The sequence below is a fragment of the Marinomonas ostreistagni genome (assembly GCF_016888445.1).
GTDB classification, from domain to species: domain Bacteria; phylum Pseudomonadota; class Gammaproteobacteria; order Pseudomonadales; family Marinomonadaceae; genus Marinomonas; species Marinomonas ostreistagni.
In genome coordinates this window covers 690,569-921,254 of sequence record NZ_JAFEKF010000001.1, presented here as the reverse complement: position 1 = coordinate 921,254, position 230,686 = coordinate 690,569, and the positions used below count along the sequence as shown (strand labels likewise).

Sequence of the window (230,686 nt, the reverse complement as noted above, 5' to 3'; positions counted from 1 at the left end):
TACCCAGTCGATAAGGTGAAGTTTGATAAGCAATTGGTACAACGCTTCACGGGTGAAAAGAATCATCCGCTACTACAGCCAACGGTCGAACTTTGTCATCTGCAATCCATTCAAGTGACTGCTGAAGGCGTTGAGGATCAAACGAAGTTTGACCAGCTGCGTGAGGGCGGTTGTGACTTCTTCCAAGGCTATGCGGTGGCACAGCCGATGACGATGAATGAGTTACGTCTTTGGGCAAGACGCTATGCTCATAATCAAGAGCAACGCTAATCAAGCGTTGCTCTTGATGGCTTGTTTTAGCTGTTGGCGGGCGTTACTCGGACAATTTTACCCGAGTCAGTGCTGATCAACAGGGCGCCATCTTGCGCTTCGATCACATCTCTTAAGCGTTCGTCTAAGTCTTCAAGAAAACGTGTCTCAAACACCTCACCGGTCGATAGACGCACATTATTTAGATGACGCAGTGCTAACGCTGTCGATAGGAAATCACCGTTCCAATCCTTAAATAACTCACCACGATAGATCAGCAATGAGCTCGGTGCGATAGAAGGGATAAAGACTTTTTTAGGATCTTCCATACCTTCTTTGCTCGTGCCTTCACCGACATCCATTGGTGCCCAATACTCTTTGCCATGAGAAACAATCGGCCAACCATAGTTAGCGCCGACACGAATCAAGTTAATCTCATCTCCACCGCGTGGGCCGTGTTCGTTAGACCATAACTGACCTGTGGCTTTATCAAAAAATAAGCCTTGAGGGTTACGATGACCAAAGCTCCAAATTTCTGGCTTGATGTTACCATGTCGCACGTACGGGTTATCTTTTGGCACACTGCCATCAAGATTCAAGCGTAAAATGCTACCCGCATGGTTAGACAACTCTTGAGCGTTGTTGCGAGTGCCGCGATCGCCCACAGTCATAAACACATGACCTGATTCATCAAAGGCAATACGACTGCCGAAGTGCTGGCCTTTGCTAGAGCTAGCATCGGCAACAAACAAGGTCTCCCAATCAGTTAACTGGTTTTGATCGAGACGTGCGCGGCCTAACGCTGTGGTGGCGCCTTCTTCAGTCGGTTGTGCAAAGGTCATATAGACCCACTTTAATGTGTCAAAGTCTGGGGCTAATGCCACATCAAGTAAGCCGCCTTGGCCCAGGTGAGCAATCTCGGGTAGCCCGGAAATAGTTTGTGTGTCACCACTTTGTAAGTTGACGCGCATAAGCTCGCCATCCAACAGCGTGACCAAAAGGTTATCTGAATCGATCTGCGCTAAGCCCCACGGAATTCCATCTAACTGGGCAATCGAAGTTACATTAAATTGCGGTTTTGCTTCCTCTGCATAACTCAGGGCACAAAACGTCAGAAGGACGAACGTGCTGAATTGTCGGAAATACTGAAGCATTCTCTATACCTACTTTATTAACTTAAAATCAGTATAGAGTACAAAAGTTGAAGAACGATGGTCTGAAGGCGGGTTTCATAATCATTGCGGAAATCTTGCCAACTGATGCAAATAAGAAGGCTTTAAACGAAAAACGCGGCCGAAGCCGCGTTTTTTAAGAGATAAAACAGCGAAATTATAGTTTCGCTTCGATCAGGTCTTCAAGCTTGCGCTGGTCCACAGCGAAGTTACGAATGCCTTCAGCTAGTTTCTCAGTTGCCATCGCGTCTTCGTTTAGCGCCCAGCGGAACGCTTGCTCAGTCACTGGCTCGCCCGCTGGAGTGATGTTATCCGTAGGCGTTAGTTTACGCTCTAGCTTGCTTTCGTCTTTCTTCAGCTCTTCTAGTAGAGCAGGGCTGATAGTTAGACGGTCACAGCCAGCTAATTGCTCGATCTCACCGATGTTACGGAAGCTTGCGCCCATAACGATGGTTTTGTAGCCGTGCTGCTTGTAGTAGTTGTAGATCTCAGTCACAGACACAACACCTGGATCGGTCTCTGCTGTGTACTCTTCGCCAGTCGATTTTTTGTACCAATCAAGGATACGGCCTACGAATGGTGAAATCAGAAATACACCCGCTTCTGCACACGCTTGCGCCTGAGTGAAAGAGAACAACAGAGTAAGGTTACAGTTGATGCCTTCTTTCTCTAGCTCTTCTGCGGCTTTGATGCCTTCCCAAGTCGATGCGGCTTTGATCAGTACGCGATCTTTAGAAATGCCTGCGTCTTCGTATAGGCTGATCAAACGGCGAGCTTTTTCGATCGTTGCGTCTTTATCGTAAGAAAGGCGTGCGTCAACTTCTGTTGATACGCGGCCTGGTACGTATTTAAGAATTTCGGTACCAATGATCACAGCAAGCTTATCGTTGGCATCGACGATTTGTTGTGCTTTGTCGTCGCTTTGTTCTTTGGCCCACGCCACGGCTTGGTCGATAAATGGCGCGTATTCAGGAATCTGAGCAGCTTTAAGCATCAAAGATGGGTTAGTCGTTGCATCTTCTGGCAAGTAGTCTTTGATCGCAGTGATATCACCGGTGTCGGCAACAATGGTTGTGAACTCTTTTAATTGAGATAACTTATTGCTCATTGCTCTTATCCTTTGCTTTGTCTAGCTGTTGTTTTACCAATTCGATGGCGTCGATTAACACCTCTATCTTAGCGTCACTTCGATGACCATTTTCTGAAAGGTAGCGTCTAAATTGTTTGCCGCCTGGTAGACCTTGGAAAATACCAAGCAAATGACGGGTCATGTGCATCAAGCGTTCCCCTTGCGCTAGCTGGCGTTCAGCGTAAGGGATAAAGCGCTCCAGCGCTTCAAAACGATCATTGACCAGTGCTGGCTGGCCAAACACGGCGCTGTCGATCTCGCTCATCACCCAAGGGTTGTGGTACGCCTCACGGCCCATCATTACGCCATCGACATGGCGCAAATGTTCCTGTGTCTCTGCTAATGTTTTTACGCCACCATTGATGATGATTTCAAGGTCTGGGAAATCTTTCTTCAATTGGTACACATAATCGTACTTAAGCGGCGGAATCTCGCGGTTTTCTTTCGGGCTTAGGCCCTGCAAGATGGCATTACGGGCGTGCACGATGAACGTCTCGGTACCGGCATCAGCCACGGCACCGACAAAGTCACGCACCACCGAATACTCTTGTTGATCATCCAAGCCGATACGATGCTTCAGTGTCACCGGTAAACTGGTGGCATCTTGCATCGCCTTCATCGCCGCGATCACTTTATCTGGATGTGCCATCAAAATCGCACCGATCAGACTATTTTGCACGCGATCACTCGGACAGCCTGCATTAAGGTTCACCTCATCGTAGCCGTATTGCTCGGCCATCTTGGCACAGCGAGCCAGCTCTGATGCATCAGAACCACCTAACTGCAGCGCAATCGGATGCTCACATTCATCGTACTGCAAAAAGCGATCAGGGTTATCTCCGTGCAACAAAGCACCTGTCGTAACCATCTCAGTATAGAGAAGCGTATGCTGAGTAATGCAGCGCGCAAACACGCGATAATCGCGCGTCGTCCAATCCATCATCGGGGCAACGGAGAAACGTCTATCGACGCTTTTGTGTGTCTGAATCGAGCTATCTTGTGATGACATTATATCGTTTAAATTTAAGTACTTGAGAAGGCCGCTTTAAGGGTAAAGCAACAGCGAAGGCCCTAACTTACTGCAAATTGACGCAGAGTCAATCGCTTAACAAAGCTTCTGATGCTGCTGAAATTTTATTACCAAATAAATCGCGCTTCTGAAAAATAATGGCTTCATTATGTCATAAAATTACAGGCTTGCTAACTAGTGGTTGGCATTTAAAAAGGAATACTGGTAAGCATTTACATAGTAAGCATACGAGCTTATCGGAATACTCTCCAAACGAGGGTGCTTTATCTTCTCAACCAAGAGCGATAAGCCACTCGCCAAAAGCACCATCGACCGCTTGTACCAAGCCCTTGGTGGTTAGATCGGGATCAAATTCACCAGCCACGACATCCGCAAACTCGCCCGTGACTGCTGGCAGGATATGGGCATCGACTGGGTCATAGGGGAAATGTTACTCAACTACGAACGTGACGGGCTGGATAAGCGCTACATGCACGCCCACTCCAGAGAGCAGATAAAGCGGGAGCTGGGAGAGTGGAGGGTTTTTACCGACAGTAGCTGCAACTGGTAAGGTAGTTTTAGATACTTTTAAGCGCTTTTATGTAAAAATTCTTTGATAATATATGAATTAACAATTAAGTATTCATCTGTCATATCATTGTAGCCAATAATGGTGCCGGCAAACCTTATATTATTGTTTTTATCCAAAGCATATACAGGTGAGCCACTCATGCCGTTTGCGTTAATTTTTTTATTAGGACTTGTTAATTCAGGGTGGATTGGGGTTTCCATTTTAATGTAAGTGCAGTGCTCTAAACTCCCCTTCCTGACATGAGTCATTTTGTTTGTTCTGTATCCAGAATATTTTATTTTTCCAGAATCGTAGTCAATTGAATAATTAGGGTTGATGTAAGGGTAGCCTCTAATAATTACATCATTGATGTCTTCTGTAGACAGATCGATGCATAAATATGGGTTCGTAAGATCCAAACAAGGGAGTTTTAATGCAATTCGGGATTCATCCTCACTAATCCTTAGCGCAATCAAATCAGCATATTTCTGCGAATCAGGTGCGTTGATAGTTGAAGATTGATCATATCCAAAGAACTCATCACTTGTTTCGTGCTTTGCGTAAAGTAAGTCAAGTGGAGATAGTTCACAATTAACAGAACAGTGTTTTGCTGTGACGATATAGGTTCGTCCATGACTGCGAATAGCAAAGCATGTCCCCGCAAATATATAGGGGTAATATTCTTTATATTCACCGCTAGATTCGTAAAGTCCTGGTTGTGTAGTTGAGATTAGTTTTTCGATATTCATGTTAGTCCTCTTTTTTATAGTTACTACATTATTTATGCAGATTGATCCAACTTTAAGGACGTCAAGTGTGTAGATAATGAGGTTTTTTAGGAGAAGACAAGCATGAGGGTTAATTCGCCGCATCACCTTTAGAGCGGTACATCCCCGCCAGCAACACCAAGAATGGCAACGAACATCGCTTCCCCATTACACAGCAAGCCTACGACCTGATCCAAGTCTTACCGAAACGAGGGCGCTTTATCTTCTCAACCAAAGGAGACAAACCGCTAGCCAAACGCACAATCGAACGCTGCTACCAAGCCCTCAGCGATCAGATCGGGATCAAATTCACCAGCCACGATATCCGCAAACTCGCCCGCGACTGCAGGCAAGACATGGGTATCGACTGGGTAATAGGGGAAATGCTACTTAACCACGAGCGGGATGGACTGGATAAGCGCTACATGCACGCCCACTCCAGAGAGCAGATGAAGGGGGCGTTGGAGGAGTGGGTTATTTTTCTTGGATAATAGAATCGATATATGAAGTAATGGAGCGAGCAATGTTAATTGCAAAAAGAGCATCGCTTTTGTTCAGAAGTTTTTCATTTGGGTGGGATAAGCTATTATGATTTCTTAGGTAATTGATGCTATCTAAAACATTATTAAGTGCGCGTAACATCGTAACAATTTTTTCATTTCTATCTGTTTCAAATGATTGGAATGTTTTTAAGTGGTTTGATATTTTGGGAAGTAGAGCAGTCATGCCATCTGATGATGAAAATTGAATTTTTTCATTTTCACAAGTTTTCTTTAAAAACCCATGAAGTGCTGTGTGCATTCTATCGTAAGCGTTTTCAGGTTTATTGTTGTTGATTAATAATTGAGCATCATCTAAGGCCTGATAAATCGTTTCGCTTGTAATTTTTGTTGGTTGGCTTAATACTACTTTTCCAGATATTGTCGATATTTTCGACATTATAGTATTGTATTCTGTATTATAATTTTTCTTCAGGAGTGAAGAGGTTTTTTCAAAACTAATTATTTTTTTAATATTATTTATGTCAGAGTTCAATATGTGTTTAACGGCATCTATGCATCCTTGTTTTAAGGATGGGTTTCTCCAATGTATGTCTCTTTGAAATTGAGTATTTTGCTCATAATAATCATCACAGTCTGTAATCATCATTAATTCTGACCAGTCACCAGTTTCCAGAGAGTCCATTAGTACTTTTGCTATTGCAATTATTTCAATTTTTTCAATCTCTATCATTATTATTCTCGTAATAAATATATCAATAATTTATAGAAAGTCAGTAATTGGTGGCGAGTCTTTCATTAGGATTCCATTTCTATAGTGTATTAATGGAATGTTTAACTTTGAGCTTATTCTAATGGCCATTTCTAGCTCTGCATCGTGAAGCTGTTGCAGTAGTTTTATATCAAATGTAGTACCGTCTCTTTCTTGTAATCTGTTGTGGATAGTATTTATATCGCAAGTGAGAACGGCAATGGCGGATAGATTTAAGGACTCAAATACACTATCATCGAGCTTTAAAACAGAATTACTATTGTCAATCAGGCAGAAATGACCATCTAATAATAGTTTCTCATCTGGGATTCGATTTAATGCTTCAATTAGAATTAGCTGATTCCTTTCAGCCTTATCAATAGTTTTCGATGTCTCTATGTAATCAGAGTTTTCTTTTATAAGGGTGCTACATGAATAGTGCTTAATCGCCATGTCTTCCTGTATTTTTTGGCAAAAGGTCGTTTTTCCAACTCCATGTATGCCTGCAATAAACACTATTTTTTTCATATTATGCTATCTCTAGAAAAATATCGTCATGTAAGTAACTGAACGATTGAGGAGCACTTACCTTTTTTGCTAGCTGGCTAAGTTTTATTGGAGTGTCATACCTAACAACATCAGCTATCTCAATAGCGTAGGCCTTGTGTCTCCCAAAAAAGTATGAATCAAAAAAGCTTTTTTTAATTCCTGATCTTTTTTTGGTTTGCTTCCATATTAATTCGGGTGAGTTATTGTGAATTTTCTCTATAGAAAACTCTCCAACGATTTTTCCTTCAGGCATTGTTGAATAAATAACAATCTTTTTGATGTCATTTCTCTTAAATATGGCCTTTCTGTATTCAAATTTTTTTTCACCAGAAAAAATTCTTTCGACAAACTCTGGTTTAATTGATAATAAAACGTTCATTTACATTACCTAGTTGTAACATATCGATAAACTGAGAATCGCTTATTTCTAGAAGGTTGATCCTAGTGTCTTGTATGCATCCTGCTTCAATCAACTGGCCTCTAGTGACTCTCTTCTTTAGAGCTGTATTATACGTGAATTTTATAATGTGCGGGTATTTTTTTGAATTATAGAAATAAACTAGTTCATCATGTGTAAAAACTGAGTATGCTGATGTGTATTTTAAGAAATCATTGAGAGTAGGGAAGTCATAGACAGATCTAACTTCCTCAACTACGCATAATGATGTTATAACAGACCGATACCAAGCTTGACCAGGGCGATCACTGGTACGGTAAATGATTAAGCTATCCCCTCTTCTTAGGTTTTCAACTCCATACGCCGCACACAAATATATTTTATGGATGCTGTTTGTGTATGAAACATCTCGAATTATATCGTGTGTTTCATTGTTTAAAATTGAGTCTGGCAGCATCCTAGTGTGATAGTTCGGGTAAATGGAAAGTAAATACTTTCTTGAGTTATAGTTAACCATAGGATAGTTTTCTAACATGTCTGGCTTAGTATTATACATGTCTTTTGTTAAAACATTCTCTATTCCATTGGGCGTGTTTTTTGAACCGTGGATAATAAATCCGTATCTTTGAAATAAGGTCATTAAATAATCGTGTTTTGAAAATACGGTGACGTATATGTTGTCTGCATTAAATTCAAATGCGAGATCGAACATTTTTTTAATAAACCGCTCACCACGTCTTGTTCCTGCAGACTCGAATTTGAACGTACCTATCTTCAAATGCCTACCATTTGGTAGAGGAGGAGAGACGTCGTTGACTCCCCCATCCTCTATTTTCAGGTACATAAAGCCTTCTATATGTTGGTTGGTATCGTATAGAACATAAGCGGCATCTTGAGCATTGGCTTTTCTATTAAACCAGTCAGAGAACTCGATATAATCTGCTTTTAGGCTGTCAAAGAATGGATCGTTTAAGTTGATGTTTGAGAAATGCTGATATACTAGATTTTCCATGGTAATCCCTTTCTAAAGAAGGGGTCGATAGTCATCAAAATACCCTCCTTGGTTATTTGAAATTAGATACATCTTATCTTATGCGACCTGTCACACTTTGTCAGCTCCGATGTTGACGGTTTTTTTTACCTTTTGCGACTTACGGCAAGCAGTTGACCAACGATGCTTCGTGATCTACCTTTCCGTGCACTGGCAAAATCCAGTGCCGGGATTGAGCCCCTGTTTTCAACAGTGGCTTAAAGCACGTACAGCGTGTTTTTTTGTGGCCAAAATCTGCCTATATGAAGTGTCATTGTTTGGGCTGCCTTGTGCTGGACGTACCTACGGTCGATAGTCTCAACCTGAAAATTTGACCAGCCACCTTAATTGAGATTGAGACCTTGGTCTGGGTGGTCATTATGACTCGAAGGATGCCAATGATGGCTATGGAACTTATCACTCTTCATATTTGCGTCTTAAATGAATGCAGTGCCGAAACTGTCAACGCACGCGATTTACACGAGTTCTTAGAAATAGGACGAGACTTCGCAACATGGCTTAAAGCTCGAATTTCCCAATATGATTTTTTCGAAGGCGAAGATGAACAAATGTACTTTTGTACAATCTAAATTGCATCGGGTGCTAGAAATCCTAAAGCGCGTGGAGGGATTTGGTTGTGGACTACACGTGAGGTGATGCGAAAGCTTTCTCACTCACATTTTCTTAATGAAATTCTAAACTGCCTTGATCCATCGGTCTGTGGGAGTGAGGCGTGATGCCGTGATTTCATTGACAAGTTTTGTATGGTGTTTGGGTGGGTGTGTCTCGTATCAGCTGGAGAATTAATTTGGATATATCAGATTGGACAGGCATCGCTAATGTAGTAACAGCTGTCTGTAGTGTTGGCATTGCTTCTTACGCCGTAAAAATATCTAAAAATCAATCAATTGCAAATAGGGAGCATAACGAGCTATCGATAAGGCCACTGTTAACTTATTCTACAGACTACAATTTTAAGACAGGCCATTTTAAGTTATTCATAAAAAACTCTGGTTTGGGCCCCGCTATTATTACCGACTTTGTAGCATATCGGGATAAGCATATAGTTATTATTAATGATCCTGCCATGCGTTACGGAGCGGCTCATGTGGGTTTAGAATTGGGGACAGATTATTTGGCTATTGAGCAAGTTAAAGCAGGTCATGTAATAGCTGCTAATGATACGGTTACGATGCTTGAACTTACGTCTGATAAGAAAGGTGACCCCAATATTTTTTCAGAAGTTCTTGATGAGCTGAATAGAGTAGGCTTCAGAATAGAGTATCAGGATGCGTACAATAACCAAATGAAGCCACTTAGGCCTAGGTAGTGTTCTGATTAAACGAAAGCTATTAACCACCTTCGGGTGGTTTTTTGTGCCTGTACGTAACGAATCCATCAAAAAAAATTGTGAATTGCCGCCACTATACCGCCATTGAGCTGTTAAGGTGTGCTGTTGTAGCTCAATGCCAACGCTTCCATAGTTATAAATTGTCGCTTTCATAAGAAGAGAACGACATTAACCCTATAGGAAAAACTGCCTTCCCTGATAAGCAATTTTGTCCAATCCTGTGCCTTTGTCTCGCGCTATACTGTCATCCTATTAGAGTGTTTGTGAGTGTGGGGTTGGCTATGTCTGAAGACAATCAATTTACGTTTATCCATCGTGCGGGGTTTGAGCAGGTGATGCTGCTGCGTGCGTCGATGACGGATTTTGCCTATGGCACCCATGCTCATGAAGAATACTCTATCGGTGTGACGTTGTCGGGGCGGCAGGATTTTTATACGCAAGGCGCGTTTCATAAAAGCTATCCAGGCCAAATCATGGTGTTTAACCCAGGCGATGCTCATGATGGTGAGTCTGGTGCGGATACGACGCTGACGTACAGTATGCTCTATGTGCATCCCGAGCAGTTACGGCCGGCGCTGGAAGCTTTGCAGGTCAGTCAGCCTGAGCAATTTCGTATTCAAGATGTGGTGTTTTCGGATGCTGGCATTCAGCAGCAGATTCTGCGTTTGGCGCAGTTAATCGAGCTGGATGGGGCGACGGGAAGTGAATACGACAGCTTGTTGTTTGAGCTGACAGAGCAATTGGTAAAACATCAGTCTAATCAGCCGCTGTTACCTGAAACACGCCGTCAAAAACATCTAGAGCGGGTCAAAGAGTATCTGCAAGATCACTATCAAGACGAGGTCTCGTTAGATCTCCTATGCCAAGTGGCGTGTATGTCGAAGTATCACTTCTTGCGCAGCTTTAAAGCCTACACCGGGATGACACCGCATCAATATTGGCTAAACGTGCGTATCCACCGTGGCCAACAAGCACTCCGAGCGGGCGTGCCCGTATTGGATGTGGTCAATCAATTAGGCTTCAATGATTTAAGCCATTTTAATCGCCGCTTTAAACCTGTGTTTGGCATGACGCCAAGGCAATATCAGCGGTTACTGCTCGCCCGTTAACTTTCTCCTTTGCTATTTTACAATCCGATTGCTGCCATTGGAGGCCGCCCCATGCTTGAAATATTCCTATTTGCTCTGGCGATGATGTACAGTCCAGGGCCAGTTAACATGCTCAGTCTCTTTGCTGGAATCAGTCATTACGGCTGGCGGGTGTTGCGTTTTTGTGCCGGTGTTGGGGTGGCAATGGCGCTGTTATTTGTGATCACAGGTTATCTTGGTAGCTCGTTGATGACGCCAACGTTGCAGGGTGTGGCGGCGCTGCTTGGCAGTGCGTATATCGCGTATTTGGCGGTAAAAATCTTTATGGCCAGTTTTATGGTGCGTGCGGTCAGTAGCGAACAGCGCAACCTTTCGTTTGTGTCAGGCTTTTTTATGCAGCTGACCAACCCTAAAGCCATGGTGGCGGTGCTACCGATCGTCACCGTGCAATTTCCCAATGCAGATATTCATGGGCTAGGAATTCTAGTCATGTCGATGGTGTTGGGTGTCATGGCGGGTGGAGCGCCGACCAGTTACTTTCTAGCTGGGCACAAACTGAAACACGCGGTACTTAATCCCAAGGTGATGAGTATGATTCAACGATTGATGGCGGTATTGTTGTTGGCAGTAGCTGGGCAGTTTGTGTTTGAGGCGCTGAGACTATTAGGGTGATGCGGTATCGAGTGGATGAAAGACAGTATTTCGTTTCTTAAACTGCTTTAGCCGAGGCTTTGTGAGTACAATGCTGAAAACCGCAAAAAGAGACGGCAATCGTTTTCTGTAGTAACTATTTCTCTATATTCAGCAGCGTGATGATTACGACCTTGTAAAATCAAACTGTGCCTCTTCACATCAGCATAAGATTTGTGTGACAGGGCTTAGGTTTCATTCAAATTTATAGAATTCTCAAATGGTATTAGTTATCATTACCATCCTTTAATTCAAGGATGCGTTATGAAACCAGCCAAATGGCAGTTCGAGAGTAGCGGGCTCTCAATCAGTGCAAGTCGAACGATAAAATTAAGCTCTTTTAAAGAGATCTACGTTATTGAAATCAATGGCGAGGTGGTTAAAGAGTTATCCCTTCGAGCCATTAGAGCTAGCACTCGAATAGCAGTGTCTTATCAAGGTTCAGAATTTGAGTTTCGATTTGCAAGTAAAGACAGGGGTCTTAAGTTAGGCTTACAAGTATTGCGCGATGGCCAATACCTCTGTGGCGATTTGAACCTACAGATGCCCAACTTTGAGAAAGCAAAACAACAAATAGATAAAGGTATTATTTTATTTATTATTAAGCACGGCATTTTAAAACTCGGTATCCCATTTGCCTCTTTGATGCTGTTCTTGAACTGGCCTGAATGCCCAAAGCTTATGAAAGAGGGTGTCTCCTTCGTGATTATGATGGTTTCATTTGGTGTCTTTACAGGACTTGGAGAATGGTGGGAAAAGAAGTCACAGCTTAAAATGCATCGTTAGAGCTTTGCTTGTACAATGATCTTCAAACTGCAAATGGAGATTGTTATGAAGCGAACTTTAAAAGTATTGCTGGCCATTGGTGCTTTAACTCTACCAATGGCATACGCACAAATGCCCGTCACCCCAGCGCCTGACCAACAAGTGCTACTCGTAAGCGAAAGCCCACAACTCGAAACAAACAAAAAGCTGGTCTACGACTTCTGGCGCGAAGTATTCGAGGGCGGCCACCTAGATAAAGCCGATCAATACCTCACCGAAAGCTACATCCAACATAACCCTAACGTACCAACTGGCCGCGCCGCGTTTGTCGAATTCTTTGGTCAATTTAGTGAGCCAAAGCCAATCAAAGACGAAATCATAGCGCCGTTGGTATCGATTGTCGCTGAACGCGATATGGTGATTTTGAGTTTTGCCCGTGAGCATGAAGATCCAAATGATGCGAGCAAGACTTACACCACGACATGGTTTGATATGTTCCGCATTGAAGATGGCAAGATAGCTGAGCATTGGGATCCAGCGCTTAAATAGGATCTGGTTGCTTGAAGGTTGCAAGATTTAATCGCGATGTGCGAAATGATCCTTTTCCCTCGCAAAGGGAGGTCCTACAAAGTGATAGAAACGAAAAAGGCGAATCCGAGGATTCGCCTTTTTAATGTCTTAACTAATCTGTGATTAGTCTTGGTAGCTTTCCACCGGTAGACATTCACAGAACAAGTTACGGTCGCCGTAGACGTTGTCGATACGGCCTACTGGTGGCCAGTATTTGCGCGCTGCAATCCATGGTAGTGGGTAAGCCGCTTCTTCACGAGTGTAAGCGTGTGACCAGTCAGCCGCCATCAAAGAAGCCGCTGTGTGTGGTGCGTTCACTAGTGGGTTGTCTTCTAGTGGCCATTCACCGGCTTGCACTTTAGCAATCTCTTTACGGATCTGGATCATGGCACCACAGAAGCGCTCAAGCTCTTCTAGGCTCTCTGATTCCGTTGGTTCGATCATCAGTGTGCCCGCAACAGGGAACGACATAGTTGGCGCGTGGAAACCAAAGTCCATCAAACGCTTGGCGATGTCTTCCTCTGAAATACCTGCTTCAGCTTTCAGTGGGCGAATGTCGATAATACATTCGTGTGCCACAGTGCCATTTGAGCCTGTGTAAAGTACTGGGTAGTGCTCTTGTAGGCGGTTAGCAATGTAGTTGGCATTTAGGATCGCGTGGTAAGTCGCATCACGCAGACCGCGGTCGCCCATCATCTTGATGTACATCCAAGTGATCACAAGGATGCTCGCAGAGCCGTAAGGCGCTGCAGAGACGGCACCGTGTTGGGTTTCGTTCTGTACCACTGGCGACACAGAGTGACCTGGTAGGAAAGGTGCCAAGTGTGATTTCACACCGATTGGACCCATACCTGGACCGCCACCACCGTGTGGGATACAGAAGGTTTTGTGTAGGTTCAAGTGGGATACGTCGCCGCCGAAGCTGCCTGGAGGCGCTACGCCAAGTAGGGCGTTTAGGTTGGCACCGTCGATGTACACTTGGCCGCCGTGGTTGTGAACGATGTCACAAACTCCACGGATTTGTTCTTCAAACACGCCGTGTGTCGATGGGTATGTCACCATGATACAGCTTAGGTTGTCAGCATGCTTCTCAGCTTTTTCACGTAGGTCTGCGACGTCGATGTTGCCGTTTTCATCGCATTTAACGAGGACGACTTTCATGCCCGCCAGTGCTGCAGAGGCAGGGTTGGTGCCGTGTGCTGAGCTTGGGATCAAACATACGTCACGCTGATCATCACCACGTGATTTGTGGTATTTGTCGATCGCGATTAGACCCGCGTATTCGCCTTGCGCACCTGAGTTTGGTTGCAGCGAAACGGTGTCGTAGCCAGTCGCTTTTGACAGCATCTCGATCAGGTCATTCAGTAGAGTTTGGTAGCCAGTCACTTGTGCTTTTGGCGCAAATGGGTGGATGCGACCAAATTCTTCCCAAGTCACAGGGATCATTTCTGACGCTGAGTTTAGCTTCATGGTACAAGAGCCAAGCGGAATCATGCTTTGGTTAAGCGCGATGTCTTTGACTTCTAGCTGGCGCATGTAACGCATTAATTCTGTTTCGCTGTGGTGCGAGTTGAAAACAGGGTGCGTCAAGATGTCGTCGCTACGTAGCATGCCAGCATCGATACCAAAGCTTAGTTCGCTGTCTAATAGCTCTTCTTTAAGCTGTACACCGAAGCTGTCTGCTAGGTTGTAAAGATCTTCGATAGTGCTGGTTTCGCTGAACGATAGAGACAGTTCAGTGCTGCTCATGTGGTACAGGTTGATGTTTTTCTCTGCTGCACTTTTGAAGATCGCTTCGGTTTTATCCAGTGTTTTAACGACCAGCGTGTCGAAGTGAGAGCTGTTGACCGTGAAATGGCCTTTTAGTGACTCAGCAAAAATGTGCGTGAAGCCTGCTACGCGAGACGCGATTTGTTTTAGGCCTTTAGGACCGTGGTAAACCGCGTAGAAGCCCGCCATCATTGCTAGCAGTGCTTGAGCTGTACAGATGTTAGACGTCGCTTTTTCACGACGGATGTGCTGCTCACGGGTTTGCATGGCCATACGCAGTGCTGGCTTGTCATGGCTGTCTTTAGAGACACCGATAACACGGCCAGGCATAGAGCGTTTGAACTTGTCTTTGGTCGCTAGGAAGGCTGCGTGTGGACCACCAAAGCCCATTGGTACGCCGAAGCGTTGTGCGCTACCTACCACAATGTCAGCGCCCATCTCTGCAGGTGCTTTCAAAAGTACCAGTGATAATAGGTCAACGGCTGTGGTGACCAGTGCGCCTTGTTCGTGTGCAGTGGCGATGAAGTCAGTAAGGTCCGTCACGATGCCGTCAATACCTGGGTATTGTACGATAGCACCAAATACGTCGTAGTTGCTTAGGTTTTCCAGGCTGTCGACTACTACTTCGAACTCAAGCAGTTCGGCACGTGTTTTCACAACGTCGATGGTTTGTGGCAAGACGTTGTCTGCTACGAAGACAGTGTTTACTTTCTTTTTGCTTGAGCGTTGCATCAGCGTCATCGCTTCTGCAGCAGCCGTCGCTTCATCCAGTAGGGAAGCGTTAGAGATTTCCATGCCAGTCAAATCAATGATCACTTGTTGGAAGTTCAACAACGCTTCCAAACGACCTTGTGAGATTTCTGGTTGGTAAGGTGTGTACGCAGTGTACCAGCCTGGGTTTTCTAGTAGATTACGAACGATTGGTGTGGGCACCAATGTGTCGTGGTAACCCATACCAATGTAGCTGCGCGCGACATTGTTGCGTCCTGCAATTTCTTTTAGCTGCGCAAGGGCATCGTTTTCACGTACCGGCTGTTTTGACATGTCAAGATTGGCCAAGCGGATCGCGCTCGGGACAGTCTTTTCGATAAGTTGATCCAATGAGTCGAAGCCAATGGTGTTTAGCATCGATTGCTGTTCATTTGCATCGGGGCCGATGTGGCGTGCAATGAATTCGTCTGTGCCTAGCAAATCGCGGATGCACGAAGTCATGTATTGTCACCTATAAAAGAAATTGCATGAGAAAATGGGGGAAATAAAAACACCCCTCAGGGAGGGGTGTTGGGTATCGATTACTCGATAGAGCTAGCGTACGCGTCAGCGTCAAGTAGCTTTTCTAATTCACTAGGATCGCTTAGCTTGATTTTTGCAATCCATGCATCGTCGAAAGGTGATTCGTTAACAAGTTCTGGAGAATCTTCCAACGCTTCGTTTACTTCGATGATCTCGCCAGATACTGGGGCGTAGATATCAGAAGCAGCCTTAACAGACTCAACAAGTGAGAACTGCTCTGCGGCAGTTGTTTGCGCGCCCACTTCAGGAAGCTCTAGGTAAACAACGTCACCTAGTAGTTCTTGTGCGTGGTCAGAGATTCCAACAGTAACGGTACCGTCACCATTGTCCAAAACCCATTCGTGTGAGTCAGCGTATTTCAAGTTTGATGGAATGTTGCTCATGGCGATCTTTCCTGTTAAATAGCCCGAGGGATCACCTCGGGCGAGAGCGGATTAGCGGTATAGAGGGAAGCGTTTGCAAAGCTCTTGTACTTCAGATTTAACGCGAGCTTCTACTTCTGGGTTGCCTTCAGGCATTTCTACTAGACCGTCTAGTACGTCACTGATTAGGTGACCTACTTTGCGGAATTCCTCTTCACCGAAACCACGTGAAGTCGCTGCTGGAGTACCTAGACGGATACCAGAAGTGACCATTGGTTTTTCTGTGTCGAATGGAATGCCGTTTTTGTTACAAGTGATGCCAGCGCGCTCTAGAGCAGCGTCTGCAGCATTACCTTTTAGACCTTTTGGACGTAGGTCTACAAGCATTAGGTGAGTGTCAGTACCACCAGTTACGATGTCACAGCCACGCTCAACCATTACTTCTGCTAGCGCTTTAGCGTTAGCAACGACTTGTTGGATGTACTCTTTGAATTCTGGTTTAAGAGCTTCACCGAATGCAACCGCTTTACCAGCGATAACGTGCATTAGTGGGCCACCTTGGTAACCAGGGAATACAGCAGAGTTGATCTTCTTAGCGATGGCTTCATCGTTAGTTAGGATCATACCGCCACGTGGGCCACGTAGAGTTTTGTGAGTTGTAGTGGTTACAACGTGTGCGTGACCGAATGGAGATGGGTGGATACCCGTCGCAACTAGACCTGCGATGTGAGCCATGTCTACCATTAGGTATGCGCCAACTTTGTCAGCGATTTCGCGGAAACGTGCGAAGTCGATTTGACGTGGGATAGCAGAACCACCAGCGATGATTAGCTTAGGTTGGCACTCAACTGCTTTTGCTTCTAGTGCATCGTAATCGATCAATAGAGTTTCAGGGCTAACTTCGTACTGAACAGCGTTGAACCATTTGCCAGACTGAGCTGGAGCTGCACCGTGAGTCAAGTGACCGCCAGAAGACAGTGACATACCCATGATAGTGTCGCCTGGTTGTAGTAGCGCTAGGAATACAGCACCGTTTGCTTGCGCACCAGAGTGAGGCTGAACGTTTACGAATTCACAACCGAAAAGCTGCTTAGCGCGATCGATTGCTAGTTGCTCAGTTACGTCAACTGCTTCACAACCACCGTAGTAACGTTTCTCTGGGTAGCCTTCAGCGTACTTGTTAGTTAGTACAGAACCTTGAGCTTCGATAACTGCTTTAGAAACGATGTTTTCAGAAGCGATCAATTCGATACCAGTTTCTTGACGCTCTTGCTCTTCTACGATAGTAGCGTATAGCTCAGCATCACGATCTTTAAGCGCTTGGCTGAAAAAGGCTTCAGTGTTAGCCATTATTATAGTCCTCTTAAATTGAACATTTATGTCGTCGACATATAGAGACAACGTTCATTCTATCAGTAGTCTAGCGCGACAAGTTGAAAAAACGTCATCTCACCTTTTGTGCTAATCATCTGCATTGGTATGAGATTCTGGCATCATAAACAAAAAGTTTCCGATTGGAAACATGTGCGCAAGAACAAAAACTGAAGTTTAGCCAAAAATGTCGCGAATACAAATGTTGGCTACGCAGCTGGTGTTTCTTAGGCGTCTAAAGGATCACAAAAGTTTGCCAAAAAAGCCTTCATCAAATGGTCTATAGAGTTGCAATCGACCATATTAACGAAGATACTTTGTTTCCAATAGGAAACAGACCGTTCTGACGAAATCAATTAGAGGTGCCCATGAAACGTACTCCTTTGTATCAAGCGCATGTAGATGCTGACGCACGCATGGTAGAGTTTGCTGGTTATGAGATGCCAGTGCAATATCCAATGGGGGTGAAAAAGGAGCACCTGTGGACACGTGAGGCCGCTGGCCTATTTGATGTGTCGCATATGGGACAGGTTATTATCCGTGGCGCAAACGTCAAAAGCGAGCTAGAAGCTTTGTTGCCTGTAGACGTAAAAGGCCTAGGTTTAAATCAGCAACGCTACGGTGTTTTTACCACTACTAATGGCGGCATCTCTGACGATTTGATGTTTACCAATTGGGGTGAGCAAGAAGTTTATATGGTGGTGAACGCGGCGTGTAAAGAAGCCGATGTTGCACACATGAAAAACAATTTGCCTACTTGCGACGTCGAAGTAGTGGATCGTGCATTGGTGGCTCTACAAGGCCCTAAAGCGCGTGAGGCAGCTACTAAACTGATCCCTGAAGCAAAAGACTTATTGTTCATGCAATCGACAAAAGTCCAGTGGCAAGGTCATGAGCTTTGGGTGAGCTGTTCTGGTTACACAGGTGAAGACGGCTACGAAATTTCCGTGCCAAACGACGTTGCTGAAGCCTTCTGTAATGCTTTAACAGCATTGGAAGAAGTGGAGTGGATTGGTTTGGGAGCGCGTGACTCGTTGCGCCTTGAAGCAGGTCTATGTCTGTACGGTCATGATCTTGATCAGTCAACGACACCCGTAGAAGGTTCGATCACTTGGGCGATCCAAAAGGTTCGTCGTGCAGGCGGCGAGCGTGAAGGTAACTTCGTCGGTGCTGATGTGATCCTGGGTCAATTCGCCAATGGCGTATCACGTAAACGTGTTGGTTTCTTAGTTGAAGGCAAGGCACCGGTTCGCGAAGGTGTGGAAGTGGTTACTGAAGATGGTCAACTGGCAGGTAAAGTAACCAGCGGTGGTTTTGCACCGTCACTGGGCCAACCGATTGTTATGGCGTATGTGCAGACTGAGTTTTTAGAGCAGCCGCTTTTTGCGTCACTTCGTGGTAAGATGATTCCACTTACATCTGCTAAGATGCCGTTTTTCCCATCACGCTACTACCGCGGTTAATAGAGTGACCTGTTGCCCTGCGTTGTCTGCGTAGGGCAATTTGTATTGAGAGTTATTGTGAAAGCAACATTCTTAGAAAAGACGTTTTACGACGTCTTTTTTTCTGACTATAGCACCAAGCTTGTAGGGGGCTTTGAAGAGCCTTTTTACCAAGCTTGTGATGCCCAAGGCCAAGCGCAGATTCAATATCGATTTGATTATCCCTCCAGTGCTTTACATGAGGTGAGTCATTGGTGTGTAGCCGGTCCTGAGCGACGTCTACAGGACGATTTTGGCTATTGGTATGCCGAAGATGGCCGCAGCTTGGCGCAGCAGAAAGAATTCGAAAAGTTTGAAGTTCAGCCGCAAGCCTATGAGTGTATTTTTCATTGGGCTGCGGGGATGCGTTTTGATGTTAGCGTCGATAACTTGGCGCTACCTGATTATGACGCCTCACCGTTTCGAGAGGCGGTGATGGCGCGTGTTAAAGCGTTGCTCGATGAAGGTTTGCCAACGCGTGTAAACTGTTTTGCCTCAGCACTGTTTCAAGGGTGCTTTGATCGATTGCCAGAGCAATTGATTCCCTATCTAAGAGAATGTCATGAAAATTATCGCCGATGAGAATATGCCTAATGTCGCACCGTTATTTGGTGGGCTAGGCGAGGTTACATTAGTCAGCGGACGCGATCTTACGCGTGCACAGCTAGAGGGCGCTGATGTATTACTAGTGCGCTCAGTGACCAAGGTTAATGAGGCCTTATTGGAAGGGACGTCCATCAAGTATGTCGGCAGTGCTACGATCGGCACCGACCATGTCGATACGAATTATTTATTAGAAGCAGGTATTGGCTTTAACAGTGCACCGGGCTGTAATGCCGATGCGGTGGCCGATTATGTATTCAGCTCGCTGGCACATTTGTATCTGCATAAAGGTGTTGAGTGGCTTGGGCGCAAGATCGGTATCGTAGGCCAAGGAAATGTGGGTCGCTGTGTTGCGGCGCGCTTTGTGGCGCTAGGTTGTGAAGTATTAGCTTACGATCCTTTGGTTAACTCGACTATTGAGGGTGTGCATCTATCGGAGCTTGATGAGGTGCTGAAGTGTGACATTGTGAGTCTGCATGCACCCTTAACCCGTACCGGACTGTTTCCGTCTTACGACATGATCGACGCTGAGCGCGTGGCCAATTTAAAGGCAGGGCAAACCATTATCTCTGCTGGTCGCGGTGGCGTGATTAATGAGCCTGCTTTGATTGCCCAATACGAAGCACTTAATGGTGAGCTAAATCTTGTGCTGGATGTTTGGGATAATGAGCCGCACCCCAATATGGCGTTGGCGGCGCTTTGTGACATCGCAACCCCTCATATTGCGGGCTATAGCAAGCAAGGGCGAGAGAAGGGAACTTGGTTTATCTATCAGTCTTTGTGTCAGTTTTTTGATATTAGCGAAAAAAGTAGCTTTGCCGAAGCGGTCAGTGGCGGTAGTATTTGTGAAATTAAAATGAACGCTACGCTCACGCAAGCAGAAGTCATGTCTAGAGCTATGCATGCTATTTATGATGTCGCACGTGACAGTGCGCGCTTTATGGCGGTGATGCAAGACAAAACACCACGCACTTTTGATTGGTTAAGAAAGAATTATGTCGAGCGTGACGAGTTCAATACCTGCGTCGTTCATCACGATACCTTTTTGTATGAGCTAAATGCGATTGGGTTTGCCAAGCACGATTAGGAGTTCAAATGGCGGAAGTCACCCAAGTAAAACCTGACGATTTAGATGTGCCGCTGGGAACCAGTGTTAAATTGGAATTTATTTCGCCTCCAGGGCGACACACGGTAAAGGTGCTAGGGCGCATTCCAGGACGCTCTTTGATTGTATCTTGCCCACGCGTTAATGGTAGAAATATTATTGTACGCGATAACCAAGTGGTTAATGTGCGTCTTATGCTGGCCACTTCTGTGTGTGCCTTTTCGTCTAAAGTGGCCAAGAGCTATAACGAGCCTGCAGCACACTTGCATATTGCTTATCCTGAGTATGTTGATACATCCGAGGTGCGTCAATCGGTCCGAGTGGAAACGAAGGCGATCTGTACCCTTGAGCCGAGTGGTGAGCAGCCCATCTACGAGCAGTCTTCAGGTGTGCTGGTGGATCTAAGTACGGGCGGCTGTAAGATCATATCAAAAGAAGATTTTGGTTCGGTCAATCAGACTATGCGTATGGCGCTAAACCTTAAAGTGGGTGGTTTTCAGCATATTTTGCGTATGGATTGTGAGATTCGCTCACAAGAGATTCAAATGCTCGAGCAAGTTCAGTCGCAAATTGCGGATAATGCCTTCTTGTCTCGTATGGGGGTCGAGTATCTCTATGTATACGGCGTGAAATTTAACGATGTGACCAAAGAGCAAGGTATGCCTTTGCTGGCGTTTATCTTGGAAACCATTAACAACAAGCAGCAGCGCTAGCGGCATTGCTGAGAGATATAAAAAAGCCCCGATTAAATCGGGGCTTTTTTTGCCTACTGCTTATAGGTTTTGCAGCGCGGCGATACGATCATTGATCGGTGGGTGGCTTGAGAAAAGCTCACCTAGTGTTGGTTTAGGACCTTTACGAATACCGAAGGCCATCATGCTTTCTGGCATGTGTGAGACTTCGTGCTCGCTTTGGATGCGTGCAAGAGCGGCGATCATGGCGCCTTTGCCAGCAAGGCGCGCACCGGCTTCGTCGGCGCGAAATTCGCGGTAGCGCGAAAACCACATCACAATCATGCTGGCTAAGATGCCGAATAGAATCTCAAATACGATGGTGGCAATGTAGTAGCCAATACCTACGCCTTCACCTTCATCATCCTTGCGTAGGAACTGATCGACGGCATAGCCAGCAATACGAGCAAAGAACATAACAAAAGTGTTTACGACACCTTGGATCAAGGACAACGTCACCATGTCGCCATTGGCAACGTGACCGATTTCGTGAGCCATCACGGCGCGAATCTCATCGGGTGGGAAGCGATCCATCATGCCGCTAGAGACAGCCACAAGGGCATCATTTTTATTCCAGCCGGTCGCGAATGCATTGGCTTCATGAGAAGGGAAGATCGCTACTTCTGGCATTTTAATGCCGGCTTCTTTTGCTAGCTGTGCCACAGTGTCGACCAGCCACTGTTCTTTGTGGTTTTGTGGCTGTTCAATGACTTGTGCTTTGGCGCTCCATTTGGCCATCTTTTTTGACAATAACAGCGAGATGATGCTGCCAGTGAAGCCAAATACGGCACAGAAGATAAGTAGGGAAGTAAGATTTAAGCCGCTACCAGAAATGTAGCGCTCGACGCCTAACACACTCAACACGATACTAGCGACAACCAGTACCGCAATGTTGGTTAACAGGAATAACAAAATACGCATGGATTAGAATGCTCCGTAGTGAAAATACTATGGAGCATCATAGGGTAAGTTAGTTCCTTTTCAAGCGTTAATTAGTTGCGCAAACGTGATAAAAATGCGGCAAAACGCTCCATGGCAGGTTGTAGCTCTTCCACGTGGGGTAAGAAGACGATGCGTAAGTGGTCTGGCGTCGGCCAATTAAAGCCAGTGCCGTGCACCAGTAATACTTTCTCTTCTTTTAGAAAGCGTAGTGCGACATCGACATCGTCTTTAATGTTGTAGATCTTAGGATCTAGTCGCGGGAACAGGTACAGTGCGCCCTCGGGTTTATGACAGTGCACGCCCGGGATGCTATCGAGAATCTCCCAGGCCATGTTGCGCTGCTCATAAAGACGCCCGCCTGGCGATGTAAGCTCGTTTATCGTTTGATAGCCACCCAGTGCGGTTTGTACCGCATGTTGTGCAGGTACGTTAGCACATAGGCGCATGGAGCTCAGCATATCCAGGCCAGAGATATAGTCCTCAATGCCCGAAGTTGGCCCCGTGATAATCATCCAGCCTGAGCGGAATCCTGCGGTACGGTAGACTTTAGATAAGCCGCCAAACGTGATGCAGGGTACACGACCTTCGGTCAAAGTGGCGGTCGGGATGTGCTGGGCGCCGTCATATAAAATCTTGTCGTAGATTTCATCAGAAAACAGCAATAAACCATGCTCTTCAGCCAATGCGACTAGCTCTTTAAGCACCGCTTCTGAGTAGACAGCACCCGTTGGATTGTTCGGGTTGATGATGACTAGGGCTTTGGTTTTATTGGTGATTTTCGATTTGATATCAGCGATATCTGGCTGCCAGCCAGCATTTTCGTCACATAGATAGTGCTTAACGTAGCCGCCTGATAGAGTAGCTGCAGCCGTCCAGAGTGGGTAATCTGGTGCCGGAACCAAAATCTCATCGCCATCATCAAGCAGCGCTTGCATGGCCATAACGATCAGCTCGCTGACGCCGTTGCCCATCCAGACATTTTCAACATTGGCAGAGCGGATGCCCAGTGCTTGGTATTTTTGCATCACGGCTTTGCGGGCAGAAAATAAACCTTTGGACTCACAGTAGCCTTGAGCATTGGGCAGATTTTTAATAACGTCGACAAGAATCTCGTCTGGCGCTTCAAAGCCAAAGGGAGCGGGGTTGCCGATATTAAGCTTAAGAATGCGATGGCCTTCGTCTTCCATGCGCATTGCTTCTTTAAGAACTGGCCCGCGAATTTCGTAGCAAATGTTGGCGAGCTTATTTGATTTACGTATTTGCACCACGCTTCCTCATAGATAGTGACGGGATCCGTTATAATTTTGGGACGTTAACTTGGAGTCTTCTTTATGAGCGACGAACAAAGCAATACCGATTACAAGGCACTCACTGACGAAGAATGGAAGCAACGTCTACCTGAAGAAGTGTATCAAATAGTCCGTAAGAAAGGCACTGAACGTGCGTTTACGGGGCACTTTGATAAGTTTTACGAGTCCGGTAGCTATTATTGTGTGTGTTGTGGCGCGCACTTATTTGATTCGGATACCAAATACAATTCTGGCTCGGGCTGGCCAAGCTTCTATGATGGCGATGACGCTAATATCAAAGAAGTAGAGGATAACTCTTGGATGATGCGTCGAGTCGAGATTGTATGTAACCAATGTGAGGCCCACCTAGGGCATGTTTTCCCTGATGGGCCGCAGCCAACCGGCACTCGTTACTGCGTTAACTCGGCTTCGCTCGATTTTAAGCCAGAAGGTGAATAAGGCTTAGTTGGTTAACAATGTCATCAACTGTGGGTCGTTGAATGCTCGGCTCACAGTCTTTCCTAATAATGCGTTGATTTCCTCTTCCACTACATGTCGATCTGGCAAGGTGCCGTACTGTTCGATCTTTTCAGATTTAAAGTTGGCGGTGTAGGTTTTGCCATCTTGAGTCACCGTTGCTTGGATATCTGCTACCAATGTCGCTTCTGTCTTAAGTGCGATGGTTCGAGTGGTGTAGCTTAGCGTGTCAATTTCAAGGGTTAAGGTGCGAGCTGGAAAAAGTCCACGGCTTGGCGTGATCCCCAATTCCGCTAATGCATCCTTGGTGTACTGCAAAAGGGCAGTGCTAGCGTCATTGCCCATCACGATATCAGCACGCTCACCAATGCCAGTTCTGATGCTGCCAACGGTTTGTGTGTTATAAGGCGCGACCGACACTTTAATGCGATGGCTATTACTAAATTGCTCGGTGAGTGGGGCGCTGGTAGGGGCGATATCAATCGTATGGGTCGTGCTGGCGCAGCCTGTGAGCAAAGCGGAGGCCACCAAAGTGGCGATAAGTAGTTTTGATGACATAAAAGAGGCTCCGTGTTTAATCTTTAATCTAAAAGGGCTTTTTTTAACTTATCTTACATATATTTAAAAAAAGTTGTTGATTTTCAAACTGGTAACAGTAATATACGCACCCGCTTACACAGCAAGGCGCTCAATTGTCCCATTCGTCTAGAGGCCTAGGACACCGCCCTTTCACGGCGGTAACAGGGGTTCGAACCCCCTATGGGACGCCATCCTACGGGATAGCATTAGAATGAGTTGCTAGGCTAGTGTAAATCGAAGCGAAATGATAGATTACGCGCTTCAAAAAAACTCGTAAGAGTGTTTCTACGGAAACAAATGATGTGTCCCATTCGTCTAGAGGCCTAGGACACCGCCCTTTCACGGCGGTAACAGGGGTTCGAACCCCCTATGGGACGCCACTTCCTAATGCTGAAGTGTGCTGTTACAGCAAGAAAAGCATGACAATATGCGGGAATAGCTCAGTGGTAGAGCACAACCTTGCCAAGGTTGGGGTCGCGAGTTCGAGCCTCGTTTCCCGCTCCATTTCTCCTTGAGAGAAATCCTCGAAAGAGGGCGCTTCTACGGAAGCAACGATGTGTCCCATTCGTCTAGAGGCCTAGGACACCGCCCTTTCACGGCGGTAACAGGGGTTCGAACCCCCTATGGGACGCCACTTCTTAATGCTGAAGTGTGCTGTTACAGCAAGAATAGCATGACAGTATGCGGGAATAGCTCAGTGGTAGAGCACAACCTTGCCAAGGTTGGGGTCGCGAGTTCGAGCCTCGTTTCCCGCTCCATTTCCTCTTCATAGAAGAGGGTGTTTCTACGGAAACAAACGATGTGTCCCATTCGTCTAGAGGCCTAGGACACCGCCCTTTCACGGCGGTAACAGGGGTTCGAACCCCCTATGGGACGCCACTTCCTAATGCTGAAGTGTGCTGTTACAGCAAGAAATGCATGACAATATGCGGGAATAGCTCAGTGGTAGAGCACAACCTTGCCAAGGTTGGGGTCGCGAGTTCGAGCCTCGTTTCCCGCTCCAATTTCTCTTACTCAATAGAGTAGAGGGCTTCTACGGAAGCAACGATGTGTCCCATTCGTCTAGAGGCCTAGGACACCGCCCTTTCACGGCGGTAACAGGGGTTCGAACCCCCTATGGGACGCCACTTCTTAATGCTGGGGTGTGCTGTTACAGTAAAATAAGCATGACAATATGCGGGAATAGCTCAGTGGTAGAGCACAACCTTGCCAAGGTTGGGGTCGCGAGTTCGAGCCTCGTTTCCCGCTCCAAATTCTCTTGCTCAATAGAGTAGAGTGCTTCTACGGAAGTAATGATGTGTCCCATTCGTCTAGAGGCCTAGGACACCGCCCTTTCACGGCGGTAACAGGGGTTCGAACCCCCTATGGGACGCCACCTAACTTGTAGGTGTTAAATAAAAGTATTTATGCGGGAATAGCTCAGTGGTAGAGCACAACCTTGCCAAGGTTGGGGTCGCGAGTTCGAGCCTCGTTTCCCGCTCCAATTTCTCTTACTCGACAGAGTAGAGGGCTTCTACGGAAGCAACGATGTGTCCCATTCGTCTAGAGGCCTAGGACACCGCCCTTTCACGGCGGTAACAGGGGTTCGAACCCCCTATGGGACGCCACTTCTTAATGCTGAAGTGCGCTGTTACAGCAAGAAAAGCATGACAATATGCGGGAATAGCTCAGTGGTAGAGCACAACCTTGCCAAGGTTGGGGTCGCGAGTTCGAGCCTCGTTTCCCGCTCCATTTCTCTGTAAGTCTATACAGAGCGTTTCTAAGGAAACATATACGTCCCATTCGTCTAGAGGCCTAGGACACTGCCCTTTCACGGCAGTAACAGGGGTTCGAACCCCCTATGGGACGCCATTTCTCTTATCTGTTATGATGGGCCTTTTTCGAGATCGATCATATGCAGTGGTTTCTAAATTTCATTCCAGCACATCACATCAATTTGTCCGATCGTGGCTTTGCGTACGGCGATGGCTTATTTGAGACAATTGCGACTCAACACGGCTCAATTATTAACCTTTCAGGTCATCAAGCACGTCTTGCACGTGGATTGAAGCGCTTAAACTTTGCAGTTGATGACGCTTTGCTAGCGCGGCTGTGGTCTTTTATTGCTGAACAAGCTACATCAAACGATGGCTGTGGCATCAAATTAATTCTTACCCGTGGCTCTGGTGGTCGAGGCTATTTGCCGCCTGATGCGCCTCAGTTTGAAGTCATTGTTGGTGTATTTGATGCGCCGGATTATAAAGCCCTTAAACAGCAAGGCGTGTCCTTGACGATCTCTTCAGTAGAATGCTCTTTGAACCGTTCGATTGCGGGCCTGAAACATCTTAATCGCCTAGAAAATGTGATGGCTAAGCAAGCCTTAGCACCTGAGTATTATGAAGCCCTCATGAAAACGGCAACGGGCCATGTTATTGAGGCGGTGCAAAGCAATATCTTTTGGGTCAAAGATGGCATATTACAGACTCCAGCGATCATTGATGCGGGTGTGCAGGGCAGTTTTAGAAGCCAAGTTATCAAAAATTTCCAAGGTGTGGTCAACGTTTCTCGTTATCATGAGTCTGACCTGCTGGAGGCGGATGAAATTTTTGTCTGTAACGCGCTCAGTGGCGTGCTTCCGGTGACGCACTTTCAAGATCGGGCAATGAAAATGGGCCCTGTAACTCAACAATTGATGGAACAACTCTACTGACTATGAAAACGATGAAAGGTTTGATAGCTGCGCTGGCACTGCTTTTTACTCTGACAGCGGTCGCTGTAGGGGGCGTATATTATGGTTTAACACAGCCATTAGCGCTCGATGAAACGCAAACGTTTGAGGTGCATCAAGGCGCTTCAACGATAAAAATCGGTCAGCAGCTGACCGACAATGGCTGGCTTGCGCACCCTATATTGGCTCGTGTCGCTTCTAAACTGAACCCTTCTTGGGTACCAAAAGTAGGCAAATACGAATTAACGCCAGGTATGAATGTGGTCGATGCTTTGGTGTTGTTTGACTCAGGCGATACCATCTTTTACCCGATTACGTTGCTAGAAGGACATACTTTTCGCGATTATTTGCGTGTCATGGAAGCAAAAGGCAATATAAAAATGACACTGACAGACCTTACCGATCAGCAGGTGGCTGAAAAGCTGGGTCTAGAGCAGGATTCCCCAGAAGGCATGCTCTACGCTAACACCTACCGTTATCATGATGGCGACTCGGATTTAGATATTTTTCGCCAAGCTCATAGTTTGTTGAAGACAACATTAGACCAACAGTGGCAAAACAAGGCAGAAAAGCTTCCCTATAAAACGCCGTATCAGGCGCTGATTATGGCGTCCATCATTGAAAAGGAAACCGGCGTGCCATCTGAGCGCCCTTTGATTGCCCGAGTATTTGTGAGTCGTCTAGAGAAAGGTATGCGTTTGCAAACGGATCCGACGGTAATCTACGGTATGCGTGAGCGCTATGATGGCAATATTCGCCGTTCCGATTTGCGTGAGAAAACACCTTACAACACTTACCAAATAAATGGCTTGCCACCAACACCGATTGCCAATGTGGGGGTTGAAGCGATTCATGCGGCGTTAAATCCTGGAGAAACGAGCGCCTTGTATTTTGTTGCGAAGGGCGATGGTTCCCATGTTTTCTCTAACACACTACGTGAACACAATAATGCGGTACTACGTTATCAGCACCAACGTAGCGATGACTACCGTTCCAGCCCAGCGAACTAGGAAAGATCATGGCAGGTAAATTTATCTCTATTGAGGGCGGTGAGGGTGCAGGTAAAAGCTCTGCGCTAGCGACGATTGAAGCTTGGCTCAAATCTCAGAAAATTGATTACGTTCTGACTCGAGAGCCAGGCGGGACACCCATGGCAGAAGAAATTCGTGCCTTGATGTTAAGTGCCCGTGATGAAGCGGTAGCGTCTGAAACTGAGCTGTTGCTGGTGTTCGCGGCGCGAGTGCAGCATATCAAACAGCATATTGAGCCTGCACTTGCGGCGGGCAAATGGGTGATCAGTGATCGCTTTTTGGATTCGACTTATGTGTATCAAGGTGCTGCCCGCGGACTCGATGAAAGCCTGATTGATGTGTTGGCTGAACGCTTTATAGGGCAGTCCTTGCCTGATACCACGCTGCTCTTAGATGTGCCGGTTGAGGTGGGTCTTAGTCGTGTGGCAAGCCGTGGCGAGAGTAATCGATTAGACCGCGAATCCGTTGTGTTTCATGAAAAAGTACGCCAAGGTTTTTTGCTGCGTGCGCAACAGTCGCCAGAACGCATCAAGATCATTGATGCGGCCCTTGAACTAGAGGCAGTGCAGCAACAAATTTTGCATGCTCTCGATACGTTAAAGGCTTCCTAATGGCGGATATAAAGAGCCTCCCCATTTGGCTTGAGGCTGATTACCAACAGGCACAACAATGGCGTCGTAGCGGCAAATTTCACCACGCTTTGTTGCTCACCGGAAATCAGGGTATTGGCCAGAGCGCCCTAGCGGATGCGTTGGCTCGTTTACTGTTGTGTGAGCGTGCTGCACAAGCACCCTGTGGTGAGTGTCATAGTTGTCAAGTGGCGTTGGCTGAGACGCATCCTGACTGGTTGACTTTAGATGGAAGGGCAGGCGCTAGCATCAAAGTCGATGCGGTGCGTCAGTTGGTGACAAAAGTAACTAATAAGCCGCAGTTAGGATATTCTAAGGTCGTTACTATTCATGATGCTCATCAAATGAACATTAATGCTGCCAACGCGATACTGAAAGCCCTCGAAGAGCCGCCTGCAGCAACGTATTTCATCTTAACAAGCAACAGCTCGCGGGCGTTGATGCCGACTATTTTAAGCCGCTGCCAACGTGTAAATTTACCCACACCATCAGCACAGCAAGTCAGTGATTGGTTAATCAAAGAAACCAATAGTGACGTGAGCAAGTTGATGTGGTTTTCCAATACTCCTTATCACTTACTCTCCTTGGTGGAGACACCAAGTTATGACATGTTGCAAAAACTACCGGATTCGTTGGTGTCCTGGCTTTCAGGACATATACGTGTCGACGAATTTGTTGCCTATATGAATAAAGATCATGTGCAGGATTTTGTTGATGGCTTGTTGGCTTTGCTAACATCGGCGCTACAGTATTCCGCGACAGGTCGCTGTGATGAAAGCGTGCGTCATGCGCTTGAGGCATTATTGCAACGTTATGATCTGTATCGGTTGATGCATTTTGTGCAGCAGCTGACGTTATTTAAGTCACAGCTTGATAAAACACATCTAAACCCCACTATACAATTAACGGGCGAACTGAATTCTTGGTAAATGAAATGTTGATAGATACGCACTGCCACTTAGACAAATTAGACTTAACTCCCTATGAAAACGGCGTGGATGACGCGATCAGAGCGGCAAAAGACGCAGGCGTCAGTCAGATATTGACCATTTCTGTCGACCTCGATAACTTTGATAGTGTTCATGATTTCACTAAGTATGCGGGTGTTTTTGCCAGCTGTGGCGTTCATCCTTTGCATAAAGAAGGATTGCTTACTTCGCCTGAAACGCTGGAACAGTTAGCACAACGCAAAAAAGTGGTGGCCATCGGTGAAACAGGGTTAGATTACTTTTACGATAAAGAGCCTGAGCTTCATCAAGCGCAAAAAGACAGCTTTGCCGTGCATCTTGATGTAGCAGGGCGTATGGGCTTGCCAACCATTATCCATACTCGAGACGCTAGAGCGGATACGTTGGATTTGATTCGCGCTCATGGTGACAGCGATGTCGGTGGTGTGCTGCATTGTTTTACCGAAGACTATGCCATGGCACGCAGTGCATTAGATTTGAATTATTTAATTTCCATCTCGGGTATAGTGACATTTAAAAATGCCGAAGACTTGCGCGACACCGTGCGTAAGTTGCCCCTAGAATCTTTGATTGTAGAAACGGATTCGCCTTATCTTGCTCCAATCCCGCATCGAGGCAAAAAGAATGAGCCTAAATATGTGCGCGATGTGGCGCAATTTGTGGCGGATATTAAAAATATCCGTTATGAAGAATTATTAGAAATCAGCTCGCAAAACTTCCATAACAAGTTTACTCAGGTTACTCGCGACGAAGTCTTGCTATAACAACATAAAAAAATCAAATATCGGCATCAACTATCCTTTTTGATGCCGCTCTCAAAAGGACCTGTTAGATGTCAGAAATGGTTCAATCGTTACCTCACCATGCGCTTTCTGCGAAACTCATTGAAGCGAATTTACCGTTTAAAAAATTAAGTGAACTGGACTCACTCAGTGGTATTCTCGGCCAAGAGCGTGCCGTCGAAGCCATTCAATTTGGCGTTGCTATGCATCGCCCAGGCTACAATATTTTTGTGATGGGCGATTCTGGTACTGGCCGTTCATCCTACGTCACTAGTTATCTCAAAAGTGAAGCTAAGCGTAAATCTGCTCCGAACGAGTGGGTTTACGTCAATAATTTTAAAGAATCTCGCTCTCCTAAAGCGATCGAATTTGCCCCGGGTCAATCCAGTGAATTTGAGCAAGATATTCGCGGTCTAATTGACGGTCTGATGGCCACTTTCCCAGCGGCGTTTGAGCACCCTAATTACCAGCAACAAAAGAGTGCGATAGATCGTGCTTTTAATGAGCAGTACGAAGCAGCAATCAATTTAGTTGAACGTCATGCGTCTAAAATTGGTGTGGCGATGTTCCGTGATGCCTCATCGGTCAGTTTCGCGCCGATGCGCGATGGTAAGGCATTAGATGAAGCAGATTTTGCTTCTCTATCTGATGATGAGCGTGATGATTTTCAGGCCGGTGTATCGGAGCTTGAAGGCATGCTTAATAATGAGTTGCTAAGCCTACCGACTTGGAAGCGTGTTTCCTATGAGCAACTGCGCGAGCTGAACCTTGAGACGGTTAAAGAGTCACTTGATCCGTTGATGGCGCCTATCTTCGAAAAGTATATCGTGCGCGAAGATGTGACCGCGCATCTTACCGCTATGCGTGAAGATTTAGATAAAGTCATTATTGACCAATTTGTCGATGATAAAGCGTCTGAGCGTGGTGATGAGTCAAGTCGTCGTACCATGTACGAAGAAATGTACTTGCCTAACATTGCTGTGACTCATGAGACCAATGGCGGCCAGCCAGTGGTATACGAGCCACACCCAACGTACCGCAACTTATTTGGTCAAGTGGAATACAGCTCGGACCAAGGTATGCTGATTACCAGCTATCGTTTGATTCGCTCGGGTAGTTTACATGCTGCCAATGGCGGTTACTTGATCTTGGATGCTGAGAAGCTGTTAACGGACCATTACTTGTGGGAAGCACTTAAGCGAGCCTTAAAGAGTAAAACCTTAAGAATTGAGCATCCTTATGCTGATATGGGTCTGATGAGCACGACCACTTTGTCGCCGGAGGATTTGCCATTACAGGTCAAAGTAGTGTTGATTGGCTCGCGTGAAATCTACTATTTACTGCAAGATGCGGATCCAGATTTCCAAGAAATGTTTCGTGTACTAGTCGATTTTGATGACTCCTTGAAACGCAACGCAGACACAGAATTGTCGTTTGCGCGCTTGTTGCGAGACCGTGTGGCCAAAGAAGGCTACGCCGATGTTACTCAGCAAGGTGTTGCCCGTTTGATCGAATACAGCAGTCGTTTGGCGGAGCATCAAAAAGAGATGGCGGCCAAAATTGGCGATGTATTTGAGCTGCTTGGAGAAGCCGACTTTAATCGTCAGCTTGCTAAAGATGAATTGATTGATGATATTCATGTGCAGCGTGCGTTAGCGGCCAAAAAACATCGCACAGGTCGTGTGGCGGAGAAAATCATCGAAGAGATTGTCGATGGCTCTATCTTGTTAGACAGTGATGGTGAGGCCATTGGTAAAATCAACGGCCTAACGGTGATGCAGATTGGTGACAGCAGCTTTGGCGCGCCAGCCCGCATCTCAACGACGGTTTACCCTGGCGGTAAGGGGATTGTCGACATTGAGCGTGAGTCCAATTTAGGGCAAAACATCCACTCTAAAGGGGTGTTAATCCTATCTGGCTACTTGGGTCATCGCTATGCACAACAGTTCTCTTTGGATATCTGTGCGGCGATCGCTATGGAGCAAAGCTATGGTTATGTGGATGGCGACAGTGCCTCGACTGCAGAGCTATGCTGCTTGATTTCAGCCTTGATTAATGTGCCACTACGCCAAGATTTGGCCATTACGGGCTCGCTTAACCAGTATGGGCAGGTGCAGGCGATCGGTGGCGTAAATGAAAAGATTGAAGGCTTCTTCAATGTTTGTAATGCGCGTGGCTTAACTGGCACCCAGGGTGTCATCATTCCGAAATCTAACTTGATCAACTTGATGCTGAATGATGAAGTGATTGAAGCGGTTGAAAAAGGGCAGTTTCATATTTACGCGGTCGAGTATGCTGACGAGGCATTACACTTACTGACAGGTGTTGAACCTGGGGAGTTAGACGACAAGGGCGTATATCCTGAGGCATCGTTATCAGGCCGCATCTTGAAGCGTTTGGAAGAAATTTCTAAGCTTGGTGAAGAAGAGGATGAGTCAAGCGACGATAAAAAAGATGACAGCAAAGACCAAGCTGACAAGAGCAAAGACAAATAGCTAGTATTTGCCTTTGGTACGCTTTATAAAGCCTGCTTGGCAGTCGTCAAAGACTAACCAATACAGGGTGTAATGGAGGTCGCGGCGTTCAAAATACGTCGCGACCTCTTTGCGTTTGCTGGGGTGGTGACGTTTTAACACAACAGGTTTCTTGAAGCTGCTGCTCTCAAGCCCTAATAATCGCTCAGAAGCCGCCATGGACGAGCGTAATGCATCACGGTCAGAACATTCCTCTGCCGCTATAGGAAGACTGAGCGCTAAACACAGACAGGTAACGCCGCCAATTATTACTTGATTCATTACGAGGTTCTCGCCAATAAAACGTACCGTTAAGCATATCATTCAATTACCTAAGATGAATAATGCTTGGCTATGATGGTGATGTTTTTCTATATCTGAGAGATGCTGGCGTGTAATTAGAAACTTTTTTGTAAGCGTAGGAACTTTGTTTCAGTCTAGTGGCTCTATAGCGTATAGTTTACTTGGGGCAATTAAACATAAAAGGAGAAAGTATGTTACGCGCAAAGGTTCTAGTCGGTGGCTTATTGATGTCGGTTGCGTCTGTCAGCATGGCGCATGCTGATTGTGGCTCAAATGACCTACATGAAGACATGGAAAACTTAAAAACCGAAATGAAATCACTGTCGTTTAATATTAAACGTGGTGACTATGAACAAGCTGAAGAGCGTGTTGATGCGGTGTTAGAGATTTTATCTGACGCTCGTGACGAAACGCCTTACTTGTTTGAAGAAAAAGGCTTGGAGGGTCAAGAGTTGGAACACCGCCAAGCAGATTACCAATCTGTAATAGATGACACCATTGCCGCGTTTGAGTCGTTAGACGAAGCGTTGGAGGCGGAAGATGATACGCAAGTTAAAGCACTGCTAAAAGAAGTAGGTGACTTGCGCAAAAAAGGCCACCGTGCATTTAAAGCGGATTGTTAAGCCCATTAGGCGGTTCAACGTGACCTAATGGCTTTAGATTGCTACAATATGCAGCTAATTTAAGAGGTTTATTATGTCTCGCTTGAAAAAATCCCGTAGTTTAAAAGGGAAGTTATCTAAAACTGGCACTAAGGAAATGCTAAAAGAGCAGAAGAAAGCGCGTAAAGCCGCGTCGCCTTCGCGTTTTGATGCTAAAAAAGCCAAGCAAAGAAAAGAACAGTCTCAGCGTAAGCTTGAGCGTCTTGGTTTGGCCCCTGAAGTTGCCTCTGAGGCACCTAAAGTTCGACCTAAGCGTTTCACTTTTACGCCAAAGGTCGACGCTCAGCAAGCCGCTCAAGCACCCGCTGAGACGGCTCCTCAGGATGATATTGAAATATCAACCAATGAGTTATTAGATGCTTTTACTGAGCAGAACTAAGTGGTAAGTTTTAAAAGGCTGCATTCATATGCGGCCTTTTTTATGCGTAACGGACCAGGTAGGGAGGCTTTAAATGGCGTTAAAGGCAACGGTTCCAGCATCAAATGTTCGATATTTACTTAGTGCTGTTGAGCGCCAGGGTTGTGATGTCGAGGCTTTACTAAAAGAAGTAGAGCTTGATCCGAGGCATATAGAGCAAGGTGATCCAGTCTCTGCCTATCAATACGGTCTTTTGTATCAACGCATTATGCAGCTAATGAACGATGAGTCGTTTGGCATCTTAAGTGGTGGTGTTATGCCAAAAGGCTCGTTTCGCATGATGTGCCTGTGCATTCTTCATGCGAAGAGTTTAGGGCAAGCTTTGAAGCGCTGTAGTGACTTTTATGAAATTTGTCGCGGACCTACCATCAAGCCTATTGTGATTCGTAAAGGTCGTTACGCTAAAGTCACATTCGCGCCCATTGAATCGATTGATCAGCGCCATGCAAGTTTAGATCAAGCGTTTGAGTCAAAAGAGCGTGTGCGTACCACCTTATCTATGTGGCATCATTTTATCAGTTGGCTGATCGGTCGTCGTTTGGCGTTAAAAGCGGCTTACTTCACCGCAGAGCGTCCGGACGATGTTGAATATTACAAAACCTTGTTTCAGTCGGATGTGAAGTTCTCCCAACATGGTAACGCCTTAGTCTTTCCCGCCAACTATCTTGAAATGCCGTTGGTGCAAAACGAAGACAGCTTACGTAGCTTCTTGAAAACCGCGCCGTATCAGCTGTTGGTGATGGTCGATAATGACAACAGCCTTAAATCGCGTATCATCTCTATCCTCGGTAAGGACTTTTCTCAAGAGATGCCCAGTGCCGAAGATGTTGCGTCGCAACTCAATATGAGTGTATCGACCATGCGTCGACGTCTCACAGAAGAAGACACTTCCTTTCAACAGATCAAAGATGAATGTCGCAAAGAAGCCGCCATTACTTATATAAATGCTCCACAATTATCTTTTAATGAAATTGCGGCCTTGATGGGCTTTGAGGAGCCAAGCGCCTTTTATCGTTCGTTTAAAAAATGGACGGGCATGACGCCTGGTGAGTACCGCAAGCATGCCGATTTTCAGATACTGCGCTAAACACGCCTGAGCACTTTTGTTAGCGATAAAGCGATCATTTGCTATTGCTCAATAGACCGTAATTCACCACCCTTAAAAATAAAAATGCGCGAAGGAGTGATCTATGTCTGATTACCGCTACCCTGCGAGTGATATCCAGTTCTGCCTTGAAAAAATTGCCCAAGTAGAGCGGCTAGAGGCGCACTTTGAGAACTATACAGCGGACTTGCTTGAGCCTGTATTAAGTGAGGCAGCAAAGTTTTCTGAACAACTGGTTGCACCCACTAACCGTTTGGGAGATCAGCAGCCGCCAAAAATGGTGGAGCGCTGTGTACAAGAAACGCCTGCCTTTAAAGATATTTACGAAGCTTTGCAAGAGGCTGGCTGGCCGACACTAAGTGGGCCAGAGGCTTATGGTGGCCAAGCGCTACCTCGTGCCCTTGAAGTGGCCTTCAATGAAGGCATTCAATCGGCCAATTTGTCATTTTCTCTTTGTCCGCTACTGACACAAGGGGCTATTGATGCTCTTGAAACCCATGCCAGTGACGCACTTAAGGCGATGTTTTTACCCAACATGATTTCTGGACGCTGGACTGGCACGATGAACTTAACGGAGCCGAGTGCTGGCAGTGACCTAGCCGCTATCAAGACAAAAGCCACTCGTGAAGAAGATCATTACCGTATTGTTGGGCAGAAGATTTACATCACATGGGGTGATCACCTAATGAGCGATAATATCATTCATTTGGTGTTGGCGCGTTTACCGGATGCACCCGAGGGTGTGAAAGGCATTTCTCTGTTCGTGGTGCCCAAATATTTGCTAGACGAGCAGGGCGAACCTGGGCGCCGTAATGATGTGTTTCCTCTCTCGCTAGAGCACAAGCTTGGTATTCATGGTTCGCCAACCTGTGTCATGCAGTTTGGTGAAAAAGAGGGGGCTTTGGGTTATTTGGTAGGCGAAGAGCATAATGGCTTAGCGGCCATGTTTACGATGATGAATAATGCTCGACAAAGCGTTGGCTTACAGGGCTTGGCGGTGGCGGAGGCAGCCTATCAAAAGGCGCTAGATTATGCCTTTGAGCGCAAACAAGGCGCAATTAAAGGTCATGCAGACAAGGTTGTCATTGCTCAGCACGCCGATGTGAAGCGAATGCTGTGGCAGATGGCGAGCTGCTTGGCAGCAATGCGTGCGCTGATGTACACAGCCTCTGTTGAAAACGATCTCAAACAGGTGGCGCCTGAGCATGCTCAGCGTACAGAATTGTACACGCCCATCGTTAAAGGCTGGCTCACTGAGTTGGCGCAAGAGATTACCTCTACTGCAATTCAAGTGCACGGTGGTATGGGTTACATTGAAGAAACGGGGGTAGCGCAACTGTTTCGTGATGCGCGTATTTTGCCAATCTATGAAGGCACCAATGGTATTCAGGCTCTAGATTTGGTTGGGCGTAAACTGCGCTCTGATAAAGGTGCTGCTATGTATGCGCTGATTGAAGAAATGCGCACCTCCACAAACGATATTGAGTCTGAAGTGGACGCTGCGTTGTTGCAAAGTGCCATTAGTATGCTTGAGAAAACTACTCAAAGTTTATTAGAGGGTGAGGTGCCCGCTGAGTATGTTGCCTACGACTACATGATGTTATCGGGTTATGTGTTAGGTGGCTGGCAAATGCTAAAAGGGGTGGTTAACGGCGCTGATGCCGCATGGCAGAAGAAAGCCCGCTTTTACATACGCCAGCTACTGCCGCGTGCGCAGATGCATGGTCAAGCCATTGCTGCTTATGCAGATTCCGGTATGAATGATGACTGGGATGCAATCCTGTTACAAAATTGATAAATTCGATAAATAAATTACTCTTTAATTTCAATGCTTTGTTACAGAGGCGAGCAAAGTCCTTGTCATTATTGGAAAAAATGAGTTTTTCAGCATCTGGTCTGGAGGTCGCTGGCATTCTCGATAAGAAGTCGTAATAATTAGACTTCTAATGAAGGAGAAGCCAATGCGAATCTGGGTTGATGCCGATGCCTGCCCGAATGCGATTAAGCCTATTTTGATCAAGGCCTCTGAGCGCTGCGAAGTCGAATGTATTTTTGTGGCCAATGTGGCCATTGCCTTGCCTAATTCTAAGTGGGTTTCGCGTAAGGTGGTCCCCAGTGGCTTTGATGAAGCTGATCGTTTCATTGAAGAAAGTGTCGCAAAAGATGATCTGGTGATTACCTCAGATATTCCTTTGGCATCGGATTGCATTGATCGCGGTGCTTTGGTACTCACGTCTAAAGGAGAGCCTTACACCAAAGATAATATCAAGCAGAAGCTTGGTATGCGTGACTTTATGGATCAGATGCGTTCAAGTGGCTTCGACACGGGCGGTTCCGCACCCTTTGGGGATCGAGATAAAGCTGCGTTTGCCAATGCTCTAGACCGAATCTTGGCGCGTCGCGTGCAGGCTTGATCTCTACATCACTCTTAAGCGAGTGATTTGCTAAGCAACATCAATGTTTAGCTAATCATTCACAGTTATGGGAGTTGTTATGAAACGGATAGTAGTGCTTGGTGGTGGTGCCGGAGGCCTAGAGCTTGCCACCCAATTAGGGCACAGCTTTGGTAAGAAAAACAAAGCAGATATTACTTTAATCGATCGCTCACAAACTCACCTTTGGAAGCCTTTACTACACGAAGTGGCTACTGGCTCGCTCGACATAAACACCGACGGTATTAACTACCGCGCCCATTCCACTAAGCATCATTATAAATTCAAGCTGGGCACAGCGTATGACATTGATCCCGATGCACAGGTGATTCGCCTCGAATCTATTAATGATGAGCGAGGTGTGGAAGTGCTGCCGGTACGTGAGGTGCAATATGATATTTTGGTGCTGGCGGTTGGCAGTGTCAGTAATGATTTTGGCACCCCTGGCGTAGCAGACAACTGTTTTTTCTTAGATTCACATCGACAAGCAGAGCGCTTTCAACAAGCGTTGCTAACACAATTTCTACGTATCCATCAGCTTGGCGGCGATCAGCGTTTAGACATTGCCATTGTGGGTGGTGGGGCAACTGGCGTGGAGTTATCAGCCGAATTGTTTCATGTGGCAGATTTGCTAAAAACCTATGGTATGCCCGAAATGTCCGCTGAAAAAGTCAATGTGCAATTGATTGAGGCAGGAGAGCGGATATTACCTGCTTTGCCTGAACGTATTGCCGGTAACGCTAAGCGTGAACTAGAAGCGTTAGGGGTGACGGTAAAAGAAGGCACTATGATCACTGAGGCGCGCCAAGAGGGACTAGTGACCAAAGATGAAGAAATCATCAAGGCACATCTGATGATTTGGGCTGCAGGTGTTAAAGCTCCTGAATTTATCAGTCAAATTGAACAATTTGAGACCAATCGCAATAACCAAGTGGTGGTAAAAGATACGCTACAGTCCTCAAATTATGACAATGTTTATGTCATCGGTGATTGTTGTGCCTGTCAGCAAGAAGATGGTTCGTATGTGCCACCACGTGCACAATCGGCTCACCAGATGGCATCCTTGGTGTTTGATAATATTGCCGCATCACTTAAGGGTGAGCCGCTTCAAGAATACGTCTACAAAGACTACGGCTCACTGGTCAATCTCAGTAAGTACAGTACGGTCGGTAGCCTAATGGGAAATCTTATGAAGGGCTCGATGTTTGTCGAAGGGCGCTTAGCGCGTTTTGTCTACGTCTCTTTGTATCGACTACACTTAATCAAGATACATGGCTGGTTTAAAGCGATGATTATTTTGGCGGCGCAACGTATCGGTAAGGTGGTTAAGCCGAAGCTTAAACTGCATTAAAAAAGGGGCCTTGAGGCCCCTTTTTAGTAAGTGTCGAGATTAACGATCACGCTTAGGCAGAATGTCTTTTAAGGTTTCAGCCATTTCCAACAAGGTTTTCTCTGTGCTTTCCCAGTCGATACAAGCATCTGTGATCGATACGCCGTATTCTAGGTCGGCAAGATTTGCTGGCACTTTTTGGTTGCCCCAGCCTAAGTTGCTTTCGATCATTAGGCCCATGATAGAATTATTACCTTCGACGATCTGGCGCGTTGCATCTAAAGCAACCTCTGGTTGACGCTCAGGTTTTTTGGCTGAGTTTTCGTGTGAGCAGTCCACCATGATGTTGTGTTTCAGACCCGCTTTCGTCAGAGCTGCTTCACTTTGCGCCACATGCTCGGCGCTGTAGTTTGGTAGACCGTTGCCGCCGCGTAGTACTAAGTGGCCGTATTCGTTGCCCTTAGTATTAACGATCGTGACTTGGCCACCTTCGTTAATGCCTAAGAAAGAGTGTGGGTGAGACACAGATTGCATAGCGTTCACGGCTACGGTCATGGAGCCATCTGTACCATTTTTGAAACCAACCGGACCTGATAGACCTGATGCCATTTCACGGTGTGTCTGAGACTCGGTAGTACGTGCGCCGATTGCCGACCAGCTGATCAAATCTTGGTAGTACTGTGGTGAGATTGGGTCCAGTGCTTCTGTCGCCAGAGGTAATCCCATTTCTGATAAATCCACTAGCAATTTACGTGCGACGCGCATGCCTTTGTTGATATCAAATGTGCCATCTAGGTTTGGATCATTGATCAATCCCTTCCAGCCCACAGTTGTACGTGGCTTTTCAAAGTAAGCACGCATAACAATGTAGAGTGAATCGCTGACTTTTTCTGACAAGACTTTTAGTTTACGAGCGTAATCAAGGGCTGCTTCTGGATCATGGATTGAGCACGGGCCAATCACGATCGCTAGACGATGATCTTTACCATCCATGATGTTTTTGATCACATCGCGTGAGCGAGCGATTTGTTCGCGAACATCGTTGTTAAGTGGCAGTTCTTGTTTAAGTTCTGAAGGGGTTACTAAAGAACTGAACGAGGCAATGTTTAAATCCTCTAGGCGTGAATCACTCATTTCTACTTCCTAATATAACTTTTCGTGCAATCAAGATGCTTGTTTTTTTATGTATGGGGTTACCTTACATGGTTTCTAAGGAAGAATGAACCCTTGATCGGCTGAAAATGGCGCAGAAATAAAAAAAGGCACTCAAATGAGTGCCTTTTTAGAAAAATGTGTCGTAATAAAACAACTAGAAGAATAAGTACTTTACACCAAAGCTGGCTAAAGCAGTTGCCAAGACAGGTTGTAGAACTTTATTTGGGACAAAGGTCGCGACTTTAGTGCCCACATAAATAGCCGGAATAGAGCCAAGCAGAAGCCCCATCAATAGATAGTAATCCACATTACCAAGCAATACGTGTCCGATACCTGCTACCAGCGTCAGTGGTACCGCATGAGCAAGGTCTGTACCAACGACATTGCGCGCCGCCATAGCGGGAAATAGCAGCATCATCATGGCCGTACCGAGCGCGCCAGCGCCGACAGATGTTAGCGTAACGAACACCCCTAAGACCAAGCCGCATATGAAAATCGCCGTGGTGCCTTGTTTCTCAGATAGGTTAGGTTTTAAAAGGCCGTGTAAGCGCTTGCGGAAAACAATGACCACAGCCGTCATCATTAGCATAATGCCTAAGGTGCTGGTCAATATATGCTGATAGTTATCGGGGTGCTCGAAGTTTGAAAGCGCCCAAATGGTGACCAATGATGCGGGCAGACTGCCGGCGGCCATGGCGCCCATAATACGCCAATTTACATTGCCACGACGGGCATGCATGTAAACCCCTGTGCTTTTCGCGATACCGGCGTAAAGCAAGTCCGTACCGATGGCGATGTGTGCTGGAAAACCAAATAATAACAGTAGCGGCGTCATCAGCGAACCACCGCCAACGCCAGTAATTCCAACGGCTAGGCCAACACCTGCGCCGGCCAAAATGTACCAAATTAAATCCATTGCCTATCATCTTTTTCATGCGATTAGAGGTGGCAACCTTAGAGGTTTTTTACTATTCTATAAAGTAATATTTTTTTATGTTTTTAACTCTTTTTAGAATAAGGATAACAAGCCAATGAAGCTACAGCAGCTAAGATACATCTGGGAAGTTGCGCGGCATGACTTAAATGTGTCAGCGACCGCACAAAGTTTGTACACCTCCCAACCAGGCGTAAGTAAGCAGATTCGCTTGTTAGAAGATGAATTGGGAATAGAAGTGTTTGCCCGAAGTGGTAAACATTTAACCCATATTACCCCAGCCGGCGAAAAAATTATCGCCTTGGCGGGTGAGATTTTAAATCAAACGCAAAACATCAAAAAAGTGGCCAAAGAGTTTAGTGATGAACGTAAAGGTTCGCTGGATATTGCTACCACGCATACACAAGCACGCTATGCCTTGCCGAATATTATTCATGATTTCATCGATGGTTATCCTGACGTAACACTGCATATGCATCAAGGTACACCGATGCAAATTGCTGAAATGGCTAATGATGGGGTGGTGGATTTTGCCATTGCGACAGAAGCGCTGGAGATGTTCGGCAATTTAGTCATGCTGCCTTGCTACACATGGAATCGCTCGGTGGTGGTACCGAAAGATCACCCGTTGGCAAAGCTTGATAAACTTACGCTTGAAGCGCTAGCGGAACATCCGATTGTAACGTATGTATTTGGCTTTACGGGTCGCTCACAGTTGGATGAAGCCTTTCAAAGTGCAGATCTTGAGCCAAATGTGGTGTTTACGGCGGCCGATTCTGACGTGATTAAAACTTACGTTCGATTAGGGCTAGGTGTCGGTATTGTTGCGACCATGGCCTATGATGCCGCTGTCGATACTGACCTAGTTGCACTCGATGCGTCACATCTTTTCGCTGACAGCACCACTAAAATTGGCATACGTAGTAATACGTTTATTCGCGGCTACATGTACAAATTTATTCAATCCTTCGCACCGCATTTGACCAAGGACTTGGTGATGGAAGCAATGGAGGCCCCAAATCGTCAAGATGTGGAAGCACTGTTTGAAGGCATTGAATTGCCAAGGTACTAAAAATAGGCCATTAAAAAGGAGAGCTGAGCTCTCCTTTTTTTGTTTGTGCTGGCTAATGTATCAAACGGCGTCTTTGGTCTCTGGTGGCTCTGTCGCCAGTTGTGACTGCAAATAGTCCATGATGCCGATGTCGACACTTTTCTGTAGATCTTTGACACCTTGATTACCAAATATACGATTGAACTCGATCAAATAAGGTACAGACCCCACCATGGCAACATCGAAGCCACCGTGATCGATGCCTAATGTCGTGGCAACGTATTCCACTAAGTCTAGGGCTTCTTTAGGAATCAACGCGACCTCTACTTGCCCGCCTTGGCTAATGTTGTTGTAGAAGCCTTTTTCCGCTTGTAAACGCCAGTAACCACCTACCACTTTATTGCCAACCCACACAATACGCAGGTCGCGATCGATCGGTAAGTATTCTTGCGCGTAAATGACGTTAGACTTATCTAAGTACTCTTGCCATTGCACTGGGTTATCAATTAGAAAAACCCCTTGTCCCATGCTACTTAACGGGATTTTCGCCACAAACGGCGTCGGCATAATGTCCCAAATACGATCCGCTTCGTAGGGTGTATTGGCACATATTTCTGTGTAGGGGTGGTGCGCTGGCGTAATGGCCATAAAGGTACGCGTCATTTCGATTTTGTCATGTCCAATCATGAACGAAGACAAGCTAGGGAAGATGCGTTTTTTTAAACCATGAACTAGGGCGTTTAGCTGCCAGTACTCGGGAAAAAGGATCCAGTCTGCCGCACGAATCTCATCTAAGTGAGCGTACATATTTTGCGGTTTGATGTAATGTACGTTAGGAAGGTGAAGGGTGCGCAGAGCATCAAAAGAAATAATTTTCACTTGGTTATTTCCAATGTTATTAAGGCGCTGATAATACGACCAATTAGGGCAAATACAAAGCTTTATTTTGGTGTTTACTGCCACGTTTTGTAGGGATTTGTAACCACCTATGAATTGCTGTTTGTTGTCGGTGTCATTTGATGTGTCTTAAGCTTAACATAAGCTTTTACTGCTAATTTATAAGCGTTTAAAGGTGCCTTTGTTAGTAGGCATAAAATACTGATCGGTAGTTGTAAGGTGGCCTAACATGCGAATTTTATTGGTAGAGGACGACGTATCCTTAGGTGAGGGCATGAGCGTTGCGTTAAAGCGCGAAGGCTTCACGGTCGACTGGCTGACTGATGGCGTTCAAGCGATGCAGGCTTTGGCGCAAGAGTTATTTGATTTGGTCATCTTGGATTTGGGGTTACCGCGCATGGATGGGATGCAAGTGTTGCAAAAAGTTCGTGAGCAGAAGATAGAAGTGCCAGTGCTGGTGCTTACGGCTCGAGATGCCATCGAGGACCGAGTCCTAGGATTAGATGCTGGTGCCGACGATTATGTCGTTAAACCGTTTGATTTAGTCGAGATCATTGCTCGAATTCGTGCCATTGTTAGGCGCTCTAAGGGCCGGAGTGTTTCGACGATTGTGCATGGCGACATCATTCTTGAGCCAGATAGCATGCTGGTGACTTATGCGGGGCAACCGGTAAATTTAACGCGGCGCGAGTTTGTTCTGTTATCAGAGTTATTATCAAGACCGAGTCACGTGTTTACCCGTGATGCGTTAGTGCAAGCTTTATATGGCTGGGGTGAAGAGGTCGAGAGTAACGCCCTAGAAGTACATATTCATCATCTGCGCAAAAAATTCTACTCGACATTAATACGCACTGTGCGCGGCGTCGGTTACGTGGTTGAAAAACACCAAGGAGTATAAGTCTTGCTCGAACAGCTTGGACGAAAATTGCCTAATTCGATCAAAAAACGCACCTTATTTTTGGTGATGTTTGTGTTTGCTTTGACCAGTTTTTTACTTGGTATTGTAAGTATTTTTACTGCCAGTCATGAAGTGGAAGAGCTGTTTGATGCGCGTTTAGCACAACAAGCGAGGCTGCTTGTGCAGTTGACAGGTGATAATTTGTCTACGGAGCAGAAAAGCACGCTGTTTGTCTATCCTGATGCGATTACCGAATCAGAAGGTTATCAGCTTAGTAAAGTAGGGCATCAATACGAAAGCAAAGTCTATTTTCGTATTTGGCACGATGGCAAAGTCGTAGTGTCTTCCGATCAGCAAGTAATCGAGCCTGATGAGACGGCTGCGAACGGGTTCGGCTATGCCGACAGTGAGCATTATGAGTGGCGTACATTTGAACTTATTAAAACGCTGCCAGCGGGAACACTGGTTAGGATAGTCGTGGCAGAGCGACTAGATGTTCGCGGCGAGATGGTAACGGAAATTGTCCTTAATTCTGTGCTGCCTGAAGTGGTCGGCTGGCCGTTGATTGCTTTGTTTGTATGGTTCGCTGTGAGTATTGGACTTGAACCCTTAAAGCAGTTAACAGATCGGATTCGCTCGATCGAGGCGGCTAAATTAGAGCCTGTAAGCTTAGATAATGTGCCCGCTGAACTGGCACCAGTGCAGCAAGCGCTCAATTCTTTGTTGCAAGAAATTGATGACCTAATGGCGCGGGAAAAGCGCTGGATCGCGGATGCAGCGCACGAATTGCGAACCCCTTTAACCGTGCTGAAGCTGCATGCGCAAAATGCTGAGTTTTCGGCCAGTGACGAGGAGCGCCAGCAGGCTCTGCTGCAATTGCGGCAAGGGGTTGATCGCAGTACTCGAATTGTTGCGCAGTTGTTGTCTTATGCAAGAGTTGAGAGTCAGCTTAATGCGCCTCATAATTACGCCCCGTTGGATGTGTTGAAAGAAACGCGCCGAATTATCGCGCAGTTATATCCAATGGCTTGGGATAAAGGGGTTAACCTTGAAGTGGCCGAGCAGTCTCAGGCTATAACGCTGCTTATGGCGGACCATCATCTTGAGGTCATTCTGCAAAATCTAATTTCTAATGCGATTAAATTTACGCCATCTGAAGGCATGATTGAAGTGTGCTGGTTGGTTGATGACACGCACATCACACTAGAATGTCTTGACACTGGTGTGGGTGTGAGTGAAGCCGATTTTGAGCGGTTAACTGAGCGCTTTTACCGTGGCGCAGATTTATCTGGAGCCGGCTTAGGGTTGTCCATCGTGGCAACCTTAGCTAATCACTACGACGCTGAAGTGATATTTGAACACCATGCTCCCCAAGGTTTGATTGTGCGTGTTATTTTCCCAGTGTGCGGTCATTAAGGAGATTCTATATTGGATCTAGGATTAGTTGTCGGCAGCTGACTAACTCGTTAACCTGCCGTTATTAATTCAGCTTTTAATGGACAATATCATGATCGAATGGATGTATATTCTTATCCTCACTCTGATGGCAGGATTGGCCATCCCCTTAGGTGGATTGTTAGCAACTGTCGACACGGTTAGGCCGAATTGGCTTAACGAGGAGTTGCGACACAGTGTCACCGCATTTGGTGGCGGTGCGTTGTTGTCAGCGGTAGCCTTAGTATTGGTACCCGAAGGGATTGAGCCATTTTCCAATCTAGCCGCGGTGTCGTTGTTTTTGTTGGGGGGCTGCTTATTTATGTGGATTGATATCGCACTTTATAAGCTACATACCTCCGCTGGCCAGTTAGTGGCTATGTTGTCTGATTTCATTCCTGAATCTATCGCCTTAGGCGCATCAATTGCGTTAGGAAAAGGGTCGTCACTGCTAATTGCTTCACTGATTATGATGCAAAACTTACCGGAAGGCTTTAATGCGTTTCGTGAGTTAAAAGAGTCCAGTCATTACAGCACCCGCAAAATCATTGTGTTGTTTACGGTTCTAGCCTTGCTTGGCCCTGTGGCCGGTTTAAGTGCCTACTATTGGTTGTCCAATTTTGATGCTCTGATTTCCGGTATTATGCTGGTTGCCGCGGGCGGTATTTTATACGCTGTATTTCAGGATATTGCCCCACAAGTGAAGCTGGATTTTCATTGGGCGCCGCCTCTGGGCGCGGTGCTAGGATTCGTATTAGGTTTGGCCGGTTTTATGATGTCTCATTAAGAATACATTTTTATAAAATGTATACAAAAATAAGTGTTGCGCGTATTTTATAGGGAACTAAGGAGTTTCTAAATGCGTAAAATACTTTCGGATATCAGTTTAAGCGCCGTTGTCGCAGGTTTCGTCGCGGTACTGATCGGCTTTGCCAGCTCAGTCGCCATTGTCTTCCAAGCTGCCGACGCAGCCGGTGCCGATGAGGCTATGAAAACCTCATGGATTATGGCGTTAGGCCTTGGTATGGGGGCGACCTGCTTCTTTTTATCATGGTGGTACAAAGCCCCAGTGATCACAGCTTGGTCAACTCCAGGGGCAGCGCTTTTGGCGACCAGCTTGACGGGGGCAAGTTACGCTGAAGCTATTGCCGTATTTATGTTTGCCGGTGCGCTAGCATTGCTCACGGGTATTACGGGTTTGTTCGATCGATTAATGCGCTGGATTCCACTGCCGATTGCCTGTGCCATGCTAGTCGGGGTGCTTTTCAATTTTGGCGTAGCAATTTTCACCTCAATGGAAAGCCGCCCATGGTTGGTGTTAATCATGCTCGCGACCTACTTAATCAGTAAATTAATTGTGCCGCGGTATGCCGTGATCTTGGTGTTGGTGGCGGGCGTCGTGGCCGTCTTGGGTCAACCGCATGCCAGTTTTGCAGCGATTCCACTTGAAATTGGTGCCTTTGAGTGGGTCACGCCCGAATGGAATACCTCGCTGATTTTAGGTGTCGGGGTACCCCTGTTTATCGTGACGTTGACGTCACAAAACATCCCTGGCGTGGCCGTCATGCGCTCCAGTCAATATCAGACTCCTGTTTCAAATATCATCTCTTGGACTGGCGTAACAACTTTGCTGTTGGCGCCATTTGGTGGCTTTGCGTTTAATTTAGCGGCAATCACCGCAGCCATTTGCAGTGGTGACGAGTGCCATAAAGACCCAAGCAAACGTTATATTGCCGGTATGTCTGCTGGCATCTTTTACTGGTTAGCGGGCATTGCTGGGGCGACCATGGTGGCAATTTTTTCCGTGTTTCCAGCTGAGATGATTGCGGCACTGGCGGGCTTAGCACTACTAGGTACGATTGGCGCTAATCTCAAGGCTGCCTTTGAGCAGGAGTCGATGCGCGAAGCCGCACTGGTGACGTTTTTGACGACGGTTTCTGGGGTGTCATTCTTTGGCGTGGCGTCCGCTTTTTGGGGGATTTGTTTTGGCGTACTGGTATGGCTCATACAACGTAATTGGAGAGCGGCATGAATAGTCATGCAGCGCTTGTAGAGCAACTTAAAGGGGATATCTTGGCGGGCACCTTAGAGCGAGGCGTGCCGCTGCGCCAGCAGGAGCTATCTGAACGTTATCAAGTCAGCCGTATTCCGGTGCGCGATGCAATTGCTACGCTACGAAATCAGGGGTGGTTGGTGGCACATGGTAAAGCAGGGGTGATGGTGCCTACGCTTCATTGGCAGGAAGCTGAAGACCTTTACCAAATGCGTGCGTTACTAGAATGTCGGTTACTAGAGCATGCGCTTGGACATATAAATTATGAAATAATTGGTCGCGCTAGGGATATCAATGCAAGTTTATATAGTCCATCATTAACGTTACTTGAGCGAGGGCGGCTGAACTGGGAAGTGCATGCCTCGCTTTATCGAGCTGCGCAACGGCCGACTTTGTTTAATACCGTTGCGACGCTGAATGAACAGGTACGCCGTTATATGGGCTTTCAGTATGGCCCTCTAGATTATCTGGATACAAGCCAGCAGGAGCATGAGCAATTATTTGATCTTCTAGAGCGCAAGGAATGGTCGCAAGCAGTGACATTATTGCAGCGGCATATTGAGGTCGCAGGGGTTCAACTGGTGGAATACCTGAAGACCACAGAGGAATTACGTAAGTAGGGTTGTAGTATTCGTGGATAGATCTATTTTTCAAGGTAAAAGCTCTCAGAAGACATCAAACTATAGTGGCTTGCAGGCGTTGGTGGCTGATGAGTTTGAAAACTCACGCCAATCTATACGTCAAATGTTGCAAGGCCTAGGCATTGAACATGTGGATCAAACCGCGAGCGGTAAGGGCGTCATTGATTCCTGTAGAGCGCGCCGCTACGACATAATTTTGTGCGATTTTCGCTTGGTGGGTAATAAAAACGGCCAGCAAGTACTTGAAGAGTTGCGCGAGCTAACACTGCTCAAACCTAATGCCGTATTTGTCATTGTCTCCGCGGAAACGAGCCGCGATGTGGTAATGGGGATCATGGAATCGCAGCCAGATGAATATTTATCAAAGCCTTTTACCCAAGCCGTATTGGCGCGACGCCTAGAGCGTCAGTTTCAGCAGTCCAAAGCACTGGCTGAGATGAAAGAGCATTTAGCTAAAGAGCAATATGAGCCTCTAATCCAGCAGTGTGTTGCGCATATCAAGGATGAGGGCCGGTATACGCCGTGGTGTAAAAGAACACTGGTGGATGCCTATCTAGCAACCCATCAATTTGAGTCACTTGAACAGCTGTGCCAGCAAGAACTTGCCGAGCGTGATCTGGACTGGGCCTTGTTTGGTTTGGCGCGTATGGAGGTGGCTCGAGGTCGCTTAGATGATGCCATTACTATTCTTGAAAAGCTGCTGCGTTTATTCCCGCAAATGATTAGCGCCTATGATTTATTGGCGCAGTGCTTAGAACGCACGGGTAAGCTTGAGGATGCCCAGTCCATTTTAGAAGATGCCATTCGTATCTCACCAAGAATCCACAAACGTCAAAAACATATGGCTAACGTCAGTAAGGCCAATGGTGACGTGACGACCGCACTTAAAGCCAGTCAACAAACCCTACGCCTAGGTGTCAATTCGATTCATGAAGACCCTGATGATTACATTCAGTTGGTGGATATGATTGCTGAATCTGTGGATACGGTAGAATCCAGCCAAGAGCGTAAACGCTTATTATCTGAAGCAGGGCAAGCTTTAACCATGGTCGGTAAGCGTTTTGCCTCAGACGATGCTGTAAAAGTAAGAAAGACCTTGGCCGAAAGTCGTTTTCATGCGTCTCAAGGCCAGCAAAAAGAAGCCGCTAAGGCGCTTGAGAATGCTAAGCAAATGGCGGCGGAATTAGAGGGTGGCTTACCCCACGATTTGGTAGTCGAGTATGGTAAGACCTTATATAACGCCGGGGAGACGGAGCAGGCTGAGGCCATTCTTTCGTCTTTGGTAAGTGATGCCAATACCAGTGAACACCTTAAGCAGCAAGCGGCTGACTTCTTGGATGAGCCGGTCAGTGCCAGTGCCAAAGCGCAGGCTAAGGCCTTGAACAAAGACGGTTTGCTGTCTTACTCAAAACAAGAATACGTAGCGGCCATTAAACAGTTTAAAGAGGCGCTTGCGGCCTCACCACGTCATCCAGGCTTAAATCTAAACTTGATACAGACCTCGCTTAAGCTAATGGAAAAGCAGGGCGAGCAGCCACAACTGATTGCCGAATGTATGGATGCCTTTGCCCGCTTAAAACATGTCTCGCCAGCGCACAAACAATACAAACGCTTGATGTCGCTTAAAGAGTATATGGTCAAACACTATTCTGTAACGCTTTAGGAGGGCTTTGCATGACACTGGATGAAAAACAATTATTGTTTAAAGATGTGATTGGTGCCTCGGTGAAAGATATGCGCAACTCCTTAGGTCAAGTGCTATATAAACTTGAGGAGGCACCAGAGTTTACGGGCCAAAATCAACAGGCTAGTGATGCTTTAGCAGAAGCGCAATATGAAGTGATTCGTATCGAAAATGTGGTCAATCAGTTGCATGGCCTATATCTACTAGAAAACGACTCACTTGCGGTGCAGCGTCAAGAGACCTATTTGTATGAGCTGGTTGAAGATGTCGTAGCGAACATGGGATCGTTGCTGCAAGCGAAGCAAATTGACTTCTCTATTAAGGGAGAGGATATCTGTTGGTATGTCGACCCGTATTTGCTTTCATGTGTGCTGCAGATCACTTTATTAAATGCCATCCGCTACACCAAGGATCGCATTGCTGTATCACTTTCTGCCCACGAAAATGGCACCATGATTTCCGTTATAGATAATGGGCAGGGGTATCCAGACTCGGTCCTAGAAAGTTTTCAGGCCCTGGTTGCAGGTGAAGCAGTGCGTCATATTTCCAGTCAAAACACCAGTTGGTTATACTGTGAGCGTATTGCTGCATTACACGTCAATCAAGGTAAGCAGGGCTATACTCGCTTGAGCAATGATGGTGCGACCGGTGGTGGTCGCATTGATATATTCTTACCTTAAAGTAGTGCATGTTAGGGCCCGCCTACAGGGCCCTAACGTTAACTATTGTGGGAGATAAATAGCGAGGCGAGCACCGCCAAGTTGGGTAGATGTTTGTTTGGCAATGTAGCCTTGGCGTTGCTCAACGCAATGGGCATTGGCAGACAGTTCTGCAAAATACAGACCTAAGCCAGTGTTAGATTGGAACAGTAGTTCGTCTTCTTTTTCTTCGTTAACGCTAAAGCCTTTACCATCATCTTCGATGGCGATGACTAAATAGTCTTGCTCCAATGAGGCGCTAAGTTGAATGTTTTGTTTGGCGAAACGCAAAGCATTGTAGACAGCCGTGCTGACGACGGCAGTCATAAGGCGCTCATCGAACACCGCGTTAAGCTCTTCGCTAACCTTAAAGCTAAGGGAGAGTCCTTTGGCTGATGCCGCAGGCAGTAGCGCGAAAACTTGATCGTCTAAAAACTCTTCTAAGCTGTAGCATTCATAGTGAACTTCGTAACCGTCAGTGGCTAAACGATACAAATATAGATATTCAACCCACTCGTCATTGAGCTGCTTCATACCTTCTTCAATCTTGCGAACTGCTTTTTCACTCTCGCTGTCGAGCGATTTGCGCTTTAACCCTTCTAGTTGATAGAGCAGAGTGCCGATATGGTTTTTGCTTTCATGAATAGCGCTGGCAAGAATGGTGCTGATGTCGATTTTCTGCATGGCGTTAACTTACTTGTTTGAGTATTTGTAGTCGCTTGCTCTGGGTGTCACTTGGCGCTTCGGCCAAACCCGATTCTAAATCGTGATTCCAGATTTCTTCCATTTGCTTCACTGTTTTCATATCTTTAAGGACGCTATAAAGCTCCATTTCCAAAAGATAAGCTTCGGTGCGTACCGCTTTGTCATCAAAGAATTGCTGATGCAGTTTGCCTAAAGTGTTTTGGAAGTTTTCCAGTTGTCTTGAAGGCAGCTCCATATCTTTGGCCAGTGCAACGATTGACTGCATGTGCTTTAAATACACTTGAGCTTGGTTGTAGCAAGAATGGCGCGCTAAAAACACCGCGCGGCGCAGAGACATCTCTGCCATGATTGGGTCGTTCACCTCTAGGCTTACTGAGCCTAGCTCGAGCTGGCGCAAAAGGCTTTTGGGTGAGCGTTGAACCGCATCAATCAATACTGCTTGAGCTTCGCTAAGGTTGCCCTGTTGTTTTAAGGTTTTCGCCAGCCAGTCATAAGCGGTGACAAAATACTTGTTATCCAACGTCAGTTGGCGAAGCTTGCCTTCCGCTTTGTCTAGCTGATTCATTAAAAAATAACACTTGGCTTCGCCAAACACTGCCCATGGCATGCGGTTTTCTCGACGGCAATTTTCGAACAGTGTCAGTGCTTCCTCATAGCGTTCTAAGGCAATCAGACAATCACCAATGATGCGTTGGCAGCGATTCTCTAAGGCAGGGTACTGACTCGCGGCTACCTGCGCTTCATCGATAGCTGTTTGATAGTCTTGCCGATCTAATGCTTGGTTGACCTTGATGAGCTTCTCTTTGTTTTCCATCAGCTTAAGCAGACGCTTTTGTAATACAGCTTGGGAAAACGGTTTAGAAATATAGCCATCTGGTGCGTATTCTACGGCGCCCATGACCATTTCCGTAGAGGTCTCTGCAGTGACCATTAAATAGGTTGAAGTGTTTAGGATTAGGCGAGAATGACGAATTTCTTCTAGTAACTGCTGGCCGTCTTTACCATTGCCTAAGTTGTAATCGGACAAGATGACATCGTATTTTTTTGCGCGTAAGAGTTCGATAGCACTCTCTGCTTTCATTGCAATCTCGATAGATTTAAAACCGAAATCATTCAGCATCTTCTTCTGCATGATTCGTGCTTCAGCCATATCTTCTATCAGTAATGCCGTTTTATCTGAAAAGTTTGGCTTGCTCATTCGCGCTAGAGTCTCTTGTTCTATAAAAACGATTTATTTGGGTCGGCCACCAACAGGTCTTCTGAAAACACTTCATCCTCTTCAGAGGTCTGTTGGGGAATGCTGTAGCTCTCGCTAGCCCATTCGCCTAAGTCTATTAATTTGCAGCGTGCGCTACAAAAGGGACGATCTTTGTTGTCGCTCGTCCACGGTGATTTTTGCCCACAGGTAGGGCAGGCAACAAGCGTTTTGGGTTCCATATATTAAGCTAATAATTCGAGTAATTTTTCGTGTAACGATAAGACTTTACCACTCAAATCCTTATGGTTACTAGTGTTTTTCAAGATAAAGTCGGCTTTTACAATGCGTTCTTGATCGGTCAGTTGCGTCGCTAAGATTCTTTCGACTTGTGCAGCAGAGTTTTGATCGCGCTCAATAACACGCTCGATTTGGGTGCTGCGTGGTACGCTAACCGCAATGGTGTAATCACACAAAGATTGCTGTTGTTTTTCAAACAGTAACGGGTGTACCAAAAGCACATAAGGGCCTTTGGCAGCCTGTAAATGTTGTACGATGCGTTGTCTTATGATCGGATGCAGCAGTGCTTCGAGCCAAGCTTTTTGCTCAGGGTCATCAAAGATTAAACGGCGCAGTTGAGCACGGTCTAAGGCACCTTGATGATTGACTATATCCGGACCAAAGTGCGCGACGATCTGTGCTAAGCAAGGCTCGCCTGGAGCAACGACTTCTCGAGCGACATCGTCTGCATCGACAAAGGGGATTCCCTGCTGCTGAAACAGTTTGGCAATGGTGGTTTTACCTGAGCCGATACCGCCGGTTAATCCGACGACTTTAGGGCTGTTCATAGGGCGATTTCCAAATAAAAAAACAACAAGCTGGCCGCAATTAAAAATGGACCAAATGGAATCGCGCTACTGTACGTTTTTCTTTGTATCAGGGCAAATATCAGTCCTAGAAAGGATGCGGCTAAAAGTATTTCGATTAGGGCATCGGGCCCTTGCCAATAAACCAACACTGCTAGCAGCTTGGCATCACCAATGCCGATCGCCTCCATGTTTCTAAAAAACTGGTAAACGCCACGTAATACGAGCAGCAAAAATAAGCTTACTAATCCGGCAAAGAGATGATTGTAGAGATCCAGTTGCTGGCTTTGTAACCAAATGGTGGCGCAACTGAATACGACTAGATGAGCGCTATCGGGGAGCCAGTAAGACTCAAAGTCGATGATGGCAGCACAGATTAATGTACTCACTAAAAGCGTTAAAGCCACTAATTCAAGTGGGTTTTGTGCATAGCCATGAAGTGGTAAAAGACAGCTGAGAGTGAGGCCTTCAATAATCGGATAGCGCAAACTAATCGGTGTATGACAATGATGGCAACGACCTTTTAACCATGCATAGCTGAGCAAGGGAATTAATGCGGTAGCGTTCAATGAATGATGGCAGTGCGGGCAATAGGAACGACTGTGCCATAAGGCAAATGAGGGCCCATTTAATGGCGCTAATGCGAGAATCTGTCTCGCTTCTTGATGCCACTGTCGCTTTGCGTGCTGCTGCCAGCGCCAAGAAAGAGAACCGATTGCGCTTCCGATGCAAAGACTAACCAGAGCGTACAGTAATGGCTCAATAGACCACATTGCCAACCTCCATCAACGGAGCGTATAGCTGTACCAAGGTATAAGCCACAAAACTAGAGGCAATCAGCATGCCTAGCACAGGGCAAATTTTGTATAGGATGCTTAACGCTTTTTCGCTGCGGTGTTGCCACTCGTCAGCTGCTACGGTGAGCGCCAAGTTAAGATCACCTGTATGCGGAGTGTTGGCCAGCAGCGTGGCACTGGCGTTTATGAACCAGGTGTTAGGCAAAGCGTTATGGGCAGCATCGCCACACTGGAGTTTAAGTAAAGCCATTATCAGTTGGGTGCGCTCTTGTGTGCTGGCGCTGTCTCTTAACGTTACCAGTGCTCGCTGTAAAGATTCGCCATTATCGAGTAATGCCGCCAGCAGCGTTAAGTAGCCATGAATCCGAAAGCTTTGGCAATGACGCACAATAAAAGGGTAAGCAAAGCCAGCGTTAAGCCAATAATACAGCAGTATCTGTAGCCCGGATAACGTAAGCCAAGCACAGGTTAGAGGGAGCAGAGAAGCATCTGTTAGCCAAGCGTTTGCAAGGGCAAGCAGTAATGCGCTTTGGATAACAGCAAATGGATAGGTCAAGCTCTTTAGTAAGCGCCCAGTCAAATCCTGCTGGGTAATCAAAGACTGCTTGGTGATTTGTAAGGCTGCGACTTTACTTTCTTCGGTGCTGTCTTCAGGCATTAAACTGAGTAACGGTATTACCTTTTTTGGGGCAACTAGAGCCAAAGCATGCCCAATGCTGAACCCTTGAGATAATTGGCTTTCAATAATAATCATGGCGCGCTGAGCGGCCAGAGGAAGTCTAAAAGTTTGCTGTGCCAGCAGTGCATTTTGCAGGGAATGACCTTGCTCTGTGTAATGTAATATTTGCTCAAGAAGCGTAAGAAAATGATCACTACGGCATGGTTTCACTTTTATCTGTTGTACGTCTGAGATGGGGATGCTGAGAGTAAGTGCGTAGCGGTAAGCTTCGCTATAACAATCAAATGGCAAAATTAGGTTGCTGGAGTACTGAAACCAAAGCATTAATTTGACTCCATTAACAATTGCCAAAGCTGTGGCTGTTCAATCAAGGTGGCATAGCTTGAGGGCAATTGGTTTTGCCACTGTGGCTGTAAGGTGCTGAACAGGGGATGCTGAGAATCCGTTTGATAAGTCATCGATTGATGAATGATCAGTTTCAGTGTGCTGACCAATGAAAAGAAGTCAACGCTCCAGTTTTGACAGCGATGAACCACATTTAGAGCACTATTGGTATGCAGCGTGGCGAGCACTAAGTGGCCAGTCAGAGCGGCAGAAATAGCCAGATCTGCCGTCTTTGCATCACGTATTTCACCTACCATGATCACATCTGGGTCTTGGCGCATAAAGGCTTTTAAAAGACTGTGCGTGTCAATATCTAGCCCAATATTGGGTTCAAATTGGTAGATGTTTTGGATTGGCAGCTCAACAGGATCCTCAATCGTGAAAATAGTGCGAGAGCCATCATTAATGTGTTCGATGCAGGAGTAAAGAGTCGTCGTTTTACCTGAGCCAGTTGCACCGCAAACCAATATCAGTCCGCTAGTTTGTTGAATCGCGGTTTCAAGGGCCTGATAGGCGGCGGTCGGTAAGCCGATATCGGTGAGGGCGCGTTGGCGAAAAGGCGATAAAATTCTTAGAGCGAGCTTCTCGCCTTGCTCCGAGTGTACGATGCTGACACGTACGAAATAAGTGGCTTGTTCATGCACAACACTAAATTGCCCTTCTTGTGTGCGCCTGGTTTCCGCAATGTTAAGGTTAGCTTCTATTTTGATACGATTAACAAGTGTTGGTCCTCCTTCTAAAACAGTGGGAGGAGTGAGCTGGCCGAAACAACGTAAACGCACAATGACATTTTGTTTCGTTAATAAAATATGAATATCTGACGCTTGTTGCTCGATGGCCCGTTGCAATAATTGGTCTAGATTCATGGCTGCAGCCCCAAGTTTGCTGATTGGCATTGTTGAGGAGCGATTTGCTGATCAAGTGTGGTGCTACAAAGCCACTGGCCAGAGGTTTGCCGTGAGTATCTGAGGTACTGGCCCTGGTCGATGCCTACCGTATCGCTAAAGGTTAAGGTGAACTCCCCCTGAAAGGTATCGACCTGATTGTTTTGGACGGTACTAATTTCATCAATATGGCTAAAGCTTGGTGTTAGTTCAGCAAATTCCGTGTCATTTGGGTAGTGTGATTGAATCATAATGAACTCATCAATGGCACTGGAAAGACGGTTACTGAACAATTGGCTATCGACCAAGTTGGCCTTAGCGATGTGACGTTCAAAAGAGGGCGCGGTAAATGCCGCAAGAATGGATATGATGGCAACCACCACCATCAGTTCGACGAGGGTAAACCCAGCATTGGGCTGTGGCACATGTGTCATAGCTTCACTCCTTGAAGACGTTGACTATAAATAGGGAACTTACATCCTGTAAGTTTGATAACGACTTTTAAGCGTTTATGCTTATTTGTCCTCCTGTATTAGATTGGAAACCTTGGATAGAGTAACCCGCTTCTAGAGTGGAGCGGCGAATCACGTCCATCTGTGTGCTGTTGTCAGTTACGCTACTAGTGGATGCTTCTGTGTTGCTTGCATTGGCTGTCCCTGAGGCATCATTAGTGCCCTGAACATCGTTGGTTTCTGACGAGTTAGTGAGCGTTTGGTCTTGGCTACCATTGCTTTGTGCTAATTCTGACATAGCAGCAGACATTTTCTGCTGTGCTTCGCTGGCAACTGATCGGTCCGCGCCAGATGGTTCAGCAGGGGCAAGCGCTGCTCGGTAGACTTGACGCATTTTATCAATAGTGGCTTGCGGATCGCCTGGGATTTCACTGACGTCAATTTGAACTTCGCCATCTGTCACATAACGTTGACCATCAGGTCCTTGCTCATAGCTGTAAGAGGGGCTGCCGGCGTACTGTCCACCTGCTGCGGCATGCGCTTGCTCATGGGTGCGTACCTCTTCATCACGAGCTTTTAGATCATCCACTTTAGTTTGCTCTTCTTCTGTTAACGAGGTGTTAGACTCGTTGTCATCTGTGGCTTCGGAAGATTCTGAACGGTCAGTTTCGTCGGTAGGGGCTTGCTGAGCTTCTTCGGATTGAAGTGCCTGTGCTTCTTCTGAGAGAGTCACTTGATAGTCTGAACTCGCGCGTGCTTGGATCGCATTGCTAGAAGCATCTGCTGGCAGGGCGCGTTCTGAACGACTGCTTCCGTTCGCAAGAGTGCGATCGAGCAAGGCATTTTGCGCTTCAATTGAGTGAGAAATACTGCCAGACATACTAACGACCATTTAAGACAATAAGGTAAATGTAATTAAATGGTCGTTTTTTGTCCAGCAAATGCGGCTATTTATCTAGCTGGCCTGCTTGAATAGCGGTGATAGCGATGGTGTAGACGATGTCATCCACCAGCGCGCCGCGAGATAGATCATTTACCGGCTTGCGAATGCCTTGCAGCATGGGGCCGATGCTCACAACTTCCGCACTTCGTTGCACCGCTTTGTAGGTGGTGTTACCAGTATTAAGGTCTGGGAAGACAAATACGGTGGCTTTACCCGCCACTTTGCTATTTGGAGCTTTCTGGTGAGCAACCTTTTCCATGATGGCGGCATCGTATTGCAAAGGACCATCAATCAATAGATCAGGGCGTCGTTGTTGCGCAATAGCGGTAGCTTCTCGCACTTTGTCGACATCATTGCCACTGCCTGAGCCGCCAGTGCTGTAGCTGATCATCGCCACCCGCGGTGCAATACCAAACGCTTCTGCTGACATAGCGCTTTCGATGGCAATTTCTGCCAGCTGTTCGGCACTTGGGTCTGGGTTGATAGCGCAGTCACCGTACACTAATACTTGATCCGGTAAGCACATAAAGAATACCGATGACACCAAGCTGGAGTCTGGTGAGGTTTTAATGAGCTGCAGTGCTGGGCGAATCGTGTTGGCGGTTGTATGAATGGCTCCTGAAACCAAACCATCAACATCGCCTTGCTGTAGCATCATGGTGCCAAGCACAACATTATCTTCTAATTGCTCGCGTGCCACGATATCGGTTAAACCACGGTGTTTGCGAATCTCTACCATGGGTGCGACATATTGATCACGGATGGTGTTGGGGTCGATAACTTCTACACCAAAGTTCAGATCAATGCCGTTGTTTTGGGCAATGCGCTGAATTTCATCCGGATTACCTAGCAGCGTACAGCGCGCAATGCCACGCTCAGCACAAATTGATGCTGCTTGAATGGTACGGATCTCTTCACCTTCTGGCAGTATCACGCGCTTATTAAGTTGACGAGCTTGCTCAATTAGGCGATAGCGAAATGCTGGCGGTGATAGCTTGCGCTCTTCATCGTTAAGAGCAAAAGTGTTAATCCAGTCGTGGTCAATGCAGCGGGCAATGTGTTCTTTAACCGTCAGTATGCGCTCTTTGTCATCTAACGGAATTTCTTGGTTAAAGGACTGCATTTTGATAGCTGTTTCCCAGCTGTTGCTGTCTACCGAGAGTACCGGTAAGCCTTTGGCCATCGCTTTGCCGCATAGGGTGAGTAGTGCTTCACTGGGTTGATAGCCACCAGTCAGTACCAAGGCGGCAATTTTGGTGTCATTAAGTGCGGCGATAGCCGTTGCCATGATGACATCGGTACGATCGCCTGGCGTAAATACGAGCACACCAGGACGTAAAGCTTCCAATACATTTTCCACGCCTCGAGCACACAAGGTATAAGACTGAATGCGGCGGGTGTCCATTTCACCGGCACTGACAACGCTCGCGCCAAGAAAATCAGCCACATCTTTAACGCGTGGGTAGGTTAGCTCTTCTGATGCTGGAATTTGCCCAAGCAAACTAAAGTTACGTTTAAATATAGGGCGCTGAGCAAACGTATCACCATAAGACTTCATGCCTAAAGAGCCCGGCTTGGTCTTGTTCAGGATGCAGCCGATGACATCTTCCGCTTTAATACCTCCGTATGAGCCCGCAGCAATCTCTACGTGATGCTCAAGCTCAGTGACACGCATTTCATTAGGGGCGGTCACTAATACAATGCCTGCATCGAGCGTTCTTGCGATGGCTTTGTTTAAGCGAGTAGCATACGGGTGCCCTGGGATTTGCGCCAGTCCTTCAACAATGACAGTAGAGTCAGGCTCGATGCTGGCCTGAAAGCGTCCTACCACTTCTTCCATAAGTTCATCAATAGCATCGTTATATAGATAACGTTCTGCATCCTGCAGAGGGATTGGTTCGGCTGGGCGTAATGTCGAGCCCTGCGCTACCATTGCGGTGGAGCGATCAGGGCCATTATCACCTGGATGAGGTTGGGCGATGGGCTTAAAGAAACTGGCCTTAAGGCCTTGTTGCTCTAACGCTCGCACTAAACCAACTGACACTGAGGTCAATCCAACACCGGGACCGGTAGGTACTGTCATTAAAACGTTGGTAGACATTTTTATCCTATTTAAATACGTATCTTATGAAGGCTTGTGGCCTGCATTAATTAATTCTAATGTATCTTGGGCAATGAGCAGTTCTTCATTGGTCGGAATAATCCAAACCTTAATACGCGCTCCGGTAGGGGAAATGGCATTCAATTCCCCGCGTGGCGCCGTTTGGTTAGCATTATGATCCAACTCTACGCCTAGCATTGTTAGGCGTTTACATATACGAGAGCGGATTAAAGGTGAATTTTCACCGATGCCGCCGGTAAAAATGACATGTTCAATCGAGTCTAAATTGGTCGCCACGGAGGCCAGTTGCTTCGCTGCACGGGAAGCAAACATAGTTAATGCCAAATCTGCTCGATCATCACCTGTCGCTTGAGCCGTTTCTAGGGTTCGGCAATCGTTTGAAATTTCCGAAATCCCCTTTAAGCCGCTTTCTTTATTTAAAATATCCAATGCTTGTTTCATTGAGATACCTTCGGCATCAGCAATAAACGCTAACAAGCTAGGGTCTAGGCTGCCGCTACGTGTGCCCATCATTAACCCTTCAAGGGGAGTGATCCCCATGCTGGTATCGACCGAGCTACCCGCTTTGATAGCACAAACACTTGCGCCATTGCCCAAGTGCGCAACTAATGCATTTTGAGTGCCATAGTTAGCATCAAGACTTGCTAATTTTTGCGCGATGTAACGATAGCTGGTGCCGTGAAAGCCATACTTACGAAAGTGATGGTTGCGGTACAGGCGCATTGGGATCGGGTAAAGGTACTGGTCTTGGGTTAATGTTTGATGAAAAGAAGTGTCAAACACCGCGACATGGGGTAGTTCGCCAAATAAAGCTTGTGCCTCTTTAATACCTTTCACATGAGCAGGGTTATGCAGTGGCGCGAATATGGCACATTGCTCAATCCCTTCAAGCACATCTTCATCAATCACGGCTGATTGGTGGAAGGTTTCGCCTCCATGAACCACTCTGTGACCGCCCCCTGCGAGCTGAATACCTGCCTCGGGATGATCGTCAATCCAGGCTTTAATAGCACTGACTGCACCACGATGATCATGCTCATAAAGTCGCTGTTCTGTTTTGGTGCCAGCGTACTTAAAGGTAATGGTGCTATGCTCCGAACCTAAACGTTCAGCAATGCCTTCAAGCAATGGCGCTGATTCTGAAGCGTCCTGAATGGCAAACTTCAGTGAAGAGCTGCCGCAGTTGATGACGAGTGCCTGTTGCTTCAAGTGCGTTTCTCCTCAATCACACGAAGAGATAAATCAATCGCCTGAATGTGTTTGGTCAGGGCGCCCACTGAAATGTAATCAACGCCAGTCGCTGCAACGGCTTTAATATGCTCGTCCGTCATATTACCTGAGGCTTCAAATTTCACGGTGCCTTGGTGTGTTTTGACGGCAGTAGCCATATCCTCGAGAGAGAAATTGTCCAGCATGATGATATGCGCGCCGGCGCTGACAGCTTGAGCGACCTCATCCAAATTTTCGGTTTCGACCTCAATTGGTTTGCCCGGTGCAACTTGGTGCGCTTGACGTACTGCTGCGTCGATGGAACCGGCCGCCATAATGTGGTTCTCTTTAATTAAGAACGCATCATAAAGTCCCACACGGTGATTTTGCGCGCCGCCCACTTCGATGGCGTATTTTTGCGCTAAGCGGAAGGTTGGGATGGTTTTGCGAGTGTCTAGAATCGCCAGTGGCTGGTCAGCGACGAGTGCTGCATAACGACGTGAAATGGTCGCCGTGTAAGAGAGCATTTGAATGTAGTTTAGGGCAGTGCGCTCACCAGTCAAAATGCTACGTGCATTGCCACTTAATTTAAGAAACGGTTGGTTTACTTCTAGATCATCGCCTTCCTTAGCGAGCCACTCTAGTGTCACTGATGGATCTAGTTGGGCAAAAACTTCTTCGGCCCATGCTGTACCACACAGTACGGCCGGCTCGCGTGACACAACATGAGCCACTAGAGTATTGGCTTCAGGGATTAATTGTGCGGTGATGTCACCAGAGCCGATGTCTTCATTAAGAGCGAGAGTGACGTGATGTTTAATTGTCTCGAGTAGCTGCTTGCTAGGCGTTGCCATGATGTCATCCAAATTCTATCAGCGGTTGTAAAAAAGCTACGTCATTGTAGCGAGTAACTGGGCTTTAGTCAGTTTCGAAATGGTTTTTGTAACATTTGATAAAGCGGCCGTGATCGTAATCATAATAATTTACGCTTATGGTAGCTATTTGTTTGCTAAATAATGAGATTTAAATACACTAAGATGTCCAGTTGGTACTGTATGAAAATGGTGAATTTGCTCAAAAAACAATCACTTTGAGTCCTTTTTAAACGACTCATAGCCAGTAACTTGTGCTTTGTGGCTATGCCTTTATCAGATTAGATGGTAATCTTAGCCGCGAATTTTGTACCAACTCACGGGAATAATGGTCACAACGAAGCGCAATAGACGCGCTATTCGAGCCATGGAAAGCATGCCAACTCGAGTATTCATCAGCTTTACTTGAGTGTTTTACGTGACACCAGTTAGTGCTGGCTTTGACCTTCTGCACTGCAAAACAGTGTGCAGAGATCAGGGTGGCAAAAGGTTTGTTAATCAAACTTTATATACGGAATAGGCTTACCTAAGATGATAGGTGGTCGGTGAAGACGGCATAAGTATCTAACTCAAATAACAAGCTTATTTATCGTCAAGCTTACATACAATAAGTCGCCAGAGATAAGGCGAGGCTTATTTATGTAGTTACCGGCTGGAAGGTTACCAACCTGATCCAACGAGCCTGTTTAAACTGCTTATGGGTTTCCAACAACCAAACAGAGCCCATAAGTTTGAAGATCTGTTCTTATAGCGGGGGTTATAAACACTATGACGGAGCAGCATATCCTCGAAGATATCGATCCAACTGAAACAAAAGAGTGGGTCGATGCGCTCGAGTCTGTCCTTCGAGAAGAAGGTCCTGAACGTGCCCAGTACATTCTGGATCGTTTAAGCAAAGAAGCTGTAAAAGCCGGCACTCCAATGCCAGCTTCTATTACAACGCCATACCGTAATACGATTGCACCTCAAAACGAAAAGCCACTACCTGGTGATTTGTTTATGGAGCGCCGTATCCGTTCTATTATTCGTTGGAACGCATTGGCAATGGTAATGAAGGCTAACCGTGAAGATTCTACTTTAGGTGGCCACATTACAAGTTTCTCATCTGCAGCAACTTTGTACGACATCGCGTTCAACCACTTCTTCCGTGGTGCTAGCGAAACACAAGAAGCCGACATGGTGTTCTTCCAAGGCCATATCTCTCCAGGTATTTACGCACGTTCATTCATCGAAGGTCGTTTAACCGAAGAGCAAATGGACAACTTCCGTCGTGAAGTGGATGGCAATGGTTTGTCTTCTTACCCACACCCTTGGTTGATGCCTGAATACTGGCAGTTCCCAACGGTATCGATGGGTCTTGGCCCGCTACAAGCAATTTACCAAGCGCACGTAATGAAATACCAAGACAGCCGAGGTCTTGTGAATCAAGGCGATCGTAAGGTTTGGGCTTTCTTAGGTGATGGTGAGTGTGATGAGCCAGAATCTCTAGGTGCGATTGCCCTAGCTGGCCGTGAAAAGCTTGATAACCTAATCTTCGTGATTAACTGTAACCTACAGCGTCTTGATGGTCCTGTACGTGGTAACAGCAAGATTGTTCAAGAGCTTGAAGGCGTATTCCGCGGCGCTGGTTGGAACGTAGTGAAATGTCTTTGGGGACGTCACTGGGATCCACTGTTTGAAAAAGACGATAAAGGTCTGCTGCAAAAACGTATGGACGAGGTTTGTGACGGTGAGTTGCAAAACTACAAGGCCAACGGCGGCGCTTACACGCGCGAGCATTTCTTTGGTAAGTACCCAGAACTACTAGAGATGGTGAAAGATTTATCTGATGACGACATCATGAATCTGAACCGCGGTGGCCACGACCCATACAAAGTTTACGCAGCATACGCTGAGGCAACGTCTCACAAAGGCCAGCCGACGGTTATCCTAGCGCAAACCGTTAAGGGTTACGGCATGTTCAAAGCGGCTGAAGCTCAGAACACTGCCCACCAAACTAAGAAACTGGATGAAGAGTCATTGGCTCAATTCCGTGACAAGTTTGGCATCCCGATCAACGATGAAGATCTGAAAGATCTGCCTTACTACCGCCCAGCGGAAGACAGCCCAGAGATGAAGTACTTGCGCTCACGTCGTGAAGCACTTCATGGTGACTTCCCAGTGCGCCGTAAGGACTGTGAAGCACTTGATGTGCCATCACTGGAAGACTTCAAAGCTCAGCTTAAAGGCACTAATGGCCGTGAAATTTCATCAACGATGGCATTCGTTCGTTGTTTGAACAACATGGTTAAGCATAAAGGCATTGGTGAGCGTGTGGTACCAATCGTAGCCGATGAGGCGCGTACGTTTGGTATGGAAGGTATGTTCCGTCAGTTGGGTATCTACTCTTCTGAAGGTCAGCGTTACACACCGCATGACCACCAGCAAGTTATGTTCTACAAAGAGTCTGAGAAAGGTCAGATTCTACAGGAAGGTATTAACGAAGCGGGTGCGATGTCTGCTTGGTTGGCGCTGGCGACTTCTTACAGTAACAGCAACTACCCAATGATCCCTGTGTACATCTACTACTCAATGTTCGGTTTCCAACGTATTGGTGACTTGGCATGGGCGGCAGGTGACTCACAAGCACGTGGTTTCCTATTGGGTGCGACAGCGGGTCGTACAACGCTAAACGGTGAAGGTCTACAGCACGAAGATGGTCACTCGCATATTCTTGCGGGTACGATCCCGAACTGTGTGTCTTACGATCCTACTTACTCATACGAAGTAGCAGTGATTGTACAAGACGGCCTACGTCGCATGTACCAAGAGCGCGAGAGTGTTTTCTACTACCTAACGGTAATGAACGAAAACTACGAGCACCCAGACATGCCAGAAGGTGTCGAAGAAGGCATTCTGAAAGGTATGTACAAGCTTAAGTCTGTAGAGAAGAAGGGCAATAAAGAAACTGTCCAGCTTCTTGGTGCGGGTGTGATTCTGCGTGAAGTAGAAGCCGCTGCTGAGATCCTAAGCGAAGAGTACGGTATCAGCTCTGATGTTTGGAGTGTGACGTCGTTCAACGAATTGCGTCGTGAAGGTTTGGATGCAGCGCGTTGGAACATGCTTCACCCAACTGAAGATCAGCGTCTATCATACGTAGAGCAGTGTCTAGGTGATAAAGGTCCTGTTATCGCTTCGACTGACCACATCAAACTTTACGCGGATCAGATCCGTCCATTCGTAAACAACACCTACAATGTGTTGGGTACTGATGGCTTCGGTCGCAGTGATACGCGTGAGAAGCTACGTCACTTCTTCGAAGTGAACCGCTACTGGGTTGTTGTGTCTGCATTGAGTGCACTAGCGAAAGACGGCAAAGTGAAAGCTGACGTTGTCGCTGAAGCAATCAGTAAATTTGGCCTAGATCCTAACAAGCCAAACCCAGTTACCGTATAAACAACGGATTAATCGGGTCTGAGTCGGCCACAAGCCGACTCAGCGAGTTAAAGTTTGATGCGTCTTTACGACAAAGGAGATTTCCGTGAGTACTGAAATCGTTCGAGTACCGGATATTGGTGGTGCGACTGACGTCGATGTAATCGAGGTGAGCGTACAAGTTGGCGACATGATTGAAGTCGACCAATCTATTATCGTATTAGAAACAGACAAAGCGTCTATGGACGTGCCGTCTCCGCTTGCGGGTAAAGTGACTGCAATCTCAGTTTCTGAGGGTGATACCGTTTCTGAGGGCAGTGATATTTTGACCCTTGAAGTGGAAGGTGGCGAAGCAGCCGAAGAAGCACCGAAAGAAGATTCTGCTGAGCCTGCTGAAGAAGCACTAGCACAAGAAGAATCAAAAGCAGAGAAGCCTGCAAAAGCAGCTGCCACAGCTGAGCAAACTGTTTCAGTGCCAGATATCGGTGGTGCAACAGGTGTTGATGTTATTGAAGTTTGTGTTGCTGAAGGCGACGAAGTTCAAGAAGGTGATTCGATCATCGTGCTTGAAACGGACAAAGCTTCAATGGACATCCCAGCGCCAGCAGCAGGTAAAGTATCTAAGCTTTTGATCAAAGAAGGCGATACCGTTTCTGAAGGCGATGAGATTCTTGTTTTGATGGCGGAAGGTGCAGAGCAGTCAGCTGAAGAACCTGCAGCCAAAGAAGAAACACAGCCTGCGCAAGAAGAGGCGGCTCCAGCAAAAGAAGAGTCTGCTCCTGCTCAGTCAGGTGGCGTTGAGTCTGTTAACGTACCGGATATCGGTGGCGCGACAGACGTTGATGTTATTGAGGTGAGCGTGGCTGAAGGCGATAAAGTTTCTGAGGGCGATTCTCTGATCGTGCTTGAAACAGATAAAGCGTCTATGGACATTCCTGCGCCTAAGTCTGGTACGGTTAAGTCTGTATCAATCAAAGAAGGTGACAAAGTATCTGAAGGTACTTTGATTCTTGAGCTTGAAGTTGAAGGTGCCGCGGCGCCTGCTCCAGCGAAAAAAGAGTCAGCACCGAAGCAAGAGGCACCAAAATCTGAAGCGCCTAAGCAAGCGGCTGCTAAAGAATCTGCTCCAGCGGATCAGGGTGCAGTCTTGTCGTCGCCAAGTAAAAAAGTTCACGCTGGCCCAGCAGTACGTTTGCTAGCCCGTGAGCTAGGTGTTGATCTTTCTCTAGTGCGTGCTACAGGTCCACGCGGCCGCATCACCAAAGAAGATCTACATGCTTACGTGAAAGCGGCGGTACAAAAAGCTGCGTCTGCTCCAGCTGCAGGTGCTAGCGCACCAGTTGCTGAAGGTGCTGGCATTCCTCGTGTTCCTGAAATCGACTTCAGCCAATTCGGTGAAGTTGAAGTGAAGAAGATGAGCAAGATCCACAAGCTAACGTCTTACAATATGACGCGCTCGTGGTTGAATGTGCCGCATGTTACGCAGTTTGATAAAGCTGATATCACGGATCTGGAAGAGTTCCGTAAGAGCTTGAAGCCTGAAATGGAAAAACAAGGTGTGAAATTGACACCACTTCCGTTCATGATCAAAGCGGTGGCAATGGCGCTGGTTAAGAACCCTGCGTTCAATGTATCGCTTCATGCGGATGGCGAAAGCATCGTGCAGAAGAAATACGTACACATCGGTATCGCTGTGGATTCACCAGTTGGTTTGGTTGTTCCTGTATTGCGTGATGTGGACCAAAAATCTGTGGTTCAAATTGCCAAAGAGGCGGGCGAGCTGATCAAGAAAGCGCTTGATAAGCAGCTTAAACCTGCTGAAATGCAAGGTGGCTGTTTCACCATCTCTAGCCTTGGTGCAATGGGTGGTACAGGCTTTACACCAATCGTAAATACGCCAGAAGTGGGTATTTTAGGTGTGTCTAAAGCGGATGTTGAGCCTCGCTGGAACGGTAAAGAGTTTGAGCCACGCACTATGTTGCCATTGTGCTTGTCTTACGATCACCGTGCAGTCAATGGTGCAGATGCAGGTCGTTTCATGACCTACTTGAATGCATTGTTAAGCGATCTACGTCGTCTAACCCTGTAAATTCAGTGGTTAAGATTAAAAAGGCAGCCTTTGGGCTGCCTTTTTTTGTTTGCGGCAAGTCAATCTTCAGTAAAAAACGCTTCGATCTTGTCTCTTTGCCACATGGCATCTTTGTAGCCTAAGGCCATGAGGGCTTGGCAGTATTCTGGTGTAAAGAGTAGGTAGCTTGCAGGTGAGGAGGCATTGCGTGGATGATTGCCGCTTGCGGTACGAAGTAATCGTTGGATGTGTTTAGGGAGCGAATCTAAGTGCTCGTTTGCAATGACATTCAGCCCTCTAGAGGGTGATATAACAAGCGTTTTGCGTAATGCAAAACCATTAGGGCGCAGCTCTTGGGGGATTAACGACAATAGGGTGTTCATTGTTTCAATGTTAGCAATATCATCTTCCACTGAGTCGATAAACGCACTGTTAAAGAGTTGCCCTAGTACTTGCATGATTGAGGGTTGCTCGTTGGATTGTTCTGTAGGTGTCGTACGCCAGTCTATGGCTTGTCGATTATCGCTGACGCCGATAATCATCAGTTTCTCGGCCCCTAGGCGTATCGCTGGCTGTATGGCTGAGCCCAAGCGTACTGCACCATCGCCAAAGTAATGGTCGCCAATCTTACTTGCCGGAAAGATACCAGGTATCGCGCTCGAGGCAAGCAAATGTTCAATTGTGATGGCTTGTTTGATGCCTACCTTACGGCCAGCATGCCACGCTTTGATCTCAGGGTTGGCAGTTTGAAAAAACGTGGTCGAATCGCCGTCAGAATAATTAATGGCGGTAATGGCTAGCGTTTCAAGATGTCTTTGGTTGAGAGCGACCGAGACAGTATCGAGATCTAAAAACTCCCGTAATAAATGCTCGAGTGGCTCATTGGTCATCAGTGAAATCTGTTTGCCATGGCGCTGATTGAGAAAGATATTAGCAAGACTACGTGTGATGGAGGAGGCGACCGGCCAGCGGCTGACTTGATAAATCTGATCAACAGTCAGGTGTCGCCAAATATGTGATAGCAGTCTCACACCCGAGATCAGGCTGTGTGCACGAGTGGCAAGCAAGGTGGCATTGAGTGCGCCAGCAGATGTGCCGCATAAAATTGGAAAGGGTAGTCCTTCTTGCTCAGGAAGTATGGTGGCAAGTCCCTGTAAAACACCTACTTGATAGGCGCCACGAGCGCCGCCTCCTGATAATAGTAGCGCTGACTTTGACAACATGACCTACGCTCCTAACAACTGCTTCCATGTGCTGAAGTCTAGTCAACGCGGGTAGTTTGTGCGAACAAACTTTGTAGTCTTGTGTAATAGGGCTTTGATTGTCAGTATTTTAGCCAAAAGTAATAAATAATTGATTTTCTTCTGATATGCATTGAAAGTGCTGATCGTTTTCGGGACTATAAAGGCATTCATTACCGTTAAGGAGCCGCAGCAGATGGCAATTCATCCTCAGGCAGGGCAGCTTGCGTCACACGATTGTCTAGTTAATATTCCTAAGCTTATTTCGAGCTACTATTCCTTAAAACCCGATGTTACGAGCTCTGAGCAGCAAGTCAGCTTTGGCACTTCTGGTCATCGTGGCAATGCCTTTAATAAAAGCTTCAACGAAAATCATATAAAGGTTGTCTGTCAGGCTATCGCCGAGTATCGCGCTCAGCAAGGGTTTAAGGGACCTCTGTATCTGGGTAAAGATACGCATGCTTTGTCAGAAGCGGCATTTAATACGGCGCTACAGGTCTTGGTAGCGAATGGCGTTACTGTAATGATCCAGGCTGGAGATGGCTTCACGCCGACGCCTGTGATTTCTCATGCGATTTTGACTCACAACGCTGCACATCAAGAATTAGCGGATGGTATTGTCATCACGCCTTCCCATAATCCGCCAGAAGATGGCGGCATTAAATACAATCCGCCTAAGGGTGGCCCCGCTGATAAAGATATTACCGACTGGGTGGCTAAGCGTGCCAATGAGTTGCTAAAGGATGTCGAGCAGGGTGTTAAGGTGCTTGATGTAGAGCAGGCGCGTAGTAGCTCACTCGTACGTGAATTTGATTACGTCACGCATTATGTGAATGACTTAGAGAATGTCATCGATATGCAGGCTATTCGTGATGCTAAGGTGCGTATTGGTGTCGACCCGCTGGGCGGCTCGGGGATTGCTTTTTGGCGGCCTATCGCAGAGCGCTATGGGTTAGATATAAAGCTTGTGAACGAGCGGGTTGATCCGACGTTCGCGTTTATGCCACTGGATAAAGATGGCCGCATTCGTATGGATTGCTCATCACCGTACGCTATGACTAACTTGCTGGCGTTACAGGATGATTTTGATGTAGCGGTTGGTAACGATCCTGATTATGACCGTCATGGTATTGTTTGTCCGGGCTTTGGTTTGATGAATCCTAATGCTTATCTGGCGGTGGCGATTGAGTATTTGGCTCAGCATCGTCAGTGGTCAAAAGACGTTCAGTATGGCAAAACCTTGGTTTCAAGTGGCATGATCGATCGGGTTGTTGAGTCGCTTGGTAAAACTCTGTGTGAAGTGCCCGTTGGTTTCAAATGGTATGTTGAGGGGCTTTATCAAGGCACTTTGGCATTTGGTGGTGAAGAAAGTGCAGGGGCATCATTTTTGCGTAAAGATGGCACTGTCTGGACAACTGATAAAGACGGTTTTATTTTGGCGCTGTTGGCGGCTGAAATTATTGCGGTTACAGGCAAAAACCCTGCTCAATTAGCTGAGCAGCAGGCACAAAAATTTGGTCAGCCCTACTACAAGCGTATTGATGTATCGGCGACGCCTGAGCAAAAGGCTATTTTAAGCAAGCTAAGCGCTGAGAGTGTGCAGGCGGACACGCTGGCAGGCGATGCTATCGTCAGCAAACTGACGCAAGCGCCTGGTAATGGTGCTGCCATCGGCGGCTTAAAGGTCTCGACCGAAAACGGCTGGTTTGCCGCGCGCCCATCTGGTACAGAGAATGTCTACAAAATCTATCTAGAGAGTTTCGTTTCTGAGGCGCATTTGGAGCGTTTAGAAAATGAAGCCGTCGAGCTTGTCGACAGCGTGCTGAGTTAACACAATGGGTTGTGTAGTGTCATTCACTACACAACCTCTTCCAATCTTGATAACCACTTCTGTAATGCAAAGCCTAACGTCTGGCTTAGACGCTCACACTCAGTTTTTTGCTGCTTGAGATTCATCTCGTGGTGATGATCACTGGCAAATACCACCCAGTTACCGCAACCCGTGTCTAAGGCGTAAACGTGGGAAAATAACTCTAATAAAGATTCTTTAAGGTCATGCTGGTACTGATGCTCTTCCCAGCAATTAAGGACTAACATGCCGTCTGCTTTAAGTTGCTGTTTGGCGTCAGTTAAAAAGGCTGCTGTGGCAACACGCTTATCCATACCAAAGTGCTGATAAAGATCCGTAAATAGGATATCGAATTTTTTGGATTTATTATTTTTAATGAAGTCGATAGCATCATTGGCGACGATATCAAAGCGTTTGCCTTGTGGTAAACGGAAGTATTCCTTAGCCACTTCAATGATTTCAGGTCGTAGCTCTACCGCCGTAATATGAACGCCGCTGATGGCATGGTTTAAGGCGTGAACCAGTGCGCCGCCACCTAGGCCCAAAATACAGGTGCGTTTTGGTGTTTTGCCCATTAAGGCTAATAGCATGGCTTGGGTGTATTCGTGTTGTAAAACGTGTGGTGTTTTGAGCTGTATTCGACTCTGCTCATCACCTTGGGCAAACGACAGTAAGCGATATTTGCCGTCGTCAAAGACACTGATGACGCCGTAATCATCTTGTGTTTCATAAATTAAAGGCATTGCCTAGTTCTCATAATAAAAAGGCCAGGAAGACCTGGCCTTGGTGTTAATTAAGTGAGGGGATTATGCGCGATCAGCCTTTACATGCTCAAGTAAAACTTGGCAAGGATGCTTGATCTGAGTTTGGTCGAAGCGTTTCACTTGGCAGCGGCACGAATAGCCTGTGGCGACAAGTTTATCTTGTAGACTGGGGTCGTTAACTTTTTCTTTCCAAGATAGGTTGTAAATAGTTTCTGAGGTCGACTTGTTGCGGCTTTCATGGCCATAGGTTCCCGCCATGCCGCAACACCCTACATTTTCGACCGTTAAGCTTAAACCGAGTAGATCATACACGTGCTGCCAATCTTTGATCGATGGCGCAGCATTGGTCTTCTCCGTGCAATGGGCCAGCATATGAAACGTTTCACTAGTGGGTGTTAACGCTTGTTTCTCTAAATGTGTTTCCTGCTTTGCAAGCCATTCTTGCAGCAGTTGAACTTTCGGAATCGGGCGGCTTCGGCCAAAGGTTTTGGCGTATTCAGAACGATAAGTTAGCGTCATCGAAGGGTCTATACCGACTAACGGGATGCCATAAAACGATAAATTTTGCAGCATATCTAGATTTTTCTTCGCCGTTTTCTCAAAGCTACGCAAAAAGCCATGCACATGCAGCGGTTTACCGTTGGGCATGTAAGGGGCTAGATACGCTTGAAAGCCTAAGCGTGACAAAAGCTCCATGGTGTCGAGTACTAGCTCAGTTTCAAAGTAGCTTGTGAAAGCGTCTTGAATGATGATCACCGCGCGTTTGCGGTCTTTCGGGCTCAAAGATTCGATTGCAAAGGGTGTAGCCAGTCGGATGCCTCGACGTGACATTTCACGCTTTAAGTTGTGCTCTGACAGTTTAGGGCTGTCTTCTAGCCCCATTACTTTGCTCATGATGCGATTGGTGACTTTGTTGGTGATCAACCAATTGTAGGCTTTTGGTGCGCTAGCCATGGTTGGCATCATATATTCTAGCGCCCCAACAAAATAATCGCGCATCGGGCGCAAGTAGCGACTGTAATATAGCTCAAGGAATTTCGCGCGAAACTCCGGCACATCGACTTTGATCGGGCATTGACCGACACACGATTTGCATGCAAGACAGCCTGCCATGGAATCATACACCTCATGGGAGAAATCGTATTCTCCTTTACGCTTGCTTAAGGTGTTGCGCAGTCTTGGGATAAAGCTTCTTGCAAAGCTTGTGTGCTTGGTCTCGTGGCTGGCTTTAGTGGTGTCGACCCCTTGGGCGCTCATGCCGCGAAGCCATTCACGCATTAATGAAGCGCGGCCTTTTGGAGAATGGATGCGCTCACGCGTACCTTTCCACGACGGGCACATAGCATCGTGAGGGTCAAAATTATAGCAGGCGCCGTTGCCGTTACAGTAAAGGCCTTCTTTGAATTGCTCTTGGTTTCGTAATGGGATTTGGCGATCAAATTGCCCTCTTAGCGACACTTCATCGATCTTAAGGAGTTCGGCACCCAGCTCAAACGGTGTGGCGATTTTGCCTGGATTGAGCTGATTGCGTGGATCAAACGCACCTTTGACTTGTTGAATGACAGGGTATAAGTCGCCAAAAAACGCTGGGGCGTATTCAGAGCGCACGCCCTTGCCATGCTCACCCCAAAGTAAACCGTCGTATTTTTGCGTCAGGGCAACTACCTTGTCAGTGATCGCGCGAATCATTGGCTCTTGGCTTTCGTCTTTTAAATCAAGTGCTGGGCGTACATGTAAAACCCCAGCGTCTACGTGGCCAAACATGCCATAGGTGACACCGTAGCTGTCTAGCACAGCGCGAAATTCCATAATGTAATCGGCAAGATTTTCCGGTGGCACGGCTGTGTCTTCGACAAAAGGAATAGGGCGCTTTTCTCCTTGCACATTGCCTAGTAACCCGACAGATTTTTTGCGCATCGCCCAAATTTTGTTGACGTTACTGTGTCCGAAGGCCACGGTGTAGCCTTGTGTGCTGCCGCCTTGTTGAGCGAGTTCATCGAGCGCCTCAGTCAATACTTTTACGCGCGCTAAAACGTCTTCTTCACTGTCGCCGGTGTATTCGACAAGGTTGATGCCTTGCGTGTCTTCACCGGATTGTTGCGGGAAAAACTCAGCAACGGTATTCCAAATAATGTCATTTTTGGCCAGCTCTAAGACTTTAGAATCGACGGTTTCGATGGAAGTAGGGCGTACGGCAAGTAGTTGTTTGGCATGACGTAATGACGCTTCAAAGCTGTCATAGCGGATATTTACTAGTGCGGCATAAGTCGGGATTTTCACTAGGTTAACTTTGGCTTCCACGATGAAACCAAGTGTGCCCTCAGAGCCACATAAAATATTATTTAGATTGAAGCGACCACCCGCATCGCGGATATGCGCCAAGTCGTAGCCGGTTAAGCAGCGATTGAGTTCTGGGAATGTTGCTTCGATCTGTGAATGATGCTGTTTTTGAATGCTGTCGACTACGCGATGTATGTGCGCAGCGTAATCACTACCGGATTGAATCTCGCTAAGAGTACTATCGTCAATGGCGTGCGTGTGCAGTTTTTCACCATCTAGCAATACGGTGTCGAGCTCGAGTACGTGGTCACGAGTTTTGCCGTACATAACCGAGCCTTGTCCGCTGGCATCGGTGTTGATCATGCCGCCAATGGTAGCACGGTTGCTTGTGGAGAGCTCGGGAGCAAAAAAAAGCCCGTGCTCAGCAGCGGCGCGGTTTAATTGGTCTTTCACAACACCGGTTTGTACGCGTGCCCAACCTTGCTCAGCATTGATTTCCAAGATTTGGTTCATGTGCTTTGATAGGTCGACTACTAAACCATCGGTTAATGATTGGCCATTAGTGCCGGTACCGCCACCGCGAGGGCTTAGAACAATGTCATGAAACTCTGGCTCGTTGCTGGTACGTGTGAGAAGTTGGATATCGGCAACAGTCTTGGGGTAGAGAACCCCTTGAGGCAGCACTTGATAGATGGAGTTATCGGTCGCTAGTACCACACGGTTGGCGTAATCTGGGTTGGTGTCGCCTTGAAATCCCGAAGCTTTAATGCGTTCAATGAAGGCAAGATACTTCGCCTGAATAGGCGAGACTTCTGATAGCTTAGGAATCATTATCATTTCTCCGATGTTTGCATGCTTGTGCGCGACATATTCTAACAATAATTTGGCTTTTAGGGACGATAGCCGACAAAAAAAGCCAAAATAACTTACTTGATTCGTATCGATCAGTCAGAGACAACAAAGCAAGTGCTACCTGTTACAATACGTTTTTGATCAGCATTTAGATGTTATGCATATTGAGCCTGTTATTTTACCTGCGCAAACTGACTCAACTCAGTCATTCTATATTTATCGTGGTGATTTGGAGTGCGCTATCGCGCCAGGTAACAAGCAACACAAGTTAAAATATCACCTACAGCGTGCCATAGAACTTAAGTCCTCTGTAGTGGCCACCTTTGGTGGTCCGCACTCTAATCATATCGCGGCTTTTACTGCCCAATGTCACGCCAGACAATTGCAGCCTATTATTATTGTGCGTGGTGAGGTGCATGCGTCTCTCACGCCGACGCTACGACAGGCGGTTGATAAAGGGGCTATTTTGTTTCCAAGTGAGCGTAAGGATTATCGCTTGGGACTGAGCTCTGCGATCAGGAAATGTGTCGATGAGCAGTTTGGTCAAGTCTACTGGGTGCCGGAGGGCGGCGGCGGAGAGCTTGGATTTTTGGGGTGTTTAGAGTGGGCTGAAAGTATCTTTGCAAAAACAATGTCAGGTGCGCACGTTTGTGTTGCGGCCGGCACAGGTACGACCGCCGCGGGCTTTGCTAGCAGCTCTTTTGCGTCTGTATCGGTATTTTCAGCACTTAAAGGCGTGACAGATCTTGAACAGCAGATTGTTAAGCTTTGTGATGCGTATCACAAGCCCGCTTATGGTTGCCTCAAAGCGTTTGATGAAAGCCTGCATGGTGGCTTTGGTAAACTAAGTGATAATTTGCTGGTATTTCTGGCGGCGCTTAAACGTTTAAATCCCACACTTCAGTTAGATCCTGTTTATACCGCAAAAATGGTGTATCGAGTAAATGAGCTATTGGCACAGGGAAAATGGAGAGCGCCTCATACATTGTTTATTCACACCGGTGGTCTGCAAGGTTGGCAAGGCGTGAGTGCAAGTAAAAACCCTTACTCAAACATGAGTTCGACTGCAGGTAAGGCTTTGATTGCAGAGATATGTTTTGTTGGTGCGTGGCGCATATCTCTGCTTCGTGGTACATTCTAACGCTTATTGAGAGGGGGTGATGGCGCCTGTGCAGACATTAACCTGTATCGGAATCCATCTAACACGCGGCCTCTACCGCGCGATACCAGAAACTTTACAACGGGAAAGATTAACTAGATGAGTCTTTTTAAACGGATTGGCATCATTGCACGTTTGGACAAACCGCAGATCCTAGAAACAGTGAAAGGGCTAACAGACTTTTTAATTGAACAGGATGTTGAGCCTGTGTTGGAGGCTGATCTAGCGACCATGATGCCGGGCTTACAAGCCGATGCGGCACCACTGAGTGCACTGGGCGACCGTTGTGATTTGGTCATGGTAGTAGGGGGCGATGGGAGTTTTCTAGGCGCTGCGCGCGCCATTATTGACTATGACGTGCCTGTATTAGGCATGAACCGCGGTACTTTAGGGTTTTTAACGGACATTTCACCGACCAACTTCGAACAAGAGCTACTGCCGATTTTACGGGGCGAATATCACGAAGAGAAACGCTTCATGATTCAAGCCAAGATCAAACGCCAGAACCGCCCGAGTGGCGAAGGTATTGCGTTAAATGACTTGGTTCTTCACCCAGGCAAATCTGCTCGTATGATACGTTTTGACCTATTTATCGACGATCAGTTCGTGATGAATCAGAAGTCGGATGGTCTGATTGTTGCTACCCCAACAGGCTCCACTGCATACGCCTTATCGGCAGGCGGTCCAATCATGTTGCCAAAATTAGACGCGCTAGTATTGGTGCCAATGCATCCTCATACATTAAGTAACCGCCCGATTGTGATCGATGCTGATGCCAAAATTCGTATCGTTGTATGCGAATCAAACCTTACTTATCCGAGTGTTAGTTGTGATGGCCAATTAAACATAACAGCAGCGCCTGGCGATGAGATTCACATCACACGTCGTCAAGGTGGTATCCGCTTGATCCATCCTAAAGATCATGACTTCTATGATGTCTGTCGTAGCAAGCTTGGATGGCAGTCTAGTTATCGCCAATAAACCTTCAAGGGTGTCCCATGTATTTACTTTATGAATTTGCGGACCACGAAACCCCAGCCAAGCTTAGTCAGGCGTTATGGCAGCAGGACATCAGTCACCGAATAGTCACTGAGCAAGGCAAAGAGCAGCTTTGGCTGCTTGACCCTGAGCAAGCACATCAGGCGTTGGCATTGCTTGAACAATGGCAAGCAGCGCCAGACACTTTGAGTAAGGTCTCGCCCAAAAAGCGTGTGCGCAATCATTCTTTCGCCTCTTGGCATCGCTCGCCCATGACCCTGGCAACGCTCATCATCAGTGCGTTTGTAGCGCTCATTACGGGAGCGGGTGAATACCTTGATATGGTGAGCTGGTTTACGATTTCTTCCTTCGAAATCGCGGGCAATCAAATCCGTTTTGCTCGTTTGACGGACGTATTAGCTGAAGGAGAGTATTGGCGTTTATTGACGCCTACGTTTATTCACTTCGGAATTGCCCATCTTATTTTCAATGGTCTATGGATATGGGAAGTCGGGCGTAAACTTGAGCAGCTAATGGGCTCATTGCTTTGGCTTGTGTTTGCGCTTTTGGTCAGTGTGGCCAGTAACATTGGTCAATACTTATTAAATGGCTACCCTTTATTTGGCGGTTTATCTGGCTTGGTATACGGGCTCATTGCTTTTGCTTGGGTGATGCCTTATTTAGTAAAAGGTTGGCCTGGAATTATTTCAAAACCTTTAATGGTGTTTTTTGTGCTTTGGCTGATCGCTGGTTACACCGATATTTTTGCCGTGATTGGGCTGGGTTCCATGGCTAATGAGGCGCATCTGATTGGCCTTTTGGCCGGACTCATTTTGGCGGGCATCTACAGCGTAGGCTACAAACTTTTAAGAAAGAACTGAGTACTAGGGCAGTTTGGTACGAGAGAATGATGAATTTTAAAGACATGATCGACAATATGTCGCCTGAAGTTTATGGGCGTCTTAAGCAAGCGGTAGAGCTTGGTAAATGGCCTAATGGCGTCAAACTGACTCCAGAGCAGCTAGAGCTTTGCATGCAGGCGATTATCACCTATGACTACACGAACAAAGAAGAAGCTCAGCGTGTTGGTTACATCGACCGTGAAGTTCATAAAGGCTGTGGCAGCAAAACTGATACGCTAGAACACGAGACTATTAAGTGGGTCAACAATCAAGGTGGCACTGATTCGGATGCATAAAGGCGATTTAAGAAAAATGCAGGCCAGTGCCGACAGTGCTGGCAAAGTCAGTTATCAAATGCGTCTTGGTGATGAGTCGATTCCCCTAGACGCTGCCCTTGGTCAAAAAGTCTCGTTGGCCTTCAGTGGTGCGATTCACTGTATTCATTGTGGTCGCGCCAGCAAGAAATCCTTTAGCCAAGGCTATTGTTACCCATGCTTTAAAAAACTGGCGGCCTGCGATACCTGCATTATGAGCCCCGAAAAGTGTCACTATCATTTAGGCACGTGTCGTGAGCCAGAATGGGCTGAGCAGTATTGCATGCAAAGCCATTATGTTTATCTAGCCAATACAACGGCACTAAAAGTCGGCATCACCCGCGGTGATCAATTGCCAACACGTTGGCTAGACCAAGGCGCAACCCAAGCACGCGCAATGTTTTTAGTCGATAACCGTCGTATGTCTGGCTTAGTCGAGACCTTGTTCAAAAACGAAGTCGCCGATAAAACTAATTGGCGCAATATGCTTAAAGGTAGTGAGCTTGAGCTGAACCTAGAGCAAGAGCAGGAGCGCCTGATCAATAACCTGTGGGAAGGGCTTGATGCGCTGCAAAACGAGTTTGGTCTTCAGGCATTACAAGAGCTTGGTAATGATAACCAAACCCACGAATTTGTTTACCCTGTGTTGGAGTACCCAACCAAAATTACCAGTATTAATGCCGAAAAAACACCGACTGTTGAAGGCACTTTAATGGGCATAAAAGGGCAATACTGGATGCTCGACACAGGGGTTATTAACTTGCGTAAGTACACCGGATACGAAGTCGCCGTCACGCTATAGGAGCCTTACATCATGGCAGAACAACAGCCCGCAGCAATTTATTTAAAAGATTACCAAGTTCCTAATTTCTTAATCGATAAAACGGAACTGACCTTTGATCTTGACGAAACTCAGACCATCGTCACCTCACGTCTACACATCCGTCGTAATCCAGACAGTGATCAGCAGACCTCTGCCTTAGTGTTGGATGGCGGTGAAGACGTAACCTTGATTGCCGTGGCGATTGATGGCTACACCTTACCTAAAGAAGAATACCGTTTCCAAGATGATAAACTGGTGATCACCGCAACACCTGAATCGTTTGTGTTGACCTGTGAGACCTTGATCGAACCACAAAACAATACACGTCTTGAAGGCCTGTATCGCTCGTCATCAATGTTTTGTACGCAATGTGAAGCGGAAGGTTTCCGCCACATTACCTATTACCTAGATCGCCCAGATGTGATGTCGGTGTTTACTACGACCATTATCGCAGACGCCAATCGTTACCCAGTAATGCTATCCAACGGTAACGAAGTAGAGCGCGGTACCACAGAAGAGGGTAAAACCTTCGTCACTTGGCATGACCCATTCAAGAAGCCAGCGTATTTGTTTGCCTTAGTGGCTGGTAACCTTGAAGTGCTAAACGATACCTTCACCACCATGAGTGGCCGTGAGGTTAAGCTGCAGATCTTTACCGAACAGCACAATATCGACAAGGTCGATTTTGCCATGGACTCGTTGAAGCGCTCCATGAAATGGGATGAAGAAGTCTATGGTCGTGAATACGATCTGGATATTTTCATGATCGTGGCGGTCGATGACTTCAACATGGGCGCCATGGAAAACAAAGGTTTGAATATTTTTAACTCAAGCTGTTTATTGGCGAGCCCAGAAACTACGACTGATGATGCCTATTTGCGCGTTGAGGCGGTTGTGGCGCACGAATACTTCCACAACTGGTCGGGGAACCGTGTGACCTGTCGTGATTGGTTCCAGTTGAGCTTAAAAGAAGGTTTCACCGTATTTCGTGATCAATCTTTCTCGGCCGATATGCACTCTGATGTTGTCAAACGTGTGGAAGATGTTTCTTTCCTTAAGACGACTCAATTTGCCGAAGATGCTGGCCCGATGGCCCATCCGATTCGTCCAGCGTCATTTATCGAAATTTCCAACTTCTACACCTTAACCATTTATGAAAAAGGTGCTGAAGTGGTGCGCATGATTCACACGCTATTGGGTGAAGAAGGCTTCCGCAAAGGCTCAGACTTGTATTTTGAACGTCACGATGGTCAAGCAGTGACGTGTGATGACTTCGTGCAAGCAATGGAAGATGCCAATGGTGTTGACCTAAGCCAATTCAAGCGTTGGTATTCACAAGCTGGCACACCACGTTTGACCGTCACTGATCAATATGATCAAGCGACGCAAACCTATCAATTGACGATTAAGCAAGAAACACCAGCGACGCCAAATCAACCGACTAAGCTGGCATTGCATATTCCTGTCAAAGTAGGGCTAGTTGGCTCAGATAACCAAGCATTGGCTTTCACCTATGAAGGTGAGCAGAGCGATGAAGTGGTATTACAGGTCAATGATCATGAGCAAACCTTTGTCTTTGAAAATGTTGCTGAACTGCCAGTACCGTCTTTGCTACGTGGTTTTTCTGCGCCAGTTAAACTGCAATACGATTACAGCACTGAACAGCTACTGCAATTGATGTCGGGTGATCCGGATGGCTTTAATCGCTGGAGTGCCGCACAAGAGCTTGCTGTGAATGAGTTAACTGCACTGATTGTTCAAGCACAAAAGAAACAAGCCCTAAGCACTGATACCCATCTAATTGAAGGCTTCAAGGCATTACTGGCGGATAAGACACTCGATCCTGCCATGGTGGCATTGATTTTGGCGCTGCCCAGCCAAGCTTACTTAGCGGAAGTGTCAGAGCAGATTGACCCGCACGCCATTAAGGCGGCACGCAAGCATTTACGTGAAGTGATCGCTAAGGCGCTGGTTTCAGAGTTTAAGGGCTTGTACCAAGACAATACGGTTGCACAAGCGTACCAACCAAGTGCTGAGCAAATTGCTAAACGCTCACTTAAAAATGCTGCATTAGGTTACTGGTTAGCCTCTGGTAGCGATGAAGCAAAAGCGGCAGCGGTACGACAATATCGCCAAGCAGACAATATGACCGATCAATTTGCCGCGTTAAACTGTGCGGTGCACTTTGATTTGCCTGAAGCTGATGAATTGTTAGCGGCTTTCTTTGAGCAATGGCAACATGAGGCCTTGGTGGTGAATAAGTGGCTAATGCTAAGTGCTGCTCGTGAGCAAGAGCAGGGGCTTGATACTGTTAAGGCGCTTATGCAGCACCCTAACTTTGATATTAAAAACCCTAACAAGCTGCGTGCTGTGATTGGCGGCTTGGGCCAAAACGTGTCGGCCTTCCATAACTTGGATGGTAGTGGCTATGCGTTTTTAGCGGATCAAATCATTCTTCTGGATAAGCGCAATCCACAGATTGCTTCGCGTCTTTGTACGCCGCTCACCCGCTGGCAGCGAATGGTGCCAGCCTTAAGCGAGCTTATGAAAGGCCAGCTGGAACGAATTGCTCAGCAAGATTTGTCCAAAGATGTCTATGAAGTCGTCTCTAAGAGCTTGGCTTAATTAAAAAAAGCGCTGGTTTACCAGCGCTTTTTTTTTGTAAGGTATTTGTCAGTGATAAAAGTTAAAGTAATCTGTTAATGAGTTGCGAAAGTGCTAACTATCTGCCATATCTTTAATCGTACTGTGATGTTTTGCTGAAAGGGGAATTGTTTGATGAAACGTGTTACTTACGCTGTAATGCCTTGGGTATTGGCAAGCATGTTGAGTGCTTGCAGTACGCAAACGACCCAAACTGACACGACCACGGTGCGTAATTATCCCTCTACCTCGGTATTAGGCTCTTCTTTACCCGCGCCATCAGCTGAGAAAATCCAACGTTTACGCCAGCAGCTTATGCAAAGCCAAGAGCGCTCGCAAAGATTAGCTGATCAGCTGGACGACAAAGAACGCACCATCAGTGATTTGGCAAGGCAAGAGCTAAGTGCCGACCAGCTCGCGCGCTTGGAGCGCTTGAAAAATGAACGAGATAACCTCGAACAGCGCTATAACAGTCAACGCTTGCAGAGCAGCCGCTTAAACGAGCGCTTATACCAGATTGCACCGGAGCAACAGGCGTTGGCGCTAGAGCCAGAAGACTACATGCCGGTCAATAAGAGTTTTCGTACCTTAGACAGTGAACGTTATGCGGTCAGCAAAGATTATCGTGATTTATCAATTGAGTACGCAGAGCTAAAAAGCCAACACCAAACATTGCAGCAAGAGCGTGCCAGCGTAGCTCAAACTCTTCAGCAATTGAGTGATGAAAAACAGGCATTAAATGAAGAGTTGGCACAAATTCGTGGTCAACAGCAAGTGCTTTGGGACAAGATTCGCGTTCAGGGCAATGTGATTGATAGCCTTGAAGCAACTAACGCTGAGCTGAATACGCGCGGTGGTTTTGTCGCGGCTGCCAATCAAGAGGCCGACAATAATGTTCAAGAGGTGGCTCAACTGGAGGCGCGGATTACACGCCTGCAAGCTGAAATAGATGCTCAGAACCAGTTGATTCGTAATCATCAAGCGCAGATAAACAGCCTAACCAACTCACTGGTGCAACAAGAAACGGATCATGAAAGCGAATTGAGCGCACTGCAGCAGCGTTATCAGTCCGTGCAACAACGCAATAGCGCATTAAGTCAGCGCTTAGCTGCTGTCAGCTCAGATCTAGAGCAGCGTAATCAGCAAATTGCGGCTCTTGAGCGACAGCTTGCAAACAGCCAAACTGAACGTCGAGCACTCGAGTCACGTTTAACTGCACTGGCTGAAGAGCATGAGCAAACTGAACAGGCCGTGGTTGAATTGCAAGCGCGCCACCAGCAGGTGCTAGAAACACGTACCAACCTTGAAAGCCAAGTGAATAAACTGATTGCCTTTGAAGGTGCCGTCACATCGCTACAGCAACAATTGCAAAGCGGGATTGAAAATGCGCGTTGGTCGCTGCCGACCAGTGCTAATCTTAATGATACCTTCGAGATTCGTTTTAGTGCGGATGTTGCTAATCCGATTGAAGGACAAACCTTTTACGCCGAGCTAATCGTTGATAGTGCGTTGAATATGATCAGCGCAGCGGAGGCGGAGTCAGTGGTCGATAATGGTCGTGTCAATTTTCGCTGGCGTTTGTCTGGCTTAAATGAGCGACCGAATGCCACGATGAATGTAGCGGTCAGTCAAAATGTTAATTACGACGGCCAGCAGATCTTGCGCAAAGTCTATCGAGACTCCGAGACAGTAGAGTTGATTTCAACTGATTGGCTGAGCAAATATGGCTATTGGGCGATCGCAATCTTAGGCGGTTTGCTATTAGGGTATGGCGCGTCCAGAATTGGCACGCGTGGACGAGACAGTTAAGGCGCTCGCACGCAACCAATGTGCTCATACGCGTCACTAATACGCATCTACTCATTACGTCATTACTAAAATTCAACATCTTAAGGTGTGGTTTTGTTATAGTAACCGCGCATTAATTTATTGAGGTAGTGACAGTGGTTAAGTCAGGTTCGTATGACGTTATCGAAAGTCGTTTAAAAGATAACATCCTAATTCTGGATGGTGGTATGGGTACCATGATCCAGAATTACAAATTGGAAGAACAGGATTATCGTGGAGAGCGCTTTAGCGATTGGCACAGCGAGCTAAAGGGTAACAATGACCTGCTGTCATTAACTCAGCCAAAAATGATCAAAGCCATTCATAGCGCTTACCTTGAAGCCGGCTCTGATATCATTGAAACCAATACCTTCAATGCCAACTCGATCTCGATGCTGGATTACCACATGGAGTCGTTGGCTCATGAAATCAATTTCGAGTCAGCACGTCTAGCGCGTGAAGCAGCGGATGAATTTACCGCGCAAAACCCAGCAAAACCGCGTTTTGTTGCCGGTGCTGTCGGGCCGACTAGCCGTACTTGTACTATTTCTCCAGACGTAAACGATCCAGGTTTTCGTAATATTACCTTTGATGGTTTGGTCGTGGCTTACACTGAAGCCATCGATGGCTTGATCAAAGGTGGTGTAGATTTACTACTGATCGAAACCATCTTCGACACACTGAACGCTAAGGCAGCGATCTTTGCGGCGCTGCAGTACTTTGAAGATCATGGTGTGCGCTATCCGATCATGATTTCCGGTACCATTACCGATGCATCGGGTCGTACCTTATCAGGTCAAACTACCGAAGCCTTCTGGAACTCGATCTCACATGCTAAGCCTATTTCTGTTGGCCTTAACTGTGCACTTGGGCCAAAAGATCTGCGCCAATACGTCGAAGAGCTGTCTAGCATTGCGGATACTTTTGTCTCTGCGCACCCTAATGCTGGCTTACCAAATGCCTTTGGTGAGTACGACGAATCACCAGAAGAAATGCTTGAAGAAATTCAAACCTGGGCAGAAGCTGGCTTTTTAAACATCATTGGTGGTTGCTGTGGCACAGAGCCAAGCCACATCAAAGCCTTTGCCGATGCCTTTATGGATATGGCGCCACGTGTGGTCCCTGAGATTCCTAAAGAATGTCGCCTATCAGGCCTTGAGCCATTTAACATCAGCGATGAGAGCTTGTTCGTCAACGTTGGTGAGCGTACCAACGTAACCGGCTCAGCAATGTTTAAGCGTCTGATCAAAGAAGGCGATTTTGATACGGCCTTGGATGTAGCTCGTCAACAGGTTGAGAACGGTGCGCAAATTATCGATATCAACATGGACGAGGGCATGCTTGACTCCGAAGCGGCGATGGAACGTTTCTTGAAGCTAATTGCTTCTGAGCCAGATATTTCTCGTGTGCCCATCATGCTGGACTCGTCTAAGTGGGAAATCCTAGAGACAGGCCTTAAAAACATCCAAGGTAAGGGTGTTGTAAACTCAATCAGCCTAAAAGAAGGTGAAGAGAAGTTCATCGAGCAAGCCAAACTTCTGATGAAGTACGGCGCGGCCGTGATTGTGATGGCCTTCGATGAAGTCGGTCAAGCGGATACCCGTGAGCGTAAGATTGAGATCTGTCGTCGCTCCTACGATGTGCTCGTTAACAAAGTAGGCTTCCCGCCAGAAGACATTATCTTTGACCCAAATATCTTTGCCATCGCTACCGGTATCGAAGAGCACAACCGTTACGCCCTAGACTTTATCGAAGCGACGGCGGACATCAAACGCGATTTACCGTACGCCAAAGTTTCTGGCGGTGTATCAAACGTGTCGTTCTCGTTCCGTGGTAATAACCCAGTGCGTGAGGCCATTCACGCGGTTTTCCTTTACCATGCCATCAAAAATGGCATGACCATGGGTATTGTGAATGCGGGTCAGTTAGCCGTTTACGAAGACATTCCACAGCGCTTACGTGATGCGGTCGAAGACGCCGTGCTCAACCGTACACCGGAAGCGACCGATAACTTACTGGCCATTGCCGGTGAGTTTGCAGGCTCTGGTGAAGCGGTCGAAAAAGAAACCCAAGAATGGCGCAGTCTACCGGTCGGTGAGCGTCTGACACATGCCTTGGTTAAAGGTATCACTGAGTTCATCGACGACGACACAGAAGAAGCCCGCCAACAATTTGATCGTCCGCTACAGGTGATCGAAGGTCCATTAATGGATGGTATGGGCGTGGTCGGTGACTTGTTTGGCTCGGGTAAAATGTTCTTACCTCAGGTGGTGAAATCGGCTCGTGTAATGAAGAAAGCCGTGGCTTACCTGATGCCGTTCATCGAAGAAGAAAAAGCCCGTACCCAGACACAAGGCTCATCTAGTGCCGGTAAAGTCATTATGGCGACGGTAAAAGGTGATGTTCACGACATCGGTAAAAACATCGTCGGTGTGGTATTACAGTGTAACAACTTCGAGGTGATCGACCTTGGTGTTATGGTGCCCTCGGAGAAAATCCTGCGCACCGCCAAAGAAGAGAATGCGGACATCATTGGCTTATCCGGCTTGATCACACCATCACTGGATGAAATGGTACACGTCGCTAAAGAGATGCAGCGTCAAGATTTCCATATTCCGGTGATGATCGGTGGCGCCACCACGTCTAAAGCGCATACGGCTGTGAAAATTGAGCAAAACTACAAGAACAACCAGGTTGTTCACGTAACCAATGCTTCACGCAGTGTGAGTGTGGCCAGTGCGTTGGTCACTAAAGATGAAGAACGTCGTGCTAAGTTTATTGCGGAAGTCAAAGAAGACTACGAGAAAACGCGTGAGCGCTTCAAAGACCGCGCTAAAGCGGGTCGTCGTGTGTCATTAGAAAAAGCACGTTTGAACAAGACGCCAGTTGACTTCTCAAACATCAAAACTCCTGAGAAATTGGGTGTAACTGTGTTTGAGGCCGCTGACATTGATTTCAATGAAGTGCAAAACTACATCGACTGGACGCCATTCTTCCAGACATGGGAATTGGCCGGCGCCTACCCACGCATCCTAACCGATGAGGTGGTGGGTGAAGAAGCAACACGCTTGTTTGCCGATGCCAAAGCAATGCTTGCGACCGTCATCAACGACAGCTGGCTCGATGCCAAAGCTATCATTGGTTTGTTCCCAGCCAACCAAGTGAATGACGATGACGTAGCGATCTACACAGATGAGTCTCGTGATAGCGAAGTGATGCGCTTAAACTTCTTGCGTAACCAAAATGAGCTCAATGCGCCGGGTAAATACAATCAATGTCTGTCAGACTTTGTGGCGCCTAAAGAGCAGGGCAATGATTACATTGGCGCCTTTGCTTGTGCGGCAGGTTTTGGCATCGACAGCATTGTTGAGCGCTTTGAAGCGGATCATGACGATTACAACTCAATCATGATCAAGGCGGTAGCGGATCGTTTGGCAGAGGCCACTGCAGAGTACCTTCACGAGAAAGTACGTAAAGAGCTGTGGGGCTATGCACCAGAAGAGTCGCTAAGCAATGAAGAACTGATTAAAGAACGCTACAAAGGCATTCGTCCTGCGCCTGGTTACCCAGCGTGTCCGGATCACACCGAAAAAGACAAGCTTTGGCAATTGCTGGATGTTGAAGCACAAACCGGTATCAAGCTTACTGAGAGCTACGCTATGCTACCTACGGCGGCAGTTAGCGGTTGGTACTTTGGTAATGCTGACAGTAATTACTTCGGTGTGGGCAAAATTGGCCCAGATCAAGTAGACAGCTATGCTGAGCGTAAAGGTATGAGCAAAGATGACGCCGAGCGCTGGCTAGCCCCTAACTTAGGATATGATCCAGAGGATGACCGCATCTAATTCGCCCTTTACGCTGCGTAAAGAGGCCACAATTCAGACCCCAAGCCAAGCGGCTTGGGATCTGCTTATTTCCCCCAATCCCTCAAGCTGGAATCATGCGATAGGACACTTCGAGTCGACGTTTGGATTCCATACCGGGTCACGTCTCGATCTTGAGCTGCAAAGCCTAAAAGGCCCTTGGCTGATTAAAGCCGAAGTCACCGATGCCCAGCCGATGCGCTATTTAGCGCTTCACAACGTCATGTATCATTGGTGCGTGCGCCATCATGAATTCTGGCAATTTGAACTTTCAGAGAACCAAAAAGGTATTACTCACGTAATGGCAACTTATACCTTAGAGGGTCTATTTGCGCCGCGCTTATGGCCTCGCAAACACATGCTAGCAAGCCAAGTTCTAGAACTTTGGCTTGAAAGTTTGAAGCACCAATTGGAGAAGTTTTAATTATGGGCAAAGCCATTCATGATCCCGAAAAGCATGCCGAGCGCATGAAAAAAGTCAAACACCACGTCGATAAGCGTATTGCCAAAGCACAACAAGAGAAGGGTACCTTTGTGCTTTTGACGGGTAACGGCAAAGGTAAATCCAGCTCAGCTCTAGGCATGGTGGCACGGGCTTTAGGCCATGGTTTAAATGTTGCCGTTGTACAATTTTTGAAAGGTGAATGGAATACTGGAGAAATTGATTTCTTCAAAGCCCAGCCTAACGTCACCTGGCACATTATGGATTCGGGATTTACGTGGGAGTCACAAAATCGTGAGCAAGATATTGCCAGCTCGTTAGAGACTTGGGAAAATGCGGAGGCCGTGCTGCAAGATGAGCAATACGACTTAGTGGTACTAGATGAGCTTACCTATTTGCTTCATTACGAGTACTTAGATGCCGATCGTGTGTTGCAGACATTGATGAATCGCCCCGAGATGCAGCATTTGGTAGTGACAGGCCGTGGTGCTTCGGATGAGTTGATTGAGCTTGCTGATACAGTGAGTGAGATTAAAGAGATTAAGCATGCGTTTAAGCGTGGAATCAAAGCGCAAAAAGGACTCGAGTACTAATTAGCCCAGCTAAGCGATAAGCTCTCATTTAGCTCTATTTCATAGAGGATTAGACTGCTATATCGATCTCTAACGCTCAGAAATGTTGTTAATTTACTGATATGCTAGTGTTTTCAACTTTATATATGGGAGCAGTTAATGGCAACAATTGAGCGTTTAGAAGTCAAGCAGCGTATGAGTCGTATTGTTAAGCACAACGGTATGATCTTCTTGTGTGGACAGGTTGCTGCGGATGCCAATGCCGATATTACCGAGCAAACGCAGACCATGCTTGATAAGGTAGATGCTCTGTTAGAGCAGGCAGGTTCTGACCGTGAGCACATGCTCTCTGCAACAATTTATCTGCGTGATATGAAAGACTTCGCAGCGATGAATGCGGTTTGGGATGCATGGGTGCCAGAAGGGCATGCACCAGCACGAGCGTGTGTAGAGTCTCGCCTGGCGCGTCCAGAATTATTAGTGGAAATCTCTGTGACCGCTGCCGAGAAATAATCAGCTTTTGCTGAGATCGATACTGACGCCGGCATCCGATAGGGTGCGGGCCAGTACTTGTATATTCCGGGCCATGTCTCGAGATAAATTTAAAATCAAGATACCAAAATCAAACGCAAAGCGATCGTGAAATTCAGCAAACACCTGTGGATTAATCTCAAGCAACATGCCATCCGTAGCGGCTACGGTATAACCTTGACGTGGTGACAATGCGACCATGGTGACGTATCCAAGTGCTTCACCAAACACTAAGCGCCGAATCAGCGAAGTGGAGCTGTTGCTATCCAAAAAATAATCAAACGTACCTTCAATAATGATGTAGAAGCTGTCGCCTTTATCACCATCTTGGTACACAAGTTCACCCTGTTGATACTGCTTAAGCGTGCCTGCCTGAGTTAAATACTCGATCGCGGATGCACTTAACGCACCAAAAATTGAGCCTGTCTTTAACGATTCAATGCTGAGATCGTAAGGGCAGTTTCGAACATCGACTGTATTCATAACAATCACCCCCTGAATCTTAAGATTACGTGCAACGTTACGTCACTTCCACAAGGAATAGTTTAAGATTCGTAGTGAAGCGTAACTTCTCATTACGGAGGTGTGCGCAATCGAAGCCAAGCATTCAAACCGTTTAATAAATAAGTGCCTTTTAAGCGCTCTCAAGTTGACGTTTATCTTGGTAATCGTAACTCTCTTGATATTCTAACACTTCAAGCGTGTCACCCGAGCGAATCACGCCTTCGTTTTCTGCTACCAAGTTGATACCAAAGGTCACTCCTTCTTTATCAAGTTTGCGAAACTTAGCGAGCGCCTTCAATGGTTCGCTCTTGGGGCTGCGAATGGCGGTTTTCGGATCGAGAGTAGTGAAGTTGCAACGCACGCACGGTTTCACATTGGTGAACTCCACTTCGCCAATGCGAATTCGCTTCCAAGTATCCTCGGCAAATGCCTCATTGCCCTCAACAACAATATTAGGGCGAAAGCGCTCCATTTCGACTAGGTGCTCGGTGGTTTGGTTTAGCTCATCCAAGGATGCCTGAGTGGTCAATAAGAAAGGGTAGCCATCAGCAAACGTAACAGGGCTATCTTGGCGGCGGCTGGTAAATCGCTCTGACTGTTTAGCAAAAAATACTAGGTGGACATAGATGCCGAGAATCTCACTGAACCATTGATCGGCTTCGGCAGTGGTTTTTTGTGCTTTAAGAGAGTCGTCCCAGACTTGTACGTCGATATGCTCATCAGCGAACTCGCTTTCCATAAGCAACAAGGGGGCTCGATCGTCATCTTCTGGGCCGACTAGTGATAATACTTGTTTATCAACGCTGGCTTTTACAAGTGACAGTTGCGGGTATTCTCGGGCGGTTACAAACTGGCCGTTTTCATCAACCAACATGTAGCGTCGATCAAACTTCAAACCCTGCAAAAAAACGTCTGACTCATTGAGTGGCACTGGTTTACAGGACTTAATAGGATAGATGGCTAGGTGAGAAACGTTTATTGCCACGTTGACTCCTTTTGTTTAATTCTAATGTTTCGAGTGTAACAGAAGCAGATGCGACCTTGCGATCATAAAAAAGGCAAAATAAAGATCGTTGGACATAAAAAAGCCCCAGTTTGAACACTCAAACTGGGGCTTTAATGACAGCATGCTAACGCTTAAATGCAGTACGACTTAAGCGGAGGGAAGCCGTTAAACTCTATAGCACTATACGTAGTGGTGTAAGCACCCGTAGAAAGCCAATACAGACGATCACCAATGGCAAGGTTCAGCGGCAGGCCGTATTTGTAATGCTCGTACATGATGTCGGCACTGTCACAGGTTGGGCCGGCAATGATTACTTCCTCAAGCTCGCCTTTTTTCTCTACGTGGATTGGGTATTTAATCGACTCGTCTAATGTTTCGATCAAGCCTGAGAATTTACCCACATCAGTAAACACCCAGCGATTCAAGGCGGTATGAGACTTACGAGAAATCAACACGACTTCACTCACCAAAATGCCCGCGTTTGAAATCAAAGAACGGCCAGGCTCAAGGATGATACGTGGCATTTTTTCGCCAAAATCTTCTTCCAAAAAGCGGGTAATTTCTTCAGCATAAGTGGCCAGATCATTGGTACGGCTAATGTAGTTAGCAGGGAAACCACCGCCCATATTGATCATCTGTAGCTCAATGCCATCTTCTTTTTTCAAGCGTTCGAAAATGAAGCGAACACTCGCAATAGCGGCATCCCAAGCGCCAATGTCACGTTGTTGTGAGCCGACATGGAAAGACACGCCGTAGGGCTCTAAACCAAGCTCTTTAGCAAGAATAAGTAGATCCATTGCCATGTCTGGGCGACAACCAAATTTACGTGATAAAGGCCAGTCAGCAGATACGGTACCTTCGGTTAGGATACGCACGTATACACGCGAGCCCGGCGCGGCCTTGGCGATATTGCGCAAATCCGCTTCCGAGTCGGTGGCAAACATGCGCACACCTTGCTCATAAAAGTAGCGCACATCGGCTGCTTTCTTAATAGTGTTACCGTAGCTTACTTGCTCTGGTGAAATGCCACCAATGGCCAACAGTTTGTCCAGCTCGTAACGCGACGCAACGTCAAAGTTTGAACCACGATCACGCAATAGACGTAGAATCTCAGGTGCTGGGTTAGCTTTGATCGCGTAGAAAATATCAGCGCTCGGGAATCCTTTAGTCAATTCCGTGTACGCCTCATCAATCATTTGTGTATCAATGACGACGAAAGGGGTTTCTTTGGTGTCGGCAACCGCTTTGATACGGTTGAATTGCTCTGGTGTGTAAAAAGAATGAACGTCAATAGACATGGCGCATTGCTCCTCAACTTGTAAAACATAATCCGAAAAATACGCCTTTACCTCCCTCCATCCTACTTATGGCTGTTACTTATCCGGTAGAGACTACCTTAAGCGACGAGCGCAGCAGTTGAAGCGGTGCGGAATATGTTCAGCAACGACGCGAGGCGAAATTTAAGATGCAATCATTTCTGCGTCAAGAATTTTTTGCCTTTTTACTCAATAAAAAGGCCCCTGATTGAAAGCCAATTGTATAGTGTTCTAAACATGATTACGATGGCTCTGCCACTGGAAGATAGCAGACCCAGCGATCAAAGATGTGACAAAATAAAGACCTTCTTGAGGATAGTTAACAAGGGCAGTCAGTCCAGGCCCAGGGCAATAACCACTCAAGCCCCAACCGATGCCAAACAAGCTAGCCCCTAGTACCAATTTTCGATCAAGTTCTTTGGTAATCGGAACGAGCCAGTGATCTGCCAGTATAGGCTTCAGTTGACGGCGTTTTAACTGATAAGAAATCATAGCCACTATAACAGCGCCTGACATGACCCACATTAGGGAAGGGTTCCATGCACCAAAAATATCCAAAAAGCCAAGCACCACAGCGGGATTAGTCATCTCCGACAGCGCCAGTCCTAGGCCAAATAACAATCCGGTGATAAAGGTGACGATAAGTTTCACGATAATAGTCCTACTGTACGAGAGCAACTGTGATGATGGCGACACTTATAAAAATGGTCGTGGCAACCCAAGAGCGCAAAGAAAAGCGCGCTAACCCACATACGCCGTGACCACTGGTACAACCATTGGCCAAGCGCGTACCATATCCCACCAGTAACCCAGAGATTATAAGCAGCATGGGGGCGCGTGCTTCAGGCAGAGGGGTGCGTATTTCGAAAAGAGGCCCGTAGGCACTACCGCCGATGATCAATCCGGCTATAAAAACCAGCGCTGTTAAGCGGTTCGATGGGTTAAATAGGGCATTTGCTAAAAGGCCGCTAATGCCTACCACTTTACCCAGTATTAGTAGGTATAATGCGGTTGCTAAACCGATCAGCAGTCCGCCTAATAATGGCAGAGTCCAGCTATCCATAAAGCGCTCCAGAGTGTGAGTTGTTTTTATAAGAATAAACTAATATATGGTTTTGTCTACAGCGTTTTAGAGGCTTTATTGAACTAGGAATCTAAATGAAGAGTGTGTGCTTGCAGGTGTTACTGCCTAATAAACCGGTTTTACCTGAGGGTGTAAATCACCATACTGAGATAACAGTTGATCGGCTCATCGCACTTAATGGTAATCATTGGCGCAAAATTCTCACAATCCTTGCAAAGTTGGTGGCTGACGAACAGGAAGATTGGCGTATAGTGAGAGATCAACATATTTGGAAGCGAGTTCATTTGGTCTTTGCTGCTCATGAACTGCAAGGCTTAACGGGGATTAAAATGGTAGTCGGTAAAACGTTTTTATCAGCTATCCCGCAGCCCACAGTGGCTACTCCTGTTGGAGCGGGTCGACATTATGCCTATAGCGCGCAAGATTGGCTTTGGACCCCTTATCTAGACTACCGTCAGTTTCCTAATCAACTGATCGAAGAGATACGCCGCTTTCTATTGATTCGACATTAAGGATTTGTATGTTAAATGCATTAAAACAATTATTTTCTAGTTCCGAGGAACAGCCAGATCCGATCAGTTATCAACGCGCTGTTGCGGCGTTGCTGCTGGAAGTAGTGATCGCAGACGAAGAGATTGACCCAAGAGAAGAACAAGCAGCGAAAGAGGCCATTAAGTCAGTCAGTGTGCTGGGTGATGATGTGGAGGCATTATTTGAAGAAGTTAAAGCTTCTATTGATGATGCACATGATGCGTATCAATTTACCAAAGTGATCAACGATCAGGCCAATTTGGCGCAAAAGTTTGAGTTACTTAAATGTCTTTGGCGTGTTGCTTTGGCGGATGGCAATATCGATGCCCATGAAGATCACCGCATCCGCAAAATCAGCGAATTGCTATTTATGCAGCACTCAGAATTTATTCAAGCTAAGTTGGCGGTCCAAGAAGAATTGCAGAACTAGTGTGACACGGCGCTGCCAAGATGGCAGCGCCGTGATCGAGCTGGTTAATTGTCAGACGGGTTGTCTTTTTGCTCTTGCTTAACTTGGTGGCTCATGCCTTCGCTTAGACCCGCCTCACGATCCACCGCTGCCAACACGCCACGAAGTATGCCAAGTTCTTGCTTTTCTGGGCGTGAGCGATTGAAGTAACGTTTCAATTTGTCTAACACCTTGCCTGGGTGATTACGCACAATGAAATTGATGCCGTATAGGGTTTCCTCAAGGTGCTCGTAGAATAAATCCATCTCTTTTTTACGCGGGTATTCAGGTACGCTTTTCTCATGCACAGTTTCGTTTTGGTGTGCCATCCAAATCTCGTAGGCAACGATCTGAACCGCTTGGGAGATGTTGAGTACAGGGTATTCATCGTTGGCGTCGATGTAGACTTGGCGGTGGCATTGGGCAATTTCTTCATTAAGCAATCCCATGGTTTCTCGACCAAACAGAATCGCAACATTATGATCCTTCGCTTCCGGTATCACCGTCTCACCGCATTCACGAGCATTCATGATCGGCAACTGAAACGTGCGGTGACGCGCTGAAGTACCAATCACCAAGCTACAGTCGCCAATAGCTTCTTCAAGGGTGCTGACGATGGTCGCATTTTCTAGCAAATCTACCGCACCCGCTGCGCGGCTTGTGGCTTCTTCAGACGGGTAATCATTAGGGTCGACCAAGTATAAGTTAGTCAGTCCCATATTTTTCATGGCACGGGCAACCGCGCCGACATTACCTGGGTGGAAGGTATTGATAAGAACAATGCGAATATTGCTGAGCATGTAGTAAAACTCGTTTGCGTTATAAGGTTACTGAGAGGTTGTGTTTCTAAGCGTCAGCGATTGTTCGGTGCCAGCGAAGTTGACGCTGTCCATGACGATACGCTGCTGTTTATCAAACAGGAAACTTTGACAAGCGTGATGATACAGTGAACCTGTCTCTAACACCAACCGATAACGCCCACGTGGGATAAAGTTCGCGGCAAACGGTTGTTGTGCTTGTAGATAAATGGAAAACGGCGCTTGGCCATCTAACGACTGAAAGCGTAACAAGCTGGCTTGGTCTTGTTGGTTGACGATTCGTAGCCTGCTATTGCCCTCAACGGTAGCACCGATGACAGCACCATGGCGTGGTGCCAACCCAGGTTGGCCTAGGCAGCCAGTCGATTGGGCGTGCTGAAACGAGCCGAAGCCCAGATTTTCTACTTTGGCCCAGCCGCTGTAGTTCTCATAAGACAGGGTGAGCCATTCGCCATCCATACGCTGCACGCGAACATCTTGGTTAACAGGGATCGTCGTTTTGATCTCTGATGCAACGCTAGGCTCGGTAAACAAACGAGCATCATTTAACGTATGGCTAGAACCACTACGGAATTGGGGATATAGACCACTAATGTATGGGGTTTTGAGCGTGCTCACTGAGCTGTTTTGATGATCTTGCCAATACAAGGTGGCATAGCCTCCCGCAGCAAAGACACCGATATAGGTAGTGGCGATGAATGCTGCTTTGGCAGCATGCAGACGCAAAGGTCTAACGCTTTGTGGCGTCACTTCAGGTTGTGGGCCATTTGCGTCGCTAGCCTTATCAGAATGCTGAGCAAAGTCGTACTGTGCATTTCGGTCCTGATCCTCTGAATACCAGTCACTTTGGTTGTTGTGAGCTTTATGTTGATCAGCTTTACGCATCTCTTCATAAAGCGCATGCATGCGACGCTGATGTAGCGTGCTGCGCGCTGTGCGCAACGCTTCTTCGCGGGCACGTTCATGGCTGGCGTTTTCACGCTTCATGTCTTGGTAGGCGCGTTGTTGCTCTTTGACGTACTCGCGTTGCTTGGCGTCACTGTCGAAGTGATTGGGTGCCTGGTCACTTCTTGTGGCGCCGCGGCTGGCTTGCTCGGTAAACGAGTAGGGTTGCCATTGCTGCCCTTGGCTTTGTCGGATCGCCGCTAGCACATTTTGATAGGCATCATGAATCCGCTGAAAATGCTCAGTGGTGTCTTGATTAGGGTTTTTGTCAGGATGGTAACGACGCGCGAGTCGACGGTAGGCGGCTTTGGCTTCCTGCTCTGTCGCGTTGGTCGGTAACTCTAGAATATTAAAGTCGTCAATTAGGCTCATACGTTCAAAGTGCGTCAATTTCAAAACATTATGCCTTATAAACGGCGAACAACAAACCTAGGACGGCAAACAAGCTTGATTTGTGCTGACGTTTTGCCACTATAGGCTTTTTTGACAAACGGTAGAGTAGGCATGAGCGACACTTTGACCCATTTAGACGCCAACGGCCACGCACACATGGTAGATGTGAGCGAAAAAGACATTAGCAAACGCACCGCGACGGCACGCTCTTTAGTACGTATGTTGCCAAGCACCCTCAAAAAAGTCATGGAAGGCGGATTACCAAAAGGCGATGTACTTGCCACCGCGCGTATTGCTGGTATTCAAGCGGCTAAAAAAACCTCAGATTTGATTCCATTGTGTCACCCGCTGATGCTAACTAAGGTGAGTGTTGAAATTGATGTGGTAGATGACGAGCACATTGAGATTTTGTGTACCTGCGCTTTGTCGGGCAAAACAGGTGTTGAAATGGAAGCGCTAACGGGTGCCAGCGTTGCCGCACTGACCCTGTACGATATGTGTAAGGCAGTTGATAAAGGAATCGTCATTACACAAACAGCTTTGCTTGAAAAGCACGGCGGAAAAAGCGGTTCTTGGAGTGCGAATAATGCCTAGTATTAATGTTGTATTTTTTGCCTCACTGCGTGAAACCCTAAAATCCGATGGGGTAAGCGTCGAGCTTGAGCAGCCGCTTACGGTTTTTGAGTTAAAACAAAAGTTAGCCCAGCAATTGGATCAACCAGTGCTACTAGAGGACACTGTCAAAACCGCCATCGATTACGATTTTGCCCGTGATACCGATATTATTGATATTGAGACGGTGCACGAAGTTGCATTCTTTCCACCGGTTACCGGAGGTTAGTGTGTCAGATTCGCGCATGATTAATACTCAGACCATTTCGGTGCAAGAAGCGGATTTTAATGTTCAGACCCTCTATGAGTCGCTCTGTGTACCGCATAAAACTGGTGCAGTCGCGATGTTCGTAGGTCGAGTTCGAGATTTTAGCGAGAATCCCGAGCAATCCAGTTTTGTGCTGGAACATTATCCTGGCATGACCGAGCGCAACATCGAAAAGATCGTCGCCCAAGCCCAACAACGCTGGACGTTGTTGGGGGTAAAGGTAGTGCATCGGGTAGGTGAGCTTGGGGTGGATGATCAAATTGTCTTTGTGGGTGTGGCATCGGCGCATCGAGCTGAAGCCTTTGCGGCTTGCGACTTTATTATGGATTATCTAAAAAGCCGTGCCGCGTTTTGGAAAAAAGAAATTACGCCTAAAGCTTCCAACTGGGTGGAAGCTAAGCAAAGTGATGAAGACAGTTTGCAACGCTGGTGAGCATCGTTAGTGTGGTCGTAAGGATTTCTTACGACCACTGGCATGACGCTCTCGGTATTCCGTATCAATATAGCGATCGGTCGTCGCCATACTGGCATGGCCTGCGTCCTCGCGCACATGCTCTTTCGGGCGCACTTTAACATCTTCTGAAATGCCTGTATGACGTAACCAGTGCACGGTAGCAACACGTAAATCATCTGCATCGCTCTTCATGCCATCGTCACACATTCGATAGTAAGCTTGGTCAAAACAAAACTGCACAATATTACGTACTTGGCGTGAGCTAGTCATCGCACCTTGGCCGCGATTTTTGGGGATTAAAGCGGTCTGCTCAGCCACCGTTGGCAAGTCGGGTAGTTGGCGAAAACGACGGTAGCGCACTAGCGCACTAAGCATTTCATCCGAGACACTGACTAAACGCTCTTTGTTGCCTTTAGACAGCACCTTGAACCACCAGTGTCCGTCCGTATCTTTGATAAAATCGCCCATGGTGGGGGCCGAGCGCTCATCGGCGACCAGTTCTGAAATTCGCAAATACATGCCCAGCAGGGCATTCATAATGAATAAGGTGCGCTCGTGAGTCGCTGGGTCTTGTTCCGCTAAAAGCTCAGCTGTCTCGATGACATAATCCCACTGTAAGTTGGAAATACGTCGCACTTGGCGTCGCGTTACTTCCTTTTTAACGAACTTGCTTTTTTGGCGAATCAGCGCGACAGGATTCTGTTGCACCGCTTCCTCTTGCATTAAGAAGCCATAATAAGACGATAGAATTGAAAAAGTAGCGCGGATGGCTGCCTGAGAAAGACTGTATTGCTGGGACAAAGGCACTTGGCCATTGCGAAAGTCTAGCTTGGACACATGAGCTACAAAGGGGCGCCAAGCATCATTAGGTACGCGCTCACCCATTAGGTTTTTGAAGCGGGCGACATTTTTGGTACCGATCCAGCTCTCTGGCGGGCTATTACAAAAATGAATGAATTCTTCGATCTGATCGCGACGTAAAGCCAGTGCCGGGGTCTCCATCACCACCCAAGACCATAACAACAAACGCTCGACTTCACGGCGATAGGAGTTAAAGGTCGCTTGAGAGCCGTTGTAGCTATAGATGAAGCACAATGCTAATTGCAGGTCACGCTGATAATCTTCTTCACGCAGCTGCGGCACTGCATTTTTTAAGGGCGCGATAATAGTCGGAAACTGAGTATAAGGATTGGGTAGGTGCTCAAGATTATCAATCAGCGGCAGTGGAGCGTTCATAAACCGTGGCGTGACCTTAGTAATTTAACAGCGGAATTGGCATAAACCGACAGGTTATCCCTAATAAGGCATAGGTTCAATCTCGGATTTCGATTATCATGGCGGTTCTTTCATTTCCAACCTTTAGTAATAGTCTGCATGCAATCTGTGATACCCGTGATACTCTGCGGTGGTGCTGGTAGTCGCCTTTGGCCAGTATCGAGACAGCAGCACTCCAAGCCTTTTTTACGTTTACCTGATGGCGACACTTTGATGGCTAAAACCCTAAAGCGAGCACTTGGCAGCGGGGCGGTCGAGCAATTGATCATTGTCACTAATCGAGATCATTATTTTACCGTTAAAGACGAGGTAACGCGGGCATTAGCCGATCATCCAGAGTTATCCGTTATTACGGTGCATTATGTGTTAGAGCCTATGGCGCGCAATACTGGCGCGGCGATTGTAGCAGCGGCGTTACACGTACAATCGGTTGTTGCTGAGGACGCATTGTTAGTCGTTATGCCCGCAGACCATTTGATTACCGATGAAGTTGCTTTTCAGCGTGCCCTAAGAGTTGCGACGCCGCTGGCTCAGCGAGGACAGCTAGTAACATTTGGCATTACGCCGACACGCCCAGAGACCGGGTTTGGCTACATCCAAGCAGAAGTCGATCAGACTACTGAGCATGCTCAGGTTAAACGTTTTGTTGAAAAGCCGAATTTAGCCACCGCTCAAGCCTACTTAGCTTCCGGCGACTATTTATGGAATGCAGGTATTTTCTGCTTTGCGGCGCAAAGTCTACTTGAGGAAGTGTCACAGCATAGTCCAGCTTTACTAGAGAACACGACAGCGGCCTACGTACAGGGGCAGTTGGCGCGATTAAATGTGGGCTTACAAGTAGAACTGGATCCTAAGCTGTTTACAGATGTACCAAATTTATCCATCGATTATGCCGTACTAGAGCACAGTCGAGCTGTCAGTGTGGTGCCTTGTGATATGGATTGGTGTGATATCGGTTCTTGGAGCGCCTTGTCGGAATTGTTCGAAGGCGATCAAGAAGGTAATCGCACCCACGGAACGGTTCATACCCAATCTAGCCGCGACTGTATCATTTATGCAGAGCAAGGTTTGGTGACTACTTTAGGGGTTGATAACCTGATTATTGTACAAACACCGGATGCGGTGTTAGTTACTCACAAACATTCTGAGCAAGCGATAGGGCTGTTAGCCAAATCACTTGACGATCAATATACTTAAAAGAGATTTTTTCATGCCGCAATGGTTACGCTATCTACAATTTGGTCAACGTCCGCCGTCGCTCTGGTTATTAAGACCTTTATCGCTTTTAACCGCACTGGTACTGGCGACGCAAGCTCAAAAACTTGAGCCAGTATGGTTGCAACACTCGGTATCTGGGGTGTTAGCCCTGTTATTACTGTGGTGCTTTATTTGGTTGGTGTGGCACTTGCGCGTGCGCTTAAAGCAACATAAACATCGTAATCAGCCGCCCAAGTGAAAATAGAGCAGGGTTTGCGCTCAACTGACATCCAATTTGGCACCAGTGGCGCCCGCGGATTAGTTGCCCATTGGCGCAATGATGTGGTCGCCGCTTACACATTAGCGTTTGTGCAGACGTTGCAGCAGCAGGGAATACAACTTGATCGTTTGGCGCTTGGTATTGACCGACGTCCCTCCAGCCCCTGTATGGCGGCGGTGATCGCTGGTGTGTTGCAGGCCTGTGGCATCGAGGTCGACTATTTTGGCATCCTGCCAACACCGGCCTTAGCATTACACGCCATGAAGCAAGGTTCCCCCGCCATCATGGTCACCGGAAGCCATATTCCATATGACCGAAATGGCCTAAAGTTTTACCGCCCCGATGGGGAAATCGATAAGCATGACGAAGCTTTGCTGTGCTCACAACAAGGCAATATACCTGACTATAAGCCATTTTTACCCGCAACGGATGATCGTGCTTTAGAGACATACTTTCAGCGCTACACACGCCCCTTTACGCCAAGCGTGTTAAAAGGGTGGCGCATTGGCTTGTATCAGCATAGTGCAGCAGGACGTGAGGTGAGCCTGCGTATTTTGCAGACATTAGGTGCGACGGTAATCTGCCTTGGTGCAAGCGAAACGTTTGTGGCGCTGGACACAGAACGTTTCGCTTGCAGATCAGCGACGTGCGAGATATTGGGCTAAGCACTATCAGCTAGACGCCATTTTTACCACTGATGGTGACGGTGATCGGCCTTTGGTGGCCGATGAAACTGGACAGTGGCTAGCAGGTGATAGCCTTGGCATGCTGTGTGCTCAGTACCTAGGTGCCACTGGGTTGGCCGTGCCTGTCAATGCTAACAGCGCTGTTGAGACCTACCTTAGAATACCTGTGATACGCACCAAAATTGGCTCACCTTATGTGATCGCAGCCATGCATCAAGCGGCAGCGACATCTAACTATGTAGCAGGCTTTGAGTGTAATGGTGGCTTCTTATGTGCTTCGTCAATGATCCTAGCGGGTAGCCAGATTGATGCACTGCCGACTCGTGATGCATGGCTGCCATTTATTTGTTTATTGAATATGGCTAATGAATCCCGCTTGACGCTGTCGCAATTAATAGCCACTCTGCCAAAGCGCTTTTGTGCTAGTGATCGTTTAAAAGAGTTTCCTAGATACAAGGCACAAGCCTATTTAACTCACTGGCGCAACGATATTGAATCGCTACAGACGCTAATTGATCGGTCTACAAAGATCACCGATATGAATAATACGGATGGTTTAAGAGTGACCTATCAAGATGGATTGATCCTGCATCTTCGGGCATCGGGTAACGCGCCAGAATTACGCTGCTATTGTGAGGCGGATTGTCCTGAAACGGCACGCCAATACGTGATAAAGGTGTTAGAGAAAGTCTCGACACTCCCTGATATATCGAATAATTAGTGTGTTATTGATCGAATATATCGATTTCAAATATGTAAAGAGAGCAACAGACGTTGTTAACGTCATTCAAGTATCGTGCATACGATTAGGCATACATGCACGTTAACGTCATTGCCCCAAAAACCTATCAGTTTGAATGATGCCATCTAGGGCAATGGTGTGCTTCATCTATTCATAAAGACTAATATGTGATCGTATTGTGTATTAATTTGCTGTCTTTGTGCGCAAAGTCAGGCAAAAAGCACTCTTTTGCGGTCTTGGCAAGAACTTGGGAATAGGTCGCTAGAGCTCTATTTTACGGTCAAAATTGCACTAATATTAATTCCATCAGTAAGCAAATTGACTCGCTTAAGAACACTAATATGCAACCTTGATGGAGGTTTATTATGAAAAAACTAATGGCTCTTACCGCTGCAACAATCGCTACAGCATCTATGACGACAACCGTTTTAGCAGCAGATGATCAAAATGTTGTCGGCGACTTACGTGATGCTCGCGCAAGCTACGAAGCGCTATCTACTCAGCTTGAGTTAATGGGTTATGAAGCGCAAGACGTGAATTTCAATGGCCCAGTGACCATGGGGCAAAAGGTTGAAGTGTATGAAGAGCGCCATGACCAGCTTCAAGAAGTTTATAATGAGCTCAGTGCCGCTCAGTAATCTTTCAGCGAGCATAGATATGAAAAAGCCCCGTAGCGTTTGCTACGGGGCTTTTTTACTATTACGTCTCTTATTATTGCGTGATTTGCTTGAATAAGTCGAAGTAAGTAGGGAAGGTTTTCGAGGTACAGCCTGGGTCATTAATGGTGACGGGGCTGTTTGAAAACGCCACAAGCGAGAAGCACATCGCAATACGGTGATCATTATAGGTATCGATCGCAGCGTGTTGCACGTCTTTTAATGGCTGTACTGTAATGTAGTCTTCACCTTCGATAACGTCAGCGCCTAGCTTTTTCAGTTCGGTCGCCATCGCGTACAAACGGTCAGTCTCTTTTACGCGCCAGTTGTAGATATTACGAATAGTCGTTGGTCCTTCAGCAAATAGGGCTGTCGTCGCGATGGTCATCGCCGCATCAGGGATGTGGTTCATATCCATATCAATGCCCTTAAGCTCACCGCGCTCCGCCTCAACCCACGTTGGGCCGTAGGTAATCTTAGCCCCCATCGCTGCAAGAGCATCGGCAAATTGTACGTCACCTTGCACGCTGTCAGAGCCCACCCCATGAACTTTGATCTTGCCACCGGCAATCGCCGCAGCGGCTAAGAAGTAAGACGCAGAGGAAGCATCGCCTTCAACCATGATTTCGCCGGGGCTGTGGTAGGTTTGCTGGCCTTTGATAACAAAGGCTTTATAGTCTTGGTTTTCAACCACCACGCCAAATTGCTGCATCACGTGCAAGGTAATATCAATGTATGGCTTAGATACTAACTCACCTTCGACATTGATGGTCAAATCGCCCTGCGCCAGCGGTGCGCTCATTAATAACGCCGTTAAAAACTGACTAGAGATGTTGCCTTTGATAGATACTTGTCCACCAGGCAAGCCATTGGCGTTAATTTTTAGCGGTGGATAGTAGTCATTTTCTTCGTATTGAACGTCGACGCCTAACGATTGCAACGCTTCCACTAGGTCGCCAATCGGGCGCTCGTGCATACGTGGCTCGCCATGCAGGCGGTACTCACCAGAACCAAGACATAATGCGGCGGCAAGAGGGCGCATAGCTGTCCCTGCGTTACCTAAAAACAGATCTGCATGCTCAGCATTGATCGGGCCGCCTAAGCCTTCGACGGTACAGGTACGACCATCGTCTTCAAGGTGATAGTTTACGCCCATTGTCTTTAGTGCGTTTAACATATGACGGATGTCATCGCTGTCTAATAGGTTAGTAATCTTGGTGGTGCCTTTAGCAAGGGTTGCTAATAGCAAAATACGGTTGGATAAACTTTTCGATCCTGGGATTTGGATTTCGCCGTTTGCCGACGATAAAGGGCCTAAAGTAATGGCGTTCATTGAATCTTCCAATTGGTCGCGTAAGCCAGAGAATCAGCTTAGTTCGTCATTTTATTACAAGTGCCGTTACGATACGTTTAGTCGTGGGCAAACTCAACATATTTAGGCATTTTTTGGCCCACTCCTAGCCGATCATTTTAGATGGGTGGGTAGGCTACTATGTTTCGTTAAGTACGATTAATTAAGAGGTTGTCTTGGTCGAATGTATGTCGACTCTTACATTGATTTGCAAAGGGTTATCTTTAAGTAAAGATTGGTAATCGCTGTCTTACTTATTCGCTCATCTACTTATATGATGCAATTAATGGCTACTGTTTCAGGTTCAATAGGGAGTTAAGTTATGTCAACCTCATCAATGACTTTAAAAACACTGGCAGGTATGGGTGTTATTTGTTTCGCACAAACAAGCATGGCGTTAGACGCTCCAACAGGGCGTGTAATTTTAACCGTCTCAGGCAATATTGAGCACACCAACGCAGAGGGCGTGGCGCGTTTTGATCGCGACATGTTGTTGCAACTTGGGGTCAAAGAGTTAACCACGGACACACCTTGGACTGAAGGCGTTAACACCTTTAGTGGGCCTCAGTTGTCAGCGCTGCTTGATGCCGTGGGGGCACAAGGGGAAAACTTATCGGTCACGGCGCTTAATGACTACAGTGCCAACGTGCCGACAGCTGATGCTTACCAACACCATATTATGCTGGCGTTGGACATGAATGGTAAAAAAATGTCGGTGCGCGACAAAGGGCCGATTTTTGTCTTATACCCGTTTGCTGAGGACCCGTCACTGAATAATGAGGTCATTCATAACCGTTCGGTTTGGCAAGTCAAATCCATCAATGTCGAATAAGATGATCATTTTTCTATGAAGTCTGTATTGAAGGCGAAAGGTGGCGTTTTTATCGCCGGACTTGTAGGCACTGCCTCCATCTTTTTGATTGTGGTGGCGGCTTTGTATGTACAGATTTTAGAGCGCCAAGCAGAGTTGCTCTCAGCGGCAGAAGAAGACGCTCTCTGGGCGTCTTATCAGCTTGACCGAGAAACGCTGAAGCTGCGTAATGCCGTACGCTTAATACCGCAAGATCAAACAGCGCCTAACTACGAACAACGTTTGGACGATGCACGTTTGCGTTTCGATATTTTGTACAGTCGTCTCAATGTCATTTCCGCAGGACAGCTCAAAGAGCTGTTTAACAAAATCTCCAATTCACAAGAACATCGTCTCGAATTACGTCGTCAAATAGATGAGATTGATGCGTTGTTATTTGTCGCAGACGAGCAGAGATTAGATCTCAACAGCATTACAGATCATGTAGAAGCGCTTCTCAATAAAACCGAGTCTATTGTATTTGATGCTTTAGAGCGTCGCTCGGCAGATAAGGTGGCCGAACGCACAGAAATGAATCGCTTATTTGGCTATTTGGGGGGGCTGGTATTTTTACTCACCATAACCATGGTAGTGATCATTATTATGCTGGTACGCCAAGTACGCTTAAGCATTCGTTCCTACAACAAGACCAAAAAACTGGCGAATGAGCTACAAAAAACAGCCATTGCTGCTCAAGCAGCCACGCAAGCCAAATCAGATTTCCTGGCCACCATGAGTCATGAAATACGCACTCCGATGAACGCAATTTTGGGCATGTCGCACCTAGTGCTGGACTCAGAATTGCAAGCTAAGCAGCGTAACTACATCGAAAAGATTCAAAGCTCAGCTAATAACTTATTGCTGATTATCAATGATATTCTCGACTTTTCTAAAGTGGAAGCCGGCAAACTACAGCTTGAAAACACACCATATTCTCTAGACAACGTTTTAGAGTACGTCTATGAAATATGTCGCAAACAAGCGCAAGATAAAAATTTACAGTTTGTGATTGAACGCGATGTGCGCTTAGAAGATGAAATGGTTGGGGATGTGACACGTGTTAAGCAGATTTTAGTCAACGTTGTAGGTAACGCTGTAAAATTCACTCATGAAGGGCAAGTGACGCTCTCGGTAACAGAGCAGGATGGCCAAGTACTGTTTAAGGTGACAGACACCGGTATTGGTATCGCCGAGGATAGCAATATTTTTGAAGGCTTTAGTCAAGCCGATACCAGTACCACACGTCTTTATGGTGGCACTGGACTTGGATTAGGTATTTCAAAACGCTTAGTTGAATTAATGGAAGGCTCAATTACTTTCACCAGTGAGTTAGGTAAAGGGTCTTGTTTTTCTGTCACACTGCCTATGCCTGCGGTGCTGCATGAAAAACTGACACTAGAGGCGTCGGTTAATTGCTTAGAAGATGATTACGCCTTACAACTGCGCTTGAATAGCTTAGGCATTGACTACACCAAACACTGTTTGAGTGCTCCCCCTGCGGCCGCAAGACACTATCTATTTATCAGTCATCTGTATTACAGCGCTCTTAGTTCTGAAATGGAGCAGCAGATACATGAATTGTATCAAGGTCGTGTATTACTGATTGGACGTCTGGTAAATGGTCAAGAACCCAATTTTCATTGGCGTCAACTAGGTTTAATTACGCCGAGTCGCTTGAATCGCTTCTTTGAACAACATCAAATCAATGCGCTAGCCAACGATCCAACCTCCAGCGAGGCGCTTGAGCCTTACCGAGAATGTGACAGTTTGCTTGGCAAACGCATTCTGTTGGCAGAAGACAATGTAGTCAATGCAGAAATAGCGTCAGCGCTGTTGGAAAAATTAGGGGTGCTGGTCGATTGTGTGAGTAATGGTAAAGAAGCGGTTGAGGCCGCCAGCAGAACTACTTACGACTTGATACTGATGGATGTGCAAATGCCATTGATGGATGGCTATGAAGCGACAAGGGGGATCATCCAAAACTTAGGTGACAATCATCCTCCGATTTTGGCGCTAACCGCAGGCGCATTAGACTCTGACCGTCAGTTCGCTTTAAGCTCTGGTATGAGTGACTTTTTGACCAAGCCCTTAGACCCTTTGCTGTTACTGAATAAACTAGAAGAGTGGCTAGTTGAGTCGTCTGTCATAGCTGTCATGCCAGACTTGGGGCAACAGGGCAATTCGAAGGTATTTTCTCCTGAACTTGGCTTGTACCGCGTGGGAGGGGACAAACAGCGTTTTCAAGACATGTTGACGCGCTTTTTGACCTTACTCGAACCTTATAAAGGCTTGCACAAGTCCAACAAAAAGTTACCTACTACCAGCTATGAGTTGCATAGTATAAAAGGTGCTGCAGCCAATATAGGTGGCGAAGCTTTTGCGGCGAATATTGCAACACTAGAACAAGCTTTGAATCCAAGTGGCTCGCCAGCCACGTCAGATCATTCGGTACAGATTAACCGAGTCATCGAGAGTGCTGTCGAGCTGAGTCGTGAGATCAATGAATATCTCAAGACATCGACTGGCGCGCCTGCATTAGCTCAGACACCCTCACAGCCTAGCCTTAAGGATGAGGAGTTGGTGGTGCTTATTTCTCAGTTAATCGAAGAATTAGAAATGGGCGTTGCCGATGTGGAACAACACACGGAAGCTTTGCTAGAAAAAAGTCACGCTAAGCATTTACGCTATTTGCAAAATGTGCGGGATAAAGTGGTTAGCTACGACTACGATATAGCTATTGATCTTCTTGAGCACCTAAAGAAAAAGCTTGAGGCTGCCTAACACAGTGTAGAGGTTGAGTAAGAGCCGTGGTATTTGATTTAGATTACATGAATGAGAATTTACTGGCCTTCGAGGCGGGTGCAGGACGTAAAAGCGTACTGCTAGTAGATGATCATGCCGACAATATCGATATTCTTAAGGGCATCCTCAAGGATCACTATGATTTATACGCGGCTAAAAATGGCCAGATGGCGCTAAAGATTATTGACTCCAAGCTGCCTGACATAGTGTTGCTAGACATCATGATGCCTGGCATGAATGGTTATGAGGTCTGTGAGCAGATTAAGGCTAATCCAGCTACCCAACATATTCCTGTCATTTTTATTACTGCTATGACGTCAGTTCAAGATGAGCAACGTGGATTTGAGGTGGGGGCGGTGGATTTTATCACTAAGCCGATCACGCCACTGACAACCTTGGCTCGAGTTGCCAATCATATTGCTTTGTCTGAACAAGATAAACGTAATCGCTTGATCATAGAGCAACGCACATCCCAGCTTAAAGAAGCATTGGTATCGGCAGTGAACATGCTCAGCGAGGCGGGCACCTACAATGACGAGCACACTGGCTCACATATGTGGCGCATGGCCGATTATTGTGCTGTGCTGGCACGTAGCTTAGGTTGGCCTGAGGATAAGGTAGAGCATCTACAGCTCGCCGCACCGATGCACGATACGGGCAAAATAGGCATCCCTGATTCGATTCTTAAAGCGCCACGCAAACTGACCGAAGAAGAGTGGGTTATTATGCGTCAGCATCCATCGATTGGCGCTGAGATTTTAGGGAAAAGCCAAGCACCGCTGTTTCAAATCGCGGCTCAGGTGGCGCTTGGTCATCATGAAAAATGGGATGGTAGTGGTTACCCTAAAGGCCTCGCCGGTGAAGACATTCCGATTGCGGCCCGCATTGTCGCCCTTGCCGATGTGTTTGATGCACTGACAATGGAACGCCCTTACAAAAAAGCTTGGCCTATAGAGGAGGCGTATCAGTATCTTCGCGACCAAGCTGGCTCGCATTTCGACCCGAAACTGGTTGAGCTATTTATTGCGCAAGATGAAGAAGTTCGGGCCGTCAAACGCTCTTGGGAAGAGCGTGAGCAGATGAATGCGGTATCATAAACAACCTGTCTTCACTTGCTCTGATAACCATCAACCACAACATTTCTTGTACTTTTTACCAGAACCACACGTGCATGGGTCATTACGACCCACTTTTTCTACCGCTTTTGTCGCAGGTTTGACCTCATGTTCCCCTGCGATGTAAAGCCATCGCCCATCGACTTTTTCAAATAATGAGCGCTCTTGCAGTTGACCACTATGCTGGCCTTCTTGGAAGTGAGCGGTAAAAGCCACCATGCCAGTCATGTCGTCTTCTTGCCCATCTTGGGTGTCGTTAATTTCAAGCTCTAGCCATTGGGTTTGGCCATTACTTTGAGCAATGTCGTCGCCGCGAATGTCTGGTTCATTGATAAGCCGTTGTGTGGCAGCAATGTAATCAAAGTAGCCAAGGGCGAAAGCGCTATAACGTGAGCGCATTAATGCTTCAGCGGTCGGGGCGTTTTGTGATTGGTTGTGATACTTACCACAGCAGGCGTCATAACTAGCATTTGCACCACAAGGGCAAGGTGATTGGCTCGACATCGGAACTCCTTGGTCGCCAAGTTCTTGTTTAGATGCGTATAATACTGAAAATCTTAACTTCAGACAGGACTAATTTGTGAGCAACAATACGACGACCTCGTTTTTTTGGTACGACTTTGAAACCACAGGTGTAGACCCTGCAAAAGATCGCCCGATGCAATTTGCCGGTATACGAACAGATTTAGATTTCAATCCAATTGGTGAGCCGATCATGCTCTACTGCAAGTTAGCGGATGATGTCTTGCCTCACCCAGATGCTTGCCTGTTAACCGGTATCACACCACAAGATGCGATTCGTGAAGGCTTAAACGAAGCTGAATTCATGGCAACGATTGAGAAAGAGTTATCTGAGCCTGGCACGTGCTCACTTGGCTACAATACGTTGCGCTTTGATGATGAAGTGGTCCGCCATAGCTTTTATCGTAACTTTATCGATCCTTATGCACGTGAATGGCAAAACGGCTGCTCACGCTGGGATGTTATTGACCTTGTGCGTATGGCGTTTGCCATGCGTCCAGAAGGTATTGAGTGGCCGAAGAAAGAAGATGGTAGCTACTCACTTAAGCTTGAGGATTTGACCAAAGCTAATGGTATTGCTCACGAGCAAGCCCACGACGCGCTATCTGATGTGCATGGCACCATTGCAATGGCTAAGCTAATCAGAGATAAGCAGCCTAAACTGTACGACTACTATTTTTCCATGCGCGATAAAGGCTCTTTGCAGGACTTTATTGATCCCATCCGTATGAAACCGTTTTTGCATATCTCTGGTATGTTTGGGCAAGAGAAGAAGTTTGCTGCTTTTGTGGCCCCGCTTGCGCCGCACCCCACCAATAAAAATGGCGTCATAGTGTACGATTTAATGAGTGATGCTCAGCCGTTGCTAGATTTGAGCGTGGATGAAATTCGCGAAAGGGTATTTAGCAGCAAAGAAGCGCTGGGTGAGACAGAGCGCTTACCCCTTAAAGTCATTCATATTAACAAGTGTCCAGCGGTGGCGCCGGCGACCTTTTTAAAAGATGAAGCCGTCGTTAAACGTTTAGGACTGAGCGGTGATATCTGTCGTGACAATCTAGCTAAACTGCGTGCCGAAGGCGGCTTAGCAGCGAAGCTATCACAGGTCTTTATGCAAGAGTACGACAAGATTGATAAAGACCCTGACTTGATGCTTTATAGCGGAGGGTTCTTTTCACGTGACGATAAGGCGCGTATGGAGCAAATTCGAGCCACACCCAGAGAAATTCTAGGCGAACTGGAACTGACCTTTGATGATAGACGCTTGCCAGAAATGTTTACTCGCTATCTCGCTCGCAATTATCCAGATCAGCTAAACAGCACTCAACGCGAGGAGTGGGAAGAGCATCGACGTGTGAAATTACTGCAAAAGGACGGCGGTGGTAGCCTGACTATGGAAGAATTTTTTAAACGCCTCAATGAGCTGGCAATGGACGAAAGTTTAGCGGATAGTAAGCGCATCATGTTGCAGGATCTTGCTGATTATGCACAGGGCATTTATCCCTATTAAAAAGTAGGGCAAGGATTTAAATAGGGAATCATTTATGGCGGAAACTCGTAGTGCCACGCAATGGCTGATCAGCATTGCTGCTTTTATTTTGATCATCGCAGGGCTTAAAGAAGCATCACAAGTGGTAGTGCCGTTTATGTTGGCAGCCTTCATCGCCATCATATGTTCGCCATTTTTAAATTTTCTCACGCGTCGAAATGTCCCCACTTGGGCAGCCATTATCATAATCGTTTTTGTGATCTTGCTGCTGCTAAGCTCTATTGGACTGTTAGTCGGTGCTTCTTTAGATAACTTATCGCAACAGCTGCCTGAATACCGAGAGCGTTTCGCCAGTGAAATGTCGATGATCTTTAATCATCTCAGCAGTGTTGGGATTAATATCTCTTATGAGCAAGTCAAAGGCTATGCTGATCCATCGTCGCTTATGAGTCTGTTTACCAATACCTTGGCAAGTTTGGGCAGTGTCCTTACCAATATGTTTTTGGTCATCATGACCGTAGTGTTTATTTTATTAGAAGCATCTGAAATCCCGAAAAAACTCGCCTACGCATTAGATGACTCAGGTCATTCGATGGAACGCGTTAATCAATTTATCTCGACCGTAAATCGCTACTTAGTCATCAAGACTTTGGTCAGTATCGCAACCGGTGTATTTATTACCATTTGGGTATCGGTTTTGGGTCTAGATTTTCCCATTATCTGGGGTGTGTGTGCGTTCTTGCTTAATTTTGTCCCCAATATAGGTTCGATCATTGCCGCGGTGCCCGCTGTGTTTTTAGGCTTTGTTCAGCTCGGTGCCTTCGATGCTTTTATGGTGGGAGTAGGATTCGTCATTGTGAATGTGGTGATGGGGAATTTCATTGAGCCACGTTTCATGGGGAAGGGAGTCGGATTATCGCCACTGGTCGTATTCTTATCTTTAATCTTATGGGGCTGGGTGTTTGGACCGGTCGGAATGCTACTATCGATCCCTCTGACCATAATCCTGAAAATCGCATTTGAAGCGAATCCTAAAATGCGTTGGCTAGCGGTAATGATTGATTCAAAAGCGCCTCCGCAGCAATAAGCAGTTGTCTTCCATATAAAAACCACTCAAATTGCAAATATCCAGTGTACTGCATTTAGCTGGATATTTGCACGGTTCCCTGCGCTAAGCTCTGGACTTGGCAGAAAAATTGCACTATAATTTGCGATTGTTTTTTACTGTGCGAAAGCGCACGTCTCTTATCCTACTAAAGGTTACCATCTACATGTCTGACGCTGATATTCAGCCAATTACTTTTGATTCATTGGGCTTGGCCGCCCCAGTCCTAAAAGCGGTTAGTGAACTAGGTTACGAACAACCCTCTGCCATTCAGGCGCAAAGTATTCCATTTTTGTTAGAAGGGCACGACCTTCTAGGTCAAGCGCAGACAGGTACGGGTAAGACGGCAGCTTTCGCTCTGCCATTGCTATCTCGCATTGATGTAGCAAATAAAGCACCACAATTATTGGTGTTGGCGCCAACTCGTGAGTTGGCTATTCAGGTTTCTGAAGCGTTCCAGAGCTACGCTCGCCACATTCCAAATTTCCATGTATTGCCTATCTACGGTGGCATGTCTTACGACTCACAACTTCGCCAGCTAAAACGTGGCGCACAAGTAGTCGTTGGTACGCCTGGTCGTGTGATGGATCATATTCGTCGTAAAACATTGCAGCTAGATGGCCTTCAGTCGCTAGTACTGGATGAAGCTGACGAAATGCTACGCATGGGCTTTATCGACGATGTCGAGTGGATCTTGGAGCACACACCTAAGACACGCCAAATCGCATTGTTCTCTGCAACGATGCCAAGCGTTATTCGTAAAGTGGCGAATCAACACTTAACGAATCCAAAAGAAGTTAAGATCCAAACTAAAACGTCTACTGCAACGACGATTACTCAAAAATACTGGCAAGTAAGTGGTCTTCATAAGCTAGATGCGTTAACACGTATTCTAGAAATGAATGAACACGACGGTATGATCATCTTCGTACGAACTAAGGCAGCAACCGTTGAGTTAGCTGAGAAGCTAACCGCTCGTGGCCATGCTTGTGAAGCTCTAAACGGTGACATTAGCCAGAACCTACGTGAGCGTACCGTTGAGCGTATCAAGAAAGGTCAGATCGACATTCTTGTAGCGACTGACGTTGTCGCACGTGGTCTTGACGTTGATCGTGTTAGCCACGTTGTGAACTACGACATTCCTTACGACACTGAGTCTTACGTACACCGTATCGGTCGTACTGGCCGTGCTGGTCGTACCGGTACTGCGATTCTATTCGTCGGTCATCGTGAGCGTCGCATGCTGCAACAAATCGAACGTGCGACTCGTCAAACGATCGAGCGTATGCAGTTACCGACGGCAAATGACATCAATGAACAACGTATTGCACGCTTTAAGCAGCGCATTACTGATACCATTGATAACGAAGATTTGGATTTCTTTATCGAGCTGATGGAAAGCTACCAGCAAGATAACGAAGTGGATCCAACGAAAGTTGCTGCAGCACTAGCTTACATGGCACAGGGTAAAACACCTTTGCTACTAAAAGAGATGGAAGTTAAGCAACGTGATCGTAGCGAACGCCCAGAGCGCTCTGAACGTGGCGATCGTGGTCCACGTAAACCACGTAACTTGACTAAAGAAGCTCTGCCGCTGAAAGACAATCCATCTCAAGAGATGAAGCGTTACGTGCTGAAAGTCGGTTACCGTGACGGCGTTAAGCCAGGTAACATTGTAGGTGCCATTGCTAACGAAGCAGATTTAGATAGCCGTTTAATCGGTCATATTGAAATCTTCGAAGACTTTGCGACAGTTGATCTGCCAGCAGACATGAACAAGCAAGCACTTGGCAAACTGGCCAAAACACGTGTTTGTGGTCAGCGTTGTGATCTGACCGCTGTTGAAAATGTTGATGAAAAGTCGCTAGACCGCCCAGCGGGTGGTAATGGTAACCGTCGTCGCCAAGGTAATGACCGTGGTGGTGAGCGTAAGCCACGCAGTTTTAACAAGGATCGTGGTGATCGTAAACCACGTCCTCGTTCAAACCGAGACTAGTTTTAAAAGCCGAGCATTGCTCGGCTTTTTATTGCACAAAAGATATGACGATTTGCGCTGTGGGGCGCAAATCATTTAGACAATCCGATTGAGAAGTAGGTTTTTTAAATGGATCAAATTACTATTATTCGCCCTGATGATTGGCACCTCCATTTCCGTGATGACGATATGCTGGGCGAAACCGTTCCTGCAACAGCTCGTTGTTTTGGGCGTGCGATTGTGATGCCAAACTTGGTACCACCAGTAACCAATGCTGAGCTTGCTAATGCTTACCGTGGTCGTATCGAAGCAGCGATTCCTGCTGGCAGTGCGTTTAAACCTTTGATGACCATTTACCTAACGGATCAAACCTCTGTAGAAGATATTCGTGCTGCCAAGGCAGCAGGTGTTGTCGCAGCAAAAATGTATCCAGCTGGCGCAACTACTAACTCTGATTCAGGTGTTAGCTCGTTAGATTCATTGTACCCAGTGTTCGAAACCTTGGCCGATGAAGGCATGCTGCTACTGCTTCATGGTGAAGTGACCCAAAAACATATCGATATCTTTGATCGTGAAAAAGAGTTTATCGATCAGCACTTGGTGAAAATCGTCGAAAAAATCCCGCATCTTAAGGTAGTTTGTGAGCACATTACTACCAAAGACGCAGCGGATTTTGTCATGTCAGCGCGTGAAGGGGTGGCAGCCACGATCACACCGCAGCACCTATTGCTAAACCGTAATGATATGTTGGATGGCGGCATACGCCCACATAACTACTGCCTGCCAGTTTTGAAGCGTTCGACTCACCAAGAGGCACTTCGTGTTGCTGTACAAAGTGGCTCGTCGCGCTTCTTCCTGGGTACTGACTCAGCACCGCATGCGCGTCACCGTAAGGAGTCAAGCTGTGGTTGTGCCGGCTGCTACAGTGCTTGGTCAGCGATCGAGTTGTACACTCAAGTATTCGACGAATTGGGCGCGCTAGATAAGCTTGAAGGGTTTGCAAGTTTACATGGGGCGGATTTTTACGGGTTGCCACGTAATACCGACACCATCACCCTTGTACGTGAGGAGTGGACTGTGCCGGACGCTATCGCGCTGCCGTCAGGTGAGCCGATCGTTCCTTTCTTTGCTGGTAAATCTGTAGGTTGGAAATTAAAAGTCTAACGCCCGTCAGTCTATCAAGCCCGACTAAGCTCTGCTTGGTCGGGCTTTTTTTTTGCGCAAAAATGAATGGCCCATTAACTGAATGCGTGTTTTCTAATGAAACGGCTAGCTGATAGAATAATGTTGTTATTTTATACAGTTAAAGTCAGAGGGATAATTTTTGAAACGTTTGCTTAGCAGCTTAATGATTGCGTCCGTACAAGTATCTATTCTACTTGGCTCAAGTTCAATTGTTCTGGCCAGTAGCGATACCAGTGTTATAGCTGAAGATGAACTTTTAGAAATCCATAAAAGCCCAAGCTGTGGCTGCTGCACAGATTGGGTAGAGCATATGCAGGGCCATGGTTTCAGTACCCAAGTGCAACACTCAAACGCATTAACGGAAATCAAAAATTCGGCAGGTATACCCGCTAACGCTCGCTCATGCCATACGGCAATCTCACGTGACGGCTACGTGTTTGAAGGCCATATTCCGGCGAAATTTGTCGCACAGTTTTTAGCGCAGCCACCAGCTAATGCTAAAGGTTTAGTGGTTCCTGCGATGCCGGTAGGCTCTCCAGGTATGGAGTACAACCATCAATTTATGGCGTATACCATTTTCCAGCTTAATGAAGATGGTTCTTTGCATCCGTACGCAGTGATCGAAACCATGGCAGAGCAATACGAGTAAGCCCTTTTATCGTTTGGCCTTCATGGATGATTCAGTTCGCAGTAGAATAATGTGTACTCGATCATATTAGCGACTTATTCACCCATGTAAGGACACCCTATGCTTGCTGTCTTCGCGCAAGCCGTTACCCCGATTGTGCTATTGGCGGGACTCGGCATTTTCCTCACTAAAAAAACGCCTTACTTAGACAGTCCGCATCTTGGTGCGCTGGTCTCCAATGTCGGGTTACCTGCATTATTATTGCACTCAGTGTTAACCATGCAGATGGACTTGTCTGGCATGGCCAAAATTGTGCTTGCCACTTTGACGGTATTAGTCAGCGTCGCACTTGTCAGTGCGGTGTTACTGCGCCTACTTAGGTTACCAACACGGTTTTATCTACCACCTTTGGTCAATCCGAACACCGGCAACTTGGGCATACCTGTTGCGTTTGCGCTATTTGGTGAGCAAGGACTTGCGGTGGCGGTCGTCGTCAGCTCTGTCGTGCAGGTAAGCCACTTTACCCTTGGCGTTGGCTTTATGTCGGGGCAATATCATCCAGCTCAATTACTTAAAAATGGACCTGTCGTGGCGTTGTTAATGGGCGCCTTATTACTGCTGTTGCCATGGTCTATGCCAACCCCTGTAATGAACAGTTTAGGAATGCTCAGTGCTATCACCTTGCCGATTATGTTGATGCTATTAGGAAAATCATTAGCCAATTTATCCTTTACTGATAAAGATGTGCTTGGCCGTGCACTCGGGCTAGGGCTGTTGCGGCCCCTTATGGGGGCTGGTATTGCTGCTTTGATTGTGCCTTGGTTTGGTTTTAGTACTATTCAAGAGGCAACTATTATAGCTCTGCAAGGCATGTCGGTGGCCGTTATCAGCTATATGCTAGCGACCAAATTTGAGGGGCCAAAAGATGAGATTGCGCTAATGATCTTGATTTCATTGCCCGTATCACTCATCGTCGCCGGCACCGTTTGGTGGCTTTACTAGGTAATCCTTCCTTAAAACTCATTTCATTTACATATTTGTTTGACCTATGTGTAACCCATAGGTTGTATGCTTAGAGATAGTAAATGGATGAGGAAGGGTTATGAAAGTTAGTGAATTGGCCAACGCCGCTCAAGTTACCCCTGAAACAGTACGTCATTATACCCGCGAAGGCCTGATCAAAGCCGGTCGCAATCCTAGTAATGGCTATCAAACCTACAATGAAGACGCGCTGCGTCGTTTGCGTTTTATTCAACAAGCCAGAACCTTAGGTTTTAGCCTGAAGCAAGTTGCGGAAATCTTTGAGCAGTCTGATTCCGGAGACTCTCCCTGTCCATTAGTGCGTGACCTTTTGCGTCAAAAAGTCCCGGAAACCAAACAACAAATTGCCGAGCTACAGTCTCATTTAGCCAAAATGGAAGCCGCTCTGGCGGCTTGGGATAAAATGGAAGACGGTGTACCAAACGGCCATTCGATTTGTTGTCTGATCGAATCATGGGAATCCAATCAATGTTGTAAGGAGGGCGACGATCGTGAGTGAATCCATTACGCAACAGCACACTTATGATTTGGCGGTCGCTGGCTTATCTTGCCAAGGCTGTGTCAGCAAAATTCGTCAAGGTATTGAGCAGCTTGACCAGCAAGTCGAGGTAACTGGCTATCCTGAGCAGCAACGCTTATTAGTGATCAGCGACTTATCACTGCAACAGGTGATAGATGTGATTACACAAGCAGGTTTTGGCTATGAAGGCTTAAACCATAGCGTCAATGCTGAGCAAATCCCCACTACAACCTATGTAGTAAGCGGACTCTCTTGCCAAGGCTGCGTTCGCAAAGTACGAACCGCGTTGCAGCAACAAGACCCTATTGCTGATGTAACAGGCTTCCCTGATCAGGACAAATTGGTCGTAACCAGCTTAATGAGCCCAGAGCAAATTGAGCAAGTCGTTACAGAAACTGGCTATCAATTTATAGGCGTTGCGGATGCACATACCGAAGCACAGCAAGAAGCCTACGTCAGCTCGCCAAGTGAGCCAACGTCACACGACAAAACAGAGCAAAACACAGAGGTTGAGCATGCTCATTTTAATTCAGAGGGCAATTCAAAAGAAACTATATCACTGTCTTTAACGGGCATTACCTGTGCTGGTTGCGTCAATACAATTCAGTCGGCGTTAAATAATGTACCTCAGGTCCACAGTGCAGAAGTTAACTTTGCCAGTCGTACTGCCCAAGTCAGTGGCGAGGTATCTGCTGAGACCTTAATTGAGGCCGTTAAAAACGCTGGCTACGGCGCAACATTGATAGAAGATCCTGCTAAGGCGCAACAGCAGCGAGCAGAGCAAGAAACTCAAGAATATCGCCGTAAAGTGCGCTACTCAATTGCGGGCCTAATGTTGGGCGTCCCACTTATGATTTGGGGATTAGCGGGTGGCTCAATGCAGGTGCAAACGCGATCTGATCAGCTCGCTTGGGGCGCGGTGGGATTCTTATCACTGCTCGTCATGTTCTATTCAGGCCGTCATTATTATCAAAGTGCTGCCCGTGCCTTTATTCATCGTCACAGTAATATGGATACATTGATCGCGATCGGCACCGGAGCTGCTTGGCTGTATTCTATGGCTGTTGTGATCTACCCAGAATGGTTACCCGCCAACGCACGACACTTATATTTTGAAGCGAGCACCATGATCTTAGGTTTGATCAATTTGGGACAAGCTTTGGAAGTCCGAGCGCGAGGCAAAACCAGCGCTGCATTGAAGCGTTTATTGGATTTAAGACCAGCGAAAGCAACAGTAATTCGTGAAGGTGTACCTCAGGAGCTAGATGTCTCTGAAATACGTCTAGGAGATGAGATACTTATCAAAGCCGGTGAGAAATTACCTGTGGATGGAAAGATTGTATCTGGTCGTTCTTCGATTAATGAATCCATGCTTACCGGTGAGCCGTTACCAGTTGAAAAGGGGATGGATGATGACGTATCCGCAGGCACTGTTAATGGCAACGGTCGTTTTCAATATCGAGCTACAAAAGTAGGTGGCGACACCTTACTTGCACAGATCATCGACATGGTGGGCAAAGCACAAAACTCTAAGCCGCCTATCAGCCGTCTCGCTGATCAAGTCTCTTCTGTATTTGTACCAAGTGTTATGATTATTGCTATTTTAGCGGCATTAGCTTGGTTCAACTTTGGCCCTACGCCTGTTGCAGTACACATGTTGGTCGCAGCCGTGTCTGTGTTGATCATCGCTTGTCCATGTGCACTTGGCTTAGCAACGCCCATTTCTACCATGATTGGCGTGGGTAAAGCAGCCGAGTATGGTGGCTTAATTCGCAATGGTGATGCACTTCAACGCGCCAGCGAAATCACGACCATGGTGCTAGATAAAACTGGCACCATCACCGAAGGCCAGCCCAAAGTGACTGAAGCGATCATTCATCAAGGTGACGAGGCGCATCTAAAGCAAGTGATCCAATGCCTTGAAGAGGGGGCCAACCATCCGCTGGCACAAGCGTTATTAGAGTACGCCAGCACCAATGAACAAGATGTTGAGCGTGCTCAACTAGAAGATTTTAACTCTGTTACGGGTCAAGGCGTAAAAGGCGTGGTTAATGGTCAGCCGTATTTACTTGGTAACGAAGCGTTAGTTAATCAAGCAGGTATTGAACTGCCTAAAGCCGCCTCTCAAGCCATAGGCAGTAGAGTATATTTAGCAAATGATTCAGCAGTGTTGGCATCATTTGTTATCGAAGATCAAATCAAGCCAACCGCTATCAAAGCGATTGAACAGTTTCACCAGCAAAACATTACGGTGATCATGCTCACTGGAGATAACGAAGTGACTGCAAAAGCAGTTGCCAGCGCTGTCGGTATTGATGACTACAGAGCCAATATGCGCCCTCAAGATAAGCTTGAACAGGTAAAACGCCTACAAGCGAACGGAGAAGTAGTGGGTATGATGGGTGATGGCATCAATGACGCACCAGCCTTAGCTCAAGCTGACGTAGGCTTTGCTATGGGAAGTGGTACGGATGTCGCTATCGAAAGCGCTGACATTACCTTAATCGGACACGATCTAACTAATATTGCCAACGTCATTGCCGTATCGAAAGCCACTTTGCGCAATATTAAACAGAATCTATGGGGGGCTTTTGGTTACAACAGTTTAGGCATTCCAATTGCGGCAGGCTTATTATTCCCTCTAACAGGCTGGTTGCTCAGCCCAGTCGTTGCAGGTGCGGCCATGTCTTTATCGTCCGTCACAGTTGTGCTTAATGCTAACCGTTTACGCTGGTTTAAACCTAAATCAGTAAAGGAGAACAACCAATGATTGTCATAAACCTGATTGGTCTAGTACTGGTTGGCTTAATTGTGTGGTGGTTTTGGCTGGGAAAGAAATGATGATTGATCCTGCATTCAGTCAACGCATTAAATTGAAATTCAATAACGTCGATGCTGATAAGGTCGATTTGATAAAGGCGTCGTTGTCAGCACTAGAGGCACTGGATAAGTTTGAATGTAAGCCAGAGCAGGGCATCATAGCGTTTCGCTATGATGCCTCACAGGTTCACTTGGAAGACTGTTTTCGGGTATTAGAAGCACTGGATATTAAGCTACATAATACTTGGTGGTGGCGTTGGCGAGCTAAGTTGGCTTTGCAACTGGATGCTAATATCCGCGCAAACGCACGTCATGTGCCGCACTGTTGCGGCAAGCCTCCTAGTGGCCCGCGCCGCTGACAGGTGAAGGCTTGATGCCCATACGTGCAATATAAATCACCACAAAAATTCCAACAAAGGCTACGGCCGATGCTACGTAACCAATATTACCAAGGCCCACTTGCTCAATACTGATCGAACCGACCAAGGCTCCGGCGCCGATACCTAAATTGATAATGCCTGAGAACAGAGACATGATGATGTCTGAAGCACTGGTATCGATACTCAATACGCGAGCCTGCATCGCTAAACAGGTTAGGATCAGCGCTGCCCCCCAGATCACCGTAATAATCATAAGAGCTGTGTGTGAACTTAGCGCCTGCGCTAACGCCAACATACACAATGACATGCCAACCGCGCTACCGATCATCAAAGCATTACCGAATCGTTCACCCAAGTAACTAAATAGCGTACTGCCAATGATTCCAGCTAAACCAAAGGTCAACAGAATGACAGTAGTAAAGCTACTCGAAATGCCACCGAATTCCATCAGGAATGGCTCAATATAGCTGTAAGAACCGTAATGGGCAGTGAAGGCTAAAAAGACTGCAAAGTACATGATAAACAGAGGCTTATTAGTAAACACTGTTTTCACTTTGCCTTTTAAATCTCCGCGCGTAAGGCTTGGTAGCTTTGGTAACAGACGAAATACTGCAAAGGTAATGACCAGTGCTGCTAGACCAATCACTTCAAATGCCATACGCCAGCCCAGAGACTGACCAATCATGCGTCCTAGTGGCACCCCTAACACCATGGCCATGCCGGTACCCGTCGCCAAAACACTCAAGGCGAAGTTCATCTTTCCTGGCGGAGCGACACGGATCGCTATCGAGGCAGTAATTGACCAAAACACTGCGTGAGCAAACGCGACACCGATACGGCTGATCATCAAACTCTGAAAATCCCAAGCGATGGTTGAAAAGCCATGACTGATAATAAATACCGTACAGGTCACCAGCAGTAGCAACTTACGCTCCATGCGGCTGGTGATTAGCATCATAGGCAATGACATGACACCGACGATCCAAGCATAAATGGTGAGCATCCAACCTGTTTGTGACGGTGTAATACCAAAATCATTAGAGATATCCGAGAGCAGGCCGACCGGCACAAATTCAGAGGTATTGAAAATGAACGCACAAAAACCTAACGCTAAGACACGTAAATATTGGATGTAGCGTGGAGTATCGTCGGCGGGTGGCAATTGATTCATAAATGTTCCGAGTGATTAATGTGGCTCTGATTTGAGCGCTCTATTCTTCATGTATACGGTTACAATAAAAGGGCTAAATAAGAAACTATCATGTATTGCAAACGGTTGAGCAGCCAAACGAGCATATCAATTATGTTATGCTTTTATCTTAAGCTTTAACTGGTGCAGGTAGCCGTAGACCGTGGTGAATTTTGTCACAATTAGACAGCAGTTTCGTTTCAAAAGTATTGAAATTGGCCAATGGGTCACTCCCAAAGAGCGTGATCGTGCTGCCTACAACTTCTACCAAGCGCTGACTGATTTAATGGCGGTACTGAATGTACCAGAATCGGCTATTTCATTACGCGAGTCACTGGGGCTACAGTATGGCAAAGGCGGGCGCCCTGGAGTGTCAGCGCACTATGTACCCATGTTACGCAAGCTTTCCTTAGCCAAAAACGCGGGCGCCGGCAGCTTGGCCCATGAATGGTTTCATGCCTTTGATCATTATATGGGCGAGAAGATGTTCCCGATTGCCGATCGCATGCAGTTCGCGTCGAAGCTTTGGCTTAACGACTATCCCTATGGTTCTCATCCTCTTAATGAACTGTTAGCGCAATGCTTTGAAACCATCTTGTTATCTCACGATACAAAACAGCCCAGTGATATGTTTATCGCCTCTCAACAGACTGATGAAAGACTAGGGGTGTTGTATTATTCACGCCCCGAAGAAATGTGTGCACGAGCCTTTGAAGCCTTTGTCGAAGATACCGCACCCAATAGCCGCTTCTTGGTGCGTGGCAGTCGCTATTCACAAGAAGCGGAGTTAGGGTTGTATCCAAAAGGCAATCAACGCTTAGTCATCAATGAGATGTTCCAGCAGTATTTCTCGATGCTCGGAGCCGCACTGTATCGTGAACAAGAAAAGTTAGCCGCTCTTTAATTCGTCTCTAATCGGTTTCAGCCGTATCTTGTTCAGACTTATTACTGGAATAGATAAAGTACAAAGCCAAACCTAGGCAAACAATCGCAGCAATTCGTGTTGCTGAAAATGGCATTACCTCATTGCCAAGCCAACCAAAGTGATCCACGACCATGCTCATGGCCAACTGCCCAAAGATCACCGCGACCGTTGCTACAGCTGTCCCGATGCGCTGAACTGCCATGACCATAATGACGATATAAGGAACACCACAAAAGGCTCCTAAGAGTTGCCACTTGGGGACATCCATTAAGGTAACCGAATGGGCCGGCTCAAAATATAAAATGCAAAGACCGGTGATTAGAGCGCCGATCGAGAAGGTCAAAAATGCACAACGAAACACGCCCACTTTATTGCCCAGTTGACCATTAATTGCCGCTTGAACACTCAATAAAGCACCGCCTAACAGCGCCAGTGCAATCATAATAATTGTCATATATTTCTCCTACTGAGTAGCAACCAGCACTAAGGCAATGCTGATAAAAAACAAGGCCAAGACGCGTTTACGATCGACCTTACGTGCTGGCATGCCGAGTAAGCCATAATGATCGATGATCAAACTCTTAAGAATTTGTCCTGCCAATATGCCGATCATAGTAAGTGCTATGCCGATATAAGGTGTGACAATGGTGAGAATGATGACGTAACCAGGGCCAAGTACGCCCCCCAACAATTGCCAGCCCGGCTGCTTAAAAAATGATGGGCTATTTCGCGGGCTGAAAAATAACATCAGCAAAAAGGTTAGGGCGGCACCGACACCAAAGATGCTGAATGTCGCCCAAAAATGACCTACTTGCTGCCCTAAAGGCCCTAATATACCGGCCTCAATTGACAGGCCCATTCCGCCGATGATGGTGAGCAAAACCATGAGTAATTGCATGCTGGTGACTCCAATAAAATGAAGCGCGCATGATAGACTGGCCATTGATGCATAAAAACAGCAAAATAAAGAAAACACTTTTGCAGATACCGCATTAATGAATTCTCTAGACCAAATTGATCTGTACACATTACGTATTTTTGTCGCTGTATTTAGAACACTGAACTTTTCTACAGTCGCTAGGCGTGAAGGTGTATCGGCGTCAAAAATATCGCGAACCATTTCTCAGTTGGAAGACAGTTTAGGTGAACAGCTGTTCTATCGCAGTACACGTGCCATCGTTGCCACGGAAGCCGGCCATGTACTAATGCAGCATGCACAGACAGCTTTGTCAGAAATGAATCATGTACGTACCGAGCTTAATAACCGCAAAGCCGAGCCCACCGGATTAGTGCGCATCAATGCACCGGTGTTTTTTGGCCAAAATCACATCGCCCCTGGGTTAAAAGGATTGACGCAACGTTTTCCAAACCTAACCCTAGAGCTCATGCTGACAGACGACTTTATTGATCCCCACCAAGAAGGGGTTGATGTTACGTTTCGAATTGCGCATTTACTGGATTCAAGTCTGCATGCGCATATTTTTGCTGAGCAACACTACTATTTAGCGGCCGCACCGAGTTACCTAGCCCAACATGAGTTAATCAACACACCGGAGCAGCTACGCCAGCATCAGTGTCTCGTCTACAAAGGCAACGAGGGACCTAATCGCTGGTTGTGTAAACAACTGGAAAGCGAGTGGCAACAACTGCCAATTAAAGCGTTTTTAGCGTCTAATAATGCCGATACCTTGCTGCGATGCGCGTTGGATGGAATAGGGCTAGTGTTATTTCCAGACTGGCTGATAGGCCAACACTTGCATTCAGGTGCGCTTGTGAAAGTTCTGCCAGGCCACTTTTGGGCCATTAATCCCCAACAGCAGCATGTGGCTGCGATCTACCCAAATACTCGCCACTCATCCCGTCATTTGCGCGCGGTAATTGAGTATTTCTCGGACTATTTTGGCAAACCACCATATTGGCAACACTAGCGATACAGTAACTCTAGGACAATGACATGACGGATCTACTGCTTGTAACCTTTATTTTCTTACTTGCTGGCGTGATTTCTGTGCCGTTAGCGGCGCGCTTTTCAATGGGGTCAGTGCTTGGCTATCTATTAGCAGGAATCATCATAGGCCCTTTATTGAGCGCGCTCAATGTAGATGTAAAAGCTGTTCAGCATGTAGCGGAGTTTGGGGTTGTTATGATGTTGTTTTTGGTAGGCTTAGAGCTTGATCCGAAAGAATTATGGCAAATGAAAGGGCGCTTAATTGGCTTAGGTGGCGGACAAGTATTATTGACAACCTTAGCCATCGCCGGCTTAGCCATGTATTTTGAACTGGCGTGGCCAACTGCTTTAGCGGTAGGCATGGTGTTTGCCTTATCTTCTACAGCGATTGTGCTGCAAACACTAAGCGAAAAGGGATTATTGAAATCAGACGGTGGCAAAGCGTCCTTTTCAGTACTATTAAGCCAAGATATCTGCGTCATTCCAATGTTAATCCTTATGCCGCTATTGGCCCTGCCTCAACTGGGTGGCCAACAAGCAAGCGCATCACAAGAGAGCCAGCTAAGCTTAATTGCTGATCTAAATGATTGGCAAACAGCGCTGGTCACCATTGGTGCAGTCTTATCTGTCATTATTATCGGAAATTTTCTAACCCGTCCTATCTTTCGTTTTGTCGCTATGGCACGACTCAGAGAGCTGTTTACCACCACCGCTTTAATGTTTGTGATTGGTATTTCCTTGTTAATGTCGCTGGTAAACCTTTCGCCAGCACTGGGAACTTTTATAGCAGGGGTTGTATTGGCCAATTCAGCGTTTAAACATGAACTTGAAGCCAATATTGATCCAGTAAAAGGGCTGTTATTAGGTCTTTTCTTTATGACAGTTGGGGCCAGCATCGACTTTGCATTATTGGCAGATCAATACCTGGTTATCTTACAGTTGGTAGGCTTGTTATTAGCGGTCAAGATGCTAGTACTTTGGTTGCTAGGTGCTGTATTTGGTGTCAAAGGCAGTGATCGTTGGTTGCTAGCACTGGGGCTTGCACAAGCCGGTGAGTTTGCCTTTGTTTTATTATCGTTTACGGTTGCCAACAATGTCATCCCAGCAGATCTTGCCGACACTTTGTTACTGGTGGTGGCCTTATCTATGTTGCTGTCGCCAGGGTTGTTTATCGTTTGGGAAAAGATTTTTGCACGATTGTTTTACGCGAAACAACAGCGCGCAAATGATGAAATAGACAGTGCAGCGAAAATCATAGTCGCAGGCTCAGGTCGAATGGGCGGCATGGTGGATCTAATGCTACGTACAGCGGGTTATGAGACCACCGTAGTGGATTACAGCATTGAACGGTTACAGGAACTAGAATCGTTTAAGGTGCGTACATATTTTGGTGATGCCACGCAGCCAAGCTTACTACAGGCAGCAGGTATAGACGATGCGCAATTATTGATCGTGGCGTTAGATGATGCCGAGCAGATTTCAAAGTTAGTGCGGCATGTCATTAAAGCGCATCCACATGTACATATCGTGGCGAGAGCCGTGAATCGCTACCATGTGTACGATTTATATGCTGAAGGCTGTCATGACATTATTAGCGAAGTATACGATTCATCGTTGCGTATGGGTCGTACAGCGTATGAAGCCTTAGGTATTAGTCATGACGCAGCCGAACAAATGAAAAACGCGTTTCAACGTGATGATCGAGCCGCGATGCATAAAGCTGCCAGTGCGTATCGCACGGACGTGCCAGCGCATCAAAACAATGAGTACATTGATCAAGTCCTGAAGCTGTTTGAAACACAGCATCCAAAGACCAAAGCCGAGATGCACCAGATTAAAATGGCAGACGAAGCAGAGCGCTCAAATAAATATAGATAGTTGACAGCAAACAACAATAGTCGGGTGCAGTCACAAACACAGCCAGATAAAACGATCGACGATAGACAACGTTGAAGTTAGATAAAAACACTCAAAACGGGGCTAATTCTGAATATTTCACTATTTCCGATAATAACATTTATCGGAAATATCAGACCTCTTTCTGTGTTGCTAAAGCCTTGCGTCGTCTGGCTTTGAGCATCTTGGTGATCTTTATTCACATTTCGCGATATCAGTTATTGTGAGCTTAGTTTCAACGCTGTGTTAGTAAGCCGCCTTTTATCTGCGGCTTAAGTTTCTAACACGACATTCGTTTTGCGCTACGATTCAAACAGCTCTGCGTGCATGAATGGCGATAACGCTAAGATCAACGCCTGCATATACACAGACTCACGCGTTTCTAAATGGTTGGTGAATACACCAATTGCGCCGCCTTTTTGGCGAATATTATGATCATTAAATAAATCATCCATCACATGTGCTAATTCCTCGCCATCTTCTAGACGCTGGTACACACTCATGGGTATCGGTAAATTGGCACTTCGTCCCGTGATCATCTTGCCTTGACTGTCGCGGATCGTTACAAAGGCAAACGTCGCTGGCCCTTCAGCAAATAAATGTACGCCACCTTCCATCGCTACGTAATAATCAAACGCTTGTTTTTTATCTTGCTGCGCACAATGACTGGCGCGATTCTGTGAGCCAAGTTTTGTTTCGTCTTCGCTCATTGGTTGCTCCGCTACACCTGACGGCGCGTGACTTTGTTCACAATGAATGGCTCGATCTGGAAAAGCTTTACTAAAGGCTTTAATGGCTGCACCGTGCTTGACGGGATTGTTTGAACCGACCTGTATACGAATAACTGTTTCTGACATTTTGCCTCCTTTTAAACGAAAAAAGCCGCTAGATAGCGGCTTTTATAAAGATTTAGCTTACTCAGCTAGGCCTTTGATGATCGGTGTTGGACACTCCACATCGGCATTTTGGCCACGGTGACGCAGCAAATGATCGATCAGAGTCAATGCCAGCATAGCTTCTGCGATCGGTGTCGCACGAATGCCCACACAAGGATCATGACGCCCTTTTGTAATCACATCAATCTCGTTGCCCTGGCGATCAATACTCTTGCCAGGTACAGTGATACTTGATGTTGGTTTTAATGCCATGTGTACGACGATATCTTGGCCTGAAGATAAACCACCCACGACGCCACCAGCATGATTACTCAAGAAGCCTGCTGGTGTCATCTCATCACGGTGCTGACTGCCCTTTTGTTCGATCACATCAAAGCCATCACCAATCTCCACACCCTTGACTGCGTTAATACCCATCATGGCTTTGGCAATATCCGCATCAAGGCGATCAAAGACTGGCTCACCAAGACCAGGCATGACGTTTTTTGCCACCACTGTAATCTTAGCACCCACCGAGTCGCCTTCACGACGTAGATTGGTCATGTACTCTTCAAGCTCTGGAATCGCATCTGGATCAGGGCTAAAAAAGGCATTGTCATAGACTTGGCTCAAATCTTTGGTTTCAAGCTTGATTGGCCCTAATTGTGACAAAAAGCCCTGAATTTCAATTCCGTAGCGTTGCTTTAGCCACTTTTTAGCAATCGCACCAGCGGCCACACGCATGGCCGTTTCACGCGCTGAAGAACGACCGCCACCGCGATAATCACGGAAGCCAAACTTCTGGTCGTAGACATAATCAGCGTGCGCTGGACGGAACGTATCTTTGATATTGCCATAGTCTTTTGAGCGTTGATCGGTGTTGCGGATCAACAAACCAATTGGCGTGCCTGTTGTCTTGCCTTCAAATACGCCGGAAAGAATTTCCACCTCATCAGCTTCACGACGCTGAGTCGTGTGTTTAGACGTACCAGGCTTACGCAGGTCTAGATCACGCTGCAAGTCCGCTTCTGTTAATTCAAGCCCTGGTGGGCAACCATCAACGATCGCGCCCAGTGCTAAACCGTGGCTTTCACCAAATGTGGTGACTGTAAATAAACTACCAAATGTATTGCCAGCCATTGTTGTGTTTACTCTTGTGTTAAGTGCTTTAATTCGTCTTTTGTGAGTACGAAAACGCCGTTGCCACCGTTCTCAAGTTCAACCCACATAAAAGGCGTGTCTGGGTACGCTTCTTGAAGCGCAATTTCTGAATTCCCTACTTCGTACACGACGATACCATTATCGTGTAGATGGTTGGCCGCTTGTGCCAGAAATGCACGGGTGAAATCTAAGCCGTCATCGCCAGATGTCAGTGCTAATTGTGGCTCATTATGAAATTCAGCCGGTGCCGTCTGATAGTCATCAGCATCCACATAAGGCGGATTGCAAATAATCAGATCGTATTGTTTGCCTGCTAAGCCGTTAAACATATCAGAGTGGATCGCGGTCACACGATCCTCAACGTCATGCATGGCGATATTTTCTTGGGCGACGTCCAAAGCGGCATCACTGATGTCAGTAATATCAACCTGCGCATCTTCAAATGTTAAGGCCGCAGCAATCCCCAAACAACCACTACCGGTACACATGTCCAAAATATTAACTGGATACTGTTGTAACCAAGGTTGAAACTCATTTTCTAACAAAGCCATGATCGGCGAACGTGGAATCAAGGTATCTTTAGTAACCTTGAAAGGTAAACCCATAAACCACGCTTCACCAAGTATATACGGCAATGGCTCACGATCTTTAATGCGACGATCCACATATTTCAAAATGCGTTTCTTTTCATCGTTAGCCAAGCGGCTACTTAAGTGCTCGACAGGAAAATCCAGTGGTAAGGCTAATGCGCCCAAGACCAACTGAACCGCTTCGTCCCAGGCATTGTCGGTGCCATGACCGTAGAAAATATCGGATTTGCGAAAACGCGAGTAAGTCCAGCGAATGAAGTCTTGGATACTCTGCAAATCTCTTAAAGCGGATTGATGTTTACTCATGACACTCTATCTTATTGGAAAGTCGCTCATTATAACGAGAATTACCAGCGGACTCTATGAATCGGCCTGGTTCTTAGGAAGGGATTGGGCGATTTCCTGCAAATCTATAATAGCTCGGGCTAGCATTTGCTGTTGGTTGTCGTTTTGTTGTTCTGACAGACGCTCCACTTGTTGCTGAGCTTGATTTAGTGCTTCTTGCAGCATCAAAATCTGTTTATCCTGTTTGGCCAAATCCACTTGTGCCTGATTGTATTGGGCATCGCGCTCTTGAAGGGTTCTTTGATTTTGCTCAAGCTGTGTTTCCAGCACACGATTACGTGCCAAGGCATGCTCGTAGCGTTCGCTCATGATTTGATAGTCTTGAGCGAGCTGTTGCTTTTCTTGGTCACGCTCGCTTAGTTCAAACTGTACTCTTTCCAAGTCGTCACTAACTTGGGCATAGACTTCACTCATTGCATCCGAGCGCCCTTCCAAAGCTTGTTGTCTAAGCGCGAGTGAGTCTTCGTGCGCTTGAACTTTTTCATCCAGCACTTGGGTTAACGCTTGAACCACATCTCGCTCAAAACGCTTAAAACTCGGCGCTAAATTATCTTTAAGATCAGCAAGCTCACTTTCTTGTTGCTCACGATAGCGCTCTTCCCAGTCATTGATACCATTTAGCAAGGTCGTATTAGAACAAGCGCGCCCATCCAGTTGCTGAAAATACGCACTTAACCGAGGAATGTTTGGAAACGTATTCTGCTCGATCAATTGCCAACAGGCATCAATGATTTCTTCTTTTGAGATGTTTGCTTTTCTTGCCATGGGTTAACGCTCGTGAGTTTATTTAAAATAATAAATAAATATTTTACGTTATTTATTTCTATTAAGCACTTTATCAATGCCCACTTGGGAAAGAAAAATAACTTCTAGCTGGCTGCTCTAGATTTTCTAGCGCATCTATCGCTACTTTATAACCAAGATCGATCAGCTCTTTTGATCGCCAGAACTCATAAAAAGTACAGGCATCCTTGGGGATAGAAATCAAAAGATCAGGTGGGTAGCCTGCAATTTTGTATTGAGTCAGCGATTCTTGCATGGTTTCAAACATCATGTTGATGGTTTGAACTCGGCCCCAACTTTGTGGGTCATAACGCTTAACTGGCTCAAGTGATGTTTTGTCTTCCACTTCCGCAGGCTCATCAGAGTCTTTATCACGGGCAAAGAAACCTTTTAGATTTTGCCACCATTCGACTTCTTTCTGTTGCACGATAAAATTATTTTCCGGCAGGTTTTCTGCGGGGCCGTTTAGGTCAACAGCAATAATGTAGTCAGCCCCTGCAGACACGGTAGGGATAATTGGTAAAGGATTTAGCACACCACCATCGACGTAGACTCGACCATCGATTTCGACTGGGGCGACAATTGACGGTACCGCTGATGACGCTCGCATGGCTTGCAGTAAGCTGCCTTTTTGAAACCAGAATTCTTTTTGGCTTAAAATATCCACGCCTACCGCGGTAAAAGGTAGGGGTAGCGTTTCAATTTTTTGATCGCCCATTAGCGCTTCAATCACCTGAAAATAACGATCACCACGGATATAACCGCCCATTAGCACGGCCATATCTAAAAGCTTAAGTACATGAAACTTATCCAGTGCTTCAGCCCACTGCTGATACTCTTTCAGTTTGCCACTTAAATAAATGCCGCCAATGATCGCCCCGATAGAACACCCGGAGACGGAGACTATTTTGTAGCCTTTTTCTAATACTGCATTAATAACACCGATGTGCGCATGACCGCGTGCGGCACCACTCCCTAGCACCAGAGAGACTGTTTTTTGAGCCATGTGACTATCTCATTGTTTCTCGATTCGGACAAAAATAACCCGATGAGAACCATAAGCCGGATCACCCATATTGGCAAGATTTATGAAGCGAATTGACTCACGCTCGGCTGGATTTAAGCCCGCACGAATCGCTTCAATATAGCGATCACCCGTGGCAACAGCATTCACATCACCTGCCTCACTCGTCACGAATCCCACTACAGAAGTCAGCTCGCCAAAATCATTCAAGGCACGTCGGATGCGTGGAATATCCGTCGCACTTAACTGAGCTAAGATATCGATATTGCTATCATTACCTGCGGGAACCACTTCATCTAGGCGCACCATGACATCACCCGCCCCGCGACGATTAATATATAGTACCCAATAGTGGTTGCTGGCATCCTTTGTGACCAACAATGATTGATTGGCGTCGGCCCCGTAAAGCAGATAATCGTTGAAAAAATTATTGGCCCAAGCATTTGAACTGCCACAGGCACGGCTTTGGCACTCAAACAAAATTTGATTATCGTTAATGTTCATTACTGCGTCGCGATAGAAGGTATTCACCGCATCCAAAGGAACATTACGGCCGATTTTGTAAAGCGTTTGATAACTGGTACCTTCGATTAGCTCAACCTGTTCAGGTTCCCAGCCACGACCGGAGCGATAAATTTTCGATAGCGGCACTTCAATGTAGGCATTCTCGACAGGCTCACTCTTGATAATTTGAGCGCCGCGAAAGGTTGGCACTTCAGTTGCTGCAGCATAAGCGCCTGAAGTCATAATGAATAAGGATGACAGAACAGCCCCGAAGGATTTATACATGAGCAACACTCCTTAGCCTGTGATTATTTTAATTTTGGTCGATAAATTGCCTAATTTCCTGTGCAACCTGTAAAGATGTGTCTGGCTCTAGATGAAAATGATGATTGCCAGGTAACCATTCAAGCGTTAAGCCTTTGAATGCAGCGACCGATTGTTGGACCTCTTGCAACGCATTTTGAAAGATCCCTTGCTTGGCTAACAGCAATAAGGTCGGGCATTGGATCTCATCGATATAGGCTGTTACGGCGGCATCGTCCATACGAAAGGGAGATGGATAGCTCAGCTTTTGATCGGCTCGCCAAGACCACTCGCCCCCAACGCAATCGGCACCGCGCTCTACCAATGGCTTGGCCGCCGCATAACTCAATTTGGTAAAACCCTGCATGCGTGCCTCAATAAGAGCCGCTTGAGTCGTATACTGAGCACTTCTAGCAGCGCGTTGCTTAAGCATTTTCTGTATCGCTCGACGCATCGTTTTAACCCGCTCATGAGGCTGAGCGGTCGCTGGGCCAAGGCTGTCTAAAACGATTAAGCCGCGGACCTTTTCAGGCGCTAACGCCGCCACCAACATTGCCACACCTCCGCCCATGCTATGACCCATCAACCACACTGGCTGCTGTGACTGCTGCAACAGACTGATAACATCTAACGCGTAGTCCCACATATGGTAAAAACTGCCCGGCGGGCGATGCTGCGACCTACCATGCCCCGCTAAGTCTAAAGCGGTGACATCATACTCTTTGAAATTGGGCGCGAGATGGCAGAAGCTGGCAGCATTATCAAGCCAGCCATGCAGTAGCAAAATTGGTTGCGCATCGTCTTTACCACTGAGCCACTGGAGCGCCGCAAGCTTAGTGTGACCTAAACAATAAGTCGTTTCTTGTGGCATGGTTACTCACTATGGTCAATGGGGTCAAAACTAAGGTTCTATCGACCATCTAAATTGACAGCAAGCCGTGGCATAAAGTTCCCCTTCGAGAGCAGCAAGGGTTGCCGTCATCATTTGGAAGCGCGCAGGCAGCGGCTCGTCCGCCAGCAAATCGACCAATTGATAGGCGAAAGGTTGATGTGTCACTAAAAGAATGGATTCGTAAGGTTGTTCGTTCAACCAAAGAGCAACGTCTAGCTCTTTACCACTTGGGGTAATTTGATCAAGTGTCTGCGGGGCCATTTGAGAGCCCAGCACCTTAAGAAATTCATCGGCGGTTTGTTGAGCCCGTAAAAACGGGCTCACAAAAATTGCGTCAAAGTCCTCACCAAGCTCGGCAAACTTTTCAGCAGTGCTTCGTACTTCGTCAAAACCCTGCTCCGTTAGCGCTCGCTCAGAGTCATGTTCATAGCCAAAAGGCTGTGCATTACCATGACGCAATACGTAAAGACGCTTAGTCTTCACGCTTGTTGCCTTGAGGCCAAGATTGGAATGGAAATGGTTTTTCCTCAGTATTGAATGCCAAGAAAGAAATCGTTTGCTTGATGAAACCACCAACAGACGTTAGCCAAGTGTCAAGGGTCGGCACGTCGCATGTGCATACTAAACGAACCGCGGCGCCGATGATGACCAAAAAGCCAAATACAGTCAGTGCGATGTTAAGCAAGCCCCAATAGATCAACATAAACAGCATTCTGATCCAAAAGTCTTGATTTGCGTATCCAGGTTTATTCATACTTCTTTTACTCCAGCAGTTGCAAACTCTACATCCCACTTTTGTTCACCTGTCATCAGGCTTCCAATCAGAGATTCCAAGCTCGCTTTGTCAAAAATCAGTTTGTAAAGGCCCGTTGCAAGAGGCATATAAAGACCATGCTTATTGGCTTCTTCAACCACCATTCGCAGAGTATTCACACCTTCTGCAACTTCACCAATCGACCCGACTGCTTTTTCTAAATCTTCACCAGAACCGATCGCAAAACCAACTCGGTAGTTACGACTAAGAGGTGAAGAACATGTAGCGATCAAGTCACCCATGCCGGCCAATCCCAAAAAGGTCATTGGATTGGCACCAAAGTGCACAGCAAAGCGACTCATCTCAGCCAAGCTTCGAGTCATGATCATTGCCATTGTGTTCTCACCCACTTTCATCGCTTTGGCAAGGCCACACACAATAGCGTAGATGTTCTTCAGTGCTCCGGCCAGCTCGACCCCAGCACTGTCTTTGTTTTCATAGACGCGAAAGGTACGCGACTTAAGCAGCTCAATAACGGTTGCCCGCAAATCGTCATCATCACTGGCGATCACCGAACCGGTTAATTGCCCTGCCGCTATTTCTTTAGCAAGGTTTGGACCGCTGAGTACACCAATTCGTTCCGTTACACCGTTGCGTCGCAGAATGTCGCTCATCAACTCAAAACGATTGGGGTTAAAGCCCTTGGTGGTACTGATCAGCACTTTTTCTGGTGTCAGCAGTGGACGAATACGCTCAACGACTTGCTCAAAAGATTTTGATGGAATCGACACAAAAATGGTGTCACTAGCACGAATCGCTGCTTCAAGATTATTGGTTGCCAACAGCTCTTGATGCAAAGGCGCATTAGGCAAATAACGGCTATTGAGGCCTGTTAAGTTGATTTCTTCAACCTGCTCCTCATTACGCATCCATTGGCTAACTTGGTGCCCGTTATTGGCCATAATGTTGGCCAGCGCTGTACCAAAACTACCACCACCAAGTACACAAACTGATTGCTTATCCATTTCTCTTTCGGCCTTATATCTAGGAAGAACAACTGACAGCTAGATCACGACCCCAATCAGGAGCTCGCTGCGCCAATGATTCACTCTCTGGGTGCTCATCAAATGGGCTTTCTAACACATTTAATAACTCTTTAAGAGGTATATAGTTGCCAGACTCAGCCGATTCAATAGCTTGATGAGCTAAATAGTTTCTAAGTACAAATTTTGGATTCGTGCGTAGCACCTGCGTCTTAACGGTGGCTTGATCTCTTCCGTCGTTTCGAATGGACCAATAATAATTAAGCCAGTCCGCCAGTGCTTTTCTATCTACGACTTCATCCAATAGGGTTTCCTGCTTATTTTCGTCGTGTTTGCTCAACAATCTGAAAAATAGCGTAAAATCCAGTTTCTCACGACGCATCAAACTGTAAAGAGGTTCTAACAATGCCTCTGCTTGTGCAGCGTCTTGAATACCAAGTTTGGCGGCCATCAACTCATTATAATGCTGCTGTAAACATGGCTCGTAATGCTTCAACACCTCAATCAGCTCATCACGACTTAGATGATTAGAAAACGCATGCATTAGACAGTTCAAATTCCATAGGCCAATGCCTGGTTGGCGATGAAACGCATAACGACCTTCATAATCAGAATGATTGCAGACCCAGGTGTCGTTGAAATCTTCCATAAAACCGTACGGGCCATAATCAATGGTTTCGCCAAGGATGGAAAAATTATCCGTGTTCATGACGCCGTGTTGAAATCCCACCGATTGCCATTGCGCGATCAGCCTCGCAGTGCGTTCCACAATTTCGATTAGCATGGCTTTGATGGGCTGCTCGTGGGATTTAAGATGGGCGAAGTAAGTATCAAGGCTGTAATCAATCAGTTGCTGCAGTTCAGCAAACTTCTTGTGCGCGAAGAAGTATTCAAAATGCCCAAAGCGGATGTGAGTGCGAGCGGTTCGAACCAATAAAGCTCCGGTCTCTGGTCGCTCACGATATACCGCCTGCTCACTGGTATACAAAGCCAGCGCTCGTGAAGTGGGGATACCCAAGCCATGCATATATTCGCTGGCTAGATATTCGCGGATACTAGAGCGCAAAACCGCGCGACCGTCGCCTTGACGGCTAAAGGGGGTTTGCCCTGCACCTTTAATATGAATATCGTGTAAACGCTGTTGCTGGTCGTACACTTCACCGAGCAACACGCCGCGACCATCGCCTAGGCGCGGCGTGAAGCCACCAAATTGGTGGCCGGCATACACCATGCTTAACGAATCATCGACACTGACCTCACCACTCAGCTGCTTGAGTGTTAAATCGTCGGTCAGGTCGATATTTAAGTCATCGGCTAGAGGTTGATTCACTTGCACCAATCGTTGCTTTAACAAGGGCTGAATCTGCGTATGCGCAAAAAATTCGTACCCTAATGTGGCGTAATTATGGTGTAGTTGCATGCATCCTCTATAAATATTGCTCGCTGATGTACTCGCAGCGGATAGATGTACCAATGGTGGCCTCGATTTCTGGCACCATAAACGAATCATCTTCGGTCGCAAAACTAATGGATTTACCTTTCTCACCGCCTCGACCTGTGCGACCAATGCGGTGCACATAGTCTTCAGGGTCTTCAGGTAAGGTATAGTTTACGACCAAATCAATGTTGTCGACATGAATACCACGACCAGCAACATCGGTTGCCACAAGCACTTGTACGCTGCCATCTTTGAATTTCGCTAAGGTCTTAACACGCTTATCTTGCGATACTTCACCGGACAAAATGGCACAGTTAATGTTAGCGCCCTTTAGCTTTTCGTAAAGATCTCGAGTTTCGTCACGACGGTTAGCGAAGATGATGGTACGTTGCGCATCATGCTCGTTAATCAGATGCTTCAAGATCGGCCATTTTTGCCCAGCTTCTACCGTATAAATCACCTGATCGATGTTTTTATTAGTGGTCTCTTTTGGCACCACAGACACTTCTTTAGGGAAGTATGTCCATTGGTTGGCTAACGCTTGAATGTCTTTAGGGAAAGTCGCACTGAACAGCATAGTCTGACGACGCTCTTTGTGTGGCGTCATGCGGATGATGCTTTTCACATCCGGAATAAAGCCCATCGACAGCATTCGATCGGCCTCGTCTAACACCAAGGCTTCAACTTTGTTCAGCATCACTTTTTTATTGCGCGCGAAATCCAGCAATCGTCCTGGAGTGGCTACGACAATATCGACATGTTCTGTTTCAAGCTGTGAGCGCTGCTTGTCATAGTTCATACCACCGACCAAAGACACAACATTTAAGTTGGTGTTTTTGGTTAGTTTGTCGGCTTCATCAGCAATTTGCAGCGCAAGTTCACGTGTCGGCGCAATCACCAATCCACGCGGGAAGTTATTCGCGCGCTGCTCGTCTGCTGGGTAATCTAAGAAGTCACTGACCATGGCAATCAAAAACGCCGCCGTTTTACCGGTGCCAGTTTGTGCTTGGCCAATTAGGTCGTAACCCTGCAACGTAGCAGGCAAGGTAGCCGCCTGAATTTCACTGCAGTACTCAAAACCCATTTCTTGGATAGATTTCATCACACGATCAGGAAGGTTTAGGTCGTGAAAACGCACCTTACCTTCTACTTCAGCAACCTTAAACTGCTTAATAGACCAAGCATCTCCACCCTTCTTCTCAGCTTTATTCGCTTTGTTTGCAGCAGGCTTGGCTTTTTCAGTAGCGGGAGCTTTTGTTTGCCCCTGCTCGTCCGCGTCTTTCACAGGTGCCTGATTGGCATTGGCAGCATTTGCATTAGCGCTGCTCTTATTGTGTTTACGGCGAGGTCTACGCTGACGTTTTGGCCCTTTCGATGATGGGCGCTCGGCTTCTTGCTGTTTTTCCATGAGGGAGTCTTTAATCTCTTTTGATTGAGTGTTTGAAACTGGACACCGAGTGTACCTAAATGGCTCAGTTTTATCACGTTTAAGTTTTAAATCTGCCGATATGGGGGCAAACTGTTTATCAATTGTGCACCGTAGCGCTTAGTTTTAAGCCGCTTATCTAATATGTGGATCTCACCTTCATCGTTTTCACTGCGCAGCAAACGTCCAGTTGCCTGCACTAGGCGCAGCGATGCATCTGGAATGGTGATCTCCATAAACGGATTGCCACCACGCTTTTGGATCCATTCTGCAAGTGTCGCCTCGACTGGATCATCAGGTACCGCAAATGGAATTTTGGCGATATATACTCGTGTCAGGTATTTGCCTGGTAAATCCACCCCTTCCGCAAAACTCGCCAGACCAAATAATAAGCTGCCCTTATCATTATCAATGGCATCTTTATGGCTATCTAGAATAATTCGTTTCGATTGCTCACCCTGCATTAACAAGATATCTTTGAGGCCATCTTTTAGCCCTAATGCCACCTCTTCCATCTGACGGCGAGACGAAAATAACACCAAAGACCCTAGAGTTGGATCGATCTTGTCATTGAAATAGCGAATCAACTCTTTGCTGTGAGCATCGGACTGATTAGGCTCCGCCTCCATCGCCGGTAGCACCAAGGTGCCTTTATTGGCAAAATCAAACGGGCTCATGACGCGTAGATATTCACTTTCACGAGGCACCCCTGAACGCATATTGAAACGATGGAATTCATTCAACGCCGTTAAGGTTGCCGAGGTCACGACCGCACCAAAACACTTATCCCAAAGTTGCATGCGCAAAGTATGGGCGGCAAGAATCGGTGAGCTACCCAACTCGATATCTTGCTCGAGCCCTTGGCCGATCACTAGCAGCCAGCGAGCATTAGGTGGGTATTTTTGATCATCAAGGGCTGAGTAAAGCTTCCAAAGCTCGGCGCAAGCCTCGAGTCGGCCAAGTATAACCCCTAAAATCGGGAGCCAGTTTTCAGCCGTATCCTCAGAAATGCCCATGCCTTCGTTCTGCTTGACCTTTTTACATTCATCTTGGATGGTCTCGACCTGGGTAAACAGTTTTTGATATGACATCGCCAAACTGTACGCCAGCTGTCGTAATTCATCCGGTATGACACCAAACTCAAAACGATGTTGGCGACTGTCATCATCAAGCCCTAAGCCCTGAATAAAAGGGGCTAAACCCTGCTGTACATATTGGATAAAGTTAATTGTACTTTGAATTTGCTGCGGAATTTTTAACAAAATTTGCCCAGTGGTACTGACTTCACTCGTCAGCTCTTGGCGCAAATTGATCAAGTTTTTATCAAGCTGCTTGAGCCAGCTAATACTCTGTTGCAGACGCACTTCGTGACGGAAGTGACCAATGGCTTTATCGGGCAGATGATGCCCTTCATCAAACACATAAATCGTTTCTTTGGGGTCTGATAGGATCGCTCCGCCACCCAACGATAAATCCGCTAACACTAAATCGTGGTTGGCAACGATCACATCAGCTGTTTCCAGCTCAGCACGGGCCTTAAAGAATGGGCACACAGAAAAGTTGGCACAGTTACGGTTGGTACATTGCTGATGGTCGGTGGTCAGGCGTCGCCAGTCTTGCTCGCGAATAATGCCTTCCCAATTATCTTTATCACCGTCCCATTTGCCATCACGCAACGCGTCATCCATCTCTTGGTAGAGTGCGGTGTTGACATCATCGGGCGTCAAATGTTGCTCAAACAAACCGGCGAACATATCTTCAGTGGCTTCTTCTTCCGCCCCAAGAAAGCTCTCTAGGTTGTTCATACACATGTAGCGACCACGACCTTTGGCCAAGGTATAGCGAAAGCTGTAATCGGTTTTTTCCAACAGGCTCGGCAGCTCTTTATGTAGTATCTGTTCTTGCAGGGCGACTGTGGCGGTTGAAATCACCAGCTTGACACCTTTGTCTTTAGCGATCGGAATCGCTGACAAACAATAGGACAAGGTCTTACCTGTACCGGTCCCCGCCTCGACAACCGCCACATGCTTTTCGCCTAAGCGCTCGCCCTCACTGCCTTGTTTAATATTGCCCAAGGTACGCGCAATGGTGGCGATCATATGCCGTTGCCCTACTCGTGCTTTATGACCTTTAGCCTCAAGGTAAGCACGGTAGGCGGTTTGAATTTGTGTTTTTATCGTGTCTGAAAGCATTTAATTGGTTGAGCAAATGGTTGATAGCTGTATATAATAACAGTAACTGTATAAACAAACAGATAGCATATGATTAAATTAACAAAAAGACAGTCCGACGTCCTTGAGACTATCCGCGAATTCATCGCTGAAACTGGATTCCCACCTACGCGTGCTGAGATTGCGGCACGCTTGGGCTTCAGATCCCCTAATGCGGCGGAAGAACATCTTAAAGCCTTATGCAAGAAAGGGGCAATCGAAATGCTATCGGGAGCCTCTCGTGGCATTCGTTTGATTGAGCAAGAGCCAGAGGTCGCCGCCAACGATGACGACGGCACTCTGCCAATTGTCGGCCGTGTTGCCGCTGGTTATCCGATCTTAGCGCAAGAAAACATCGAATCGCGCCTTAATGTCGCCGCAGAGATGTTTTCACCCAAAGCTGATTACTTACTTTCGGTAAACGGTATGAGCATGAAAAATGCGGGCATTTTTGATGGCGACTTGCTCGCTGTTCATAAAACCCATGCTGTGCGTAACGGCCAAATCGTAGTCGCTCGAATCGGCGACGAAGTAACCGTAAAGCGTTTTGAGCAAAAAGGCCGAGAAGTCCGCTTGATTCCTGAAAACGAAGACTTTAACGACATCATTGTTGATCTTGAAAGCGAAGATTTCGCCATCGAAGGTCTTTCAGTGGGCGTCATTCGTCGCGGCGTTTAACCAGCAGCAATCAAAATAAAGCGCCGAGCAGTCACCTGCACGGCGCTTTATTTGTGCTTAATTAAGGCTCAGTGCAAGATACGTGGCATGAACTCTTCATCATGTGCATCTTCATCAGACGCCATCATATCTTGAAAATCATCTGAGTAGACATAATCGATACCGGCGTGAAACATACATTTAGCCAGCTCAAAATACTTATCTTTGAGAAGATCTTTGGTGTCGTCAGAGATCTTGAGCGTCGCAATGGGGCTTTTATCTTCCTCTTCACCCGCTGGACGTAACACAATCTCTCCATTCTCGAGTTCTACAATTTCTAAATAGGTATCTTTCATCATTAATATTCTGCGGCGTCCTCGCGAGAGCGTAAGACCAACTCTACTAAAGAGTTTAAAATGAATTTAGTTGAAGCGGCGTCATCGGTGCCTTTGCCAATCAAGCTAGAGGCATCCGTAAAGGTCGTGGACTGTTTAGGCTGACACTCTAAAGCACTTTGAAAGCCACTGTAGAGCTGATTTAACCAAGAGTCCTTAGCCCCTTCAAGGGCGTGAAGCTCTTGCAAGGCTGGTACCACTACACCTTTATCGGAGCTGGAACTCATTAGCTCTGCAACACTTAAGCCAGCGTTAAGACCATACGCAGACTTAAGCTCTTGCAATAGCCCATTCAGCGCGCTGCGCAGCTGAAATAAAGCCGACGTTTCAAAGCTAGCATACATCCAGTCGAACTCTGGCTGCTCACCTTGAGCAAGTAGCCTGCGGGCGGCATCTAGCCGTTGATTGGTTATGCTAGCAGCACTTGTGGCTATCATTTCTTTTTCTTACCTGGGTCAACTTTCCACTGACCATCTACATAGAATGCTTTCCAGCCGGTTGGCTTACCTTCTACTTCGGTCATGATGTATTGCTCTTTGGTTTTACGGCTGTAGCGAATCACCGTTGGATTGCCAGCGTCATCAAATAAGGGTGCCGAATCAAAGTAATGATACTTAGGATCAATTTGCTCCATGTACGGCTTTAATTCTTTGACCAATGGTGGACGTGTCTCACGCTTACGTGGGAACTGGCTGGCCGCTAAGAATAGGCCCGTTGCGCCGTCACGTAGTACGTAATGGTCTTCCACCTTCTGACACTCAAGGTCAGGCATGGGTACTGGGTCCATTTTTGGTGGAGCCACTTCACCATTTTTCAGAAGCTTACGGGTATTTTTACAGTCTTCGTTGGTACAACCAAAGTACTTACCAAAGCGACCCGTTTTAAGCTGCATCTCTGAGCCACACTTATCACATTCGATCACTGGGCCATCATAACCTTTAAGCTTGAAGGTCCCTTGTTCTACCTCAAAGCCAGGGCAAGATGGATTGTTACCACAAACATGCAGTTTGCGCTGCTCATCCACTAAATAGCTGTCCATCGCGGAACTACAAATTGAACAACGACGCTTATTAATCAGCGCTTTAGACTCGCCTTCTTCGTCATCTACCGCCACGGCTTCATCACCACTCACCAAGTTAATAGTGGCTTTACAGCGTTCTTTTGGCGGTAATGCATAACCTGAGCAAGATAAGAAGACCCCTGTACTAGCGGTACGAATTTGCATCGGACGACCACAGGTCGGGCAAGGAATATCAGTCGGCGTGGGCTCATTGGGAGCCATACCGTCTTCTTCACTTTCTGCCTGATTAAGTGTTTGGCTGAAATCTTGATAGAAGTTATTAAGAACTTGGATCCAGTCCTTTTCACCTTCTGCAATATCATCAAGCTTCTCTTCCATTTGCGCAGTGAAGCTGTAATCCATTAAGTCGTCGAAGTTTGCCACCAAGCGATCGGTGACGATGTCACCCATCTTTTCAGCGTAAAAACGACGATTTTCAACGCGCACATAACCACGATCTTGAATCGTAGAAATAATCGACGCATAAGTAGATGGACGACCGATACCGCGTTTTTCAAGCTCTTTCACCAAGCTCGCCTCGCTGTAACGAGCTGGCGGCTTAGTAAAGTGTTGCTCAGGCTCAAGCGCAACGAGTGATAATACATCGCCGGTCTGCACTTCAGGCAAAATAGTGTCTTCAGCTTTTTTGCCAGTCGGTGTCATCACACGGGTGTAACCGTCGAAGCGCAAAATGCGCCCTTTCGCACGCAGCTCATACTCTCCAGCCATCACTGTCACGGTCGTCGACGTGTATTCGGCCGGCGTCATTTGACAGGCAATAAATTGATTGCGAATCAAGTCGTATAAACGGTGTGCATCCTTGTCCATGCCTTGCAGCATGTCTTGGGTGACTTCAACACTGGATGGACGAATCGCTTCGTGGGCTTCTTGTGCGCCTTCTTTACTAGAATAACGCAGCGCATCCTTTGGCAAGTATTTGTCACCAAAGTTGCTTTGAATATAGTCTCGAGCCGCCGCAACTGCTTCTTGACTCAAGTTGGTCGAGTCGGTACGCATGTAGGTGATGTAACCTGCCTCATAGAGGCGCTGCGCCAACATCATGGTTTTCTTAACGCCAAATCCCAAACGTGTACTAGCGGCTTGCTGTAAAGTCGACGTAATAAAAGGTGCCGAAGGCTTGGATTTGGTCGGTTTATCTTCGCGATTAGTGACCTTAAACGGCAACTGCTCAATGCGCTGAACATGCTCATCAGACTGCTCTTTTGAAGTCGGACGATATTCGTTGCCTTGGTATTTTACTGTAGCGAATGGAATATTGGTTTTATCTTCGGTTGCTAAGTTAGCATCCAGCTCCCAAAACTCTTCTGGGATAAAAGCACGAATTTCTTTCTCGCGCTCCACAATAAGGCGTACAGCGACCGACTGTACACGACCCGCTGATAAGCCACGTGCCACTTTAGCCCATAGCAAAGGCGACACCATAAAGCCCACGACACGGTCTAGGAAGCGACGCGCTTGTTGTGCGTTGACGCGATTCATGTCGAGCTCTGATGGCGTGTCAAACGCCGACGTAATCGCGCTCTTGGTAATTTCGTTAAATACCACACGTTTATAGCGATCATCATCACCGCCAATCGCTTCACGTAAATGCCAAGCGATGGCCTCACCCTCTCTATCCAAATCGGTTGCGAGATAGATGGTGTCAGCATTTTTGGCTAAGCGGCGTAGCTCATCAACAACTTTTTCTTTGCCTGGTAGAATCTCGTAATGGGCATCCCAGTTATGCTCAGGATCGACCCCCATACGATTGATCAGCTGCTTACGCGATTTAGTGCGCTTGTATTCAGCCTTTTCTTCTGGACTCATCTTACGCGTCAGTGCTGCCTGCTTGGCACGCTCCTGTGGCGTAGACGTAGATGTCGTACCAGTGGGTAGATCTCGGATGTGACCAACACTCGACTTCACGACATAGTCGTTGCCGAGGTATTTGTTAATTGTTTTCGCCTTAGCGGGCGATTCCACGATTACCAGAGATTTAGCCATTGAGTTGTTTGAGCCTTAAACTATTACTTTGAAAGATAAACATGCTTAGATTACGTTACGGGGCGCAGATATTAAGCAAAGCGCTAATATATGACAAGCAATCCCTTATAGTTTCGAACATTTCTATTGCCGAGTTCAGCATTTGCCCTTTAACATACTGAAATCATTTACAAAGGACAATCATGGCCACACTTCAGATTCTAACTATAGTCATTCTTTTCATAATCGTGTTGATTTCGGTTGTGGTAGGTTCGCGCGCCCATCAAAAAGAGCACGAAATAAAAGAACGCCGATTGAAGTACTTACAGCTACAAAATCGTGCTGACCGTATGGAGCAGCACATTGTTGGCTTAAAGCCCCTAAATACTGACACTATAGTAAGCGATGTATTTTACGATTTCTATCTTGAGAACTTACGTGAACTACTCCAGTATTCTGACGATCCCGAAAAAATCGAAGAACGCATCGCCAAGGCCGAACAAGAGCGTGAGGACGAACCTCAGCAGTTAAACCTTGAACCGGACGAAATGAGTTTTCATGAGAAAACCAAATACCGTGAGCGTCTCACCAAGGCTGCTAAAATGCTGCTTTATATGCGTCGCAAAGGCCGTATCAGCAACACCCACTATAAATTGTGTTACACCTACCTACGCTGGCTTAACCTTTGGATCCAACTGAATCGTCAAATTATTCAAGCCAACAAAAACTTCCATACTGGTGACATGCGCGTGGCACAAACGCTCTACAGTGTTATTCACTCACATTTAAAGTCTAACAATGTCGATCGACCCGAGAAGAAAGAACTCGAAAAGTTCGTTGATCAACGTATGCAGGAAATTATGGCCCCACAGATTATGGCCATCCAAGAAGCCGATGATCCAGAGGAAGCGCTAGCAGGTTTAGTGCATGCGATGGAAGATGACGCCAGCCAAGCACTGGATGGCGCAACCCCTACTAACGCAAACGAAAAAGGGCCTCAATAATTTGATTGGCCGCCTCAACCGTCTGCTCATCTCCTCGTTCCGTCCAAAATAAGCTTACGCCTTCGGGGCGCACTTCGATGGCCAGAAACACATCTTTGTGGCGCTGCAATAAATCTTTAGTGGTTTGCTCAAGATCAATAGAACGACTACTAAACCACCCATCACAGAGCGCTTCGTGCTTCCATACTTCGTGGGTATACAAGTTAGCAGCTGTGAAATCTTTTAACGGCTTCGCACGGTATTTGCGGTAGGCGCTGACACTGACCTTATTTGTCGTTTTGTCCCATTTGTCGGGCAAATCAACACTGGTTAGCTGCACCAAGATACCGTGCTTACGTGCTGCCATACGTAAATTCATTTTTTCGCGATCACGCCTCGATGGCTTGATCCAAAGCGCCGATCCCATCAAAGATAGGACAATAAATACTACTATTAATGCAGTCATTGCTTTACTCTTAAACTGTTAAATAAATGGAACCCAAAGAAGTGGAGGTGTCCCATGCCTTACCAACGTATTGTACTCGCAGTTGATCTAACGGATGAAAGTATCAAGGTCGCTAACAAAGCGGCTGCCATGTGCAAAGCTTTCAGTGGTCAGCTAGTCATCATTCACGTAATCGAGTCACTTAATTACGCCTACGGTGGTGATGTGCCAATTGATGTCAGCGATATTCAAGAGCAACTACAAACCACCGCTCAACAACGCATGGAAGTCTTGGTTGACCAGCTTGATATCCCTGTGGAATCCACCATTGTTACCCAGGGCGGCATCGAAAGCGAAATTCATCGAGTTGCAGAAGAAAACAATGCTGACCTGATTGTAGTGGGCAGCCACGGCCGCCACGGTCTAGCGCTACTGCTTGGCTCGACTGCCAACGGCGTTCTCCATGGCGCTCCTTGTGACGTGTTAGCTGTGCGCGTACACAAATCTGAGGCCTAGCATCTAGACTCACCAGCATTAAAAAAGGGAGGCAGTTAAAGCCTCCCTTTTTATTGCTCGTACGCCTAAGGCATTAGTCGCGCGTCCAAGTGGTGCCTTCACGACTGTCTAGCAAAGTAATGCCCTGCTCTGACAGAAGATCACGGATCTCATCACTGCGAGCAAAGTTCTTATCTTTACGAGCTTGAGCACGCTCAGCAATAAATCCTTCGATTTCTTCCGCACTTAGACCATCGTTGATGGTGCTATTTTGCAAGAAGTACTCAGGATCTTGGAACAACAAGCCAAGCACATCAGCCAAAGCTTTTAGCTCCGCCGCCATCACTGCCGCCTGTTCAGAACCTTCTGCACGGGCCTTATTTAGATCACGCACCAGCTCAAACAGGACAGACAGCGCCACTGGCGTATTGAAGTCATCGTTCATCGCTTCTTCAAAGCGTGTGCTGTACTCCGTTGGCTCATAGCTTGGCGCCACAACTTGGCCACGCAAGGCAGTGTATAGACGCTCTAACGCTGTTTTAGCTTCTTTTAAACTAGAGTCTGAGTAGTCAATATTGCTGCGGTACTGGCTTGATACCATTAGGTAACGCACCACCTCAGGATTGAACTTCTCAAGCACGTCACGAATGGTAAAGAAGTTGCCTAACGACTTAGACATCTTTTCATTATTCACTCGCACAGCGCCACAGTGCATCCAGTAGTTAACGTATTGCTCACCGGTGGCCGCTTCAGATTGAGCGATCTCGTTCTCATGGTGTGGGAACTTAAGGTCTGGGCCGCCACCATGGATGTCGAAATGATTCCCTAGACAGTGAGTCGACATGGCAGAACATTCAATGTGCCAGCCAGGACGACCTTTACCCCAAGGAGAATCCCAGCTCACTTCATTGTCTTTGGCTGGCTTCCACAGCACAAAGTCAGCCGGATGCTCTTTCGCCGCTTCCACCTCGATGCGCGCGCCAGCAAGCATATCTTCCAGCTTGCGATTGTTCAGTTTGCCATACTCCGCAAATTTGCTCGCACGGTAGTAAACATCGCCACTCTCGCCTTGGTAAGCAAAACCTTTGTCGACCAGCACTTGGATCATATCGATGATCTGTTGCATGAATTCTGTCGCCTTCGGCTCAAGATCTGGCAGCTTGTTGCCCAACGTCGTTTCGTCTTCATGCATCGCCGCGATCATGCGCTCAGTCAACGCAGCCGGTGTTTCGCCGTTTTCTTCGGCACGCTTAATGATTTTGTCATCCACGTCGGTAATGTTGCGAACAAACTTAAGGTCATAACCAGCGTGACGTAAAAAGCGTGAAATCACATCAAAAGAAATCATCGCTCGGGCATGACCAATGTGGCAAAAGTCATAGACAGTAATGCCACAAACGTACATTTTTACTTTACCTGCTTCGATGGGCTCGAAGACTTCCTTCTTACCCGTCAAAGTATTAAACACTTTTAGCATAATTGCTCACTTAACCTTTCGCTTCGATTTTAGCCCACGAGTCGCGTAGGGTGACGGTGCGATTGAAAACCATACCTGCTTCTTTCAGATCACGACAGAAGTAACCTTCACGCTCGAACTGGAAGCCTACGCCTGGTTCAGCTTGCGCCAGCGATGGCTCGAGTTTCGCATTGCTAGCAAGCGTCAGCGAGTCTGGGTTAATGAAGTCTAGGAACGTTTTGTCTTCATGCTTGGCGTCAGGTGCTTCATCACTAAACAGACGATCGTACAAACGCACCTCAGCATCTACCGCATGATTTGCACTGACCCAGTGAATCACACCTTTTGGTTTGTAGCCTTCTGGGTTCACACCAAGGGTGTTTTCATCGTAGCTACACAGCAACTCAACCACATTGCCATTTTCATCTTTGATGGCTTCATCACAAGTGATGACATAACCGCCACGTAGACGTACTGCCGTGCCAAGACTTAAACGCTTCCACTTGCGTGGTGGCACTTCTTCAAAGTCCGCGGCATCAATGAATAGGTTTTTGCTGAACGGTACTTCACGAGTGCCCGCTTCTTCATTTTTCGGGTGGTTGGCAACTGTGAAGATTTCTTCTTGCCCTTCAGGGTAATTGGTCAAAGTTACCTTAATCGGGTTCAAAACAGCCATAGCACGGTTGGCATTGGCATCCAAGTCTTCACGGATCGCATGTTCCAGCATACCAAAGTCGACAATACTATCAGACTTGGTCACACCGATACGCTCACAGAAATTACGGATCGACGTTGGCGTAAAACCACGACGGCGCATACCAGAGATAGTCGGCATACGCGGATCATCCCATGCTTCTACATGACCTTCATCAACCAGCTGTTTCAATTTACGCTTACTGGTTACCGTGTAGTTAAGGTTCAGACGCGCAAACTCAATTTGTTGCGGATGGAATGTCTTAAGGGTTTCCAGTGTCCAATCATACAGTGGACGATGGTCTTGGAATTCCAACGTACAAATTGAGTGCGTGATATTTTCTAAGGCATCCGACAAACAGTGGGTGAAGTCGTACATTGGGTAGACACACCACTTATCACCTGTTTGGTGATGATGTACGTGACGAATACGATAAATAATTGGGTCACGCATATTAATATTAGGGCTTGCCATATCAATTTTGGCACGCAAGGTTTTTTCACCGTCCGCAAATTTGCCGTCACGCATGTCCATAAACAGCGCAAGGTTTTCTTCTGGCGTGCGGTCGCGGTAAGGGCTGTTTTGACCAGGCTCTTTTAACGTGCCACGGTATTCGCGCATTTGTTCGCCATTTAGCTCACATACATAGGCCTTGCCCTGTTTGATGAGTTCACATGCAAAATCAAACAGCTTATCAAAGTAGTCCGAAGCGTATTTAGGCTGACCGGCCCATTCAAAGCCTAGCCACTCAATATCACGCTTAATAGACTCGATATACTCGACACTTTCTTTTTCTGGATTGGTATCATCGAAGCGCAAGTTACATTGGCCCTGATAACGTTCTGCGATACCAAAATTTAGACAGATCGATTTGGCGTGACCAATGTGAAGATAACCGTTTGGCTCAGGTGGAAAACGGGTGACAACTGTGCCACCGTGTTTGCCAGTTTCGTTATCTTTATCAATAATTTGGGTAATGAAATTCCCTGTTTTTGACGCTTCTGACATGTTGTATGTGAATCCCGTTTGGTGTTCGTGTAACGATTAGGAAAATTAGCGCATTAGTATATCTGATTTTATTCACGGATGGGTACGGCGAAAATAGATTTCTACAGTGCGACGATTAATTTGACCAAGAAAAAGGCCATCACGCCAAGACAGATAGTCAGCAGTTGGCGCTTAAACCATAGACCTGTGAGCAGCGCAACCAGTGCACCGACAAACCAAGGATTACTAAGCTCTAGCGCCAAACCTTGCGTATCGGTTAGTGACATCGGCGCGATGATAGCGGTCAGCACAGACACTGGCACAAACTTAAGCGCCCCCTCAAGCCATCCAGGGATGTTTGCTTTGTGAGCGCCAGCAAACAATACAAAGCGGACGCTAAAAGTAACGGCAAACATACCAACGATAATAGCGATTGCCTCCATCGTAGTCATTTACCACCTCCATTTTTCTGACGATCTAGTACAAAACCAGTCAACACCGCTAACACAGTGGCCACGATTAACCCTAAATTATTTGGCAACTCCCTAAGCGCTACCGAGGCGACAAGCGCCACGATGAAAGCGCCCCAATAAGGCACTGACTTCAAATACGGGGTCACAATGCCGATAAAGGTCGCTACCATTGCAAATTCTAGCCCCCATTCACTGATACCAGGGATATACTCGCCCGCCAATGCCCCTAGCACAGTGGTCAGATTCCACATTAAATAAAACGCGAGGAAAGAGCCTACATACACACGGTGGCCATTATCTAAATTGACGGAGCCCATATCATGCATTGGCCTAACGGCAGCGTAGGTTTCATCGGTTAGACCAAAGCCCATCACGCCACGTAGCCAAAGAGGTAAATGTTTTACATAACGCAGCATGTCGGCGGCATACAAAATGTGCCTAAGGTTCACAACAAAAGTCGTCATCACGATAATCCAAAGTGGCGCATCTGCGGCAATTAATCCAAGCGCCACAAATTGTGCTGATCCGGCAAACACAATACTCGACATAGCAATCGCGAAGCCTAAGCTAAGCCCATTGGCCGCGGCCAAGGAACCAAACAACAAACCAAACGGCACACCACCAATAATCATTGGGATAGACGCAACCATCCCTCGCTTAGCATCTTGCCAACGGGTCATAACAACACCTCCTGCGCTGGCAATGACCGCACCATTTTTAGGTCCGCACGCGGAACGGAAAAGACCTTGCAGTCGACTTCTTTAAAACCATATTGTTGATAAAGCTCAATGGCTGGTCTTAGTGAAGTATGTGTTTCAAGTGTAAGTTTACTCGCGCCTAGCTTTGACGCTTCTTTGATAGCGTCTTCTACGAGGGCTTTGCCAATGCCTAAGCCCGCAAATTCTTCCGCCACCGCCAACTTACATAGCTCAACCGAATCACCTAGGTTCGGTTTAATCAAATAGCATCCCACTACCCTATTTTTAAATCGCGCACACTTAATGACCGCACCTTGGGCGATGAAAGCTTGAGGCCGCTCCAGCATATCTATGTCTTGTGCATAGATTTGCTCGGCAAAAAAGCGCTCTAGCCATTGCATATTTAAGGCTTTAAAACTCTGAGCGTCACTATCGCTTGCAAGCGCTGTGATGCTTAATTCATCAGGCGTTAGCCGCAACAACACACGCTCTGCATAAGGCTGAGTTAGTAAGCTACTCTCTAAATCACTAAGCTGAGTTAAAAAGTCGCCTTCAAGCTGCCCCAGAAAATAATTAAGCTCCGTTCCGATCGCCTCCAGCACTGGCTCTACTTGCGTCATCTGGGCATGACTCAAATCCGACAGCACTATAATGGAGCGGCGCTGATCAGCAGGGTCTGCTACCTTCTCCAGCAAGCGCTCCTTAAGCATTTTGCTGACTTGCTTACTCACCGCAGGATGCGAAAGCCCTAATTGCTCAGCAATATCCATCACCGACAGGCCCTGCTTAGTTTGCAAGAGCCTAAGAATCGGAAAATAGGTCGATGAGATCACAAGCGATTGCGCCTGATAAACCGACTGAACCTCAGCGTACAAATGATCACTTAAGCGCTTTAAGCGACTTCCTAATGACAACACACCAAATTGCTGCACTTCCTAACCCTCAAATATACGTAACTGGTTACCTATATTAACTAGGTAACCAGTTACGGACAATCACTTAATGCGCAATATTTTGATTATTTGGCCTAAGCACTAGTTACCAGACAGGCATTTGCTATAATCCGCCGCTTCATAAAAAGGGGGTTCCATGTCAAACAAAGCCGTTGTCGTCTATTCTGGAGGAATGGACTCATTCACAGTGCTGCACAAAGCCATCGCAGCAGGCAAGGATGTCTACGCACTCTCATTCAATTACGGTCAGCGCCACAGCAAAGAGCTTGAAGTTGCCGCGCTGGTTTGCCGCGATCTAAACATTCCGCATAAAGTGGTCGACATTACTGCTATGAACAGTCTGATGGCAGGCTCTTCACTGACCAGTGACATTGATATCCCTGAGGGTCACTACGAAGAAGACAGTATGAAGAGTACGGTTGTGCCGAACCGCAACATGGTTCTGCTTTCCATGGCGATAGCTTACGCTGTCTCGCTAGAAGCACCTGAAGTGTATTACGGTGCCCATGCGGGTGATCATCACATCTACCCCGACTGTCGCCCTGAATTCGTCCATGCAATGAATGCTGTGTCTAAGATTGCTAACTACCAGGCAGTTGAAATTGTCACGCCGTTCTTGGAGAACTCTAAGGGTGAAATTCTAGCGTCGGGTTTAGCCATGAACTTGGATTACGCCAATACATGGACCTGCTACAACGGTCGTGAGCATGCGTGTGGCCAATGCGGTGCCTGTAATGAGCGTCTTGAAGCTTTTGCCGAGCAAGGCATTAATGATCCATTAACCTACGAAGCCTAGCGCCTTACTCAAAACAACACAGGGAAGCTTTTGCCAAGCAATACGCTAACCTTGTTATATCACTATCAGCCCCGACTGTTTTCGGGTGATTGAAGGAATAACCATGTATTCAATAAAAGAAGCGTTCTACTCGCTGCAAGGCGAAGGCGCTCACGCAGGCCGTCCTGCGTTATTCTGTCGTTTTACTGGCTGCAATCTTTGGAGCGGCAAAGAGCGACATCGCGCCACAGCGCAATGCCAATTTTGTGATACCGATTTTATTGGCACCGATGGTCAAAATGGTGGCAAGTTCGACACCCCCGAAGCGCTTGTGCAACATCTTGAAACCCTCTGGCCCATCGGCGCGGGCCATAAATATCTTATTTTTACCGGTGGCGAGCCTGCGCTACAGATCGATACCGACCTGATCCAAGCCCTTAAGGCGGCTGAGTATACAATTGCCATCGAAACCAATGGCACCCTGCCGCTACCTGACGGCATTGACTGGATTTGCGTCAGCCCTAAAACGGAAGCGCCGTTAGTGGTCAATCGTGGCAGTGAACTCAAGCTTATTTACCCGCAAAGTCACTTGCCACCAGAGCGCTTTGTTGGGTTAGATTTTGAGCATTTCTATCTACAGCCGATGGATCAAGCAGCCCTCCCAGAAGGCCAACAACGCATAAATGACGCTCAGCAGCAAACAATTGAGTACTGTTTGCAGAATCCACAGTGGCGTCTAAGCCTACAAACACATAAAATGCTTGGCATTGATTAATTTATTTCACACTAACAACGTAAGGAAAGTTACATGATCGTTCTTCACACTAATTACGGCGACATCACTATCGAGTTGAACTACGAAAAAGCGCCTAAAACGGCTAAGAACTTCGAAGAGTATGTAACCTCTGGTTTTTACGATGGCGTGGTTTTCCACCGCGTTATCAATGGTTTCATGGTTCAAGGCGGTGGCTTTGAGCAAGGCATGAAGCAAAAAGAAACGCGCGCTCCGATCGAAAACGAAGCAGACAACGGTCTAGAAAACGTAACTGGCTCTCTAGCGATGGCTCGTACCATGGACCCACACTCAGCGTCAGCTCAATTCTTCATCAACGTGTCGGACAACAGCTTCCTAAACCACCGCGCTAAAACGCCTGATGGCTGGGGTTACGCAGTATTCGGTAAAGTGACTGCAGGCATGGACGTTGTAAACAAGATCAAAGAAGTACCAACAACGATCAAAGCTGGCCACCAAGATGTTCCAGTTGAAGACGTAATCATCGAATCTGCTGAGCTTATTAAAGACTAAGCGCATGGTTCGTTACTTCATCTCAGATTTACATTTGAGTGACAAACGCCTGGACTTGATCCAGGCGTTTGTGCATTTGACGGATGAGTTGTGCCAATTAGCGGCCCAAGAGCCAAGCCAGCTGTACATTTTGGGAGACTTCTTTGAGGCCTACATCGGCGATGATTATCAGCCACAGTGGATCACAGAACTTGATCAGCAACTTGTTAAGCTTGCCGAGCATGGCATTGAAGTGTTCTTTATTGCTGGCAACCGAGACTTCTTAGTCGGGCCAGACTGGTTTGCTCGCACTCAAGTCACTGAGCTTGCTGAGCAAAGCGTGTTAGATGATCATATTGTCATGACCCATGGTGATGAGTTCTGTATCGATGACCATGCTTATCAAGAGTTTCGCGCCATGGTGCGTCAGCCTGCTTGGCAACAGCAAGTCTTGGCAATGCCTTTGGAGCAGCGTATCGCTCTAGCGCAAAAGCTTCGCAACGACTCCCAGAGCATGTCGGCAGACAAGGCTGACAATATTATGGACGTAAACCAAACTGCGATCGCTGGCGCCTTACCTGACGATACTAAGCTATTAATCCATGGTCACACTCACCGCCCTGCTTTGCATGAGAGCGACCCTACACCAAGACTCGTGCTTGGGGATTGGGACGATAACATCTGGATTGCAGTACAAGCAGGCGCAAAGCTAGAGCAACGCGCTATTCCATCTGCGGCGTACTTAAGCAACCCCGTTGCGATTGAACAATGGCAAGCAATGCATCTTATTAGACTGTCCTGACTGATGTGACCCTAATCGGTCATGATCGGCACAAAAAAAAGAGCAGCTATAAAGCTGCTCTTTTCTATAAATGTAATAACTCTCTCACCCAATCTGTTTCCGCTCGATTACGCGACCGATTGTATTCAAGGTTGCGATCATGCAGTACCGCAATGGCTCTAAAAAAAGCATTGTTGACGGTAACGGGACTCAACTCTACGCCATAAGTTGACCACCAGTGCTGTTGCGCTTTGCTCGTCAGCACTTGGTATAAATAATCTAATTCCACCGTTCCCTGGTAGACCTGCTCAAGGTCTATACCTGGATCACTCTTTGCTATCTGTAACGTTAGCCAGTAAGTCACATCTGGCAATAAATCGTTCGTTTGTGTGCTCATGATCGCTCCTCCTCTTGTTAGAGCAGTTACTTCGAGTGTAGCACCCCAAATGGGTTTGTGAAGCGATAAATTGCCAAATGTTTGTTTTGATTCGGTTATTGGATGGTTACAACCTGTAACTAAGCCGCTTTTGGTGGCCCGCTGTGAACACGGAACTCTACATCCGGCTCAGTAATTAATTGGTGTTCGATTTCTCGGAAAAACTGAATTCGCTCATCAATCGGTTCGCCAGCATATTCTTCAGCAAGAGATAGGTAGTCTTCGAAATGACGCGCTTCAGATTTCAACAAGGATTTGTAGAATTTAGACACTTCCGAGTCGAGGTGTGGGATCAATACCGCAAAGCGCTCGCAAGAACGTGCCTCAACAAAAGCACCGATGATCAGCGTATCGATTAATTTAGCCGGCTCATGGGTTCGAATGTGCTGGCGCAAGCCACTGGCATAGCGTGACGCCTCCAAATGACCATACTCAACGCCACGATTACGCATAATTTTCAAAACCTGTTCAAAATGCAGTAACTCTTCGCGCGCCAACTGTGACATCTTATGCAGCAGATTTTCCCGATCGACATAACGGTACATCAAGTTCATCGCTGTGGATGCGGCTTTCTTCTCACAGTGAGCGTGATCGATTAACAGTAAGTTTTCGTTTTCTAAAGCCCACTGAACCCACTCTTTTGGGGACTCACAGGGTAAAAACTCTACCAACTCGGGATAATCAGTTAACATCAAGGCTACCTTTTCTCTTTAAAAAATCCGATTATACTCTCTATAGGATATATTATCAGCACGAGCAAAGTATTGATTTGGATATCAATTAACCGATGAATGAATATTACGACGTTAGTAAATTAAACATAGGACAAATGGTTGGCGTGGAAGTCGACCCATATGTGCTGAACTACCCCTTAAGCGATGACAAAAGCGTCTGGGTAGCGGATCAGGGTGGCCAATCCTTTGTGCTGCGCTTTTACCGTACCGATCGAGGCGATTTAAATCAGTTCTTGGCCATGGCGCGGCGCTATGCCAAACTGGCGCATCCTTCTATTACCCGCAACTACCCACCTTTTTATTCCAATGTATGGGTGTTCTCGGTATCTAGTCTATGTGGCGGGGAACGATTATTTAGCCATCTCGGTAAATATCCTGATGGTGCACCGCTGAATGTCGTACTGAGTGTGTTAGATCCGATTGCCAAAGCGCTCGATCAGGTCCACGAGCGCGGTTTTGTTCATGGTCACCTTGATTTAAACAGTGTTCATATCGTTAATGGCGCTGGTGTTCTGACAGGCTTTGGCACTCATCATTGGCTTTACCAAATCACAGATGGTGATATGGATGGGCGCTTTATCCCACCTGAATACAATAAGCGCAATCCAGTCAGTACGGTCGCTTCTGATAACTACATGTTTATGCGCTTACTGCTCGCGACATTGGTTGGCGAATCTTGGCTCGATTCGGGTACTGTCAACACCCTTCCAGCGCACCTTGAGTCACTCGACCAAGAGACCTGGAATAAAATTAAAAAATGGGCGCGCCCAGCCGAACGCTATCGTCCTAAATCCCTTGTGGAGGTAATGCGATTATTGCGCGCCAATTTATTTCAGGCGAGCACCCGTGCCACTAAAGAGAGCAATTTTGCACCGCCTCAGCCACGCCATTTTCAAAGCAAAAAGACTAAACTCATTGCCGCGCTTACTGGCACTGTCGCTGCTACAGCTATTGGCGCGACATTACTCTGGCCTTCTGCTGAGCCCCCTGAGGCCTCCCCTACACAAGCCAATGCAGTGGAAACGCCAGAGACACGTTTTGACCGTCTTGAACAAGTATTAGAAGAACCTTTAAAAGACGGCGGCAATGCGCCAAAGGTAGAAAAAATTGCACCGGCGACGTTTCAAATGGGCGATATCAATGGCACAGGTGATGACAACGAATCCCCCGTGCACAGCGTCGAAATCCCCAAGGGATTCTACTTTAGTAAATACGAAGTCACATTCGACCAGTATGATCGCTTTGCAGAAGCCACTGGTCGCGTAAGGCCGCCAGACAATGGCTGGGGCCGTGGCAATCGTCCGGTGATTAATGTGAGCTGGTACGACGCTAAGGCCTACACGGCTTGGCTCACGGAACAAACTGGCTCTGAATACCGTTTGCCGACCGAAATTGAGTGGGAATACTCGGCTCGTGCAGGCTCTACTACGGCCTACTGGTATGGCGACAATGTACAGTCAGGCTACAGTGTTTGCGAAAGCTGTGGTAGCCAATGGGATGGGGTGTCCACGGCACCTACTGGCTCTCAAGCAAGTAACCCGCTTGGTATCTTTGATATGCATGGCAATGTGGCTGAGTGGGTAGAAGATTGCTATCACGACTCCTACCAAGGTGCGCCAACTACCAATCAAGTGTGGCTCGCGGACCAATGCGATGGGCGCGTGTTACGCGGCGGCTCATGGTTTGATATTCCGTCGGTCGGGCGCAGCGCGACACGCTATCGCGCCGAGCCAAACTTACGTGCCAGCAACTGGGGCTTTCGTGTCGTACGGCTAATATCACCGTAGTTTATGGTAAACACGGTTTTAGGATAAGTCAGATAAATACCCCCTATTCTAAATTTGTATGGCGGTAACTGATTCATCCTGCTGTTTTTTATATAGAATATATAGACGGATTAATTTGCCAGTGCTGAGCTCTGTTTGTGTCCATAACCCATGGTCGCAATTTTGTTAGAGCCCACGCTTAAACAACATTGGTTAACAGACTGATGTCTAAATAAGGGGATCTATTGTGTTAGAAGCATATCGTAAACACGTCGAAGAACGTGCCTCTCAAGGTATTCCAGCGACACCGCTTGATGCAGAGCAAACCGCTGCACTTGTTGAGCTTCTTAAAAACCCACCAGCAGGTGAAGAAGAAAACATCCTTGACCTACTGAAAAATCGTATTCCAGCAGGTGTTGATGAAGCCGCTTACGTAAAAGCAGGCTTCCTAGCAGCGATCACAAAAGGTGAAGCCTCTTCACCACTGATCGACAAAAAGCTAGCAACAGAGCTACTAGGTACAATGCTAGGTGGTTACAACATTCAACCACTGATCGACTGCCTAGACGATGAAGAAATCGCGCCAATCGCTGTCAGCGCTCTTTCTCACACATTGCTAATCTTTGATGCGTTCCACGACGTAGAAGAGAAAGCAAAAGCAGGTAACGCATTCGCTAAACAAATCATTCAGTCATGGGCAGATGGCGAGTGGTTTACTAAGAAGCCTAAGCTTGCAGAAAAAATCACGGTTACTGTATTCAAAGTGCCAGGTGAAACCAACACTGACGACCTATCTCCAGCACCAGATGCATGGTCACGTCCAGACATCCCTCTGCACGCCAATGCGATGCTAAAAATGTCTCGTGACGGCATCGAAGCAGATGAAGAAGGCGAAGTTGGCCCAATCTCTCAAATCAAAGCATTGAAAGAAAAAGGCTTCCCACTAGCGTATGTAGGTGACGTTGTTGGTACTGGTTCAAGCCGTAAATCTGCAACGAACTCAGTGCTTTGGCACATGGGCGAAGACATCCCTTACATCCCGAACAAACGTTCTGGCGGTGTATGTATCGGTGGCAAAATCGCTCCAATCTTTTTCAACACGATGGAAGACGCTGGCGCCCTACCAATCGAAATGGACGTTGACGGCATGGAAATGGGCGATGTTATCGACATTTACCCATACGAAGGCGTTGTTAAAAAGCATGGCACTGATGAAGTAATCACTACCTTCTCACTGAAAACTCAAGTACTACTTGACGAAGTACGTGCTGGCGGTCGTATTCCACTGATCATCGGTCGTGGTCTAACCAACAAAGCTCGCGAATCTCTAGGCCTAGGCCATTCTGACCTATTCCTAAAAGCAGGCGAAGTTGCGGATACTGGCAAAGGTTACACTCTTGCTCAGAAAATGGTGGGTAAAGCATGTGGACTTGAAGGCGTACGCCCGAACGCATACTGCGAACCTAAGATGACCACTGTTGGTTCTCAAGATACAACAGGTCCAATGACTCGTGACGAGCTGAAAGACCTTGCGTGTATCGGTTTCACATCAGACCTTGTGATGCAGTCTTTCTGTCACACAGCGGCCTACCCTAAGCCAGTTGACGTAAAAACTCACCACACACTTCCTGACTTCATCATGAACCGTGGCGGTGTATCGCTACGCCCTGGTGACGGTATCATCCACTCTTGGTTGAACCGTATGTTGCTACCTGACACAGTCGGTACAGGCGGTGACTCGCATACACGTTTCCCGCTAGGTATCTCATTCCCTGCAGGTTCTGGCTTGGTCGCTTTTGCTGCGGCAACAGGTGTTATGCCACTTGATATGCCTGAATCAGTATTGGTTCGCTTTAAAGGTAAAATGCAACCAGGTATCACACTACGTGACCTTGTACATGCTATCCCTCACCAAGCGATCAAAGATGGCCACCTAACGGTTGAGAAGAAAGGTAAGAAAAACGTCTTCTCTGGCCGCATTCTTGAGATCGAAGGTCTTGAGCACCTAACAGCGGAACAAGCATTCGAACTTTCTGACGCATCAGCTGAACGTTCTGCAGCAGGTTGTACCATCAACCTATCTGAAGAGTCTGTAGCAGAATACCTACGCTCTAACATCATTATGCTACGCTGGATGATTGCTGAAGGTTACGGTGACCCACGTACCCTAGAGCGTCGTGCCAAAGCAATGGAAGCATGGTTAGAAGATCCTAAGCTGATGCGCGCTGACGCGGATGCCGAGTACTCTGCCGTGATCGAAATCGATCTAGACAACCTAAAAGAGCCAGTACTTTGTGCACCAAACGATCCAGACGATGCTCGCCTTCTTTCTGAAGTGCAAGGTGAGAAAATCGACGAGGTCTTCATCGGTTCTTGTATGACCAACATCGGCCACTTCCGTGCCGCTGGCAAACTGCTTGAGTCGGCTGGCAAAGTCGTTCCAACACGTCTATGGGTGTCACCACCAACTAAGATGGACCAACAGCAATTAACGGCAGAAGGTTACTACAGCATCTTTGGTAAAGCTGGTGCACGTATGGAAATGCCTGGCTGTTCACTGTGTATGGGTAACCAAGCACGTGTCGCAGACAAAGCAACGGTAGTATCGACGTCTACACGTAACTTCCCGAACCGTCTAGGTAATGGTGCTGACGTATTCCTAGCGTCTGCAGAACTTGCTGCTGTAGCATCTTTGATTGGTAAACTTCCGACACCTGAGGAATACCTAGAGTACGCTAGCAAGATCGACAGCATGTCTGCTGAGATCTACGACTACTTGAACTTCGACAAGATGGGCGAGTACGTTAAGAAAGCTTCTACAGTGATTGCAACTGACGCAACGGCGTAAGCTGCAACAAACTGCTAGACAGTGATTCAAAAAGCCCGCTTGGATCTCCAAGCGGGCTTTTTTGCGCCTTGAACGAATGTATCGGCCTTTAAAACCAAAAAAGGGAGCCTTGTGGGCTCCCCTTCCTTATAAGCTTAATCAGTATGATTAGATTACGTCACGACGTTCCAACTCATTAAACTCTTCTTGTTCTTCACGCTCTTCTAGGGATTCTACGTCGCGTGCGTCGGCATGATGTTTACGACCATCGTGCTTGGCTTTGTGTTTTAAAAGCTGTTTTTCTAGTTTATCAACCAGCATATCGACTGCAGTGCTAAGTTGTTTGTCAGTCGTTACCGTTGCAAAAAGATCATGACCTGGAATATGAACTCGAGCTTCTACAATCAGCTCACTTTTACCGCCATGGTTCTCAGAATTGACAATGACTTTCATTGAGGTGATGTGACTGTTGATGTCAGCCAGATGATCCATTCTTTCTTTTATTGTTGTTTGTACTTCCTCAGTAGTGTGAACATGGTGACCGCTGATATCTAATGTATACATAAATAATCTTCCTTCTACCAATCTCTGTCATGTCGCAGAGCTGTTTAGCGTTTCATTGTCACACTAATAACCTAAGGCCCTTCTGAGGCTTTTTCAACCACCTTTATGTAAAAAGCCGAAAAATCGTACATAAATAAAACTAATCCATTGATTTACTACAGCCATAGATCAAAAAACGATCAAAAACAAAGACATAGTAATACATTAAACAATCTATATTACCGCTCACTACACCAACTAAAACTATTGTCCCGTGACTATTTTAAGTAAAGCCACTATAAATGCCCTTAGACTTACAAAAAGGAACCACTCTATGAAAAAGATCGCATTAGGCGCTGTCATTGGAATAAGCGTGATATGGATGAGTGCCTGCACATCCACTTCACAGCAAAGCGATTTTTTAGCTAACAGCGAGAAGTACGGCGCTAACCCTTATGTCACCCCCGCATTTGCCCAAGACCTTGAGCAGCGACTTATTACTATTTTGAAAGCAGAGCGAAGCGTTTCTGCTAACTCAGGATTGCACTTTGACCCGCGCAACCAAGCCATCTTAGACAACTTCAGCGAACACTTTGACCAAGCCGAGCTTGAACAATGGATCGAGCAATCCAAAGTCAGTTTCGACGCTTTTAAAGCTCAGCAGCTAACAAATATCGGGAGTCAGGAGCACTGCCAAATCGCTATGCAAGAGGCTAGATTTGCCAATAATAGCAATGATCCCATTTCGTTTAACTGGCAATTTCAACAGGGCACATGTGACCAAAATGACTTAGCCCACGGCATGGCCTATGTCACCGCCCCACAAGCTCAAGCACAATTTATCGGCACATTTGAGCATGGTCAGCCTACTCAAGGACGCTTCACTATGACCCGCAAAGATGGCCGCATCGTACTTCAGCAAGGAGGGATCGCTTCCTCAAAGCAAAGTGCCCACTTTATGACCACCATCACTAGACCGAGCGACTATCAGTGGCACCGTTACGGCATGATGAATGCTGAAGGAAAGTTAAATGGCTTCGGTATTAATATTTGGGGGTACACTGACTTGCTTCATGTTCGAGCCGCCGGGCAATTCCAACAAGACCGGTTACATGGCTTTGGCATTAGCCAGACAGAAATCGTTGAGGATAATGGCGCCTACCGCCCTGTTACCGTCGGTTACTTTGAAGCAGGCTTACAAAATGGTTGGAGCGCTTGGACCAACACCATCAATCGCATCATTGTCGCACAATGGCAACAAGGTAAGCGCCACGGTATAAGTTATGACACCGAGTACAACACCTACGAAGGCATTTATCGTTATGAAATGGGCCCATACGACCAAGGTCAACGCCATGGCCCCTTCAAAATCACCCAACACAGCATGTTTGGCGAAAGCCAAGGCGAGCAAATCTATGATCACGGCCAAGTTCTAGAAGACCCAAATGAATTAGACTGGGGGCAGGTATTTGCCCTCACCGCCGGCGCTACCATCATTGGCACTGCCGAGTTAGACAGCAACACCAAAGCTGCCATGAGCCAAGCTTATCTAGCGGATTTTATCAGTGGCGATGGCACACAAAATATGCGCCAACTTCAGCAAGCTAAGCAAATTAACGCTGATCAGCAATCGACCCAAGGCGGCTCACCTCTTAAGGAATACCAAGCGAATATTCAATGCCCAGACACAGGCGTAAGCACCACGATTACGGTTCCTTATCGTACAGAGGCCTGTCGTGTTGCCGCCGTTGACTTCGCAACCACGTATTCATGCAACAAGCTGGATCAGGAGCGCGTCATGAGCAATTGTCAAAGCGCTTGCGGCCACCCGCAGTGTCTGCAGCAATAATGTTTAGATCAATGTCGATAACCACCACATCATCACGACAACTAAGGTCACCCCAAGGATGGCCTTAGTTTTGTGCCGTTTAATCAGAGACTCAGCCTGATTACCAGCAAAGTACACTACCGCTGCTAACCCAAAATAGCGTAACGATCGAGCGATCGCCGTCGCCACTAAAAAAGACACCAGCGAAAACTTAGTCGCCCCTGCGGCCAGCATCGCAATTTGAAAGGGAATCGGCGCAACACCCAAGGTCAATACAAACCAAAAGCCTTGGCTTTCCATTTTGCTAGTCACTTGCTCAAACTGTTCCTGACTTGAAAACGCCTGAATTACCCAATCACCTATCCAATCAAACAAGAAATAGCCAAGCCCGTACCCGACCACTGCACCTAGGATACAGCCGATCGTTGCCATCAAGGCGATCCACCATAAACGCTCTCGGCGCGCCTGCATCAAAGGCACCATTACCGCCTCCAGCGGAATGGGCACAATAGTAGACTCTAAAAATGAGGCAACCGTTATCCCTTTGAGCATATGCTTGGACTCAACCATGCGCTTGGTTAAATGCTTCATTTTTTGGGTGACAGACATAATGGACTTCCTTATCTAGTAACAGATTTAGTTCAGTGTACCCATCTAAAAAACCATTAGCATGAAAAAATAATTAACTTTTGTGCAGGTAACTAGTAAGCCTTAGAGCTTACGACTCTAATGATACAAATATGCTCAAAATGCGCACAAATGCTAGAAAATCACTGTATTTTGATGGCTTTTTGCTCGTATTTAGTAAAAAACTGTGCAGCTATTAACCATTAATTTACACATAGATAATAAATTCGTTTGATCAGAAAAGATTACAACCATATGAATTTTCTATGAAATTCTATTGGCGAAAGCAAAATAAGCGTGATATGTTGTTGATGTGTTTGTAAATTTCTAGAAATAAAAAAACAGAAATGGAACAAACAAACCGGAACAATTAAGAACACAAAAGGAACAAAAATTATGATCAAATCCAAGAAGTATTTGGTACTAGGTGTAGCAGTCTCAGGTTTCGCGCTTACGCAGGTAGCACAAGCGGTAGAATTTGAAGTGGGTGACGCTAAAGCGGAAGTTTACGGTTTCGCACAAATGAATGCCGCTTACGACCTTGATGAGAACCTAAGCAGCTCTACGCAAGCGGGCCAATTCAGCGGCATTACTACTGGTGGCGGTGACACTCGTGATGGCCACTTCGATGCCGATGCAGACCAATCTCGTCTAGGTGTTGCAGTAACGCATGCCAATGGTGTTAAAACCGTGCTAGAAGGCGACTTCCGCGGCGGTAACTTCCGTCTACGTCAAGCCTACGGCTCGTTTGAAAACTGGACTATTGGTAAAACTTGGTCTAACTACAATAGCTGGACAGGCTGGACGCCTACTCTAGATTTTGACTCATCTGCCGGCGCTCCTGGTGTGCAAGACCGTACTACACAGGTTCGTTACACAACAGGTGGTTTCTCGGTAGCACTTGAGGAAGATTACTACCCTAACATTGACGTTGCGACATACGACGACGATGGTGAAGATTCTAATGATGGCAACGCGCGTTCATCTATGCCTGTTTTCACAGCACGTTACGAAGGTTCAGCTAGCGATAATGTAAACTTTGTTGCGGCAGGTCTTTTGCGTCAATTGACCAATGACACTGGTGCACAAGATGACTCAGCAATGGGCTTTGGCGCCTTCACAGGTGTTGATGTTGACATGGGCGGCGTAACTCTTCATGCAGTTGTTAACTACTCTGATGGTGCAAACGGTTACCTATACCGTTCTGGCGGTAACTTCGGTGGTACTGATGCTTACTTGGATGGCAATGATCTAGAAACTGTTTCTGCTTACGGCGGATCTATCGGTTTATCAACTAAGATCGGCGAAGGTGACTTCAATATCGTTTACGGTACTGTGAAAATGGACCTAGATGATATGAATGATGACCTAGGTACTGTTGCTGATAACCACGAACGTAACACAAACGTATTTGTTAACTACATGTGGTACCCAGTTGAGAACGTAATGATGGGTGTTGAGCTTGCACACTTCGACGTTGAAGAATACAACGGTGATGACGGTGATGCGACTCGCCTAATGTACTCAGCTAAATACAGCTTCTAATACCGTTATCCTCGGATAACTTTAACGCTCTCACCTCCCCTTAGGGAGCGTTTATAAATCGACCTTTCTTTTTGGATCGGGAGTGCTTGACTGGCACTCCCGATTTTTTTCTTCAGCTTTTAATTAGCCGCTCACCCTCCAGCCCACACATTTTTTAAGCGTCCAAATCGGGAATTAGGGTTACGAACTTAAACATAAAAGATATTTAAAGTAATTTTATACAGTTATTATTGATGTGATTTTTAGTTGGTTAACCAAGGACGAAATTTTTCCATGACTGGCAGCGTGCGTTATAAACAGCTGCTATCTTTAATAGATAGCCAGTTTCAAATGAGGTGCCTATGAATATTGCAGAAGAGTTTCACAACTACTACGAAAAAGTACTGTTTGAATATTTAGAAAGCCAAAACCTTCTAACCAAGGACACCGACTATCTAGCTGACCTGTGCTGCATTGCTTTAAACAACCTTCCGGTTAAATATGTACGTCATGATGTCGACACGGCATTTTTCTTAACGCGAGCTGAGCGTGCCAGTATGAATATCAATGTCAGCCGCGCCGTTAAAGATGCGATGGACATGCTAGATCATGAGAGCGCACGACTAAGTCAATACTGATCACTGTTAGCTTGGTTTGGTCATAAATAACTGACATAATGCCCTCTTATTATAAAGGTCAACTATTACTATGAAATTGTTAGTTCGCAATCTTGCTCGCACCACCACTGAAGCTCAAATTCTTTCTTTATTTTCTGAATACGGCAATGTTACCGAATGCACACTCGTCTTAGATAAAGAAACAGGTCTTTCGAAGGGCTTTGCTTTTGTCGAAATACCTGATGACAAAGCAGCCACCCAAGCACTAAAAGCACTGCATCATGCCAATATTGATGACAGCAAGATCCGTGTAAAGCACGCCCAAAACTAGCAAACTGATGCCGATAGTGAGAGACAGCCATGCCCCTCGTTAATGAGTACCGCAACTATTACGAAAAATTGCTTTTTGAACACTTTGAAGCAGAAGGTTTGTATCGTAAAGATTCAGATTACCTCGCAGACCTTTGCTGTATTGCGCTAAATAACTTACCACCAAAGTACGTACGCCATGATGTCGACACGGCGTTCTTCTTAACCCGTGCCGAACGCGCCAATATGAACCTAAAAGTCTCTAAAGCCGTACAAGAGGCGATCGAATTCCTTGATCAAGTGAACGATCGAGACTGATTTGGCACGCTCCAGACACAAAAAAGCCAGCTGTTACGCTGGCTTTTTGCTATCTATAACACTTTCCGGCAATACTAGGTTTTAGGGTTAAAAAACTGGAACCAGCTAAACGGCATAAAACGACCGAAAGCATTAAAAATAGGTGTGAGCTTTCTAACTAACCAGCCTTCAACAACACCTAAAAACGGTGTGTAGCACGCCCAGCCAATAGTCAATAGACTGATCAGTAGGCCACCAACAAAATCATCAGATCCCCAGTGAGCACCCGCTACTAAACGTGGCATCATAAAGGCACCGGCCAGAGACCATACCAACAGTCGGCGCCAACCACTGGCAAACAGGCTTAAGTTAAGCGCCCAAAGAAACACCACCGAAGCGTGATCCCCTGGAAAACTTTGGCCGGACGAGTCTTTTAGACCCAGCGCTACCCAACCTGGGAACATTTCACTCATACGAATGGCATCTGGGAAGATCATCGATGGGCTTGGGCGCCCCCAGTTGAAATGCTCACTCATGGCGGTAAAACCCACACGAATAAGCAGCATCGCGATCAGTAATACGAAGAAGCCAATAAACGCGTGGCGCAATTGTTCGCCTGAGAAAATTTTACTGCCACGCAAAAAGAACGTCAGCATCACGATGCCGACCGCAATGTCCGTCAAACGCACACTACCAACCGCCCAAACTAAAGCCCAACTCTGGCTTTGCTCTAGTGGACTATTAAGCATGGTAAAAAGACGATTATCGAACGCATCCCAAAGGGCACGCGTGGTGGGCCAAAGCCATGATAGCAATAGCAAGATGGCGGCTAGGTTATACAAAAACAAAGGCAACAGGCGCCATTGCTTTGCGTAAAGAGGTTTAGACATATAATTCCCTTTATAGAGATCAAAAAAACCGCGCTATCATAATACCAAACGATTAATTACACAATTCAAGCCTACAACTTACAATATCTTTAACGAATTGATCACTAAACCGTCATATAAGCTATGTGTGTCACATATTAGATACAAAAAAGACCAGCTTAGCTGGCCTTTGCAATACTTTTCGCCCATACCGCTCTTGGATATGCGAAGGATCTACTCACTCTTGAGTGATTTTAGTCCAACCATTCCAGAAGCCTGGCGTTTGATAACAAATGTAATAAGCGCCCTCACCACCTTCTGACTTGTAAGCCACCACCTGAATTAAGCCATTGTGGTCCGTGCACGCTTCAACACGTACCGCGCCCTCTAGCGGCTCATTGCTTCCACTACGATTACAAGTACCAAGCAGAGGTTGTGGTTTCGACCAGTCCGTCTTGCTCGCAGTATCTAGCTGCCATGTGTGCATTACAGTACCTGACTCATCAATGTAAAACGCTTCTAGTTTGTTTTCCGCATTGGTAGCAATTACGTAGTTTTCCATGGTTCATCCTTCCTATATTCATTTGCTAAGCGTTCGCCTAAAACGAAATAGATAAATATTACTTCGCTTTAAGTCCTGACATTCTCGAAGGTATCCCACTTTGATTAGCCTGCCAATGGACTACAAATTTGCTCAGCAGTGTTTACTTTAATGAACACTTCTAGCACGAGTGTGCAGCACTGGTGTCTGACGAGGTGCGCCTCCGCTAAGGTGAGCCTAAGCGCGACTAATTAGCTAAGAGCCGCCACACTAAAAAGGGAGCGCTCTGTACGCTCCCTTTTTAGTTATATCGTTGGTCGTGACAGCGCCGTTAATTCATGGGTAAAGCTGTAAAAATCACCACCCATTTTGCCGACGGCGTTTAATTTATGCTGGTCGATCTTGCCATCGTTAAGCAGTTCATCATTGATGACGACTTGTTTAACATCCAGCAACACCATGGTGCCACCGCCCGGCTCAGCGGAAATACGTACGACGTCTCGTAACGTACACTCATAACGCACCCAAGCATCGCTCACTGAGCGCGGCGCCACAGAGAGACTCGGCTCGCTGGCAATGTCGGCAAACTCAAACTCGCTTTGATCAAGTGGCAAAGAAGCACAGCTCTGATTCATTTTCTCAAGCGTATGCTCACTAACGATGTGCACTACACATTCGCCATTGGCTTCTAAATTTTGCAGAGTGTCTTTATCAACACCGCTTTGAGGGTTCACTTGGGTGTAGCTTAGTACGGGCGGATTGACACTGACGACGTTAAAAAACGAATACGGTGCTAGATTATCGATGCCATCATCTGAAACAGTACTGATCCAAGCAATGGGGCGCGGCGTCACGCCGTTGACTAATAGCTGATAAAGCTCGCGCGTACCTAGCTCTTGAGTAGCAACATTCATATAATTTCCAATCCGTTATAATACTGTTGAATCATAGTACTCTTATTGAAAACCGATGACTGCCATCGCGCGTAGGTTGTCATGTTTTTACTAAGAGTCGTGTATCTGTTAGCCTCTTTACACTTCTAATGACTTGATAACCAAGGACTTATCATGCACCGCACTGCTCGTAAATGGATCTATCGCTCAGGACGACGCTACGACAAATTAAAGCATCGACTCAAGCGTTGGCGTGGCTATTCGCCGGTGATCGTCGAGCCTTATATGACATACGGCACTAAAGATGAATTATGGGTAGCGGGTCGTCTACTGGAGGCCAAAGGCGTACAAGGACATCTAGAAGACAGTCACTGGAAAAATTTAGTGCACATGTTACGTCGTTACTGCAGCGCCGAGATCCCTTTTACAGAAATCCAGCTCACCCTTGGCCGTGACAAACGCAATGTTTATACCGATAGCCATGGCTACTTCCACTACCGCTGGCCCACGCCGCCTAAAAATGGCGTGCATCAGCCTTGGACACAGGTCACGCTGCAGCCTGCAGAGACCGGCATCCGTAAAGCCGAGCCCTACACCATTGCCGAAGTATCGATACCTGACGCCAGCGCTGAATTTGGCGTGGTCAGCGATGTAGACGATACCATCATGCACACTGGCGCCACGAGCTTCCTTAAACACACCAAAACTGTGCTACTCAATAACGCCCACAGCCGAACCCTGATGCCAGGCACGTCGGAGTTTTATAATGCCTTGCACAAAGGCGCATCGGGGCAGGCCAATAACCCTTTTTACTATGTGTCTAGCAGTCCTTGGAACATTTACGATCTGATCGTTGACTTTATCGCCATCAACAAGCTCCCCAAAGGCCCCGTGCTACTTAAAGACTTTGGCCTGCGTGAAGATCGCTGGATTAAAAGTGGGCATGAAAGCTATAAGACGGGTCGCATCGAAACGATTTTGAAGACCTATCCAAATCTGAAGCTGATCTTGATTGGTGACTCAGGCCAAAGGGACATATACGCCTATCTACAAATCGCTCAAGCGTACCCCAACAGGATTCTTGCCGTGTACATCCGTGATCTCAACCCCGACTCACGTCCTGAAAAAGTGACCACTGCAGTCAAAAAGTATGCCGAATGCGGCGTACCCTTTGCCTTTATTCAAGACGCTAACGACGCGGTTGAGCACGCTCAGTCTCTAGGCTTAGTAACCGAAGAAGCCGCTCAACAGGTTAAGCAAGATACTGAGCAGGATTACCAAGCACAGCAACAGCAATAAGCCGTTGGCTCAGCTTTGCGCTTGCTGCTGGGCCAACACTTTTGCCACCACTGGATCGCTCGTGTCGTTCCAATCCAAGTCATTAAGCGCGCCAGTGCCTTGCAAGAAGTCATACGCTGCTTCTTGAGCGTGTTGACCGCCCAGCTCTCGACCATACACATAATAAGCAATCATCTTGGCGACGACACGATAAGTCTCAAACTCATCGAGACGCTCTTTCATCTCGTCGACCAACAAGGTGGTTTGCTTCCAGCCATAGGCTCTTACCACACTGTGACACGCCCCTTCTTTGATTGGCGCACCCTGCTCGACCGTCAACTTGTGCATGACATAACCGATTTTACCGGCTGTATTCCAGTTCTTTAAAAAACCCAAAACCACGACCTAATAGCTAATATGAATGTCCATCCATTATAACTTAAGGCTAAGACTGGCCGCATTCCAAGCTCGTCTAGCAACAGCCTGTTTGCGTCAGGGCTAAGTTAGAGGCATTGGCTGCTCGCTTTTTTACATCTCCATGGTAAGTATTTACTGTTAAATCCTAGAAAAACTTCTATGATCAAAACTTCCGCTAATACTGAGACAGCAACACACCTATGCCTAATAATGAGTTTATCGACATTCTCAAATTACTGATTCGCCAACCGTCTGTGGTCGGCGCTGAGCATTCATTTTTTCGGGTTTTACAGCGTGAGCTAGAAGAGCGCGGCGCTAAGGTCACTTGGTATGAAGGCGTACTAGTCGCACAAGGTAATGATCCTTTTAGCGCCATGTTTTCAGCGCACATAGATCGTCACGGCTTGGTTTGCACTGGCCCCAATGAGTTTCAATACGCGGCATTTGTCTCAGCCAATCGCACGGACTTACTCAACAACTCCGTCTCTGAGCAACTGATGACCAAGGTTACCGAGCGCTATAACCAAGAGCGGGTATACGCCTACGAGCCTTGGTCGGGGGTGTATCGCGGTAAAGGCACCATTCAAAAGGCCTACATTTGCGAATATCGCAACAACTTGATCTTTGAGCTCGGTGGTTTGGAAGGTGTCGTGGCGGGCACGCCGATCGCCTTTAAAGATCAGTTAAGCCAAAATGACGATCGCCTCGAAGGTCAATTAGACAACGTGATTACTGCGGCAGCGCTGGTGCATTTATTTAGCCAAGGTTTTCAAGGCACAGCCTTCTTCACGGCACAAGAAGAAGCCGGTAAGAGCTGGCGCTATCTACTAGAATGGTTCCGTCGTTTTGGCGGTTCCACAAACCGCTTGTTTGTGGTCGACACCAGCCCGTTCCCCGACGTGAAAACGGCAAATCAACAATTACTCGTGCTACGCGAAAAAGACGCCAACGCTACGTTTAACCAAGAAAGTACCCAATTGGTAGAAGAGCTGTGCCGCCGCCACGACATCAGCTATCTGTATAAAAACCGCTACGTCGAAGCCGAAAATGAAAAAGCCGCCAAAGTGGGCGAAGCGCCGCAGTCTCTTGGTAGTACTGAACTTGGCCGTATCATTGCAGCCTCCAATGGCTTAGTCGATGGCACCACCATACAGATCCCAACGACGGGCTATCACACCATGCATGAATCTGCTGCGGTTGAATCAGTGGAAGCGTTTTTACGCATCCTAAAGGCCGTCGCAGGCTTGCCTGTCACAGATTAGCCATAAAAAGCGGCCCGAGAATAGATGCTTGGGCCGCTTTTAATAATTCTGTATATTTACACAGTCTCGTTACGCACCGCACTACGAAGCACGCTTTTCCTCTTCTGGCAGCGGATCTATATCTGAGTAACGTATCGAGCTACTTTGATTTTGGATCAGGTGCACATGTTGGCGTGTCAGCTCGCGCGGCTCTGAGACCCCGCAAGCATGTACGATCAGCCCAACACTGTGTTTCATTTCACTGACATAGTTGGCCACACGTACGGCTTTTTCTTCTGGAACCAAGCCTTTTTGTAGCTTTTTATCGTGGGTAGTAATGCCCGTCGGGCAGGTATTGTTGTTACACTTAAGTGCCTGAATACAGCCAATAGAAAACAAAAAGCCCCGCGCGCTCACCACCGCATCCGCACCCATGGCAAATGCCCAAGCCACCTTGCCCGGGATAGCGAGCTTACCGGTTGCAATGATTTTAATACGCGATCTTAATCCATAAGATGTCACGCGATTCACCACACCTGGCAGACTTTCTCTAACCGTCATCCCGACATAATCCATCAAGGTTTGTGGCGACGCACCTGTACCGCCGTCGGCACTGTCCAACGTAATAAAGTCTGGCGCGCATTCAAGCCCACGACGATGAATCTCGCTAAACAAATCATCAAAAAACTGCATCTCACCGACCACCATCTTGATGCCAGTCGGCTTACCGGTCAGCGTTCTCACTTTGACAATCATGTCTAACAGTTCATCAATGTTGCCAATGTCCACATGTCGGTTAGGGCTGATCGAGTCTTCGCCTTGCTTGATGTTACGAACTTCGGCGATTTCCGCGGTTACTTTCTCGCCTGGCAGCATGCCGCCTTTGCCGGGTTTAGCGCCCTGAGACAGTTTAATTTCGATCATTTTGACCTGTTCATAAGCGGCTACCTTTTGCAGGCGATCCGTGTCCAAGTGGCCTTCACTGTCTTGCACACCATATTTTGCAGTGCCGATCTGAAACACAATGTCACAGCCACCTTCTAGATGATAAGGAGACAAGCCACCCTCGCCAGTATTCATCCAAACGCCCGCTTTGGCGGCGCCCATCGACAGCGCCTTCACCGCAGGCTCAGACAAGGCACCATAACTCATCCCCGAAATGTTGATGATCGAATTAGTACTGTAAGGCTGTCGCGCCGTATATTCACCAAAGACAACTGCTTGTGGCTCTACCGCCTCACTGGCCAACTTAGGAAAAGCGCTACTGACGAAAAACACATCGCCTTCTTGATCAAGCGGTCTTGTCGAGCCAAAACCTTGAGTTGTATCTTCATGCTTGGCAGCACGATACACCCAAGAGCGCTCGGCTCGGTTAAAAGGCAGCTCATCGCGATCAAACGCGAAGAAGTATTGACGAAAAAACTCCCCTAAGTGCTCAAGGGTGTAACGCATTCGCCCGATCAAAGGATAATTGCGTCGAATCGTGTGCTTGGTTTGACGCACATCGATAAGATACAAAATGCTGAAGTACACCAGCACCACCAACAGTAGCGCGAAAACAATGATCGCACCCCAATGTATTATCCAATTTGAAATAGCCAGTATCTGATCCATAAGTGTTCCAAGCAGTTGTTATTGAGAGTTTGTGATTAGCGCAGGAAATTGTCTTTTAGCAAATCTGTTACTTCGTCCACACGCCCATTTAACACTGCCTTAATGCCAAACAAAGCCGTTGACGCTACCTGACCTGCTTCAATCTTAGGCGGCATCACCAGCTCCATTGGGCTAACCTTCACATCCAAAAGTGCAGGTTTATCAGATGCCAGCCATTGCGCCATGGCATTGTCTAACTCATCTGGCGTTTCGACACGCCAAGCATCCAAGCCCATTGCTTTGGCGACTTCTGAAAAATCAGGGTTCTGTAACTTGGTAAAGCTGTCTAACTGGCCTTCAACGCGCTGCTCCATCTCCACAAAGCCCAAGGTCTCATTGTTGTAGATCAGCAATTTAACCGGTGTATTTTCTTGTAGTAGGGTCAGCAGGTCGCCCATCAACATCGTCATACCGCCATCACCACAAAGTGCAATCACTGGGCGCTCAGGATAAGCTTTGGCGATGCCCATTGCTTGCGGATAGGCATTGGCCATGGTGCCGTGAGACAAGCTGGTAAGGAAACGACGTGAACCTTTTGCCTCTAAATGACGCAGCAACCACACCATTGGCGAGCCGCCATCGGCAGTAAAAATAGCATCATCGCCCGCTAACTCGTTCAAGCGACGAGTCACGGTTTGAGGGTGAATCAATGAATGTTCAGACGCTTCTTCTTTGCGGTAACCTTCTAAATCTTTCTGCCACTGCTTGAGCGCCTTATCTAGGTGAGTCTCATCGCTGCGCGGACTTAGCTTAGGAAGCAGCTGCTCAATGGACGCTTTAACATCGCCCGTCAAACCTAAATCTATCGGGCAACGCTTACCCAAATGAGTCGGCTCAAGGTTGATTTGCGCGATTTTAGCATGGTTAGGGTAAAACTGGGTGTAGGCAAAATCGGTACCGAGACAAATCAGCAGATCACAATCTAATACCGACTCCATGCCGGCTTTGTTGCCTAATATGCCCGTCATACCCACTTGATATGGATTATTCGGCTCGACAAATTCTTTTGAGCGCGAGCTATGTACGATCGGTGCTTTCAAGCACTCTGCCAGCGCCATCAACTCTTGATTAGCGCCTTTAGCACCGATACCCGCGTACAAGGTAATTTTGTCAGCATCGTTAATTAGCCCTACTAAAGCATCCAACTCGGCTGGGCTTGGGTGAATCACCGGCTGGGGGCGATGTACTGACCAGCGGGTATCACTGTGGACTTTCTCTTTGAACATATCGCCATTAACCACCACAACTGCCACACCTTGGTGAGTAAGCGCTGCTTGAGCCGCTTGAGTAACGATGCGCGCAGCTTGATCAGGATGTGAAACGCGTTCGCAAAAGACCGAGCATTGCTCATAGAGTTTGGTTTGATCAACTTCCTGCGGAAAATTCAGCCCTTCTTCTTGGCGATCCACATTGGAAGCGATGAACACTAAAGGCGAGCCATTGCGATGCGATTCAAAAATGCCGTTGATAAAGTGCAAGCTGCCTGGGCCACATGTACCGGCACACAAGGCTAGCTCTTGGGTCATGTAGGCTTCGGCACCTGCCGCAAACGCGCCCACTTCCTCGTGACGTACATGCACCCAATCGATATCTGAGGTACGAATCTTATCGGTTAAATGGTTGATGGTATCGCCGACCACACCATAGCAACGTTTTGCACCTGCCTCAGCTAACGTTTCAACGATCACTTCTGCTACATCTTTGCTCATCTTGCGCCACTCCTTTGTTGTTTTCCCAATTCGTTAGGTATTCCAACATAATGGCGTAAGCGCAGCGCTATGTCTTAGCAGCAGCGGCTGTTTCTTTAAATCTGCAAAGAAGCATCAATACAACACAATGTTCAAAAAAACATTACCGCTACAAATGGAGCCAGTTCGAATGAACTTTCCGTCCGAAAACTGGCGTAACATTACCAAGTAAAGCTTCTAGAAGTGATGTTTTTACCGATACTGTACATATATACAGTATCGGTGAAATCATGCTTAATTAAGATGCTGCTTCAAAAAACCAACCACATCAGTGCGAATCTCATCCACATCGTACATACGACCAAAATGCGGCGCATCGTCGACGATGGTCAAACGATTACTGACATCGTAGTGAGTAAGCCAAGCACTAAAGAGTTTGGATTGTTTATTAGAGACGATCTGATCCTTCTCACCGTGAAATAAGATAAATGGCGGATCATTTTTATCAATGTAAGTAATCGGGCTTGCCGCCTTAGCCAAATCAGGGCGCTCAATTGGCGCTGCGCCGATGAGCGTGCCTTCTGGAGAATTAGGATCTTCATTGCCATCAAACAGTGTCAGATCCACTGGCCCATAAAAATCGACCACCGCCTTATATTCAAACGGGCGGTAATCACCCTCTTCGTAGAGATCATCGACCTTGTTGTTTTGCGACGTGCCCATTAAAGACGCCAAATGCCCACCAGCAGAAAAGCCCATCAGCGCGATGTTATCGATGTCTAATTTATACTCGTCGGCATGATCGTAAAGATAGGCAACACCCGCGTTAACGTCTTGAACGATCAATGGAAAGACCGCATCTTGCGCAAATCGATAATCTACCGACGCCACCGCAAAACCACTGTCTAAGATGGACGCTACGGTATTCATCATGTAACCCATATCGGCGTACTTATCATTGCTGATCCAGCCACCACCGTGAATCAACACCACCAATGGCACCGCTTGCTCATCTGACGGATCGGCTGGCATATACAGATCCAAAAGATGCTTCACATTACCGCTATCTTTGTACGCCACATTCTCATGAACAAACGTTCCCTCTGGCAACTTGTTGCGAATATGATCCGGCATCTGCGGCGCAGCGATGGCACTTAGACTCAAGCCAGCTGCCATTGCACCCAACACGATTGATTTCATAACATCGTCCTTATCAGTCATTAATGAGAACCGATATTATTAAACTATGCGTTGTTTGGTAAGGTCTCAGACACAAAAAAGCCAGCGCTGCACTAGCGCTGGCTTTTTAGTTTTTTGAACTTTGGATGGTGATTACATCATCAGAAAGGTTAAGTACTTCAGCAAAATCAATACGGCAGAGACAATCAATACAGCGAAAGTAGTAAACATACCGGCCTGACGAAACTTAATGACTTCATTTTGCTGACTGACGCCATAAGCATGTAACAAGCGCCCTATCACCAGCGCGATACCTAGAATATGCACCAGTATCAGCGCACCATTCATCATCTCATACATCCAGATCAACAACAGCGCAAACGGCACGTACTCGACAAAGTTACCGTGCACGCGGATCGCACGAGTTAGAGAAGAATGCCCACCATCGCCCAAACCTACTTGGTGCTTCATCCTTTGTTTAATAACACGAGAGCTTAAGACAACTAACAGCAAAGCCAATATGGCAGCGTATAACGGTGTAATCATAATCCAGTCCTTTTGAGGCAAAGTAAGCAGACAGATTACTCCGCCTTATATCAGAAAGCACGCGATCTGAGCCGTTCCGCGCGAGTGTCTACTTTTTGCCTTTATCATTGCTAAATGTCCCGATGCATAGACACAAAACAGCCAGCCTCTGTAAAAGCTGGCTCATTGTTTAAAGCGAGATCACGTTGAATCCCGAGTCAATTGCTGAGCTATATCTAAGATTCAGAGTCAGCGTGAGCGGTTGCTTCAAACGAACTCACATCTTCAAAATCCCCAAACCAAAATTCAGAACCTAATAAGGTAAATTGGCGTGTCGCGCCGTCATCTGACACCTGCTTTAATTGCCAAACGATCCCAGGTGCTTCGGGAAACGTCTCGCCCTGAATTTGATCTTCGTACAAACGGTGAATCAAAGCATCTTCACTTTGACCACTGGCCAATAAGCGCACCATTGCAGACTGCGGTGACGTATCAAAAATAGCCATGTCACTTTCATCATCCGCCGTAACCGTGAGGACCAATTGCACACCTGTTGGCTGTGCAAACGTACCATTAAACGCTTCTCGCAACAGTGCGTAAGCGTTAAATAGCGACTCATGGTACAGACAATTTGAATACTGCTCCCAAGCGCGATCAACCAACATATCATGGCTTAATTGATCCACCTTGCCTGCCGTTAACTCAGGGAATAAATGGGTTAAGACGATCGCCGCCGCCTCTGAGTGAGACAGATCATTAAACGACATCATACACATCTCGCGAAGCTCTGCTGAGCTCATTTCTTCGACATCGTCATCCAGCCCCATCAGCGCGAGCATGACCTTATAATCTGAATCTGACCAAGCATTCTCGATCTTGTTAATCTTCTTAAACGAATCAATTTGAACAGTAAACTTAGGTTGCATCGGGTACTCCTTGTGGGAACGCCTACAGTTGAAAACCTCTTTCATGTACAAATCACTCTACGCAGAGCAAACCGCTTTGAACAGCAAATCACTCGCGCCAATCGACAACCTAAGCAAATGTGCAGTAAGAACGTGCACAATTCAGATCTTCACTTTTATATCAAAAAAGCGACGGCCAAAACCCGCAAGCCCTTGGCAAGATAGCGCTTAAGCCAAGTAAGCAAGCCAGAGCACAAAACACAGATCACTCTATACCTGCACACTTACCCATGCATTGAACAAATACTCAGCGGAATAAGGAATAAACAGACCAAAGCCGTACATATGAAGCATCGAGACCATAACTGTATATCTATACAGCTATGGGCTAAACTCATTCAAACACCTCAAGGATCGAGAGTTTGAATATGCCAAAGCCTAGAAAACAACTCATCAGCATTGCAGATACCCCTTACTATCACTGCGTATCCCGCTGTGTACGCAGAGCTTTTTTATGTGGCAGTGATCCTCTCACTGGTCAAAGCTACGAGCACCGTAGGGATTGGGTCGAGAAGCGCTTACTGTTTCTAAGCCGAATCTTTGCTATCAAGGCCTGCGCTTACGCCATAATGAGTAACCACAGCCATCTAGTGCTATTTATCGACCATGAAACCGCCGAAAGCTGGACAACGGAAGAAGTGTTAACCCGCTGGCACGCTATCCATAAAGGCACCATGATCACCCAGCAATATATGCTGCAAGGCCAAGTGCCTGAGTATTTACAACCCTTACTGGATGCAACCGTAGAGACCTACCGACAGCGGCTAATGGACATCAGCTGGTTTCTTAGAGAACTGAATGAAAACATTGCTAGACAGGCAAACTTTGAAGATCAATGTACCGGAAGGTTCTGGGAAGGACGCTTTAAATCCCAAGCATTATTAGACGAAGCCGCACTAATGGCTTGTATGGCCTATGTCGATCTAAACCCCGTTCGCGCCAAAATGGCCGACACTCCTGAAACTTCAGATTACACCAGCGTCAAAAAACGCATTCACAGCGCTAAGCAAAACCAACAACCTAAAACGCTTCATCCATTTGTCGGCAACCCGCGAGCAGATCAACCTAAAGGCCTGCCGTTTAAGCTCGAAGATTACTTAGAACTAGTCGATCTTACGGGCCGCATTGTGCGCCAAGATAAACGTGGCAGCATCGACCTAAGCTTTGCGCCGATCCTACAACGCCTCAATATCCCATCGGAAAACTGGCTCACCATCGCCACACAATTTGAACAACATACCTTCGCCGCCGTTGGCACCGAAATCATCCTCTCCAACTACTACCAAAACGCCGGCTACAAACGAAGGCCCAAGATCAGCAAAGCCAAACACCTACTGGCCTAACTCAATCCTCCCCGCTCTTTTGTTATTACCTTACTGGTAAGGCACCCACTCGCCCATAAAACGCTAAAACCGCTCAGATCCAGCTAATTTCCCAGCAGATAGGTACAAAAAAGCCAGTTTCGGCTGAAACTGGCTAGTTGCTTGGTGCTTGTTAGAACTGAGTTACCAGTCACTTTTTAAGGTGGGCGTCTCAATAATTCTTAAACTACTACCAATGCGCCGGTTATAAACGAAGGCCCAAGATCAACAAAGCCAAACAGCTACTGATACCCCAAATTTCCAACCTAACACGCATAAAAAAGCCAGTTTCGACTGAAACTGGCTAGTTGTTTGGCGCTGGCTAGAATTGAATTGCGAGTCACTTTTTAAGGTGGGTGTCTTGATTAACCACTATCTCAAAATATAATTTACTATTTTCACACTAAACAACTTTATAGGCTTTCCTAAAATAAAGTCAGGAAGCTTCCAAGTTATTAAAAACGGAATTATTGATATAATAAAATTCAATAAATTTGGATTAATTGTAAAGTAATTAGTTGAAAATGGCTTATCTATTACTAGACCAGATGCATTATAAGCAAATACTGCGACTACAATCGACGTTAAAACATAAAGAGCAAATGAAAAAAAAGAAATCAACTTATCTTTATCAATACTTTTTGATGCATCATTCTCTTCTTTAACTTTCTCAATACCAACCTCATAATCCTTTTTATTCTTCTCTAAGGCACTTTGCATTTGAACCATAGATTTCTCTAATGAGTCTAATTTGATAGATAAGCTTTCATTCTCCTTTTCCTTCTCATCTAACACTTTATACAAAATCTCTCTATCACTATCTTTCTGAACTATATCTTTCTTCAAAGAGGTTTCTGACTGTGATATATTGGTCAAAGCTTTTAGTGCTCTTTCTTTTAATTCTTTTTCCTTTTCAGCTTCAAGTTTTATCTTTTTTAAAGCATCAGCTCGTTCCGACTCCAATTCCTTTTGTTCAATTTCATAGTTTTCTTTAGCATTTCGAAGATAATCTTCAAAGTTTTCTTCATCTATATTAGAACTTGAAGCACCAACTTCATCCACAAGACTATAGATCGCCCTATCATTACAAATAATACTTTCATAAAGCTTAATTTTTTCAGGATTTAACTTTTTTAGAAACTTTTGGATTTTATGAAACACTTCCTTATGCATTTCCATTGCTCTAGCACATGAACCTATCAAGGTGAGTGATGAAATGTCTTCTCCTTGACCGCCATTCATTATCCACAAAAGCATGGCTAGTTTCTTTTCACTAAGAAGTGGTGTCATCTCTGGTTTATTAAATGCATCCATTTTATAAAGAACAGCATTTGATGTTTCTATTAAACTTGTATTTGGAGTAATTAGAAATGACCGTGACTCAGCAAAATTTTTCACTGAACAATAACCATGATCCATAACAACAAAAGCTATAGCCTCAGCATCATTATCTCTAGCCACATCATTTTTATACCAATGTAGAGATTGATATATCTTCTCTTTGAGCGATAGAGCCTTTTGCGATTGCAATTTACCTTTTAAGTCAACTACTGAGTGCTCTAAATTAAATCCATATTCTCTTTCAAGTATTTGAGCAATATTATTTTCTGTAGTTCTTGCATTTAATAAATTATCACCTCCTCTCCAGAGGTAAAGATCAAGATTTGTTTTTCTTCCACCTCTGTTATTGTAGTTATCTAAGGCTGATCTAATAGTAACTTTTGCCTCTTCAATATAACTCTTAGAAGTAGTAAGAATTCCTCCTAAAGATTTTATTTTTTCAACCAGCCCTCTTGAACATTCAACAGAATATTCGTCATTAAACCCCAGTATATCCAGTAAAATAGGAGCATCGATAAAAAACTTTTTCTCAGGAAACTTCTCTACATCAAGTCCAGGCTCTTTTAAACTAAGCACTACCTCAGATAAAATAGCACCTGAGTAAGCTTTATTAAGTGAATCTTTAAAATCTCCACCTTTTTCTTCAACCTTAGAAACAAACCTAGCAAAAGCATAGTTTAATATTGACTTTCCTTTATCTTTGCTGTCTTCCTCGTCTGAAATCTCATCAAGCCTATCAACTCTAGCTAATCTTTTAGAAAACTCATCAGAGAAATTGATATTTTTATAAGAAAAATTTGCATTATCAAATAATTTAATAGCAAAACTCTCAAATAAATCGAATATTTTACTTACTTGCTTATCCAAATGTTCGTTATCAATAACAGGAACATGGTCAATGATGTACTTCTCATCCCTTTTACCAGCTTGATGTAGATACAGAGCACCAGCTTCAGCCAATTTTGGAGCCATACTTTCTGCAACATAAGGATGCATTTCTATTCCATAAGTTTGCATTACTTCGTTACAAAAGTGCTTAGGGTTAAAATCTTGCCCCTCTTTTCCTGAAAGTATGGGAGTAAATAGAGGCAAAATTCCCTTAATTATATCTCCTGTTTGTGAAAACTGGTCATGCACCATTGCAAAGTGAAAAAGATGCTTACTTAGCATAAATATCCCTATAAAAATAATTACTTGTATATGCTGTTAATGTAACAAGAAAATCTAATTTATTAAAATATGCACAAACAAAAAAACCCGCTACCTTCCAGCAGCGGGTCTTTCTAACTCAATCCAACCAAAGGCCAATTAACCTTCGATCAAAATACGCAACATACGACGTAGTGGCTCTGCTGCACCCCAAAGTAGTTGGTCACCCACTGAGAAAGCGCTGATGTATTCAGGGCCCATATTCAGTTTACGGATACGACCGACTGGGATGTTTAGCGTACCAGTCGCAACAGTTGGAGTTAGTTGCTCCATAGTCGCTTGTTTGTCGTTTGGTACGACGTTAACCCATTGGTTGTGCTCAGCCAGCAAGCCTTCGATGTCCGCTACTGGGATGTCGCTGTTTAGCTTGATGGTGTACGCCTGGCTGTGTGAGCGCATCGCGCCGATACGTACACATAGGCCATCTACTGGGATTGGCTTGCCGTCGATGCCTAGGATCTTGTTACACTCAGCCTGTGCTTTCCACTCTTCACGGCTTTGGCCATTATCAAGTTGACTGTCGATGTAAGGAATCAAAGAGCCTGCTAGCGGTACGCCGAACTGATCAGTCGGAAGCGTACCCGAGCGCATTTTCTCTGCCACTTTACGGTCGATATCTAGGATCGCACTTGCTGGGTCAGCAAGTTCGTTGGCTACTTCTGCGTTAAGCAGACCAAATTGGTTTAATAGCTCGCGCATGTGACGGGCACCGCCGCCAGATGCTGCTTGGTATGTCATCGATGTCATCCACTCGATGTGACCTTTTTCGAAAAGACCACCTAGAGCAAGAAGCATCAATGAAACAGTACAGTTACCACCAACAAAGGTTTTAACGCCATCTTTTAGACCTTGTTTGATGACGTTTTGGTTTACTGGGTCTAGTACGATGATGGCGTCTTTTTCCATACGTAGAGAAGACGCCGCGTCGATCCAGTAACCGTTCCAACCAGCATTACGCAACTGTGGGTAAATCGCCTTGGTGTAATCGCCACCCTGACAAGTAATAATAACGTCCATTTTCTTCAATGACTCAATATCATTGGCGTCTTGAAGAAGCGGAATATCCTTACCAATATCCGGGCCAGCTTGGCCTGTTTGAGATGTCGAGAAGAACACTGGATCAATATGATCGAAGTCGCTCTCATCGCGCATACGTTGCATCAGCACAGAACCAACCATTCCGCGCCAGCCGACTAAACCTACAGTTTGTTTTGACATGGTCTTGTTACCTTTTTTTAGTGTGGGTCTACTCATACCAAGAGCAGTATCCCGAGTTAAGACTTAATTTTGATGAAATTAAGCGTTTAATGCAGCCAATACCGCGTCACCCATTTGTGACGTGCTGACTGTTTCGCCTCCCTGTGAGGCGATATCTGATGTACGTAGACCTTGGTCTAGTACTTTGCTCACGGCGTCTTCGATAGCGTCCGCGGCGTCTTTCGCATCAAGCGAGTAGCGTAGCATCATAGCAACAGAAAGGATCGTCGCCAATGGGTTTGCAATGCCTTTGCCCGCGATGTCGGGTGCTGAACCGTGACATGGCTCGTACATACCGCGACCTTCTGCGTTTAGAGAAGCAGAAGGTAGCATACCGATAGAGCCTGTCAACATGGCTGCCGCATCTGACAAAATGTCACCGAACATGTTGCCGGTTACCATTACGTCAAATTGCTTCGGCGCGCGCACTAGCTGCATCGCAGCGTTGTCCACTAGCATGTGTGACAATTCTACATCTGGGTACTCTTTAGCAACTTCTTCCATGATTTCTTTCCATAGAACCGTTACTTCAAGTACGTTTGATTTGTCGATTGAGCACACGCGCTTGTTACGCTGACGTGCTGCTTCAAAGGCAGAGCGGGCGATACGGCGGATTTCAGACTCGCTGTATACGTACGTGTTGAAGCCTTCGCGCTCGCCGTTTTCTAGCGTGCGGATGCCACGTGGTTGACCGAAGTAAATACCACCCGTCAACTCACGCACGATCAAGATGTCTAGACCCGCAACGATTTCTGGCTTCAAGCTTGATGCTTCTGCTAGTTGTGGGTAAAGAATCGCTGGGCGCAAATTGGCAAATAGCTCAAGGTTTGAGCGCAGACCTAGTAGGCCTTTTTCTGGGCGTACAGCCATGTCTAGACCATCCCATTTAGGGCCACCCACGGCGCCAAGTAGGATTGCGTCAGCCGCTTTGGCTTTGTCTAGGGTGACTTCTGGCAGTGGTGAGCCAGTTTCGTCGTAAGCCGAACCACCGACTAGTGCTGATTCGTGTTCCACGCCTAGATCAAATTTAGCGTTAACTGCGTCTAGAACGCGTACGGCTTGTTCTACGATTTCTGGGCCAATGCCATCACCTGGCAATACCAATACTTTTTTAGACATGTTGATTCCTTACAGTGAACGCGCTTGGAACAACCAAGGCGCGGTTTTCATTCGTTGCTCTTCGTACGCTTCGATCGCGTCCGCTTCTTGTAGTGTTAGGCCGATGTCGTCTAGACCGTTTAGCAAGCAGTGCTTACGGAAGGCATCCACTTCGAAGCTAAATTCTGCACCCGATGGTGAGATCACTTTTTGCGCTTCTAGGTCAATAGTCAGCTCGTAGCCTGGGTTCGCTTCCACATCTTTAAAAAGCTGATCCACTTCTGCTTCGGTTAAGACGATCGGTAGTAGACCGTTTTTGAAGCAGTTGTTGTAGAAGATATCGGCAAAGCTTGGCGCAATCACTGAGCGCATGCCGTAGTCGTCTAGTGCCCAAGGCGCGTGCTCACGGCTTGAACCACAACCAAAGTTGTTACGGGCTAGCAATACGCTGGCACCTTGGTAACGCTCTTGATTAAGTACGAAGTCTTTGCGTAGTGGGCGGCCAGTGCAATCTTGGTCTGGCTGACCTTCGTCTTCGTAACGTAGTTCGTCAAAAAGGTTTTTACCAAAGCCAGTACGCTTGATCGATTTCAAGAACTGTTTTGGGATGATCATATCGGTGTCGACGTTGGCCAAGTCTAATGGCGCTGCGATACCTGTGTGTTTTGTAAATGGACGCATCGCTAACTCCTACTGTTTAACCAATTCGTTTACGTCAACAAAGTGACCGGCAATTGCAGCGGCTGCCGCCATCGCTGGGCTCACCAAGTGCGTACGACCGCCAAAGCCTTGGCGACCTTCAAAGTTACGGTTTGAGGTTGAGGCACAGTGCTCACCTTGACCCAACTTATCAGCGTTCATGGCAAGACACATAGAACATCCCGGCTCGCGCCACTCAAGACCTGCTTCAGTGAAGATTTTGTCTAGGCCTTCTTTTTCCGCTTGGGCTTTGACCACACCAGAGCCTGGTACCACGATCGCTTGCTTCAAGCTCTCAGCCACTTTACGGCCTTTGACAACGTCTGCCGCAGCGCGTAAGTCTTCGATACGAGAGTTAGTACAAGAACCGATAAATACGCGGTCTAGGGTAATGTCAGCAAGAGTTTTCTTGCCTTCTAGGCCCATGTATTTCCAAGCACGTGCGTAACCTTCGCGAGTCACTGGATCAGCTTGATCTTCAGGACGTGGAATGTCTTGGTCGATGGCAATAACCATTTCTGGAGACGTACCCCAAGTCACTTGTGGTTTGATGTCGGCGCCATTTAGCACAACCACTTCATCAAACTCGGCATCGCTATCAGACACTAGGTCTTGCCATGCTTCGACGGCCATCTTCCAGTGATCACCTTTCGGCGCGTAAGGACGGTTGGCAACGTAGTCGATGGTGGTTTGGTCTACCGCGATCAAACCTACACGTGCGCCGGCTTCGATAGCCATGTTACACACGGTCATACGACCTTCCATTGATAGCGACTGAATCGCTTCACCGCCAAACTCGATCGCAAAGCCCGTACCGCCCGCGGTACCGATTTTACCGATGATCGCTAGTACAACGTCTTTTGCGGTGACGTATGGCGACAATTTGCCGTCCACGCGCACTAGCATGTTTTTCATTTTCTTCTGAACTAGACACTGAGTCGCTAGTACGTGTTCCACTTCCGACGTACCGATACCGTGTGCTAGTGCACCAAATGCACCGTGTGTAGAGGTGTGCGAGTCACCACATACGACCGTCATGCCTGGTAGTGTTGCGCCCTGCTCCGGCCCAACCACGTGCACGATACCTTGGCGCATATCGGTCATTTTGAATTCTGTGATGCCGAATTCGTCACAGTTATCGTCCAAGGTTGTTACTTGGATTTTCGACACTGGGTCGGCGATACCGTTGACACCGCTCTTACGCTCCTCGACAGTTGTCGGTACGTTGTGATCCGGTGTTGCAAGGCTTGAAGTCAAGCGCCATGGCTTACGGCCGTGCATACGCAGACCTTCAAACGCCTGTGGAGACGTTACTTCGTGTAGTAATTGCAAGTCGATGTAGATTAGTGCACTACCATCGTCGCGCTGTTGAACAAGGTGGCTGTCCCACAACTTGTCGTATAATGTTTTACCTGCCATTGCTTTCTCTCCTACATAAGCATTGCGTTATAGTACTGTGTGCTCTTAAATTACTCCAATTCATATTTTTCATGTTTTGGATAATTTTTTGGAATCATGGACATTCAAGAGCTTTTGACCTTTATTAAGGTTGCTGAGACCCAGTCGTTTTCTGAGGCCGCTGCCGCGCTGTTTGTTACTCAGCCTGCGGTGAGTAAGCGCATTGCCGCGCTTGAGAGCAACCTTAATGTAAAACTGTTTGATCGCATTGGCCGCACCGTGCATCTGACCGAAGCCGGTATCCGCTTGCTGCCCAAGGCGAAACGCATCGCCGACGATCTGACCGACATCAAGCGTAGCATGTCGTTGCAGATGGAAGATGTCTCGGGCGAACTGCATATTGCCACCAGTCACCATATTGGCTTGCACCGCTTGCCCGAGACGCTTAAACGCTTTCAGCAGACTTACCCTGAAGCCGAGATCAAAATCGATTTCACCCAATCCGAAGACGCGCACCGCCAAATACTAAAAGGCGAAGCCGAGCTTGGCATCATTACCCTCTCTGGCCAACGGGAAGAGAATCTCAACGCCATTCCGATTTGGTCTGACCCGCTTAAGTGTGTGGTCAGTGTCGATCATCCGCTGGCCAGCAAAACCCGTGTCGATGTGGTCGAGCTGTCAAAATACCCGTGCGTGCTGCCTCACGAGAATACTTTTACGCGCCAGATCGCAGAGCAAGTGTTTGCCGTCAATGGCGTGCGGCCGCAAGTGAAGATGAACACCAACAACCTAGATACGCTGGCGATGCTGGTCAGCATTGGCTGGGGCTGGTCGTTGATCCCTTCAACGGTGGTCAACGAGCAATTAGTGGTAGTGGATTTACCGGCGCTAAACGTCGAGCGCGACTTGGGCGTGGTGCATCATAAGCAACGTACCTTAAGTCGAGCGGCGACCGCTTTTATTAAGCTTTTACAGGAACTGGCTGAAAATTAATGATGCAACCCCAGAACTTGCACACTATTCCAGCTAAAAAACGCCAGAAGCATGCTAGGGTTGAGGTATAGCGACTTTGATAACAAGGAGATGGGCATGACTCAACGAGATACGGATTGGTGGCGCGGTGCGGTCATCTATCAGATTTACCCACGCAGTTTTAAAGATTCTAACGGTGATGGCATCGGCGATCTGCCAGGCATCACCGAAAAAATGCCCTACATAGCGTCATTGGGCGTCGATGCCATTTGGCTATCGCCGTTTTTTACCTCGCCAATGAAAGACTTTGGCTACGATGTCTCGGACTATTGTGATGTCGATCCCATCTTTGGCGAGCTCAAGGACTTCGACGATCTGATCGCCAGCGCGCACGAGCACAATATTAAGGTCATCATTGACCAAGTGCTGAACCACACTTCTGATCAACACCCTTGGTTTAAAGAATCGCGCACTAGCCGTGATAATGACAAAGCCGATTGGTACGTATGGGCAGAAGCCAAACCGGATGGCTCAGCGCCTAACAATTGGCTGTCGGTATTTGGCGGCCCTGCGTGGCGCTGGGACAGTCGTCGCCGTCAGTACTATCTGCATAACTTCCTACACAGCCAGCCGGATCTTAACTTCCATAATCCAGCCGTGGTCGATGCGCTATTGGAAACAGTAGAATTTTGGCTTAAGCGCGGTGTCGATGGTTTTCGTTTGGATACCGCCAATTACTTCTACCATGACACGCAATTGCGCGATAACCCACCGCGCGAAGAAGTGGCGGAAGGCAGCATCGGCGTCAGTGAAGAAAACCCTTATGGCTATCAGCTACACCTGTACGATAAATCCCAACCGGAAAACATTGGCTTCTTAAAACGCTTACGCGCCCTGCTCGATCAATACCCAGGTAGCACTACGGTAGGTGAAGTGGGCTGTGATTTTTCACTAAAAACCATGGCCGAATACACCCAAGGCAACGACAAACTGCATATGTGCTATTCGTTTGATTTGCTGACCCATGACAACACCATGACTCACGTGCATAAAACCATGACTACGATTGAGGAAGGTTTGGGCTCGGGTTGGCCCTGCTGGTCGATGAGCAACCATGATGTGGAGAGGGTTGCCTCGCGCTGGAATCACGGCCAAGCCTGCAATGCCAAGAGCAAGGTGTTTATGGCCATGCTGCTGTCATTGCGTGGCAGTGTGTGTTTGTACCAAGGCGAGGAGCTTGGTTTGCCTGAGGCCGAGCTTGAGTATCATCAGTTGGTCGATCCTTATGGCATTACCTTCTGGCCGGATTTCAAAGGTCGTGATGGCTGTCGTACACCGATGCCGTGGGAAAACCACCCTACAGGTGCTTTCTCCACTAGCCGCGAACCTTGGCTGCCGATCAATGATCAGCACTTGGCGATGGCGGTGTCCGAGCAAGAAGGCGATCGTCACTCCGTGCTGCACGCGTATCGTGACTTTTTGCACTTCCGCCGTCATCACTCGGCACTGATCAGCGGCAACATTGAATTTTTGTACAGTGATCGTGATGTGTTGATCTTCTTACGCGAAGACGATCAAGAAACGCTGTTGGTGGGCGTCAATGCCAGTGAGCAGGGGCATATTTCGGGTGTAATGGAATACACAGTGACAGATGTGATTTTACCTGAAGGTCTGCGCACCGGAGTGTTTGAGCATAATAAGCTGGTCTTGCCGTCTAATTCGGTCTATATCGGCGCCATTAATTAAGCTTCACTTCAGACACAAAACACGTCAGGCACAAAAAAAGCCACTTGCTTAGCAAGTGGCTTTTTTATAACGCTTAGGTAATCGTGGGATTACATGAATGCGTTGTCTGTCACTGTGTGGTCGGTTTCGTCTTTCACGCCTTTAAGGCCTGGGACTTTGTCGATCAGCGTTTTCTCAACGCCTTCTTTTAGCGTCAAGTCTACTGCACTACAACCTTGGCAACCGCCGCCGAATTGCAATACCGCAACCGGACCTTCGATGACTTCAACTAAGCGTACTTCACCACCATGTGCCGCTAGGCCTGGGTTGATGTCTGAGTACAGCACGTAGTTGATTTGATCTTCGATCGGGCTGTCTGGGCTAACCTTAGGCATTTTTGCGTTGGGCGCTTTAATCGTCAGCTGGCCACCCATTTTCTCTGTGGCGTAGTCAACAAAAGCTTCGTCTAAGAAAGGTACTGAATTCACTTCAAGGTAAACGCGTAGCTTTGGAAGATCCAAACGCTCATCAGACTCGATAACTTCGTCTGGACGACAGTATGCAAGACAAGTCTCAGCGTACGGTGTGCCCGGTTGCTGGATGAACATGCGTACAGCCATGCCCTCAATGCCCTGTTTGTCTAAAAGACCTGATAGATACTCTTGCGCACTGTCAGTAATCGTAATGTTCATACTCACCCTTATTGAAACGTGTGATGTTCTATATGGGGCTATGGTAACTCACTCTCAAGGCAAAACAGAAGACCAAGTAAAAAACTAAGGTATTTTTTCGCATTTTGGTAATAACCATGGTCGCCTTTAGTCTAATTATTTTTAAAGATATAGATAAATATTCATTTTAGGAATAACGGATTTTTGGTAGATTTAGTCTACCTAAGAATTTATACAACAACGGTTCAGTCTTTTATGTATCAATACGACGCAATTGACCAGCAGCTAGTGGAAGAGCGTGTTGCGCAGTTTCGCGATCAAACTCGCCGCTACCTGAATAACGAGCTGAAGGAAGAAGAGTTTCTTCCTTTGCGCTTGCAAAACGGCCTTTACGTGCAGCGCTACGCGCCAATGCTACGTATCGCCATCCCTTACGGTATGGTGTCTAGCAAGCAGCTTCGCCTTCTTGCGGACATTACGCGCCGCTATGACCGTGGTTACGGCCACTTCAGTACGCGCCAAAACCTTCAGTTAAACTGGCCTAAGCTTGAAGATGTTCCAGACATCTTAGAAGAGCTAGCGACGGTAGAAATGCACGCCGTACAAACCAGTGGTAACTGTATCCGTAACACCACAACTGACCAGTACTCTGGTGTGATCGCCGACGAGGTCGCTGACCCACGCCCTTACTGTGAGTTGATTCGTCAGTGGTCTACATTCCACCCTGAATTTGCGTTCTTACCACGTAAATTCAAGATTGCGGTATGTGCGACAGAGTCAGCTGACCGTGCCGCGGTACAAGTACATGACATCGGTCTACACCTGAAGAAAAATGACGCTGGCGAAATCGGCTTCAAAGTTTTGGTCGGTGGTGGCCTAGGTCGTACGCCAATGATCGCTGAGACCATCAGTGACTTCATTCCGCGCGCAGACCTACTGACGTACCTTGATGCGATCATCCGTGTTTACAACCAACACGGTCGTCGTGACAACAAGTACAAAGCACGTATCAAGATCCTAGTGAAAGCACTGGGTATCGAAGAATTCCGTAAGCGCGTTGATGCTGAGTGGGAACACCTACGTGGCACTGAAAGCACGGTACCAATGAGCGAGTTCGATCGCCTAGCAAGCTTCTTTACTGAGCCAGAGTACGAAGCCCTAGAAGATCAACCAGCAGAATTAACCGCTAAGCTTGCAGAAAGCAATGGCTTTGCTCGCTGGTACGAGCGCAACACGTTTGATCACAAGAAACCAGGCTACCGCATCGTTACGCTATCGCTTAAAAAGCCAGGCCAAGCGCCAGGTGATGCGACAGCTGATCAAATGGAAAAAGCCGCTAACCTTGCAGATCAATACAGCTTCGGTGAGCTACGTGTAAGCCACGAGCAAAACCTTGTATTGGCAGACGTGCGCCAAGATCAATTGATCGAGCTTTGGGAAGCAGCTAAAGAAAACGGCTTCGCTACACCAACGCTAGGCCTGCTAACAGACATGATCTGTTGCCCAGGTGGCGATTACTGTGGTCTTGCCAATGCGAAATCGATCCCGATCGCTGAGCAGATCCAACAGACGTTTGACAACCTTGATTACCTATACGACATCGGCGAAGTAGATCTAAACATCTCTGGCTGTATGAACGCATGTGGTCACCACCACGTGGGTAACATCGGTATCCTAGGTGTTGATAAGAAAGGCGAAGAGTTCTACCAAGTATCACTTGGTGGTGCATCAGGTCACGATGCGTCGATCGGTAAGATCTTGGGCCCCTCTTTTGCTCAAGAGCAAATCGGTGACGTGATCCAGAAGATCATCAATGTCTATGTAGACAGCCGTACCGAAGAAGAACGCTTCATCGATACATTCCGTCGCATCGGTATCAAACCATTTAAAGAGGCCGCATATGCCAAAGCTGATTAAAAACGGCGAGATCGTCGACAACACATATGTATGGCAACAAGACGCTGATGCTACAGCGACTGAAAATGCTATCGTGCCAATGCAAAAATGGTTAGATAACCAAGAGACGATTGGTAAAGTGGCAGGCATCTGGATCGACGCGGGCGAAGGCGTTGAACCACTTGCTGACGTGGACCTTAGCCAATTTGACGTGATCGGCGTGAACTTCCCAAGCTTCATGGATGGCCGTGGTTTTAGTTACGCTCGCCTACTGCGCGAACGCCTAAACTATGACGGCGAAATCCGTGCCCTAGGCAACTTCATGGCAGACCAACAGGGTTACCTGATCCGTTGTGGCGTCAACAGCTTCGAGTTTGCAGAAGACGTTAACCTAGACATCGCACTGACACTGAATAAGCCATTTAGCGTGGCTTACCAAGGTGATGTGGCGGATCCTCGCCCAGTATTCTTGCGCCGCGGTTAATCCTAAGCGTATTAAAAAAGCCGAGCATCTTGCTCGGCTTTTTTGTGCCTGTCATTTAACACCAGAGAATTTAGGTATCGACGCTCTGGGCCGAGTCATCCGTGGTCGACTCAAACAAGCCTTCAAACTGATTATTGTAGGCATCTAAAAACGCATTACTCACCGTGTTTTTGATGGTTTGCCAAGTGCTAACACTCGGATCATCCAACGAACCATTAAACTCCACACGCGTCGCTAGACGATCGCTATCGCCATTGGTCAGAAGCCCCGACAAGCCGCCACTTAGACCTTCCCAAGCGAGCTGAAAAGGATTCTTGCCCTGCTCGACGACGTCTTGCTCCCAGTCGAAGATATCGACGTTTTTGAACAGCGGCTTCACATAGCCTGTCAGCTCGGAGTCTTTGGCTTCCATTTCCATCACCACTTCACCGGTACCGCCTTTAAAATCGAGCGAAGCATAGGCTTTGGCCAAATCATTTAACATCGGCAAACTGAGCTCCTCACAGCGCAGCGCGACAATGAAATCACCTTGTGCAAAAGGATCGAATTGCGCGTTGGCCTTTAGCTTGGCATCGTTGAGCGCTTTGGCTTTGACATCCAAGCTGGCCACACGGCCCGCGCCATTATCGACATTGGTAAGGTTCGTCAGTGTGGCGTTGATGTCATTGACCTGAATGTTTACTGGTGGCTCTGACTCGAAATTACGAAACGCGATCAGCCCTTGGTACACCTCAATTTGGTTAATGGTAATCGGCGTTAACTCGTTGACCACATCGCGCCACTCGGTGCCGTTACCTGACTGATCTTTTTGTGCGTCTTCACTGTCGACAAAGTTCACTTGCGGCTCGTAAAACGCCAGGTCAGCCACCACTTTACCTTTAAACAATGCCGACCAACTGAGGGCAATATCGATTTCACGGGTACGGAAAAACGGTACTTGCTTGGTGCCTTCTACCTTCACAATATCCAAATCATGAACTTGATAAGCGCCTCGATAGAGCGACAGGCTTACATGGTCGATGTGACCACGGTAATCCCCAAGATCTGCTAAGCGCTTATTTAAAAAGCTAGTGACCCAGTACGGTAAAGCAAGATGTACGATGATGATCAAGGCGGCGAAGACGGCAAACACCCAGATCCAAGTCTGTTTGGCTTTTTTGGTCATAATAAGACTCCTTTCTAAGTCCTATTACTGTAGTGGGCTTGGTCATTGCCGAGCAAACCCTGCCAAGTAAAAGGCTAAACAATGATGCATTGTTTACACAGTGGCTGACCGATTGTGAAATTGTGGGCAATTTTAGACACAAAAGCCGAGCGCAAGGCTCGGCTTTGTAGATGAAAACTAGCAGTTGAACAGCTAATAAAACGATCAGTCGCCTTTCATGTGTTCGCTGTTCACCACATGGAAAATCGGATACAAGATGTCGGCACCCAAGATTTTAGAACGCTCTGGTGACCAGCCTACCACTTCGTCTGGTAAGTTTTGGTTATCTTTAAACGGCATTTCTAGGGTCAAAGACAAGCAGCGGTAAGTATTGCCAACCCACTTCGAAGCGACGGTAAGTGTCTCGTCGCCATAGCGGACGTTTTCATAGCCAATCTCTGCTTGGAAGTCAGGGCTGACTGCAGTAAAGATGTCTTCAAACAAGGCTTCCATATCCGCCATGCGCTGGTCGTAGTTGGGCACACCTTCACAACCATCAACAAAGTTTACCGGCAGAGTTTCATCACCATGAATATCCAAAAACATGTCGACGCCGGTTTCAGACATTTTCTTTTGCACCGCAAGCACTTCAGGGCTGCGTTCATCACTGGCACGCTTCCACTCGCGATTTAGGTTGATCCCTTTGCTGTTGACGCGCAAGTTGCCATGCACTGCGCCATCTGGGTTCATGTTGGGCACCACGTAGAAGCGACACTTTTCCAACAACGCGCGAGCGATCGGGTGCGATTCGTCAAATAAGCGTTCCAACAGGCCTTCAACAAACCATTCGGCCATGGTTTCCCCTGGGTGCTGGCGCGCAATGACCCAGATATTTTTCGCCAAACCTTGGGTTTTACTCACCTCAAGCATGGTGATGTCGCGACCTTCTGCGGTTTCACCAATATGATGGGTAATGCAGTCAGCGTAGTTTGCCGCCCAAGCCACCATATCTAAGTGGCGTTCGTAGCTGTAAGGCGCGAAGTAGGCGTAGTAGACGCTGTCTTGATCCGGCGTATGTTGAATCTCTAGCACGCCGTCTTCATAGGTCGTCGGCACACGGAACCAATACTCGCGATCATAAGACGCAACGGCTTCATAGCCGTCCCAGCCTTCAGCAAACGCGGCATCGGCTGCGTTCTCAAAGCGAATGACACAGTTTTCACCCATGCCGCCCTGCAATCGAAAGTAAAACCACTGATAAAAATCTGAGTTTGTATCTTTAGGGATGTTTACTCTAATATTGTCGGGGTCTTTGGCGTCAATCACTTCTATGTTACCGCCATCAAAGTAACTGCTGATCTTGAGTCGGCTAGTCATTCACTCTTCCTTAACGCTGGGCTGTTAATTTAATTATGGCAAGTTTACCGATATTCATTAGCGCTGTCGCTAATTCTCCCGACGAACCACACTTTCCTTTGCTATTTACTTGGTCGACACACGATGGCCAAGTCAAAGAAGTGCTGATTACTCCAGACGACGACTGGCTGCACGACCACAGCATTGAGCCCAACCTACAAAACCTAGACGAGCAACAACTCTACGAGTTTGGCTATGAGGCTCAAGACATCCTCAACGAATGGGCCACCGAGCTCGATACCGATGTGCTGTACGCGGTCGACGTGGACATGGTTCAGGCCGTTGTAGAAACTCTTTATGACACCAAGGGCCTAGATCCTGCTTTTGAGGTCCTGAGCGTCGAGCATTGGTTTAATGAGCGCGATGTTAATCTACATCAAGCACGTCAAGACAGTGGCGATGAGACACCACTTAACCTACTAAGCCCCGATGAGCAAATCATTCACTTGCTGCAATTGGCCGCTAATCATGAGCTGCTGGATCTGTCTGAACTTGAGCAGCTAGAATAACTCCAAAAAGTAACGCCAGAAATAGTCACTATAAGCACAAACCGCTGGCCTAATTTGGCTTGGCTACCTAGAGTATTGCTATCAATGTAATGCTCTAGGAACCTTATTATGAAAGACATCCTGCCCGATCTTTGTGACCTCTACCCCACTCATGTACAAATTGCTGAGCCGATCTTTCAAGACTTCGGCGGACGCGATCACTTCCATGGCGAAGCCGTCACTGTGTATTGCTTTGAAGACAACAGCAAGGTACGTGAGCTAGTGCAATCGCCTGGCCAAGGCAAAGTCTTGGTGGTGGATGGCGGTGGCAGTAAGCGCCGTGCGTTACTCGGCGATATGCTGGCAGAGAAAGCCGCTGAAAACGGCTGGGAAGGTATTGTGATCAATGGTGCAATTCGCGATGTGGCGGCGCAAGCAAAGGTCAATCTAGGGCTGAAGGCCTTGTGCGCGCACCCGATGCCGACCGAAAAGAAAGGCTTGGGCGAAGTCGGCAAAACGGTCCATTTTGCGGGTATCACTATCGCCCAAGGGGATCATGTCTACGCCGACTGCAATGGGTTGCTCGTGGCGAAACAACCCCTTGCCCTGCCGTAACGGCTAATCCGCTAGATAGTAAGTGATCGTCGAGACAACTCGGACATTTTTGATGTGCGGGTTGTTTTGGTCACGATCATTGATCGAAAACTGCCCTTGAGAAGCTCGCTTAATTTTGCCGAGCTTGCTATTGGAATCCGCGGCAAATTTCTCGCCCACTTCGCGAGCATTTTGCGTCGCTTGCTCGATCATTTCAGGCTTAATGTCATTAAGGCCCGTGTACAGATAATCGGTACGGGTTTGGTAGCTGTCGCCCGATAGCACGATACCTTGTCGACCCAGTGCAGAAAGCTGACTTTGCGCCGCGCGGACTTGATCAATCTTATTGCTATAGACCGTTACCTTTTGCACCGCATTGTAGCGAAATTCAGCGCCCGAATTATTGCCATATTGCTGAGCTAGCTTATCAACGATCATCGGCGGATTAATGGTAATTGCTTCTTCACTGATTTGATTATCGGCTAAAAAAGCTGCTACTTTGGCGGTATTGTCTTCTACTTGGGCGTATAACCCCTCAAGGTCGTTTGAGGCGACGGTAAATTGAATCGGCCAAATGGCCACGTCCGCTTGCACTTCACGCTCAGCCAAACCTTTTACCGTGACACTGCGCTCATAAGATTTGAGATCGTTGGCGGTGCCATTGATGAGCCAGCCTAAAGCTAAAGCACCCACGACCAAACTGGCGCCTAAAACACCTGCGCTTTTTATATTCATACTATTCCCTATTGTTTGTTGCTAACCCAGCATTATGAGCGCAACACACGTCAATTTGACTACAAAATTCCATAAAAAAAGGGAAAGCACATGCTTTCCCTTCGTAAAGTCATCTAGATGATCAGCTCTGCTTAACAGCAGACTTACCCTAAAGATAGTCCAATCGGCAAGGTTTCGCCAACCAAACGCGACAGCTCAGCATCAGTAAATTCTGCCGTCGACTCAAGACGTTGTTGCCACTGACTTGGGCACTTATCCTTCTTAAGCTTATTAGCGACTTTTTTACGTAATGACTGCAGCTCTGGTGACGCGTCGCCGATGCCTGGCTGAACCATCAGCACGGCAGCCAGCCCAGCTTGCTTACGCTTCTTCCAGTCTTCTTTAAGAGCGACTTCGGTCAGCTTCACAGCGGTAGCATCATCAAGCTGATGCGCTTCATCATTAAGCAGCAAGCGACGCGACGCCATACGACCAATCGCCCACCACGCCGTATCAGGCTCTGACGACTTCTGTAAACGCTTCACCAACCAATCAATGGCCTCTTGTTTACGCTCTTGTGGCAAGCGCTCTAACGCGCCCACCATTCGAATCATGTCATCGCTGGACTTGGTCGTTAATGCCTTTTGTTTTTCACGCGAACGCTGACCCGCTGGCGAATAATACTGGGCAAATTGCTTGTATAAGCCTTCTTGCATGGCTGGCGTTAAGCCACCGGCAATACGGCGATACAAAGTCCAATGCTGACCCCAAACCGGGGCGTTGTCATGCTTTGGTCCTTGCTTAGTGGCATTAAGTGTCTGCTCGACGCGCGCCTCATCGCCAATCGCACCAAAACCTGGACGCAGACAGAAGCCAATCAACTGTAGCCATTGGCGCTCATGTTGGGCCGATTTGGTACGTCCGCTTTTAACGGCGATTAACTTATCAGCCAAACGACGCGACGTTGCCAAGGTCCAATCTTCACGATCGCCCAGTAAACGGTCCATGTCTTGTTTAAGTGACTTGACCAAATCTGGGTATTCTTTCTGGCCTGCGGCTGAGAAGCATTTGACTAAGTGCTCTTCAGCTTGGCCCATATTGGCGTGCAACTGACCTTCGCCTTGCTCACCCATTGACTCATCACGGGCTTTGCTGACACCGAATTGCAGTGTCCAGTCTTGTCCTGATACCTGATTCACCAGATCGACTTTGAGCAAGCCCACCTCGGTCATGGTAGCGTGCAATACCACGCTGACAGTGCCTGAATCAGATTGACCGTCAAGCTCAGTGACCAAGTTAGAGACAAAGTGCAGACCTTTGTCGTCAGCCTTAAGCTCGCCCACCTCACACTCTAGGTGATCATCACAGCGGTACAATGGGAATTGCACTTGCTGCCCCATTTGCACCTTAAACGCTTGTGACAAGGTGATGCGCTCTTGCTTAGGCGTGCCCTTTGGCAACAAGCCAACAAATTGACCATCGGCCAATTGCAACAACAAACTATGCGGCACACCACTTTCGATGCGCGCCGTTTCACCTGCTAGCGAGCGAATGTACTGAGCGGCACCTTTGGCGACAGCATCGTTAGGCTCTGAAGAGTCGCAGATGATCAATGGCTGATCGGACCATTGATGCAGCTGATCCAACACACGGGATTTAAGTAAGGCGCTGTTGAATAAGCCACCATTAAACAGCACCGCATCCGGCATAGAGCTGCCGGTTGCCGCTTCAATCTCAGCTTGGTGAGCACGCAAAAAGGCTGCTAGATGGCGCGTAAACGCCGCATCACTTTCGTAAGGCAAGCCAAGGGTATGCACAGCGTAATCGGACTTTTGCACCTCGGCGCTCAACGCCTCTAAAGGCAAAAAGCCCACTTCCACTTGCTCAACTAATTGAGCGCGCTCAACGGTAAATTTCTGCGAGCCACCAATCAGACGACTGCCGCCACCTAATACCGTTAAAGTCGTCGACTCTGGCGCATCATCGCCCAGTAGCAGCTCTTTGGCTTTACGTGTTTGCTGCACCAGTGCGGCAAGACGCGAAGCGGACAGCGCTGATATCTGGCGTGGATCAAGCTGATACGCTAAGGCTTGGTCGAGATTATCACCGCCTAATAAAAGGTGGTCACCCACGGCAACGCGTTTGAGGGCCGTTTTACCTTGCGCGGTTTGCTGGATGCGCACCAAGCTAAAGTCAGTGGTACCACCACCGATGTCGACCACTAGCAACATGTTGCCTTGCGCCAAGACATCTAGATTGTCTTGATTACGGATAAAGTGATAACACGCCGCTTGAGGCTCTTCGAGTAGATACAAGTCACCAAAGCCTGCTTGCTGTGCTGCCTCTAAGGTCAACGCACGAGCCTCTTCATCAAACGACGCTGGCAATGTTAGGGCAACGTCTTGACGCTCAATCGGTGCGTCAGCAAAAGCGTGATTCCAAGCAGATCGGATGTGCGCCAAGATATACGCACTGGCATCCAAAGGGCTCACTTTACGAGCGGCTTCACTGCCCCATGGCAAAATCGCCTCACGACGATCTACTTGGCGATGACTCAGCCAGCTTTTGGCACTTTGCACCAACTGACCAGAGCGACGTTGACCTAGCTCTAAGGCGCCATGACCGACGATCAAATCCGTGGCTTGGCCACGCCAAGGCAAAACCGGCTCAATCTTACCGATTTCGTCTTTGGCAAGCAGATACACCGCACTTGGCAAACGCGTCGACGGACGCACTGAGCCATCCGCCATAAACTGTGGAATGTCTAATAAACGAGGCTCGACATCACCAGGGGCGAAATATGAGACCACGCAATTAGTGGTGCCTAAGTCGATACCAATGCGATAACGAGCATTCGACATTAGGACTCCCTAACTTGGAACTCAATCGTCCAAGTAAGATCAGAATTGACATCGTGTGCTTGCAGCAACAACAAACCAAGCTCAGTCACGCGCGATGACAACACTACACGCACCATATCGCCCTCGTTGTAATGCCCTGCATCCAATGAAATCGATAAAGGACTTAGCTCAGTTAAGGCTGGTACCGAGAAGGATGCAATCACTTTACCTAAGCTATCGGCTTCGGCATTTTGTGATTGGAAGAAGCGGAACGTAACACGCTCACCGACCACCAATGAAAACTCATTCGGTAGCATCTGCTCTTCTGAGCCTTCTTCTAAACCAAACGGTGCCACACATAAGGCATCAACAGGTGGTGCCATTCCAGGGATCGCTGGCATAGGGCTGGCAACACCAATGTAATAGTTTGCCGCTAAGCCGCTTTTAACTTTTACACCGCCTTCAAGCTGTACTTTTTCGTAGTACGCCGCACCTTGCGCCACCGCGTGATCGAGGTGAGCAGGCTTAAGCATCACTAGCTCAGTGTGCTCACCTAGCATTTGCTGCAAACGCTGCTCGATCAAGTCGCGGATTGGCTGTGCATTGAATACACCACCGTTTAGCAGAACCTTGTTTGGCACCACTTCAACGTTGGCGAGGAACTCTGAAATATGACGCGTAATCGCAGGATCCGCTTCGTAATCCAAGTTAATGGACGCAAAACCCGCACGCTGAGCCGTTTGAGCACGCTCACCCAACTGCACTTCAGGGAAGAATCCAGCCAGCAACTGTTGCTGCACGTCGTCTTGGGTTAGTGTGGCTTTGATGCTGTTGTTAAACAGGCTACGACCACGGCTTGGCACCACAACGGTCGCTTCACTGACGTCTTGATTACCCAGCAGGCGCTCTTTGGCTTCGCGGCAGGCTTGGGTCAAACCTGAGATTTGCCACGGCTCAAGCTGCGTGCCTTGCTGCGCTAACTGCCCTGCCAAATGGTAAGTCAGCGCCATGTCCATGTTGTCGCCGCCCAATAGAATGTGACGACCTACTGCCACACGCTCAAGGCCTAGACTGCCATCTTGGTCCACGGCTTGGATCAAAGACAAATCGGTGGTACCACCGCCCACGTCCACCACTAGGATGTGATCGTCGACGTTGAGAGATTCAGTCCATTTAGGTTGGTCAGCCAACCAAGCGTAAAACGCCGCCAATGGCTCTTCGATTAAACGCGCTCGTAAACCGGCTTTTTGCGCTGCGTCTTCGGTGATCGCGCGGGCTGCTGGATCAAATGAGGCTGGCACTGTAATGACCACATGTTGCTCAGCCATCGGCGCATCAGGAAATTGATGATTCCAAGCATTAACCAAATGCTCGATGTACCACTCGGTCACTTGTGCCGGTGACACTTTATCCACTTCTTCCAGTGCGTCGACAGGCAAGACTTGTTCGTCTGCTTTAACACGAGCATGGCATAGCCAGCTTTTAGCACTTTGCGCCATACGCCCTTGAGACTTAGCGCCCAGTTCACGTGCTAAGGCGCCGACGATGACGTCCACCTTGCCCCACGGCAAATGGCGGTCACTTTCTAAAAACTCGCTGGCATGCGGAAAATAAGCAAAGGATGGTAGCAATGGCAACGACTCAACACGGCCTGGTGCCGTCAGCTGTGGAATCGTTAATTGTTGCAGTGCGCTGTCTTCACCCTGTTCAGCATAGAAGATAGCCGAATGGGTTGTACCAAGGTCGATACCAATAAAATACTGAGCCACTTATACCTCCACTTCGGCTGGCGCTAAAATATGCAAGCCATCCGTGTTGGAGACTTTTGGCAGATTTGTCGCTGTCACTTGCCAACCAGGATGGATCAGAGTGCCTGAATAAGGACCATCACCTTGCACGCGACCTTCAAGCTTAATGGCCTTAGGGTCGTAATCGGCCGCCACTTCGATGCGGCTGTTTTCCGGTGCATCATTAACCACATCTACGGTGAAGTATTGGCTCACAACTTTCGCGCAACCACTGTGAATTTGACGCGCCGCCGCACCTACGTCAGCGTCGCTGTAGCCGTCGATGCTTTCTTTAACGAAATCGATAAAGCGCGCTTCTTGCTGTAGTAATTGCAAAAGCTGTAGTGCACCGTCTTCGTTGACGGTATCAAGCTTGGGCGCTTGCACCTCGACTTCTTTGACCACTTCGACGGTTTTAGTAATAACTTGTGGCTCGACTTCAGAAGCAAACTTCTGACCGTCGCTGACCGCCGCACAGCGACCTGCGTAGTCGCCATTGCCCATATATTTGAAAAACTGGCCAAACGCGCCAAAAAAGCGCGACACAAAGCCGATGGTTTTAATATCTTCTGCCATAATCGTTATCCGTTTTGCATTTCTTCTAACTCGACCCAGCGTTCCATCGCGTTTTCGAGCGCTTGTTCTGTTTCGGTTAGTTGTGCCAGCGTCGCTTGGACTTGCTCTTGATCGCCGGCGTAAAAGTCGGCCGCAGACGTCACCTCGGCCAATCGCTCTAGCTCGTCTTCTAGCTTGGCGATGGTTTCAGGCATGTTGTCCAGCTCACGCTGATGTTTGTAGCTAAGCTTGCTTTTCACTTTTGCCGGCGCCGGTTTTTTCTCAACCTTCTCAACCTTCTCAGCTTTCTTTTCTGCTTTGACTGGCTTGTCGACCTCTTGGCTCGATTCCTCTGGGAATTTACCACCTTGGCGCAACCAATCCTCGTAACCACCGACGTACTCACGTACGACACCGTCACCTTCAAAGGCGATGGTGCTGGTCACAACATTGTCTAGGAACGCACGGTCGTGGCTCACTAACAGCAAGGTGCCGTCGTAGTTCATTAGCAACTCTTCGAGTAGCTCAAGTGTTTCCACGTCTAAGTCGTTGGTCGGTTCGTCCATCACCAACAAGTTGGCTGAACGAGTAAACAACTTCGCCAGCAGCACACGGTTACGCTCGCCCCCTGACAAGGCTTTGACCGGCGTACGCGCACGCTCAGGCGGGAACAAGAAATCCTGCAGGTAACCAATGATATGGCGATTCTGTCCGTTAATTTCTAGGGTGTCTTTGCCTTCGCCGACGTTATCGGCCACGGTTTTCTCAGGATCAAGCTGTGCACGTAGCTGGTCAAAGTAAGCAATCTCAAGCTTGGTGCCTTGGCGCACAGAGCCTTCATTTGGCGTCAACTGGCCCAGCAAAATCTTAAGGAAGGTACTTTTACCGCAACCATTAGGGCCAATCAGTCCGATGCGATCGCCGCGGTTCACCACTAAGTCCATCGGGCGCAAGATGGTTTTGTCAGCAAAGGCATGGGCCACTTGCTTGAATTCTGCCACCAACTTGCCAGATTTCTCTTTACTCTCCAATGCCATTTTGGCTTGGCCTTGGCGGTTAATACGCTCTTTGCGTTCCTCACGTAACGCTTTAAGAGCACGCACACGGCCTTCATTACGGGTACGTCGAGCTTTGATACCTTGACGAATCCACGCTTCTTCTTCGGCTAACTTTTTATCGAACAAAGCATTGGCACGCTCTTCTTCTTCTAAAAGCTTCTCTTTAAATTCTAAAAAGCCCGCTAGCGAGCCCGAGAAGGACAGCATGTTGCCGCGATCAAGTTCGACGATTCGGTTGGCAAGATTTTCTAGGAAGCGACGGTCGTGGGTAATGAATAGGATCAAGCCACGGAACTGTTTGAGCTGACCTTCCATCCACTCAATGGTCGGTACATCCAAATGGTTGGTTGGCTCATCAAGTAACAGCACATCTGGGTTGGTCAATAGTGCTTGCGCTAGGATAACACGACGACGCCAGCCGCCGGATAGCTCCGACATAAGCTTGTCTGCTGGCAGCGCTAGACGCTGAATCATATGATTCACGCGCTGTTCGAGATCCCAACCTTGGCGTTTATCAAGCTCATGTTGGATGTTGGCCAATTCATCGGTATTGGCTTCATCGAAGTCTGCCAGCAGAGCATTGTAACGCTGTAGCATGTCATGAATATCACCCGCACCTTCGCTGACTACCTCACGCACGGTTTTGCCATTGGCGTCGGGTAATTCTTGTGGCAACTGGGCCACCTTCATGCCGCCTTCGACACGGATCACACCTTCGTCGGGGATAACCTCACCCGCGATGATTTTTAAGAAGGTCGATTTACCCGCACCGTTACGGCCGATAATTGCGACACGCTCTCCAGCTTCGGCTGAAAAGCTGACATTGCTCAGTAAGGGATTGTGGCCAAATGCCACGCTCACTTGGTCGAGTGTTAATAAACTCATAATATTCCGTAAAAACAGGGTCAATTTTGTGGCGTCATGTTACCACTCTTCGCGGCTAAGTTTTAACTAAAGCACGCGCTTTTGTGTTGATTTTCAATAAAAATATCATCCTCAAGGCAGGATTCAAACGCTTGCAAGTAAGATCAACTGACCACATTTCACTCAATACAGACGATTCAAATCAGACTGCAGATATTATCTTGGCGCGAAAGGTTACAAGAAAACGTCAGCAGTACCGAATTTACATACAAAAAACTTACACTTTTCTCTTGTCGTAACCAAACATGCTCTACATAATGAGGATATTGTCCTCTAAAATTAGGTAGTTAACTCAATGGATTTTGCGTCTTTTATAGGCATCATTACTGGGATCGGCTTGATCATTTCCGCCATTTTCATGGGCAGCAGTGATTTTACCATTTTCATCAACGTACCAGGCATTATGATCGTCATCGGCGGCACCATCGCTGCCACCCTCTTGACCTTCCAATTTAAAGATACGATGGCCGCATTGCGCGCCATGTTTATTGTCTTTGCACAAGACAAGCAAGACCCGCAAGCCATGATCCAAACCATGCTGCAATTGACTAAAGTTGCTCGACGCGAAGGCCTTATTGCCTTAAGCCGTGTCGATGCTGACTCACCTTTCTTAAAGCGCGCCCTTGCCATGGCATCGGATGCTTCCGATGAAGACTACATCCGCAAAACGTTGCAAGCGGACATAGACTCCCTAAAAATGCGTCACTATGTGGTGCAAGATGTATTTAAAAAAATGGGCGCTTACGCACCAGCCTTTGGCATGTTGGGTACCTTGATAGGTTTGATCCAGATGCTGGCACAGCTTGATAATCCAGAAACGATTGGCCCAGCAATGGCGGTCGCCCTTCTTACCACTTTTTATGGCTCTTTATTGGCGACGGTTATTTTCAACCCGATTGCAGGCAAACTTAAAGCGCGAACTATTTTAGAGATCCAAACCTTAGAAATCATACGTGACGGCACTGTGAGCTTGCTAGGCAGCAATAACTATCTAGCTGTTTACGAGCGTCTGTCTTCGTACATTCCAGCCCATCAGCGTAAGCCAGCCGGCATCGGCGGGGAGTAAGCTATGAGTGATCCATATTTTGAAGACGATGAAACCCCAGGTTGGCTCTTTACCTACGCTGACCTAATGTCTTTGCTGTTGGTGTTTTTCATCCTCTTGTACAGCTTGTCCAAGATGACAGAAACCACCTTGATTGCGGCGCTTTCCTCGATTCAAATTGCCTTAAACAGCAATGGTGCACTGGTACGACAAAACCCAGAAATGTACTCAGGTGGCGGTACGGAGACCATCAAACCTGCTGAACCGCAGATGGCCACCAACCAAGAGCTGACTTACGCTAAAGACCCTATCGATGAAGAAGTGCGTGAAGAAGTGAATGAAATCGCCAATGATGTAGCGAGCCGCTTCATGGCGAATCAATTGCAGAATCAAGTGGCGGTATACGAAGACGGTGAGAAGATCACTATTCGTATCGACGGCGCTTCCCTGTTTGAATCAGGTGAGGCACAGATCTTATACAGCGCTGAACCTATTTACGAAACACTGCTCGGCATTTTCAATCGCTACACAGACTACAATATCAATATTAAGGGTCACACTGACAATATCCCGATCAATACCTCTCGCTTTCCGAGTAACTGGGAATTGTCGGCGATACGAGCCACCACCACCCTACGCTACTTTCTGGAAAATGATATCCGCGCTGAGCGAATGACGGCGACCGGTTATGCTGACAGTATTCCGCTCGTACCGAATACCACACCAGAAAACAGAGCCCTGAATCGACGCGTTGAATTTGTGTTACAACGCGACAAGGACAAACCGATCAGCGACTCTAACAACAACTAATAGCTTTGCAAGGAATTGCCATGGACAGTGTTAAATCGGGTATTGAGTACCACTCAAACGAGCGCAGAGAAGCGCTCAGAGTTTCACCTGTTGGGCATACTATATGCTTCGATGGGGGCACCTTTAAGTTTGCCTGCATCGATATTAGTGTCGATGGCACCTCGCTAGCCAGCGATGACAGCTTCGAAACCATTGAAGACGAGGTCGTGGGCTTTGTCGTAGACCAAGATGGCATCGTGGTAGGTAAGGTCAAAGCTCGACTCATTTACCGCCAAGCCGAGCGTTCGGGTTGGCAATTTACCGCGATGGAAGACAGCGTGCGTGAATACGTCGAGACATTAGTACTCAATACGCAAAAAGAGTCCCTGCGTGCAGCTGCCGTCGAGCGCATGAAAGAAGAAGAGAAAGACTTGCTTGATCTAGACGAAGAAGAATAGCTTACTTGCAGTAAACGCCCTACCTAAAAAAGAGCAGCTAAACGCTGCTCTTTTTTTTGCATTGAAAACACTAGAAAGCCTTTAAACGCTAGATTTTATCCAGTGCTTGCGCCACATCAGCAATAATATCTTCGATATCTTCAAGGCCTACCGACAAACGCACTAGCCCTTCTTTGATACCCGCTGCCAGTTTCTCTTCATCGGTTAAGCGTCCATGAGTGGTTGTGGCTGGGTGCGTTACTAGCGTCTTAGTGTCACCTAAGTTGCCGGTGATCGACATCAGCTTCACATTATCAATAAAGGTCCAAGCCGCTTCACGACCACCGTCTAGCTCAAATGACATCACACCACCAAAGCCTTTCTGTTGCGCCTTAGCCAGTTCGTGATATTTGTGTGATGGCAAGCCACCGTAGTTCACTTTAGCAACTTTCGGGTGCTGCTCTAGGAATTCTGCCAGTGCTTGTGCATTGCTTGAGTGGGCTGTCATACGCAAACTTAGGGTCTCAAGGCCGTTCAACAACACCCACGCATTAAATGGGCTCATCGCTGGCCCGGCGCTACGCATAAAGGCCACGAATTGATTGACGATCTCTTTCGAAGCAATCAACGCACCACCCAGACAACGACCTTGGCCATCGATAAACTTGGTCGCCGACTGCATCACGATGTCTGCGCCTTGCGTCAGTGGATTTTGCAACGCAGGCGTTGCCAGTACGGTATCAACACACAACAGCGCGTTTTTAGCATGAGCAAGCTCAGCGACTTTTGCTACATCGACCACTTCATACAATGGATTAGACGGTGTCTCGAAGTAACACAAAGCGGTGTTGTCATCGATCTCACGTTCCCAAGCTTCGTAGTCTGTCGCATCAACGTACACAATCTCGACATTGTATTTGGCCATGTAGGCGTTGAAAAACTTCACCGTAGAGCCAAAAATGTTGCGCGAACAAACAACCTTATCGCCTGCTTTAAGTAATGAGTAACCCAACGTCATCAATGCCGCCATACCCGATGCGGTCGCAATCGCCGCCTCACCCTTCTCTAGTGCAGCCAGGCGCTTTTCAAACATCTCCACTGTTGGGTTCGTGAAACGCGAGTAAACATTGCCATCTAGCTCACCACAAAACTTACCCGCCGCTTCTTTAGAACTTGAGTAAGCAAAGCTTGAGGTGGTGAAAATGGCTTCGCTGTTTTCTTGCTCTTGGGTTTGACGAATACCCGCTCGAATGGCGAGCGTTGCATCTTTATATTCAGACATGGGTCACTCCAAGTTGACACTTTAAAAACAACTAAGCCAGGTCAAACCTGGCTTAGCATACAAACACGAACTTATTGCTAAGCCAATGGGTTTACATTGGGTGCATTAGATCGCTGTTAGATTCTGCGACAGACGCTTTGTTTGAATCGCTACGGGCATTAGCTAGACCCGTTAGGTATTCCTGATCAATGTTACCAGTGATGTAGTTACCATCGAATACCGACGTATCAAATTCACGCACATCAGAGTGCTTCTCATCGATACACGCCGCAATTAGGTCTTCCAAGTCTTGGAAAATCAAACGGTCAGCGCCAATTAGCTCACAAATTTCATCCACATTGCGATCGTAGGCAATCAGCTCAGTCGCCGCTGGCATGTCGATACCGTAAACGTTCGGGTAACGCACTTCAGGTGCCGCAGAGGCCAAGTACACTTTCTTCGCACCGGCTTCGCGAGCCATTTCGATGATTTCTTGGCTGGTGGTACCACGCACAATCGAGTCATCTACTAGGAGTACGTTTTTGTCTTTAAACTCAAACGGTACTGGGTTCAGCTTCTGACGCACAGACTTCTTACGAATGGTCTGACCTGGCATGATAAAAGTACGACCGATGTAACGGTTTTTAACCAAACCTTCTCGGAATGGGATATTCAGCTCTTGAGCGATCTGTAGCGCTGCGGTACGGCTGGTGTCTGGGATTGGGATCACCACATCAATATCATGATCCGCCCACTCGCGCTTGATTTTAGCGGCCAAACGATCACCTTGGTTGATACGTGCTTTGTAAACCGAGATGTTATCGATCACCGTATCCGGACGCGCAAAGTACACATACTCAAACAGACACGGACGCGGTGCACGAGCTTCCGTACACTGACGCGTGTAAACCTTGTGGTTCACATCGAAGAAGATCGCTTCGCCTGGGCGAATATCACGCTCAATGGTAAAGCCAGCTGCATCCAGAGCCACACTCTCAGATGCAACCATGTATTCAGTGCCGTTCTCAGTTTCACGTGAGCCGTAGATCAATGGACGGATACCATCTGGATCACGGAACGCCAAGATACCGTAACCAGTGATCAGAGCCACCACTGCGTAGCCACCTTCGATACGCTTGTAAACACGCTCTAGGGCATTAAAGATATCTTCTGGTGTTGGGACAAGTTTGCCCTCTTCGTGAAGCTCGTGAGCCAACACGTTTACCAACACTTCAGAATCTGAAGTCGTGTTGATATGGCGTAAATCTGACTCAAACACTTCCTGCTTAAGCTTAGCAGTGTTGGTCAAGTTGCCGTTGTGGGCAAGAGAAATACCATAAGGTGAATTCACATAAAACGGCTGGGCTTCAGCAGAGCTAGACGTACCCGCAGTTGGGTAACGTGCGTGGCCGATGCCTATATTGCCGTGCAGTTTTTTCATGTGTCGTGTACGAAACACTTCACTCACTGGACCATTGTCTTTGCGCAAGCATAATAATCCGTTATGGCTTGTAACCATTCCAGCAGCGTCCTGACCGCGATGCTGAAGAAGCGTGAGAGCGTCAAAAATGGTTTGGTTAACCATCGACGTGGCTACGACACCAACGATACCACACATGTATATATACCTCGTGATTAGGAGAAAACGACTTTGCCGTTTATTTTTTACGTCGCAGATAACTGCGATTAACTGTTTAAAGTGCGCTCAATAAGGGTTGAGTCAAATGCCTCTTCGCCTTTGCCTAGCATATCGCGCACCCAATCTTTCATAATGACTAACTGTGGCACCAACTGAGAGGACTTCCACATATCAGACTTTTCAATGGCAGGGCTCAGGCTTAGCAGCGAAATAAACGCCACTACGATCAAGCTGCCACGGGCAAAACCAAATAACATACCTAAAACACGATCAGTGCCACTTAGGCCGGTTAATTGGATCAATGACCCTAGTATAAAGTTTACCAGCGCGCCAACGATGAGCGTGGCAATGAATAAACCAATAAACGCCACCACATACCGAATCTGGTCATTTTGAACCTGATCCATCAACAAGGTCTGCAATGGGTCTGTGAATTTGACGGCAATAATAAAGGCTGAGACCCAGATAACAAGCGATAACACTTCTTTTACCAAGCCTCGCTTGAGACTGATAAGGGTAGAAATAATGACAACGGCGATAATTAACCAGTCTAAAGTTGAAATCGATTGAATCTGTTCCACACGTACCTCTATGCAACGCTGCGCAGTTTACCAAAAGCTCGTTTTATTCCAAGCGGTGAGCTGGAAGTTTTACGAATTAGGTGAATATTTCACGACAATGCCGCTAAGCTTAAACTCACGCTGCACCTTGGTCTTTACTTTTTCCGACGCGGAGCGCTCCAATTCGGGCCCCACAAACACTTTAAAAAGAGAGTTGCTGGTCATCACGTAAGCTGGATAACCCGCTTCTTTCAGTTTGTTAAGCGTACGCTCGGCATTGGCCTTCTGACCGAATGTTGCCACTTGCAGTGTCCAGCGCTCACCCACCGGCGCGACCTCTTTCTTCACCACTTCAGTAGGTTTCGGCTTCGGCTCAGCTTTAGGTGCTGGTGCGGGCTCTGGTGTTGGCTTAGGAGCAGGTGCATCATTGCTTGCCGTCGTGGCTTGCTGTGGCTCTGGCAACAACTGGATATCGTTGGCAGTACGCTCTTGCTCTGTTTCTTGAGCGAGTTCGTCCATCGACTGTACCGGCGCCACCTCTACTTCAGGGAAGGTCGGTTGCGCTGGCATAGTAACATCCACATTCAGTTCTTCTGGGCGCTCACCGTCTAATACCAAAGGCAAAAGAATAGCTGATGAGGCAATCAAAAGACCTGCACCAATCAAGCGATATTTCGACTTCGTATCTAACATAAGCGCCTCCGAATTACGCCTGCAAAGAAAGGTAAGCTGATACTGTCACAAACGAGCCAAACACAACCACCGTGGCATTTTGTTTGGTTGCTTCTGCACAAGCATCCGCTAGCGCTTGACGCATATCTTGGTATTGATGGGCCTCAGGCAAGTAGCCAGCCAGTTCGCTGGCTTTAGCGCCACGCGGCACATCTAAGTCAAGCAAATACCACGCTTGGAATGAATCTTTAAGGGTCTTCATCACCGCGCTGATATCTTTGTCTTTAAGCATGCCACATACCGCGATCACTGGCTGCCCAAGTCGATCTAGCTGCTGCTTCAACTGAATCGCAGCCTCTGGATTGTGTGCCACATCAATGAACACATCAGGGCTAGTCGCGACTTGCTGGAAGCGGCCTACTAAAGTGGCCTCGCGGAACAAGTCTGTTAAACGTTCACTGGTCACAGCTATGTCTAGCTGAAGCAAGGTTGCAATCACAGTCGCGGCATTTTCAAGCGGCAATTTAGGAATTGGCAGCCCGTCAAACTGCTGCCCTAAGCCTTGCCAAGACCATGAATCTTGCGCCACAGAGAAGGTGAAATCTTTATGCTTTTGCAGTAACGGTGAACCCACTTCCTGCGCCACATCAGCAATGCTTTGCGGTGGATTTACAACGCCACTAATGAGCGGCTTACCAGGACGAGCAATACCGGCCTTTTCGCGACCAATACCGTCGATAGAATCCCCGAGCCAATCGATGTGATCTAAAGCAATCGAGGTCACAACCGCTAAATCGGTATCAACCATGTTGACGGAGTCAAGACGACCACCAAGCCCTACTTCCAGCACCCAGTAATCCAGCTCAAGGCGATCAAACACCCACAGTGCAGCAAGGGTAGAAAACTCGAAGTATGTCAGCGGCGTATCACCACGCACTTGCTCAATAACGGTGAAAGCCTCAACCAGCAATTCATCGGAGCACTCTAAACCATCAATAGCAACGCGCTCGTTGAAACGTAGAAAGTGAGGCGATGTGTAAGTGCCGACTCGATAGCCTGATGCAGTTAAGTACTGACTCAACATGGTGCAAGTTGAGCCTTTACCATTGGTGCCAGCAACCGTGATCACTTTTGCTTTAGGGCGCCCCAAGTTTAGCTTTTCTAGCACGCTTAAACCGCGCTCAAGGCCTAACTCGATTTCGGAAGGATGTTGGCTCTCGATATACGAGAGCCAATCAGACAAAGAACGTGCTGACATTCAATTACGCTGCTTTATGAGTCAAAATAGAAAGAACATTGTGCAAACGATCACGCAGTTCGTGACGCGTCACGATCATGTCTAATGCACCTTTATCAAGCAAGAACTCAGAGCGCTGGAAGCCTTCAGGAAGCTTCTCACGTACGGTTTGCTCAATAACGCGCGGACCGGCAAAACCAATCAATGCATTCGGTTCAGCGATATTTAAGTCACCTAGCATCGCTAATGAAGCAGACACACCACCAAACACAGGGTCAGTCATCGCTGAAATGTAAGGAATACCTTGTTGCTTCATGCGCTCAAGGGCAGCACTGGTTTTCGCCATTTGCATAAGCGAGATCAGCGCTTCTTGCATACGCGCGCCACCTGAAGCGGAGAAACATACCAATGGAATGCCTTTTTCTAGACTCACGTTACAAGCTTGAACAAACTTCTCACCGACGATGGCACCCATAGAGCCACCTAGGAAGCTAAATTCAAATGCCACTGCCACGATCGGCATACCGTGCAAGGTGCCTTCAAAAGCGACCAAGGCATCTTTTTCGCCAGTGGATTTTTGTGCCGCTGCCAAACGATCTTTGTAACGTTTAGAGTCTTTAAACTTCAGTTTATCTTCAGGCTCTAGGTGCGCTGCGATTTCTTCACGACCTTCTTTGTCTAGGAAGATATCTAGACGACGACGCGCGCCAACACGCATGTGGTGTTCACATTTTGGGCAAACATCCAAGTTTTTCTCTAGCTCAGGGCGATACAGTACGTTGTCACACTTCGGGCATTTCTTCCAAAGGCCTTCAGGCACACTGCCCTGTGGACGCTTGGTTTCACTGCGCATAATTGAAGGAACAAATTTATCTAGCCAACTGCTCATTTAACTCTCCAAAATAGTAACGAACTAATGCCTTAGTTATTTATCCATCTCAACGCGCATGGGCGTCAAAATATCACGTAAGGCATCAGCAATTTGATCTTGTGTGCTATCCGCCGCGCTGGCGATGGCATTCACTAATACACTGCCGACAATAACACCGTCTGAACATTGGCTCACCGCACGCGCTGTTTGGGCGTCACGAATACCAAAGCCAACGCCGATCGGCAGATCGGTAATTTCTCGCAAAGACTCTACATGTGTCGCAACGCTGTCTACATCAAGCGTTGCCGATCCGGTGACACCTTTCACCGAGACGTAGTAAACATAGCCTGATGCCATGGAACAAATTTTAGCTGCTCGGGCAGGCGTTGTCGTCGGTGACAAAAGGTAAATTAAATCAATGCTATTGCTACGGAAGCATTCTACTACATCTGTGGCTTCTTCAGGAGTCAAATCTACTAATAAAATGCCATCTACGCCGACTTCTTTAGCAGCATCCGAGAAAGCTTGATAACCAAAAAACTCGATCGGATTTAAATACCCCATCAATACAACGGGTGTTTGTTGATTGATTTGACGAAACTCCGCCACAATCTGCAGCACTTTACGTACCGTTGTACCGGCTGCCAACGCACGCTCACAGGCCAACTGAATCACAGGCCCATCGGCCATCGGATCAGAAAACGGCATACCCAACTCAATAATATCTGCACCCGCTTCGACCAAACTATGCATTAGCTCAACGGTGTGTTGAGGGGTCGGATCTCCAGCGGTAATGTACGGAATCAAAGCTTTTTTGTCGTTGGCTTTTAACTGCTCAAAACAGTGCTGAATGCGACTCATAACTACATCTCCAATCCGTCAATTTCTGCGACGGTATGGATATCTTTATCACCACGTCCAGATACATTAATCACCACAACTTGATCAGGGCTCATCGTTTTAGCGAGCTTCATACCGTAAGCAATCGCATGGCTCGACTCTAGAGCTGGCATGATGCCTTCAAGGCGTGTCAGCGCACGGAAGCCATCCATCGCCTCATCATCATTAATGGCCACATAATTGGCTCGACCGACATCTTTTAGCCAAGCATGCTCTGGACCAACGCCAGGGTAATCAAGCCCTGCGGAAATTGAGTGCGTGCCTTCGATCTGACCATCTTCGTCAGCCATCACATAGGTACGATTACCGTGGAGCACTCCTGGGCGACCGGCACTCAAAGGCGCAGCATGCTGCCCCGTTTCGATCCCGTGACCACCCGCTTCAACGCCATACATAGCAACACTTTCATCTTCGATGAATGGATAAAACATGCCGATGGCATTCGAACCACCGCCGACACACGCAACCACCGCATCTGGCAGTTTGCCAGCTTGCTCAAGACATTGCGCTTTGGTTTCACGACCAATCACGGCTTGAAAATCACGCACCAACTTAGGATACGGATGTGGACCAGCGGCCGTACCTATGATGTAAAAAGTATCGTCTACATGACTGACCCAGTAGCGCATGGCTTCATTCAAGGCATCTTTTAGGGTTCGCGTGCCAGACTCTACCGGAATAACTTCTGCTCCAAGAAGCTTCATACGATAGACGTTTAATGCTTGGCGACGCACATCTTCTGCGCCCATAAAAACCTTACATTTCAAACCTAAGCGAGCCGCAACCGTGGCAGAAGCAACGCCGTGTTGACCTGCTCCCGTTTCGGCAATGATATTGGGCTTGCCCATGTGTTTTGCAAGGAGCGCTTGACCAATCGTGTTATTGATCTTGTGCGCCCCCGTATGATTAAGGTCTTCACGCTTAAGATAAATTTTTGCACCACCAACCGTTTGTGTTAGACGCTCCGCGTAATACAAAGGTGATGGACGACCGACATAGTGTGCCAGGTCTTTATCAAATTCCGCTTGAAAAGCTGGATCTTGTGACAATTCTTCGTAAACGTTTGCCAAGTCTTCTAGGGCTGACATCAGTGTTTCAGATACAAAGACGCCACCAAATTGGCCAAAGCGACCTTGTTTATCAGGCAAGTTGGTTGCTATTTTTTGCTTATCCACGTTTGGCTCCAGTTATAAAACGACGTACTTTGTCTGCATCTTTAAGACCTTTACTGCGCTCAACACCGCCACTAACATCAACCGCGTAAGGTGCGACTTGAGTAACGGCCTCGGTGATATTATCAGGCGTTAGCCCGCCTGCAAGGATTAAAGGTTTTGTCAGTTGCTGAGGAATTAAATGCCAATCGAATGTTTCACCAGTGCCACCCGGCACGCCAGCTTTATAAGCGTCCAACAATACCGCACAGGCCCCCTCGTAACGGGCTATTTCAGCATCTAGGTCAACGCCAGGTTTCATTCGAATGGCTTTATAGTAAGGTCGCTGCCAACGATCGCATTGGTCGGGCGTCTCATCACCATGAAATTGAATCAACCAGCGCGCATTAGCACTGACGACCGATGTAATCAGCGCCTCGTCAGCGTCGACAAATAAAGCAACAGGCGTCACAAAAGGCGGCAGTTGTGCGAGGATTTCATTGGCAGTATCGGGATCAACATAACGCGGACTTTTGCTGTAAAACACAAAACCTAATGCATCCGCTCCCGCCTCAATGGCTTGTAGAGCATCCTCAAGATTGGTGATACCACATATTTTAACGCGGCAATTCATAAGCAGGCTCCTCTTTAAACGGTAAAAAATGAGGACCTAAAGCTGTTTTAGGCACGTTAAATTCAGCCGGATACTCTGCATCGACAAAATACAAACCAAATGGCGGCGCCGTGACACCGCCTTGCGCACGATCCTTGGCATCTAGCACTTGTTGCGCCCATTCTACCGGCTGCTCTCCCGTACCAATCGTCATCAGTACACCAGCAAAATTACGGATCATATGGTGCAAAAACGCATTCGCTCGCACATCCAAAACGATGTACTGCCCAAACTGATCAACGGAAAAATTTAAAATGGTACGAACGGGGCTATGGGCCTGACAGCCAACAGCACGAAAGGAAGTAAAGTCATGGGTACCTTTAAACACTTCGCAAGCGGCTTGCATCGCTTGAATATCGAGTTTTTTATAGGTCCATGTGACGCCTCGACTTAACAAAGCTGGACGTAAGTCGGATTGATAGATTACGTAGCGATAGCGACGACTCACTGCACTAAAACGTGCATGAAAGCTCTCATCGACAAATTCTGCTGCGACTACGGAGATGTCAGGTGGCAAATGGGTGTTCACGCCCAAGGTCCAAGCCCTTAGCGGACGCGTGACATCGGTTTCAAAATGCACAACTTGCGCGCTGGCGTGAACACCCGCATCGGTACGACCAGCGCAAATCACGCTGACCGGATGATTGGCTATTTTGGTTAATGCGTATTCAAGACTTTCTTGAACGGTGGCGACATCAAACTTTTGCGCCTGCCACCCCTTATAGGCTGCGCCGTCGTATTCTACGACTAGCGCTACTTTCTGTTTACTCACTTGGGAACATGCGCTCCATCATACTTTGGGCTTCTGCAATCTGGCTTTCGTTGCCAGTATTTACGACGTCCTCAAGTATAACACGTGCACCCTCTTCATCACCCATATCCATGTAAGCACGGGCTAAATCAAGCTTGGTAGCCACTTCATCACCACTGGCATCGAAGAAATCAATGTTTTCTTCGTCGTCGTCCAATTCTTCAGCACCTTCTGCGGCTTGCTCAGCGCCAAATTCCGGCACTTCAACACCGCCAAAGTCTTCTTCCTCTTGCTGAGCTTCAGCCAACACTTCATCAATGCTATCTGCTAGAGCGGCATCAGGCTCACTGTCAAACACAGCTGTTTCGTCAACGTCAGCCTGTGGCGCCACATCATCTTCTGCCTCAGTTAGTAGACTGTTTACAAAGTCTTCTTCCTCAGAGTAATCCGCTTCAGGTGTTTCCGCTTCTTGAGCAGTCGGCTCATCAGCTAATTCACCAAAGCCTAAATCAGCAAGGGTGTCGTCTAAACTTTCTTGCGGCGCTGCGTCCTCATCACCTGGCAAGTCCATGGCCGTTTCTGATTCTGGTTCGGACAGATCCAATGCTTCTAAAGGATCTTCTTCCGACGCCATTTGGCTTTCAATATCAGTGTCTTCTACCTCAAACTCCGAGAATGGGTCACTGTTATCTTCTTCGTCATCAGCCAATTCGTCCATATCAGCTCCCAAAGCATCTTCGATGTCACTGTCTTGTGCCACCTCTTCAAGCTCAGGAATATCAAATTCACCAAATTCATCCGCTTGATCGTCAGTCGGCGTGACTTCCGAGGACGCTACAGCCTCATCAAAACCAGCGAAACTTTCTTCTTCCGGCTCTTCTACCTCGAAGTCGAAGGCAAATGGATCTTCCTCTTCGATATGCTCTTCAGGTTCTTCGGCTGGGTATTCCTCTTTAGGCTCTGACGCCACCGCTGCTTCTGTTGCAACAACCGCTGCTGCGGGTGCAGCCGCCGCCGCTAGGTCAAACTCTTGCTTATCAGGCTCTGCTTGGTCTTTTTTGCGACCAGAGCGTTTGATCAACATGCCGATAAGCAAGCCTAACAATAGCAACACCACACCCGCGACAGAGAGTACGATCGGATTACCGAAAATTTTGTTGGTCCAAGATGCTTCTTCCGCAGCTTCTCGCTCACGACGCAACTGATCAGCCTCTAGCAGCTGATCGACAGTATTCTTTTGTTCTTGCATGGCTTGTTGCGCACTGGTGAACTGACGCTGCAATTCGGCCATTTGCTGATCTTTAAGCGAGATCAAACGCTCTAATGTCGCTAGCTGATCGTTTAGCTCAGTCAATTGATCGTTTAACTCAGCTTTTTCGCGTGTTTCTTTATCCAGTAATTCATTAGTTGCGGACAGTTCACTTTCAAGCTCGCTGATACGCTGCTGATCTGCCTCATTGGAGCTGGCTTCGGCTTCCGGTAGTGCACTTTGATTGGAGGCCAAGCGCAACTGATCGCCCTGCGGCGCTTCTGGTGCTGGCTGGGTATTGCTAGCAGCTTGGGTATTCATCTGCTCTTGGTTGATCACATCATCAAGCTGTCCCGCTTGCTTTAAAGCCATCCAAGCGGCATGCTGACGCTCAAACTCTTCTTGTGACGTAGCACGGTTAAAGAGCTGAATCTGCTCTTGCGTCGGCAAACGCAATACTGCGCCTTCGCGTAGTAAGTTAATATTGTTGGCATAAAAAGCATCTTCGTTAAGTGCTTGAATGGCCATCATGGTTTGATAAATCGTAAGCTGGTTATTAGGGCGTGACTGACCTGCGATCGACCATAATGTATTGCCTCGCTCGACAACCTTTTCGCCTTGGGCAGCTAATTCCTGAGCCTGACGAGCCTGATCACGAAATATCTGATTATTAGGAGTTTGGTCCGCAGACGGCGTGACCGACTGCACCACCTCTGGCTGGGCTTTTTCTACAAGGGCGGACTGATTGATCGGGGTTTGGTACTCGCGCACCACCTGCCCACTTGGCCAACGCGCCGCTAGGACAAAATTAAGTTGATCAACTTCGAGCGGTGCTTCTGACTGAACCAATACCGCAAGCTCGCCATTTTCTCGCACCACTTCAAAGGACAGTTGCGATAAAGTACGCGTCGGCGTTAGCCCTGCTTGGCGAAACTCACTTTCTGAGCCTAGACGCACACTGATGTCACTGACATCAAGGCTTGCGGCATCGGTCACTTCAATGCGACCTCGATAGGGTTCATCGATTCTGGATTGGGAGGTTAGTTCGCCCAGTTCTAATGCCTGAGCGCTGGACATGTACAGCGCACTGGAAACAGCTAAACTGATGAGCGTTTTTCTGAGCATAAGCTTCCCTTTATGTTAAGAACCGATGAGGTACCCCAAGTATCTAATACAGGTTCATAATTATCAATAGCTTTAGAATCAATGGTTTGGCCAACATCAGAGGAAACGCGTTTTAAGGCACGATATTTATAAACTGTGGGCGGAACAAATAGCCTTGCACATAATCCACTTCCAGCACTCTGGCCGCCTCTAAATCCCGCTCAGTTTCGACCCCTTCCAATACAATTTTCTTGCCTGTGCAGCGGGCAAATTGAATCATCTGGCGCACAAACTTCATAAACACTGGTTTATCTTGCATGCGTAGCACACAACGATCCAGCTTCACCCAACCCACTAACTGCAAGACTGAAACCGAAATCATCGATAGCGGATGACATAAATCGTCTAACGCAGTTTCAATACCCAACGTGTCAAAAGCCTCAATCATAGAAAGACTTTGGATGGCATCGTTTAACTCTGAATTTTCGATTAACTCGACGACAATTTGCTCTTGGCCGTAATCTCTTATCAACTGCACGAAAGGATTATTGATCGCCTCAACATCGGTAGCAAAAAAAGCATCCTGATCTAGGTTCACGAACAATTGTGTGTCTGGTTTGTGCTTTAATTGCAGACATTTCTGCGCATATTCGACTTGATACAAAGTGATTGGATTTTCGTGTAGTGCTGCGTAAACCAAGTCGGGGCGAACCGACTCACCTTCACTACTGTAAAAACGTGATAGAGCTTCATGGGCGACTACAGCACCAGACTGAATATCGATAATGGGTTGGTACTCTACCCCAAAACGCTGCTTTTGGATGATGTCCAGTAATTGGCGCTTACTAAGCCCAGACGGATGTGAGTTCATCATCTCTCCATAATGATTGTTATTTATAACTCATTATAATGACAATCATTCGCAATTGTAAGAGATGCCATAAAAAAACCCCGCCTAAGGCGAGGTTTTTTATTGCAATAAGTGCTTATAAATCAGACAGTTAGAGTAAGCCTTAGGCCTACATCATGCCGCCCATTCCACCCATGCCGCCCATATCAGGCATTGCTGGAGCACCTTCAGCTTGTGGTAGATCAGCAATCATCGCTTCAGTCGTGATCATCAGACCTGCTACAGAAGCTGCAGCCTGTAGCGCTGAACGTGTCACTTTCGCTGGGTCAAGGATACCCATTTCGATCATGTCGCCGTAAACACCAGTCGCAGCGTTGTAGCCGTAGTTACCTTCGCCCTGCTTCACTTTGTCGACAACAACAGATGCTTCGTCACCCGCGTTGTTGATGATTTGACGCATTGGCGCTTCCATTGCACGTAGTGCAAGTTCGATACCTACGTTTTGATCTTCGTTGTCACCACGTAGTTCGCCAAGTTTAGACAGTGCACGTACTAGCGCAACACCACCACCTGCAACAACACCTTCTTCAACCGCTGCGCGAGTTGCGTGAAGCGCATCATCTACACGTGCTTTTTTCTCTTTCATGGCAACTTCAGTCGCTGCACCGATCTTGATGACGCCAACGCCACCAGCAAGTTTCGCAACACGCTCTTGTAGCTTCTCTTTGTCGTAGTCAGACGTTGAGTTAGCCATTTCCGCACGGATTTGCTCAACACGAGAATCGATTGAAGCATTGTCGCCAGCGCCATCAACGATGGTAGTGTTTTCTTTGGTTAGCGTTACGCGCTTAGCTGTACCTAGTTGCTCTGGCGTTGTGCTTTCTAGAGAAAGACCCACTTCTTCAGAGATCACTTGACCGCCCGTTAGGATAGCGATGTCTTGTAGCATTGCTTTACGACGATCACCGAAACCAGGCGCTTTAGCAGCGGCAACTTTAACAACACCGCGCATAGAGTTAACTACTAGTGTCGCAAGCGCTTCACCTTCGATGTCTTCTGCGATGATTAGCAATGGACGTGATGCTTTCGCAGCGGCTTCTAGAGTAGGTAGAAGATCGCGGATGTTAGAGATTTTCTTGTCAACCAACAGGATGTATGGGTTTTCAAGTTCCGCACTCATCGTTTCTTGGTTGTTAATGAAGTAAGGAGATAGGTAACCACGGTCGAATTGCATACCTTCAACCACAGCTAGCTCGTCTTCGAAGCCAGAGCCTTCTTCTACAGTGATAACGCCTTCTTTACCTACGCGCTCCATTGCTTCAGCAATGATCTTACCAACAGTGCTGTCAGAGTTAGCAGAAATAGTACCTACTTGCTCGATCGCACGATTGTCAGAACATGGCGTAGACAGCGCAGCGATTTCTTCAACCACGGCACCTGCCGCTTTGTCGATACCACGCTTAAGATCCATTGGGTTACGACCCGCAGCAACGGCTTTAAGACCTTCTGTTACAAACGCTTGTGCAAGGACTGTAGCCGTAGTAGTACCGTCACCCGCAACATCGTTTGCTTGTGAAGATACTTCTTTCACCATCTGTGCGCCCATGTTTTCGAACTTGTCTTCTAGCTCGATTTCTTTGGCAACAGTTACACCGTCTTTAGTGACTAGCGGCGCACCGAAAGATTTTTCGATAACAACGTTACGACCTTTAGGGCCAAGCGTTACTTTTACAGCGTCTGCAAGGACGTTAACGCCTTTCAACATTTTCTGGCGAGCGTTATCTGAGAATTTTACTTCTTTAGCCATTTTCTCTAATCCTTAATATTATTAATTTCGCTAATCGTTGATTAATCTGAAAAAGACTTAGGCTTCTAGGATGCCGTAGATTTCTTCTTCTTTCATGATAAGTAGTTCTTCACCGTTAAGCTTAACGGATTGGCCTGAGTATTGGCCGAACAATACAGTGTCACCAACTTTCACAGCCAGCTCGCGAAGGTCACCATTAGACTGAATACGACCCGTGCCCACAGCTAAAACTTCACCCTGTGTAGGTTTTTCAGTTGCAGAACCTGGCAAAACGATACCAGACGCAGTAGTTGTCTCTTCTTCTTTACGGCGAACAACGACGCGATCGTGCAAAGGACGAATATTCATTGATCTATATCTCCAAATTTAATCAATACCAGGACTCCCCTGGCCGGATTAGCCCCACTCTTTGCGGCGGGATTCTTTATCGCCAACATTAATGTGGTTGGCGCACACAATTTCAAGGGTCTTTTTTAACTATTTTTTATCAATTTCATCTTTATCATCTTGCGCTGGGCGATACTCACCCTCGATGATGTGATGCGACTGAGCTTGACCACGTGGATTCTGCTGCGACCATGCCGCACGCATGTTCATGCGTTTCTTCAAAAAGTCGAGAGCTAGCGTCGTAGCAATCGCTTTACGCAAAGGCGTAATCAACAACAAGGCCCCCATGGCATCCGTCACAAAACCAGGGATAAGCAAACATAAGCCGGCTACGGCGAGCATAAACCCTTGCGCCACTTCTGAGGCCGGCATTTCACCACGACGAATTTTCTCTTGGGCTTTAAGGTGTGTGGCAAAGCCTTGACGTCGAATCAAAGCAAGACCAATGATGGCTGTTAAAAATACGAGAGCAATGGTTGTCAAACTACCAATTTGAGCGCCGACTTGGATCAGTACGGTCAGTTCAACAATTGGAATTAGGATGAAAAGTAATAAGGCAAAACGCATAATGACCTTCTCTGTTTTGTTAAGTATGTCTCAATATTTAGGGGTAAAACCGTATGAATCAAGCGAGCGACGAGTTTAAATCACAAGTTCTATTCATTCTTGCACATTTACCTGCTGGTGAAGTGATCTCTTACGGCGAGCTGGCACGCCAAGCAGGTCAACCTAAACAATCACGCCTAGTGGGACATATTTTAAAACGCTTACCCGCGGAGCACACACTGCCTTGGCATCGCGTGGTTAATAGCAAACGTGCCATAAGTTTTCTCGAGGGCAGTGATGGCTATCAACGCCAACGAGCGCTATTGGAAAACGAGGGCTGGGTTATAGTCGGCCAACGCCTGATAACAAAAGAGGCGCTTTAAGCGCCTCTTAACAAGTAATCCATTAATCACGGAAGTTATTGAACTGCACTGGCAGCTCTAAGTCCGCGCCACGTAATAATTGCATCACTTGCTGCAGATCATCACGCTTTTTGCCGGTCACACGTAATTGCTCGCCCTGCACTTGGGCTTGCACCTTGATCTTGCTGTCTTTGATCATTTTCACAATCTTCTTCGCTTCCGCTTGATCAATCCCTTCTTTTAGCTTGATCTCTTGCGTTGCGCGAAGATTACCTTCTACGATTGGACCACGATCTAGGGTTTTAAGGTCAATGCCGCGGTTAACCAGCTTTTGGCCTAAGATGTCCATCATTTGGCGCAGTTGCATCTCTGCTTTTGCTTCGAGCACGACCGCTTGCTTTTCTTTGATTGAAAAGCTGGCATCAACCCCCTTAAAATCGTAACGAGTTGATACTTCACGATTAGATTGGTCCACGGCGTTGGTAACTTCGTGCCAATTTAATTCAGATACAATGTCAAAAGATGGCATAAAAGCCTCCTCCATTCGATATTTACTCTAAAGGGCGGCATAATATCAGGCTTACTGCCAAAAAACTGCAAACACGGGGCTAAAATGACAAAAGATGCATGGCTAGTTGTCGGTAATGGAGCGATCGGTTTACTTTGGGCGAGCAAATTAAAGGCACAAGGCGATGAGGTGACAGTGGTATGTCGCCAACATCCACCGTCCGCACCTTTGCAGGTGGATTTTCTGGATGAGGATGACCAACCGCAATCAGAACATTACCCAGTGGAGTTCGTCACACGAGATCAGCTAGAAGGCAAATACACCAAGGTGTTGCTGTGTACAAAGGCGTTTGATCTGGTAGCGGCCTATCTGGATATCCGTCAACACACTAAAAAACGTGGCCTTATAGCAACCTTATGTAACGGCGTGGGCGCCCAACAAGATTTGATTCCACATCTAAAAAAGCACCAGAATCTTTGGGCGGGTGTCACCAGTGAAGGGGCGTTAAAACTGGACGATCATCGCGTCAAAAAAACCGGCCGCGGCGATTCTTTTTTTGGACTACTGCATCAAAGCAGCAAGAATGCTATCGGTCCCGAATTCCCCTATCCTAATGTACAGAGCGAAAATATCGAACGACGCTTAGTGGAAAAACTGGCGATCAATGCTGTGATCAACCCAATTACGGCGATTTTTTCGATTCGTAACGGCCAATTACTAGAAGAGCCTGTACGGCCTATTTTTGACGCTGCCATTGAAGAAATAGCAGAAGTGCTTAATCACGAGCAATTTCCATACCCTGCTGACCAATTACGCATCAATACACAGACATTGCATCAGCGCATTAGTACCGTGGCACGCTTTACGGCATTGAATTGCTCGTCTATGTATGAAGACATTCGTAACCTACGCCGCACTGAAAACGAATATATTTCGGGTTTCTTTCATCGCCATACACCACGCGACACAACGCCGATTCAAGACTTTTTCTACAATGCACTGAATGATCGCGCTCACTTAGAAGAGCACAAAAAAAAGCTCCTAACAATGTTTTAGGAGCTTTTTACTGTTTATTTGAGCGACCTGACTGGCCGCTCTTTATGCATTACTTTTTGAGGCTGACTTTTTCTTTGCTCAAGGCAATCTTCTGCTCTTTGTATAGCGCACCTAAGGCCTTTTTAAACGTTGCTTTACTGACATTGAAGGTCTTAAAGATAACATCTGGAGAGCTCTTGTCAGTAATAGCCATTTCACCGCCATTGGCTTCAAGATACTCAATAATATCGTCTAAGATATTTTTTACTTTTTTGTAGCCCGTTTGCTGGATACTCAAGTCAATTTTACCATCATCGCGAACACGCTTAATGTAGGCTGCCAGCTTATCGCCTTTGTAGACTTTGCCGATGACGTCTTGGTAAAACAGAACACCCCAGAAGCGGCTGTCGACAATACATTTAAAGCCAATATCCGTGCGGTCTCCGACGATGATATCTACTTTATCTCCAGTACGGTAAGGTGGCTCTTCGCGATTCAATAACGCATCCACCTTAGTTGTCGCCACAATTCGGTTGGTGTGCTGGTCAAGATAGACAAACAACAGGTGCGTTTGCCCCTCTTCGACACGATTTTTCTGCTGACTAAACGGCACCAGAAGATCTTTAGGCAGTCCCCAGTTAAAGAAAGCACCCACATTGTTTACCGCAACCGATTTCAATCCAGCAAACTCGCCCACTTGGACTTTCGGTCGCTCGGTAGTGGCAATCAATTCATCTTCTGAATCAAGGTAAATAAACACCTCAACATCATCACCCACCCGCAAGCCTTTTGGTATATAACGCTTTGGCAGCAAGATCTCGCCTAACTGTTCGCCATCAAGGTAAACACCAAAGTCTTTTTCTTTCACCACACGCAGCACATTCATGCGGCCAATATTAGTAGACATCACTACTCCACTTTATTAATAAAGTACTGCCTACTGGCAGCACTGAGTCATTCTTTGTTTTTGCTCTGCATGCATTGTTGCATCAAAGCGTTTAACGCATCTTTGCCCGTCGTTTCCATCAGTTCGATATTACGCTCAGGGATGACAGCTGTATCGCCATAGTACTCGATGGCCTTTTCCATGCTCTCTTCACGAATAATATGCAGCATAGGATAAGGTGAGCGATTCGTGTAATTGGACACATCCTCTTCTTCAGTCCCAGCAAAACAGTACTTAGGATGAAACGTTGCTAGTTGATATACACCTTCACAACCCTGCTCAAACATCAACTCTTCGGCGGCATCGACAAAGTCCAAATACTGAATAAACTCAGCAAACAGTGTCGGGAAGATAATCAGCGTCGTTTCCACATCAGGATTTTGATCGAGAAAGTTAATCTCGGCCATCAACTCCTCTAACGCCACAGAAGACTGTTTGGAGCGCACCACAACATAACGCACAGAGCCCCGCTCAACCTCACGCTGAGCAAATGGGCAGACATTCATCCCTACAATAAAGGAGCGCACCCAAGCTTGAGTTTGTTCGGTGACCAGTTGTTCAGATAAATGCATGCTTAAGATCCTTAATTTTTAAAGCATTTTAAGCCATTACCCGTAACGGGTCTAACGACATTCGATAAATCACGAAATTAAAATAAAACAAATCCACGCACGGCATTTGAGAGTGTTACAATGCGCTGAATTACTATGAGCTTAACTGAGAGAATACATGTCCTTTTCCGAACTCGATCTGGATTTCACCATTGAGCAGGCCCTGCAAGATTTGGGGTTTAGCGAACCGACACCTATTCAAGAGCAAGCCATCCCCTTGGCGATGGATGCACAAGACATTTTAGCCTGCGCCGCTACGGGCACAGGCAAAACTATTGCTTTTGCAGCACCTGTTATTCAGCACATACTTGACCGTGACGAAGAGTCAAGCCTCGCCCCTAAAGCGCTTATTTTAGCGCCAAGTCGTGAGCTAGCGCGTCAGATCTTCCAAGTCTTCGAAGGACTACTGCAGCATACTCGCATTAAGCTACAACTTATCGTTGGTGGCACGCCTTATGGCATGCAGCAGCAGCAACTGAGTGAGCCATGCGATATTTTGGTCGCGACACCAGGCCGCCTAGTTGAACTTGATCAAAAAGGTTGGATGGACTTCAGCGATACTTCAATGTTGGTCATTGACGAAGCCGATCGTATGCTCGACATGGGCTTTGTTGATGGGGTAAAACACCTATCCAAACAACTGCCAGACCATCAAACTTTGATGTTTTCTGCCACCATTGATGGTGAAAAAATGGGCCGCTTTGCTAAAAGCTTGTTACGTGAAGATGCTCAAACTATCCAGCTAACAGACTCTCCACGTACGGTGCCAAGTCAAATTAAACAGCTGGCATTTCGTGTAGACGATGAAGCACATAAATCCGCGCTACTAACTCACTTGTTACAACAAGAACGTGTGCAGCAGGCGGTAGTGTTTGTTTCCAACCGTGAGCATGTAGACGTTTGGGTACAAAAGATTCGCAAGCTCGGTTTACGCTGCGATGGCCTACATGGCGAGATGAAGCAAAGCGATCGCAATGATCATTTAAAACAGATGAAAAAAGGCCGCCTGCAAGTTTTGGTAGCGACTGATGTCGCAGCCCGCGGTATTGACTTACCTGAAATCAACACCGTGATCAATGTGCGTCTTCCGCGTCGCGCCGACTCTTATGTCCATCGCGCAGGGCGCGCATCACGCGAAGGCAACCCTGGTGAATGCTACTCATTAGTTGATATGCACGACCTTCCCATGATTGAGAAGATTCAGCGCTACATGCAATCCCCCATCAGCTTTAGCAAGATTGCAGGCCTGGAACCTAAAACCAAGATTCGCTCTAGCAGCGCCACCCGCACAAAGAAAAAACCGGCTAAAAAAGCCACCAGCACTAAAAAAGCCAAAAAGAAATAGAGCGCTAACAACATTTCTCTATCGCTTTTTATAGACAATAAAAAAGGGAGCTTAAGGCTCCCTTTTCATCGTCTCGATGCGATATCAATCAAATTTAAGCGTGTGCTGCTTACGACGCGCTTTCGCTTCTAAATACTGACGGTTGTGTTGATTAACATGCACAGCCGTCGGCACAAGCTCTGACACTTCGATGCCATTGTGGGTCAGCTGCTCAGCTTTATCTGGGTTGTTCGTCAGTAGACGCACTTTGTCCACCTCAAGCGCTTGCAGCATGCGCGCAGCAATACTGAAGTCTCGGCCATCGTCAGGCAGGTGTAGCATCTCATTGGCTTCATAAGTATCGTAGCCTTGATCTTGTAAAGCGTAGGCTTCAAGTTTGGCATACAAGCCTATACCACGACCTTCTTGGCGCAGATACAAAATATAACCGCCTTCTTCGTTGATGCGATCAATAGCTTCGTCTAACTGCTCACCGCAATCACAGCGGCCTGAGCCAAAAACGTCACCAGTCAAACATTCAGAATGCAAACGGACCAACGGCGTAGCGTGCTTACTTTCAGAGGTTCCTTCAAACGCAATAGCGATATGCTCCTTGCCACTTTCATCGCCATTGAAAGATATGAACTCGGCCATGACGTCGCCAGCTCGAACTGGAATCACTACTCGACGTTTAACCGTTAATTGATCCATTGATACTGCTCTCTTGTAAAAATAATGCTCTATATGAGCGCATTGTAATAGGTTTTCAATCCCTAGACTAAGGAAAACTAAATTAAGTGTGTTAGAGGAAGTGACGTATCTTCTTTTACACTGCGTAAAAGAAAGCTCGACTGAACACCTGAAACACCAGGAATACGAGTTAAGTAACCCAACAAGAAGTCGTGATACTTTTCCATGTCTTCGACCACAACTTCTAACAAGTAGTCACAGTTTTGTCCGGTCACAAGATTGCACGAACGCACCTCAGGAAATGAATTCACTTGTTCTTCAAATACACTAAAACGGTCTGGCGTGTGGCGATCCATGCTGATTTGAATAAAGGCCGTCAGCTTTAAACCGAGCTCAGAACGCTTCAACAACGTAACTTGGCGGTCAATGATACCACTCTCTTCCAGAGATTTAACCCGCCTTAGGCACGGAGATGGCGACAAACCAACACGATCGGCCAGCTGCTGATTTGTTAAGCTAGAATCTTGCTGTAGCTCCTGCAATATTCGAATATCAATTCTATCCAACTGCGCAACCATAAAATTAAAATCCTATTAAAGATGATATTTAGCAATTTTATTCCAACAATATGCGTATTTTATCAATAAAACGCAATCATTTTTCAATCAAAGTTCGTTACACTAGGTACTGTTGAAAGATGTTAACCACATCTTAATTTACAGTCTGAGCTACCCGCTCAACTAATTATAAGGAAGGCAAAGAATATGAGTTCTTTTGATCACACTAAATATCGTCCGTTTCAGCCGGTTACTTTAGACAACCGCACTTGGCCTGACCAAGACATCACTACCGCGCCACTATGGGCAAGTGTAGACCTACGCGACGGCAACCAAGCACTGGTTGAGCCTATGACTGTGGAGCAAAAGAAGGAATTTTTTAAACTTCTAGTAGACGTTGGCTTTAAAGAAATCGAAGTCGGCTTCCCTGCAGCCTCACAATTGGACTTTGACTTTGTACGCTGGTTGATCGAAGAAGACCAAGTGCCTGACGACGTTTACATTCAAGTATTGACCCAAGCACGTCCAGAGTTGATCGAGCGTACTTACGAATCACTTAAAGGCGCCAAAAAAGCTGTCGTTCACGTGTACAACTCAACTTCAGTGACACAGCGTGAGCAAGTATTCCGCTTAGGCAAAGATGGCATTAAGAATATTGCTATCCAAGGCGCTAAATACGTTAAAGATTACGCAGCAAATTACCCTGAAACAGAATGGGTATTCCAGTACTCACCTGAGAGCTTCACTGGCACAGAGACAGACTTCGCAGTCGAAGTATGTGATGCAGTAATCGACGTATGGCAACCAACGCCAGAACACAAATGCATCATTAACTTGCCAGCAACGGTTGAAGTGTCTACACCGAACCGTTTTGCTGATCAGATCGAATACTTCTGCCGTAACGTGCAAAATCGTGAAAGCATCATCGTCAGCCTACACACACACAATGACCGTGGTTGTGGCGTCGCAGCGGCTGAGCTTGGTTTGATGGCTGGCGCAGACCGTATTGAAGGTACTTTACTAGGCAACGGTGAGCGCACTGGTAACATGTGTGTTGTGACCATGGCGATGAACATGTACAGCCAAGGCATCGATCCTAAATTAAACTTTGGCGATATGGATCGCGTCATCAGCGTGGTTCAATCTTGCACCCAGTTACCTGTGCACCCGCGCCATGCTTATGCAGGTGAATTAGTCTTCACAGCTTTCTCTGGCTCACACCAAGATGCCATTAAGAAGTGTTTGGCTAATCAAACGGATGAGAAACCTTGGGATGTGGCTTACTTACCAATTGACCCTCGTGACATTGGCCGTAGCTACCAAGAAGTTATCCGCGTTAATAGCCAATCAGGCAAAGGCGGAATGGCGTATGCCCTAGAGCAAGAATACGGCTTGGCATTGCCGCGCTGGTTGCAAGTAGAATTCAGCCCAATCGTACAGCGGTTTGCTGAAACCGATGGTGGCGTCGTTGACGCGGCAGAAATGAAAGAGTTGTTTGAGCAGAGTTTCATGACCTCAGGCACACCTTACGCCTTGGGCAACTACGAGCTAAGTAAGCATGATCGCGACTCGGTTAAAGCAGAACTTGTGCATGCTGATGGCAACATCCAGATTCAAGGGGAAGGTAACGGGGCATTGTCTGCTTTCACGCAAGCCCTAAGCGAACACTTCAATGCTCGCTTAGATATCGTTCAGTACCAAGAGCACGCATTGACAGTTGGTAGCGACTCGCAAGCAATCGCCTACGTACAAGTTAACATCGACGGTGAGCGCTTTAATGGTGTCGCCATCGACAACGATATTGTTTCAGCATCGATTCAAGCAGTTGTAGCGACGATTAACCAAAAAGTCGTTGCCTCAAATCAAGCCGATGTGGCCTAACCTCGCCCATCAGCCATAGAGTTAACCTTAGGCGGCACAACTGCTTAAGGTCACAAAAAAGCCGAGTTTATCCAACTCGGCTTTCTCTTGTTTGACCATCATGTAAAACGTCACGCTACTTTTTGCTGTACAACACCACACGATCACGGCCAGATGTTTTGGCCTGATACAATGCCAAATCGGCACACTTGATAAATTCAAGCTCTGAAGGTATCTGACTGTACTCACACACACCGACGCTACAGGTGAGATGCAATTCATGACCATCATAGATAAGCGGCTCAAGCTTAAGCACTTCACGATAGCGCTCACAAGCACTGAGCGCCTCATCCGCTGACGTATGTGGAAGACATAAAGCAAACTCCTCGCCACCAATACGACCAATCATATCCCCGGCCCGCTTACGCTCACGCAAGCGACGTGAGAACTCTTGTAAGACCATATCTCCCGCATCATGACCGAAGGTATCATTGACGTTTTTAAAGTGGTCGATATCAAGCACTGCGATACTAAGAGACTGGTTATAACGCTCAGCCTTGGCGACCTCATCGCGTAAAGAGGTTTCGAACGCTCGGCGATTCATAAGATCGGTTAGATAATCTGTCGTAGACAAGGCCTCAAGACGTTTGTTCATGCTAACTAATTTATGGCGCATCTGCGCCAAGCGATCCATCGCTAGCAACTTAGCCGCCAGCACTTTGTGCTGGATCGGTTTAATCAAGTAATCATCAGCCCCCGCCTCGATACAACGCTCAACATCATCATCTGAGACTGAACCGCTTAAAATAATGATTGGCACCCAGTCGCTTTCATAGTCACCTTGAATAGCTCGTATTTCACTTATGGCATCCAATCCAGATTTCACTGGCATATTAAGGTCTGCTACCACCAAATCGATCACCTCAGAATGAGACTGAAAGGTATCGATTAATGCTTGACCATCGGCCACATCGATCACTTCGTGGCCTAACTTTTCTAACCTAAGACGCAACAACAAACGATCAGAGTTTGTATCTTCGGCGATCAGAATCTTCAATCCAGCCTCCCTGTGTGCTGAAGTACTTGCTTAACCGTAGCAAACTCTTGCTTCATTGCCACTATTTGCTCATTTGGGTCTACCACAGAATCCGCTTTTGCTTGTCGCTCTAACTCTGTAGCCATAGCACTTAACACCATGGCTCCGACATTAGCACTGACAGATTTAAGACTGTGAGCCGGACGGTAAAAAAGACTGCTATCTTGTGGCGCCGCGAGTGCTTGATCAAACTCCAAGAAGACTGCATTAGCATCTTGCACAAAGGCATGGGCGATCTCTTTAACTTGATCACCTAACAGCTCTTCTAAGTCATCTAACACCCTAGGATCAATCGAATCTATGTTTTGCAATACTGCTCCTTCACCTTGCAGGGACGTCGCATCATTTGCACTGACGGCTTGCGAACAACCTAACCATTGAACAATGGTATCCAACAACTCTTGACGTTTAAATGGCTTGGAAATATAACCATTGCCGCCTATGGATTCAACTTGCGCAATACGTTCCGGCTGAATGTCCGCCGTTAGGGCTAAGATGGGCACAGCCGGCTGGCCAGGACCTTCTAAGGATCGTATTTCCTGAATGGCTGTCAGACCATCCATGACTGGCATATGCAAATCCATTAGAATCAAGTCCGGCTCTAGTGCGCGCCATTGCTGCACGCCTTCAAGGCCATTTTCCGCTACTTCAACTCGACACCCTAGCTGCGCTAACATACCTTTAACCACTGCGATATTGGCCTTCATATCCTCGACAACAAGAATCGTCGCATCGGTTAAATCATGCTCATAAGCCTCTTGTCGCTGAATACGTCCATCTTGGCGGGTGACCATTACCGCACTCACCTCTGGGCGCAGCACTTCAATTAAGCCAGCACGCAATTCGTTAATACTGCTGGGCTTATTGACACAAACCTTAACGCCGGCTTCTTTAAGCTGTTCAGGCGATAAGATTCCTGCAGAGGACAGCATCAAAGTTTTTGGGCACTCTGTATTTGGTAAGGCATCAATTAAAACTTTGTTGAGCGACAAACCATCCAGTTCAGGCATCAAGTAATCTAAAACCAATAGATCAAAAGAGTCCGTTTCAGGGTCTTGTGCCGCGGCGATTACACGATCCACCGCTAAGATAGCATTATGTTCGTATTCAGCCATCAAACCAAGCTGCTCTAACTGGCTCTCGATTATAGACAAATTAGTAGAATTATCATCTACCACCAAAATGCGTTGAAAATTGAAATGCTCTACCTCTTGGCAAGATCTAACAGGTGACGCACTTTGTGCCAGTTGTAAAGAGAAGCCAAAGGTAGAACCTTTACCAAGCTCACTTTTCACCCAAATCTCACCACCCATCAACTCAACAAGTTGTTTGGTAATGGCCAGCCCCAGTCCTGTGCCACCAAACTTACGTGTGGTGGAGTTATCAGCTTGCGTAAAGGCTTGGAACAGCTGCCCCTGCACAGCCTCGTCAATGCCTATGCCGGTATCCTCGACACTAATGATGAGTGACTGCTGCTGGGACTTTTGACTTGGCTTGGCTTCGACTTTAATAATCACATGACCAGACTGAGTAAACTTGATCGCATTGCCCACTAAATTCATCAATACCTGACGAATACGATAAGCATCCCCATGAAGCATCATTGACTCGGGCACATTGTATTGCACTAACAAATCAATACCTTTGCTCTCAGCCTTAACCACCAGCAAACGCGACAGATCGAAGACGAGCTGTTCTAGGTCGAAATCCATTAGTTCAAGTGACAAGTGACCCGCTTCAATTTTCGAAAAGTCTAAAATTTCATTAATGAGCTCCAACAAACTCTCACCCGAGTTACGGATAATGTCTAACTGGCTATGCTGTCGCTCGGTCAGCTGCGAGCCAGATAGAATCTCCGCCATACCCAAGACACCGTTGAGTGGGGTGCGAATTTCATGGCTCATGGTCGCCAAGAAGTTGCTTTTGGCTTGGCTTGCACGCACTGCTTCTTCACGGGCATTTTTTAAGATAGTTTCGGTTTGGTAACGCTCAGTAATATCAAAATTTACACCAAACAGATAGGCTGGCTGCCCTTCGCTATTAACCGCAACACGTGCATTGGCCTTGATGTGGCGAAGGTCCCCATCAGGTCGAATGATTCTGAAATCAACATCTAAATCGCTCTGTGTGGCTATGGCTTTCTCGGCACTGGCTTGAACACGTCGTAGGTCATCTGGATGAATCAACTCATCCCAATGTTCCCGACGTGTTACTTGGCCGTAAGATACACCATATATACTGTGCATTAAGTCGTCCCATAAGAGAGTATCGTTTTCGATCCCCATCTCCCAGATACCGATCCCAGCAGACTGGGTCGCAATGCTTAGACGATTACGCGCCTTTTCAATATCTTCTTCAATATTCAGACGGGCTGTAATATCTCGGCAATGTACTATAAAGCCATTGAAGTGCC

General features: G+C 47.1%; 218 protein-coding genes and 14 tRNA genes (2 of these 232 cut by a window edge). 116 read left to right on the top strand and 116 right to left on the bottom strand.

Going from position 1 to position 230,686, the window contains the following annotated elements:
* Positions 1 to 270, top strand: partial view of a putative bifunctional diguanylate cyclase/phosphodiesterase gene (locus JQX58_RS04460; protein ID WP_204145595.1) — the 3' portion only. The gene continues 2,061 nt to the left of window position 1, outside the view; the window shows 270 of its 2,331 coding nt (coding positions 2,062-2,331); its start codon lies beyond the left edge, outside the window; its stop codon occupies positions 268 to 270.
* A gap of 26 nt (positions 271 to 296) precedes the next feature.
* Here the strand turns inward: JQX58_RS04460 and JQX58_RS04455 are convergent, their stop codons facing one another.
* The 4 genes from JQX58_RS04455 to JQX58_RS04440 all read right to left on the bottom strand — a co-directional run bounded on the left by JQX58_RS04455 (position 297) and on the right by JQX58_RS04440 (position 4,879).
* A complete protein-coding gene (locus tag JQX58_RS04455; protein WP_204145594.1) occupies positions 297 to 1,403 on the bottom strand; it encodes a PQQ-dependent sugar dehydrogenase in 1,107 nt (368 codons plus the stop codon).
* Positions 1,404 to 1,578: 175 nt separating this feature from the next.
* On the bottom strand, positions 1,579 to 2,529 hold the full coding sequence (gene tal, locus JQX58_RS04450) for a transaldolase (protein WP_204145593.1): 951 nt from the start codon (positions 2,527 to 2,529) through the stop codon (positions 1,579 to 1,581).
* Positions 2,519 to 3,559, bottom strand: a complete 1,041-nt coding sequence (dusA, locus tag JQX58_RS04445; protein WP_204145592.1) for a tRNA dihydrouridine(20/20a) synthase DusA — start codon at positions 3,557 to 3,559, stop codon at positions 2,519 to 2,521. Before dusA ends, tal begins: the two co-directional genes overlap by 11 nt.
* A gap of 588 nt (positions 3,560 to 4,147) precedes the next feature.
* On the bottom strand, positions 4,148 to 4,879 hold the full coding sequence (locus JQX58_RS04440; protein WP_204145591.1) for a serine protease family protein: 732 nt from the start codon (positions 4,877 to 4,879) through the stop codon (positions 4,148 to 4,150).
* Positions 4,880 to 5,019: 140 nt separating this feature from the next.
* On the opposite strand from JQX58_RS04440, the gene JQX58_RS15590 reads away from it, so the two are divergent.
* Positions 5,020 to 5,388: a tyrosine-type recombinase/integrase gene (locus JQX58_RS15590; RefSeq protein WP_204145827.1), complete on the top strand. Its 369-nt coding sequence runs from the start codon at positions 5,020 to 5,022 to the stop codon at positions 5,386 to 5,388.
* On the opposite strand, the gene JQX58_RS04430 is transcribed toward JQX58_RS15590, so the two are convergent.
* The 4 genes from JQX58_RS04430 to JQX58_RS04415 are packed head-to-tail and all read right to left on the bottom strand — an operon-like array spanning position 5,372 to position 8,106.
* Positions 5,372 to 6,130, bottom strand: a complete 759-nt coding sequence (locus tag JQX58_RS04430; protein ID WP_204145590.1) for an abortive infection family protein — start codon at positions 6,128 to 6,130, stop codon at positions 5,372 to 5,374. The two genes, JQX58_RS15590 and JQX58_RS04430, sit on opposite strands and share 17 nt — an antisense overlap.
* 30 nt (positions 6,131 to 6,160) lie before the next feature.
* The gene (locus JQX58_RS04425) at positions 6,161 to 6,676 is read right to left on the bottom strand and encodes an ATP-binding protein (RefSeq protein ID WP_204145589.1); all 516 of its coding nucleotides are present in this window, start codon (positions 6,674 to 6,676) and stop codon (positions 6,161 to 6,163) included.
* Position 6,677: 1 nt separating this feature from the next.
* The gene (locus JQX58_RS04420; RefSeq protein WP_204145588.1) at positions 6,678 to 7,076 is read right to left on the bottom strand and encodes an ASCH domain-containing protein; all 399 of its coding nucleotides are present in this window, start codon (positions 7,074 to 7,076) and stop codon (positions 6,678 to 6,680) included.
* Positions 7,054 to 8,106: a hypothetical protein gene (locus tag JQX58_RS04415; protein WP_204145587.1), complete on the bottom strand. Its 1,053-nt coding sequence runs from the start codon at positions 8,104 to 8,106 to the stop codon at positions 7,054 to 7,056. The genes JQX58_RS04420 and JQX58_RS04415 overlap by 23 nt, the downstream gene beginning before the upstream one ends.
* 398 nt (positions 8,107 to 8,504) lie before the next feature.
* On the opposite strand from JQX58_RS04415, the gene JQX58_RS15585 reads away from it, so the two are divergent.
* The 6 genes from JQX58_RS15585 (at position 8,505) to JQX58_RS04385 (ending at position 12,567) form a co-directional block, all read left to right on the top strand.
* A complete protein-coding gene (locus JQX58_RS15585; protein WP_420827034.1) occupies positions 8,505 to 8,714 on the top strand; it encodes an antA/AntB antirepressor family protein in 210 nt (69 codons plus the stop codon).
* Between the two features lie 218 nt (positions 8,715 to 8,932).
* Positions 8,933 to 9,454, top strand: a complete 522-nt coding sequence (locus tag JQX58_RS04405) for a hypothetical protein (protein WP_204145585.1) — start codon at positions 8,933 to 8,935, stop codon at positions 9,452 to 9,454.
* Positions 9,455 to 9,756: 302 nt separating this feature from the next.
* The gene (locus JQX58_RS04400; RefSeq protein WP_204145584.1) at positions 9,757 to 10,584 is read left to right on the top strand and encodes an AraC family transcriptional regulator; all 828 of its coding nucleotides are present in this window, start codon (positions 9,757 to 9,759) and stop codon (positions 10,582 to 10,584) included.
* A gap of 51 nt (positions 10,585 to 10,635) precedes the next feature.
* Positions 10,636 to 11,235 (top strand): LysE family translocator, encoded by a 600-nt coding sequence (locus JQX58_RS04395; RefSeq protein WP_204145583.1) that lies wholly within the window; start codon positions 10,636 to 10,638, stop codon positions 11,233 to 11,235.
* 282 nt (positions 11,236 to 11,517) lie between these two features.
* A complete protein-coding gene (locus JQX58_RS04390) occupies positions 11,518 to 12,039 on the top strand; it encodes a hypothetical protein (protein ID WP_204145582.1) in 522 nt (173 codons plus the stop codon).
* 45 nt (positions 12,040 to 12,084) lie between these two features.
* Entirely contained in the window at positions 12,085 to 12,567 is a 483-nt protein-coding gene (locus JQX58_RS04385; RefSeq protein ID WP_204145581.1) for a nuclear transport factor 2 family protein, read from the top strand.
* A 144-nt stretch (positions 12,568 to 12,711) separates the two neighbouring features.
* Here the strand turns inward: JQX58_RS04385 and gcvP are convergent, their stop codons facing one another.
* From gcvP to glyA, 3 genes are all read right to left on the bottom strand, one after another.
* Positions 12,712 to 15,570 (bottom strand): aminomethyl-transferring glycine dehydrogenase, encoded by a 2,859-nt coding sequence (gcvP, locus tag JQX58_RS04380; protein WP_204145580.1) that lies wholly within the window; start codon positions 15,568 to 15,570, stop codon positions 12,712 to 12,714.
* 80 nt (positions 15,571 to 15,650) lie between these two features.
* Positions 15,651 to 16,034 (bottom strand): glycine cleavage system protein GcvH, encoded by a 384-nt coding sequence (gcvH, locus tag JQX58_RS04375; RefSeq protein WP_204145579.1) that lies wholly within the window; start codon positions 16,032 to 16,034, stop codon positions 15,651 to 15,653.
* Between the two features lie 51 nt (positions 16,035 to 16,085).
* Positions 16,086 to 17,363: a serine hydroxymethyltransferase gene (gene glyA, locus JQX58_RS04370; RefSeq protein ID WP_204145578.1), complete on the bottom strand. Its 1,278-nt coding sequence runs from the start codon at positions 17,361 to 17,363 to the stop codon at positions 16,086 to 16,088.
* Between the two features lie 389 nt (positions 17,364 to 17,752).
* Between glyA and gcvT the strand changes: the two genes are divergently transcribed.
* From gcvT to JQX58_RS04350, 4 genes are read left to right on the top strand one after another with little or no spacing between them, the layout of a single operon-like run.
* Positions 17,753 to 18,847, top strand: coding sequence for a glycine cleavage system aminomethyltransferase GcvT (gene gcvT / locus JQX58_RS04365; protein WP_204145577.1), 1,095 nt, complete (start codon positions 17,753 to 17,755; stop codon positions 18,845 to 18,847).
* Positions 18,848 to 18,904: 57 nt separating this feature from the next.
* Complete coding sequence (locus tag JQX58_RS04360; protein ID WP_338040667.1) at positions 18,905 to 19,447, top strand: elongation factor P hydroxylase; 543 nt, start codon at positions 18,905 to 18,907, stop codon at positions 19,445 to 19,447.
* Entirely contained in the window at positions 19,428 to 20,555 is a 1,128-nt protein-coding gene (locus JQX58_RS04355) for a 4-phosphoerythronate dehydrogenase (protein ID WP_204145576.1), read from the top strand. Before JQX58_RS04360 ends, JQX58_RS04355 begins: the two co-directional genes overlap by 20 nt.
* An 8-nt stretch (positions 20,556 to 20,563) precedes the next feature.
* On the top strand, positions 20,564 to 21,286 hold the full coding sequence (locus JQX58_RS04350; RefSeq protein WP_204145575.1) for a flagellar brake protein: 723 nt from the start codon (positions 20,564 to 20,566) through the stop codon (positions 21,284 to 21,286).
* A gap of 60 nt (positions 21,287 to 21,346) precedes the next feature.
* Here the strand turns inward: JQX58_RS04350 and htpX are convergent, their stop codons facing one another.
* A complete protein-coding gene (gene htpX / locus JQX58_RS04345) occupies positions 21,347 to 22,225 on the bottom strand; it encodes a protease HtpX (RefSeq protein WP_204145574.1) in 879 nt (292 codons plus the stop codon).
* Between the two features lie 71 nt (positions 22,226 to 22,296).
* Complete coding sequence (locus tag JQX58_RS04340; protein ID WP_338040666.1) at positions 22,297 to 23,511, bottom strand: pyridoxal phosphate-dependent aminotransferase; 1,215 nt, start codon at positions 23,509 to 23,511, stop codon at positions 22,297 to 22,299.
* A 66-nt stretch (positions 23,512 to 23,577) separates the two neighbouring features.
* Between JQX58_RS04340 and msrB the strand changes: the two genes are divergently transcribed.
* On the top strand, positions 23,578 to 23,994 hold the full coding sequence (gene msrB / locus JQX58_RS04335) for a peptide-methionine (R)-S-oxide reductase MsrB (RefSeq protein WP_204145572.1): 417 nt from the start codon (positions 23,578 to 23,580) through the stop codon (positions 23,992 to 23,994).
* Between the two features lie 3 nt (positions 23,995 to 23,997).
* Here msrB and JQX58_RS04330 read toward each other — a convergent pair whose 3' ends face one another.
* On the bottom strand, positions 23,998 to 24,570 hold the full coding sequence (locus JQX58_RS04330; protein WP_204145571.1) for a YajG family lipoprotein: 573 nt from the start codon (positions 24,568 to 24,570) through the stop codon (positions 23,998 to 24,000).
* A gap of 136 nt (positions 24,571 to 24,706) precedes the next feature.
* Between JQX58_RS04330 and JQX58_RS04325 the strand changes: the two genes are divergently transcribed.
* The 20 genes from JQX58_RS04325 to JQX58_RS04230 all read left to right on the top strand — a co-directional run bounded on the left by JQX58_RS04325 (position 24,707) and on the right by JQX58_RS04230 (position 33,203).
* Positions 24,707 to 24,782, top strand: a tRNA-Glu gene (locus JQX58_RS04325).
* Between the two features lie 113 nt (positions 24,783 to 24,895).
* Positions 24,896 to 24,971, top strand: a tRNA-Glu gene (locus JQX58_RS04320).
* A 49-nt stretch (positions 24,972 to 25,020) separates the two neighbouring features.
* Positions 25,021 to 25,095: transfer RNA gene (locus tag JQX58_RS04315), tRNA-Gly, on the top strand.
* Between the two features lie 54 nt (positions 25,096 to 25,149).
* A tRNA-Glu gene (locus JQX58_RS04310) sits at positions 25,150 to 25,225 on the top strand.
* A gap of 49 nt (positions 25,226 to 25,274) precedes the next feature.
* A tRNA-Gly gene (locus tag JQX58_RS04305) sits at positions 25,275 to 25,349 on the top strand.
* Positions 25,350 to 25,394: 45 nt separating this feature from the next.
* A tRNA-Glu gene (locus JQX58_RS04300) sits at positions 25,395 to 25,470 on the top strand.
* A 49-nt stretch (positions 25,471 to 25,519) separates the two neighbouring features.
* A tRNA-Gly gene (locus tag JQX58_RS04295) sits at positions 25,520 to 25,594 on the top strand.
* 48 nt (positions 25,595 to 25,642) lie between these two features.
* Positions 25,643 to 25,718, top strand: a tRNA-Glu gene (locus JQX58_RS04290).
* Between the two features lie 49 nt (positions 25,719 to 25,767).
* Positions 25,768 to 25,842 (top strand) — tRNA-Gly (locus tag JQX58_RS04285).
* A gap of 48 nt (positions 25,843 to 25,890) precedes the next feature.
* Positions 25,891 to 25,966: transfer RNA gene (locus tag JQX58_RS04280), tRNA-Glu, on the top strand.
* Positions 25,967 to 25,999: 33 nt separating this feature from the next.
* Positions 26,000 to 26,074, top strand: a tRNA-Gly gene (locus tag JQX58_RS04275).
* 48 nt (positions 26,075 to 26,122) lie between these two features.
* Positions 26,123 to 26,198, top strand: a tRNA-Glu gene (locus JQX58_RS04270).
* Between the two features lie 49 nt (positions 26,199 to 26,247).
* A tRNA-Gly gene (locus JQX58_RS04265) sits at positions 26,248 to 26,322 on the top strand.
* Positions 26,323 to 26,366: 44 nt separating this feature from the next.
* A tRNA-Glu gene (locus JQX58_RS04260) sits at positions 26,367 to 26,442 on the top strand.
* A gap of 43 nt (positions 26,443 to 26,485) precedes the next feature.
* On the top strand, positions 26,486 to 27,280 hold the full coding sequence (gene pabC, locus JQX58_RS04255) for an aminodeoxychorismate lyase (RefSeq protein ID WP_204145570.1): 795 nt from the start codon (positions 26,486 to 26,488) through the stop codon (positions 27,278 to 27,280).
* A gap of 2 nt (positions 27,281 to 27,282) precedes the next feature.
* Positions 27,283 to 28,308, top strand: a complete 1,026-nt coding sequence (mltG, locus tag JQX58_RS04250) for an endolytic transglycosylase MltG (protein ID WP_204145569.1) — start codon at positions 27,283 to 27,285, stop codon at positions 28,306 to 28,308.
* An 8-nt stretch (positions 28,309 to 28,316) separates the two neighbouring features.
* On the top strand, positions 28,317 to 28,940 hold the full coding sequence (tmk, locus tag JQX58_RS04245; protein WP_204145568.1) for a dTMP kinase: 624 nt from the start codon (positions 28,317 to 28,319) through the stop codon (positions 28,938 to 28,940).
* Entirely contained in the window at positions 28,940 to 29,887 is a 948-nt protein-coding gene (holB, locus tag JQX58_RS04240; protein ID WP_204145567.1) for a DNA polymerase III subunit delta', read from the top strand. The genes tmk and holB overlap by 1 nt, the downstream gene beginning before the upstream one ends.
* Positions 29,888 to 29,892: 5 nt before the next feature.
* Positions 29,893 to 30,690 carry a TatD family hydrolase gene (locus JQX58_RS04235; protein WP_204145566.1) on the top strand — a complete coding sequence of 266 codons (798 nt, stop codon included), beginning with the start codon at positions 29,893 to 29,895 and terminating at the stop codon, positions 30,688 to 30,690.
* Positions 30,691 to 30,758: 68 nt separating this feature from the next.
* Positions 30,759 to 33,203: a Lon protease family protein gene (locus JQX58_RS04230; protein WP_204145565.1), complete on the top strand. Its 2,445-nt coding sequence runs from the start codon at positions 30,759 to 30,761 to the stop codon at positions 33,201 to 33,203.
* Here JQX58_RS04230 and JQX58_RS04225 read toward each other — a convergent pair whose 3' ends face one another.
* Positions 33,204 to 33,503: a hypothetical protein gene (locus JQX58_RS04225; protein ID WP_239090135.1), complete on the bottom strand. Its 300-nt coding sequence runs from the start codon at positions 33,501 to 33,503 to the stop codon at positions 33,204 to 33,206.
* 212 nt (positions 33,504 to 33,715) lie between these two features.
* Between JQX58_RS04225 and JQX58_RS04220 the strand changes: the two genes are divergently transcribed.
* From JQX58_RS04220 to JQX58_RS04195, 6 genes are all read left to right on the top strand, one after another.
* Positions 33,716 to 34,147: a cytochrome b562 gene (locus JQX58_RS04220; protein ID WP_204145564.1), complete on the top strand. Its 432-nt coding sequence runs from the start codon at positions 33,716 to 33,718 to the stop codon at positions 34,145 to 34,147.
* A gap of 73 nt (positions 34,148 to 34,220) precedes the next feature.
* A complete protein-coding gene (locus JQX58_RS04215) occupies positions 34,221 to 34,565 on the top strand; it encodes a hypothetical protein (RefSeq protein WP_204145563.1) in 345 nt (114 codons plus the stop codon).
* A gap of 73 nt (positions 34,566 to 34,638) precedes the next feature.
* Positions 34,639 to 35,691, top strand: coding sequence for an AraC family transcriptional regulator (locus tag JQX58_RS04210; protein ID WP_204145562.1), 1,053 nt, complete (start codon positions 34,639 to 34,641; stop codon positions 35,689 to 35,691).
* A gap of 103 nt (positions 35,692 to 35,794) precedes the next feature.
* Positions 35,795 to 37,504 (top strand): acyl-CoA dehydrogenase family protein, encoded by a 1,710-nt coding sequence (locus JQX58_RS04205; RefSeq protein ID WP_204145561.1) that lies wholly within the window; start codon positions 35,795 to 35,797, stop codon positions 37,502 to 37,504.
* A gap of 166 nt (positions 37,505 to 37,670) precedes the next feature.
* Positions 37,671 to 38,123, top strand: a complete 453-nt coding sequence (locus JQX58_RS04200) for a YaiI/YqxD family protein (RefSeq protein ID WP_204145560.1) — start codon at positions 37,671 to 37,673, stop codon at positions 38,121 to 38,123.
* 79 nt (positions 38,124 to 38,202) lie between these two features.
* Entirely contained in the window at positions 38,203 to 39,492 is a 1,290-nt protein-coding gene (locus tag JQX58_RS04195; protein WP_275412729.1) for an NAD(P)/FAD-dependent oxidoreductase, read from the top strand.
* A gap of 39 nt (positions 39,493 to 39,531) precedes the next feature.
* On the opposite strand, the gene JQX58_RS04190 is transcribed toward JQX58_RS04195, so the two are convergent.
* Positions 39,532 to 40,605, bottom strand: coding sequence for a 3-deoxy-7-phosphoheptulonate synthase (locus JQX58_RS04190; RefSeq protein ID WP_204145558.1), 1,074 nt, complete (start codon positions 40,603 to 40,605; stop codon positions 39,532 to 39,534).
* A 175-nt stretch (positions 40,606 to 40,780) separates the two neighbouring features.
* Positions 40,781 to 41,542, bottom strand: a complete 762-nt coding sequence (locus JQX58_RS04185; RefSeq protein ID WP_204145557.1) for a sulfite exporter TauE/SafE family protein — start codon at positions 41,540 to 41,542, stop codon at positions 40,781 to 40,783.
* Positions 41,543 to 41,657: 115 nt separating this feature from the next.
* Between JQX58_RS04185 and cysB the strand changes: the two genes are divergently transcribed.
* A complete protein-coding gene (gene cysB / locus JQX58_RS04180; RefSeq protein ID WP_204145556.1) occupies positions 41,658 to 42,632 on the top strand; it encodes an HTH-type transcriptional regulator CysB in 975 nt (324 codons plus the stop codon).
* 60 nt (positions 42,633 to 42,692) lie between these two features.
* Here the strand turns inward: cysB and JQX58_RS04175 are convergent, their stop codons facing one another.
* On the bottom strand, positions 42,693 to 43,490 hold the full coding sequence (locus JQX58_RS04175) for an ATP-grasp domain-containing protein (protein ID WP_204145555.1): 798 nt from the start codon (positions 43,488 to 43,490) through the stop codon (positions 42,693 to 42,695).
* A 247-nt stretch (positions 43,491 to 43,737) separates the two neighbouring features.
* On the opposite strand from JQX58_RS04175, the gene JQX58_RS04170 reads away from it, so the two are divergent.
* The 7 genes from JQX58_RS04170 (at position 43,738) to JQX58_RS04140 (ending at position 50,898) form a co-directional block, all read left to right on the top strand.
* Positions 43,738 to 44,406, top strand: coding sequence for a response regulator (locus JQX58_RS04170; protein ID WP_204145554.1), 669 nt, complete (start codon positions 43,738 to 43,740; stop codon positions 44,404 to 44,406).
* 3 nt (positions 44,407 to 44,409) lie between these two features.
* Positions 44,410 to 45,822 carry an ATP-binding protein gene (locus tag JQX58_RS04165; RefSeq protein WP_204145553.1) on the top strand — a complete coding sequence of 471 codons (1,413 nt, stop codon included), beginning with the start codon at positions 44,410 to 44,412 and terminating at the stop codon, positions 45,820 to 45,822.
* Positions 45,823 to 45,913: 91 nt separating this feature from the next.
* Complete coding sequence (locus tag JQX58_RS04160; RefSeq protein WP_204145552.1) at positions 45,914 to 46,627, top strand: ZIP family metal transporter; 714 nt, start codon at positions 45,914 to 45,916, stop codon at positions 46,625 to 46,627.
* 72 nt (positions 46,628 to 46,699) lie between these two features.
* Complete coding sequence (locus JQX58_RS04155; protein ID WP_204145551.1) at positions 46,700 to 47,872, top strand: benzoate/H(+) symporter BenE family transporter; 1,173 nt, start codon at positions 46,700 to 46,702, stop codon at positions 47,870 to 47,872.
* Positions 47,869 to 48,513: a GntR family transcriptional regulator gene (locus JQX58_RS04150; protein WP_204145550.1), complete on the top strand. Its 645-nt coding sequence runs from the start codon at positions 47,869 to 47,871 to the stop codon at positions 48,511 to 48,513. Before JQX58_RS04155 ends, JQX58_RS04150 begins: the two co-directional genes overlap by 4 nt.
* A 13-nt stretch (positions 48,514 to 48,526) precedes the next feature.
* Positions 48,527 to 50,197, top strand: a complete 1,671-nt coding sequence (locus JQX58_RS04145; protein WP_204145549.1) for a tetratricopeptide repeat protein — start codon at positions 48,527 to 48,529, stop codon at positions 50,195 to 50,197.
* 11 nt (positions 50,198 to 50,208) lie between these two features.
* Positions 50,209 to 50,898: a sensor histidine kinase gene (locus JQX58_RS04140; protein WP_204145548.1), complete on the top strand. Its 690-nt coding sequence runs from the start codon at positions 50,209 to 50,211 to the stop codon at positions 50,896 to 50,898.
* 42 nt (positions 50,899 to 50,940) lie between these two features.
* Here JQX58_RS04140 and JQX58_RS04135 read toward each other — a convergent pair whose 3' ends face one another.
* From JQX58_RS04135 to nadC, 12 genes are all read right to left on the bottom strand, one after another.
* Positions 50,941 to 51,600, bottom strand: coding sequence for a sensor histidine kinase (locus JQX58_RS04135; protein ID WP_204145547.1), 660 nt, complete (start codon positions 51,598 to 51,600; stop codon positions 50,941 to 50,943).
* A gap of 4 nt (positions 51,601 to 51,604) precedes the next feature.
* A complete protein-coding gene (locus tag JQX58_RS04130; protein WP_204145546.1) occupies positions 51,605 to 52,819 on the bottom strand; it encodes a response regulator in 1,215 nt (404 codons plus the stop codon).
* 20 nt (positions 52,820 to 52,839) lie between these two features.
* A complete protein-coding gene (locus tag JQX58_RS04125) occupies positions 52,840 to 53,058 on the bottom strand; it encodes a DNA gyrase inhibitor YacG (protein WP_204145545.1) in 219 nt (72 codons plus the stop codon).
* 3 nt (positions 53,059 to 53,061) lie between these two features.
* Positions 53,062 to 53,664 carry a dephospho-CoA kinase gene (gene coaE / locus JQX58_RS04120; protein WP_204145544.1) on the bottom strand — a complete coding sequence of 201 codons (603 nt, stop codon included), beginning with the start codon at positions 53,662 to 53,664 and terminating at the stop codon, positions 53,062 to 53,064.
* A complete protein-coding gene (locus JQX58_RS04115; protein WP_204145543.1) occupies positions 53,661 to 54,455 on the bottom strand; it encodes a prepilin peptidase in 795 nt (264 codons plus the stop codon). The genes coaE and JQX58_RS04115 overlap by 4 nt, the downstream gene beginning before the upstream one ends.
* On the bottom strand, positions 54,442 to 55,482 hold the full coding sequence (locus JQX58_RS04110; RefSeq protein WP_204145542.1) for a hypothetical protein: 1,041 nt from the start codon (positions 55,480 to 55,482) through the stop codon (positions 54,442 to 54,444). Before JQX58_RS04110 ends, JQX58_RS04115 begins: the two co-directional genes overlap by 14 nt.
* Complete coding sequence (locus JQX58_RS04105) at positions 55,482 to 56,408, bottom strand: GspE/PulE family protein (protein WP_204145541.1); 927 nt, start codon at positions 56,406 to 56,408, stop codon at positions 55,482 to 55,484. The genes JQX58_RS04110 and JQX58_RS04105 overlap by 1 nt, the downstream gene beginning before the upstream one ends.
* Positions 56,405 to 56,860, bottom strand: coding sequence for a pilin (locus JQX58_RS04100; protein ID WP_204145540.1), 456 nt, complete (start codon positions 56,858 to 56,860; stop codon positions 56,405 to 56,407). Before JQX58_RS04100 ends, JQX58_RS04105 begins: the two co-directional genes overlap by 4 nt.
* Before the next feature lie 67 nt (positions 56,861 to 56,927).
* Positions 56,928 to 57,758, bottom strand: a complete 831-nt coding sequence (locus JQX58_RS04095) for a putative metalloprotease CJM1_0395 family protein (protein WP_204145539.1) — start codon at positions 57,756 to 57,758, stop codon at positions 56,928 to 56,930.
* Between the two features lie 67 nt (positions 57,759 to 57,825).
* Complete coding sequence (gene pta / locus JQX58_RS04090; protein ID WP_204145538.1) at positions 57,826 to 59,922, bottom strand: phosphate acetyltransferase; 2,097 nt, start codon at positions 59,920 to 59,922, stop codon at positions 57,826 to 57,828.
* A gap of 24 nt (positions 59,923 to 59,946) precedes the next feature.
* The gene (locus JQX58_RS04085) at positions 59,947 to 61,152 is read right to left on the bottom strand and encodes an acetate/propionate family kinase (protein WP_204145537.1); all 1,206 of its coding nucleotides are present in this window, start codon (positions 61,150 to 61,152) and stop codon (positions 59,947 to 59,949) included.
* Positions 61,149 to 62,006 carry a carboxylating nicotinate-nucleotide diphosphorylase gene (gene nadC / locus JQX58_RS04080; protein ID WP_204145536.1) on the bottom strand — a complete coding sequence of 286 codons (858 nt, stop codon included), beginning with the start codon at positions 62,004 to 62,006 and terminating at the stop codon, positions 61,149 to 61,151. Before nadC ends, JQX58_RS04085 begins: the two co-directional genes overlap by 4 nt.
* 786 nt (positions 62,007 to 62,792) lie before the next feature.
* On the opposite strand from nadC, the gene aceE reads away from it, so the two are divergent.
* Positions 62,793 to 65,459 (top strand): pyruvate dehydrogenase (acetyl-transferring), homodimeric type, encoded by a 2,667-nt coding sequence (aceE, locus tag JQX58_RS04075; protein WP_204145535.1) that lies wholly within the window; start codon positions 62,793 to 62,795, stop codon positions 65,457 to 65,459.
* A gap of 85 nt (positions 65,460 to 65,544) precedes the next feature.
* Complete coding sequence (gene aceF, locus JQX58_RS04070) at positions 65,545 to 67,527, top strand: dihydrolipoyllysine-residue acetyltransferase (protein WP_204145534.1); 1,983 nt, start codon at positions 65,545 to 65,547, stop codon at positions 67,525 to 67,527.
* Between the two features lie 59 nt (positions 67,528 to 67,586).
* Here the strand turns inward: aceF and JQX58_RS04065 are convergent, their stop codons facing one another.
* Positions 67,587 to 68,729: a patatin-like phospholipase family protein gene (locus tag JQX58_RS04065; protein WP_204145533.1), complete on the bottom strand. Its 1,143-nt coding sequence runs from the start codon at positions 68,727 to 68,729 to the stop codon at positions 67,587 to 67,589.
* A 214-nt stretch (positions 68,730 to 68,943) separates the two neighbouring features.
* On the opposite strand from JQX58_RS04065, the gene pgm reads away from it, so the two are divergent.
* On the top strand, positions 68,944 to 70,578 hold the full coding sequence (gene pgm, locus JQX58_RS04060) for a phosphoglucomutase (alpha-D-glucose-1,6-bisphosphate-dependent) (protein WP_204145532.1): 1,635 nt from the start codon (positions 68,944 to 68,946) through the stop codon (positions 70,576 to 70,578).
* 26 nt (positions 70,579 to 70,604) lie between these two features.
* Here the strand turns inward: pgm and JQX58_RS04055 are convergent, their stop codons facing one another.
* Both JQX58_RS04055 and ydiJ read right to left on the bottom strand, forming a co-directional pair.
* Positions 70,605 to 71,339, bottom strand: coding sequence for a spermidine synthase (locus tag JQX58_RS04055; RefSeq protein WP_204145531.1), 735 nt, complete (start codon positions 71,337 to 71,339; stop codon positions 70,605 to 70,607).
* Between the two features lie 63 nt (positions 71,340 to 71,402).
* The gene (gene ydiJ / locus JQX58_RS04050) at positions 71,403 to 74,471 is read right to left on the bottom strand and encodes a D-2-hydroxyglutarate dehydrogenase YdiJ (RefSeq protein ID WP_204145530.1); all 3,069 of its coding nucleotides are present in this window, start codon (positions 74,469 to 74,471) and stop codon (positions 71,403 to 71,405) included.
* 334 nt (positions 74,472 to 74,805) lie between these two features.
* On the opposite strand from ydiJ, the gene JQX58_RS04045 reads away from it, so the two are divergent.
* The 11 genes from JQX58_RS04045 (at position 74,806) to JQX58_RS03995 (ending at position 88,528) form a co-directional block, all read left to right on the top strand.
* Positions 74,806 to 75,633 carry a cysteine desulfhydrase gene (locus JQX58_RS04045; protein ID WP_204145529.1) on the top strand — a complete coding sequence of 276 codons (828 nt, stop codon included), beginning with the start codon at positions 74,806 to 74,808 and terminating at the stop codon, positions 75,631 to 75,633.
* A gap of 117 nt (positions 75,634 to 75,750) precedes the next feature.
* Positions 75,751 to 76,632 (top strand): NAD(+) kinase, encoded by an 882-nt coding sequence (locus tag JQX58_RS04040; protein WP_204145528.1) that lies wholly within the window; start codon positions 75,751 to 75,753, stop codon positions 76,630 to 76,632.
* A gap of 17 nt (positions 76,633 to 76,649) precedes the next feature.
* Entirely contained in the window at positions 76,650 to 77,510 is an 861-nt protein-coding gene (locus JQX58_RS04035) for a rhomboid family intramembrane serine protease (RefSeq protein WP_204145527.1), read from the top strand.
* 26 nt (positions 77,511 to 77,536) lie between these two features.
* The gene (locus tag JQX58_RS04030; protein ID WP_239090134.1) at positions 77,537 to 77,827 is read left to right on the top strand and encodes a YeaC family protein; all 291 of its coding nucleotides are present in this window, start codon (positions 77,537 to 77,539) and stop codon (positions 77,825 to 77,827) included.
* A complete protein-coding gene (locus tag JQX58_RS04025; RefSeq protein WP_204145526.1) occupies positions 77,820 to 78,647 on the top strand; it encodes a DUF2797 domain-containing protein in 828 nt (275 codons plus the stop codon). Before JQX58_RS04030 ends, JQX58_RS04025 begins: the two co-directional genes overlap by 8 nt.
* Positions 78,648 to 78,659: 12 nt before the next feature.
* The gene (gene pepN, locus JQX58_RS04020) at positions 78,660 to 81,293 is read left to right on the top strand and encodes an aminopeptidase N (RefSeq protein WP_204145525.1); all 2,634 of its coding nucleotides are present in this window, start codon (positions 78,660 to 78,662) and stop codon (positions 81,291 to 81,293) included.
* A gap of 153 nt (positions 81,294 to 81,446) precedes the next feature.
* Positions 81,447 to 83,120, top strand: coding sequence for a coiled-coil domain-containing protein (locus JQX58_RS04015; protein WP_204145524.1), 1,674 nt, complete (start codon positions 81,447 to 81,449; stop codon positions 83,118 to 83,120).
* A 134-nt stretch (positions 83,121 to 83,254) separates the two neighbouring features.
* Positions 83,255 to 86,983, top strand: coding sequence for a methionine synthase (gene metH, locus JQX58_RS04010; RefSeq protein WP_204145523.1), 3,729 nt, complete (start codon positions 83,255 to 83,257; stop codon positions 86,981 to 86,983).
* Positions 86,970 to 87,425 (top strand): SRPBCC family protein, encoded by a 456-nt coding sequence (locus tag JQX58_RS04005; RefSeq protein ID WP_204145522.1) that lies wholly within the window; start codon positions 86,970 to 86,972, stop codon positions 87,423 to 87,425. Before metH ends, JQX58_RS04005 begins: the two co-directional genes overlap by 14 nt.
* A 2-nt stretch (positions 87,426 to 87,427) precedes the next feature.
* Positions 87,428 to 88,036, top strand: coding sequence for a cob(I)yrinic acid a,c-diamide adenosyltransferase (gene cobO, locus JQX58_RS04000; RefSeq protein ID WP_204145521.1), 609 nt, complete (start codon positions 87,428 to 87,430; stop codon positions 88,034 to 88,036).
* 138 nt (positions 88,037 to 88,174) lie between these two features.
* Complete coding sequence (locus JQX58_RS03995) at positions 88,175 to 88,528, top strand: RidA family protein (protein WP_204145520.1); 354 nt, start codon at positions 88,175 to 88,177, stop codon at positions 88,526 to 88,528.
* On the opposite strand, the gene JQX58_RS03990 is transcribed toward JQX58_RS03995, so the two are convergent.
* The 5 genes from JQX58_RS03990 to JQX58_RS03970 all read right to left on the bottom strand — a co-directional run bounded on the left by JQX58_RS03990 (position 88,529) and on the right by JQX58_RS03970 (position 92,435).
* Positions 88,529 to 89,029 carry a cyclic nucleotide-binding domain-containing protein gene (locus JQX58_RS03990; RefSeq protein ID WP_204145519.1) on the bottom strand — a complete coding sequence of 167 codons (501 nt, stop codon included), beginning with the start codon at positions 89,027 to 89,029 and terminating at the stop codon, positions 88,529 to 88,531.
* Between the two features lie 151 nt (positions 89,030 to 89,180).
* On the bottom strand, positions 89,181 to 90,035 hold the full coding sequence (locus JQX58_RS15410) for an MOSC N-terminal beta barrel domain-containing protein (protein WP_204145518.1): 855 nt from the start codon (positions 90,033 to 90,035) through the stop codon (positions 89,181 to 89,183).
* Between the two features lie 152 nt (positions 90,036 to 90,187).
* Positions 90,188 to 91,354, bottom strand: a complete 1,167-nt coding sequence (locus JQX58_RS03980; RefSeq protein WP_204145517.1) for a type III PLP-dependent enzyme — start codon at positions 91,352 to 91,354, stop codon at positions 90,188 to 90,190.
* 249 nt (positions 91,355 to 91,603) lie between these two features.
* The gene (locus JQX58_RS03975) at positions 91,604 to 92,023 is read right to left on the bottom strand and encodes a DUF6691 family protein (protein ID WP_204145516.1); all 420 of its coding nucleotides are present in this window, start codon (positions 92,021 to 92,023) and stop codon (positions 91,604 to 91,606) included.
* Between the two features lie 10 nt (positions 92,024 to 92,033).
* Positions 92,034 to 92,435, bottom strand: a complete 402-nt coding sequence (locus JQX58_RS03970; RefSeq protein WP_204145515.1) for a YeeE/YedE family protein — start codon at positions 92,433 to 92,435, stop codon at positions 92,034 to 92,036.
* 95 nt (positions 92,436 to 92,530) lie between these two features.
* Here JQX58_RS03970 and JQX58_RS03965 point away from each other — a divergent pair, with 95 nt between their 5' ends.
* Both JQX58_RS03965 and JQX58_RS03960 read left to right on the top strand, forming a co-directional pair.
* Complete coding sequence (locus JQX58_RS03965; RefSeq protein ID WP_204145514.1) at positions 92,531 to 92,968, top strand: DUF6942 family protein; 438 nt, start codon at positions 92,531 to 92,533, stop codon at positions 92,966 to 92,968.
* Positions 92,969 to 92,976: 8 nt separating this feature from the next.
* A complete protein-coding gene (locus JQX58_RS03960; protein ID WP_204145513.1) occupies positions 92,977 to 93,417 on the top strand; it encodes a tellurite resistance TerB family protein in 441 nt (146 codons plus the stop codon).
* Positions 93,418 to 93,461: 44 nt separating this feature from the next.
* On the opposite strand, the gene trmJ is transcribed toward JQX58_RS03960, so the two are convergent.
* Complete coding sequence (trmJ, locus tag JQX58_RS03955; protein WP_204145512.1) at positions 93,462 to 94,235, bottom strand: tRNA (cytosine(32)/uridine(32)-2'-O)-methyltransferase TrmJ; 774 nt, start codon at positions 94,233 to 94,235, stop codon at positions 93,462 to 93,464.
* A gap of 27 nt (positions 94,236 to 94,262) precedes the next feature.
* Positions 94,263 to 95,594 (bottom strand): J domain-containing protein, encoded by a 1,332-nt coding sequence (locus JQX58_RS03950; protein ID WP_239090133.1) that lies wholly within the window; start codon positions 95,592 to 95,594, stop codon positions 94,263 to 94,265.
* A gap of 108 nt (positions 95,595 to 95,702) precedes the next feature.
* Between JQX58_RS03950 and moaC the strand changes: the two genes are divergently transcribed.
* Genes moaC through moaE form a run of 3 tightly spaced genes read left to right on the top strand, consistent with a single transcriptional unit; the run spans position 95,703 to position 96,904 of the window.
* On the top strand, positions 95,703 to 96,185 hold the full coding sequence (gene moaC, locus JQX58_RS03945) for a cyclic pyranopterin monophosphate synthase MoaC (RefSeq protein ID WP_204145511.1): 483 nt from the start codon (positions 95,703 to 95,705) through the stop codon (positions 96,183 to 96,185).
* Entirely contained in the window at positions 96,178 to 96,432 is a 255-nt protein-coding gene (locus JQX58_RS03940) for a MoaD/ThiS family protein (protein WP_204145510.1), read from the top strand. Before moaC ends, JQX58_RS03940 begins: the two co-directional genes overlap by 8 nt.
* 1 nt (position 96,433) lies before the next feature.
* Entirely contained in the window at positions 96,434 to 96,904 is a 471-nt protein-coding gene (moaE, locus tag JQX58_RS03935; protein ID WP_338040662.1) for a molybdopterin synthase catalytic subunit MoaE, read from the top strand.
* Positions 96,905 to 96,910: 6 nt separating this feature from the next.
* On the opposite strand, the gene JQX58_RS03930 is transcribed toward moaE, so the two are convergent.
* Complete coding sequence (locus JQX58_RS03930) at positions 96,911 to 98,161, bottom strand: tyrosine-type recombinase/integrase (protein WP_204145509.1); 1,251 nt, start codon at positions 98,159 to 98,161, stop codon at positions 96,911 to 96,913.
* 138 nt (positions 98,162 to 98,299) lie between these two features.
* On the opposite strand from JQX58_RS03930, the gene JQX58_RS03925 reads away from it, so the two are divergent.
* The 5 genes from JQX58_RS03925 to JQX58_RS03905 all read left to right on the top strand — a co-directional run bounded on the left by JQX58_RS03925 (position 98,300) and on the right by JQX58_RS03905 (position 101,743).
* Positions 98,300 to 99,397, top strand: a complete 1,098-nt coding sequence (locus JQX58_RS03925) for a mannose-1-phosphate guanylyltransferase (RefSeq protein WP_204145508.1) — start codon at positions 98,300 to 98,302, stop codon at positions 99,395 to 99,397.
* Positions 99,398 to 99,410: 13 nt separating this feature from the next.
* Positions 99,411 to 99,656: a hypothetical protein gene (locus tag JQX58_RS03920; protein ID WP_204145507.1), complete on the top strand. Its 246-nt coding sequence runs from the start codon at positions 99,411 to 99,413 to the stop codon at positions 99,654 to 99,656.
* Positions 99,657 to 99,670: 14 nt separating this feature from the next.
* The gene (locus tag JQX58_RS03915) at positions 99,671 to 100,342 is read left to right on the top strand and encodes a phosphohexomutase domain-containing protein (RefSeq protein ID WP_204145506.1); all 672 of its coding nucleotides are present in this window, start codon (positions 99,671 to 99,673) and stop codon (positions 100,340 to 100,342) included.
* Positions 100,281 to 101,084, top strand: a complete 804-nt coding sequence (locus tag JQX58_RS03910; protein ID WP_204145505.1) for a phosphohexomutase domain-containing protein — start codon at positions 100,281 to 100,283, stop codon at positions 101,082 to 101,084. The genes JQX58_RS03915 and JQX58_RS03910 overlap by 62 nt, the downstream gene beginning before the upstream one ends.
* Before the next feature lie 386 nt (positions 101,085 to 101,470).
* Positions 101,471 to 101,743, top strand: a complete 273-nt coding sequence (locus tag JQX58_RS03905) for a hypothetical protein (protein ID WP_204145504.1) — start codon at positions 101,471 to 101,473, stop codon at positions 101,741 to 101,743.
* A 73-nt stretch (positions 101,744 to 101,816) separates the two neighbouring features.
* On the opposite strand, the gene aroA is transcribed toward JQX58_RS03905, so the two are convergent.
* Positions 101,817 to 103,094, bottom strand: a complete 1,278-nt coding sequence (aroA, locus tag JQX58_RS03900) for a 3-phosphoshikimate 1-carboxyvinyltransferase (RefSeq protein WP_204145503.1) — start codon at positions 103,092 to 103,094, stop codon at positions 101,817 to 101,819.
* Positions 103,095 to 103,434: 340 nt separating this feature from the next.
* Between aroA and JQX58_RS03895 the strand changes: the two genes are divergently transcribed.
* The 3 genes from JQX58_RS03895 to JQX58_RS03885 are packed head-to-tail and all read left to right on the top strand — an operon-like array spanning position 103,435 to position 107,861.
* Positions 103,435 to 103,944: a putative pterin-binding protein gene (locus tag JQX58_RS03895; RefSeq protein WP_239090132.1), complete on the top strand. Its 510-nt coding sequence runs from the start codon at positions 103,435 to 103,437 to the stop codon at positions 103,942 to 103,944.
* 15 nt (positions 103,945 to 103,959) lie between these two features.
* Positions 103,960 to 106,743, top strand: coding sequence for a hybrid sensor histidine kinase/response regulator (locus JQX58_RS03890; protein WP_204145502.1), 2,784 nt, complete (start codon positions 103,960 to 103,962; stop codon positions 106,741 to 106,743).
* Positions 106,744 to 106,790: 47 nt separating this feature from the next.
* Positions 106,791 to 107,861 (top strand): response regulator, encoded by a 1,071-nt coding sequence (locus JQX58_RS03885; RefSeq protein ID WP_204145501.1) that lies wholly within the window; start codon positions 106,791 to 106,793, stop codon positions 107,859 to 107,861.
* A 30-nt stretch (positions 107,862 to 107,891) separates the two neighbouring features.
* On the opposite strand, the gene JQX58_RS03880 is transcribed toward JQX58_RS03885, so the two are convergent.
* Positions 107,892 to 108,383, bottom strand: coding sequence for a YchJ family protein (locus JQX58_RS03880; protein ID WP_204145500.1), 492 nt, complete (start codon positions 108,381 to 108,383; stop codon positions 107,892 to 107,894).
* Between the two features lie 76 nt (positions 108,384 to 108,459).
* Here JQX58_RS03880 and sbcB point away from each other — a divergent pair, with 76 nt between their 5' ends.
* The 9 genes from sbcB (at position 108,460) to JQX58_RS03835 (ending at position 119,520) form a co-directional block, all read left to right on the top strand.
* Complete coding sequence (gene sbcB / locus JQX58_RS03875) at positions 108,460 to 109,908, top strand: exodeoxyribonuclease I (protein WP_204145499.1); 1,449 nt, start codon at positions 108,460 to 108,462, stop codon at positions 109,906 to 109,908.
* Positions 109,909 to 109,942: 34 nt separating this feature from the next.
* Complete coding sequence (locus tag JQX58_RS03870) at positions 109,943 to 110,974, top strand: AI-2E family transporter (RefSeq protein ID WP_204145498.1); 1,032 nt, start codon at positions 109,943 to 109,945, stop codon at positions 110,972 to 110,974.
* Between the two features lie 184 nt (positions 110,975 to 111,158).
* Complete coding sequence (locus tag JQX58_RS03865; RefSeq protein ID WP_204145497.1) at positions 111,159 to 112,988, top strand: DEAD/DEAH box helicase; 1,830 nt, start codon at positions 111,159 to 111,161, stop codon at positions 112,986 to 112,988.
* Between the two features lie 108 nt (positions 112,989 to 113,096).
* On the top strand, positions 113,097 to 114,131 hold the full coding sequence (gene pyrC, locus JQX58_RS03860) for a dihydroorotase (protein ID WP_204145496.1): 1,035 nt from the start codon (positions 113,097 to 113,099) through the stop codon (positions 114,129 to 114,131).
* Between the two features lie 160 nt (positions 114,132 to 114,291).
* Positions 114,292 to 114,801, top strand: a complete 510-nt coding sequence (locus tag JQX58_RS03855; protein WP_204145495.1) for a DUF411 domain-containing protein — start codon at positions 114,292 to 114,294, stop codon at positions 114,799 to 114,801.
* Between the two features lie 99 nt (positions 114,802 to 114,900).
* Positions 114,901 to 115,782 (top strand): AEC family transporter, encoded by an 882-nt coding sequence (locus JQX58_RS03850; RefSeq protein WP_204145494.1) that lies wholly within the window; start codon positions 114,901 to 114,903, stop codon positions 115,780 to 115,782.
* Between the two features lie 100 nt (positions 115,783 to 115,882).
* The gene (locus tag JQX58_RS03845) at positions 115,883 to 116,320 is read left to right on the top strand and encodes a MerR family transcriptional regulator (protein WP_204145493.1); all 438 of its coding nucleotides are present in this window, start codon (positions 115,883 to 115,885) and stop codon (positions 116,318 to 116,320) included.
* The gene (locus JQX58_RS03840; RefSeq protein ID WP_338040661.1) at positions 116,313 to 119,111 is read left to right on the top strand and encodes a copper-translocating P-type ATPase; all 2,799 of its coding nucleotides are present in this window, start codon (positions 116,313 to 116,315) and stop codon (positions 119,109 to 119,111) included. Before JQX58_RS03845 ends, JQX58_RS03840 begins: the two co-directional genes overlap by 8 nt.
* A gap of 67 nt (positions 119,112 to 119,178) precedes the next feature.
* Positions 119,179 to 119,520 carry a hypothetical protein gene (locus JQX58_RS03835; RefSeq protein WP_204145492.1) on the top strand — a complete coding sequence of 114 codons (342 nt, stop codon included), beginning with the start codon at positions 119,179 to 119,181 and terminating at the stop codon, positions 119,518 to 119,520.
* Here JQX58_RS03835 and JQX58_RS03830 read toward each other — a convergent pair.
* The gene (locus JQX58_RS03830; protein ID WP_204145491.1) at positions 119,501 to 120,712 is read right to left on the bottom strand and encodes a sugar transporter; all 1,212 of its coding nucleotides are present in this window, start codon (positions 120,710 to 120,712) and stop codon (positions 119,501 to 119,503) included. The genes JQX58_RS03835 and JQX58_RS03830 overlap by 20 nt on opposite strands.
* Positions 120,713 to 120,896: 184 nt before the next feature.
* Between JQX58_RS03830 and JQX58_RS15515 the strand changes: the two genes are divergently transcribed.
* Positions 120,897 to 121,634, top strand: a complete 738-nt coding sequence (locus JQX58_RS15515; protein ID WP_338040660.1) for a CLCA_X family protein — start codon at positions 120,897 to 120,899, stop codon at positions 121,632 to 121,634.
* A gap of 7 nt (positions 121,635 to 121,641) precedes the next feature.
* Here the strand turns inward: JQX58_RS15515 and JQX58_RS03820 are convergent, their stop codons facing one another.
* Complete coding sequence (locus tag JQX58_RS03820; protein WP_204145489.1) at positions 121,642 to 122,109, bottom strand: DMT family transporter; 468 nt, start codon at positions 122,107 to 122,109, stop codon at positions 121,642 to 121,644.
* A gap of 9 nt (positions 122,110 to 122,118) precedes the next feature.
* Complete coding sequence (locus JQX58_RS03815; protein WP_204145488.1) at positions 122,119 to 122,553, bottom strand: DMT family transporter; 435 nt, start codon at positions 122,551 to 122,553, stop codon at positions 122,119 to 122,121.
* 97 nt (positions 122,554 to 122,650) lie between these two features.
* On the opposite strand from JQX58_RS03815, the gene JQX58_RS03810 reads away from it, so the two are divergent.
* Together JQX58_RS03810 and JQX58_RS03805 are read left to right on the top strand one after the other, a co-directional pair.
* A complete protein-coding gene (locus JQX58_RS03810) occupies positions 122,651 to 123,583 on the top strand; it encodes a LysR family transcriptional regulator (RefSeq protein WP_204145487.1) in 933 nt (310 codons plus the stop codon).
* Between the two features lie 26 nt (positions 123,584 to 123,609).
* Positions 123,610 to 125,481, top strand: a complete 1,872-nt coding sequence (locus JQX58_RS03805) for a cation:proton antiporter domain-containing protein (protein ID WP_204145486.1) — start codon at positions 123,610 to 123,612, stop codon at positions 125,479 to 125,481.
* 320 nt (positions 125,482 to 125,801) lie between these two features.
* Here JQX58_RS03805 and yjjX read toward each other — a convergent pair whose 3' ends face one another.
* The 13 genes from yjjX to dinG form a co-directional block, all read right to left on the bottom strand.
* Complete coding sequence (gene yjjX, locus JQX58_RS03800) at positions 125,802 to 126,356, bottom strand: inosine/xanthosine triphosphatase (protein WP_204145485.1); 555 nt, start codon at positions 126,354 to 126,356, stop codon at positions 125,802 to 125,804.
* 57 nt (positions 126,357 to 126,413) lie between these two features.
* Positions 126,414 to 127,514 (bottom strand): chorismate synthase, encoded by a 1,101-nt coding sequence (aroC, locus tag JQX58_RS03795; RefSeq protein WP_204145484.1) that lies wholly within the window; start codon positions 127,512 to 127,514, stop codon positions 126,414 to 126,416.
* Between the two features lie 8 nt (positions 127,515 to 127,522).
* Positions 127,523 to 128,431, bottom strand: a complete 909-nt coding sequence (gene prmB / locus JQX58_RS03790; RefSeq protein WP_204145483.1) for a 50S ribosomal protein L3 N(5)-glutamine methyltransferase — start codon at positions 128,429 to 128,431, stop codon at positions 127,523 to 127,525.
* Between the two features lie 54 nt (positions 128,432 to 128,485).
* The gene (locus JQX58_RS03785; protein ID WP_204145482.1) at positions 128,486 to 129,235 is read right to left on the bottom strand and encodes a hypothetical protein; all 750 of its coding nucleotides are present in this window, start codon (positions 129,233 to 129,235) and stop codon (positions 128,486 to 128,488) included.
* Positions 129,236 to 129,308: 73 nt separating this feature from the next.
* Positions 129,309 to 130,259: a patatin-like phospholipase family protein gene (locus JQX58_RS03780; protein WP_204145481.1), complete on the bottom strand. Its 951-nt coding sequence runs from the start codon at positions 130,257 to 130,259 to the stop codon at positions 129,309 to 129,311.
* A gap of 9 nt (positions 130,260 to 130,268) precedes the next feature.
* Complete coding sequence (locus tag JQX58_RS03775; protein ID WP_204145480.1) at positions 130,269 to 131,066, bottom strand: DUF4892 domain-containing protein; 798 nt, start codon at positions 131,064 to 131,066, stop codon at positions 130,269 to 130,271.
* A 28-nt stretch (positions 131,067 to 131,094) separates the two neighbouring features.
* On the bottom strand, positions 131,095 to 131,955 hold the full coding sequence (locus JQX58_RS03770) for an alpha/beta fold hydrolase (RefSeq protein ID WP_204145479.1): 861 nt from the start codon (positions 131,953 to 131,955) through the stop codon (positions 131,095 to 131,097).
* Between the two features lie 30 nt (positions 131,956 to 131,985).
* Positions 131,986 to 132,459: a phosphohistidine phosphatase SixA gene (sixA, locus tag JQX58_RS03765; RefSeq protein ID WP_204145478.1), complete on the bottom strand. Its 474-nt coding sequence runs from the start codon at positions 132,457 to 132,459 to the stop codon at positions 131,986 to 131,988.
* On the bottom strand, positions 132,449 to 132,730 hold the full coding sequence (locus JQX58_RS03760) for a DUF4389 domain-containing protein (RefSeq protein ID WP_204145477.1): 282 nt from the start codon (positions 132,728 to 132,730) through the stop codon (positions 132,449 to 132,451). Before JQX58_RS03760 ends, sixA begins: the two co-directional genes overlap by 11 nt.
* Positions 132,727 to 133,755: an NAD(P)H-dependent glycerol-3-phosphate dehydrogenase gene (locus tag JQX58_RS03755; RefSeq protein ID WP_204145476.1), complete on the bottom strand. Its 1,029-nt coding sequence runs from the start codon at positions 133,753 to 133,755 to the stop codon at positions 132,727 to 132,729. Before JQX58_RS03755 ends, JQX58_RS03760 begins: the two co-directional genes overlap by 4 nt.
* 19 nt (positions 133,756 to 133,774) lie before the next feature.
* Positions 133,775 to 135,193 carry a protein adenylyltransferase SelO gene (locus JQX58_RS03750; protein WP_204145475.1) on the bottom strand — a complete coding sequence of 473 codons (1,419 nt, stop codon included), beginning with the start codon at positions 135,191 to 135,193 and terminating at the stop codon, positions 133,775 to 133,777.
* A 7-nt stretch (positions 135,194 to 135,200) separates the two neighbouring features.
* A complete protein-coding gene (locus tag JQX58_RS03745) occupies positions 135,201 to 136,619 on the bottom strand; it encodes a DEAD/DEAH box helicase (protein WP_239090131.1) in 1,419 nt (472 codons plus the stop codon).
* A gap of 86 nt (positions 136,620 to 136,705) precedes the next feature.
* A complete protein-coding gene (dinG, locus tag JQX58_RS03740) occupies positions 136,706 to 138,829 on the bottom strand; it encodes an ATP-dependent DNA helicase DinG (RefSeq protein WP_204145474.1) in 2,124 nt (707 codons plus the stop codon).
* A 69-nt stretch (positions 138,830 to 138,898) separates the two neighbouring features.
* Between dinG and lexA the strand changes: the two genes are divergently transcribed.
* Positions 138,899 to 139,525, top strand: a complete 627-nt coding sequence (gene lexA, locus JQX58_RS03735; RefSeq protein WP_204145473.1) for a transcriptional repressor LexA — start codon at positions 138,899 to 138,901, stop codon at positions 139,523 to 139,525.
* A 68-nt stretch (positions 139,526 to 139,593) separates the two neighbouring features.
* On the opposite strand, the gene JQX58_RS03730 is transcribed toward lexA, so the two are convergent.
* Genes JQX58_RS03730 through topA form a run of 3 tightly spaced genes read right to left on the bottom strand, consistent with a single transcriptional unit; the run spans position 139,594 to position 142,963 of the window.
* Positions 139,594 to 139,812 carry a hypothetical protein gene (locus JQX58_RS03730; protein ID WP_338040659.1) on the bottom strand — a complete coding sequence of 73 codons (219 nt, stop codon included), beginning with the start codon at positions 139,810 to 139,812 and terminating at the stop codon, positions 139,594 to 139,596.
* A gap of 50 nt (positions 139,813 to 139,862) precedes the next feature.
* Positions 139,863 to 140,336: a DUF6586 family protein gene (locus JQX58_RS03725; RefSeq protein ID WP_204145472.1), complete on the bottom strand. Its 474-nt coding sequence runs from the start codon at positions 140,334 to 140,336 to the stop codon at positions 139,863 to 139,865.
* Positions 140,333 to 142,963 carry a type I DNA topoisomerase gene (gene topA, locus JQX58_RS03720; protein WP_204145471.1) on the bottom strand — a complete coding sequence of 877 codons (2,631 nt, stop codon included), beginning with the start codon at positions 142,961 to 142,963 and terminating at the stop codon, positions 140,333 to 140,335. The genes JQX58_RS03725 and topA overlap by 4 nt, the downstream gene beginning before the upstream one ends.
* A gap of 293 nt (positions 142,964 to 143,256) precedes the next feature.
* Between topA and JQX58_RS03715 the strand changes: the two genes are divergently transcribed.
* Positions 143,257 to 143,946 carry a DNA topoisomerase I gene (locus JQX58_RS03715; RefSeq protein WP_239090130.1) on the top strand — a complete coding sequence of 230 codons (690 nt, stop codon included), beginning with the start codon at positions 143,257 to 143,259 and terminating at the stop codon, positions 143,944 to 143,946.
* On the opposite strand, the gene JQX58_RS03710 is transcribed toward JQX58_RS03715, so the two are convergent.
* Positions 143,918 to 144,391 (bottom strand): hypothetical protein, encoded by a 474-nt coding sequence (locus JQX58_RS03710; protein ID WP_204145470.1) that lies wholly within the window; start codon positions 144,389 to 144,391, stop codon positions 143,918 to 143,920. The two genes, JQX58_RS03715 and JQX58_RS03710, sit on opposite strands and share 29 nt — an antisense overlap.
* A 54-nt stretch (positions 144,392 to 144,445) precedes the next feature.
* On the opposite strand from JQX58_RS03710, the gene JQX58_RS03705 reads away from it, so the two are divergent.
* Positions 144,446 to 144,886 (top strand): universal stress protein, encoded by a 441-nt coding sequence (locus JQX58_RS03705; protein WP_204145469.1) that lies wholly within the window; start codon positions 144,446 to 144,448, stop codon positions 144,884 to 144,886.
* 73 nt (positions 144,887 to 144,959) lie between these two features.
* On the opposite strand, the gene cysS is transcribed toward JQX58_RS03705, so the two are convergent.
* From cysS to JQX58_RS03680, 5 genes are all read right to left on the bottom strand, one after another.
* Entirely contained in the window at positions 144,960 to 146,342 is a 1,383-nt protein-coding gene (gene cysS / locus JQX58_RS03700) for a cysteine--tRNA ligase (RefSeq protein WP_204145468.1), read from the bottom strand.
* 10 nt (positions 146,343 to 146,352) lie between these two features.
* The gene (locus JQX58_RS03695; protein WP_204145467.1) at positions 146,353 to 148,023 is read right to left on the bottom strand and encodes a glutamine--tRNA ligase/YqeY domain fusion protein; all 1,671 of its coding nucleotides are present in this window, start codon (positions 148,021 to 148,023) and stop codon (positions 146,353 to 146,355) included.
* A 101-nt stretch (positions 148,024 to 148,124) separates the two neighbouring features.
* Positions 148,125 to 148,454 (bottom strand): AzlD domain-containing protein, encoded by a 330-nt coding sequence (locus tag JQX58_RS03690; RefSeq protein ID WP_204145466.1) that lies wholly within the window; start codon positions 148,452 to 148,454, stop codon positions 148,125 to 148,127.
* Positions 148,451 to 149,155 carry an AzlC family ABC transporter permease gene (locus JQX58_RS03685; RefSeq protein WP_204145465.1) on the bottom strand — a complete coding sequence of 235 codons (705 nt, stop codon included), beginning with the start codon at positions 149,153 to 149,155 and terminating at the stop codon, positions 148,451 to 148,453. Before JQX58_RS03685 ends, JQX58_RS03690 begins: the two co-directional genes overlap by 4 nt.
* Positions 149,152 to 150,105 (bottom strand): GNAT family N-acetyltransferase, encoded by a 954-nt coding sequence (locus tag JQX58_RS03680; RefSeq protein ID WP_204145464.1) that lies wholly within the window; start codon positions 150,103 to 150,105, stop codon positions 149,152 to 149,154. The genes JQX58_RS03685 and JQX58_RS03680 overlap by 4 nt, the downstream gene beginning before the upstream one ends.
* Positions 150,106 to 150,262: 157 nt before the next feature.
* Between JQX58_RS03680 and queC the strand changes: the two genes are divergently transcribed.
* From queC to JQX58_RS03660, 4 genes are all read left to right on the top strand, one after another.
* Complete coding sequence (queC, locus tag JQX58_RS03675; RefSeq protein WP_204145463.1) at positions 150,263 to 150,922, top strand: 7-cyano-7-deazaguanine synthase QueC; 660 nt, start codon at positions 150,263 to 150,265, stop codon at positions 150,920 to 150,922.
* 103 nt (positions 150,923 to 151,025) lie between these two features.
* Positions 151,026 to 151,676: a 7-carboxy-7-deazaguanine synthase gene (queE, locus tag JQX58_RS03670; protein WP_204145462.1), complete on the top strand. Its 651-nt coding sequence runs from the start codon at positions 151,026 to 151,028 to the stop codon at positions 151,674 to 151,676.
* A gap of 33 nt (positions 151,677 to 151,709) precedes the next feature.
* Entirely contained in the window at positions 151,710 to 152,207 is a 498-nt protein-coding gene (locus tag JQX58_RS03665) for a peptidylprolyl isomerase (protein ID WP_204145461.1), read from the top strand.
* A gap of 4 nt (positions 152,208 to 152,211) precedes the next feature.
* Positions 152,212 to 152,988 (top strand): UDP-2,3-diacylglucosamine diphosphatase, encoded by a 777-nt coding sequence (locus JQX58_RS03660; protein ID WP_204145460.1) that lies wholly within the window; start codon positions 152,212 to 152,214, stop codon positions 152,986 to 152,988.
* Positions 152,989 to 153,052: 64 nt separating this feature from the next.
* Here JQX58_RS03660 and JQX58_RS03655 read toward each other — a convergent pair whose 3' ends face one another.
* Positions 153,053 to 153,364: a hypothetical protein gene (locus JQX58_RS03655; RefSeq protein ID WP_204145459.1), complete on the bottom strand. Its 312-nt coding sequence runs from the start codon at positions 153,362 to 153,364 to the stop codon at positions 153,053 to 153,055.
* Between the two features lie 119 nt (positions 153,365 to 153,483).
* Entirely contained in the window at positions 153,484 to 154,095 is a 612-nt protein-coding gene (locus JQX58_RS03650; RefSeq protein WP_204145458.1) for a MiaE family protein, read from the bottom strand.
* A 95-nt stretch (positions 154,096 to 154,190) separates the two neighbouring features.
* Between JQX58_RS03650 and JQX58_RS03645 the strand changes: the two genes are divergently transcribed.
* On the top strand, positions 154,191 to 155,924 hold the full coding sequence (locus tag JQX58_RS03645; RefSeq protein WP_204145457.1) for an SUMF1/EgtB/PvdO family nonheme iron enzyme: 1,734 nt from the start codon (positions 154,191 to 154,193) through the stop codon (positions 155,922 to 155,924).
* Between the two features lie 226 nt (positions 155,925 to 156,150).
* Positions 156,151 to 158,751: a bifunctional aconitate hydratase 2/2-methylisocitrate dehydratase gene (acnB, locus tag JQX58_RS03640; protein WP_204145456.1), complete on the top strand. Its 2,601-nt coding sequence runs from the start codon at positions 156,151 to 156,153 to the stop codon at positions 158,749 to 158,751.
* 147 nt (positions 158,752 to 158,898) lie between these two features.
* Here the strand turns inward: acnB and hpf are convergent, their stop codons facing one another.
* Entirely contained in the window at positions 158,899 to 159,294 is a 396-nt protein-coding gene (hpf, locus tag JQX58_RS03635) for a ribosome hibernation-promoting factor, HPF/YfiA family (RefSeq protein ID WP_204145455.1), read from the bottom strand.
* Between the two features lie 313 nt (positions 159,295 to 159,607).
* Here hpf and JQX58_RS03630 point away from each other — a divergent pair, with 313 nt between their 5' ends.
* Complete coding sequence (locus JQX58_RS03630; RefSeq protein WP_204145454.1) at positions 159,608 to 161,122, top strand: hypothetical protein; 1,515 nt, start codon at positions 159,608 to 159,610, stop codon at positions 161,120 to 161,122.
* Positions 161,123 to 161,125: 3 nt separating this feature from the next.
* Here JQX58_RS03630 and JQX58_RS03625 read toward each other — a convergent pair whose 3' ends face one another.
* Complete coding sequence (locus tag JQX58_RS03625) at positions 161,126 to 161,710, bottom strand: YqaA family protein (RefSeq protein WP_204145453.1); 585 nt, start codon at positions 161,708 to 161,710, stop codon at positions 161,126 to 161,128.
* Positions 161,711 to 162,124: 414 nt separating this feature from the next.
* On the opposite strand from JQX58_RS03625, the gene JQX58_RS03620 reads away from it, so the two are divergent.
* The 4 genes from JQX58_RS03620 (at position 162,125) to JQX58_RS03605 (ending at position 164,496) form a co-directional block, all read left to right on the top strand.
* The gene (locus tag JQX58_RS03620) at positions 162,125 to 163,273 is read left to right on the top strand and encodes a DcaP family trimeric outer membrane transporter (RefSeq protein ID WP_204145452.1); all 1,149 of its coding nucleotides are present in this window, start codon (positions 162,125 to 162,127) and stop codon (positions 163,271 to 163,273) included.
* Positions 163,274 to 163,614: 341 nt separating this feature from the next.
* On the top strand, positions 163,615 to 163,890 hold the full coding sequence (locus JQX58_RS03615; RefSeq protein WP_204145451.1) for a late competence development ComFB family protein: 276 nt from the start codon (positions 163,615 to 163,617) through the stop codon (positions 163,888 to 163,890).
* A gap of 70 nt (positions 163,891 to 163,960) precedes the next feature.
* Positions 163,961 to 164,200, top strand: coding sequence for an RNA recognition motif domain-containing protein (locus JQX58_RS03610; protein ID WP_204145450.1), 240 nt, complete (start codon positions 163,961 to 163,963; stop codon positions 164,198 to 164,200).
* A 29-nt stretch (positions 164,201 to 164,229) separates the two neighbouring features.
* Positions 164,230 to 164,496 carry a late competence development ComFB family protein gene (locus JQX58_RS03605; protein ID WP_204145449.1) on the top strand — a complete coding sequence of 89 codons (267 nt, stop codon included), beginning with the start codon at positions 164,230 to 164,232 and terminating at the stop codon, positions 164,494 to 164,496.
* Positions 164,497 to 164,570: 74 nt separating this feature from the next.
* Here JQX58_RS03605 and JQX58_RS03600 read toward each other — a convergent pair whose 3' ends face one another.
* From JQX58_RS03600 to JQX58_RS03590, 3 genes are all read right to left on the bottom strand, one after another.
* Positions 164,571 to 165,365 carry a phosphatase PAP2 family protein gene (locus JQX58_RS03600; protein WP_204145448.1) on the bottom strand — a complete coding sequence of 265 codons (795 nt, stop codon included), beginning with the start codon at positions 165,363 to 165,365 and terminating at the stop codon, positions 164,571 to 164,573.
* Positions 165,366 to 165,582: 217 nt separating this feature from the next.
* The gene (locus tag JQX58_RS03595; protein WP_204145447.1) at positions 165,583 to 165,906 is read right to left on the bottom strand and encodes a PLL family lectin; all 324 of its coding nucleotides are present in this window, start codon (positions 165,904 to 165,906) and stop codon (positions 165,583 to 165,585) included.
* A gap of 284 nt (positions 165,907 to 166,190) precedes the next feature.
* Entirely contained in the window at positions 166,191 to 166,799 is a 609-nt protein-coding gene (locus JQX58_RS03590; protein WP_204145446.1) for a flavin reductase family protein, read from the bottom strand.
* A 153-nt stretch (positions 166,800 to 166,952) separates the two neighbouring features.
* On the opposite strand from JQX58_RS03590, the gene JQX58_RS03585 reads away from it, so the two are divergent.
* Positions 166,953 to 168,077 (top strand): App1 family protein, encoded by a 1,125-nt coding sequence (locus JQX58_RS03585; protein WP_204145445.1) that lies wholly within the window; start codon positions 166,953 to 166,955, stop codon positions 168,075 to 168,077.
* A 9-nt stretch (positions 168,078 to 168,086) separates the two neighbouring features.
* Here JQX58_RS03585 and JQX58_RS03580 read toward each other — a convergent pair whose 3' ends face one another.
* A complete protein-coding gene (locus JQX58_RS03580; RefSeq protein WP_204145444.1) occupies positions 168,087 to 168,452 on the bottom strand; it encodes a hypothetical protein in 366 nt (121 codons plus the stop codon).
* A 221-nt stretch (positions 168,453 to 168,673) separates the two neighbouring features.
* Here JQX58_RS03580 and JQX58_RS03575 point away from each other — a divergent pair, with 221 nt between their 5' ends.
* The gene (locus JQX58_RS03575; protein ID WP_204145443.1) at positions 168,674 to 169,735 is read left to right on the top strand and encodes a zinc-binding metallopeptidase family protein; all 1,062 of its coding nucleotides are present in this window, start codon (positions 168,674 to 168,676) and stop codon (positions 169,733 to 169,735) included.
* Positions 169,736 to 169,816: 81 nt separating this feature from the next.
* Here the strand turns inward: JQX58_RS03575 and JQX58_RS03570 are convergent, their stop codons facing one another.
* The 5 genes from JQX58_RS03570 to JQX58_RS03550 all read right to left on the bottom strand — a co-directional run bounded on the left by JQX58_RS03570 (position 169,817) and on the right by JQX58_RS03550 (position 175,685).
* Positions 169,817 to 171,328 carry an FMN-binding glutamate synthase family protein gene (locus JQX58_RS03570; RefSeq protein WP_204145442.1) on the bottom strand — a complete coding sequence of 504 codons (1,512 nt, stop codon included), beginning with the start codon at positions 171,326 to 171,328 and terminating at the stop codon, positions 169,817 to 169,819.
* Positions 171,329 to 171,363: 35 nt separating this feature from the next.
* Complete coding sequence (locus JQX58_RS03565; protein ID WP_204145441.1) at positions 171,364 to 173,076, bottom strand: thiamine pyrophosphate-dependent enzyme; 1,713 nt, start codon at positions 173,074 to 173,076, stop codon at positions 171,364 to 171,366.
* Positions 173,077 to 173,349: 273 nt separating this feature from the next.
* Positions 173,350 to 174,255, bottom strand: a complete 906-nt coding sequence (locus JQX58_RS03560; RefSeq protein WP_204145440.1) for an alpha/beta hydrolase — start codon at positions 174,253 to 174,255, stop codon at positions 173,350 to 173,352.
* 132 nt (positions 174,256 to 174,387) lie between these two features.
* Entirely contained in the window at positions 174,388 to 174,780 is a 393-nt protein-coding gene (locus JQX58_RS03555; protein ID WP_204145439.1) for an MAPEG family protein, read from the bottom strand.
* 215 nt (positions 174,781 to 174,995) lie between these two features.
* A complete protein-coding gene (locus tag JQX58_RS03550; protein ID WP_204145438.1) occupies positions 174,996 to 175,685 on the bottom strand; it encodes a hypothetical protein in 690 nt (229 codons plus the stop codon).
* Positions 175,686 to 176,092: 407 nt separating this feature from the next.
* Between JQX58_RS03550 and JQX58_RS03545 the strand changes: the two genes are divergently transcribed.
* Positions 176,093 to 177,067 carry a transposase gene (locus tag JQX58_RS03545; protein ID WP_204145437.1) on the top strand — a complete coding sequence of 325 codons (975 nt, stop codon included), beginning with the start codon at positions 176,093 to 176,095 and terminating at the stop codon, positions 177,065 to 177,067.
* Positions 177,068 to 177,457: 390 nt separating this feature from the next.
* Here JQX58_RS03545 and JQX58_RS03540 read toward each other — a convergent pair whose 3' ends face one another.
* The 5 genes from JQX58_RS03540 to leuC form a co-directional block, all read right to left on the bottom strand.
* Positions 177,458 to 179,596 carry a hypothetical protein gene (locus JQX58_RS03540; protein WP_204145436.1) on the bottom strand — a complete coding sequence of 713 codons (2,139 nt, stop codon included), beginning with the start codon at positions 179,594 to 179,596 and terminating at the stop codon, positions 177,458 to 177,460.
* A gap of 138 nt (positions 179,597 to 179,734) precedes the next feature.
* A complete protein-coding gene (gene asd / locus JQX58_RS03535; RefSeq protein WP_204145435.1) occupies positions 179,735 to 180,853 on the bottom strand; it encodes an aspartate-semialdehyde dehydrogenase in 1,119 nt (372 codons plus the stop codon).
* Positions 180,854 to 180,931: 78 nt separating this feature from the next.
* Positions 180,932 to 182,011, bottom strand: coding sequence for a 3-isopropylmalate dehydrogenase (gene leuB, locus JQX58_RS03530; RefSeq protein ID WP_204145434.1), 1,080 nt, complete (start codon positions 182,009 to 182,011; stop codon positions 180,932 to 180,934).
* A 9-nt stretch (positions 182,012 to 182,020) separates the two neighbouring features.
* Entirely contained in the window at positions 182,021 to 182,671 is a 651-nt protein-coding gene (gene leuD / locus JQX58_RS03525) for a 3-isopropylmalate dehydratase small subunit (protein ID WP_204145433.1), read from the bottom strand.
* Between the two features lie 9 nt (positions 182,672 to 182,680).
* The gene (gene leuC, locus JQX58_RS03520) at positions 182,681 to 184,108 is read right to left on the bottom strand and encodes a 3-isopropylmalate dehydratase large subunit (RefSeq protein WP_204145432.1); all 1,428 of its coding nucleotides are present in this window, start codon (positions 184,106 to 184,108) and stop codon (positions 182,681 to 182,683) included.
* A 96-nt stretch (positions 184,109 to 184,204) separates the two neighbouring features.
* Here leuC and JQX58_RS03515 point away from each other — a divergent pair, with 96 nt between their 5' ends.
* Both JQX58_RS03515 and JQX58_RS03510 read left to right on the top strand, forming a co-directional pair.
* Positions 184,205 to 185,080 carry a LysR family transcriptional regulator gene (locus JQX58_RS03515; RefSeq protein WP_204145431.1) on the top strand — a complete coding sequence of 292 codons (876 nt, stop codon included), beginning with the start codon at positions 184,205 to 184,207 and terminating at the stop codon, positions 185,078 to 185,080.
* Positions 185,081 to 185,176: 96 nt separating this feature from the next.
* Positions 185,177 to 186,805: an alpha-glucosidase gene (locus JQX58_RS03510; RefSeq protein ID WP_204145430.1), complete on the top strand. Its 1,629-nt coding sequence runs from the start codon at positions 185,177 to 185,179 to the stop codon at positions 186,803 to 186,805.
* 89 nt (positions 186,806 to 186,894) lie between these two features.
* On the opposite strand, the gene nfuA is transcribed toward JQX58_RS03510, so the two are convergent.
* Positions 186,895 to 187,476, bottom strand: a complete 582-nt coding sequence (nfuA, locus tag JQX58_RS03505) for a Fe-S biogenesis protein NfuA (RefSeq protein ID WP_204145429.1) — start codon at positions 187,474 to 187,476, stop codon at positions 186,895 to 186,897.
* A 234-nt stretch (positions 187,477 to 187,710) separates the two neighbouring features.
* Between nfuA and JQX58_RS03500 the strand changes: the two genes are divergently transcribed.
* Together JQX58_RS03500 and JQX58_RS03495 are read left to right on the top strand one after the other, a co-directional pair.
* Positions 187,711 to 189,372: a nitrite/sulfite reductase gene (locus JQX58_RS03500; RefSeq protein ID WP_204145428.1), complete on the top strand. Its 1,662-nt coding sequence runs from the start codon at positions 187,711 to 187,713 to the stop codon at positions 189,370 to 189,372.
* Positions 189,356 to 189,835, top strand: coding sequence for a DUF934 domain-containing protein (locus JQX58_RS03495; RefSeq protein ID WP_204145427.1), 480 nt, complete (start codon positions 189,356 to 189,358; stop codon positions 189,833 to 189,835). Before JQX58_RS03500 ends, JQX58_RS03495 begins: the two co-directional genes overlap by 17 nt.
* 70 nt (positions 189,836 to 189,905) lie before the next feature.
* Here the strand turns inward: JQX58_RS03495 and JQX58_RS03490 are convergent, their stop codons facing one another.
* Together JQX58_RS03490 and JQX58_RS03485 are read right to left on the bottom strand one after the other, a co-directional pair.
* Positions 189,906 to 191,000: a DUF748 domain-containing protein gene (locus JQX58_RS03490; RefSeq protein ID WP_204145426.1), complete on the bottom strand. Its 1,095-nt coding sequence runs from the start codon at positions 190,998 to 191,000 to the stop codon at positions 189,906 to 189,908.
* A gap of 204 nt (positions 191,001 to 191,204) precedes the next feature.
* A complete protein-coding gene (locus tag JQX58_RS03485) occupies positions 191,205 to 192,356 on the bottom strand; it encodes a M14 family metallopeptidase (protein ID WP_204145425.1) in 1,152 nt (383 codons plus the stop codon).
* Between the two features lie 35 nt (positions 192,357 to 192,391).
* Here JQX58_RS03485 and JQX58_RS03480 point away from each other — a divergent pair, with 35 nt between their 5' ends.
* Together JQX58_RS03480 and JQX58_RS03475 are read left to right on the top strand one after the other, a co-directional pair.
* The gene (locus JQX58_RS03480; protein WP_204145424.1) at positions 192,392 to 192,904 is read left to right on the top strand and encodes a hypothetical protein; all 513 of its coding nucleotides are present in this window, start codon (positions 192,392 to 192,394) and stop codon (positions 192,902 to 192,904) included.
* A gap of 108 nt (positions 192,905 to 193,012) precedes the next feature.
* Positions 193,013 to 193,498 carry a putative 4-hydroxy-4-methyl-2-oxoglutarate aldolase gene (locus JQX58_RS03475; protein WP_204145423.1) on the top strand — a complete coding sequence of 162 codons (486 nt, stop codon included), beginning with the start codon at positions 193,013 to 193,015 and terminating at the stop codon, positions 193,496 to 193,498.
* 3 nt (positions 193,499 to 193,501) lie between these two features.
* Here the strand turns inward: JQX58_RS03475 and JQX58_RS03470 are convergent, their stop codons facing one another.
* The 5 genes from JQX58_RS03470 to JQX58_RS03450 all read right to left on the bottom strand — a co-directional run bounded on the left by JQX58_RS03470 (position 193,502) and on the right by JQX58_RS03450 (position 201,316).
* A complete protein-coding gene (locus JQX58_RS03470) occupies positions 193,502 to 194,212 on the bottom strand; it encodes an SIMPL domain-containing protein (protein ID WP_204145422.1) in 711 nt (236 codons plus the stop codon).
* 143 nt (positions 194,213 to 194,355) lie between these two features.
* Complete coding sequence (locus tag JQX58_RS03465; protein ID WP_204145421.1) at positions 194,356 to 197,052, bottom strand: hsp70 family protein; 2,697 nt, start codon at positions 197,050 to 197,052, stop codon at positions 194,356 to 194,358.
* Entirely contained in the window at positions 197,052 to 198,800 is a 1,749-nt protein-coding gene (locus JQX58_RS03460; protein ID WP_204145420.1) for an Hsp70 family protein, read from the bottom strand. The genes JQX58_RS03465 and JQX58_RS03460 overlap by 1 nt, the downstream gene beginning before the upstream one ends.
* Positions 198,801 to 199,394, bottom strand: coding sequence for a DUF2760 domain-containing protein (locus tag JQX58_RS03455; RefSeq protein ID WP_204145419.1), 594 nt, complete (start codon positions 199,392 to 199,394; stop codon positions 198,801 to 198,803).
* Between the two features lie 5 nt (positions 199,395 to 199,399).
* On the bottom strand, positions 199,400 to 201,316 hold the full coding sequence (locus JQX58_RS03450; RefSeq protein ID WP_204145418.1) for an ATP-binding cassette domain-containing protein: 1,917 nt from the start codon (positions 201,314 to 201,316) through the stop codon (positions 199,400 to 199,402).
* Between the two features lie 334 nt (positions 201,317 to 201,650).
* Between JQX58_RS03450 and JQX58_RS03445 the strand changes: the two genes are divergently transcribed.
* The 3 genes from JQX58_RS03445 to JQX58_RS03435 are packed head-to-tail and all read left to right on the top strand — an operon-like array spanning position 201,651 to position 203,647.
* Positions 201,651 to 202,421, top strand: coding sequence for a motility protein A (locus JQX58_RS03445; protein WP_204145417.1), 771 nt, complete (start codon positions 201,651 to 201,653; stop codon positions 202,419 to 202,421).
* Between the two features lie 3 nt (positions 202,422 to 202,424).
* Positions 202,425 to 203,210: an OmpA/MotB family protein gene (locus JQX58_RS03440; protein ID WP_204145416.1), complete on the top strand. Its 786-nt coding sequence runs from the start codon at positions 202,425 to 202,427 to the stop codon at positions 203,208 to 203,210.
* Positions 203,211 to 203,230: 20 nt separating this feature from the next.
* Positions 203,231 to 203,647, top strand: coding sequence for a PilZ domain-containing protein (locus tag JQX58_RS03435; RefSeq protein WP_204145415.1), 417 nt, complete (start codon positions 203,231 to 203,233; stop codon positions 203,645 to 203,647).
* A gap of 88 nt (positions 203,648 to 203,735) precedes the next feature.
* Here the strand turns inward: JQX58_RS03435 and JQX58_RS03430 are convergent, their stop codons facing one another.
* The 15 genes from JQX58_RS03430 to JQX58_RS03360 form a co-directional block, all read right to left on the bottom strand.
* Positions 203,736 to 204,908 carry an O-succinylhomoserine sulfhydrylase gene (locus JQX58_RS03430; RefSeq protein ID WP_204145414.1) on the bottom strand — a complete coding sequence of 391 codons (1,173 nt, stop codon included), beginning with the start codon at positions 204,906 to 204,908 and terminating at the stop codon, positions 203,736 to 203,738.
* Positions 204,909 to 204,999: 91 nt separating this feature from the next.
* Complete coding sequence (purF, locus tag JQX58_RS03425) at positions 205,000 to 206,505, bottom strand: amidophosphoribosyltransferase (protein ID WP_204145413.1); 1,506 nt, start codon at positions 206,503 to 206,505, stop codon at positions 205,000 to 205,002.
* A 68-nt stretch (positions 206,506 to 206,573) separates the two neighbouring features.
* The gene (locus JQX58_RS03420; protein WP_204145412.1) at positions 206,574 to 207,107 is read right to left on the bottom strand and encodes a CvpA family protein; all 534 of its coding nucleotides are present in this window, start codon (positions 207,105 to 207,107) and stop codon (positions 206,574 to 206,576) included.
* A 69-nt stretch (positions 207,108 to 207,176) separates the two neighbouring features.
* Positions 207,177 to 207,779: an SPOR domain-containing protein gene (locus JQX58_RS03415; RefSeq protein ID WP_204145411.1), complete on the bottom strand. Its 603-nt coding sequence runs from the start codon at positions 207,777 to 207,779 to the stop codon at positions 207,177 to 207,179.
* A 13-nt stretch (positions 207,780 to 207,792) separates the two neighbouring features.
* A complete protein-coding gene (gene folC / locus JQX58_RS03410) occupies positions 207,793 to 209,016 on the bottom strand; it encodes a bifunctional tetrahydrofolate synthase/dihydrofolate synthase (RefSeq protein ID WP_204145410.1) in 1,224 nt (407 codons plus the stop codon).
* A 4-nt stretch (positions 209,017 to 209,020) separates the two neighbouring features.
* Complete coding sequence (gene accD, locus JQX58_RS03405) at positions 209,021 to 209,884, bottom strand: acetyl-CoA carboxylase, carboxyltransferase subunit beta (RefSeq protein WP_204145409.1); 864 nt, start codon at positions 209,882 to 209,884, stop codon at positions 209,021 to 209,023.
* Positions 209,885 to 209,920: 36 nt separating this feature from the next.
* A complete protein-coding gene (gene trpA, locus JQX58_RS03400; RefSeq protein WP_204145408.1) occupies positions 209,921 to 210,727 on the bottom strand; it encodes a tryptophan synthase subunit alpha in 807 nt (268 codons plus the stop codon).
* A gap of 2 nt (positions 210,728 to 210,729) precedes the next feature.
* Positions 210,730 to 211,941, bottom strand: coding sequence for a tryptophan synthase subunit beta (gene trpB / locus JQX58_RS03395; RefSeq protein WP_204145407.1), 1,212 nt, complete (start codon positions 211,939 to 211,941; stop codon positions 210,730 to 210,732).
* Positions 211,934 to 212,551: a phosphoribosylanthranilate isomerase gene (locus JQX58_RS03390; protein WP_204145406.1), complete on the bottom strand. Its 618-nt coding sequence runs from the start codon at positions 212,549 to 212,551 to the stop codon at positions 211,934 to 211,936. Before JQX58_RS03390 ends, trpB begins: the two co-directional genes overlap by 8 nt.
* Positions 212,535 to 213,362: a tRNA pseudouridine(38-40) synthase TruA gene (gene truA / locus JQX58_RS03385; RefSeq protein ID WP_204145405.1), complete on the bottom strand. Its 828-nt coding sequence runs from the start codon at positions 213,360 to 213,362 to the stop codon at positions 212,535 to 212,537. Before truA ends, JQX58_RS03390 begins: the two co-directional genes overlap by 17 nt.
* The gene (locus JQX58_RS03380) at positions 213,355 to 215,715 is read right to left on the bottom strand and encodes a motility hub landmark protein FimV (protein ID WP_204145404.1); all 2,361 of its coding nucleotides are present in this window, start codon (positions 215,713 to 215,715) and stop codon (positions 213,355 to 213,357) included. Before JQX58_RS03380 ends, truA begins: the two co-directional genes overlap by 8 nt.
* A gap of 112 nt (positions 215,716 to 215,827) precedes the next feature.
* Positions 215,828 to 216,565 (bottom strand): EAL domain-containing protein, encoded by a 738-nt coding sequence (locus tag JQX58_RS03375; protein ID WP_204145403.1) that lies wholly within the window; start codon positions 216,563 to 216,565, stop codon positions 215,828 to 215,830.
* A gap of 148 nt (positions 216,566 to 216,713) precedes the next feature.
* Positions 216,714 to 218,351, bottom strand: a complete 1,638-nt coding sequence (gene groL, locus JQX58_RS03370; protein ID WP_204145402.1) for a chaperonin GroEL — start codon at positions 218,349 to 218,351, stop codon at positions 216,714 to 216,716.
* A 57-nt stretch (positions 218,352 to 218,408) separates the two neighbouring features.
* A complete protein-coding gene (locus JQX58_RS03365) occupies positions 218,409 to 218,699 on the bottom strand; it encodes a co-chaperone GroES (RefSeq protein ID WP_204145401.1) in 291 nt (96 codons plus the stop codon).
* Positions 218,700 to 218,828: 129 nt separating this feature from the next.
* The gene (locus tag JQX58_RS03360; RefSeq protein ID WP_204145400.1) at positions 218,829 to 219,305 is read right to left on the bottom strand and encodes an FxsA family protein; all 477 of its coding nucleotides are present in this window, start codon (positions 219,303 to 219,305) and stop codon (positions 218,829 to 218,831) included.
* 53 nt (positions 219,306 to 219,358) lie between these two features.
* Here JQX58_RS03360 and JQX58_RS03355 point away from each other — a divergent pair, with 53 nt between their 5' ends.
* On the top strand, positions 219,359 to 219,667 hold the full coding sequence (locus JQX58_RS03355; protein ID WP_204145399.1) for an MGMT family protein: 309 nt from the start codon (positions 219,359 to 219,361) through the stop codon (positions 219,665 to 219,667).
* A 22-nt stretch (positions 219,668 to 219,689) separates the two neighbouring features.
* Here the strand turns inward: JQX58_RS03355 and JQX58_RS03350 are convergent, their stop codons facing one another.
* Positions 219,690 to 220,175 (bottom strand): YajQ family cyclic di-GMP-binding protein, encoded by a 486-nt coding sequence (locus tag JQX58_RS03350; RefSeq protein ID WP_204145398.1) that lies wholly within the window; start codon positions 220,173 to 220,175, stop codon positions 219,690 to 219,692.
* An 84-nt stretch (positions 220,176 to 220,259) separates the two neighbouring features.
* Between JQX58_RS03350 and JQX58_RS03345 the strand changes: the two genes are divergently transcribed.
* The gene (locus JQX58_RS03345) at positions 220,260 to 221,210 is read left to right on the top strand and encodes a ketopantoate reductase family protein (RefSeq protein WP_204145397.1); all 951 of its coding nucleotides are present in this window, start codon (positions 220,260 to 220,262) and stop codon (positions 221,208 to 221,210) included.
* Between the two features lie 49 nt (positions 221,211 to 221,259).
* On the opposite strand, the gene JQX58_RS03340 is transcribed toward JQX58_RS03345, so the two are convergent.
* Together JQX58_RS03340 and JQX58_RS03335 are read right to left on the bottom strand one after the other, a co-directional pair.
* A complete protein-coding gene (locus JQX58_RS03340) occupies positions 221,260 to 222,096 on the bottom strand; it encodes a CvfB family protein (RefSeq protein WP_204145396.1) in 837 nt (278 codons plus the stop codon).
* 47 nt (positions 222,097 to 222,143) lie between these two features.
* Complete coding sequence (locus JQX58_RS03335) at positions 222,144 to 222,707, bottom strand: DUF1415 domain-containing protein (RefSeq protein WP_204145395.1); 564 nt, start codon at positions 222,705 to 222,707, stop codon at positions 222,144 to 222,146.
* 157 nt (positions 222,708 to 222,864) lie between these two features.
* On the opposite strand from JQX58_RS03335, the gene JQX58_RS03330 reads away from it, so the two are divergent.
* On the top strand, positions 222,865 to 224,091 hold the full coding sequence (locus JQX58_RS03330) for a DEAD/DEAH box helicase (RefSeq protein WP_204145394.1): 1,227 nt from the start codon (positions 222,865 to 222,867) through the stop codon (positions 224,089 to 224,091).
* A gap of 84 nt (positions 224,092 to 224,175) precedes the next feature.
* Here the strand turns inward: JQX58_RS03330 and ribA are convergent, their stop codons facing one another.
* Positions 224,176 to 224,781, bottom strand: a complete 606-nt coding sequence (gene ribA / locus JQX58_RS03325) for a GTP cyclohydrolase II (protein WP_204145393.1) — start codon at positions 224,779 to 224,781, stop codon at positions 224,176 to 224,178.
* A 77-nt stretch (positions 224,782 to 224,858) separates the two neighbouring features.
* Positions 224,859 to 225,338 (bottom strand): Lrp/AsnC family transcriptional regulator, encoded by a 480-nt coding sequence (locus tag JQX58_RS03320; RefSeq protein ID WP_204145392.1) that lies wholly within the window; start codon positions 225,336 to 225,338, stop codon positions 224,859 to 224,861.
* Between the two features lie 186 nt (positions 225,339 to 225,524).
* Here JQX58_RS03320 and leuA point away from each other — a divergent pair, with 186 nt between their 5' ends.
* On the top strand, positions 225,525 to 227,198 hold the full coding sequence (gene leuA, locus JQX58_RS03315) for a 2-isopropylmalate synthase (protein ID WP_204145391.1): 1,674 nt from the start codon (positions 225,525 to 225,527) through the stop codon (positions 227,196 to 227,198).
* 115 nt (positions 227,199 to 227,313) lie between these two features.
* Here leuA and JQX58_RS03310 read toward each other — a convergent pair whose 3' ends face one another.
* Together JQX58_RS03310 and JQX58_RS03305 are read right to left on the bottom strand one after the other, a co-directional pair.
* Positions 227,314 to 228,234 (bottom strand): GGDEF domain-containing response regulator, encoded by a 921-nt coding sequence (locus JQX58_RS03310; protein WP_204145390.1) that lies wholly within the window; start codon positions 228,232 to 228,234, stop codon positions 227,314 to 227,316.
* On the bottom strand, positions 228,231 to 230,686 hold the 3' portion of the coding sequence (locus tag JQX58_RS03305; protein WP_204145389.1) for a PAS domain S-box protein. 1,537 nt of this gene lie beyond the right edge of the window; 2,456 of the gene's 3,993 nt are visible here — the last part of the coding sequence; the start codon falls outside the window, past its right edge; it ends in the stop codon at positions 228,231 to 228,233. Before JQX58_RS03305 ends, JQX58_RS03310 begins: the two co-directional genes overlap by 4 nt.

Coding starts and splice junctions, on each gene's coding strand:
- JQX58_RS03880 (WP_204145500.1), bottom strand. CDS start 108,383: ATGTCGAGCCAATCACCTTGCCCTTGTGGTGCAAATGCTAGTTATGAC.
- yjjX (WP_204145485.1), bottom strand. CDS start 126,356: ATGTCAGAAACAGTTATTCGTATACAGGTCGGTTCAAACAATCCCGTC.
- JQX58_RS03575 (WP_204145443.1), top strand. CDS start 168,674: ATGCCTAATAATGAGTTTATCGACATTCTCAAATTACTGATTCGCCAA.
- JQX58_RS03705 (WP_204145469.1), top strand. CDS start 144,446: ATGCCTTACCAACGTATTGTACTCGCAGTTGATCTAACGGATGAAAGT.
- JQX58_RS03830 (WP_204145491.1), bottom strand. CDS start 120,712: ATGAATCAATTGCCACCCGCCGACGATACTCCACGCTACATCCAATAT.
- hpf (WP_204145455.1), bottom strand. CDS start 159,294: ATGTATACATTAGATATCAGCGGTCACCATGTTCACACTACTGAGGAA.
- JQX58_RS03540 (WP_204145436.1), bottom strand. CDS start 179,596: ATGCTAAGTAAGCATCTTTTTCACTTTGCAATGGTGCATGACCAGTTT.
- JQX58_RS03465 (WP_204145421.1), bottom strand. CDS start 197,052: ATGTCGAATGCTCGTTATCGCATTGGTATCGACTTAGGCACCACTAAT.
- JQX58_RS04420 (WP_204145588.1), bottom strand. CDS start 7,076: ATGAACGTTTTATTATCAATTAAACCAGAGTTTGTCGAAAGAATTTTT.
- JQX58_RS04170 (WP_204145554.1), top strand. CDS start 43,738: ATGCGAATTTTATTGGTAGAGGACGACGTATCCTTAGGTGAGGGCATG.
- JQX58_RS04430 (WP_204145590.1), bottom strand. CDS start 6,130: ATGATAGAGATTGAAAAAATTGAAATAATTGCAATAGCAAAAGTACTA.
- JQX58_RS03625 (WP_204145453.1), bottom strand. CDS start 161,710: ATGTCTGTCACCCAAAAAATGAAGCATTTAACCAAGCGCATGGTTGAG.
- holB (WP_204145567.1), top strand. CDS start 28,940: ATGGCGGATATAAAGAGCCTCCCCATTTGGCTTGAGGCTGATTACCAA.
- JQX58_RS03415 (WP_204145411.1), bottom strand. CDS start 207,779: ATGTTAGATACGAAGTCGAAATATCGCTTGATTGGTGCAGGTCTTTTG.
- cysB (WP_204145556.1), top strand. CDS start 41,658: ATGAAGCTACAGCAGCTAAGATACATCTGGGAAGTTGCGCGGCATGAC.
- JQX58_RS04125 (WP_204145545.1), bottom strand. CDS start 53,058: ATGGAACCCAAAACGCTTGTTGCCTGCCCTACCTGTGGGCAAAAATCA.
- JQX58_RS03870 (WP_204145498.1), top strand. CDS start 109,943: ATGGCGGAAACTCGTAGTGCCACGCAATGGCTGATCAGCATTGCTGCT.
- JQX58_RS03990 (WP_204145519.1), bottom strand. CDS start 89,029: ATGAATACAGTCGATGTTCGAAACTGCCCTTACGATCTCAGCATTGAA.
- JQX58_RS03605 (WP_204145449.1), top strand. CDS start 164,230: ATGCCCCTCGTTAATGAGTACCGCAACTATTACGAAAAATTGCTTTTT.
- pyrC (WP_204145496.1), top strand. CDS start 113,097: ATGGATCAAATTACTATTATTCGCCCTGATGATTGGCACCTCCATTTC.
- JQX58_RS04015 (WP_204145524.1), top strand. CDS start 81,447: ATGAAACGTGTTACTTACGCTGTAATGCCTTGGGTATTGGCAAGCATG.
- accD (WP_204145409.1), bottom strand. CDS start 209,884: ATGAGCAGTTGGCTAGATAAATTTGTTCCTTCAATTATGCGCAGTGAA.
- dinG (WP_204145474.1), bottom strand. CDS start 138,829: ATGCTTTCAGACACGATAAAAACACAAATTCAAACCGCCTACCGTGCT.
- JQX58_RS03665 (WP_204145461.1), top strand. CDS start 151,710: ATGATCGTTCTTCACACTAATTACGGCGACATCACTATCGAGTTGAAC.
- JQX58_RS04155 (WP_204145551.1), top strand. CDS start 46,700: ATGCGTAAAATACTTTCGGATATCAGTTTAAGCGCCGTTGTCGCAGGT.
- JQX58_RS03690 (WP_204145466.1), bottom strand. CDS start 148,454: ATGACTACGATGGAGGCAATCGCTATTATCGTTGGTATGTTTGCCGTT.
- JQX58_RS03380 (WP_204145404.1), bottom strand. CDS start 215,715: ATGCTCAGAAAAACGCTCATCAGTTTAGCTGTTTCCAGTGCGCTGTAC.
- JQX58_RS04030 (WP_239090134.1), top strand. CDS start 77,537: ATGATGAATTTTAAAGACATGATCGACAATATGTCGCCTGAAGTTTAT.
- prmB (WP_204145483.1), bottom strand. CDS start 128,431: ATGAGTAAACATCAATCCGCTTTAAGAGATTTGCAGAGTATCCAAGAC.
- JQX58_RS04040 (WP_204145528.1), top strand. CDS start 75,751: ATGAGTCTTTTTAAACGGATTGGCATCATTGCACGTTTGGACAAACCG.
- leuD (WP_204145433.1), bottom strand. CDS start 182,671: ATGCGTCCATTTACAAAACACACAGGTATCGCAGCGCCATTAGACTTG.
- JQX58_RS03430 (WP_204145414.1), bottom strand. CDS start 204,908: ATGTCTGAATATAAAGATGCAACGCTCGCCATTCGAGCGGGTATTCGT.
- JQX58_RS03555 (WP_204145439.1), bottom strand. CDS start 174,780: ATGATTACACCGTTATACGCTGCCATATTGGCTTTGCTGTTAGTTGTC.
- JQX58_RS04205 (WP_204145561.1), top strand. CDS start 35,795: ATGTCTGATTACCGCTACCCTGCGAGTGATATCCAGTTCTGCCTTGAA.
- JQX58_RS04455 (WP_204145594.1), bottom strand. CDS start 1,403: ATGCTTCAGTATTTCCGACAATTCAGCACGTTCGTCCTTCTGACGTTT.
- leuC (WP_204145432.1), bottom strand. CDS start 184,108: ATGGCAGGTAAAACATTATACGACAAGTTGTGGGACAGCCACCTTGTT.
- nfuA (WP_204145429.1), bottom strand. CDS start 187,476: ATGAACATTACGATTACTGACAGTGCGCAAGAGTATCTATCAGGTCTT.
- leuA (WP_204145391.1), top strand. CDS start 225,525: ATGAGTTCTTTTGATCACACTAAATATCGTCCGTTTCAGCCGGTTACT.
- JQX58_RS03510 (WP_204145430.1), top strand. CDS start 185,177: ATGACTCAACGAGATACGGATTGGTGGCGCGGTGCGGTCATCTATCAG.
- trmJ (WP_204145512.1), bottom strand. CDS start 94,235: ATGCTCAGCAATATTCGCATTGTTCTTATCAATACCTTCCACCCAGGT.
- JQX58_RS04440 (WP_204145591.1), bottom strand. CDS start 4,879: ATGAATATCGAAAAACTAATCTCAACTACACAACCAGGACTTTACGAA.
- JQX58_RS04095 (WP_204145539.1), bottom strand. CDS start 57,758: ATGTCTGGCAGTATTTCTCACTCAATTGAAGCGCAAAATGCCTTGCTC.
- gcvT (WP_204145577.1), top strand. CDS start 17,753: ATGAAACGTACTCCTTTGTATCAAGCGCATGTAGATGCTGACGCACGC.
- JQX58_RS03330 (WP_204145394.1), top strand. CDS start 222,865: ATGTCCTTTTCCGAACTCGATCTGGATTTCACCATTGAGCAGGCCCTG.
- JQX58_RS04355 (WP_204145576.1), top strand. CDS start 19,428: ATGAAAATTATCGCCGATGAGAATATGCCTAATGTCGCACCGTTATTT.
- JQX58_RS03805 (WP_204145486.1), top strand. CDS start 123,610: ATGACGGATCTACTGCTTGTAACCTTTATTTTCTTACTTGCTGGCGTG.
- folC (WP_204145410.1), bottom strand. CDS start 209,016: ATGTCAGCACGTTCTTTGTCTGATTGGCTCTCGTATATCGAGAGCCAA.
- JQX58_RS04190 (WP_204145558.1), bottom strand. CDS start 40,605: ATGAGTGATTCACGCCTAGAGGATTTAAACATTGCCTCGTTCAGTTCT.
- cobO (WP_204145521.1), top strand. CDS start 87,428: ATGGGCAAAGCCATTCATGATCCCGAAAAGCATGCCGAGCGCATGAAA.
- JQX58_RS03930 (WP_204145509.1), bottom strand. CDS start 98,161: ATGAACGCTCCACTGCCGCTGATTGATAATCTTGAGCACCTACCCAAT.
- JQX58_RS03365 (WP_204145401.1), bottom strand. CDS start 218,699: ATGAATATTCGTCCTTTGCACGATCGCGTCGTTGTTCGCCGTAAAGAA.
- JQX58_RS03960 (WP_204145513.1), top strand. CDS start 92,977: ATGTTAAATGCATTAAAACAATTATTTTCTAGTTCCGAGGAACAGCCA.
- cysS (WP_204145468.1), bottom strand. CDS start 146,342: ATGCTAAAAGTGTTTAATACTTTGACGGGTAAGAAGGAAGTCTTCGAG.
- JQX58_RS03590 (WP_204145446.1), bottom strand. CDS start 166,799: ATGAATGTTGCTACTCAAGAGCTAGGTACGCGCGAGCTTTATCAGCTA.
- JQX58_RS03770 (WP_204145479.1), bottom strand. CDS start 131,955: ATGCCACAAGAAACGACTTATTGTTTAGGTCACACTAAGCTTGCGGCG.
- JQX58_RS04195 (WP_275412729.1), top strand. CDS start 38,203: ATGAAACGGATAGTAGTGCTTGGTGGTGGTGCCGGAGGCCTAGAGCTT.
- JQX58_RS04200 (WP_204145560.1), top strand. CDS start 37,671: ATGCGAATCTGGGTTGATGCCGATGCCTGCCCGAATGCGATTAAGCCT.
- nadC (WP_204145536.1), bottom strand. CDS start 62,006: ATGGCAACGCCTAGCAAGCAGCTACTCGAGACAATTAAACATCACGTC.
- JQX58_RS04235 (WP_204145566.1), top strand. CDS start 29,893: ATGTTGATAGATACGCACTGCCACTTAGACAAATTAGACTTAACTCCC.
- JQX58_RS04110 (WP_204145542.1), bottom strand. CDS start 55,482: ATGCTTTGGTTTCAGTACTCCAGCAACCTAATTTTGCCATTTGATTGT.
- JQX58_RS03495 (WP_204145427.1), top strand. CDS start 189,356: ATGCCAAAGCTGATTAAAAACGGCGAGATCGTCGACAACACATATGTA.
- JQX58_RS03560 (WP_204145440.1), bottom strand. CDS start 174,255: ATGAAATCAATCGTGTTGGGTGCAATGGCAGCTGGCTTGAGTCTAAGT.
- purF (WP_204145413.1), bottom strand. CDS start 206,505: ATGTGTGGTATCGTTGGTGTCGTAGCCACGTCGATGGTTAACCAAACC.
- asd (WP_204145435.1), bottom strand. CDS start 180,853: ATGTCAAAACAAACTGTAGGTTTAGTCGGCTGGCGCGGAATGGTTGGT.
- pta (WP_204145538.1), bottom strand. CDS start 59,922: ATGTCTACCAACGTTTTAATGACAGTACCTACCGGTCCCGGTGTTGGA.
- JQX58_RS04220 (WP_204145564.1), top strand. CDS start 33,716: ATGTTACGCGCAAAGGTTCTAGTCGGTGGCTTATTGATGTCGGTTGCG.
- JQX58_RS04140 (WP_204145548.1), top strand. CDS start 50,209: ATGACACTGGATGAAAAACAATTATTGTTTAAAGATGTGATTGGTGCC.
- JQX58_RS03545 (WP_204145437.1), top strand. CDS start 176,093: ATGCCAAAGCCTAGAAAACAACTCATCAGCATTGCAGATACCCCTTAC.
- JQX58_RS03500 (WP_204145428.1), top strand. CDS start 187,711: ATGTATCAATACGACGCAATTGACCAGCAGCTAGTGGAAGAGCGTGTT.
- aroC (WP_204145484.1), bottom strand. CDS start 127,514: ATGGCTGGCAATACATTTGGTAGTTTATTTACAGTCACCACATTTGGT.
- JQX58_RS03995 (WP_204145520.1), top strand. CDS start 88,175: ATGGCAACAATTGAGCGTTTAGAAGTCAAGCAGCGTATGAGTCGTATT.
- JQX58_RS03815 (WP_204145488.1), bottom strand. CDS start 122,553: ATGCAATTACTCATGGTTTTGCTCACCATCATCGGCGGAATGGGCCTG.
- JQX58_RS03600 (WP_204145448.1), bottom strand. CDS start 165,365: ATGTCTAAACCTCTTTACGCAAAGCAATGGCGCCTGTTGCCTTTGTTT.
- JQX58_RS03980 (WP_204145517.1), bottom strand. CDS start 91,354: ATGTCTATTGACGTTCATTCTTTTTACACACCAGAGCAATTCAACCGT.
- JQX58_RS04035 (WP_204145527.1), top strand. CDS start 76,650: ATGTATTTACTTTATGAATTTGCGGACCACGAAACCCCAGCCAAGCTT.
- JQX58_RS04390 (WP_204145582.1), top strand. CDS start 11,518: ATGAAACCAGCCAAATGGCAGTTCGAGAGTAGCGGGCTCTCAATCAGT.
- JQX58_RS15585 (WP_420827034.1), top strand. CDS start 8,505: ATGACTCGAAGGATGCCAATGATGGCTATGGAACTTATCACTCTTCAT.
- lexA (WP_204145473.1), top strand. CDS start 138,899: ATGATTAAATTAACAAAAAGACAGTCCGACGTCCTTGAGACTATCCGC.
- JQX58_RS03865 (WP_204145497.1), top strand. CDS start 111,159: ATGTCTGACGCTGATATTCAGCCAATTACTTTTGATTCATTGGGCTTG.
- JQX58_RS03905 (WP_204145504.1), top strand. CDS start 101,471: ATGAAAAAACTAATGGCTCTTACCGCTGCAACAATCGCTACAGCATCT.
- JQX58_RS04425 (WP_204145589.1), bottom strand. CDS start 6,676: ATGAAAAAAATAGTGTTTATTGCAGGCATACATGGAGTTGGAAAAACG.
- JQX58_RS03760 (WP_204145477.1), bottom strand. CDS start 132,730: ATGAATAAACCTGGATACGCAAATCAAGACTTTTGGATCAGAATGCTG.
- JQX58_RS03450 (WP_204145418.1), bottom strand. CDS start 201,316: ATGAGTTTATTAACACTCGACCAAGTGAGCGTGGCATTTGGCCACAAT.
- JQX58_RS03885 (WP_204145501.1), top strand. CDS start 106,791: ATGAATGAGAATTTACTGGCCTTCGAGGCGGGTGCAGGACGTAAAAGC.
- JQX58_RS03440 (WP_204145416.1), top strand. CDS start 202,425: ATGAGTGATCCATATTTTGAAGACGATGAAACCCCAGGTTGGCTCTTT.
- JQX58_RS03890 (WP_204145502.1), top strand. CDS start 103,960: ATGAAGTCTGTATTGAAGGCGAAAGGTGGCGTTTTTATCGCCGGACTT.
- JQX58_RS03710 (WP_204145470.1), bottom strand. CDS start 144,391: ATGACTGCATTAATAGTAGTATTTATTGTCCTATCTTTGATGGGATCG.
- JQX58_RS03435 (WP_204145415.1), top strand. CDS start 203,231: ATGGACAGTGTTAAATCGGGTATTGAGTACCACTCAAACGAGCGCAGA.
- tmk (WP_204145568.1), top strand. CDS start 28,317: ATGGCAGGTAAATTTATCTCTATTGAGGGCGGTGAGGGTGCAGGTAAA.
- JQX58_RS03660 (WP_204145460.1), top strand. CDS start 152,212: ATGGTTCGTTACTTCATCTCAGATTTACATTTGAGTGACAAACGCCTG.
- JQX58_RS03475 (WP_204145423.1), top strand. CDS start 193,013: ATGAAAGACATCCTGCCCGATCTTTGTGACCTCTACCCCACTCATGTA.
- JQX58_RS04135 (WP_204145547.1), bottom strand. CDS start 51,600: ATGCAGAAAATCGACATCAGCACCATTCTTGCCAGCGCTATTCATGAA.
- leuB (WP_204145434.1), bottom strand. CDS start 182,011: ATGTCTAAAAAAGTATTGGTATTGCCAGGTGATGGCATTGGCCCAGAA.
- JQX58_RS04160 (WP_204145552.1), top strand. CDS start 45,914: ATGATCGAATGGATGTATATTCTTATCCTCACTCTGATGGCAGGATTG.
- trpA (WP_204145408.1), bottom strand. CDS start 210,727: ATGAGTCGCATTCAGCACTGTTTTGAGCAGTTAAAAGCCAACGACAAA.
- JQX58_RS03585 (WP_204145445.1), top strand. CDS start 166,953: ATGCACCGCACTGCTCGTAAATGGATCTATCGCTCAGGACGACGCTAC.
- JQX58_RS04055 (WP_204145531.1), bottom strand. CDS start 71,339: ATGCCTTTAATTTATGAAACACAAGATGATTACGGCGTCATCAGTGTC.
- JQX58_RS03335 (WP_204145395.1), bottom strand. CDS start 222,707: ATGCATTTATCTGAACAACTGGTCACCGAACAAACTCAAGCTTGGGTG.
- JQX58_RS03470 (WP_204145422.1), bottom strand. CDS start 194,212: ATGAATATAAAAAGCGCAGGTGTTTTAGGCGCCAGTTTGGTCGTGGGT.
- pepN (WP_204145525.1), top strand. CDS start 78,660: ATGGCAGAACAACAGCCCGCAGCAATTTATTTAAAAGATTACCAAGTT.
- JQX58_RS04025 (WP_204145526.1), top strand. CDS start 77,820: ATGCATAAAGGCGATTTAAGAAAAATGCAGGCCAGTGCCGACAGTGCT.
- msrB (WP_204145572.1), top strand. CDS start 23,578: ATGAGCGACGAACAAAGCAATACCGATTACAAGGCACTCACTGACGAA.
- JQX58_RS04215 (WP_204145563.1), top strand. CDS start 34,221: ATGTCTCGCTTGAAAAAATCCCGTAGTTTAAAAGGGAAGTTATCTAAA.
- JQX58_RS03570 (WP_204145442.1), bottom strand. CDS start 171,328: ATGGATCAGATACTGGCTATTTCAAATTGGATAATACATTGGGGTGCG.
- ribA (WP_204145393.1), bottom strand. CDS start 224,781: ATGGATCAATTAACGGTTAAACGTCGAGTAGTGATTCCAGTTCGAGCT.
- gcvP (WP_204145580.1), bottom strand. CDS start 15,570: ATGACTTCGTGCATCCGCGATTTGCTAGGCACAGACGAATTCATTGCA.
- ydiJ (WP_204145530.1), bottom strand. CDS start 74,471: ATGATTCCTAAGCTATCAGAAGTCTCGCCTATTCAGGCGAAGTATCTT.
- JQX58_RS04225 (WP_239090135.1), bottom strand. CDS start 33,503: ATGAATCAAGTAATAATTGGCGGCGTTACCTGTCTGTGTTTAGCGCTC.
- JQX58_RS04395 (WP_204145583.1), top strand. CDS start 10,636: ATGCTTGAAATATTCCTATTTGCTCTGGCGATGATGTACAGTCCAGGG.
- JQX58_RS03390 (WP_204145406.1), bottom strand. CDS start 212,551: ATGAATTGCCGCGTTAAAATATGTGGTATCACCAATCTTGAGGATGCT.
- JQX58_RS03780 (WP_204145481.1), bottom strand. CDS start 130,259: ATGGCTCAAAAAACAGTCTCTCTGGTGCTAGGGAGTGGTGCCGCACGC.
- JQX58_RS03940 (WP_204145510.1), top strand. CDS start 96,178: ATGCCTAGTATTAATGTTGTATTTTTTGCCTCACTGCGTGAAACCCTA.
- JQX58_RS03455 (WP_204145419.1), bottom strand. CDS start 199,394: ATGGCAGAAGATATTAAAACCATCGGCTTTGTGTCGCGCTTTTTTGGC.
- JQX58_RS04415 (WP_204145587.1), bottom strand. CDS start 8,106: ATGGAAAATCTAGTATATCAGCATTTCTCAAACATCAACTTAAACGAT.
- JQX58_RS04150 (WP_204145550.1), top strand. CDS start 47,869: ATGAATAGTCATGCAGCGCTTGTAGAGCAACTTAAAGGGGATATCTTG.
- JQX58_RS03340 (WP_204145396.1), bottom strand. CDS start 222,096: ATGTCTACTAATATTGGCCGCATGAATGTGCTGCGTGTGGTGAAAGAA.
- JQX58_RS03650 (WP_204145458.1), bottom strand. CDS start 154,095: ATGTTAACTGATTATCCCGAGTTGGTAGAGTTTTTACCCTGTGAGTCC.
- JQX58_RS03745 (WP_239090131.1), bottom strand. CDS start 136,619: ATGGAAAAACAGCAAGAAGCCGAGCGCCCATCATCGAAAGGGCCAAAA.
- topA (WP_204145471.1), bottom strand. CDS start 142,963: ATGGCTAAATCTCTGGTAATCGTGGAATCGCCCGCTAAGGCGAAAACA.
- JQX58_RS03565 (WP_204145441.1), bottom strand. CDS start 173,076: ATGAGCAAAGATGTAGCAGAAGTGATCGTTGAAACGTTAGCTGAGGCA.
- JQX58_RS04350 (WP_204145575.1), top strand. CDS start 20,564: ATGGCGGAAGTCACCCAAGTAAAACCTGACGATTTAGATGTGCCGCTG.
- JQX58_RS04065 (WP_204145533.1), bottom strand. CDS start 68,729: ATGTTGTCAAAGTCAGCGCTACTATTATCAGGAGGCGGCGCTCGTGGC.
- JQX58_RS03685 (WP_204145465.1), bottom strand. CDS start 149,155: ATGACCCGTTGGCAAGATGCTAAGCGAGGGATGGTTGCGTCTATCCCA.
- JQX58_RS03630 (WP_204145454.1), top strand. CDS start 159,608: ATGAAAAAGATCGCATTAGGCGCTGTCATTGGAATAAGCGTGATATGG.
- htpX (WP_204145574.1), bottom strand. CDS start 22,225: ATGCGTATTTTGTTATTCCTGTTAACCAACATTGCGGTACTGGTTGTC.
- JQX58_RS03775 (WP_204145480.1), bottom strand. CDS start 131,066: ATGTATAAATCCTTCGGGGCTGTTCTGTCATCCTTATTCATTATGACT.
- JQX58_RS03620 (WP_204145452.1), top strand. CDS start 162,125: ATGATCAAATCCAAGAAGTATTTGGTACTAGGTGTAGCAGTCTCAGGT.
- JQX58_RS03610 (WP_204145450.1), top strand. CDS start 163,961: ATGAAATTGTTAGTTCGCAATCTTGCTCGCACCACCACTGAAGCTCAA.
- JQX58_RS03645 (WP_204145457.1), top strand. CDS start 154,191: ATGAATGAATATTACGACGTTAGTAAATTAAACATAGGACAAATGGTT.
- JQX58_RS03550 (WP_204145438.1), bottom strand. CDS start 175,685: ATGCAACCTAAGTTTACTGTTCAAATTGATTCGTTTAAGAAGATTAAC.
- JQX58_RS03820 (WP_204145489.1), bottom strand. CDS start 122,109: ATGACAATTATTATGATTGCACTGGCGCTGTTAGGCGGTGCTTTATTG.
- JQX58_RS03925 (WP_204145508.1), top strand. CDS start 98,300: ATGCAATCTGTGATACCCGTGATACTCTGCGGTGGTGCTGGTAGTCGC.
- JQX58_RS03810 (WP_204145487.1), top strand. CDS start 122,651: ATGAATTCTCTAGACCAAATTGATCTGTACACATTACGTATTTTTGTC.
- pabC (WP_204145570.1), top strand. CDS start 26,486: ATGCAGTGGTTTCTAAATTTCATTCCAGCACATCACATCAATTTGTCC.
- JQX58_RS03655 (WP_204145459.1), bottom strand. CDS start 153,364: ATGAGCACACAAACGAACGATTTATTGCCAGATGTGACTTACTGGCTA.
- JQX58_RS03750 (WP_204145475.1), bottom strand. CDS start 135,193: ATGCAACTACACCATAATTACGCCACATTAGGGTACGAATTTTTTGCG.
- JQX58_RS03375 (WP_204145403.1), bottom strand. CDS start 216,565: ATGAACTCACATCCGTCTGGGCTTAGTAAGCGCCAATTACTGGACATC.
- tal (WP_204145593.1), bottom strand. CDS start 2,529: ATGAGCAATAAGTTATCTCAATTAAAAGAGTTCACAACCATTGTTGCC.
- JQX58_RS03970 (WP_204145515.1), bottom strand. CDS start 92,435: ATGGATAGCTGGACTCTGCCATTATTAGGCGGACTGCTGATCGGTTTA.
- JQX58_RS04005 (WP_204145522.1), top strand. CDS start 86,970: ATGACCGCATCTAATTCGCCCTTTACGCTGCGTAAAGAGGCCACAATT.
- JQX58_RS03920 (WP_204145507.1), top strand. CDS start 99,411: ATGCCGCAATGGTTACGCTATCTACAATTTGGTCAACGTCCGCCGTCG.
- JQX58_RS03345 (WP_204145397.1), top strand. CDS start 220,260: ATGACAAAAGATGCATGGCTAGTTGTCGGTAATGGAGCGATCGGTTTA.
- JQX58_RS04185 (WP_204145557.1), bottom strand. CDS start 41,542: ATGGATTTAATTTGGTACATTTTGGCCGGCGCAGGTGTTGGCCTAGCC.
- dusA (WP_204145592.1), bottom strand. CDS start 3,559: ATGTCATCACAAGATAGCTCGATTCAGACACACAAAAGCGTCGATAGA.
- aceE (WP_204145535.1), top strand. CDS start 62,793: ATGACGGAGCAGCATATCCTCGAAGATATCGATCCAACTGAAACAAAA.
- gcvH (WP_204145579.1), bottom strand. CDS start 16,034: ATGAGCAACATTCCATCAAACTTGAAATACGCTGACTCACACGAATGG.
- JQX58_RS04130 (WP_204145546.1), bottom strand. CDS start 52,819: ATGAGCAAGCCAAACTTTTCAGATAAAACGGCATTACTGATAGAAGAT.
- JQX58_RS03895 (WP_239090132.1), top strand. CDS start 103,435: ATGTCAACCTCATCAATGACTTTAAAAACACTGGCAGGTATGGGTGTT.
- JQX58_RS04115 (WP_204145543.1), bottom strand. CDS start 54,455: ATGTGGTCTATTGAGCCATTACTGTACGCTCTGGTTAGTCTTTGCATC.
- JQX58_RS04400 (WP_204145584.1), top strand. CDS start 9,757: ATGTCTGAAGACAATCAATTTACGTTTATCCATCGTGCGGGGTTTGAG.
- JQX58_RS03845 (WP_204145493.1), top strand. CDS start 115,883: ATGAAAGTTAGTGAATTGGCCAACGCCGCTCAAGTTACCCCTGAAACA.
- moaC (WP_204145511.1), top strand. CDS start 95,703: ATGAGCGACACTTTGACCCATTTAGACGCCAACGGCCACGCACACATG.
- JQX58_RS03355 (WP_204145399.1), top strand. CDS start 219,359: ATGAATCAAGCGAGCGACGAGTTTAAATCACAAGTTCTATTCATTCTT.
- JQX58_RS03515 (WP_204145431.1), top strand. CDS start 184,205: ATGGACATTCAAGAGCTTTTGACCTTTATTAAGGTTGCTGAGACCCAG.
- JQX58_RS03350 (WP_204145398.1), bottom strand. CDS start 220,175: ATGCCATCTTTTGACATTGTATCTGAATTAAATTGGCACGAAGTTACC.
- queC (WP_204145463.1), top strand. CDS start 150,263: ATGTCAAACAAAGCCGTTGTCGTCTATTCTGGAGGAATGGACTCATTC.
- coaE (WP_204145544.1), bottom strand. CDS start 53,664: ATGAACAGCCCTAAAGTCGTCGGATTAACCGGCGGTATCGGCTCAGGT.
- JQX58_RS03480 (WP_204145424.1), top strand. CDS start 192,392: ATGGCAAGTTTACCGATATTCATTAGCGCTGTCGCTAATTCTCCCGAC.
- JQX58_RS04330 (WP_204145571.1), bottom strand. CDS start 24,570: ATGTCATCAAAACTACTTATCGCCACTTTGGTGGCCTCCGCTTTGCTC.
- mltG (WP_204145569.1), top strand. CDS start 27,283: ATGAAAACGATGAAAGGTTTGATAGCTGCGCTGGCACTGCTTTTTACT.
- JQX58_RS04100 (WP_204145540.1), bottom strand. CDS start 56,860: ATGACACATGTGCCACAGCCCAATGCTGGGTTTACCCTCGTCGAACTG.
- JQX58_RS03850 (WP_204145494.1), top strand. CDS start 114,901: ATGCTTGCTGTCTTCGCGCAAGCCGTTACCCCGATTGTGCTATTGGCG.
- JQX58_RS04230 (WP_204145565.1), top strand. CDS start 30,759: ATGTCAGAAATGGTTCAATCGTTACCTCACCATGCGCTTTCTGCGAAA.
- JQX58_RS03695 (WP_204145467.1), bottom strand. CDS start 148,023: ATGTCAGAAGCGTCAAAAACAGGGAATTTCATTACCCAAATTATTGAT.
- JQX58_RS04105 (WP_204145541.1), bottom strand. CDS start 56,408: ATGAATCTAGACCAATTATTGCAACGGGCCATCGAGCAACAAGCGTCA.
- JQX58_RS03615 (WP_204145451.1), top strand. CDS start 163,615: ATGAATATTGCAGAAGAGTTTCACAACTACTACGAAAAAGTACTGTTT.
- JQX58_RS03965 (WP_204145514.1), top strand. CDS start 92,531: ATGAAGAGTGTGTGCTTGCAGGTGTTACTGCCTAATAAACCGGTTTTA.
- pgm (WP_204145532.1), top strand. CDS start 68,944: ATGGCAATTCATCCTCAGGCAGGGCAGCTTGCGTCACACGATTGTCTA.
- JQX58_RS03725 (WP_204145472.1), bottom strand. CDS start 140,336: ATGATAGCCACAAGTGCTGCTAGCATAACCAATCAACGGCTAGATGCC.
- JQX58_RS03835 (WP_204145492.1), top strand. CDS start 119,179: ATGATGATTGATCCTGCATTCAGTCAACGCATTAAATTGAAATTCAAT.
- aroA (WP_204145503.1), bottom strand. CDS start 103,094: ATGAACGCCATTACTTTAGGCCCTTTATCGTCGGCAAACGGCGAAATC.
- JQX58_RS03490 (WP_204145426.1), bottom strand. CDS start 191,000: ATGACCAAAAAAGCCAAACAGACTTGGATCTGGGTGTTTGCCGTCTTC.
- JQX58_RS03445 (WP_204145417.1), top strand. CDS start 201,651: ATGGATTTTGCGTCTTTTATAGGCATCATTACTGGGATCGGCTTGATC.
- groL (WP_204145402.1), bottom strand. CDS start 218,351: ATGGCTAAAGAAGTAAAATTCTCAGATAACGCTCGCCAGAAAATGTTG.
- JQX58_RS03360 (WP_204145400.1), bottom strand. CDS start 219,305: ATGCGTTTTGCCTTATTACTTTTCATCCTAATTCCAATTGTTGAACTG.
- JQX58_RS03320 (WP_204145392.1), bottom strand. CDS start 225,338: ATGGTTGCGCAGTTGGATAGAATTGATATTCGAATATTGCAGGAGCTA.
- JQX58_RS03595 (WP_204145447.1), bottom strand. CDS start 165,906: ATGGAAAACTACGTAATTGCTACCAATGCGGAAAACAAACTAGAAGCG.
- queE (WP_204145462.1), top strand. CDS start 151,026: ATGTATTCAATAAAAGAAGCGTTCTACTCGCTGCAAGGCGAAGGCGCT.
- JQX58_RS03755 (WP_204145476.1), bottom strand. CDS start 133,755: ATGGATAAGCAATCAGTTTGTGTACTTGGTGGTGGTAGTTTTGGTACA.
- glyA (WP_204145578.1), bottom strand. CDS start 17,363: ATGGCTAACACTGAAGCCTTTTTCAGCCAAGCGCTTAAAGATCGTGAT.
- JQX58_RS04385 (WP_204145581.1), top strand. CDS start 12,085: ATGAAGCGAACTTTAAAAGTATTGCTGGCCATTGGTGCTTTAACTCTA.
- JQX58_RS03785 (WP_204145482.1), bottom strand. CDS start 129,235: ATGGCAAGAAAAGCAAACATCTCAAAAGAAGAAATCATTGATGCCTGT.
- JQX58_RS03485 (WP_204145425.1), bottom strand. CDS start 192,356: ATGACTAGCCGACTCAAGATCAGCAGTTACTTTGATGGCGGTAACATA.
- JQX58_RS04210 (WP_204145562.1), top strand. CDS start 34,639: ATGGCGTTAAAGGCAACGGTTCCAGCATCAAATGTTCGATATTTACTT.